This is a genomic window from Paenibacillus sp. J22P143 (assembly GCF_059692035.1).
Window position 1 is genome coordinate 56,059 of sequence record NZ_JCAUAQ010000001.1, and the last position, 230,686, is coordinate 286,744.

A 230,686-nucleotide genomic window follows, 5' to 3' on the forward strand; every position below is an offset into this window, starting at 1 on the left:
TCATAATCCAGATTGAACCGGCTACGATGGTCAGTAGAATAACAAGTCCAAAGATCAGTGCCATGATATTCCACCGGGCATTCTCGCCCTCTTTGACATGCATAAAGAAAAACAATTGCACACCAAATTGAAGTACGGCTGTGATGAGAATGATAACGATGCTCCCCGTCTTTCCAAGCATGTGGTTCATCACAGCTACAAGCGGGATGATCGTCAAAAGAATCGAAAGTGCGAAACCAATGATATACGATTTCAATGAACCATGCGATTCATGATTGTGCGAATTTGTATGCGATTGACTCACCTACATCACCCCCATGAGATAAACGACTGAGAAGACGAAGATCCAAACGACATCAAGAAAATGCCAGTAGAGTGAAATGACCGCGACTTTACGTTTCGTTACCGTTGTAATTCCACGGCGTTTCAATTGCAAGATGATACCGATCATCCAGATTAAACCAACGGAAACATGCAATCCGTGCGTACCTACCAACGTGAAGAAGGCAGATAGAAAGGCACTGGTGCTAATCGTCGCTCCCTCATGATTAACCATGTTAATGAATTCTGCGAGTTCTAAGCCAATGAAAGAAGCCCCAAGAAGCACGGTTACAATCAACCAACCGATCAATTGCTTCATATTCCCTTTGTGCATGCCAAGCACGGCCAAACCGCTCGTAAAGCTGCTTGTTAGCAAGATGAATGTCTCCGCGATGATACCTGGCATTTTGAATAACTCTTCAGCCGTTGGTCCTCCATTGGTATTTTGGTGAAGGACGATATAGGTCGCAAAAAGCGACCCGAATAAGATACAGTCTGTGATCAAAAATATCCAGAATCCAAACGTCTTCATAGATTCATGTTGTTCATGTTCATGATCGTGATCATGATGATGCCCAGCTTGCGAAACCGCGTGTGCCATTACCCCTTCACTCCTCTCCAAGCGTCTTCTGTCGCTTTCACTTCATCCGCTGGAATATAGTAATCTGTATCGTAGCTGAAGGAACGAGCCCACATACAGAGGGCAACACCGATCAAGGCCGGAATCGTAAGCCACATCCAATTCCATACGAAACCGAATCCTGCGAAGAACCACATGGCCGAAATGATGAATGGGATTCCTGAATTCTTAGGCATATGAATCGGTTCATACGTTGTAGGCACGGGTTGTTTCTTAACCGTACCTTGCTTCTCTTCCCACCAGACATCAGCCACTTCTGCTTTCGGCAGCACGGCAAAGTTATAAATTGGCGCTGGTGAAGGAATCGACCATTCCAACGTACGCCCATCCCACGGATCGCCCGTCACTTTGTGCTCCTTTAAGAACTTTATGGAGTGCGCGATTTGCCACACTTGGAAGAGGAAGGCTAACCCCATCAAGAAGCCGCCGACGGTAGAAACGACGTTTAACGGCCCCCAACCCATATCCCAGCTATACGTATACGTACGACGAGTCATCCCGTCCAAGCCAAGGAAATATTGAGGCATAAAACAAACGTAGAAACCAATGTTCCATAGCCAGAAAGCCCATTTGCCCAGATGCTCATTGAGTTTAAATCCGAACATCTTCGGCCACCAGTAGTATAATCCCGCAAAGTAACCAAAGGCTACCCCACCGATCAAGACCTGATGGAAATGCGCAATTAAGAAATAGCTGTTATGGAATTGGAAATCAGCAGGCGCTACAGAAAGCAGTACCCCCGTCATCCCGCCAACTACGAAGCAAGGGATGAATGCGATGGTCCATAACATCGGAGTCGTGAATCTAATTTTACCCCTGAACATTGTGAACAACCAGTTAAATACCTTGACACCTGTCGGTATGGCAATGAGCATTGTACTAACCGCGAAGAACGCGTTCACATCTGCACCTGACCCCATCGTGAAGAAATGATGAGCCCACGTAAAGAAGGAAAATAAGCTAATAATCAACATGGCGAAAACCATTGATTTATAACCGAAGAGCGTTTTTTTCGCAAAGGTTGATACCACTTCAGAGTAAATACCGAAGGCAGGCAGGACCACGATATATACTTCGGGGTGACCCCACATCCAAATTAAATTGATATACATCATCGGATTGCCGCCGCCGTCTAAGGTGAAGAAGTGAGCACCTAAGAAACGATCTAAAAATAGCAAAGCAAGTGTGACGGTTAAGATGGGAAATGCGAAAATAATAATGATACAACTTGAAAATACGGACCACGTGAACATTGGCATTCTCATCAATTTCATTCCAGGTGTACGCATTTTCAAAATGGTCACAATAAAGTTAATCCCCGTTGCTAAACTACCGATCCCGGAAATTTGAATCCCCCAAATATAGAAATCCTCCCCAACGCCTGGGCTATGCGACATTTCAGATAAAGGCGGATAGCTTAACCAACCTGCATCTGGTGAACCTCCGATGATGAAGGATACGTTGAAAAGCATCGCGCCCCAGAAGAACATCCAGAAGCTGAGGGAATTCAAGAACGGATATGCGACATCTCGCGCTCCGATTTGCAGTGGAACTACGATATTGAACAACCCGAACATCAGCGGCATCGCCATGAACAAAATCATGATAACGCCGTGCGTGGTGAAAATTTGATTGTAGTGTTCAGGCTGCAAGAACTCACTGTCCGGCATAGCAAGCTGTACACGCATTAGCAGCGCATCAACACCGCCGCGGAACAGCATTAGAATCGAACAAATGATATACATGATCCCGATTCGTTTATGATCAACACTGGTTAACCATTCGCGCCAAAGCCATCCCCATTTCTTGAAGAAAGTCAGAACGAATACAATCGCCACCAGAGTGAGCCCAATACTAACTTGAGCCCCCAGAATCATCGGATCGCCTGTAACGAAAAACTCGGATGCGAAATCTTTTATTTTATCGAACATGAGATGATCTCCCTTTCGTGAAACTTTAATCTGTATCGATTACTTTGCACCATGCGTTTGACTATGGTCCATGTCACTATGATTCATGCCGCTCATTGCGTTTTCTTTCTTCTCCGTTGTATCTGATTGACTCGCAGCATGACCGCTATGTCCAGATTGACCCTTCGTGTATTTCGTTACAATTTGTTCGAAAAGTCCGTCTGGGATCGAGGAGAAATATCTCACGCCTGATTTGCCAGGCATTGCTAATTCCTCATAGCTTTCCTTTGTTAATTTCGTAGGAACCTTCTTCGTTTTGGCAATGAAGGAATCGAAATCCTCACGTGACGTTGCATTCACATCAAAGGTCATGTCAGCAAAATGCTCGCCGCTAAAGTTCGCACCCGTTCCGAAGTAATGACCGATTTCATCTGCTTGCAAATACAGTGTCATTGCCATGCCAGACATCGTATAGATTTGACCGCCTAGCTGTGGAATCCAGAAGGAATTCATAGGTGCATCTGAGGTTAATTCGAACTTAATTGGCGTATCCTCAGGGATTTGCAAATAATTGACAGTCGCAATCCCTTGCTCTGGATATGTAAATAACCATTTCCAATCGAGTGAAGTGACTTGAACCGTTATGGGCTTCTTATCAGACTCTAATGGTTTGGCAGGATCCGTCGCGTACGTGTATTTCACAGTGATGACAGCGATTGCTCCAATAATAATGATGGGGATAGCCCACCAAATCGTTTCCAATTTCGTACTATGAGACCAATTTGGATCGTACGAAGCTTTATTTCCCTTTGTATCGCGATATCGCCATACAATCCAAGCCGTTAAGACTAAGACAGGTACGAGGATAATGGCGCATAACACAGTGGTAATGACGATTAAATCTTTCAGTTCAGCACCCACGGGTCCCTTAGGATCCAAAACCATAGCTTGACTGCATCCTGACAATACTGCGATGATGGCGACCATCATGAAGATCAACGATGCTTGTTTAAGCTTTCTCTTCTTCATTTTTACTTACCTCCCATTCGACATCACTAACTATTATCAACATATCATCTTTCTTCTGTAAGTTCATTATCAACTAACAGATCTTAACAAATACGTCAACGGTTCGACGTTGTACTGTAAAACAAATGTCACAGAACGTTTGTTGACTCTGCAGGAGCAGGAAAAATATGAACAGCAAAAAGCCTTTCAAGTATTAGACTTGAAAGGCTTTTATAGTATTCCTTTGAACCCTGGTCCTCATTCACCTTTGGAAACATTGCGAGAATGAACCAAATGAATCGCTGTGCGAATCACATAAATGAAGACACTACCCACCATGAAACCAATACCAACCATTAAAGTCGTATTCGTATCACTAAAACTTTCTATACTTGCTAAGCTAAGTACTAAACCAATCGCAAGCAACGCCCAAGCGGAAAATGTCATTAATTTCACTAGAGGCATAACATCACGTTCAATGTGCTCAACCGGATTTGCGGACACAGCTTTATTCGACATTATTATCACTACTCCTGACTTATTTGTACATGTATATTCCTAGTATACCACAAATGGTCGCATTTGTTCATATTTTATTCACACGATGATCAAACTTTGGACAAAAATGCTAAAAGTGATTCCGTTCCATATTTATCATGCCATATCGTAGGGCTCCGTATGCAAATTTCTGAAGGACTATATAGAATTGCTGAATAACTCGATCCGCTGGGGCATTCATACAAATAAGGGCCGACTAACGGTAGTTCACCTACCGATGGTCAGCCCTTGTTAATATGTACGTACTACTTCAGAAGTGTGTAACCGCCGATAATCGGAAGCGGTTTGACCTGACCTTGTGCCGCTGCAACAATGCCCAACACAGCTAAAATGACCAAAGCCAAGTTCGCAAATGGCTGTAGGAACCAACCGATGAACGGGATAATGCCGAGCACGACATTTACAATGACCCACGCCAAAAACAAGGTAAGTCCTTGATTGGCATGGTAATACGCATACTTGGAGTCTTTCGCCGCAATCAACGGAACGAAAAACAAGATATACGCAATAATGGCCATTCCTTTGTTACTTTGAATATCCGTGGAATCGTACATAGACTGCACCTCATTTTCTCAGAGTTTACTCTTCCAGTATATTCAGATTCCCCCAGCTATTCGCCCGCGTTTGGACAAAACATAAATTATTTTTGTCACTCTACATTCCCTTTGTAGCAGATTCCCAATCCCGCAATAATTGTTCCTCACGTTCTGGTTTTAATCCAGCTAGTCGAGTAACCTCCGGGTCACGACCTTGATCCCAAGCCAGCGTATCTCTGGCAGTGACTGCGAGCGGTCTTGTTTTTAAACCCGATTTGAACGCTTTCGCGTTATTAAGCTGCAGCATGCCGATCAGACTGTCGCTAGGTAACCAAAGCGGAAGTTCCATCCACGGACCCACTTCATGTTCTAACAAGAACGCTTCCGTCACCCATGTCAGTGTCGTCTCGTTATCATTAGACCTACAAGCTTCTACAACCTCTTTCATTGCATACTCATTACCGCTTGCATGAATTGTCCCTGTGACTCCTTGTTCAATTAAATCCAACGTCCAAGCAGCAAGATCACGTACATCAATGAATTGCAGTCTGCGCTCTTTCGGCAGTGGAACTAACACATGACCACCTCGCTGCAAGCGAGCAGGCCAGTACGTGAATCGATCTGAGGCGTCATAGGGTCCTACGATAAGACCTGGACGAATAATGAGTGCACCATGTGGAAATACCGATTTGACAACCTCTTCACACTCAGCTTTCAACGCACCATACCGTTGCCCAGGATCTGCGGCATCCTCCAATCGCATTACAGCTGCGGATTCATCCAGATGAAGCTGCTTTAAATCCGCGTACGCAGAAACAGAAGAAATAAATGTGTAGTGCTTCGCACAGCGCTTAAGGATCTCTGTTGAAGCCGCTACAGCCTCAGGCTGATAGCCGCTCGTATCAATAACCGCATCCCACTCACCTTCATTCAGTTTAGCCAAATCGACATTCCGGTCCCCCAGAATATGCCGAACCTGTGGAAATGCTTGTGCATCGTGAAGCCCACGATGAAATAATGTCACTTCGTGACCCTTCCATAGAGCCGCTTCCGTTAGGGCTCTTCCCAGAAATTTGGTGCCGCCAAGAATTAGAATATTCATGGGTTACCTCCTGTACAAGTTTATTGGTCAATCCCATCTAGGATGACTCTTGCTTTCCTGACCTTCTCTTCCTCAACAGCTCCATCCACACTGTTTTTCTCTCTTACTGCAGTGCCTAGATGAACACTTTGCACACCCGTAGATTGGACAAATGAGGCCAAGCTATCAAGTGTAAGTCCACCGCCAGGCAAAATGTTTACATGGCTGCCTCGGGTCATAGATACTAGCATGCGAATTTGCTCAACAGCTTGCAGTGCACTCGCCGCCCCGCCTGAGGTAAGCACGGAGCGGACTTGTTTATACGTAAGGAGCAGTTGTAAAGCTTCAGCTTGCTGCTCTATGTCATCAAACGCCCGATGGAAGGTGATGGGTAAAGATGTAGCACCTATAAGAATGTCTAGCGTAGGACGATCAATCTCATGCTTTTGTGTTAACGTGCCGAAAACTAGGGCGCTAGCACCAGCTTGTTCTGCACTTTGAATCGATTGGATCATACAGGCAACATCATCGTCCGACATGTGAAACGAACGGGCATGCGGCCGAATCATGACGTGTACAGGTATGTGAACAGTGGATCTTATTTGTTTAATAAGCTCAATTTCAGGCGTTAATCCGCCCTGTTGCAAATCAGCAACGAGTTCTATCCGATTTGCACCGCCTGCCTCAGCACACTTAGCATCTTGCAGTGTAGTCGCGATTACTTCCAACAACATGGTTCGTACAACCTACCCTTCTAAGCGCATTACTTCTCACCCCACTCTATCACAATTGGACAACACAAAAAACTCCATTAATCCATTCGATTAAGGAGTTGAGATTATGATAAGGTTAAGTTCGTTATGCTAGATATTCGAAGCCGTCTGCCATTGTTGTTGCACTTCGACGAGTTCAAGATTGGCAAATGATCGACTAAGCTTCAACATTTTCTCTGTTGCTGCTAATTTCGGCAGTGGTGCACTCATCGCCTTGCCTTTGTAACAAACGATAAACAACAATTTCATCACCTTCGCTTTCTTGGTTTACAACATGAGATTGGATTTTCATTTTCTACTATAACATTCGAAAGACCCCCTCAGCTTTGAGGGGGTCTTTCGACATTTCGACAATTTTCGCTTAATGCACTTACACTATTGCTAAATCTGATAACATCGCTCGAACATCTTGGACCAATTGGGCAGCATCTGCCGCGCGATTTACGACATCGACACGATCCATATCTACGATTAGAACTTCAGAAGCATGATAGTGATTCATTACCCAGTCATCATAACCTGACCATAGCCTGCGATAATAATCGACCAGCGATTGATCCTGTTCAAAGCTGCGGCCGCGAAGCCCGATGCGATGCATCACGGTATCGAAGGAAGCTTTCAAATATACCATAAGATCCGGCGATTTCTTAGGAAGCTCCGCCAATTCGGACATCATATTGTCAGCCAAGCCTTCATAAACATCAAATTCCAGCTGAGAAATTCGTCCTAGCTCACGATTCACCTTCGCAAAGTACCAATCCTCATAAATACTTCTATCCAGTACATTGCGATTATGTACTAATGCCTGTTTAATGGCCTTAAATCTCGTATTCAAAAAGTGCAACTGCAACAAAAAAGGATAACGATGCTTTTCGATTTCCTCAGGTGATGCTGTGTAAAAAAGCGGTAAAATTGGATTATCATCGACACTCTCATAGAAAACATTCGAATTTAGTTCTTGTCCAAGTAAAGTGGATACAGATGTCTTACCAAGACCGATCATTCCCCCAACCACAATCACTGCCATTGACCCCTTTCTCCTTCTACCCAATCTTAATTTACCTACTGTCAATTCAGCAAAGCTTACCTATTATACAAGGAATTCAAACGTGAGGGAACCCTCTTTTTTTTCCTTTATCGCTCGCCTTCTTCTTCTCGGGTAATTCGCTCAATAACCGCATGTAGATCGTCGGGACGCAGTAATTCAATCGGGGAGACACCTTTCTCGAAATGCAAATAATCCCCTTCAATCAGGATGACATAACGCTCGCCTTGTCTGGCAATATGCACTTTTCGCCGGTAGTCTGCCAGCTGCGCTTTCACAGTAATATGATCAAGTTTCATACGCATCTCCAGATCTGGCTTCTGTTCCACCAAATAGTTAGCGGCATCCATCACCATCTCCGTTGACCACTTCTCTTGAAGCTCGCGTTTCTCGCTCGCTGCCCAAATTTCCAAATCCTTTTCTTCCTGCTGGCGCACCTCTGGGTTGTGCTCGAAATCCCTTTCCAGTTGTTGATGAACGAGGCCTAACACCTGACTATGCAAAATTTCTGGCATCTACTGCTCATATTCTACATATTTTAGGAATCCTCAAAATAACGGGCATGTGAAGCTTAATGAATTTTCAGCTCCGAGGGTTCGATCATACCTTCCTCGGGCATAAATGGATATTGAATCGATTTCATGTTCTTCGCGTTAATCGCCATTTCCACTTGATTGAGCTTCAAAATAGACATTCTTGATTGTATTTGGAAAAAAATCGAAACTCCACAAAAAAATTGAAATCAAGGTGTGATGATTTCAATTCTCATAATGTCTTTATTAATAAGTGCTTAATAATCCTATCCTTAAGACAGAGGTGTATAGATGATTTACGGAACGAAGCTACTTGATACGGATTCAGAATTATTTGCTGCAGCCTTAACGAAAACGCCTGTTTATGTGTGGTCACTCGATCAGCTAGGCGTATATTACCAAGTAACTACAGGGATAATCGTCAAATACACGCCAGATCATGTACAAGTTTACAATGAAAATAACGACACTGTTTCAGCTTGGTATTCAAGAGAAACATCTGAATTTAGTATCGGATTCTAAACATGCGAAAACCGCCGTTTCCGGATCAACCCGACGGCGGTTTTCAGCTTTAATTATTGTCCAACTTAAACGAAATGATTATGCTCCTCCGAAAAATTAGGCAAGAACACATCGATTGTCGTCCCATACCCTACTTGACTCTGGATGTTCATGATACCTTTGTGTGCTTCCACAATCTTGAAGCACATCATTAAACCTAAGCCAGTCCCCTTTTCCTTCGTCGTGTAGAAAGGCTCCCCTAGCTGTTTCAATCGTTCCTCTGGTATCCCGCATCCGTTATCTTGTGTCCGAATTCTAATTTGATCCCGCCCATGTAACGAAACGATCATTTTGATCTGTCCGTCTTTCGGAATGGCCTCTATCGCATTTTTGACTAAATTAATGAATAACTGCTTCAAATGCATTTCAGAGCAAATAATTTCGGGTATATCTGTTTGGAATTCCAATAAAAGCTGCACATTACAGAGAACGGCTTGCGTATCCAACAATGCAATGACCGATTGTAAAATAGCACCTAAATCGCTTTTCTTATAGGTAATTGCTTCAGGCTTTGCGATAACAAGGAATTCACTTACGATGAAATTGATTCGATCTAACTCAGATAACATAATATCAAAATAATGCTTCTTGTCTTTTAAATCATGTTGAAGCAGCTGTAAGAAGCCGCGAAGTGAGGTCAATGGATTTCGGATTTCATGCGCAAGTCCCGCGGCGAGTTGGCCTGCTACTGAAAGCTTGTCTGACTTACGAAGAAGCTCTTCCGTTTGCTTACGTTCCGTAATATCTCTCGTAATTCCTGCGAATCCGAAAATCTCACCTTTTTCATTCTTAATCGGTGTTTTCGTAATGCTAACATGAATCAATTGTCCATCTTTGCGAAGGCGAACCGATTCTTTTCCCGATATTTGCTTCCCTAACCTGAGCAACTCATACATCTCTTTACGTTCACTTTTCATGTGATTCGAGTAAATCGGCAAAGGATGACCCCTTAATTCCTCTTGACTCCAGCCAAAAATATGTTCGTGCGCTGCATTAACGGAGATAACTCTCTCATTTAGATCAAGCACACAAATCGCATCTGAGGTATTGTTAATAAAAGACTCAAGCAGCTCCTTCGTCTCTCGGAGCTCCGTCTCCATTCTTTTGCGCTCTGTAATATCTACACACGAGCCAATGACTTCAATCGTTTGATCCTTTTCTATGATAGGCCGTAAGGAAGTCAAATAAGTAATGCCGGCAAAGGTTGTCTCGAACATCACATTATCACCATTCCAAGCCTGGTGATAATAGGCTTCGATAGATGCGGACAATGAGTACGACAAAATTTCGTGCAAACTTTTCCCAACAATGTCAGATGGGTTATGTCCTATACGATACAGCAACTCACCATCACATAACGTATGGATGAACTTCCCATTTATTTCCCTGAACTTCAATGTCATCCCTTGTTGTCTTCTCACGGTGTCATGAAGGTCTTGCTGCGCGACCCGGAGAGATTCTCGATCCTTATTGAATTGTGTGATATCCTTCGCAATCAAATACACACCGTCCAAATTATCATTGACAATAATTGGCACATTTTTCACACCGAGTTCAATTCTATCTTCGTTTTTATGACGAAAAGCCAACATGTAATTATCAGTTTGTGAAAGTATTTCTACAGCTGTAAGCAATTCTTTGTCGTCTTGCTGAAATAACTGATGGATGAATTGGTCCTTCAATTCATTCTCCGAATAGCCCAGAATCCGCTCCATGGCTGGATTGACGAATTGAATACGACCTTCCGTATCACATGTTAGAATACCCGCAGGATTATGTTCAATCAAAGACTTATAGCGCTGCTCGCTTTCAGCAAGCTTTCTTTCCATTTCAGACTGCTGGGAAAGATCCTTTACTTGAACAATGAATGCTTGAGGTTCGTTGTCTGAATCTAACATGACGGACATCCGCCAGTCCACGCTTTTAAACGATATATCCTTATGTTTCATCTGCATTTGAACATGAAGAGAATGCTGCTCCCCGCCAAGCAATTTCTCCATGATGTGATCTATGTGTCGAGCTTGATTAGGTTCAAATAATGTCTTCATATTCGTAGTTAGAAGCTCCTGTGCCGAATAACCAAGTATGTCACTTAAGCTGCGATTCATTCTCAGCCACTGACCTTCGAGCGAGATCAGAGCCATTCCCGTTGTCGTGAATTCAAAAATCGCATCGAACGAAGGCTCTATTTTCGATTGCTTCATATATTTTCCTCCATGGTACATGCTTAGATGATGACCAACACCGTTTGATAAATTCGACAATAACAGTTCTAATCCTGCCTTTACAGCCCTTCGAAACGAATTTGTTCTCGAAATGTGCCTTGAGTTCCGTCAATATGTTAAAATGTAAGGGGTCATTAATCTTCATTTCAAGCTGTAGGAGGAATGCTCCCTTGCCAAATATTTGGACACATTTAATTTTCGGACAAAAAGTCATGAATGAACTGGGTCATGCGTCGGTCTTGAACGATAAACAGCAACGAAACATTTTTTCACTCGGCTGCCAAGGACCCGACTTTCTTTTTTATCATAACTTTCTACCTTGGAAAAAAGACAAGAAATTAAATGAACTCGGAAGTCTCATGCACAAGGACGCCTGCGGACCGTTTCTACTTGATCTTGTTCGTCAGGTACAAGGCAGAGGCTTATATAATCCTGCCGTTCTTTATGTGCTAGGATTTTTGACGCACCACGTTTTGGATCGTAATTTGCATCCCTATGTATTCTATAAGTCAGGCTTCAAGAAATGGGATCATCAACGCTTTGAAATCATCATGGATACCATCTTTGCCAAGCATGAGCGAGATATTCAAACGTGGAACACACCGGTATGGAAAGAAATTTACGTTGGCGAAAAGCTCCCCCTTGGTATCGTTCCTGCCCTCTCCGCTGCTGCAGCGATTCATTATCCCGAAATCGCTTCACAGATGCGCGAGTCCGATTGGGATATCGCCTACTACGACATGATCCGTGCACAACGGTTATTTCATGATCCAAGTGGACTCAAACGTATATTGACATTCGGTCAAATATCACCATTAGTATTTACGAAGCATCCGGCACCGCTCGATTATTTTAATGAAGCCAAGACGGCTTGGAACTGTCCGACGGATCTCAATGAAACCTACACCTATAATGTGTGGGAGTTACTGGACATAGCGATGAACGACGCAACCAATGTGCTTCACGCAGCTATTCAAGTCTTGCAACGAGGCACGAAGGCTGATTACGACGCTTTTGGCGAAGTACTCGGAAATCGCTCTTATGAAACGGGTAAAAACTGCGAGCTACACTTACCAATTACCTATGTTCAATCCATTTTGTGAGTAGCTAGGCATTCCTTACACACCTTAAACATACTATTCGTTTCTGAGCTCGGGTTTCAGTCTATAGGCGTGAAAAAAACCGCGAATTTTGTCATTCGTGGTTTTTACGATTCGTATAATTCGGGATTTGCCAATCGATCTCTGTCATTTCAAGTCGATTTAAGATGGAATTAACTTTAGAGAAGGGCTTACTACCGAAAAATCCGCGATACGCCGATAGCGGACTAGGATGGGCCGACGTCACAATCACATGTCTCGCCACGTCAATGAATGACGCTTTAGACTGTGCATGACTTCCCCAAAGCAGGAAAATAACAGGCTTTTCTCTCGCACTTAATGCTTGAATGATCCGATCTGTGAACCGTTCCCAGCCCATACCCTTATGGGAATTAGGCAAGGCCTCACGGACGGTCAAAACCGTATTTAACAACAGAACCCCTTGATCTGCCCATGACTTCAAATAACCATGATCAGGTATGATAAATCCAATATCTGACGCTAATTCTTTGTACATATTTCGTAATGATGGAGGAATTGCTACCCCAGGTTTCACGGAGAAGCTGAGCCCATGTGCTTGCCCATTCCCATGATAGGGGTCTTGTCCCAGAATAACAACCTTTGTATCCTCAAAGGAAGTCCACTCCAAAGCGCTAAACACCTCATCCTCTGGCGGATAAATGGTTTGCTGAGCAAACTCTTCCTGAAGAAACTGCTCTAATTCCTTATAGTAAGGATCTTGAAATTCCTCTTCTAACACAGTCAACCAATCATTCGCTAATGACCTCACTCGGCAGTTCCCCTATCCACTCATTCGGTGCCCAATGCACCCGTAGCAACATCCTTCAACACAATCTTTCCATCCGTTTCTGTTCCGTCAGCCAGGACAAGCTTCAGCTTTGTCGTTTTCCCTTTTTGGACAAGAGCCTGCACCTGTGTATCCGTTAAGCTTCGTCCGAAGCTTTCCTTCCAAATGACGAAGCTGCAGCCTTCCTTATAATGCGAGCAGCCGTAACCTTTTCGCCCCATGAAGAGAGAGCCGCCGCAACCAGGCCTTGGGCACGTGGCGATGAACGTACTTGTTCCGTCGCCTGCTGGCTTCGCAGCTGGGGCTTTCTTCTTTGCAGGAGTTTTCGCTGTGCCGTCCCCACCAGAAGCCGACTTAGCTGAAGCTGAGCCTCGTTTACCGGAAGCCTCCGGTGCATTCTCACCTTCGAAATCCGTTTTCGAAGCTCTAGCTTGCTTGCGCACCTTATCGACAATAAGCGTCGCGAATCTTTTCACATTATGCATAAACTGCTCATCCGAGGCCGTGCCACGGGAAATTTCGTTCAATCTGCGCTCCCATTGCCCCGTCATCTCTGGTGAAGTCAGCAGCTCAATACCCGCTCCACGAATTAATTCAACAACCATTCTGCCCTTTTGTGTCAAAATGATTTTCTTCCCTTGCATGTCGATATAACCGACTTTCTTGAGCCGTTCGATCGTTGCCGCTCGTGTCGCCGGCGTACCTAAACCAGAATCCTTCATCGCATCGCGCAGCTCTTCATCCTCGATCTGCTTACCCGCACTCTCCATGGCCTTCAGCAAGGTCCCTTCATTAAAATGCTTAGGCGGCTGCGTGTCTTTTTCCTTCACAATCGCATCCGTACAAAGCACTTCCCCATTGGCATCAATGGAGAATGGCTCGTTGACTTCGACCTCTTCCTCGTCATCAGTGTCTTCCTTCTCTTTGCCCTTTGCGGCCTTCGCCTTTTCCTTCTTCTGATCGGCGTAAATGACCTTCCAGCCCAACGATAGCAATTCTTTAACGGTTGTCTTAAAAAGCTCTTGTTCCACTTCCGTCATGACCGTATGAACCTTATAGGCTGCTGGCGGGTAAAATTGAGAAAGAAAACGTCTCACGATGAGATCGTACAATTTCTGCTCGTCTGGACTTAAGCCAGAAGCCTTTTTATTGGTAGGTAAAATGGCATGGTGATCCTCTACCTTGGTTGGATTACAGATGAATTTATTATTAATATGAACAAGATTGCGATTAGCACCTTGAACAAGTTCATGGTAAGCCGTACCTTGCAAGGCGTTTAACGCCTTATGCATGTCTGGAATATTTTGCTCCGTCACATAGTTGGAATTCGTTCTTGGGTAAGAAATAACTTTGTGTTTCTCATACAAGGCTTGCGCCGTATCTAGGGTCTTCTTGGCCGAAAAGGCATATTTCCCGTTCGCTTCCCGCTGTAATAAGGTCAAATCATACAATTTGAATGGGAATTCTTTGGTATCCTTCACTTCATAGGATTGGATCCGAGCTGGCTTCCCTTTCACTTTCGCAGCAATCGCTTCAGCCTTCTCTCCATCTGTAAAACGCTCGCCCTGCCACATCCCTCTGTACGGAATGTCGCCTTGCGCGAAATGCCCCTCCAGATCATAAAATTTAAGCGAGGAGAACGCCTCAATTTGCTTCTGACGATCATAAATAAGCGCTAGCACTGGCGTCTGAACGCGACCTACGGAAAGCAACACATTATGCTTGGTCGTAAACGCACGTGAACCATTCATCCCAATCAACCAATCCGCTTCGCTCCGAGAGCGCGCGGCACGCGTCAAATTCTCGTATTCCGCGCCATCCTTTAAGGTTGCGAAACCATTACGAATCGTTTCCGAGGTTAAATCGGAGATCCATAACCGCTTAACAGGCTGATGCAGCCCTAGGTGTCGTTGAATAAGTGAGAAAATGTGCTGCCCCTCTCGCCCCGCATCGCAGGCATTGACCAAATGATCACATTTCTTCGCTAACTCCGCAATCACCTTGAGTTGATCATAGGTACGCGGGTTAGGAATCAATTTAAACTCGGAAGGAATGATCGGCAGATGATTGATATTCCACTTTTTATATTTTTCATCATAGTGATCCGGTTCAGCTAGTTCAATCAAATGACCGATTGCCCAAGTGATGATATATTGCTCACCTTCAAGGTGAGACCTCATATTTTTGGCTTTTGGCTCTATTGCGGCAGCTATGTTTCGCCCCATGTCGGGTTTTTCCGCAATAATTAATGTCTTCAACCACAAATCGCTCCTAACTTGTGATTCCCGAAGCATCGCTGGAAATCAGATTCTGTCGATTCAGTGTATCCCACTTTATAAGCGCCTGCAATATCGATCACGCGAAATACGACTTTTGGCACAAAAAACGTAAAAAAACCTTCACCCACTTAACGTGGAATTGAAGGTTCAACAGAAAAGCTCGTTAGACCAGCTTCCCATTCCAATAATAGCTATCTTCCCGGTATACCTTGAAAGCAATCTCCACTTCAGATATACCTAGTGACAAGATATGCTTTGTGACTACCTCTGCGTAAGCATCGCGAATCTCCTGCCCTCGTTCGAACCAGCCAACCTCTATAAATGGATAGGTCTCACAAATTTCCCCTTGAAAGATGGAGACGGTCGGGAGGCACTCCAACATAAAATTGTCTGTTCCACAAGAACAGACCTCAGCTAATTCTGAAATAAGCGCTGTACTAATGGATTGGATGTGTGGAACACTTATACCTCTAATAATCATATGCGGCATTCTGAAAAGCTCCTTTTTGTACAGGTGCGGTTAAGCTCTCATTAACTCTTTTATCGTTTGCAGGGACACCCCTGTTTGATGGTAAATTTCAATGAGTGTGGCACGTGGATGCGCTCGAACAAAATCCTTCACTTTATGCGAATCGTTCAAAACTAGCTGCGAGCAGCTCATACACCTTGTTTCCCACTTCGTGAGAAATACGCGCCCACATTTATCACAATTGCAAAGAGACATCCTGACACTCCCCTAAAAACGATGAATAACCTATCTATGATTATCTCATTCGTTAATGAGGTCCGGTTTATGGGGGTACACCAGAAAATTAATTATGAATTTCTACCACATCGCCAACCTTGAGCTCACCTGGATGCTCGACGTAGGCAACAATGCCTCTTGCTTGCTGTGCCTTTTGAATAAATAACTTCGTTAAAATCGGCTCACCATAGTGGCTCGCAATGATACGCCCAGGACCGGAGCAAGGCTCATTCTCTCCTTCACATACCAACCCGCCGCCACTAGGAAGAATCATCCGGATCCCCATTGGCAGCTTGGTTAACTCGGGCACTCCGCTTACAACAATATTGGCGCCTAACCATGCTGGTTTGATTTCCTCCACACCAATGCGCTCAGCAATATCCTGCAGCTCTTCCACAGAAACAATACTGAGCTGACGTCGATTCATGATCTCCTGACCACGCTTGTACATGGGCTGACGAACATCCGCTTTGGCAAAGATACCGAAATGGCGATCTCCCTCCATCCCGCCGAAACGCAGCTCCACACGCTCAAGCTCTCTTGTCACAAATGTCGATGGATCATCTGCAATTAGGATCGCTTCAATTCGTGCATGAATGGGCATGCCTATTCCCCCCTACTATCATTTAAAACCTACAACTGCACAACTTCGTGCATCGGCCAATGCACACCATCCTGCCAACCCAATACAAACGCTTCCCAGCGTCTCTCTTCAGGAAAATCAACCAGGTTGCCGAAAAATCTGCCGATTGTTACATACTGTGTATGATGAGCTTTGAGCGCAGCAGCCTTAACAGTCCACAGCGTCTCTGTATCAACGGTGATTGACGGTTGATGTCCTTGAGCTCGCAACAGCGGGGATACCGCATAATAAAGCTTTCTTACACTCGGACAAGCTCCGCTATGCACAGCTGCTGTTGTCGCCTTGGAAATAGCAATATGATCACGATGGCCATTGCCACCGTCTTCCGCAAACGTAAACACGTGCTCTATTTCATGCCGCTGAATAAACGAGATGACACCTTGAACTAATGCCTGAAAATCAACCTCATCAAGTTGACCATCTGGCCATTTCAAATGCTCAACCGCAGCAATCCCCAGGATTTCAGCAGCTACATTCATCTCTTGTTCTCGTAATTCAGCTAACTCTAGGCGATTCTTCGCACGCTCTAACCCTTGTCGACCCGCATCGCCTCTCGTGGCTAACAGCAAGACCGGGGGCTCTCCTTCGTCAGCAAGACGGCGAATGAGGCATCCGCTTAAGAATGTTTCATCATCAGGATGGGCATAAACAAACCCGTTTCGAGACCCCATTGCACGTCCTCCTTCATTACAACGTCATTTAAGCTAAAATCGACTCAATATCCGCGCCAATTTCCGCTGGTTCCGTACGTGCACTGTATTGTTTAACAACATTACCGTTCGTATCAACTAAGAATTTCACGAAATTCCATTCAATGTCGTTAGTAGCATAAGGCTCAGGCGTATGGCTAAGCAGGTAAATGTACAACGGATGCGCCTGCTCACCTTTTACATCGATTTTATCAAATAGCGGGAATGTCACTTTGTAGTTCAGCTCGCAAAACGCTTGAATCTCTTCGTTCGTACCTGGTTCTTGACCAGCGAATTGATTACATGGAAAACCGAGTACAACCAAGCCTTTTTCTCGGTACTGCTCGTACAGCTCTTGAAGACCCTTGTAGTGCGGAGTAAGTCCACAAGCACTCGCGGTATTTACGATGAGAAGAGCCTTCCCTTTATATGCCGAAAGTGTTTGTGTTTCGCCTGTAATCGTCTCAACCTCGATATCATAAATAGACATGAATCCCTTCGCCTCCATCAAATTCAATTTCATACCTTCTGAGTATACCATCCCTTTCCACAGATGCCCAAATGTGAAGGGGATGATTTTCCAGAATCACTTTCTATCTCCTTAGAGGTGTGTTATAGTGTTTACCTGTTTATGATAAATCAATAGACAACATCTGATCTTAGGAGGTAACTGATCTTGGACACAAAGACTCAAAGTGCCTATCAAGAAGAACTGCAACGGCTCGAGCAAACGAATACGGAAATCGATAAACAGCTGGAGCGCCTTAGAGCAACTCCGGTCTATTACGGTCCCGATTTAACGGAGCAAGCCCTTGAAGTTTTACGTGAGAACGGCCGGCACAATTTAACCAAAGCCATTGACGAGCCGTATTTCGGCCGCCTTGACTTCGAAGAAACAGGCGCTGGTTCACCTGTACCGCTTTACATTGGTAAAGCAGGGGTTGAAGATGAGCGAACAGGCCGACTTCTAGTCATTGATTGGCGCGCTCCAGTTGCAAGCCTTTTCTATTCCTTCACTGGCGGATTGGACGCCGCTTCTTATGATTCACCGGACGGTTTAATTGACGGCCTAGTCTATTTGAAGCGAAACCTTGTTGTGCGTAAGCAAATTCTCCAGCGTGTTGTAGATACATACGACCGAAATGAAGACTCCCTCTCTGTGGGCGATGAGTTCTTACTGTACCGATTGGGCGAAAATAAAGATAACAAGCTGCGTGATATCGTCTCCACGATTCAAGCGGAGCAAGATTGCATTATTCGTGCAGCGAAGAACACAGCACTAATTATTCAAGGGGTCGCAGGAAGCGGTAAAACAACCGTAGCCTTGCACCGACTCGCATTCCTTCTCTATCAATATCGCGAACAGGTTCGGGCGGAACGCATGATCATTTTCGCACCCAACTCGATGTTCTTGGACTATATTTCAGGCGTATTGCCTGAGCTAGGTGTCGGTAATATTCAGCAGAGCACTTTTACCGATTGGGCACTCGAAGTGCTCGACCATGAAGTGCAAATCGCAGATCAAGAGCTCACGCTGCAGCGCTGGTTCGCCCTCGGTAGTAAGCGACCGCCGGTTGACGATCAAGCTCCAGGGCGTTTCAAGGGAGCGATTACCTTCAAACACTTCTTGGACGACTGTCTTAACCGTCTAGAAGAGACCTATGTTCCCACTGCTGACTTCTCGCCTTGGGATGGTGTCAAGCTGCCTATCGCCAGTATTCGCGAGTGGTTCTTCGTCGAGAATAAGCACTATCCGATGATCAAACGACGTGAGCGCGTCGTCGCGCGGATCAAGCGTTGGATGGAGATGCAGCTCGATAAAGTTTGGGAGCAAAGCCTGAAGAAAGAATTGAAGAAGAAATCAGCTCAAAAGCTCCGCACGTACCTTACAAGCTGGCCTGAGTATACGGCATTCAGCTTTTATAAAATGCTTTTCACTGACAAGGGTCGACCCGATAGTCTGCCAACAGATCTGCTCCAAGACCTACCAGAGTCGATCGTGACGGCTTCTGCGAAGCTTTTCAAAAAGAAGGAAGTACAGCTGGAGGATCTAGCTCCTCTTCTCTACATCCATACACGACTTCACGGCATTTCGTCGGACCGATTATTCGATCATGTTGTCATCGACGAGGCGCAAGACTTCTCACCGTTCCAAGTGGCCGTGTTAGATGCGTACACACGGAATAGCTCCTTCACGATTCTAGGCGATTTATCGCAAGGAATTCATGCCTACCAAGGCATCCAGGATTGGAAAGAATTTTCCAGTCTATTCCAAACGGAGGAAACTGGGTATTTCGAGTTGGAACGGAGTTATCGTTCTACGATGGAAATTATCCAGTTTGCGAATTTGGTGCTTCAGCGCGGCGTTAGCAATCCCCTGCTGGCAGTTCCCGTATTCCGCAGCGGAAATAAAGTTCGCGTGCTGCAAGCGTCGCTGAAAGAGCGACTGCCGCTGCTGCAAAAGGCGATCAAAAGCTTACAAACGGGTACATCCAGCACCATTGCTGTCGTTGCGCGTACCGAGAAGCAAGCTCAAGAGCTGCATGAGGCTTTGACCCTCGCCCAGATCGAGACGAATCTGATCACCTCGAAGCAACGTGTCTATCACGGCGGGATTTCTGTGCTGCCTGTTTATTTGACGAAAGGCTTAGAATTCGATGCAGTTATTCTGATGGATGTTACCGCCGAGCACTATGAAACGACCCTCATGGATGCGAAGCTGCTTTATGTGGGCTGCACACGCGCCCTGCATGAGCTATGGTTGCTCGTGACGGGGGAAATGTCGCCACTCGTTACCGTTGATCAAACGGATATCACGACTACGGAGTTTCCGAAGTAAATCAGCTAGGGTTTAAAAGATGCAAAAGTGCGGGAAATAGCCAAGAAACACATACATCATCGTCAAAATCATAGAAAATTTTGACAAAAAAGACACCAACCCATCAATCACAAGGATCGTTGGGAAATAGGTGTCTTTTTCACATTTTAGTAAGCGACTAATACGCCGCCTTCGCCAGCATAGGTGCCGATGACAGTACCCATATTGGAGAACAGCACGTTGCGAAACGGATGCTTTTCCAACAGCTGCGCCATGAATTCACGTGCTCGTGTTTCACAGTTGCTGTGCGCGATCGCAATAACGTCTTTCTCGTAATCATGCTCTTTATCGCCGAGAAATGAGATTAATCGCTTCAAGGCATGTTGCGTGCCGCGAATTTTATCAACAACTTCAATAGCGCCTTCTTCACTAGCTTTCATTAGTAGCTTAATATTCAAAACAGAAGCCACAGCACCACGCACTTTATCGAGTCTTCCGCCTTTAATGACATTTTCCAGCGTGTCTAGGAAAAAGAACGTCCCTGCGCGCTTGACCGCCACTTGCATCGCAGCGACCACTTCGTCATAAGACATCCCATTCGCTACCTTCTGAGCCGCTTGATACACAAGCACACCTAATCCAAGCGAGGTTGTCTTGGAATCAATGACTTCGATGCGGCCTGTAAAGCCCTCTTCCAGCAGCATGTCTTTCGCCATAACCGCGTGATGGTACGTCGAGCTTAATGCCGATGAGAGACAAATCACCAGAATATCCTGATCAGGGCCAGCCTTCTGATACTCACCTATGAAGTGCCCAGGCGATGGGCTAGAGGTCTTCGGCAACGCGCTCTCCCGCTTCATTCTTGCATAGAAATCAGATAGATCCATATCTGTCGGCATACATTCCTCGCCAAATTGAACCGATAAGGGAACGATCCCTACACCTATTTCATCCACAATACTTCTAGGGAGGTCGCAGCTGCTGTCAGTGATAATCTTGATTGTCGTCATGGGGGTCCACTCATTTCTAATTTTTTGGAATAAACAATACCTAACGTATGTGGTCCGCAGTCGCTTGAAATGACGCAACCGGTTTCCGTCACAAATACGTTTTTTACATTTATATGCAATTCAAAATGATGAAGGATACTTGTATTTTACCTATGAAAGGCACAACAAAAGCTTGAATGTCAGCTGATCTCCGTCCTTCTATTGCAGCATGCGCCGCCTTAACTACTAGTACGTCAATACCCGTTGTTAGGTATCGAGAATCGATCACCCTAATTCTTCCATCCGGGAAACTTGAAATATATGAATTCAGCTTGTAGAACTAAAATAAAAAATGGTTGTATTCCCTATCATTCAATGATATGGTAATTTTTGTTTTCCCATTCATACCCAATAATACAAAGGAATGGTGAATCATGACTCGATTGTTAGTAAGTAAAAAGAATCTAGTAACTGCTGCTATTGTAGCAGGAGCAATTGCCTCTGGCGCAACCACCGCTCTTGCTGGCATTACTACTCCAACGTACACGTTGGATTCAATGGTATCTACACCAGGTAACTACGCGTGGTTAGGCGATGCGACAGGTACATACAATTGTCTCGCGTACGCATTAGGCAACTATATCTCGTGGGACTGGCCATGGACAATGAGTAATCCAGATACTTGGAAAGTAGATACCTATTTAAAATTCAAAAGGTTTCGGAACTAGTAAAGATATCGACAGCTATGATGTTGCTTCTTATGAAATTATTTCATACGGAAGCATTTATTCCATAACTCATTTCAGCAGAATTGCAGCTTATGGTTACACCAATGCCAAGTGGGGCAATTATGAGCTGCTTCAAAGTTATGGCTGGCAACCCTACAGTGCAAGTAATTACGGACCTGCCGTTAAAAAATACGCTCACTAAGGAGAGGTGATATCCAATGAAAAAAATAATAATTTTCTTATCTTTGTTTGCTTGCAGTTTTCTACTCGTATCCTTTTTAATGAATGATAAAAGTGCTTCCGCTGCTACTGAGAAACAAATAAACGAAAGCTTCGCTGCCATTTCCGAACAAATAAATAAGGAAATTTCTTTACAATCAAACCTCTCGTTCAGTTCGAATCCCTATGACTATGTCAAACACAATGAGGATTTTGAAAACATAATTAAACTAGGTAACGATGCGCTCCCATACTTAGATAAAAAGTTAGCCAACAGCAAGCAAAACGGCTTGCAAGAGTACATCACAGCAATAGCCATTGAACGAATTGCAAAATTGGATTTAAAAGAAAATGAAAGTAGTACATGGGAAAATGGAAAAAGTTTTTCCGCGAAATGGAACCTTCATCTTAAATCCATTCCTTCATCTGTCAATGCTATTTCAACTGATAAACAATCCAAATCAGATGATAAAGTAAAGAAGCTCATTTCACTCGGAACACCTGCAATACCATTTATAGCTGATAAAATTGAGCGTGGCGATGAATCTTTATTCCCAGCACTTATTGCCTTAACGAAAGGCGATGGTAATAAAACCGTTGCTGATGAAACTATTACTAGCAAAAAAGAATGGGTAACTGCTCATAAATCGCAATATAATAGTCTGAAAGAATACGTGCTACAGAAATAACGCAAACATTCACCAAGCTTTTCGCATAATGATGATTCCCTCTTAAGTTCTCAAAGTACTTGTGCTGCCAACCGCAGCATGTAGTGATTTTTTTCTAAAATCCGTAAATCGTCATACCGCCATCCACGAAAAGCGTTTGGCCTGTGACATAGTTAGCCGCATCGGAAGCCAAGAATACAGCGGGGCCAACTAACTCCTCCAACTCACCAACGCGACCCAGTGGCGTCCGCGCAATAATTTCTGCTAAATAGTCCGGCTGACTAAGGATTTTCTCTGTTAGCGGTGTTTTGAAATACCACGGTCCGATGCCATTCACAAGGATGCCATATTTCCCCCACTCCAGAGCAAGCACCTTGGTCATTTGAATCATGGCTGCTTTCGTCGCTGCATAGACGACGCCAGTTCGCAGCGCTACCTGCCCGGCAACAGAGGCGATATTAATGATTCTCCCGTATTCACGTTGCTGCATATGGCGGCCTACAATTTGTGAGCACAAGAACGCGGATTTCAAGTTCGTCTGCATGATCTTGTCCCACTCTTCATCCGTGACAGCCAAAGCTTGACTACGGATATTCATACCCGCATTATTGATGAGAATATCAATGCGATCTGTCTGGGCGATGATAGCATCAACCGCCAGTTCAATTTGTTCACGATTCGTAACATCAACGGTAAACGGATAGGCTTGTCTGCCTAAAGCGCGAATTTCCCTCGCGACATCTTCCAAATCCGATGCCGTTCGAGCGAAGATAGCGACATCAGCCCCCGCCTCTGCTAAGCCAATGGCAAGCGCTCGTCCAATGCCTCTTCCGGCGCCCGTTACAAGCGCGATTTTATGATTGAGTTGAAATGAAGGTAAATACATCGATTCATCGTCCATTCTATATAGGGTTTCTCCATTCTGTAAAAGAAAGAAGCATTGTATTGAAGCTAATTTATGTATGGAGGCGCATCCCCTATCACCATGCCATATGGCACCTATTCGTGCTGGCCGGCAGCGCCTCTCATTGCATTTCCGTTTTCGGGTATGTGAGATAACTTCATCTATATGAACAACTGCTGCAGCTGCTGCAAGGATAAGGCAACCTCTAATTGGTTAGCCACCTTCTCATAGCCTAGTTCATTGGGATGGATAGCATCCTCAGATAGGAAGCGTGCCGCTTGCCCCACAAACGCGTCGTAAACCTGCACGATTTGAATATGCGGCTGTTCTAATTTACGCAGAAATAGATTAAAGCGCTGTACCCAATAAGCTGCATCTGGAATCTGTGGTAACGGATTATATAAACCAATTAAGGCCAGTAAATACGGAGTTTGTACGCCTTGCCGCAGTTTTTCAATATGTGCGATGAGTTTACGATAGTTGGACTCATACGTTTGCAGCGCCATTTTGAGCACCGTATTATCACCGTCATAGAAAAAAGGAATAGCCGCTTGAATGAGATCGTTCCCGCCAGCTGTAATCGTGATGAGAGTAGCTTCACGAATATCCTTCTGAAGCTGCAGATCAGACTCGATAGTCTCCAGCAATTGAGCTGTCGTGGCACCATTGGTGCCAGCATGACGCAAGGAAACAGGTACATTCAGCAGACACTCCAACCTTTGTCGATACACCGAAACGAAGCCTTGACCTTCCTCTGCACCAAATCCAACGGTTAAAGAATCACCAAACGCCAAATATTGAATTCTTTTTTCCATCGCTATCCTCTCCCCTAAAGCGTGACGTATATTACTATATGCGCCACCGCCCATTTTGGGAAGGGATACCTATAGGGGTTCATTCGTCGTTTTTTTGGCGCTTTCAAGCTGAGAGACATAATCTTCGATTTGTGCCTTCTCCGTATACGTGAATTGGAATTCACTATCACAGCCTTCATCATGCAGGACAATTTGTACAATCTCTCCATCTGTATTGCAAATAACAAGAATAGATGGAGCTTGCAGACCTTCAGGCAGCTCTTCACCCTCTGCCAATTCGATGCCTAAGAAAATATCCAGCCATTGACCGCGGCTTTCCGCTTCAAGAAAGGATAAGCTAAAACGGTGTTCCTCATGCTCTGCCCCATATTTCATCATCGTCAATCACTCCTCTTTCTCCTATACACGAATAATCATGCTTGAAGCCTTACGTCTTTGCATTTGGTAGTTCTCGCTTCTATATACTACAATGGAGTTAAGAAGCATTCAATAAAGGAGTTTACCATGCCAATGAAATTAACCATATCTCAAACCATAGAAAGTCATGCCGCAAGATTCAAAGACATCTCCCGCTTTATCGGGGCAAACCCAGAACTCGGCCATGAAGAATTCCTTGCTTTCGCACGTTTAACGGAAGAATTACTCTATCATGGCTTCCAAATCGAACGCGGTGTTTTAGATATCCCTACCGCTTTCATCGCGACTTATGACTCTGGTAAACCAGGTCCCGTTGTGGCGTTCATGGCTGAGTATGATGCGCTTCCTGAGCTCGGTCATGCCTGCGGTCACCACCTCATCTGTATGATGAGTATTGGGGCTGCAATCGGCCTCAAAGCGGTCTTAGCAGACACCGGTGGCAGTATTCGCGTCTACGGCACGCCAGCTGAAGAAACCAAAGGCGCCAAAGTTCCCATGGCTGCGGCCGGGTTTTTCCAAGATGTCGATATCGCGCTCATGGCACACCCCTATTATGCCTATGAAAAATCAGGCGAGTCGCTGGCGATGGATGCCATCGAATATGAGTTCTTCGGCCGCTCCGCGCATGCCGCAGCACAGCCGTACGAAGGCATCAATGCGCTTGACGCGGTATTGCAGTTATTCAACAGCATCAATGCGCTTCGCCAGCAGCTCAAGACAGATGCCCGCATTCACGGTATCATCAGCGAAGGCGGTAAAGCGCCAAACATCATTCCGGATTACGCGGTTGCCAGATTTTACGTCCGCTCGGGAACGCGCAGCTACACGAATGAGCTTGTACAAAAGGTCCTTCACTGCGCAGAAGGCGCTGCACTTCAAACCGGCTGCACACTGAAAACCTCATTCTACGAGTACTCCTACGATGAGCTCCGCACAAACGAAGCTTTATCGAGCGTATTCACCGATCAATTGTTCGAGCTTGGTATCAATCCGAAGGAAATCGAAGTCGGCAAAGACCACGGTTCCCTAGATCTCGGCAATGTCTCGACCCAATGCCCAACCATTCACCCATTCGTGAAGGTAGTCAATGAGCGACACTTGCTCCATACAAAGGAATTCCGTGATCTCGCCATGACCGAGCCTGCGCTAGATAGTATGCTCTTCACGGCTAAGGCGCTAGCCTACACCGCTTACGAAGTGCTTTCCAAACCTGCTTTATTAGCTGCCATAAAAGAAGAGTTTGAGGCTGCAAAATGACCGTTTTGCGCACATAGAAGCCATTAGCCATGAAGACGGCATGCCGCCAAGGATAACCCCGAGACCAGCTAGACACGCAGCTCCTCTATTACCATGCCATATAAGACTATGTAGGAGCTGCGTGCGTGGTTAGGTGCCAGGTTGCCGAGGTAATCTCGCTTAATCGCTATAACATCTAAATAGCTATCCATCACCGTTCTCCTTATTCACCTTCGTTCAATTAAAGAACGAAAGAGACGCTTATGGTTTCTCATTACTACGTAAGAACAACGCTACGCCAACCAACAGCAAGCAACCAGCCAACAACTGCATCGTCGTAATCGTTTCACCTAGCAAGAAATAGGCTAAAATAGATGCGCCAAGCGGCTCTCCAAGCACAGTCATCGATACCGACGACGCCTTCATATATTTGAGCAGCCAATTAAATACATAGTGTCCGAAGATCGTGGAAACAAAGGCTAAAAGAAAGAAAATACCCCATTCTTTCAAAGGATAGCCTGTGAACGATTCACCCGAGTAAACATTCGTAACCGCAAGCGTTAGCCCGGCGAATAAGAAAACAAGAAAGCTGTACACATAGGCTGAGATACGCTCGCGTAAGCTTTTGCCAAGCAACATATGTAAGGCAACAGCGATCGTCCCCACGAAGGACAATACATCCCCTTTAAGTGCTTCTCCAGAAAACTGAAAATCACCCCATCCGATGCAAATGGCCCCCACAATCGCGATACACATCGCAATCAATGCAGTACGGCTTGTCCGAACACCATGCAGCAGGAAGGCTCCAACTAGCACAAAGATGGGCTCAAGAGTCAGAATTGCAGTCGAGCTTGCTACCGTTGTAAATCGCAGCGAATCCATCCAAAATAAAAAATGCAAACCAAGCGCAATTCCCGATATTGCTGTGCGAAGCCAATCTCTCAGCTTGATTGTTGTAAACTCTTTGCGATAATTCCACAGAAAGGGCAACATTAATATATTGGTCATAAGCAACCTATACATAGCGATCACAGAAGCCGACGCGTCGGACCATTTTACAAAAATAGAGGAAAAAGATATTGCAATAATGCCGATTAAGAGGAAGATCGGGATGGGTATTTTCGTTTTATTCATCGCATTCATTGTAAGTAACTCCTTAGGTGAAAGATCCATCTTGTCGTCGTGAGAAAACCTCTATCGAGGCCATTCAATGATGTGCGACCGCGTTTAGAGGTAGGTTTTATCGCCAAATAGATAGATGGTTTTCGGGAACCGAAAACATATTGCTTTCTATTGTGGACAAAAACCCTCCGATTCATCTACAACAAGTAGACAAGTCGAAGGGCTAATTGTGTTGAAGATTTAGTCCAATACCGCGGACATATGTTTGTTCGTCACAGACCAGTGTGATGTATTCCAGATGGATTCTTTATTCTTGAAATAAAGAATTTGCGGGGAAGCATGCTTGATAGCTAGGTCCTCTGCGATTTGATTCGAAACCGGACGTGACTCTATGACTTTCACCAAGAAATAATCAACAGCCTCATTGTGTGTACCAGATAAATATTGTTCATATTCATCAAGTGCGCTCGCACTTACTGGACAAGTTGTACTGTGCTTCAGAATGACAGCAGGCTTTTCGGTAGAACGATCAAGTACCTCCTGCCATTCAGTTAACGTCGTTAACTCTTTCCATTTCGACATGTTTCACATCTCCTTTTTCTACTCTCTCCTCAAAATTATAAGGTAACTACTTCGCTTATGCAACTTACTCTGGCCTCCGAACTCCTGTGTTTACAGCAAAAAACCCTAAGTGCCTAAATGGCAGCTTCGGGTTCTGTTCACTTATGATCTTACATGTAGGAACTGACGGAATAAGAAGACAGCCTTCAGCTTCAATAGATCATTCACTTTTTTGAAGTCAACTTGCAAAAGATCACTAATTTTCTCCAACCGGTACGTTACCGTATTACGATGAATGAATAATTGCTTAGCCGCCTCACTGACTTGGCCATCGTTTCGAATAAATACCTCGAGTGTCCGAATCATCTCTTGCGAGTACTCCGGATCTTTCTCTAAGAGAGGACGTAAGATCTTGGCACAATAATCTTCCATCATCGGAGATGATAAATGCTGAAAGAGATGAGCGAACTCAATCGTCTCATAATGAAGCACTCGGTCTGGCAAACAGAGCTTCTCCGCCATCCGCCCCGTCTCGCCACATTCCAAGTAAGCTTCGCGAAGTGCCGTAGGCTTCACTTTCAGAGAAGACGTGTAGAACACGATGCCATCTCCGTCAGATGCCTTTCCTGGATCCCCTTCATACTTGCTCAATAGCTGCGATAGCTCTTCTTCTGGAAACCCATCTGCTTGTGTCGTGGAGTAGATCGAAAACAGGTGATCCCTTAGAATGAAATGATGTCCGCGCAAGTTGCTGGATTTCGAATGGGACTCCATGTATTGCTTTAATTCTTTGAATTTCTCATTTGTATCATCAGCAATCAAAGGCGCCTTCTTACTCTTCCCAATGACACATTGGTAAGCCCCCGTAAAGATGAATAAGCCTCGGGCTTCCGCCTGCGCCATAAACTCCTCAAGGGACGTTCCTTTATCCAAATAGCGGATCAGGTTATTCTGCAAATCCCGCTCTGCTGAAGCCTCTACATGCGATCGGAACGTATAACTCATATGAAAGGTTAAAATATCAGCCGCCTGCTGGAATAAACCCTCCTCTACAGTTGCTAGTAACATGACCTCTGGAATGATTAGCAATTGACCTAGCGGCTCATCATCCTGCTGCTGCAAACCAATGCGATATGCCCGATCCTTCCCTGCGTATACCCAGCCCGATTTACGCTTTTTCGGCCAATTCTGAGCTAACTGCTCTGAACTCCACGTACTTGAATTATATAAAATGTGACCCCTTGCGCCGACGACCGCCATGGGATACCCAAGAATCTCACTCACGAGTTGAAACATCGAAAGCATATTATCTTGCTTTAGGCCAAATTGCATCAGTTTCTTCTGCTTTTCGAGTACCGTTTGCAGCAATTCTGTATTCCGGCGGTACTCCGCATTAAACAGTGCATTCATTTGATCTGAAAAAGTAAATTGAAATGGCATTTCTATGATTGGAAAATGTAAGCGATCCGCTTCATCCATGACAATTTGCGGCAGCTCCGTCCAAAATCTACCAAGCTTAATTCCTAGACCCGCGGCACCGCGGTCATTTAATTTGCGCAGGAGGTTCACGGTTTCTTGCGGGCTGTCTTTCATCGCGAATGCGGTAGTGAACAGCATTTCACCCGACTTCGTCCAATCTGCAATATCAGGTGCGTCCATGACATTAACAGATTTCACAATACGGGATTCCCCTTGTTTACCGGCGACTAGCTTCGCTTCCGTTAAAGGATAAATCGCCAACGCTTCACGAATGGTAAGATGCATCGTGCTTCCCCCCTATGCCTTTTAAACGATTATAGGATGACGTTAGGTATGGAGTCAATGAGTTTATGTCATGAAACATAACATTTAATAAGAACTTATGAAATCTTAATGAAATTTATTAATTTTATGTAATGTTATATAACATTAGCATGAGGAAGAACCTTCACAACCACTGTCCTCGTGGTAATGAAGGCCCCTCAACTTCGAAGCATTCGTCTAAATGACACGAAACGATCCTGTCCCTATCGTCCCCAAATTGCCTTCGCTATCCTCGACGCGACCTTGCGCAGTAACCATTTTACGCGATTGATGAACAAGCTCCGCTGTTACCAACAGCCGCCCTGCATAGAGGGGAGACACAAAATGCACATTCAGATTGGTCGTGACGACCTTCTCCTCTGGCCTAGCTATCATCGCAATAATCCCCATAGCGGTATCCAACAAAGATGATGTCACGCCACCATGAACCATGCCAATCGGATTTAAATGATGCGACTTTGCATCCAAGGCAATTGTAATTACCCCGTCCTTCATGCTAACAAATTCACAACCTAGATAGCCCCAGAAAGTGGATTCCGCTGCTGCTGCGAGCTGTTGTAGTCTCCTAATTATACGATCATTTCCATCATCCATTGGACTCCCTCCTTCTTTGTAAGGGCTGCCCCTACGCATGATAGTAAAGCTTCATTACTGCTTCACTTCTTCCTCTAATAATTGACGCCTTAGCACTTTTCCAATCATCGTCTTCGGAAGTGATTTCCTGAATTCAACCTTACGTGGCACTTTATACGCTGCCAGTCGCTCTCTGCACCAGACATCTAACTCTTTCTCCGTTAATGTCATTCCTTCTTTCAACACGATAAAAGCTTTCACCGTTTCCCCACGGTATTCATCAGGAACGCCTGCTACAGCCGCTTCAAGAATGGCAGGATGCTCGAAAAGGACTTCTTCAACATCACGTGGATAAATATTAAAGCCACCTGCAATAATTAAATCTTTTTTCCGGTCAACGATCGAAAAGAAGCCATCCGAATCCATTCTGCCCATATCACCGGTGTACAGCCAACCATCTTTAATTGTCATTGCCGTTTCTTGCACACGCTTCCAATAGCCTTTCATCACTTGAGGGCCTTTGATGATAATTTCGCCGATTTCGCCGATTGGCAGCTCTTCACCCGACTCGGAATCCACCACCTTCGTATCAGTATCTGGTAATGGAACACCGATAGACCCAATTTTACGTAACCCCCAGATGGGATTCACATGCGTAACTGGAGAGGCTTCCGTCAATCCGTAACCTTCGGTTAATTTGCCGCCCGTTAAAGATTCAAATCGCTCTTGCACCTCCAAAGGAAGCGGTGCTGAACCGCTTACACAAATCTTAATCGAGGAGATGTCGAGTTCCTTCATGCGCTTATGATTGATCAAGGCCACATACATCGTTGGCGCTCCAGGGAATATAGTTGGCTTTAATTTATCAATGGTATCCAGAATCAGATCAATATCAAATTTCGGTATCAGGATGAGCATCCCAGCCCGATATATAGCTTGATTCAGCAACACGGTTACGCCGAAAACATGGAAACATGGAATGGCACCCAAGAAGCGTTCTTCCCCTACCTGTACACGATAACACCAATAACTCGATTGAAACGTATTTGCTATTAAATTCGAATGGGTGAGGATAACGCCCTTTGCTAGTCCCGTCGTCCCTCCTGTATATTGAAGCAACGCGATGTCTTCATCTGCATTCACTTCCACACAGATTGGTGATTGCGAGGCTGCGCGAAGCAATTTTTTAAAGGCATATACACCTTCACCGTAAGTGACATCAAGCTTCATACCGTCTTTTTTCATTTTAATCGGATATAACAAATTCTTCGGAAAAGGTAAATAGTCCTTAATCGATGTCACAATAACATGACGTATGTTCGTTCTGGCCTTCGCTTTCTGCACGCGATCGAACAGCAAATCCAGTGTCACAATCACCACAGCGTCCGAATCAGAGAGCTGGTGCACTAGCTCCCGTTCCACATATAGCGGATTCGTCATGACGACGATGCCACCCATCATTAACGTACCGTAATACGCAATAATCGCTGATGGACAATTCGGCAGCATAATCGATACACGTTCTCCTGGCTGGACCCCTAGATCCTGTAACACATGCGCAAATTGATACGACGCTTGCAGCAATTCACGATAGGTAAGCTTTTTCCCCAAGAAATACAGAGCTTGCTTTTCGGGATATTGATTGGCGGAATCAACCAACAAACGTGCTAAATTATGTTTCGGGTACTCGTAAGTCGGCGCCACTTCCGATGGATAATGACGCAGCCAAGGCTTTGCCTCCCCCATACAAAATCATCCCCTTCAGGTTCTTGACATCGAGATTTTATCCGATGAATTTCTCACCCTGAATTACACGTGCGGCGATGTCACGCTTCAACCCCACCGTATTGACACTGCTGCGTCTAGACAATTTTTTGAGTATAGATAGTTGAGTCCGAAGCACATCTCCTTCTTCCATCGTACTGAGCGCTTCTTTCGCATATGCCTCAATTTTATCAAAAGCTTCATGAACAAATACGGTTGTGAGCTGAATCGCGTTTGTTGCCTTCGTTTCACCTAGCTTGTGAATAAGCTTTTGAGTCCGTAATAGCCCGCTTTCCGCTGCAAAAATTTGAATCATGATATCCGCTAGACAGCTCAATATTTCCTGATTTTTCTCTAGCGCCAAGCCATATTTCTGAACGGCAAGCCCTCCGACCAAGAGGAATACTTTTTTCGCCATTGCCACCAGATGAGCTTCTTCCGCCAGCGTGCCTTCAAAAGTTTGGCCTGGCATATAGGCAAGTAATTCGCCTTGCAGCTCTTGCGCTTTTTGCAGCAAAGGCAGTTCGCCTTTCATCGCTTTCTTCACCAGCGTTCCTGGGATGAGCAAACGATTAATTTCATTCGTGCCTTCAAAAATACGATTAATCCGGGAGTCGCGATAAATACGCTCAACTTTATACTCTTGAATAAAACCATAACCGCCATGAATTTGTAGTCCTTCGTCCGCAACGAAATCCAGAACCTCTGAGGCGAACACCTTATTAATGGAGCATTCCAGCGCATATTCAGAAATGCCTTTGGCAGAAATTTTGCCCGCTTCTGGACTCGTGTGATCAATATCCTTGAGGATCGTATCAAATAAGCCAGTCGTCCGGTACACCATACTTTCAAGGATATACGTTTGAATGTTCATTTCTGCCAATTTTTTACCAATTAGCGGGAATCGCGAAATCGGAGTCTGGAACTGCTGACGTGTATTCGCATACTTTACGGAAAGCTCAATCGTCTCTTTGGATGCGCCTAGACAACCAACAGCTAATTTATAACGGCCGATATTCAAAATGTTAAAAGCGATGAGATGACCTTTCCCAATTTCGCCGAGCAGGTTTTCTACAGGAACTTTCACATCCTCGAAAAAGAGCGGTCGTGTTGAAGAGCCTTTAATCCCCATCTTCTTTTCTTCCGGTCCCATTGTAAATCCAGGATCACCCTTTTCCACGATAAACGCCGTGAAGTCCGTTCCATTGATCTTGGCGTAGACGATGAAAATATCTGCGAAACCGGCGTTTGTGATATAGAGCTTGGAGCCGTTTAAGAGATAGTGTTTCCCGTCATCCGAGAGTCGGGCCGTCGTTTTCGCACCAAGCGCATCCGAACCTGATGTTGGCTCTGTTAAGCAATAGGCAGCGATTTTCGCTCCAGTCGCTAAGTCAGGTAAATACTTCTTCTTCTGCTCCGGAGTTCCGAAGAAAACAATCGGCAGTGTTCCAATTCCGACATGCGCGCCAATGGATAAGGCAAAGGAGGACGCACGTGCTAGGTTTTCGCTTATGATCGTGGAGCTGACTTTATCCAAGCCGAGGCCGCCATATATCTCCGGCACATCAGCCCCAAGCAACCCAAGATCGCCAGCACTGCGCATGAGTTTTACGGTCAAATCATAATCCAACTTCTCCAGATGCTCGTCATTCGGCAAGACTTCCCCATTCACATAGTCTCGCGTTGTTTCGGCAATCATGCGATGCTCCTCGGTGAAATCCTCAGGCGTTACAATCGAGTGAAAATCAATATCCGTTATCACAAAGCTTCCGCCAACGACTTTGTTCGTCATGAGTTAACTCTCCTTTACATGTGGATGCAGATTATGAAAATTTACGCTTACGCGAGAATTAAGATTGTTCTAAACAAGTTCCGCATTATTCCACGGCATGAACTTTGAAAACACCTGCAGCCCCCATGCCGCCGCCGATACACATCGATACGACACCATACCCGCCGCCTCGGCGTTGCAACTCATATATTAAGCTCGTCGAGAGCTTAGCGCCTGTGCAGCCAAGTGGATGACCCAAGGCAATCGCTCCGCCGTTTACATTGACCTTCTCTTCATCTATCCCAAGCTCGCGCACAATGTGAACGCATTGTGAAGCGAAGGCTTCATTAATCTCAAACAGGTCGACTTGATCCTGGGAAATACCAGCCATCTTCAGTGCCTTCGGGATCGCTTTGACAGGTCCCACACCCATTATTTCCGGCTCCACACCGGAAAGGGCGAAGGATAGGAACGTCGCCATCGGCTTCAGACCGAGCGCTTCCGCGCGCTCGCGGCTCATCAGCACGGCCGCCGCTGCGCCGTCCGACGTCTGTGACGCGTTGCCCGCCGTCACAGAGCCCCCCAAGCTGAACGCAGGCTTCAGCTTGCCTAATGTCTCCACGGATGTATCAGGGCGAACGCCCTCATCCGTGGCAAACACGTACTCACGAACGAACGCTTTGCCGCGTTCGTCCACGCCCTTCACGCTCGTGCTCACCGGCACGATCTCGTCCGTGAAGCGGCCGGCAGCGATGGCCGCCGCCGCCTTCTGATGGCTGCGCGTCGCGAAGCCATCCTGCGCTTCGCGCGAGATGCCGAAGCGCGTTGCGACGGCTTCGGCGGTATGCCCCATGCCCATGTACACCTCGGGCATGGTCTCGACCAGCCGCGGATGCGGCGAGAGCTTGAAGCCCGTCATCGGGACGTGGCTCATGCTCTCCACGCCTCCGGCGATGATCACCTCGGCGTGGCCGAGCATGATGCGCTCCGCCGCATAGGCGATGGCTTGCAAGCCGGAGGAACAGAAGCGGTTGACCGTGATCGCAGGCACGGTTACGGGAAAGCCCGCATACAGCGACATCGCGCGGGCGAAGTTCAGCCCTTGCTCGCCTTCGGGCATCGCGCACCCGATGATGATATCCTCGACATCACCCTTGTCGAGTCCAGGAACGCGCTGTACAGCTTCTTCGAGTACGGCTTTGCCTAGATCTTCCGCGCGCGTTTGCGCGAAACTGCCTTTTTTCGCGCGCCCAACGGCGGTGCGCGTTATGGATACTATGACGGCTTCCTTCATCGAACTCACCTCATTAGGAGTAATTGGATAAAAATTCCACTTCGAGTATCTCTCGGACTAATTCCGCAAAGCCTTCCCCTTCGACAACATAAACTGCATCCGCTGCTGCGTTTTGAGCTCACCACATAGACTTAAGAATGCTTCGCGCTCCAAATCCAGCATATATTGCTCCGTAACTAGCGTCCCTGCTGGTATATTGCCTCCAGCTAACACATGTGCGAGCTTATTCGCAATCAACTGATCATGGGAACTGATATAGCCTCCTTGACGCATGGTATATGCCCCAACCTGCATGACTGCTTTCCCGTTTTCACCCACAACGCGGATTTTCTCAATTGCTGGCGGCGTATAACCTGCCGCATCCATACGTAGCACCGCTTGCTTCGCTTCATAAATCCGATGATCCGAATTCACGACAACAGAATCCTGCGCTCGCATAAAGCCGAGACGTTTCGTATCATGGCCGCTTGTAGACACTTTGGCCATCGCGACAGTCTCGAATACGGCATTGATCCACGGCTGCAGATCGACTTCTGGGTCTCTTATTTGCTGACTCGCCAGCAAAGCCAACTCTTTACAGCCGCCTCCAGCAGGAATGAGACCTACACCTGTTTCAACGAGTCCGTAGTACGTTTCCGCTGAGAAAATCGTTTGATCCGCCGGCATGCAGGCTTCTACGCCACCACCGAGCGTCATTTTATGTGGAGCAGCGACTACAGGTTTATCCAGTCTTTTCAGCTTCAGCATGGCGTTCTGGAACAATCGAATGATGCCATCCACTTCATCCCACTCGCCATCCTGCGCTTCCATCAGCAACAGCATGAGATTGGCGCCAACGCAGAAGTTTTTGCCTTCATTGGCAACGACCAATCCGCGATAATTACTACGTACCACATCAACACTCTGCTGAATCATCGTGAGAATATCAGCACCGATCGCATTGTTCGGGGAGTTGAACTCCAGGCAAGCCACGTCATCGCCGATATCAATTAAACTCGCTCCGCTGTTCGAGCGAATGACTTTGTTTTGCTGTTTAAGCGCCGCTAGCGAAATGATCTCTGGTCTCTCCTCAAGCTCTTGTAGCTCTTCATTCCTAATCGCAAAGATGCGACCCTCTTTTCGCTCATAGAAGCTATCATGACCCGCAGCAATCCAAGCTTTTACCCACTCAGGCACAGTACTGCCCTCTGCCTCCATACGTTCCACGGAACGCTTCAAGCCAATCGCATCCCACGTCTCAAAAGGTCCCAACTCCCAGTTAAAGCCCCACTTGAGCGCATTATCAATGTCCACAATGTTGTTTGAAATTTCATTCCATGTCTCAGCCGCATAGAGGAGAACAGGCTTCAAAATGTTCCACGCCAGTTCCGAGTACCGATCCTTCGTACCCAACAATGCTTTAATCTTTGCGACTGTCCCCTTTGCCTGTTTAGAGGCTTCTAAGGAAGCTGAACTGATTTTACGACTAACCGTATATTCCATCGTCGTTAAATTCAATGCCTGAATTTCCTTGCTCTCAGCAGACTTCACTTTCTTATAGAAACCTTGACCTTGCTTCTCGCCGATCCACCCTTTGGCCACCATCTCCTTCAGGAGTACGGGTGGATCGAAAACATCCTTTTCAATCGGATCCGTTACCAAATCAAAGACATTGTTCGCCACATGTACGAAGGTATCGAGTCCAACGAGATCCAGTGTACGGAAGGTAGCGCTTTTCGGCCGCCCCATGGCAGGTCCTGTAACCGCATCTACCTCTTCAACCGTATACCCTTTGGCCAGCATTTCTCTTAACGTAATTAGCAGCCCGTAAGTACCAATCCGATTACTAATAAAATTAGGCGTATCCTTGGCCTGCACAACGCCTTTTCCAAGCTTTTTCTCACAAAAATCACTCATGAAGGTTATGATCGCTGGATCTGTCTGCTCACTCGGAATAATTTCCAATAATTTCATGTAGCGCGGTGGATTAAAGAAATGAGTCCCTAAGAAATTTTTCTTAAATTCATGTCCAGCATTTGCAACCATAGCATTAATCGAAATCCCCGATGTATTCGACGAAACGATGGTTCCAGGCTTCCAAACCTTTTCAATTCGTGCGATAAGCTCTTGCTTAGCTTGCAGATTTTCAATAATAACCTCAACGATCCAATCTACTCCACTCAGCTTCGCCCAATCGTCCTCGATATTCCCTGGCGTTATACGCGAGGCAAAAGCTTCGCTGTATAGAGGTGCAGGGTTTGTTTTCGCAAGCTTATCCAAGGCACTGACAGCATAACGATTCCGAACTTTAGGATGATCTAGCGTAAGACCCGCTGCTTCCTCTTGCGGCGTTAGCTGGTCTGGGACACGATCTAGCAATATAACAGGAATACCTACATTGGCTAAATGCGCAGCAATACCGGAACCCATTACACCCGAGCCGATTACCGCTGCCGTTCGAATAGTTGTCATGAGATCATCTCCTCAAAGTTTTTCGTTAGAAAAACTAACTTCGTAAGCATTACTTAAGTTTTCAACCAAATACCGATTGTGCCAGTATCTCCGCGATATCTCTCGCTTTCACCTGTTCCTCTACTTCCTTCAGCTTCGTGCCATCCTCCACCATCGTTAAGCAATATGGACACGCCGAGGAGATCACCGTTGGCTTGACACTCAGAAGCTGCTCCGTACGCGCCACATTCACGCGAGTACCCGCCGTTTCCTCCATCCACATCATGCCTCCGCCGGCTCCACAACACATACTGTTTTCGCGAGATCTTGCTTGTTCCACAAGTTCCACGCCAGGAATCGCCCGCAACACATTTCGGGGCTCCTCATACACCTCGTTATAACGACCCAAGTAACAGGAATCGTGGTACGTTATGCGCTCATTAACCTCATATCGCGGAGTCAAATGTCCCTCTTTTACCCACAGGTCCAGCAGTTCCGTATGATGAAAAACCTCGGCGGTTAAGCCAAATTCGGGATACTCTTTTTTGAACGTGTGGTACGTATGCGGGCATGTCGTGACGATTTTCTTAACCTTATACTTTTGAAAAGTAGCGATATTATCCGCACACAGCTGCTGGAACAGGAACTCATTCCCCATCCGACGCGGAGTGTCACCGGAATTTTTCTCCTCATTTCCTAATATGGCAAAAGAAATACCAGCCTCCTTCATTAATTTCACGAATGCATGCGTAATTTTGCGGCTGCGATTATCGTATGCGCCCATCGAACCCAAGAAGAACAAGTACTCGAAGGTTGGATTTTCTTTGACGGTTCGCACCTGAAGTGCATCATCAGGATCCACTTCCTTGACCCATTTCACCCGATCGTTACGTGAGATGCCCCAAGGGTTGCCTTGTCTCTCAATATTTTGAAGGGCTCGCTGACCGTCATGCGGCATACTCCCTTGCGTGAGCACTAAGTGCCTGCGCATATCAATGATTTTATCCACATGCTCGTTCGCGACTGGACACTGATCTTCACAGTTACGACAAGTCGTGCAAGCCCAAAGCTCTTCCTCGGTGATCACGCCTCCGATGAGTTCAACCTCCAGCGGGTTACCCTGCGATTCTGGCGCGAACACCATGGCAGGCACCCAAGGAGATCTCGAAGTTATGGCTGCCCCTTTCTCCGTCAAATGATCGCGCAGCTTCGTAATCAGATGCATCGGTGACAGCAGCTTGCCTGTCGTATTGGCGGGGCATACGCTCGTACAACGACCACATTCTACACAGGAGTAGAAGTCCAGCATCTGCTTTTTCGTAAAATCCTCAATCTTGCCAACACCGAATGACTCCGCTTCTTCATCCTCTAGATTCAATGAAGCCAGTTTACCTGTTGGCTCCGTGCGCCGAAGTAAGATATTGATCGGAGCGGTAATAATGTGAAAATGCTTGGACTGCGGCACATAAATGAGGAAAGAGAGCAGAATCAGCAGATGCATCCACCAGCCTGCATAGAATCCCACTGTTGCCGCTGAAGTTGACATTCCTTCAAATAAAGCAGCCCACACCGATGTCAGAGGGGCGAAGCCGGAAGCTGGTAGACCCTCTCGCACTCGTTCAAACCCTCCGCTTACGACAACGGATAACATCAAGAACATAATAAAAAACACAACAACGCTTGGCTTCCAGCCTCGTTTAAGTCGTTTAAGCTTTTCGATATACCGGCGATAGGTCGCGTAGCCCATGGCAAGTACGATCAACCCAACCGTCACTTCTTGCATGAAGGTAAAGTAGTCATATCCAGGGACAGGTAACCCTCGGTCAATTAATCCTTTTAAAATAAGGTCCAAGGCGCCTAGTTGTAGAATAATGAAGCCATAAAAAATCACGATATGCATAATGCCGCTCTTTTTATCCTTCAATAACTTCGTCTGGCCAAACACTTGAACCGCAAATCCCTTGAGCCTTAAGCTAGCTTCCTTCTTCAGATCCACCGATTTCCCAAGCTGGATATATAAGTAACGATGATATACAACCCTACCGAATCCGTAGAGCGCCAAACCCGTAACCGCCAGAAAAAGGAGAAACTGAATCAGCGTACCGGTCATGGAGGACCCTCCTTTGTATTTCATTATTGTTAACGCTTACATTCGTGAATCACAAAAAAGCAAATTTCATTAATCCCTTTTTAAAAAGAGTAGAAACATGCTTCATTGTGAAGAGTAAGCCGACAAACCTCCCTACTTGCTGTTAAGCGGAATAAGTCGTTGACAAGGCGTACTGCGTATTTTATGATGAAATTACAAAAATGAATGAGTATTCATTCACTAATAACTGTATTCTAACACCGAGGTGATCCCCTTGACAAGTGGCAAAAAACCAGACAAGTATTATGCGATTCTCGAAGGCGCGATGAAGGTATTTGCGGAAAACGGGTTTCATAAATCCCAAGTTTCTCGTATTGCCAAAGAAGCCGGCGTTGCAGATGGCACTATTTATCTCTACTTCAAGAAGAAGGAGGATATCTTAACTTGTCTTTTTCAAGAGAAATTAGGCGAGCTCGTTGAGAAGTTCAATCGTGCAGTTGATGAAAGCGTCAGCCCGAAGGATGCGCTGCGCAAGATCTGTGAAATCCATTTTGGCGAGTTGGAAAATAACATTCATATGGCCTATCTCACACAAATTGAGCTTCGCCAGAGTGATTTGGAGCTTCGCAAGGAGATTGGCCTTGCTCTCAAGAGATATATTATCCTCATTGAAAATATATTAGAAAAAGGGAAGATTGACGGCAGCTTCCGTCCCGATCTGGATGTGAAGCTAGTGAGACTTCTTATTTTCGGAGGCATGGATGAAGTCGTTACATCTTGGCTGATTTCCGGCCAGAAATATTCATTAACGGCTCAGGTTGTTCCTACACTTGATTTTTTCTTGAGAGGCATTGAATCGTGAAGATGGCTTCAACGACCACCAGTTAAAGTTCTTAATTCATGTATATTCAGGAGGGAGCCCCACTATGGACATTTTTGTATTATTGAAGCAAACGTTTGATACAGAGGAGAAAATCGTCTTGCAGGATGGCGTCGTTCAAGAGGATGGCGTGAAGTTCGTGATTAACCCTTACGATGAATATGCGGTTGAGCAAGCCATTCGGCTTCGCGATGAACATGGTGGTAAAGTGACCCTTCTTTCTATCGGTCCAGATCGTACCGCGGAAGCCCTTCGAACTGCACTCGCGATGGGGGCAGATGAAGCCGTACTGATCACCGATGACCGAATTTTGGGGGATGAGTTTGAAATCGCTGAAATTTTGGCTCAGTATTTGCGTGTCCAATCTGTGGATCTCGTGTTAGCCGGGAACTTCTCGGTCGATAATGGGGCAGGTCAAGTTGCGATTCGACTAGCCTCTCTCCTCGGCTTGCCACATGTAGCTTCGATTACAAAACTGGATATTGCTGGCGCGCAAGCCGTCGTTCATCGCGATGCCGAAGGCGATATCGAAGTGATCGAGGTCCCGCTCCCTGCTCTTTTTACAGCTCAACAAGGCTTAAATGAGCCTAGATATCCATCACTTCCTGGCATTATGAAGGCGAAGAAAAAACCATTTCAACGCTTAGCCCTTGATGATATTCCAGGCGCAGATGTCATTATTGCCAAAACGACTCGACTCGCTTTATCCCTCCCGCCCGAGCGTCAGGCTGGTCGCATCCTTAAAGGCGAGCTTGCTAGTCAAGTGACTGAACTCGTTCAAGCACTACGAAACGAATCCAAAGTAATCTAACATTACCCCGAAGTAATACTATTTTAGGGAGGTTACATCGATGGCTAAACAATTTCTCGTAGTGGCAGAGGCTCGCAGTGGCAAGCTTCGTCAAGTTTCCTTTGAAGCATTACGTTCCGCACAGCTTTCTGCTGCCGATGGTGATACACTTTCTGCTGTCTTGATCGGAGGTGCTGGCACAAAAGAGTTGGCTGGCGAGCTGGCCGCTTATGGCGCAGAAGTGATCTATGTTGTTGAGGACCCTCAGCTTGAGAGCTATAGCTCAGAGGCGTTTTTGAGTGCGTTGTTGGCTGTGACTGCTGTTGCAGGACCACAGGCACTGTATTTCGGCCACACGGCTATGGGCCGAGATCTTGCCCCATTGGCTGCGGCTTCGCTCGCCGCAGGCCAAATCTCCGACGTTACCGCCATCGAGCGCAGCGGCGATAGCGTGCTGTTCACGCGACCGCTTTACGCAGGCAAAGCGGTCGAGAAGAAAGCGTTCACCGACCCTGTCGCGCCATGGGTCGTCACGGTAAGACCGAATAACATCGCGGCCGCAGAGCCTGACGCTTCGCGTCAAGCACAGCTCATCGATGTTGCCTACCCCGCCCCCTCCCTGCGCAGCATCATCCGGGAGGTCGTGAAAAAGACGTCCGGCACGATCGACTTGGCTGAAGCCAAGATCGTCGTCTCCGGTGGACGGGGCGTGCGGAGCGCCGATGGCTTCCAGCCGCTCGAAGAGCTGGCTGCCGTCTTAGGCGGCGCGGTTGGGGCTTCCCGCGGAGCCTGCGACGCGGGGTACTGCGAATACGCGATGCAGATCGGCCAGACCGGCAAGGTCGTGACGCCGGAAATTTACATCGCGTGCGGCATTAGCGGCGCCATTCAGCATCTGGCGGGGATGAGCTCTTCGCGCGTCATCATCGCCATTAACAAGGATGCGGAGGCGCCGATCTTTAAAGTCGCCGACTACGGCATCGTCGGCGATCTGTTCGAGGTCGTGCCGCTGCTGACCGAGGAGTTTAGGAAGCTGCTGGCGTAAAACAGCAGCAGCAACGAGCCCCCTTTGCGCTGCGCGAAGGGGGCTTGTTTTAAGTATTATTTTCTCTTCCTTCGCCGAACAAAGAAAATCATCGTTCCAATTACAGCAATTCCAATTATTGCAACCCAGACATAGGGATGCAACCGATTCAGATCACCTTCAAGATGAACTTGTTTCGTTGGAATTTTGCCCTCACCTAATACCCCTAGATCCGCTTGTGCTTGATCTAAAACAACCGTCCGATCGCAAATGATAGTGACAAGTAACTCTTTGTCTCCATACATGGTAGAAGGACGAGCATATACCAAATATTCCTTACCTTCTTCAAAATTAAATCCACAATCCCCGCCACCGCTTCCCGTGTAAATAATGATTTGAGATTCAGGACCGCCTTTCCATATGCGGCTTACTTCGAACAGCGCTGCTTTCGTCAATCTTCCGTTTAAGGATCTTTGCTCCTTCACTTCAAGGGCACGACCAGCAAAAACGGCTTCCGAACCACTAAATTGCGCTTCGACAGTTTGGGGGCGAGCACATGAACAAGCATACGCAGTCGAAGAAGTGAAGATCGTCATGAAACTTAAACCTAGAACAGTCATCAGGATCAAACTTATTACTCTTCTCACCGCAACTCCCCCTTCTAACTCCGCCAACTTTATCTACTCACACAAACCATAAACGTGTCAGAGTTCCCAAATGTTTCAAGCCCTTCCCTGGTTCAATTCAACTGGGTCACCGCACGAGCATTTAGCACCAAAAGGCTTGCAACCAGCAAGCAGCAATATCATAATTAGGATAGATATTTTGATTACGTTCTTTTTTGTTTTATCCATTGTACATACACCATCTCCATATTAATCTATTGATTCCATTCAGTCATCGTGATCGCTTTCATTTCTTTTTCCAACTCTGGACCTAGATATGCTCCTTGACTGAACACCTCACTTCCAGCCATATACTTAGTCCTTACTGATGTTCCATCCTGTAAAATGAATTCCATAAAATATTGATAAGTGGTTTTAGGAACACCGCGTTTATAGATTTCTTCGAGGCCAATTCGTTCACGCTTCAGGAACAAATTCGTTATTGTTTCTATTTTGGCAGGATCGATCGTACGGATGTCCTGATCATGCGTATCGCGGGAGATTATGATTTTAGCCACTTTGCCCTTGATATCATACAGGTCTTCGATGGTTTTAGCTTTGTGGTTTATTGAAACTTCATAGATTCCCCCCCCTGCCATCACACGAAAATTCTCTGAATATCCCTGGATCTCATAAATTTCCGTTCCTTCTTGTAAAAATGCAGCATCACCATTCTTCGTCTGATAGTCGGTACATGTTACATTATCAGCTACTCGGTGTTGAACCTCACCCAGCTTCTTCCCCTTAAGCATCGGCTGATTGCCGATCTCCTGTTTGGCTCCATATGAAATATCATTGATCATTACAAAATCAACCCAATCGATAACCCCCCCACAATTTGAACTAAGTCGCATCAGTTTCTTCACTCTTTCAATCGGGCTACAGCTAGTTAGCATCATTATTAAGACCACAATTAGTAACTTTCTCAAGTTTAATTCCTACTTTCAACTCATTTCTCATATCAAAAATAAGACGCTGAGCGCAACATAAAAGTTTCACAATGTACTATCATGTAAATCTTGAACTTCACCCCACCTTCCCCTATACTGTTTCTACCTATAACTCATTCTTTTCATTTAAGGAGCAACCCCTGATGCCATTATTACCAAGAGAAGTCGTCCAACAGTTCTTCCAGGTAGTTCGTTCTGGACAGCAACCCGAAGCAGCCCATGACTACATGGCCGAACAGGTGCTAGCTCATCAAATGACGGCTGAAAATGAAACGACTGTTCATCGTACTCCAGCGAATTACGCTGATCATGTACGAGAGATGCTCGCCTCGTACGGCTCATTTCAATTAGAAGTTCAGGATCTCCTCGCTCAAGAGGATCGTGTCTATGTGAGGTGGAAGCAGACCGGCACGCATATCGGTGATGTCGATGGCTACCCGCCTACGGGCAAAACGATCATTGAAATTGCCAGTGCTGTTTATCGCGTAGAGAATGAACGAATCGTAGAATACTGGATCCAAATCGACCGCGAAGGCATTCGTGCTCAACTTGTTCGAAACGCTTAGTTATGCGCAAAAAAAGCTGCTCCGAACCAGCCTTTTACGGCCTATCGGAACAGCTTTTTCACCAACACCTACTTCTATTTCCCAATCCAACTATCCAACCTAGCAACAATATCCCCCATAACCTCATCGCGGTTAATTTCATTCAACATCTCATGTCTGCCACCTGGATACAGCTTATAGCTGATATCTTGAATCCCAAGCTTTTCGTATTCATGAATTAGTCTGCGCACACCTTTACCTTGTCCGCCTACAGGATCTTCCTCACCTGAAAAAATATAGATAGGAACATTCTTCTGAATGCGATTCAAATGCTGGGGTTGATGAATTTCTTTCAGACCCTTAAAGAAATCTCTAAAGTACCCTGAAGTAAAGACGCCGCCACAATATGGATCCTCTAAATAAGCATCTACTTCTTGTTCATCTCGACTCAACCAATCAAACGCCGTGCGATTCGGCTTAAATCGAGCGTTAAAGTTCCCGAAAGACAGCGCAGTCAACATCAAGCTTCTAAAATGATCCCCTCGAAATGCGGCTTCCATTGTCGCAATCGCAATCCCGGCATGAAGCGCAGCACCTTCTTTCCCGTTCGAGCCAGACAATATAATTCCTTGCACATGCTCAGGATTCCGTTCCATATGAGAAACCATATAATACTGTGTTAAAAATGACCCCATACTATGACCCAGCATGAATAACGGCAGCTTATCTCGCTCTTTATCTCGTATATTGAACTGGATGTTATCCACACATCGCGAACGAATTTGTATCGTAATTTGACCCATTACGTCAGCCATCGCATGGAAGCTATTCTTGCCAAATTTGCCCACAGCGTCAAGTGAACCTGCGGTTCGTCCATGTCCCAAATGATCATTTGCATAGACCGCGTACCCATTCTTCGTTAATACTTCAGCTAATCGTTCATATCTGGCAGCTGTTTCTGCCATACCATGGGCAATTTGCACAATGCCCTTCAATTCCATGTCTTCCGAAGGAAGCCACTCGTACACATAGTGATTGATTCCCTGCGTATCTTCCAAAATAAAGTGCCCTTTACGCATAAGACTCCCCTTCCAGATCCCGCTTCTATTCCTCTATAGTATACGTCTTCTGACGCATGAAAACAGCCCCCATTCCTAATGAATGAGGGCCAAAGTATAAGTGCAATAAGAAAACTAAACTTTACTTTTTTGTTTATTTGATTTCACGGCTTGTAAAGTTGCTTGAGCTTGCGGGATGGCCGTTGTTTCAAATCTTTTTCTTTCTGTCTTATCAATCTGTGTAATCTTGCCGTCGTGGACAACAATTTGCACTGAACCATACTCTAACCCATCCAAAATTTGCTTAATTCGCTCTACCCAAACTTCATCTAGTTCCAGTGGTTTCGCCATCGAAAATGCCTCCAAGTCATTTTAAATTGTCCAATCATTCCACTCTTTGTTTCGTTTATATGAAAAATTGAGCCAATCTCCCGTTTTCTCCAGCAATTCAGTTGTTGAAGGTGTCGTCGAGTACGTATGATTTGCTTGATATACGAGCTCTAGGTCACATTGCCCTTCTTTACGCAGCCAGAACATCTTCTGATATAAAGGCGCATAATCGACAGGTATTGTTTCATCAGCAGTACCATGAACGACAAACACATCGCCAGTAAATTTACGTAATTGCTCAAACGGTTGATGCTGTGATAACGATTCGAAGAATCGACTTGTTAGTTTATATCCATGATGATCGATCGTGCCACCTTGTGGCAGTTTCTCGTATTCGTTTTTGCCGACGATTCGCATAATATCGTTGTGAGGATGCGCAACAGCTGACCAAAGTACAAGTGTTTTCACGCGATGATCCTTAGCTGCAGTCAGGACTGCCGCGGCTCCACCTAAACTATGTCCAAGCAGGATAACTCGACTCATATCCACACAATCAATGGAAACACCATAATCAATAACTCGACGGGTCTGCTCAATGAGGAAATCTAACCCACCTGCACCATAATCACCCGTACTTTCACCACAACCGCCATAATCAAAACGAAGAACAAAATAACCTTGCGCGCTAAAAAAACGAGCCGCCTTAACAAAAAGCCGGTCAACCCCGATTCGACTCCCAATAAATCCGTGACAAATGATGATTAAGGGCCAACGCTGACAATCGGCTTGAACCGCGGCGGGTTGCTGTGTAGGATAATGTAACGTTGCGGCTAACTCGATATCGTCGCTTTGAATCGTGATGGCATGCTCCATGCTGGTAACTCCCTTTCATTACTCATATTATTCTTATGAATTTACTCGGAATTAGAATATAAACTCATCTTAGCATGGCAAAATAATGGTGTCAATGAACAATTCACATAATTATCCAAGCATTTTTTGTAAACATCCAGTTCTGTCGCACCTCTCATAAAGGGCAAATTCTAGATTCATTTTTCTTTTCTACTATATGCAAATATATGCAAAGATAAATTCTTGACATCACATATTATTTCCCAAATTACATATTGACAGAATAATCCTGTCGCTGTTATAGTCATTTTAATAAAACCAAGTAAGTTGGTATGTTTTATGAGGATAGGTGGTGTTCCATGCGTAACAAGGTTTTTAAAGCGACGGTTCGATCCGTGCTTATAGGCTACTTAATTGTGTTTCTTCTTATCCCCATTGCCTCCATCTATGTCAAAGGATTTTCGTTAGGATGGGAGCCTTTTTGGAAAGAAGTCACAGGACCTTTAGCATGGAAGTCAATTGTATTAACAGTAAAGTTAAGCATTATCGCTACGGTGATCCAAGCAGTGGTAGGAACGATCATTGCATACGTTCTTGTCCGATATCGATTCCGAGGACAGAGCATTCTGGGCAGTATGGTTGATCTGCCCTTCTCACTACCAACATCCGTCGCAGGCTTAATGTTTCTCACCCTACTAGGACCACAAAGTCCATTAGGAGCTTGGCTTGACTCTGTGGGAATTAAGCTGCTTTATAATCAAACCGCCATTGTGATCGGACTCGTCTTCGTCACCTTTCCATTCGTTGTTCGAACGGTTCAACCCTTATTGGAGCAGATCGATCCAGCGGAAGAACAAGCGAGTTTCACACTAGGTGCCAATAGGTTCTATACCTTTTACCGCATCGTATTACCAGCACTTTTACCCGGTACGATTGCCGGCAGTATGCTCGCTTTCTCCCGATCACTTGCAGAATTCGGTGCCATCTCCCTTATCTCCGGTAACTTACCTGGAAAAACGATGGTCGCCTCGGTCTATATATATGGTGAAACACAAAACTACAATCCAGAAGGCGCAGCTGCCATCTCACTTGTCCTCCTGACACTCTCCGTCCTGATTTTATGGGGAATCCATGTATGGACTCACGGAAAGGGGCGGCTAGCATGAGAAGACTATTAATCGGCATTTCTTTTTCGGTTATATTCCTACTAATTATATTGCCTTTCTTGGGAATTACCTTCGGAGCGTTTGAAGAGGGTCCCCGTGCCTTCCTAGATGCACTTGTTCGTCCTGAAGCCTTACATGCAATGAAGATATCACTAATCATCGTCACGATCGTTACTGTTCTTAATGCCATTATCGGTATTTATATTTCTTTAGAAATTGTAAGAGGCTCTTGGATTTCCCGCCATCTGAAACCGATCATCAATGCCCTGATCGATCTCCCATTTGCGGTATCACCTGTCATTGTAGGTTTAATGGTTATCTTGATTTTCGGACCCAACACAGCGCTTGGCGCTTTCCTCGAAGACCATAACATGAAAATTGTTTATGCGATTCCGGGGATGGTTATTGCTACCATGTTTATCACATTCCCTTTAATGGTTCGTGAAGTAGTTCCATTACTTGAAGAAATCGGAACACAGTCCGAAGAAGCATCCGCAACCTTAGGAGCGGGACCATGGCGCACTTTCTTCCAGGTCACATGGCCGAGTATTCGTTGGGGCGTCGTATATGGGTTAATTTTGACCATTGCTCGGTCGCTCGGTGAATTCGGATCTATCCTAGTTGTATCCGGCAATATCATCAATCAAACACAAACAGCAACTACACTCGTCTATCAAGACGCTGAACAGTTCCAGCTTGTAGCAGCCAATAGCGTTGCTTTCGTATTAGGTCTTATATCCATCACGATTTTGTTAGCGTTAGAGTGGTTAAAGCGAAGAAGTGAAGCAACGAGAAACCATGGAGGAGGATCCCCACATGCACATTGAAGTGACTAACCTAAATAAACATTACGGTGAATTTCATGCGATCAAAGACGTAAATTTTAAAATACAAGAAGGGCATCTTGTCGGATTGATTGGACCCAGTGGCGGTGGCAAAACCTCCATCCTTCGGATGCTATCTGGACTCGAATCCCCGACTGGCGGCGACATTTATTTCGATGGTAAGCTAGCCACTCACCTCCCTGTGCAAGAAAGAGGCATTGGATTCGTCTTTCAAAGCTATGCCCTCTTCAAGCATATGACGGTGTTTGACAACGTTGCTTATGGATTAAAGGTGCTTAAGAAATCGAAGGCCGAGATTCAGGATCGCGTTTCTTATTTGTTGAACTTAATGGGACTCGCAGGACATGAGCGGAAATATCCGCATCAATTATCAGGCGGGCAACGCCAACGTGTTGCCTTTGCCAGAGCATTAGCGCCTGAACCGCGACTGCTTCTACTCGATGAGCCTTTCGCGGCGATCGATGCCAAAATCCGCAAAGAGCTTCGCGTCTGGCTGCGAAATCTCATCAGTGAATTCAAAGTAACGACTCTTTTTGTTACGCATGATCAGGATGAGGCGATCGAGGTCGCCGATGAGATCATTTTGGTCCAAGGCGGAAAAATCGAACAGCAAGGAAGTCCTTGGGAGATTTATACGAAGCCTGCATCCTCATTCGCAGCATCCTTCATTGGTGAATCTAACGTGCTTCCCTCTTATTCGCCGCTTGTCGGATTCCCTACGCTTGCTGATCTTCAACAAGATGGCAAATGGCTTCCTGATGTGAATGTGCTCATACGCCCTGAGAATATCGAAGTTCGACCGTCTAACGTTGGCCATTTGGCTACCGCCGGTGAAAAAGGCAAGGTTACGCATGTTCACTTCCGCGGGGATTCTTGGTATTTGGAAATGAATACTGGTCAATTCAAGCTTTTCGCCTATCAACCTGTGAAAGATCGCATTTACCAAGTTGGCGATGAAGTTAACATCCTTATCCACCAGATTTCAGTATTTACCCAATCAGGCACAACCTGGATTGATAATCAGGCCAAACAAGACCCACAGCCTGTTTTCATATGATTTTTGGAAAAATAAGCTTTAGAAAAGAAGGGGAGTTGTTAACCATGAAAAATTTCAAAACGCTTGGCCTTGTTACTGCAGCTTTATTCACAGCAAGTATTGCACTGACAGCTTGCGGATCCGGCACGACGAAAACGGCTAGTACAAGTGCACCTACTGCCGCAGCGACAACAGCTGCTGCTAGTGCGACACCGAAAGCTGAAGGCGGTAAAGTTACGATTACAATCGGTGCTTATTCCATTTTGAAAGAATCCTTTGATGTTATCCTACCTAAATTTAAAGAAGACTATAAAAAGAAAACCGGTACAACGGTAGAATTCCAAGAATCTTACGTGGCATCCGGCTCACAAGCTACAGCCATCATTCAAGGGTTCGAAGCAGACATCGCTCCTCTCTCTCTTGAAGGCGATATTCAAAAAATCGTGGAAAAAGGCTTAATCACACACGACTGGAAAAATAACAAATACAAAGGTTTCGTAACTACCTCCATTGCAGCTATTGGAGTACGTGAAGGGAATCCAAAAGGCATTAAAGACTGGTCCGATCTGACTAAGCCAGGTGTTGAAGTTCTCATTCCTAACCCAAGTACTTCAGGTGGAGCAAAATGGGATATCAATGCGGTCTACGGTGCTGGTCTCAAAATTTCCGAAGCTGCTGGTAAGCAAGATCCTGCAGTAGCGAAAGATCTTGTAGCTAAAATCTACAAAAACATCAAAGTCCTAGATAAGAGCGGCGCTGATTCCCTAGCTACCTTCGATAAAGGTGTTGGCGATGCGATCATCACTTATGAGAATGAGCTTGTTGCTCGTATTCAATCCGGCAAGAAATATGTAGAAGTAATTCCACAATACACAACGTCCATTGAGAATCCAGTTGCTATTATTGATAAAAATGTTGATAAGCATGGCAATCGTATAGCTGTTCAAGCGTTCTATGACTACCTCTTCGCTGCTGATGCACAGAAAGTATTTGCTGATAAAGGCTTCCGCTCTGTGCTTCCTGAAGTCGCTAAACAATATGAGAAAAACTATACAACACCTGCTGGCCTCTTCAATATCGAATACCTTGGCGGTTGGGATAAAGTGAACAAAGAGCTTTACGGTAAAGGCGCAATTTGGGAAACCATCCTTGCCGAAGGCGGAGCTAAGTAACTAAGATTGGACGAATACCCCTCAGAGCACGAGTGCTCTGAGGGGTATTTTATTCACTTTTGACTGAATTGTCCTTCTACTATTTCCTCCGTTTCAGCGGCGCACCTTCAACCTGCTCTGGATATTTAATCCGCTTCAATTCCGCCACGATAATAATCGTGATGATGACAAGCAAAAACCAGGAACTAATTTTACCCCAATGAACAATTCGCCAAGAAATTTCTTGATCTGGGTAGCGCCAAGCGCCAAGAAAGGTGGAAATATTTTCAGCAAGCCAAATAAAAAAAGCAACTAACATAAAGGAAAGTATCGTGTGTATACGATAGGTCTTGGTGGTGACCGTGAACCGAATATTGGATTTGTAAAAGAGAATCACAATTAAGGCAATGAGAATCCACCTAATATCATACGCAAAATGATGAGTAAAGAAATTAGCATAGATGCCTATCGACATCAGGATCGCAATGGACGTTCTTGGCCAATGGACGAGATGCAAATCCAATCTTTTCCACGACTGACACACAAAACTTGACACACTGGCATACATGAAGCCGCTATATAGCGGAACTCCGGCTATTTTCGTCCAACCTTCCTCTGGATAGGACCACGAGCCCATATGCACCTTAAACAACTCGAGTCCAAGGCCGATGATGTGAAATACCGTAATAACCTTGAGTTCATCTACACTCTCTAGCTTTGACCACACTAATACAACTTGTGCAAGAATGCACACGAGTAAAATGAAATCATAACGATGCACGAAGGGTATGGCTATTGCTTTGGACACTGCCAATGTTATAAATATAACAACCGGAAATATACAGCAAAGGGCCTGCTTCCACCCGAATACGAAAAAATCCTTCACATATTCTCTCTTCATTGGTTCTCCTGAGATCCGTTTGACGTCATATATTTCACTTCTGAATGATTCACGTTAACTAACTCTTCATCCACGAGAGAATCATCTTGTTTGTTGATCTTTTGCCGCCAAATTTCATTCCCTCTATACCATTTGTTCGCCTTTTGATAAAATGCATGATTCTTCTCTTTCACTTTATAGTCGAAAGTTAATTCCGTATCGCAATGAATCGAGCCTTCTAAGTATTCTTCTGTAACCTCAAGACTAAATTGAAACCGATTAGGGGTCGGATTAACAAATTGCAAATCGACGTAATTATAAAACACACTCGTCCCCGTCCCGAATGGTATTACTCTTCGGTCGTCTGGAAATAGATCAAAGCTGTGATGGTGCCTTTCTTTAATCACTAGCGGCGTGTGTAAGGCCAACCAATATAGCATATTCGCTAACTGACATAGTCCACCTCCCGTTCCAACACAAACTTCGCCATGCGATAGCATGAGGCCTTCGATATAACCTTTTTCTTTACTTGTCACACCGATAAGCTTCCAAAAGGAAAACGTTTCACCAGGATGAATCACCAGCCCATCTACCTGTCGCAGAGCGATTTTCAAGTTAACGATCTTATTTTCTTGTAAAATAGGATCCGTGTTTCCGAGCACTCGCCGCAAAATCGATTTATGCTTCTTCACTGTGTAAGTAAGGTGCTGTGCACTTCTTCCTTGAGCATATTTGATTTTTGGATTTAGATTGATGAGTCGCCTTTTTAACATAAGCTGCTTGACGCGGAGCCTATATAAGAAAGGAAACTGCTTGCCTAATCGTTGTTTTATGTCTAGAAGTTCCACTGATTTTTCATCCTTATCTGCGTAAATGAAATGGAGGCATGTATTCCTCTTTCATTTGACTTCATAAGCAAGCAAAAAGTTGTGCAATAGTACTAGTTTCCATACTCACTTATAACAGATATAACCCATATTCGACCAGTGTTCTTTCTTATCCAACGAAAAAAAGCAGCCCTCATGTAGGAACTGCTGACTGTAACATGCGCTACAAAGTCTTATAGACGCTTTTCTTTGCGAAGCTTTCGCGCTGTAAAACGCGCTTCCGCGGATTCAAACAACCGTTTCTCTTCATCCGTCTCTGCGATAATGCCTGGAACGGGACATGGCTGTCCTTGCTCATCTAAAGCGACAAAAGTAAGGAATGAGGTAGCAGTGTGCTTCTTTTCGCCGGTAAGCAGATTCTCCGACTCAATTTTCACATAAACCTCCATCGAACTGCGATGCGTCCACGTGACAAATGCCTCCAACTGAATCGCCTCACCAAGCCTAACCGGAGCGAAGAAATCCAAGCTATCACTCGACGCTGTTACCACGCTCTTACGACAATGACGCATCGATGCGATGGTTGCAACTTTATCTATATACTGCATAACACGACCGCCAAACACAGTGTTATGGTAGTTCGTGTCCGCCGGTAAAATAATTTCTGTCAACACGGTTCGAGACAGTCTTGCTGCTTTGGGTTCCATAGTGATTGCCTCCGGTTAATGACCTCAGACATGGTACATCGTACTGCAGTCATACAGTTAGTTGTAATTCAAAGTGAGCTTACTAGCCGCTTCTTTGGCTAGGCTGCGTGCCTCTTCTACCGTATCTCCAGAACTAAGGGCTACTGCCATACGGCGACCTACTTTAGTTTCCGGCTTACCAAACACACGAACCTGCGTATTCGGAACGGATAATGCCTCATCAATGCCGCTAATCGTATACTCAACTTGCTCGCGATCTGCTTTTAGCGTGTAGCTTGCACCAGGCGTTAGCAAGCGAACTCCTGTAATCGGGAATCCAAGAATAGCTCTCGCATGCAGCGCAAACTCACTAAGGTCCTGAGTTGCCATCGTGACCATACCCGTGTCATGCGGGCGCGGCGAGACTTCACTGAAGTAAACGCCATCTGCCGTCAGGAATAATTCAACGCCATACAGCCCATGGCCTCCGAGTGCGTCAGTAATGGTCTTGGCCATTTGCTGGGCATCGATAATTTGCTGCTCCGACATGGTATGCGGCTGCCAGGATTCGATGTAATCGCCGTCTTTTTGAATGTGACCGATCGGCTCACAGTAGGTTGTCCCTGAGACAGAACGAACCGTCAACAAGGTAATTTCGGATTCAAAATGAATAAATTCTTCGACGATGACACGCGCGTTCTTCGCACGTCCACCTTCCATTGCAATGTTCCACGAAGCTTCTACTCCCTCAGGTGTGCGGCATACACTTTGCCCTTTACCAGAAGAGCTCATGATTGGTTTGATCACACAAGGTGTCCCAATCACCGCTACAGCAGCGTGCAATTCTTCAAGACAATTAGCAAATTCATACTTGGCTGTGCGCAAGCCCAATGTTTCGGATGCTAGTCGACGAATACCTTCTCTGTCCATCGTTAAACGGGATGCTGTCGCCGTTGGGATAACGCGGTAACCTTCTTTTTCAAGGTCGACAAGAACAGAAGTCGCAATCGCTTCAATTTCGGGTACGATGAGATCAGGACGCTCTTTTTCGATAATCGCACGAAGCTGCTCGCCATCCAGCATCGAAATAACGTGACTGCGATGTGCAACCTGCATAGCTGGAGCGTTCGCATAACGATCTACGGCAATTGTCTCAATTCCGAGACGCTGCGCTTCAATGATGACTTCTTTACCAAGCTCACCAGAGCCTAGCAGCATGATTTTTTTGGATTTGTTTGATAACGGTGCTCCGTACATGAGATTATATGCCTCCTAAATGAATGATGAGTACAAGCGATGAATGTTTGATACGTATGTAAGACAACCGACTTTGTCGGAGTTTAGCGAAATTTACCGAGAATGACCCTGATCTATTGTACTGGATTTTGAGGGTAAAAGATAGATTAGATCTTCAGATTGAGCTACTGGAAGTTACTCTTGGCGTGGAGACAACCGAAAAATCCTATAAAATAACTGGAGTTTATGTCGTAATCGATTTCAGCAGAAGTTTACGCAAAATTGGCACGAGCTGTTCATGCAGCTCCTCGACGTTCGGCACAACGATACTGCTCCGCCCATACATATTACGCATCGCGTTCCGCTGTGTTTCATGCACAGTTCCGTTAGCGAGAAACACGCTGATCACTTCGACACCCATGCGTCTAGCTTGTAGAACAGCTTCGTGTGTATCAAGGATGCCGACATCATTGTAGTTGGCTGCCGATGGCTCCCCATCCGAGAACACGAGGAGGATGCGCTGCCGCTCTGTGCGCCGCAGCAGCCGCTTCGTCATCTCGCGAATGGCGAAGCCATCGCGATTGTCCTGCTGCGGCTCCAGCTGCATCAGAGCCGCTCCGCTTGAGGCCGCGAGGCAGGAGCCGAAGTCCACCGCAACCTGGAACAGGTTCGGTGCCTCCTGCTCCGTGACGCGGTCCGCGTCCTCCCAGAATCCCACGACTTCATGGGGGATTCGCAATTCTCTTAAGGTCTCGTGGAATAGCACGAGACCGAGCTTGGTTTCGTCCATTTTGTCATACATGGACGCCGAGCAGTCGACGAGCAGCGCGAACGCTGCGTCGAGCTGGGGTACCGGCGCGCGCTTCTTATAGAAGAGGCGCGGCAGCTCTTGCGTGACGGCTCGCGTAAGCCGCTTATCGAGCCGCCCAAACAGGCGATCGCCGCGCGGGGCGATCCGCTTCTGCTCCAGCGTGCGCCGTATCGCACGCTGCAAGGGCTTCGCGAGCGGCGCTGCGCGCTCGCTCAAGCGCCTGAACCCGTCCTCCTGCGCAGCAGTAGGACGTTCAGGCAAGAGCCAGGTCGCCGTCGCATACGCGGCGACCTGGCCCTCCCCGTGCCCCGCAGCCGCGGGCACGGAAGCCCCTTGGCGCCGCTCAGCGGCGGCGCCGGTGCGCTGGGCGCGCTGCGAGCGCCCCTGGGTGATGGCGAGCGCCTGGTCGGCGGCATCGCCCTCACGGGGCGCAGAGCCCTGCGCGGCGGTGCGTGCGCCGCGCTCGAGCTCGAACCGCAGCAGCCCCGGGCTGCGGTCGCTGCTCTCACGATGCCAAGTCGGCATCCGCTCTTGGCCTGGTAATTGACGCTCCCCCTCTTGCTCGGGGAGCACATCATCATTGGCGAGCCGCTTTGCTCGCTTCAGCTCGCCTTTATAATCCGCAGGCAAGGGATCCGCGATGCCGCTGCCTTGCTGCGTCCAGAAATAAGCAGCCACAGCATCTCGCTCCAGCCAACCTGCGAACGCCTCGTTCATCCGTTCACACAAAGTCGCTACCTCAGCTGTGTGCGCCGCTTCTTCCACCTGTTCAAGCACCTCATAGAGCCCCACCAGACGGCCTGATAGCTCGCTTCCAAGCACAGAAGAAGACTGTTCAGTCTGCCACGACTTTCCAGTAAACCATCCATACACCAATAACAGCACAGCATCCGCTAACTCACCCTTACTCAAATGCGTTCGGAGCTTATGCTGGAAATAACCACCTAGGATGCGATGGCGATGTGTAAAAACAGCTCCCATTCCTGGACGTTGCATACGGCAAATCCGTTCTAAGCGCATATCTTCACAAAGCGCAAATAAGCTATTCGCCAGCTTTGGGAAGCTCGCACTCGAACAATAATGCAGGTAGGAGCCGATTGCCTCCCTCCCCGTAAACCAAGCGCTGCCAAGACAACGGAGATACACATCGCTCTTCATGCCAGCCGTTTTATCGCGCAGCGGGTAATCCCACCAGAATTGACTCACAGTCATTTGCGAGATTGTCTCATCATAATGCGCGTGAAATGCAGCTTCGACTTCAAGCTTTCCACGTTTCGTAAATAAACGAGCCAAATCAACCAGCTGCATATGCAGCATGGCATCGATTTTATCATCCAGACGGCTAAGGCTTCCTACAAACATTGGGCTACAATAACGTTTCAGCCGTATTCATCACAGCTGCACGTTCCCTTTCATCCTCTAGCTTATCCGCTATCGCTCGCGTAACCGCCCGCATCGGTGGCATATACGCCGACAAATCACAAGCGTCTAACAGTGCTCTGATGGATCCCGCTTCATCGGGCAGTTGTCCCATTTCGATTAGGGAAAGCAAGTCAGCCGAGAGCTGCACGAAAGTACGCAAAAGCTTCTCATTACGTAACACAGAGCGGCTTTTTAATAACTGAAACAATAATTCACCCTGCAAATAAGGTACATCAATCGTGACAAAACGATTTTTCAATGCTTCATTTAACGGTACCGTACCAATATAGCCTTCGTTAATCGCTGCAACCACTCTAAAATTCGGATGCGCCGTAACGACTTCACCCGTAAAAGGATTAGTAATCGATCTGCGGTGATCCAGAACGCCATTTATTAATGGCAGGGTTTCGGGCTTAGCCATATTAATCTCATCAATATAGAGCAAATGCCCTTTCTTCATAGCTTTCATGATGGGGCCAGGGATAAAAATAATCTGACTTCTTCCCTGCTCATCATGCGTTAATGTTTTAAAGCCAAGTAACGCCTCCGCATCCAAATCCGTTGAACAATTAACGCTGTGCAACGGTTGATTGAAGACGGCTGACACATGCTCAGCAAGTTTCGTTTTGCCAGAGCCTGTTGGCCCCTTCAGCAGCACATTTTTACCTAAAAAGAGTGAAAGGATCGCATCCGTGAGAAGCTCCACTGTTGGCGCTTCATACGCTGCAACGCCAATTAACTTAGTGTCTTCGGCTGTATGTATGATCCGATTATACGCATCCAAACTTGCGCGGACTTCTGGAGGTAAGGCATCTATCTTCACTAAATCTGTCATCATCGAGTAGGTAATCCTTTCCTGATTGCATTATCCTCTAACTATTATCAGGAAAGCGCGAATTGTCAAGCCTCTCACGGAAGCCAAGGCTCCTCGATGACAGAATGTGCGTAGAAAGCTATGGCCTCTCCGCAGGAAGGGCAGCTTGGCTTTGAAGGGAATTCGTTGTATAGCTGCGCTAAACTGTAAGCCGTTTCGTAATTAATGGCGACCATCACATCTTCTTTATAGACATACTCACATATTCTCGAGCTGCAGTAGGCACGAACCTTAAATTTATTGCTCATTTGCTGCTATTGAACGTATATTGCACCATGGTATTGAACTCATGGAGGTACGTATCCATGCGTTTATTTTTGCGTTGCTGCATGTCATAATACATCATCCGGTTTACAAAAAGCGCGTTTGACGAGATGAAAATGTGTGAATCCGGATAAATACGTGTTAGCACATGCCGAATAACGTTGATGCTGTCTGTAGATAATGGCTTTGCGGATACCCAATCCATTTGAGCACCCATGCCTGAGCCGAACAAACCCGCTTCTGTCGCTGGATCGTTATATTTGCTTAATTGTTTATCGCGCTCATTCGTCCTCTTATCATGGAGTTCCCCCATATCAACAGCTACGTAGATATTCGTATCTGTCATTGCGACTGCGGTCCCGCCTAGATGGGCCTCTTGCATCACCTGATCTGCCACTTCACGGTTCATCGATAAATACGTATTCCGATGCGGCAGGTCGTCCTCTACTCGCGATTGCTCTTGTGTTGTTTGTTCAATCTGATTACCGCTTGCGGCGTCTAGCGTACTATTACTCAGCTTGGTACCACTCGAATCTGATAAACCAACACTTTGAATGGAAACCGATGCCTTTTCTAGTTTGTTTGAATGTGTTGCTGAACACCCCGTCAAGCCGACGAATGCAGCCGTCATGATGACTGACAATTTCACAGCTTTCATCGTCATTCCCCCTATTTCTCTTTATATTTGCGTATGTCTCGCTTGCTTACTTACTTGTTTGAACCCCATCCTCTTCCTTCGTATACGCAATTAGTGCAACTTCGTACCCTAACTCCTCTTTCATACGGGATTCGAGATTGCGAAGATCTTGCATTAATTCCTCATGTATACCTAAATTTGCAAAATGATACGATTCCATGTCCATGATATATATGTCCCCCTTTCTAATTCTCATTTGATGATAGTGTTAATATGGTCCAATTCCCTTATTTTTACTAAACATTTCCCCTTATTTACGCAAAAAAACCCACAAAAGCTGCACTTTCGCAGTTTTGTGGGATAGTTATGGGTAGCTACGGGTAGCTATCGATAGCTATATTCGTGTATCTATTCGTTTTTCTTTCGTGTCTCATCCATCTCATCTAAAAGCTTACGAACAGCTTCCGGATCCACGTTTCCTTGATCATGAAAAGCCCGAAGCTTCTGAAGCAGATCAGCCGCAATGGCCTCATCCTCCGTTTGCTGAGCTTCATGTGAAGGATCAAACCAAATGTAGAAGCCTTCTGGACCATTTCGTAAAAAGGAGGATTTCCAATGCTCCGGATAGGCATAACCTTGCTCTCCAAAAATCATCCCAAGCACATCATCATTCTCGATTGGCCTTAAATAGTGAAAGGATTCTGGTTCTCCCGTATTCGAAAAATCTCTATGCATATAAGCATAATGCAGATAATGCTCACCGGTCTCTGAATCCTTCGATACTTCGTACAGATCTAACTCCGTTTGCAACAGTTCCTTCACGGAAATAATTCGCGTTGCAATCGTTTCTGCTGAAATTTTCTGCTGCTGTGTTAAAGATGTTTCCAAATGACTCTCCTCCTATCTCAAAGGCGATATCTAAGCATGCGGAATGGACTAAGAATCCGATCTCCTTGTGGATTCCGACAAAGAATCACGCAGGGAGCGTTTCGGCAGTTTCCACTTGTAGTTCACTGAAAACATGCGCAATATGACGATAAGTGCAAAAAGAATAGCTAACTGCCACGTCCCTTGTGACCACCCAAGTCCGACTAACGCACCTGCCAGCATGCCCCATACGGCATATATTTCATCTTTGAGCACCAACGGCTTCCGACCTGCTAGCACATCGCGAACCATCCCTCCGCCAATGCCTGTTAGAACCGCCGCTACAATGATTGCGCTTAAAGGGTGCCCCATATTCGTCGCATACAGCGCCCCTTGGATAGCGAATGCTGCTAACCCAATCGCATCAAAAAATGCTTCCCATGTTTTCCATAGCCGTATGTACCTCACTGGCATGAAGAAAACAACCGTCATCGCGAACAGAGCGATTTGGAAATACATGCCTTGTTCCCATAGAAGCACGATCGGTTTCCCGATGAGCATGTTGCGGATAATTCCTCCACCAAAAGCCGTAACGAGCCCAAGTACATAGACCCCTAAGATATCATATTCTTCTTCCATCGCTACGATCGCACCACTCACTGCGAAGGCGATCGTTCCGATGATACTAAATAACTCCCAGTTCACTTCTTGCAGCCCCTGTCTACTCGATGTCCCAGTTCAATTTCACTTCATCGCCTGATTGCGATGAACGGTAAATCGCATCTAGGATCAAATTATTCGTATAACCCGTCATGACAGAAGTGATTGGCTGAGAGCCGTTCACGATACTTGATAGGAAATGCTGCACCATACGTGCACGAGGATCATCATTAGCAGCCGGCGCGGATAGCTCCGTTTCAACGATACGATCAAATTTCTCTGCAAAAAGCTTTCCTTTCGCACCTTTCACGTATGCACCGCCCTCTGTTCCAAGCAGCTGAACAACTGGCAGATTATCGGTTTCCAATAATCCAGCCCAGCTCACATCCAAGGAAAGGGTTGCCCCATTTTCAAACTTGATCAAGGCCGTTGCCAAATCCTCGACATCAAATTTCCCTTGCCAATTCGGCGCCCCCCATGTGCCGATGCCTTGCTTACGCGGTCCAAACTCCGCATAAGTTGAGCCATATACAGAAACTGGTTTAGGATTCCCCATTAAATACAGGGTTAGATCTAACATATGTACGCCAAGGTCAATTAGGGGACCGCCGCCTGATTTTTCCATTTGCGTAAACCATGTACCCCAACCTGGAATACCCTTACGTCTCAAATAGCTCGCTTTCGCATGATAAATGTGTCCAAGTGCACCTTTCTCCACCTGCTCCTTAACTGCAATTGACGCTGCTTCCCAACGCATTTGGTGCGGGATCATGAGAATCTTCCCGGCCTTGCGCTCTGCTTCAACAATTTGACGAGCGGAAGCTAAATCAATCGCCATCGGCTTTTCAAGTAAGACATGCTTACCTGCTTCTAAGGCTTGTACCGCAATTGGCGCATGCCACTCATTCGATACCGCAATGACGACCGCATCAATGGAAGGATCCGCTAACAATTTATCTGAATTTGCATATACCTGCTCAATGTTATGTTCTTTCGCTCTTGTTTCAGCAAGCGGTAAATAAACGTCCGTCACGCCAGCAAGCTGCGCCCCTGGTAAGGTTTTGAACGTCTCCATATGAACGTTTCCGATATTTCCGGCGCCAATAATGCCAATGCGAGTTGGTTTTGTTACAGTCATTTCTGTGACCCTCCAGAGCCTGTTAGAATACAATCCTATCTATTATAAATGGGGTTAACTTTCCCCGCAACCACGAATCTGCCCCGCTAAAATTTATCTTATCGGAACTAGCCCTGTAGAGCTATTATTCACATATAATAAAATGCTAAAACTTTTCTAATAGTTGCACTTGAACATATTTAACATTTGAAATGTATCCTAAATGTAAGAAGTAAGGAAAACAAGTATCCGTATAAAGGAGGGCTTGAATATGCAAGCAAACACGATCCGCTATAAGAATAAATCGATCCCTGTGATGAATTTTACTCATAAACGTTCCCAGATGGATTTACTCTCGACTAAATTGAAGGAATACGAGCTGCACTTTGAATTTCGGAGAAAATTAAAAATGATCTCGATGATCGAGATCATTGGTGATGTCGCTATTTTCAAATACAATGATGGCACCAAGTTGTACCTAGAAGTTTCCTAATTGGACGGTGGAAAATATTCTTTATTCAGCTGATCAAGCTCCTGCAGAGAGCGTCGGGCCCATGCTTCCATGTCCGACAGCTTATCGATCTGAGCCAATAGCGCTCTCTTCAGAGATACTTGATAATCTGGCACCTCACCCGCATAAGGACGAATCGTTGCAAGCGGCATTAACGCAATCTCTTGATGAGATAATGCCCGTCTTTGATGAAAAAAAGCTACGCTTGGATCCATCGGATTATGTAAATCTCCTTGTGTTGGGTGATCCTTCACGGCAAGAATACGCACAGCCGCCTTCATGCTGGAGGTCAATTCAACTACCTCACCGAAATAAACACCTGTTTTATACTCAGCAATAACGCGGTCACCGATTTGAAAACTCATCGATACTCAACTCCTAATCTTGTTCTACTAATGGCATTAGCCTTCGATATAACTCATCCACGGATTTCATCCGATACATCATCTGTTTCTCTTTCCCTGGTTCAATGATAACAATACACGGGACACTAGCGATTTGCCATTCTTGGCTTATTTGCGGCAGAAAATTAATATTGCATTTCACAAGCGGCAGATTTGGCTTCATCGTTAGAATAATGTCTAGCATACGCTCTGTTACCTTGCATGTGCCGCATAATGGCGTGTACATAAAGACGGCGAAGGATACTTCGATATGACCTACTTTGTCTTGCAGTTCTTGTTGAGATAATTCTTGCATCACAATGTCCCTCGCTCATCTAGCAACGCCAAGCTATCAAAGGCGTAGTCGATCAGATCAGAAAAGTCATCGAGGTGGCTCTCATCAATTTTCCGGCCAAAGGATAACGTTATGAGATTGCGGTACTCCTCAGGTTGTTCCCCATATAGATACGAAATTTGCTGCGTAATTCGCGGACGTTGCTCCCAAATAGCGTTCAATTGTGCTTCGATCATCGGGCAATCTAATTCTGGATCGTTCACATGCGTGTGAAGCTTAATCAATAACGTACAGCCAGGCTTAACCGTAGGATTTTCAAGAATTTCCGCAGCCAAATCACTCAAATGAACATGCAAATAGATTTCTGCTTTATTAGGGAGCCCTACTTGCCGTGCAAATTCTATAGCAAATGTGCGAGACATCGAGGACAAGTCAATTAAATCTTCTCTTCGTGTTATGATGATTTTTCCTTCCAAGTCTAAATCGTAGACGGCTCCTTCGAGCACGACTTTGATATTGTCATAGATCGTCGGATCAAACATCCCCACACACCTTCTTTCATCTTTTCTTTGATTCGATTATACTATGGATATACCACGTAAAGAAGGTGTTCTTATGTCAGACAAGCCTCAAGCCCCACAAGCCGACCAGGTCGAGCCGCAAAGTGTCAAAAAAGTCAGCTTAGCCGATGCGATTAAAGCAAAGCTAGCTCAGAAGCAAGCAGATCAAGCAGCAGCCCGTGCTAATCCGAAAGCAGCTGGGAATGGTAATCAAACCGCGAAAAGCCAAATGACCAAAAAAGTAAATAATCAACGCCGTCGCACCGGCGGCAGCTAGACAACACTTTGTGTAGCTAAAAGCGCCCTGAGAGTAACACTTCAGGGCGCTTTTCACTTTTTATTTATGCGTATTGAATCTCGCGTTGTTTTTTTACATCATCGCTTTCCAGGTACTCATCGTACGTAAACATCTTATCGATAAGGCCTTTAGGCGTAAGCTCCATAATGCGTGTTGCAATCGTTTGGATGAACTGATGGTCATGCGATACGAATAGGATCGTACAATCGGTATCAACAAGCCCATTGTTCAGCGCCGTAATAGACTCCAAATCCAAATGGTTGGTAGGCTCATCAAGGATCAATACATTGGCTCCGCTTAGCATCATTTTGGAGAACATACAACGCACTTTCTCTCCTCCGGAAAGCACATTCGCTTTTTTCAACGCCTCTTCACCAGAGAACAACATGCGCCCTAGGAATCCGCGAAGGAATGACTCATCTTGATCCTTGGAGTACTGACGAAGCCAGTCTACCAATGTCAAATCAGAGTTGAAATAATCTTGGCTGTCTTTCGGGAAGTACGCTTGAGAAGTCGTAATCCCCCAAGAGAATGTACCGCTATCTGCTTCCATTTCGCCCATCAAAATCTTAAACAGCGTCGTTTTCGCAATTCCGTCTATGCCAACGAAAGCGACTTTATCCCCTTTATTAATCGTAAAGGTTACGTTATTTAATACTTGAACACCATCAATCGTTTTGGAAATGCCTTCAACTGCAAGCAACTGCTTACCTGCTTCACGCTCACCTTTGAAGTGAATGAACGGATATTTACGGCTGGATGGACGAATATCTTCAAGCGTAAGCTTCTCCAATTGCTTTTTACGGGAAGTCGCTTGCTTGGATTTGGAGGCATTCGCACTAAAGCGCGCGATAAAGGCTTCCAACTCTTTACGTTTTTCTTCCGTTTTCTTATTCGCATCACGTGTCAAACGAAGCGCCAATTGGCTGGACTCATACCACCAGTCATAGTTACCAACGTACATTTGGATTTTACCAAAGTCGATATCTGCGATATGCGTACATACTTGGTTCAGGAAGTGACGGTCATGTGATACCACGATAACTGTGCCTTCGAAACGGGACAAGAAGTGCTCCAGCCAACGAATGGACTCTAAGTTCAAATGGTTGGTAGGCTCATCGAGAAGAAGAATGTTCGGGTTACCGAATAAAGCTTGTGCCAAGAGCACGCGAACTTTCTCGTTACCGTCAAGATCCTTCATTTTCGTATCGTGCATGGATGTCGGGATTCCGAGACCAATCAATAACTCGGCTGCGTCGGATTCTGCTTGCCAGCCGTCTAGATCTTGGAATTCGCCTTCCAGCTCAGCCGCTCTCATGCCGTCTTCCTCGGAGAAATCCGCTTTCGCATAAAGCGCGTCTTTCTCTTCCATGATTTTAAAGAGGCGTGCGTGACCCATAACAACAGTTTTCAAAACTTCGATTTCATCAAACTCGTAATGGTTCTGTTTGAGGACAGCCATACGCTCACCTGGCGTGATGTTAACTTCGCCTGTGTTAGGCTCGATCTCGCCGGAAAGAATTTTGAGGAATGTCGATTTACCTGCACCATTCGCTCCGATCAAGCCGTAGCAATTTCCTGGTGTGAATTTAATATTGGCGTCTTCGAATAGGGCTCTCTTGCCGTAACGAAGCGTCACGTTATTTACACTAATCATGGGGTCTTTATACCTACCTTTATTATATTTTCTATTAAATCATGTGAACTACTACTACTATCATAACTTATTTCGTTCTATTTCTTCTACTAACTCTGATAAATAAGTCCATCTTTCCATCGCAGCTTCGAGCTCAGCAGCGGTTTGTTGCTCTTGCTCATACAGATCGCGAGCGAGATCAAAGTTACTTCCAGAGGCTTCGATTTGCTTTTTCAAGCTATCCGCTTTGTCCTCTAGGGCAGCTATTGTGTTCTCGATTTCGTCCCATTCCTTCTGTTCTTTGAACGTCAGCTTCTTGGGGCGATTCGTTGTTGGCGCTAAGCTTGCGCTTGAAGGTGAAGAGTAAGCAGATGAGCTGTTGCTTGCTGTTTTCGAGCTCGCTTGGCGAATAATTTCTTTCCGAGCTTGCTCCGCCTCTTCTTGTTCACGCTTATCGTCCAAGTAATCCGAATACGTACCGATGAACGGCTCGATTCCACCATTCCCATCAAAAGCAAATAAATGAGAAACGGTTCGATCCAAGAAGTAGCGATCATGGGAAACTGTGATGACAGCCCCTGAGAATTGATCCAGATAATCTTCCAGTATCGTCAAAGTTTGGATGTCCAAGTCATTGGTCGGCTCATCGAGGAGCAAAACATTCGGTTCCCCCATCAGGGTACGTAACAAATAAAGTCTGCGACGCTCTCCACCTGAAAGCTTGCCAATTGGCGACCATTGCAGGTTAGGAGAGAATAAGAAGCGTTCTAGCATCTGTGCGGCCGAAATGGTCTCACCATCCGACGTGCGAATCTGCTCCGCGGCTTCCTTAATGTATTCGATCACGCGCATCTTCTCATCCATTGCGACATTCTCTTGCGTATAGTAGGCAAGTTTCACCGTTGTGCCGGTCTCAATCGTGCCGCTGTCGGGCTGAATACGCCCGGCGAGCATGTTAAGCAGCGTCGATTTGCCGCTGCCGTTCGGACCGATGATGCCGAGACGATCCTTCGGCATCACGATGTAGCTGAAGCCGCTGAGCAGCGGCTTTCCGCCCGGGAAGGCCTTGGTGATGGTGTCGAGCTCCATCACCTTGCGGCCAAGGCGGCTGCCTGCCAGCGCCATGTCGAGCTTGTCACCGGGACCATCCACCTGGCGGTCCCGAAGTTCCTCGGCGCGATTGATACGCGCCTTCTGTTTCGTCGTGCGCGCCTTCGCGCCGCGACGGAGCCAAGCCAGCTCGCGGCGGAGAAGATTCTGCCGCTTATCTTCACTAGCGGCTTCAGAATCCATCCGCTCTGCCTTCTTCTCGAGGAACCACTCGTAGTTCCCCTCGTAGCTGTAGATCTTGCCTCGGTCCAGCTCCAGAATGCGGGTGGTGACCCGCTCTAGGAAGTACCGGTCATGGGTAACGAGCAGCAAGGCGCCGCGCCACTTGCTGAGGAATTCCTCGAGCCAGATGGCCGTCTCGTTATCAATATGGTTCGTCGGCTCATCGAGGATGAGCAGATCGGCGGGTTGAATGAGAACGCGCGCCATGGCGACGCGTTTGCGCTGACCGCCGGACAGAAGGCCGACGGGTTTGTCGAACTCGCTGATGCCAAGCTTCATCAGCACGGTTTTGGCCAAGGTGCTCGCTTCCCATGCACCTTGCTCATCCATGCGCGCCTGCGCAGCGAATAGGCGCGCTTGTTTCTTCTCGCTGGAGGCGTCAAGCTCCAGCTCCGCAAGGGCCAGCTCATAGTCGCGCAGCGTCTTCATGAGCGGCGAATCGCCGTGGAATACTTGCTCAAGCACCGTGGAGTTCGGATCGAACTCTGGGTTTTGCGGCAAGTATTCCACGCGGAAATGATTCGCGTGCACGAGCTTGCCGCGATCTGGTGTTTCCAGACCCGCCAGCATCTTCAGCAGCGTGGACTTGCCTGTGCCGTTCACGCCGATGAGGCCGATACGCTGCTTCTCGTTCAGTGTGAACGAGATATCATCGAAAAGCACCTTGTCGCCGTAGGTTTTGGTTATATCGACCGCACTTAGAATGTTCATCCTTGCACCGGCTCCATGATGTACGCGGCAAGAAGGGCTGCAGTGTTCACTACAGCATCCATATGCGTTCGCTCCATGCTATGTGACGCATGAACACCAGGCCCTATTAACGCAGCGCGAATATCTCGGCCGCCTCGAAGCGCCGCCGATGCATCCGAGCCATAGCGCGGATAAATATCCACGGCATAGCCGATTTCAAGCTTCTCGGCATGCTCTATCATTTGCGACGTCATCGCATAGTCGTAAGGACCTGACGAATCCTTCGCACAAATGGAAACATCACGCTCACTGCCACTTAAATCGTCCCCGAGTGCGCCCATATCCACAGCGATAAAGTCGGTAATATCCTCTGGAATAAAAGATGAGCCATGACCAACCTCTTCGTAATTGGAAAAGAACATTTTGATCGTATAGTGAGGCTGTATGCCTTGCTCCTTCATCAGCTTCAAAAGGCCGAACAAGGACGCTACGCTAGCTTTATCATCCAAATGGCGTGATTTCACATAGCCATTGTCCTTCACTTGAACACGCGGATCAAAAGAGATGAAATCGCCAACACGGATACCGAGCGCTTGCACATCCTTTTTGGAGCTAACAAGTTCATCGATACGAACTTCCATATTCGCTTCATCGCGCTTATACTCTCTCGCGTCTTCGTACACATGCACGGATGGTCTTGAGGTAAGAATCGTGCCGTCATACACTTGCTCATCCCGCGTATGAATTTGTACGTACTCATTCTCGATAGCACCCATCATAAACCCACCAAGAGAAGTAATTTTCAAAGTGCCATTGTCTTTAATGGAACGCACCATCGCGCCGAGCGTATCCACATGTGCCGAGATGCCAATTACGCGATCGGAATGGGTACCAGGAATGGTTACGATGCCGCAGCCTTTATTCGTATAAGAAAGCCCGAAGCCAAGCTTACTCACTTCAAGCTCAACTTTTTGCATAATGTGATGTGTGTATCCTGTCGGACTAGGAGTCCGCAAGAGCATTTCAAGTACTTCGGTCATATAAGCTCTATTTAGTTTGGACTTCAATTGGATTCCTCTCCCATGTCTATGTACATATAGTTTTGCGCTAAACACACAAAAAACAGTGCAGCCTAAGAATTTTGCGGGGGCCTGACTACGTCAAGAACCAGCCTCTTCTAAGGATACTACACTGTTCTCCTATGTTTTTCAAACGTGGATTAGCTTACAAAATCAACACAGATGGACGTTCCATCAAGAACTGTTTTCATATGAGCTTTGACTTCTTCGTGCACAGGGTGAGTATCGTAAACCTTCAAATCATCTAGCGAATCAAATTTCGTAATGAGTGCGATATCGTAAGAACGCTCTAAATGTAGAATGTCTGTCCCAACCTCAATATGCCGTAATACCGGGATTTTACCTTCCATGTTCGTAAGAACAGCTTTGGTTACTTCCACGGCTTCAGGACTGCGATCTTTGAGCTTAAAAAACACAACGTGCGTTAACATCGTTATCTCCTCCGATATGATTAGTTAGTTACTTTCGCGGACCATTCCTCAACGTCCCAAACACGTGTTACCCAGCCTTCATAGAATTCAGGCTCATGGCATACAAGTAGTACAGTGCCTTTGTACTCTTTCAATGCGCGTTGAAGCTCTTCTTTGGCTACGACGTCCAAATGGTTCGTAGGCTCATCGAATAACAACCAGTTGCTTTCTTGCATAAGCAGTTTGCAAAGACGAACTTTCGCTTGCTCGCCACCACTCAGCATGCTCATCGCACGGGTGATGTGCTCATTCTTGAGCCCTACTCGCGCAAGTGCTCCTCTGACTTCGTTCTGTGTCATGGAAGAGAAGGAATTCCATACATCATCAATCGGCGTCATACTTGGCGCTTTGACTTCTTGTTCAAAGTAAGCAGGGCTTAAATAATCGCCGCGATACGTTTTACCGCTGAAAGGCTCGATTTTGCCAAGAATCGTCTTCAATAAGGTGGATTTCCCGACGCCGTTACAACCAACGATAGCAATTTTCTCACCACGTTCAATCGTCACATTCATCCTTGGAAGCAAGGCACGATCATAGCCGATTTCCAAATCTTGCGCTTCAAATACTACTCTACCACTTGAACGTGATTCTTTGAATACGAAAGTAGGCTTCATAGCCGTTTCCGGACGCTCGATGCGGTCAATTCGATCCAACTGCTTCTCTCGGCTCTTTGCGCGGGTTGAAGTTGACGCCCGCGCTTTGTTGCGCGCGATGAAATCTTCTTGCTTCTTAATATATTCCTGCTGCTTCTCATAAGCGTCAATGTGCTGCGCTTTGTTCATTTCAGCCATATCAAGGAATTTCTCATAGTTCGCTGTGTAACGCGTCAATTTGGAAAACTCCAAATGATAGACAACATTAACAACATCGTTCATGAATTCCGTATCATGTGAAATTAACATGAAAGCATACGGATAATTCTTTAAGTACATCTTCAACCACTCAATATGTTCCACATCTAAGTAGTTGGTAGGCTCATCGAGTAGAAGGACGGTTGGCTTTTCTAATAAAAGCTTAGCTAAGAGAACCTTCGTCCGCTGTCCACCGCTAAGTGAAGTTACATCACGATCTAATCCAATTGCATTCAAACCTAATCCGTTACCCATTTCCTCGACTTTCACATCAAGTAGATAGAAATCACCGATTTCCAAACGCTCTTGAATTTCGCCCATTTCCTCGAGCAGAGCTTCAAGCTCCTCAGGCGTGGCATCACCCATTTTATCAGTAATCGCCATCATTCGTTTTTCTTCTTCATACAAAGGTAGGAACGCATCACGCAAAATATCGCGGATCGTTTTACCTGCGGCTAGCACGGAATGCTGATCCAAGTAACCATAGTGGACTCTCGGCGTCCATTCTACTTTTCCTGTATCCTTCAGAAGCTTACCAGTTAATATATTCATCAACGTGGATTTCCCCACGCCATTTGCTCCAACGATACCAACACGTTCACCAGCAAGTAAGCGGAAAGACACATTTTTAAACAATGTACGATCGCCAAAGCTGTGGCTTAAATCTTCAATGGTTAACAGACTCATTTTGTAAAACCAAACCCCTGTCTAGTTCTAAGATAATCACGTATTTTTCTCGCGACTTCTTATTATACCACTGCTCAAGGCAGACAGGAAGTAGAACTATTTGTTATGTGAGCCGAAAAGTCATTTCTTGTCGAATAATTCGCACAATGTCCCCATCTTTTAGCGGATAGGCTTGATAAGTAACCAAAGGGAGATCGTTCAGATAGGTACCGTTGGTAGAGCCTGCATCACGAAGCTGATAGCCATTAGTCGTTTGTATAATTTCCGCATGGATTCTAGAAACACCAGCTATTTCCATCACGTAGTCAACCTTACTGCTTGAATCCCCCCTGCCAATTGTAAAAACGTCACTGCTGACCGGAACGGATTGGTTACTACCTTCTACTTGAAATTCCAATCTAGGTCCGAGCGGAATTGGCTTTGGAGAATTCCCAAGGAACTCAGTGTCATTTGATTTTGAAGGGCTGAGCAGGGTTGTATGCATCGGCAGATTCTGATAGTAGTTTGTCATATCCATGGGAGTCGCCGCGATCGTTGAGGCATCACTCGAGATAGCGTAATCGGGTTTTGGTGTGACGTGTGGGAACACGGGTCGGCCCATGCAAAGCAGAACAAAGCCTACATCTCCTAGTAACAACGTGATTCCAGCAATTAGCTGCAGGGTACTAGTCGAAGGGTACGTCACGTATTGGTGCCAGAGGAAGGCAGATAGAATGAGTATTAGAGCGGTTGTCATCCATCGTGCTCGCTGATTAAGAGGAATGAATGATAGGGGACTGTGATCAGGTTTATCCAAGTTGGGAATACTAAGTTGTATCCCGGTATCTTCATCCCGCTTCCAATGTGCTTTAGGTAAACTGAGTTCTGGTATTGCTTCTTCAACGGGTTCAGTTTGCACAGCAGTTGCAGTTGTTGGATTTCGCATTTGAATCGGCTCGTCCATTAGCTTTAATAACGCTTCCTTGTACCCAAGTAAACTCTTTTTAGTCATATGCGTAGAAATCCAAGTTTGCAGTTGATCCTGCTCCCCTTCACCAACATGTACGATAAGCTTTCTGAGAAGCGAATCGATTGCTGCACAGATATCATCTCCGTCATGCTGCATGTCTAACGGAACATAGGTCAGATAAACATCCGACCAATCCTGTCCAACGAATATAAAGTTATCTTTTAACACGAAATTCATTTCGTATAGCATGTAATTCTTACTCTCATCGAGTGTGCATACAATCGCATATATCAATTTGGCAAGGTGATAGATCGAGAACGCATCCACCTTCAGAACATGCGTCAGCATGCGTTTGGAAGACAATCTATACTGAAGACGAAGGCTAGCATCCACCTCATGAATATCGAGCGGCAGCAGCCTTGGGACTTGATTGGCTTCTAACATGCGTATTTGTAAAGAGGAAAGCTCACTTGCTGCTAATCCACCTTCCTTGAACAACTCCATATGATGCCCATGTCGATAAACAAACTCATACCGAAGTCCGAATACTTCTTGCGTCATACAACCACCTCCTATCAAAGTAAAGAATAATAACAAGTGACAAGTACAGCAGGAAAAACGGCGTACATAAAGGGAAATTTAATATGTTTCTGATGCTTGATCTCACGTAATGTTTCGAGCCTGTTGTGAGCAATAATTGATATGAGCCACATAGCAAGCTTATGACCAGTTGCTCTCATTTGTTTCTTTATGAGTAATAGAATAAGTCCAATTAATCCTGCACATAAAATCGAGTAAATTAGCGTTTGTAAGACAAACATAACACCCATCATAGCCCCGATAGCTGAAAAAAGCTTGACATCCCCTGCGCCCAAAGCACCTAAAAGATACAACACGAGTAGGATGAGAAAGCCCGTACACGCACCAATGAGCGAAAAAAGCAAACCGTTCCAGCCCTGAGTCCCTGTGTGGAACAATACGCCGACGAATGTTCCACACAGGTTCAACGTATTAGGCAGCTTTGAATGACGAACATCAATTACAAATGCAATCGCGATAAAAATTATAAATAGACCATAGATCACTATAATATTGGTACTCCTCCCTTCGGTTCAAGTCCCTACCCAAGCCCGCTCATAGGCCCTTTTTTTCAATACAATCGTTTGACTTATAAAAGGAATGGGCAGCTTATAGGTCAGTTGCGCTTCGATCCCAAAGAAAGCCTCACCGCCTTGTTCCATACTCGGTAACGTTACGGAGATGACTTTAAAGTTATTCTTATCGACGATAGACGCGTCACAAAACGCAAACACAATGGGTGTAAAGACCGCGAGTATTCGCGGTTTCACATGATCTTCATAGAGTCCGTTCAGCTCATCCTGTGCCATGCCTTCGCCAAGCTCCCGTTTCTCTTTTTCCCAGCGTACGAGCTCCAGAAGAGAATCTGGTATATAGGCAGCGTACTCATCAGCATAATCCTCCGCACTCGTCACATGGTTCCGTGCTGATTGGACTTGTCCCACAACAGCATTAAGCATGTCTGCTGCACGGCTTTGATCGTATCTCGATTGGGCTTCTTGCACCAGAATCCGAACGGGGTACAGTTGACCCGCGATAGTCTTCGTCGCCTCGGACACGCCTGACTGCATAGCCATTTCGACAACAGCAATTTGAATGAATAGCACGAGACCGACTACAAAAGCCAGAAACAAAGGCAGTATAAGTGAAGCCTCCAATACGATGCCGCCTTCTTGCTCTTTGTGCAGTTTCAGAAGCAACCCCCTCCCCCCTTTCTCAATACGATACGACAGCAGTTCGATTCATTTGACAATGGGTTCCGACGACTTTACATCCCAAAAGTCCAGTCCCATCCAATAGTTTCATCACTTGCGGAATAAACCAAAGTCTTATTTCACTAGAGGCATTCGCCTGCAAATAGGATGTTTCTTGGATGAGATCTTTGCCTGTTTCTAATTCAAGAAGTGCCTGCATCCTGGACATCAGCTTGGCATTATTACTATGCAGCATGAGAAATAACCGTAAATAGTCTTTGTAAGTCAACTTGAGCGCCGACGTTGAAAGCTTTGAGGAAAGTTCAACAGCTTCACCTTTCACCAACGTGTTCATATCGACTAGAGCTTCTACTGCACCTTGAGCAGCCGCAGCCAATAATACGAGTAAGGGGGACCCTATGTTCAGAAGTTCATTCTTCGGATCTAATAAGGCTTCGACGGTACGAATCGCCAAGCGTAATGAGAACATTTCTGCATACGCCGATGACATATTAGCGGCACATGAGGAAAATCCGTACAAGAGATATTCAACCTCTTGCCTTGCTAACGGATGTGTCCCAGGGTCTACGAATTCATTGGACAATTTCGGTTGCCCACTAGGATCTTTCTCTAGCCCGTAGGTTCGATAGTTGAACTTTGTTAGCGCATATTCATTCACATAGAGCTCATCTCGCAGAACTTCAGCTGCATGGTTTATAGCTCCCAGCATATCCATCGCTCTTAAACTAGCTGGTTCTGCTTGATCAAGGTCATAAGCAACCTCATTTCCAAGCGTTTTATCTTGTGCATTCAACTCTCGATATTTCTGATAGAAGCCTTCTTCACCCTGGAGCTTGGTATATTGCGCAGCATCACCGGATTGTGAATTCGTTAGGCTGCAACCGCCAATGGCTTGCTTCGCCTGATCTAAAACAGCTTGGATTTTATTCTTTTGTGTCTGCTTATTCATCGTGGTTGCTTCATTCCTAGCCATTCGAGTTTGCTCTATGGGGCTTTGTTTACTGTGAAATTCATTTGCAAATTCCCAATAAGCATCATTGACTTGATTGACCTCGCTTGTATGTACTGACGTGTACAAGATGACACGCTCGACAGATAAATGAAAAGCTGAAAATAACGCCGCAATCTGCGCAACTGACGTTTGATAATAATAAAAATAATCATCCCCAATGAGGGAAACATGTTGAAATACATCATTTGCTCCTTGAGCATCCCTAATAGATGTAGATGTGCTCGAAATTCCGATTAACTTAGCGCGTAACGCATCATTTTTTTGCTTGGCAAGCCGTAAGGTAGGTTCGATCACCTGCTGTATCTGCTTAACATCACTTTCATTCGCGGCTACTTCTAGCTTCGTACGGACAACCAGTGCCGTGTACTTCATCATTTGTTGAACTAATGCTTCCAGCTCATTAAGCTTCTCAGAAAGCGTATTGGCCTGCTCCTCCAGCGTACGTTTAGCTTCAACAATGGTTTGGATACTGGCTGCCGCATCAGGACCTGCTTGTACCATTGAAGCCAAAGAAAGATCCATATTCCTTATCGTATTCGAAAGAGAATCCAGTTCCACATTTACATGACTGATTTGGCCTCGAACTTCGTCAACCGTATGAATGCCGATTTGCCCAGCTAATTCGTCTAATTCCGCAATTTTTGTTACATAATAGCTGTGAAAAGAAGTTATTTTCGCATATAACGCTTCTGTTCTCTGCCACGCATCATCTAGTTCGGATTCCCTCTGTTCGATAAGCTTCTCTAATTCAGCCGCATCTTTGGCAAATTGTGAACCTATATGAAAAGGCTCACGTACGCCACTTTTCTGAAACTTATCAGCGATTTCTAGCGTGTATTCAATTGGTGCTTTAATTTTCATATCTTGGATGAGCTGACCTTCAAATATAACATGGCTCGCAAGCGAATAAACGGGCGTAACACGCACAGTGCCTTCAACAGCTTTGGTATTTATAAAGTGAAACGCATTTGAAGAGACGCCTCCCGATAGGTTTTTGACAAAGACGTCGCTAAACAATTTTACAGACGCATCCTGAGAGAGACCCCTGCCATAAAGTCCTCTCTTCTGCAACTCGCTATCAAATGAGGACATCACTGAGCGCGTCGCCGCATGTATGGCGGACTCTGTTTCTTTCTCCGCTACTTTGATTCGGGCAAAATCAATAAGTACAGCTTGAAATATGAAAATCGGCACGATAATGAGGATCAAATAGACGGATACCGCGCCGTTCTCAGCATATAGAAATCTCCTCAAAAGCTCCCCTCTTTCTAGTTGTGAATAACAACCACGATCCCTTTACGTTCGAGTTCTTTGCGAAAAGCGGTCGTAGGCATCCCTTTACCACTGGCATCCTTCTTAAAAAAGTGCCAGACGATACCTTTCACGGTTGGATCATGCTGGAGAAGCTCGACGTCTTTCGGCAGCTGTTCCATCCGAAGCTGAGCTTCGGACATACTGTAAAAGGCTTGGTGACCAATGCCGCGATTGTCTAACGCATCAATTTTCCTACTTTTACCAGAAGCAGTAGTCAGCACAACCTCCGTGCCACCCACCAGTGATCTCAAGTACGTGGATGCCTGACGTTCTGATTGAATAGTAACACCTGAACCAGACAAATCGGTCTTTACGGGATCTACGAGTGCTGCTTTCGCTTTCGCAGGTGAGATCCGTCCAACCAGTGTCGGCAAATAGGTACGTGTCAGATCAGTCGTTCTGATCAGCTCTATCGAATCAACAACATGAGCAACTGACTTACCTTCCGTTCGAGTCTTCTGCATCCATTTCCGTAAGATAGCGGGCATTAGAAAGGACTTGTTTATTTTTACTTCAATTTGATGATCAAGTAAATAATTCGAATATCTTGCCGTGCCTGTAACACCTGTTGGGAGTAAGCCCTGGGCTCTTGCTAGCTTTTTCTCCACAAGACCATCGGGCTGATTCGTGGGGAGTGCGATACTAGTACCGCCATTCCCTTGTAGCAAGCCAAATAAATCGCTCACATTGTCTTGTGTCAGACGCCAGTACAAACCATCCGTTTCCTGCGGATTATAGCTTCCTGTCGTCACATCTTTATGGCTATTAGTCCAAGTAAAAGCTAGCTTTTCTGCTGCTGATCGAGCTAATTGCCCCATATAAACATGCTGATAGGCATACATCCCAACAAATAAAAGCGTCACCGTACATATGAGAATGACAGGAAATACAAGTGACGCTTCTAAAGTAAATGTACCTTGTTCATTTCTAGTGAAGTGATAGAACCGACTATGGCGCACAGCTTGTAGTTGGGGTTGGCGCACATGGTGCAACTGCACTGTTATCCTTTAAGTCGGAGTTCGCATCTCCGATAAGTTTTTGAAACCACGAAACGATCCACTTTCTGAAAATAATCGCAATTGCAACGAGCACAGCAACAATCAATAAAATCTCTAGCGTTCCGAGTCCATCTTCCTCTTTCCACACACGTTTAAAGCATTCAGTCATCGCTTTCATTTCAACATCCCTCTCTTATTGGTTCATCATGAGTAACGCGGGCGCGGCGACAATCACCATCACCACAACAAAAATTAACACCATCGGGAAAACTAACTTGGAAGATGCTTCCTCCCCTAAAGTTCGCGAGACACTCTTCCTGCGTTGCCAGAGCTCTAGCGAAAGTGCATGCAGGGCAATGACAAAGTCATTACCGCCTCTTTTATAGTTCAGACTAAGCGTTGACGTAAATAATGACACTTCATGTAACGCGCATCGCTTACTGAAATCTTCTAATACCTTCGTGAAGGAGATGTTCATCTCCAGCTCATGCACAGCAACAAGTAATTCTTTAAAAAGCGGAGAATCCGTCATATGCGGCTTGGCCTGAACACAACGTATCCACGCACGGTTAACGGTTTCACCCGCATTCACTAAAAGCACAATTGTGCTCAGAAACTCAGGCAGCTCTAGGATCATTCTTTGCTGCTTTTTGCGAATTTTGGTATCCAAATCCCGAACCATCATCAACGGAGTACCCATCGCAGCAACTACACCAAGAGCTAGCAATGAGCTATCTTCTCCAGCAAAAATGGCTAGTAAAGTAACGATGAAAAGGCACAACGTCCCGGCAGAAATCAACTCGGCTACGAACCACTTGCTGCCTTGTGAGGACAAGCTCCTTCCGTACAAGGTCATACATTTATGATGGATTTTAGACGTGAAATCAGGGAACCGCTCCAACAATTGAAGCTTATCGATCACAAAATAACTGTGGGGTAAGAGCATTTTCAACCGAAACGGGTAGGTGTTCATTGGAAGCTGTGCCCCGTATTTCTTACGTCCAATTACTTGTAATGCCATGAAGAAAACAATTTGTGCCAAACCTAATAGCCACATCCACATGCTACACCTTAATATTCATTATTTTTTGAGTGAGTACGTAACAGGAACCTAGTAACAATAAGCAAATGGTCATGATGAGGATCCCACTCCCTTTGTAAAGTGGAACCATATAATCGGGTGAAGAAAAGGCCAATACAGCAACAATGAGGATGGGGGCAACAACGAGCACTCTCGATTCAAAACGCTTTTGTGCAATCATGACCGAAATTTCCTGGGTTATTTCTAGCTTCTCAGCGATAACCGTTGCTGTTCGCTTCATCACTTCAACTAAATTACCTCCCGTACGCTTACAGGTCAGAAAAACGTCAGTAAAGCTCTGAATATCTTCTAAATGGCTTCGATCTGCAAAATGTTTAAGCGCTGCCTCAATCGGTTCGCCATTATCAACCTTCCGGCAAATCATGCCGAACTCAACGACGATCAAACAGGCCGGATCAGGATACAGCAGCTTCAAATCTTCCCAAGCCTCTCGAAATGCCGATTCAATGGATTTCCCCACTGTCATGGATGAAGAAAGACAGCTGAGCGCTTGCTTAAATTGCACATGCAGCATATTTTTGCGTTTTTGGATTAATTGCTGACGACGAAAGCGAGGAAACAGAAAGCCCGTAGAAGCTAAAGCAGTGGCGAGGATGATCTGTTGATAGAAAATATAACCGATCATGAATGCCGGTATTGCTAGCATCAGAATAGCGGCAATTCTCTCTTTGGAGGACAATGGATACTGGTTGTAATCGATGTAAGGAATTATTGGAAGGATGGCCGTTGACTTGGGTTTAGAGGGGCTTTCATTTGATTTGCGAGGTGATTTGCGGCGTTCAAGATACAGTAGGATCATCCAACTTCCTCCGCCAATCAGAATAATCAACAACCACACGCTCATATGGCCTCACACCCAACTGCAACACGTGTAAACCAATTAGGCAGCTGTTTGCCCGCCATTTGAAGCTTGTGCATATTGGCAAGAGCTTGTCCCGTGTACCTTAATGCTCCTAGGATCTTACCATCTTGCGTCTCCCCGCTCTCCTCAAAGAGAAAAAGCGGCTGCAAGTGGACTTCGCCATCCTTCAAGCCAACAACTTGATGAATTTCTGTCACCTTACGTGAACGATCTCGCATACGGGAAATATGCACGATTACATCTAGGGCAGAGGCAATCTGTTTACGAATCACTTCAACAGGAAGCGGCGCTGCACTCAGTACCATCGTCTCTAGTCTGCTGAGCATATCCAGTGAGGTGTTCGCGTGGCCGGTGCTTAAGCTTCCATCATGTCCGGTATTCATCGCCGCAAGCATATCCAACGCCTCGGCACCACGCACCTCGCCGACGATAATGCGATTGGGACGCATTCGCAGGGAAGATCGAATCAATTCTCGCATCGTAATAGCCCCCTTCCCTTCGGTATTCGCATTTCTCGTTTCCATCCGGACCAGATTAGGTACAGATTGGATCTGAAGCTCTGCTGAATCTTCGATTGTAATCACACGTTCATGATCAGGAATCCAAGAACTCAACGCATTGAGAAACGTCGTCTTACCTGACCCTGTTCCGCCTCCAACAAACATATTGAATCCCGCTTCAACCATCATCCGCAGCATTTCTGCGGCATCCTCCGAAATGCTGCCCAATCGGATCAAATCCGACATATCCATTGGCTTGGCAGGAAATTTACGGATGGTTATGGTAGGACCGCTAAGCGAGGCAGGTGGAAGCACGATATTTACGCGAGAGCCATCTTTCAATCGCGCATCCACAATGGGTGTGGCTTGGTTGACGATACGATTGACTTTGGAAACGATCATTTGAATAAGATCCTCAAGCTTCTCAGAACTTTCTAGCTCGTATGGGTATCGTTCAACCGCACCCATTCGTTCAAAGAAAATATAGGTATGTCCATTCACCATGATCTCTGTCACAGTAGGGTCATCAATTAGCGGCTGAAGAATATCTAATCCTCGAAAGCTATCAAATATGCGTTTGACTCCGGCCTGCATTTCGCTCGAAGTCCAACCCTGTTTACTCGCCGCACGGAAGATTGTTTCTTCGATATGCCCCCATAACTGAGCGTCACTTACCTCATGTGAGAGATCAAGATTTTCTTTAATCTCCCGCTTTAATTCGTTAAACAGCTCTTGATTCAAAGTAAGAAGCAGCTCCTTCTTTTGCAGGTACAGCATGTTCATTGAGAATAGCTTTCAGCATGCTGTACACCTGTTCCGAAAAAATATCTGATTGCCACACTTGCTCTGCCGAACTCATCATCTTCCACTCTGGAATATAGGGGAGATGAAATGCTATTTTTTTACCTAGAAAATCGAAAGCATTCGTTTGACTGCCCCTAAAGCTCGTCATGACAAAATGAATATGCGGATACGCACTCATTTGCTTAAATAGTGATTTCGTTTTGAACGCATCATTCCAATCATCTCGAACAAGCCAAATGATCTTGTCGCTAAGTTCTAAGCTCCTTACAATTCTTGGATGAACGGACGATTCGAGATCAACGATGATTGTGTCGTAGACTGATAAGTCAATGATCGACGCTATGAGCTGCTTGACTTGATCACCTTTCATCTCCTGCATCTCTCGCATTTGCTCATGAGGTGTCAAATAATCGAACCGATGAGTAGCATCATGCGATTTTAAGAGCGCGAGCTTCTGCCCTATCGACTCAGGCGAGACTTTTAAATAATATAGAAGCTGCGATACTCTCCCCGAGTCTCCTTGCAGCCATTGCGAAGCTACACTCACCGACTCCAAGCTCAGATACAAGACACGTTCCCCACGAAATGCTAGCTGCTTTGCCAAATGTACAGCTGTCGTCGATTTCCCACTATTTCCACTACTACTGTAGACGGATATCACGCGTGTTCGATTGGCATGAATCGGACGATTTCCGCTTGAAATACCCTCTGCATATTGAGCTTGAATGAGTGTTAACAGCTGAAATAGGGGTTGATAACGGAATAAGAACGGAAGTAGTGTTTCTGGTGCATTAGAATTCATGATGTTTTCACTTAAAATCATCTTGACCAACGAAGTGCGATGCTGCTGCAATTCCGGGTAATACGCTTCAGATAACAACAAGACACCTTCGATGCTCGTATCCGCTAACACCTGTACTAAGATCTCTACTTGTGTGAAGAGCTTAACTTGTATGCATTCAGCAAACTCCGTCGCCCGAATGAATAGGACTAATCGCTCGGCATAAGCCATGTCATCATCTAAGACATACAGTTGAAGTTTACTCAATTCGGATTCTCCTCCTTCATTCTTGAAACTAACCAGCGAACCTCATATAAATACCACTGCCAATAAGTACACAACTCATAACGGCGATTACAATCGCCACGCGAGTCGTTGTTTCTGCTCTCATTCTTCCCCTCCTGTCTTTTCTCGGAATAGCAAAAAAAGCACGCGCTGACAATAGAGAATATTTCTCTACAATCAGCGGTGCTTCCGCTTGTCCGAATTTCAATTACCTAAATTGTACCACAATTCCCTAATAAATCAATCCCTTTATTCCCACGGGTACTTCATCGTGAAGAAGCTAGCCAGCTTCTTACTCTCCACACGGCGAATACGTCTCATCTCTGCGCGATGCGGTGCGGATTCGTGAAGCTTTATCTCCTCTTCGGTTTCTGGTATAACATCCGGCACTTCGACAGGCACTTTATTCTCATCCAAGGCAACAAAAGTAAGGAAAGAGGTCGCTGCAATTTTCCTTGAACCTGACTTCAGATCCTCGGTAACAACCTTGACGAAAACCTCCATCGAGCTTTTGCCTGTCCAAGTCACGAAAGACTCTAAGCAGACAGAGTCCGACGTGTGTATAGGTGACAAAAAGTCAACCGAATCCGTAGAAGCCGTCACGACCGACCTCCGACAATGCTTATGCGCCGCAATAGAAGCAATATCATCAATATAGGACATCAGTTTTCCGCCAAAAAGTGTATTATGATTGTTCACATCAGTTGGAAAAATACGCGATGTTTTGAAACATCTGGATTCTCTCGAATATCGCTGCTCCATAGCTGTTTCCCCCTCGTTTTCTCTAATAAAATATGACTCATCATACCATACTTTTTACTATTTTTGGTTATCGCTTAATAATACCACTAACCACGTTTCATGAAACGAGCAAAAATCGATTTGCTGGGTCGCCGTGCGAATTGCTTGATGCTTTCGTGGGGGAGAATCTCACTGAGGAATGGTTTCAGGGCTTCGTAAAACATGTTCAGGTATTGTGGCTGATCCTGGATGCAATCACCCTTCCAAACAGCTTGCATCACTTCTGATCTAAGAATTTGCGGTATGGTACACAGCGGTGCAGACGGGAGTGCGTCATGCCACTCTCTTTGGAAATGAGGAGGTAACGCCCCATTTGCAATGTAATGCACCTTTTTACCTCGCTGCTTGTAGGATTCGAATTGCTCCATCAGCTTGCGCGAGCTGGGGCGGTCACACTTCCCTGGCGAGCTATCCACAATGACGACAATGTCTTCGGCACTAAAACAAAGTTCTTGTACCGCAGGATGCTCCCACTGCGTCGATACGTCCCACAGGACGATCGGCTTCTTGATCAGGTGCATAAGCTTAAAAGCGTGGAAAGCTTGCCAAGTGCCTTGAAAGCCATCAGGGTGAATGGGCGCCCAGGTAGTAAACCCGTTGATCCAAGGTGTAGCGTAAGTGGAAGATGGGTCACTAATGTGCTCGGAGGGAAAGTTGTATGGGGTCGGGGCATTACGTTCTCCGTATAGAAGCATATACAAATCAGGTTCAATCGTCGGTTGCTCGACAAGCGCGTTGGGAATTTGGAGTGCATGTAAGATTCTGGCTAATGTTATCGCGGTGAATGTCGCACCTACTCCTGCGAATAATCCGCCAATGACAATTAACTTATCGCTCATAGTAGATGGGAGTGATGTGCGTTGAGGCTGTGAGTCTGTAACGAGCAGATTGCCTTCGGGGTATAGGGAACGAAGTCTCAGCTTCACTTCTAATGCGGTTTGATAACGGTTCGAGGGTAGATCTTGCAGTAGAAAATGAATCGTGGTACATAGGGCTTCTGGAATCCCTTCTTTTCGCAGTTCCAAAGGCTTGGCTTTGCTATAAGCATAGTGACCACCGGACAATAAGTAATACAGCATGGAGCCCAGTGTGTAAAGATCTGTACGGGCATCCGTTTGGAGTCCCAAATATTGTTCCGGAGCAGCGAATCCTATCGTCCCCATTTGCATGGTATCGGAAGCTTGTCCTTGTTTAAATTGTCTAGCCACGCCGAAATCGATTAATCGGACTTGATTGTGTTGGTTGAGCATGACGTTGGAAGGCTTGAGATCGCGGTAAATGATGGGTCGAGGCTGGAACGTGTGCAAGTAGTTGAAAATATCGAGCAACTGAAAAGCAATATCAACAATTTGCGTAATGGGCAGATCACGATGATTCTTTTCAAACAAATCCTGCAACGTCGGCCCCTCGATATAGTCCATGACCAGGTAGCCTTTCCCATCTTCTGTTATAAAATAATCCACTAATTGGGGGAGCTGTGCGTGCTGGAGCTTGGCAAGCATTTCCGCTTCCTCCATGAAGAAAGCCTTGTCGGCATCTGTGCACAAACACTCCTTCACTGCCCAGCGCTTCCCCTTCAGCTTGTTATCTTCTGCGAGATACACCTGACTCATGCCGCCTTGTCCTAGTATGGACACGAGCTGGTATCTCCCTCCTACAATTTCCCCTTGCCATGGTATTTGCTTCACAATACTTAAAAACCCCCCTCTTATCTCAAGCCATATTGCTCTTGATTATAAGGGAGGGTTATTGGAAAATCTAGCTATTTTTCACATTTTATATTTTTTGCAAATATAGCGTGATTTCTTCTCGATTGTGAAACAACTGCTTCGCTTTCAAGAGGAAGAGTGAATCTTCGAAAATGTGCAGGATATCACGAACCGTTTGGAACGGTTTCTTATGCATAAGCTTCACAGTGATGATGGCCGTACCGCCACTTTGCAAAGAGAAGAGCAAATCTGCCACGAGGCGTCCCATCTGCCGCGGATCCCAGCTCATATCACAGACAAGTAAATCAAACTCATTCTCACGCAGCTTAACATCACCTGCATTTTTCTTCAGGAAAGTCAGCAAAGGATTACCTAATAGTCGTGGGTTCATTGCAGCTGGGTCAATCGCTGTTACTTTCAAACCGCGTTCTAGCAGCAAAGATGTCCATCCGCCAGGTGCAGCCCCAATATCAATCGCTTTGCGAGCTACACTGAAATCAATGCCGAAACGCTGCTCTGCTTCCAACAGCTTAAATTTGGCGCGTGAAATTTGATCTTCTTCCTTCATGAAGCGGATCGCACCGCCTGACCAGTCCGATAAGTTGTCCTGTGGCTTCGATATGCCGATATATAGCTTTTTGGCGCTAATATACACCGAAATAATGTGGTCCGCATAACGGACAACCGGCTCGCCTCCGCATTCAGATACGAGGATTTCATCGAATGCGGCCTTAATAGTATACGGCGCATACGAAACATCTGCACGCTCTTCTTTACGAATTTGCGTGGTAATTTTCTCGCCAAAAGCAAACAAGCCAGTGGCATAGGCTTCACGAAGCCACGCCGTCAAATGCACAATATCTGCATCCGTGCTACTAAGCTCCCATTCTTGATGAACAGGTTGAACATGTCGTAAAAAGATAGGTTCATTCTCTTGCAGGGTTGGAATTACGTCTGCAGAATCATCTGGAACTTGGAAATAAAAAACTTCCGTTGGCACCAATAATGTAAATTTCGTTAATGGAAATAACTTACGTAGTTCATCTTGTGCATATTGAGCGAACCCATGATTCGAGGTTCCAATATAGGTCGTTAATTGTGTCATAGCCGCATCCTTTAAGTAATCTACGTTCATTTTAGCTAGCTTGCTGCATAAGCCTAGTTGTTTTCAATAACCTTGATCCACGGACGATCTTGGAACCACTCCAATGAAACATCAATTCCGAAAGCTTTTTGAATATTCTCTGGCGTTAATACGTCTTCTTTACGTCCTGAAGCAATCAATTCCCCTTGCTCGATAATCGCAACATGCGTAAATAAAGGCATGATTTCTTCGATGTGATGGGTAACATAAACGACTGTTATATCTTGTTTACTAAGCTTATTTACATCAGATAGAAACCGTTCTCTCTCAAATAAATCTAGACCAGCGGCAGGCTCGTCCATAATGAGGATCGACGGCTTACTCATTAAGGAACGTGCAAGCATAACCTTCTTGCGTTCACCTTGTGAAAGACTGCCTAGTGGTTGGCCCGCAAGATGAGGGATCCGAACACGTTCCAACATTTCTAGTGCCCGGTCCTTCACTTCCTGAGGGATTTCTTCATAAAATCGAAGATACGCATACTCGCCCGTTGCCACGACTTCGATAACAAGGTCAATCAAATTCAATTTTTCAAAGAGTGATTGAGAAATATAGCCAATTTTCTTCCGAACTTCCCTAACATCAACCTGACCAAACCGATTGCCAAGGACATCAACCGTACCACGGCTCGGAAATTCATAGCCATTCATCATTTCAAGCAATGTCGTTTTACCTGAACCATTTCGGCCCAGCAATACCCAGTGTTCACCGGATTCGATATGTACATTCACATCATTTAAAATATGGCGTTCGCCCCGAATAAAATGAATACCGGATAAATGAATCATAAGATCGTTCCTCTCACATTACGTTTTACTTGGATAGGTCCCTTGTGCAACCCCCATCAATACTTCATCTGGCATTCGATGCGCATAAAGCCCCATTCCCTCAGGCTTGACAGCATACAGCATCTGGTACATCTGTGTGCATGCCGAAGGACTGGATGTATGAATATAAATCGTTCTTGGAAATTTGCGCTGCTGATTCAACCAAATGACAACATCCATGCCTGTTTGCTTGGACATCCAACCCAAATCGTGATCCAAGGATAAGATGTCGACCTCACATTCCTGAAGCAAAGTGATACATTCTTTGGCATCTTTAGCTAAGGTAAATCCTTGGGGACAAGGACGCGAATCATCTAAGTATACATGAATCATCCTCACATTTCCTTTCCAGCAACGAATTTACGAGCGCAATCTCTTCCCGATGTGTGCCATCAGGCCCAAAACCAGTCTCAAGAACGATAGGAATGTCTTGTAAAAAGGGCGATGCTAATAGGCTTTGGAAATTCGCAATGCCGATATGACCCTTGCCAATGTTGGCATGCCGATCACGGCGTGATCCTAAAGGATACACCGAATCATTCAGATGAACAGCCTTCAAATGAGGCAGATAATCTAGCTGATTCCCCTTTGACTCCAGCTCAAACCAATCAGAGCCTCGCCAAAGTTGGCTTGCATAAGCATGACAAGTATCTAGGCAAAAGCCAATCTTCTCCGGTGAATCGCAAAGCTTTCGAACCTGCGCCATTTCTTCCATGGTCAGTCCTAATTGCGACCCTTCTCCTGCTTGATTTTCTAGCAAAATGAAAGAAGATCCCGTATACCCCTCCGTAGCGCTATTCAAACATTGTATTATATTTTTGTAGCCTTGTAACGGGTCTTTTCCAGTATATTTCCCAAAATGCACCACAAGTCCAACAGAACCGCATGCATTTGTAATGTCCAGGCCATTTTTCAGTAAGTTAACCATGATTTCACGTTCAGCCTCATCCACAGCGGGATTTAGTGCATAGGGCGCATGTCCAATCGAAAGAATGCCATGTTCCTTACACAATTGGTCGCACGCGCTCGCGTCTTTGTGATTTACAGCTTTCGTAGCCAGAGTACGAGGGTTCATCGGAAAGTATTGAAAGGCATTTGCACCAAGGGAAAGAGCGGTTTTGGCTGCATTCAGATAACCGCCTCGCGTACTTATGTGGGCTCCGATAAACATGTTCAACCCGACCTTTCACTTCTGACAATGGGTACAGTAAAAGCATTTACGGCTTGAGACTTCCGTTTGAATAATAGGACTCCCACATTTAAAACATGGCTCATCTTTGCGATCATACACACGACATCTCGGATTATATTGACCGGTTAATCGATCTCCCGCGAATAAGGGTTCCTCCATGTAGCCGCCGACTTGAATGGCTTCTCGTAACAGAGCTTGCATGGCTTGGTATAGCTGAGATTGCTCATTTTCAGTGAGAGAAGGTACTTTTCGCAGAGGAAGGACGCCCGCTTCAAAGCAAATTTCATCCGAATAACAATTCCCAATGCCTGAAAGAAATCCTTGATCAACAAGCGTCACTTTGAGGTTACTTTTCTTGGTTCGCAGGACGTTCCGGAATTGGACTAAGCTTAATTGGAGCGGTTCCGGTCCTAACTTACGCAAGAGGGCATCGATCTCCTTCGAAGTGTGAAGGTGCAAATAACCTAATCGTAAACCAATAAAAGATAGGCTGTGTACACCCAAATGGATCTCCACCTGAATCGTTCGGTCGGGTTGCTCTTCTTGTGTCCCATAGAACATCCAACCGCCTAACATGAGATGCAACAACAGTATTTCACCGGAGGCCAAATGAAACAGTAAGTGCTTTGCTCTACGCTCAATCTGAACAATTCGATTGCCGATAAGCTTATGAGCAAACTCATTGGGGTCTATATTCAAGGATTTCGGACGTGTTACATCGACACTCGTTATCGGTACTCCAATGATCAATCGCGTCAACTGCTGACGATACGTTTCCATTTCCGGAAGCTCAGGCACGAGAATCGCTCCTTGCCATTTTTATACCTTGTATAACCAAATGGCAAGGAGCGTAAACCTTTCGTCGATGCCTGAACTGATAACACGCAATCAATGCGGTTAGCCACACATATACTTAGCACATTCCGAAGCTATTCTCGGCGAGATAATCGAATTTTTCGAGTATCTCGGACCATTCCTTTACTTTCTCGGCGAGTTGCTCGAATTTTTCGAGTATCTCGGACCATTCCTTTGCTTTCTCGGTGAGTTACTCGAATTTTTCGAGTATCTCGGACCATTCCTTTGCTTTCTCGGTGAGTTACTCGAATTTTTCGAGTATCTCGGACCATTCCTTTGCTGTCTCGGCGAGTTGCTCGAATTTTTCGAGTATCTCGGACCATTCCTTTGCTTCCTCGGTGAGTTACTCGAATTTTTCGAGTAACTCTGACCATTCCTTTGCTTTCTCGGCGAGTTGCTAGAATTTTTCGAGTATCCCGGACCATTCCTTTGCTTTCTCGGTGAGTTACTCGAATTTTTCGAGTATCTCGGACTATTCCTTTGCTTTCTCGGTGAGTTACTAGAATTTTTCGAGTAACTCAGCACGAATTGCTTCCTCCGGCAACCAAAAGTTCAATTTAATCCAGCTAGTCAACCAAATCTGTTCCAACAGTTGCGAATAAGCAGGTAATATCGAACTAACGCAACTTTAAGCCCCTCCAGAGATATGTACACTGCATTAAAATAAGCTTTCACTAATGTAAATGGGCTTTAGTACTTTCTTGCTCCGTCTCGCACTGGAAGTTTTATTTACTTTTACAGGATACCCAACATCTCTTTTACTCAAATTCGACTCATTTTTTCGCATTTTCTGCTTCAAACGTGCAATCCGCTTCTCCCAAGCTTCTTCAATTTCGTTAATCTTCCGATCGCCACGATGAAGAGCACGTCGCCGCCAAAGCCTTGCCCATGCCTCTTCTGCATAAAAGACCGCTTGATTCAGATCCTTCTCACGGTGTTCGTAGTACATCGCAAGTTCCAAATACGGCTCCAACTGCAATGAAATGCTGGCAGGTTTGAATAGGATAGCTTGCTTCCACAGCTCGATTGCACGCGCATACTGACCACATTTCTTATAGTATCCCGCTAATTGAAGTAAGGCTATTTCTTGTTCAGCCGCCTGTATAGCCGCTACGTTATTCAGTAGCTTAGCGTATAAAGCATTCAAATATCGTTCAGCCTTGACAGGTCTTTCCATTTTATCAAGCCAAAGTCCAGTTCGGAACAGTTCTTCGGGGTCTAGGTTAGGATCTAAACTGGGGTCGAGTGTGGGATCGAGATTAAAATTAAGAGCCAGATCGTTACGTGAGACGATGTCGACTTCTTCGTCTTGTACGGGATGAAGGGCCACATCTGGACGCAGCAATCTGCCAAAATGGATCGTTAAAGCAGCCAAAGTCACGATATCATGCTCATTATGAATGAATACACCTTGGAGGACAGCAGGATCCTTCTCCGCCAAATATTGAAAATACAGCGCAGGCGCCATCGATCCAGGTACGTCATCGACTCGCTCAAAGCCAAGACGGCTCTCCTCCACCTTGCTCAATCGACAGGAGGGCAGCGTATTGCGCCACAGACTTCGTGACGGATAGAGTAGATCAAGCTGTAACAGTTCTGAGTCGTCCAAGGTGAGACGATTCAGAACAAAGCGATTTTTGAGAATCGGCCAATCGAACGTGCGGCCGTTATAGGAGACGATATGCGTATATCGTCCTAACAGTTCTTGCAGGTACACCAGCATCGCATGCTCCTCTGCTGGATTGCGAATCATGAGCTGTTCAACCGTGAACAGCTCGCCGGTGTAGTACCCGATGCCGACCATGAACGGCACGTTACCAGCACCGACGCCGAGTCCGGTTGTCTCGGTATCGAAGAAGAGCAGCTCTTCGAGCCGGACGACGGCGTCCTGCTCGTGAAAGCAGGACAGCTGCGCAGCAACATCGGCGAGCTCACGCAGCCGATACTTGCCGTGCACGCTGTCCGCGCCGTACTCGCGGCGCCGCATGACGAACGAGCCCGCGGGGCTCGTCGCAATATGGGCGCCGAGCTGCGCCCACTCGCCCCCTGCCTCCGGCGGGGGCGGCGGTGTTACCCCAGCCGCAGCGGGTCCCCGCAGGCGGCCGAGCCTTTCGCGGAGCCCGCTCATCGGGCACCGCCTTCGAGCTCAGCGAGCAGCTCCAGCGCGAGCTTCTTGCCGAGCAGGCCGACCTCTTCGATCGGCCCGACACAGGCCGGGCAGCCGCTGATGCAGCCGCAGCTCTTAATCAGGCTGCGCGCCTGATCCATCAGTTGTCCGTGGACCTCGTACAGCCGATCACTAAGACCAACGCCGCCAGGGTAGCGGTCATAGAAAAACACCGTCGGCAGCTTGCTATGCACCGCCTTCACTTGCGGAACGACCCGAATATCCATCGGGTCGCACATCAAATACAGCGGCGCCAGATGCGCTAGTACATTGGCAATGCCAAGCAGCGCATGCTGCATGTTATTAGCCGAACGTCCTGCCGCCATCGCCTCGTCAAAAGTGAACCAATAGGAGCTCGTATGCAGCTCCTCTTCTGGCAAGCGAATCGGCCCCGAGCCGATATTCTCATGCGTACGCAGACGGATTTTCTTGAAAATCGTAGGCTGCGCATTCACAGTTACCTCACCAAGTTGGCGCAAGAGGCCACCTACGCGCCCCTCTCGATTCACATGCAGCACCTTGAGCTGAACGGCCATACTGGCATCGGTAAAGTAATCGACGTTCACTTGTCTCACGAACGCTTTCTTCTCTTCATAATCCAACTTTTCCACTTGGAATTGAATGCCTTCATGAATATAAATAGCCTCTTCGTGAATCAAAGTTGGCGCACTGAAACGATCACATTCGCCAATAACGCGATGACCATTCGTCATATCGATAATAACAAAATTCTCTTGCGCCGCAGAGCGCAACGAGATGTTATGAGCTGGGAAGGATTGCTCCATCCAATACCAACGATCATTGACTTGGTGAAGCACCTGCTCCTCTGTTAAATATTCCAGAACATCGGTGAGCGACTCCTCACCGAACTTCTCATTCGCTTCGAATGGCAGCTCATACGCCGCACACTTCACATGATCCACGAGAATAATCAGATTATCTGGATGAATACGCGCCTGTTCTGGTGGACGTTCAAAGAAATACCGCGGATTCTGGATCAAGTATTGATCCAACGGATTGCTGCTCGCGACGAGAATCGTCAGCGACGTCTCCTGCCGCCGTCCGGCACGCCCGGACTGCTGCCAAGTGCTGGCTATCGTGCCGGGATAGCCATTGAGCACGCACGCTTGCAGCTGGCCGATGTCGATGCCCAGCTCCAGCGCGTTCGTGCTCACAACGCCGCGGATTTCCCCGCTGCGTAAGCCTCTTTCGATCTCCCTGCGCAGCTTAGGGAGATACCCGCCGCGGTAACCGCGGATCGATTTGCTGCCCAGCTCGTGACTCACGAGCTCCTGCAGATAGGTCAGCAAGATCTCTACGCTCACGCGGCTCCGTGCAAATACAATCGTCTGGATCCCGCTCCGCAGCAGCGTTCCCGCAAGCTTGCGCGTCTCCAAGACGGAGCTTTTCCGAATTCCGAGCTGTTGATTAACAACAGGCGGGTTATAGAACACAAAGTGCTTCTCGCCTGCCGGAGCACCATTATTATCAATCAGCGTTACGGTTTCACCGATCAATCGTTCAGCATGCTCCTTCGGATTTTCAATTGTGGCCGATGCACAAATAAATTGCGGATTGGAACCATAAAAGCGGCAAATCCGCTTCAACCTGCGAATGACATTGGCTACATGACTGCCAAATACACCTCGATAAGAATGTACTTCATCAATCACGATATAGTTCAAATTCTCGAATAGTTTCACCCATTTGGTGTGATGAGGCAGGATCGCAGAATGGAGCATGTCGGGATTGGTAACGACAATATGTCCCGCATTTCGTATAGCTTGGCGAACTGTTGGCGGCGTATCACCGTCATACGTATGCGTTTTAATATCCACGTCCATAAATGCAATCATTTCCTGAAGTTCAGCCACTTGATCTTGTGCCAACGCTTTGGTAGGAAATAAATAAAGCGCTCGTGAAGCATCGTTTTCTAGAATTTTCTGAACAACCGGTAAATTGTAGCAAAGAGTCTTACCTGATGCCGTCGGAGTAACCGTTACAACGTGTTTCCCTGCGGTAACTTGGCGAAACGATTCCGCTTGATGCGTATATAATTGCCCAATGTTTTTATGTCCAAGTGCTGCACAAATACCCTCATGTAATCCTTCTGGAAAATCAGCCAGCTTCGGATCTCGTGGGGGTATCGTATGCCAATAGGTGACTTGTTCCATGATTTCAGGCGATTTACGCAGCCCGTCAATCATCTCTATCATTGAAGAAACCTTACCTGTGAAAGGATTCATAAACCGAATCTCCTTACCCATTTCGTTTCTTCCATTTTACAGAATATACGTTCGTATGTCTACATTAATTCAGCTGAATCATCATAATCGTATCGTAAGCCATCATGATCTTCGCTTCTTACCTGAGCTGTGACCAACAGCGCTTGGTTTGCACTTTCTTGCATTTTAAACAACACTTCTTGATAATCTCTAGAACGGTGCTCTTCTCTATCATGTTTCATGGCAGTTCTCAAAGCTCTTTCAATGATAATGATATCATGACTTGTGAAATTCACGGCTTCTCGCACCTCTTCTTGGTCCATCATTTTCATAACAACTAGCTTTGCCAAATTGCGCCAATGACATACAAAACAATAAAAAATTGATAAATTCGTATACTGCCTTGTAATCAGGTAAAATTAGGATAAGATACACAAAGGAGGAATACATAATGTCCGCATCTTTACCTAATGAAATTGAAGCGCATCGCCAACCAGATCATGAGATCAATCCTCAATTTCTTGAGCGTTGGTCGCCACGTTCATTCTCGGATCAAGCAGTGTCAGAGGACGTTCTATTAAGCTTGTTAGAAGCCGCACGATGGGCACCCTCAGGAAGTAACAATCAGCCATGGCGCTTTATTGTTGCCCAGACACCCGAGCAATTGGCTAAATTCTATGATTTCATCACGCCGTCAAATCGCGTGTGGTGTGAAAAAGCCCCCGTACTTACACTTGTCATTTCAAACACCAAAACACCTAAAGGCACACATAATCCAAGTCATGCATTCGATGCAGGTACGGCGTGGGGATATTTAGCGCTTGAGGCAAATAATCAAGGGCTTATCGCTCACGCAATGGGCGGATTTGAACCTGACCAAGCACGTGAAGCACTCCATATCCCTGCCGAGTACGAGCTTCACGCTGTTGTTGCCATCGGGTACCGCGGTCCAGTAGATGCCCTTCCTGCCAATCTGCAAGAACGTGAAATCCCATCCGGAAGACGCGCAATCAGCGAGCTTATTTACGCAGGACAATTCGAGTAATCGTCGTTTACTTCAAACAAAAAGAACACTTCAGCACTTTGAAAACCAAGTGAACCTGAGGTGTTTTTTTATTTATTAAGCGTAAGAAATCACCTATACGTATGGCGGATCCCAAGCTTTTTTGTCCAATCCAATTCGATCACTCACCACATTCATATCCCGATCCAAATGAACATCGACACCGAAGCTCAGCTTACGTTTGTGCCAGAAACGCATATCGCGCCACTGCACCTCATAACCGCCGTTTTTCTCTTTCCAACATACGTAGATGTGCTGTGCAAACTGTAAAAATGCTCGAACACCCTCTGTCCCCATGGATGCTTTCACAATCGGATGTGAGCCCTGTTGGTTGTAATCTTTCTTGCTATACTGCTCGAGGACAATCACTTGTCCATATCGAATCTCCCCCAGATAGAAGCTAGTTTCACTTTCGTAAACAAACTGCCAATGAAACCAGCTTAAACTCGGCACAAGATGACAAACACCTGAAGTTAGCTTCAGCTCTCTTCCTACATGTTTGATGAGGTTGTTGCGCTGTGAAGTTTGGATCCCAATATAGATAAGAGTTGCGGCAAAAATAAGGGCATACATCTCCCCGACATGACTTCCTGCCTCCCCTAGCCAAACCAGAAACCAGATGAGTGCGCCGCACGCATGAAGAACAAACATGAAAGGATCATAGAGACAAAGCGTGTCCAGATGCACCCATTTTTTCGTAAAAGGCCTTAAACATTGAACACCATATACATTCAGAACATCAAGTCCAACGTGGTAAACAACAGCTAGAAACGTCCAAAAGTATAGGCTAATGAAGTGCTCCCAAACACCAAATAACGCAGCGAGCGGCAAACTTATGATAAGCGGCCAAATAAGTAAAGCAGGTAAAGAATGCGTCACACCTCGATGAATTCGGACATAACTAGCGTAACCGCGTAAACGTGCAACCGTATCTAAATCTGGCGCATAAGAACCAACCAACGTTCCAGCGAGAATGGCATGCGCCAATGCGGGCTGATCCGAAACCACCGTTTCTAAACAAGCTAATCCAGCGAGGCTAACCCCAAACAATAAGTGGCTTCCAGAATCCATTTATCGATTCCCCCGTTCTTATGTCCTTTATTGGAACTGATGACCGGTTTCCCAACGCTCATGAACATTAAACCAATAGAACCAAGAAGCGGGCTGTTCGCGAATAACCCGCTCTACGAAGCTATTCAGCAAAAGATTGGCATGCGCCCTATCCGTTTTAACTGAATTTGCAGCTTTACTGTGTAAGATAAGTGGTTCCCCCACCACAAGTCGATGTTTGAAGCCATGTGACCGAAACCCATAGAAAGGTACAATTGGAATTTGTTGCTCAAGCGCGAGCATGGCTGTGCCACCCGGCGTCCGAGTAACCCTGCCAAATAACTTGGACAACGGAAATGTAGGTCGCCAGAAATCTCCAAGCAGGAAAACAACGCCTCCGGATTGAACATGCCTTTTTAACGTACGATACAATTCTAGTGCGGGAACACTGTCGTAATCTAACCCTTTACACCCTAGAGCAGCAAATTTGTCATACAAGGGCTTTAGTTCCGAACTACCCGCGGACGCTACGGTGAGACAATCGAACATTTTCGTGAAATACCAATAATAGTTAAAAAAATTACCAACATGAGGCGTGTAGATAATGAAGCCTTTCCCGTTAGCTAAATGCTGCGCGGTCAGTAAATGTTGCTCACCCTGTAACTCAAATTCAAGATCACTCAACCGATTAGATTGGAATAAAATTTCGTACAGTGAGAAAACAACATTGCGCACATATTTTCTGGTGAGTGATTTCACCTTCCGTTCAGGCATTGGACCTAGAACATCTGCTAAATTATATTTCACACGCTTCAGAAATCCATTACGTGAGACCACATACCATATGGCAGCTATCACCCAACAAAGGATCGACATCATCCATAATGGGAAAATGGGAAGTATACGCTCTAACCGACTACGCTTCCCTCCGTCCGAAGTTAATCTAGCAATCCATTCATACAAAGCAAGCCCACCTCATCTTAATCTTCATGTAGAAAATGTCGTTTGTACCGACGCGCGACCTTATCCTTTTGTAAAATAATGAAAAAATCCACCGTTCCAAACAACTCATCATACGCCGGATCTCCACCTATTTCAGCTCCTAACCACTGGTAGCCTTTCATTAATGGCGGCAGCTTTCGAAACATTTCTTTCTCATTAACAGCAAGATCAATTTGTGCGAGGCCGGAAATCCGATGTGTTTCAAGAGGCGTGATCCCGTAGTGGTCAGTCAACACTTGCTTAAGTTTCAACATCGAATAAATCTCATTTAATTCCTCTATATTTGTCATGTGAACACTTGCACAACCGATTAAATGTGTGTAATTTTGCCCGCTGATATAGTTGGCAATCCCTTCCCACAGCATTTGAATCGCTCTACCCCCACGATAATCAGGTGCAATGCAACTGCGCCCTAGTTCCAAGGATTGTTTTTTCAAGTCTGACATCGTACTTAAATCAAATTCGGTCTCAGAGTAAAATCCAATCCCCTTGTATACACGATCACCTGGAAGAAGTCGATAAGTCCCAATGACCTGATCGGTTTCAAGATCTTTGACAATCAGGTGGTCACAATACGCATCATAAACATCACTTTCAATCCTTTGTTCATTCATTAAGTGTAAATTTTTCTCTTCCTCGACAAATATCTGATATCGCAGTCGCATCGCTTGCTCAATTTCTTGTGCACAGTTTGCAAGCTTCATCATCAGCTTAGCAGGTTGTGGCGTCGTTAATAGAGGTACTCCATTCATTCTTCCTCACGCCCCTCAACTAGAGTTTACACTTCAAGATTAACAGAGCTTTATTTTCTGTTGATTTGCTTGTTGTGAAGAATTTGTAATTACCGTGACATTCGCCATGAAAATGAGAAAAAGAACGCAATCGCCTATTGGCGATCTACGTTCTTTCAGGTGTCCCGTCCATGTGTTTGGACTTCCCTTATTCCGAATCTTTATATGACTTGCTGATTTCCTTAATTATGATAAAAAAAATCGAGGAGATAAAGATAGAAAGCAGCACTTCACCGAGTGTAATTTCCATACCTTCACCCCGATTTCCGTTGGTTTTGTTTAGTGTATGAGGGTAACGTGTGATATTGACGCATAAAGAAAAAAAATAAGCTTCTCCCGTTAAGAATTTAACGGAAGAAGCTTATCTATTTTACACTTTACGCGGTACCTCAAAGCTCCAGAAATCTCTTGCCAAGTGACTATTGGCATGAATCTGCTGCGCCTCATGAAGCAGCTCATTGACACTCTCGCCTTGATAACGTGAGCTAAGGTGTGTCATGATCAGTGCGTTCGCACCTGCCTCCTGAGCAGTCCGCGCAGCATCCGTTGAAGTCGCATGATCAAAAGCATAGGCTAGCTCCTGCTTATCCATCGCAAAGGTCGCTTCATGAACCAAAACATCAGCGCCGCGCGCTAACATTTTAGCCCCCTCACAATAGCGTGTATCCCCTAGAATGACGACCACACGGCCAGGAACTGGAGAGCCCAAGAAATCTTGGCCATTTATGGTCCGGCCATCCTCGAGTTGTACGGAATGACCTTGTTTTAATTGACCGTAGATTGGACCTGCCGGTACACCAAGCTCCTTGAGCTTTTCGATCAAAAGCTTGCCAGGTTGATCTTTCTCTACGATTCGAAAACCAAAACATTCAATACGATGCTCTAAGCGAGCCGTTTCCACCAGAAAGCTTTCATCCTCGAAAATAATGCCCTCTTCATCAAGCTCAACAAGGTGAAGCGTATAGCTCAGATGCGCCCCACTGACTTCAAGTGCGGTATCAACGAATTTTTTGAGTCCCTTCGGACCGTACAGCGTCAGAGGTGTATCCCCACCTAAGTAAGAGCGACTCGTCAACAACCCTGGAAGTCCATACAGGTGATCTCCATGCAAATGTGTTATGAAAAGTTTCTCCGTTCGCCCTAGCTTCACCGGGGAGTTCAAAATCTGCTGCTGCGTACCTTCCCCGCAATCAACAAGCCAATATGTTCCCCGCTCGTCTAATAAATTCAAGGCAATTGAGGTTACATTTCGCTGCTTGGAAGGCATGCCAGCCCCCGTTCCCAAAAAATACAAGTCCACAAGCCAAACCCCATTCTGTTTCAATATCAACTCGGCAAAACGGAAAGCGAGGTTGCCGCGGAACATGATCGTTCACACTAGCTGCCTCGCTCTCGCATGCTTATCCTACGTTAAAATAACGCGCTTCTTTATGTGCAAATACAATCGCGGATACGGAGGCTTCCGGTTCCATCATGAATGATTCCGTCAGCTCAACGCCGATATCCTCTGGCTTCAGTAGATTAAACAGCTTTGCTTGATCATCCAGATTAGGGCAAGCCGGGTATCCGAATGAGAATCGTTGCCCGATATATTTGGCCCCGAATCTTTCTTGCATCGTCATATCCACACGATCCGCTATGCCAATGACATCACGCATGATGTGATGCACGCGCTCAGCAAAGCCTTCTGCGACTTCGAGAGCTGTCGCTTGCAGCGCATGGGATTTCAAGTAATCGCCTTTATCACGCCATTCCTTCGCCAATTCATTAATATCATGTCCGGCTGTCACTAGTAGGAATCCTACATAATCCATTTCGCCGCTCTCGACGGATTTCAAATAATCAGCCAAACAGAGGTACGGCTCCTTATCTTGACGAGGGAACGTAAACGTCTCGAGCACTTTGCTCGTATCCGAAGGATCATAAATGATCACATCATTCCCATTTGATTGCGCTGGGAAGAAACGATACATCCCGTGCGCTTTAATGATACCGTTATGCTGTGCAGCATGCAGGATCGAGTCGACGGTATCCTTCAACTGCAGTGCTTTCGTATCCTTATCGCTCAACAGTTGCTCTACTTTACCCTTCAAGCCAAGATGATGCCCTAACAGCATCTGCATGTTCACATATGGCATTAAATGACTAATCGGGTAATCCCGCAAGATATGACGATCTGTATCTTGAGGCACGTGGACAGGAAGATCCTTGGATACTGCTGAGGAACTCACACGCGTTAGCTGTGGCAGCTTCTCTTCTTTTTTACCTGTATCCATGACATCCGACTCTAGGCTTTCTCTGAGCTCTTGAATCAACCGTTTACGCTGTTCAGGATCACTTAGCTTATTGGCGATATCAAGACCATCCATCGCATCCTTCGCGTAGAGGACGACGCCCTCATACTCCGGCTGTATCCGTGTTTTGGTAAATTTACGTGTAAGGGCAGCACCGCCAACAAGAATCGGCACATCCACACCCGCTGTACGTAAATCCTGCGCCGTAATCACCATCTGTTGCGCTGATTTCACTAGCAAACCTGACAACCCAATCGCGTCCGCCTGCTCTCTGCGGTAAGCCTCAATGATTTGTTCCGGCGGTACTTTGATCCCCAGATTGACAATCTTGTAACCATTATTGGAAAGGATGATTTCAACGAGATTTTTACCAATATCGTGTACGTCCCCTTTTACCGTTGCCAAAATAATTTTACCCTTCACCGCAGTCTCGGATTTCTCCATGAAAGGCTCTAGATAATTGACGGATGCTTTCATGACCTCAGCACTCTGAAGCACCTCAGCAACGATGAGCTCGTTACCATTGAAAAGACGTCCAACTTCTTCCATCCCCTTCATGAGCGGCCCATTGATGACTTCTAACGGGGAATAGGTTTGAAGAGCAATCTCTAAGTCCGGAATTAACCCTTCCTTCGTGCCTTCAACAACATAAGAGCCTAGTCTCTCTTCCAGAGATAGATTCGAGATCTTTTCCTTCTTTTCCACCTTTTTCTCACGGAAATGGGCTACGAATTTTGCCAAAGTCTCATCATTGGTATTGTAAATAAGTTCCTCTGCCAACTGACGCTCTGTATCTGGAATCGACGCATACCGTTCTAGTTTCTCCGTATTTACAATCGCGTAATCAAGTCCTGCCTTTGTACAGTGGTACAAGTAGACAGAGTTTAGAACTTCACGACCCGCATCTGGTAATCCGAACGAGATGTTACTTAGTCCTAGAATGGTCTTAGCAAGAGGATACTTCTCTTTAATCAGCTTAATCCCTTCGATCGTTTCGACCGCAGAACCAATGTACTGAGGATCTCCTGAGCCGACAGGGAACATATTCGGGTCAAAAATAATATCCTCTGGATTCATACCGTACTTCCCAGTTAGCAGCTCATACGAACGTGTTGCCACTTCGATTTTCGCTTCACGCGATACCGCTTGCCCACGCTCATCAATTAGAATACAAACAACCGATGCCCCGTAGCGATGAATCAGAGGTAAAATCCCTTCGAATTTCGTCTCTCCATCTTCTAAGTTAATCGAGTTAATAATCGCTTTACCCTGTGAATATTTGAGTCCAAGTTCGATAATGTGATCATAGGTCGAGTCAATCATCAATGGAACTTTGACCTTTTTCACAACCTCTTGCATGAATTCCTCTACCGCATAGGCTTCATCAATATCCGTATCTTGTAGATTAATGTCGATAACATGAGCGCCGTTCTTCACTTGATTCCGGGCAATTTCGGAGCCCTCTTCAAATTTGCCCTCTTTTATCAGACGCTTAAACTTTCTGGAACCGGAAATATTCGTTCGCTCACCAACCATGATTGGACGGTTTTCTGGCTCGATATAGACCGTTTCGATACCAGAAATCGCTGGGGGATGTGTTCCGTATGCACTTCTTGGCTTATAATTCGCAAGCGTTTCTGCCATAGCCCGAATGTGATCAGGTGTCGTTCCGCAGCAACCTCCAGCAATATTGAGCCAGCCTTGCTCAGCAAATCCGGCCATCTTTTTCGCCAAAGATTCAGGAGATTCATGATAGTGCCCATTCTCATCCGGTAGGCCTGCATTCGGATAACAGCTGATAGCTGTATCTGCGATACTGGAAAGCGTACGAATGTGATCACGCATAAATTCAGGTCCAGTCGCACAGTTCAAGCCCATCGAAATTGGCTTCAAATGCTCAAGTGAAATATAAAAAGATTCAATATTTTGCCCGGCTAGCGTCGTACCCATCGGCTCAATCGTTCCGGAGATCATAATTGGAAGCTCTACGCCTAATGTTTCATAAGCTCTGCGAATCCCAATACTGCCCGCTTTTACATTCAGTGTATCTTGGGAAGTCTCAAGCAGCATGGCGTCAACACCAGCTTCAACAAGGGCAAGAGCCTGCTCGTAATAGCTTTCTTCCAGTTGTTCGAATGTTACCCCACCTGTCACGGACAAGGTTTTGGTCGTCGGCCCCATAGCGCCCACAACATAACGAGGCCATTCCGGTGTCGAATATTTCTCAGCAGCAGCAATCGCCAATTTCGCAGCGGCAATGTTCAATTCCCGGTGACGATCCTGCAAATCATACTCCGCCAGAACGACACTTGTCGTTCCGAACGTATTCGTTTCTATCATATCAGCGCCAGCGGCGAAATAAGCTTCATGAATTTTTTGAATCACATCTGGACGCGTAACACATAGAATTTCATTACATCCGTCCAGGTCATCACTTCCGAAATCATCAGCGGTTAAGTTCTCTTGCTGAATCATCGTACCCATGGCACCATCTAGGATCATAATCTTCTTCTTAAGCTGTTCTTGAATCGGTGGTTTCTTCATGGCAAGACTCCCTTTCAACTTTTCCTAAACCTTAATGAGAAAAAAAACGACAAATTATGTTAAGATTTAGTTTAACAGAATACGGCTTCTATGAAAAGAATTTGAATTATGATTAATTCCTATAGGTTTTATCGGAAAAACTTATATCCTTCCATCGACAGTTAGCTTGATATCCTCTATAATATGGTTATATTTATAATGAAAGAGGGATGTAACGTGGCTCAAATTAGAATTCGTAATACCAATGAACGTATCGAGGGCGAAGCGGAAGTAAAAGCCTTCTTAGATAGTCAAGAGGTTGTATATGAGCATTGGGATGCAAACAAGCTTCCTGAAGCGCTTCGCGAGAAATTTATCCTTAGTGATGATGAGAAGGCAGAAATCATTTCTACGTATGAAGCTGAAATTAAAGATCTAGCTGCTAGACGCGGTTACGAAATTTGGGACGTAATCTCACTGTCTGATGTAACACCGAATATCGAAGAGCTTCTGAAAAAGTTCGAGCAAGTACACACGCACACAGAAGATGAAATTCGCGCTATTGTTTCTGGTAAGGGGATTTTCATTATCAAATCCGAAGAACATGGCTATTTCGATGTTGAACTTGAGCCAGGTGATGTGATCTCCGTTCCTGAGAACACGAATCACTTCTTCACCTTGATGGAGAACCGTGAAATCGTTGCTGTTCGCCTTTTCATCGAAAAAGATGGCTGGGTTGCTTATAATGTTGATGATCCACAATTTATTAAAGCTTAATCGTACCACAATTAAAAGCCCAGCAGCACTTCAGACCATAGGGTCTAGAGTAACTGCTGGGCTTTCTTTCTATTCAATTAACCGTTCGTAATAATCGGTAAAATATCTTGAAGTCGCGTTACTTCATAAGCAGGCACGATCTCATCTCCACTTTGCAGACCGTGATGGTTAATCCAGATGTTACGCATACCAATACTTCCTGATCCCAAAATATCCGTCGTTAGCTTGTCCCCGATCATGATGCCTTCTTCAGCTTCAATCTCAAGCAGACCCAGTGCATAGTTGAAAATAGCTTTAGCTGGCTTCCCTTGTCCAAATTCACCTGAAATCACAATATGATCAAAGTAAGGAGCAATCGCAGGAACACCTGCTAACTTCTCTTTTTGCAAATCTGGTGAACCGTTCGTTAATAGAAGCAGCTTGTAATTGCCTTTCAAGGCATCTAATACGCGAAAAGTTTCTTCATACACATAGGGACGACTGCGGCGTTCAGCTGCAAACAACTCACCTAACTTGTACCCAAGCTCTCGATTTTCAATCCCTAGCCCAGCAAGCCCTCTCGTCCATGATTCCGTACGGTATCCGGGTGCCAGCTTCTCTAATTTGCGAAAGTTTTCGTCCTCGCCTTGTGTGAAATTAGCCCATAGCCCTTCAAACGGGTTTATTCCTATCATTTTGGTAAATGGGAATGTTTCGAAGGATTCATATAAGCTCCTTGCTTCTTTACGAACAGAAGCTTCCAATTCCTCTGGATTCACATCGACTTGCTTCGCCGCTTCTGCACAAGTAGCAGCAAAGGCTTCCTCCACACTACGATCATCCCATAATAGCGTATCATCCAAATCAAAAAGCACAGCTTTCAACGTCATCATTCATTTCCCCTTTGAATGTAGTATCTATGTGTAAGCTTAATTCTCTTCGTCAGTAAACTTAATGGAATCAAGTTGGACCTTCAAGTTACCCCTGAATGCATTGATGTAGATTTTTCTTAGCTCATTGCGCTCATCAATCTCTGCATCTGTTAAACCTTCAACAGTCTTCGCCTTCCGAGCTAATTCATTGATACGTTCAATCGTTTTATCCATGCTGTCACTCATTGTAATCCTCCCAGTCAAAATTTCAATATGAGTACTACTTTGCCATCCCCGAATAGGATTGTCAAGGATACAGCGCAAAGAGACATAGCAATTCAATTGGCGACTATGTCTCGATCATTCATCTATATAGTTAACTAATAATGAGTTAATTAAGGAAGTAATAGAACTTGCCCCTCTTGCAAAGAACTGCTCGCTAAATGATTTAATGCTTTCAGCTTCTCAACATAAGAACGCGCGTTCTCTCTCTTGTTTTTATGAGCGTCTGCGATTTCCCATAGCGTGTCACCGCTTTGGATGACAACCTTTTCATGCTGGATAACTTTCACAGATGGTTGAACGGAAGCGATTGGTGTAGACACTGTAACGGCCCCATCGCCTGCATAGGCTTGTACGATCGCACCAAACGAGAACACAGTTCCAAGAATTGCTGCTATCAGCAAGAAACGAAGTAGTGGTTTCGCATAACCCCGTTTAATCGTCATCCCTTTGGATGCATAAGCAGTACCTTGAAGTGTTGTTGTTGCGTTCGATTGTGAATAAGCCATATACATAAAATCATCCCCCAAACATTTGTTCTGATATTAGAATAACACGAACACATGTTTGAGTCAACGATTTGTTCGAACTTATGTTTGTACGAACTCGGGTTCTATGTTATACTTTGGGTAATGATTCCCAGTATTGGAGTGATATCTTATGAGTAAAATTTCGCAGCGTCAACAAGCAATCATGGAATTCATTAAGAACGAAGTGAAAGATAAGGGCTACCCGCCTTCCGTTAGAGAAATCGGCGAAGCTGTTGGACTAGCTTCTAGTTCTACCGTACATGGGCATTTAGAGCGTCTTGAGAAAAAAGGCATGATTCGTCGAGATCCTACAAAACCGCGTGCAATCGAAATCCTAGGGCTGGATGGTGCCGAATCCCAATTCGCAGTTTCCGTCGCTCGTGTGCCCCTTATTGGTAAAGTAACGGCTGGTGTTCCTATTACTGCCACTGAGAATATTGAAGATTACTTCCCGCTTCCTTCAAGCATGGTAGGCGACAACAACGTGTTCATGCTTAGCATTATGGGTGACAGTATGATTGAAGCTGGTATTCATAATGGCGACTACGTCATTGTTAAGCAGCAGCAAACGGCGAACAACGGTGATATTGTTGTCGCGATGACTGAAGATGATGAAGCAACGGTTAAGCGCTTCTACAAGGAGAAGGATCATATTCGCCTTCAACCGGAGAACTCCGCATTACAACCGATACTATTGAAGAATGTGACAATTCTCGGACGCGTTATCGGTTTGTTCCGGGATATGTAGGATCAGGAACAGATATCAAAAAAGCAAGGCCCCTCAAAGTGATAACACACTTGAGAGCCTTGCTTTTTTCATTTAAATTGACAAAACCCAGTTCCCCGCGCGGAAGATCGGTTCAATCGTCCCATCCGCTAATTCCCCATCGATCTCAAGCTCAACTGATCCTATCATGAAATCCACGTGTATCAAGGAGCTGTTTCCTCCGCGAGCCTTCAATTCCTCATTGGATAGTGTTGTACCGTCCTTCAAATTGATTGGATAACAACTACCTAATGCCAAGTGGCAGGAAGCATTCTCATCAATGCCTGTATTATAGAAAATACGATTTAAATTGGAAATTGGAGAATCAAATGGCACAAGAGCTACCTCACCCAAATAGCGCGCCCCTTCATCCATATCCAACAACCTGGCCAAATGGTCATGCCCAACTTCAGCCTGGAAGTCCACAACCTTCCCCGCTTCGAACGTGAATGAAAACCGATCCACCAACGCCCCATTAATATTCAAAGGCATTGTACTAGCAACTGTACCACGAACGCCCGTTCTGTTCGGTATAGTAAACACTTCTTCCGTCGGCATATTGGCTACATATCGAATGCCTCGTGCATTCTCATTATCCCCGCCTAGCCAAATATGTCCTTCTGGCAGTTCAACACGCAAATCCGTACCCGTAGCCCGATAGCGCAGAGCTTTATAGCTTCTTTCATTCAATAAGCTATGTGTGGCTTTCAGCGTATCTAAGTGTGACTGCCAAGCGGCAACAGGATCCTCTTCATAAACACGGTTAATTTTGAAAATCGCATCCCACATCGCAGGTATACGCTGCTCCTCTGGCAGATCCGCATACACAATAGAAGCCCAGGCTTCTGTTGGTGCTTTGATCAAACACCAGCTAAACTCTCCTGTTCGCACATAGTGCTGATATTTCGCTCTAGCTGTCGAAGCGGCTTTGGACGCTCTAGAAATCAGACTAGCGTCAATACCATCATAAAGATTCGGATTTGGCACCTTAATGTTCAATAAGGCTCCACCGTTCTCAACAAACTTTTCCAGCATCGTCGTATACCACTCAGGGTAATAGTCCATTGAATCAACTTGTGCATAATCAAGCTTACTACGCGTAATGACATCATCCTGCCAATGCACATGCACATAATTCGCACCAGCTTCATAGGCTTTCTGCACGATAAGCCTAGTTAACTCCAGTGTTTCAATAGGTGCTTCCACCAACAAGTCTTGGCCTTTATTCAGGTTGACCCCGACTCGAATCACTAACTCAGCATATTTTTCTAAATTATGATTGAAATTGTCCATAGTTCAATAAGTCTCCTTCGCGTTAAAAAGCCCATCAACTCACATACGCGAGACTGACGGGCTTTAAGTATCTAGGTGTCTTCTTAAAAACCTAGTACAGGGACAGATATTGATCTCTTTCCCATTGGTGAACTTGCGTACGGTACATGTCCCACTCAATTTCTTTCAATTCATAGAAATGAGCTAGTGCATGTTCGCCAAGTGTGTCGCAAACAACATCATCACGAAGCAACTCATCCAACGCTTGTTTCAAGTTGAGCGGCAAGCTAGGAATACCTTCCGCTTCACGCTCTTCTTCCGTCATCACATAGATGTTGCGATCTGTTGGCGGAGGCAGTTGCATTTTGTTCTTAATGCCATCCAAACCAGCAGCAAGCATAACAGCCAGTGCTAGGTAAGGATTTGCCGCTGGATCTGGATTACGAACTTCAACACGCGTGCTTAGGCCGCGTGAAGCTGGTATCCGAATCATTGGGCTTCGGTTACTCGCTGACCAAGCTACATAGCAAGGTGCTTCATAACCTGGAACTAGACGTTTGTATGAGTTTACCGTTGGGTTCGTAATCGCTGCGAAAGAACGCGCATGACGAAGTACGCCCGCCATATATTGTCTTGCCACTGTGCTCAAACCTAGTTTGTCGCTCTCATCATAGAACGCATTCGTCTCACCTTTGAACAAGGATTGGTGACAATGCATACCTGAACCATTCATTCCGAACAAAGGCTTCGGCATAAATGTTGCATGCAAACCATGTTGTCTAGCTACTGTTTTAACAACAAGCTTGAAGGTTTGAATCTGGTCAGCCGCTTTAATCGCGTCTGCGTATTTGAAGTCAATTTCATGCTGTCCTGGTGCTACTTCATGGTGAGAAGCTTCAATTTCAAAGCCCATTTCTTCCAGTGTTAACACGATATCACGACGGCAGTTTTCACCAAGATCCATCGGTGCCAAATCGAAGTAACCACCTTGGTCATTCAATTCGGTTGTTGGATTGCCTTTTTCATCCGTTTTGAAAAGGAAGAATTCCGGTTCTGGTCCAACATTCATGGCAGAATAGCCCATTTCTTCCGCTTGCTTCAACGCGTTTTTCAAAATGGCGCGCGGATCCCCAGGGAACGGAGTGCCATCCGGCATATAAATGTCGCAGATCAAACGAGCGACTTTGCTTTCAGTTACCCATGGGAAAATAACCCATGTATCTAAATCCGGATATAAATACATATCCGATTCTTCAATGCGCACATAACCTTCGATGGAAGAACCATCGAACATCATTTTATTGTCAAGGGCTTTTTCAAGCTGGCTAAACGGGATTTCTACGTTCTTAATACTTCCCATTAAGTCTGTGAATTGCAAACGGATGAAACGAACGTTTTCTGCTTTGGCGATACGAAGAATATCTTCTTTGGAATAGTTAATGTTATAGCTCACGTGTGCATTCTCCTCTCAACTTTTAAGCGCGATTCGACATTCGATCTTATTTGTAAAATCTGGATAACTGTCCTTGAATCAATGAAACCTGATCCGGGCGTTTCCCCCCGCCAATCAATTGCTGCTTAAGCATTTTGTGCAATTGAGAGTCGGTTAATTCTTTCCGTTTCACTTCGGTATGTTCGTTAAGGATCGTTGCATCCTCAGAATCCTTATCCACTGGGATAAGAACCTGCTTGATCCCCGCGATGTTCACACCTTTTTCAATCAGATCTTTAATTTCAAGAAGACGTTCTACGTCATTAAACGAATAGAGCCGTTGATTACCAGCTGTTCTAGCTGGGATGATCAGTTCATGTTGCTCATAATATCGAATTTGTCTTGCTGTTAAATCAGTCAGCTTCATGACAATTCCAATGGGGAATAACGCCATATTTCTACGTATCTCATCACTCATGCTAATCACTCCTGGTCAGTAAGTACCTCACTCTTATTGTACCTTTCTAACAAAAACGTGTCAAGGAGTGTCAGGTTTGTTCACAGTTTAAATTTTCACAGTAATCCCTTGTCTTCCATATGTTGGATTGCCGTTAATACACCTAACTTACAATGTGAGTAGGTCAAGCCACCTTGCATGTATGCGATGTACGGTTCACGAATCGGCGCATCGGCTGACAGCTCTAAGCTGCCTCCTTGAATGAACGTGCCCGCTGCCATAATGACAGGATGCTCGTAGCCAGGCATGTCCCAAGGCTCTGGTACGACATGCGAATCCACGGCAGAAGCCTTCTGGATGCCCTGAACGAATGTAATCAAATGCTCCGCCGACGTGAAGCGGATTGCTTGAATCAGGTCCGTCCGCTGCGCATCCCATCGCGGATGGCTCACGAAGCCGAGGTCTTCGAACATCGCAGCTGCGAAGACCGAGCCCTTGACGGCTTGCCCCACCAAGTGCGGGGCAAGGAATAGCCCTTGAAACATCGCTCGCGTCGCTCCGAGCATGGCACCGACCTCGCCCCCAATACCGGGGGCGGTCAGTCTGTACGCGGCGAGCTCCACGAGGTCGCGTCGCCCGGCGATATAGCCGCCCGAAGGGGCGATGCCGCCGCCGGGGTTCTTGATCAGCGAGCCGGCCATCAGATCGACGCCAACCTGCGTCGGCTCCTGCAGCTCGGTAAATTCACCATAGCAATTGTCCACGAAGACAATCAGCTCAGGGTTGATCTCTTTCACAAATCGGACCATTTCGCCGATTTGCTCTACCGTGAACGAAGGCCGCCACGAGTAGCCGCGTGAACGTTGGATGCCGATCACCTTCGTGTTCGGCTGAATGGCTGCTACGATCGCCGGCCAGTCAGGCGATCCATCCTCCAAGAGCTCGACCTCGCTGTAGCCGATGCCAAAGTCCTGCAAGGAGCCTGTTCCGTCGCCAGGCTTACCAATGACTTTATGTAACGTATCATAAGGCTTACCCGTGATGTAAAGTAGATGTTCACCAGGGCGGAGTACACCAAACAATGCAGTTCCGATGGTATGCGTCCCCGAAACAAAGTGCGGGCGAACAAGTGCTGCTTCTGCTCCCATCGCATCTGCATAGACAAGGTCAAGGACCTCTCTTCCTCGATCATTGTAGCCATAACCCGTTGAGGAAGCAAAATGATAATCACTTACCTTATGTTCTTGGAAGGCACGAATGACCTTCCATTGATTTAAATCAATGGTTTTCTCAATTTGTCGAAAAGCGCTCTCGACACGTCGCTCCGCGCTTTCCATTCTCGCCATAACCTTTTCCCCGAAATGCATCCTAGTTGCTCTCTCCCTCGTTCTCATCCTGCTCTGGCTTGGATAGGGTTTGATCGTAATCAACCAGTAAATAGGCCAGCTTTACATAATCATCCTTGTTCACGCGAATCTTGAACACCATGTCTTCCCCATCCACATCCGACTCAAGCACTTCACCGATCCGATACATGAGGGCTATGACATCCCCTTTATTGGCTGGAATACGGAACTCCTTACTATCTCCCATCAACTTATCCTCAATGGTGATACGAAGCCGTTCTAGATCCTCAGGCGTGTAGGCACTCACTCTCATGAACTCGCCTTCGGCAGAGAGCAAATCGCGTTCATCTTGCGGGATAAGATCAATTTTATTAAAGACCGTTATCTGTTCCTTCTGATGGGCGCCTAGCTGCTCCAATACCTCTCCAACAACACGCATTTGCTCATTACGCATCTCCGTTGAGCTGTCCACGACATGCAGAATTAAATCAGCTTCATTCGCCTCTTCCAACGTCGCGCGGAACGAAGCGACAAGATCATGGGGAAGATTCTGAATAAAGCCTACCGTATCCGTGAGAACGATTTCCTTCCCACTAGGCAAAACCATCGTCCGCGAAGTCGGATCTAGGGTTGCAAACAATTGATCTTCTATATACACATCTGCTTGTGTCAATTGCTTCAATAATGTCGACTTCCCTGCATTGGTATACCCAACTAGAGCCACTTGAAATACACCGCTTTTCTTACGACGTTCCCGATGCAAAGTGCGGTGACGAACTACTTCCTCCAGCTGCCCTTTCAGTTCGTCAATTCGCCCTCGGATATGCCGGCGATCCGTTTCCAGCTTGGATTCCCCCGGTCCTCTCGTCCCGATTCCGCCACCCAGACGTGACAAGTTCTTGCCTTGACCTGATAGTCTTGGCAAGAGATAGCTCAGCTGTGCTAATTCAACCTGGATAATCCCTTCTCGTGTTTTGGCACGCTGTGCGAAGATATCCAAAATGAGTTGCGTACGATCTATAATTTTCACATCAAGCGCCGCTTCCAAATTACGAACCTGTGCACCTGACAGCTCCTGATCGAAGATGGCTGTATTTCCGCCATGTTCTTCCAATAACAGCTTTAATTCTTCGACTTTCCCTTTCCCAATAAACCACTTGGTATCCTTAGCTTCTTTGTTCTGTGTCATCGTCTCCAGCACCTGGACGCCAGCCGTTTCTGCCAGTTTCACAAGCTCTTGCAACGAATACTCGGCCAGAAGCTCATTTTTCTTCTGCTTCTGTGTAATCAAACTGACGAGCACGGCTCTGTCATCGATTTCTTTTTCAACCATATGTGAAGTTGTTTTCATTGTCGTCTCCTTTACTTCCCGCATCATGCTTAAAATGAATGAAATAAGGCCAAAGAGGCCTATTCCTTCATCATTGTGGAGGAAATGATTAGGAAAGTCAATTTGACGGACAGGAAAATTCGATTATAACCGACTTACTCAGAATCACCCTATACATATAATAAGAATTAGGAAATACACGCAAGAAAAAACCATTTAACTTCAATCAGTTAAATGGTTCGAGAAAAGATCATTTGAATTTGATATCTTCCGGACGTATCGACATCAGTTCAATTTTGGAAGGCGTATTCACATATTGACTTAACAATCGCACGGCTTGATGCCGCATCGCTTTCTCCAAAATGTTCCTAACATATCTGGCATTACTAAATGCACGCCAAGTCATCGCTTTTTCATCGCTGAGGTGCTGCTTCAGCTTCGCAAGGGTTTGTGGCAGTAGGACATACTCCCGATCCTTCGCCATCAGCTCTGTAATTTGGATCAATTGATCGATGGGATAGTCCTCGAATTCAATTTGAATCGGAAACCGGGAAGGAAGTCCAGGGTTTGTTGCTAGGAACTGTTCCATTTCTTCGCTATAACCAGCCAGAATGAGAATAAACTCATTTTTCTTATCTTCCATCCCCTTCACTAACGCATCAATCGATTCCTTTCCAAAATCCTTTTCGCCGCCTCTTGCCAAGCTATACGCTTCATCAATAAACAGGACGCCGCCCATCGCTTTTTTCATTAAGTCACGCGTTTTCAGTGCGGTATGCCCGATGTATTCACCTACGAGGTCTGCACGCTCCACTTCAATGAAATGCCCCTTACTTAGCACACCCATTGCGTGAAACATACGACCTAGCAGCCGTGCTACCGTCGTTTTCCCTGTTCCAGGACTGCCCTTGAAAATCATATGGTACACATGAGCATTGCTCATAAGTCCGGCATCAACACGAAATTGGGAAATCTGGAGGAGCGCGTAAATCTCATGCACTAGCTCCTTGACATTTTCTAAGCCAATCAGTTGATTCAGCTCTTTGAAAATATCCGATAGCGGACCCTCCATTGGCGTCCTTTTGCCAGAGATCATCGGCTCGGCGTCGGCAAGGGGTGAAGCGCCTGACTGCCCACCTGATCCCTCAACAGTTCGCCGCTGACTGCCAGGTTCCGGCTGCCGTAAAACGATGTTGATTTGTCTGGATGGCAAGCTTCTACCACTCATGAGGATCACCTCGTTTACATGATGGATTATTAGTTCGTATCCACCATCCTACGCTTGTGTACGCCATTTTAGACCGTTGCCGACGGAGTTATACGAATTGGGTGGTGATCTCCTCATTCTAATTCTATATAATTGTCGTAAGGGTTCGATTTAAGGTCAGCATGCCAAGGGATGCATAAAAGCACAGCGCTCGATCATTAAATTCCCACACATTCAGCTCAAGTGATGCGGCATCGCGTTCTCGCGCCCACTGGGCGGAAGCATGATATAGTCCCTTGCCAATTCCTTTCCGCTGGTGCGCGGATGCAACCGCAAGCTCATTCAAATACGCATACCTGCGAGGGACAAGCGCTTCATAGCTTGGACTCTGTTTCATTTCTAACATGGCCACACCGACGACCTCAGACTCAAGTTCCGCCACGATAATCTCTTTGTCTATCTTATCTGAGAAGCTTCGATACCAGCCCATTGCCACTGCATGATCTAATCGAGCAAATCGATCTGGCAATGCCTCCGCATGCTCTTCTTGACCCTCACGAATGATGGCATTCACAGCTTCGTAGTCTTCCAACGTGGCCGATCGTAATCTAATTTCCAACGTAGATTTCCTCCTAAATATGAAATACGCAAATGATTCACTATATTTTTTAATGAGAAAATATTGAATTTTTATACATATAAATGTATATTTATGTAATACTTAATGGGATGGAGGCACCTTTTCATGCACACAGAACGTGATTTTTTCGAATTACTGGATCGTATAGCAGCAAATACTTGGCCAGCAGAAACCAGCACAATGGTTGATCATTGGCTCATCAGAGCTTCACAGGGTATAACCAAACGGGCAAACAGCGTATTTGCAATCGGGTCTTACCCCACAGATGAGAATTGGCTATCGCGTGTTGAACAATTTTACCATAGTCACGGATTACCTGCTATTTTTCATATTAGTAACGCCTCGCCCGAACATTTGGATAGCTTGCTAAAAGAGCAAGGGTACGAGTTAGATACCCCCTGTTATATGATGACGGCTGATAGTCGTCAGGTGGCTGCTTATGCTTTAGAGCGCCTTCAGAAACAATATCCTTCCTCCTTGTCACTCGATGTAGTGATTTCACAAACCGTAACGAAGGAATGGCTGGATGCATTCCTCTTTCTTGAAAAGTACCCCGAAGAACGTCGGAGCTTCTATCAAGGTTTATGTGAGCGGATGCCATTACCAAAAGCTTTCATTACATTAAAGGATCAAGGGCAAATTGTTGCACTTGGCACAGCCATTGTAGAGGGCGAATGGGCTGGCTTCGTCAATGTCATTGTGCACGAAGAACACCGCGGTAAAGGCTATGGATATGCTTTACTTCACGCATTGACTGAATGGAGCATTTCGCAAGGCGCTACCCAGCAATATTTGCAAGTAATCTCCAGCAACGAACCCGCAGTTTCTTTGTACAAAAAGCTGGGCTATCAAACGAAATATGGCTATCATTACCGCGTGAAGTATGATTTAGGTGCTCTTGTATCATCCTAACAAAGATTTTCTAGGATGAAAGGAGCCGATTACATGACTGCCACGAAGGAAAAACCTGTATTCCCGCCGCAGCACCAGAACCACCAACCAGGCATTGAGTCCGAAATGAAGCCACTTCCCGAATTTGAGAAAGCAAGCTATAAACCCGCTGGTAAGCTAAAGGATAAAGTCGCCATCATCACCGGGGGTGATAGCGGTATCGGACGCGCCATCGCTGTCGCATACGCCAAGGAAGGTGCCGATGTCATCATCGTCTACCTGAATGAACATAAGGACGCTGAAGAAACACATCGGCATGTGGAGCAAGCGGGCCGCAAATGTCTACATGTCGCAGGCGACATTGGTGATGAGAGCTTCTGCAAGCAGATTGTTGCACAAACCATTAAAGAGTTCGGGAAACTCGACATTCTTGTTAACAATGCTGCCGAACAGCATCCCCAGAAAAGCATTATAGATATTACGTCAGCGCAGCTTGAGCGAACGTTCCGAACCAATATTTTTTCCTATTTCTATATGACACAAGCCGCTCTTCCTCATTTGAAGTCTGGAAGTGCGATCATAAACACCGCATCGATCACAGCCTATCACGGGCATGAGCAATTAATTGATTATTCATCAACGAAAGGTGCTATCGTCACCTTCACACGCTCGCTCTCCCTCCAACTAAACGCCAAAGGCATTCGCGTGAACGGTGTCGCTCCCGGTCCGATCTGGACACCGCTGATTCCGTCCACGTTTACGGCACAGGAAGTTGAAGTATTCGGATCAACAACGCCGATGAAAAGGGCAGGACAGCCTAGCGAATTGGCTCCGAGCTATGTCTTTTTGGCCAGTGAGGACTCTTCCTATATGGCGGGGCAAATTCTACATATCAATGGCGGCGCCATCGTAAACGGCTAAATGAGAAAAAGCATGACAAGCAGCGGCTCCCCCGCTTCCCTGTCATGCTTTCTTTTTACCACAATAGAAAGACGTTTTCGGTTTCCGAAAACATCTTTCTATTTGGCGATAAAACCTACATCTAAACGCGGTCGCTCATCGTTGAATTACCTCGATAGAGGTTTTCTCATTTCAGTCCGAGCTTCAATTGCAGCTTGGTCAAGTACCAATTCGTGTACGCCAGCGTTTCCCTCGTATCATGATAAGGCATGAAGAGCACCTCTGACTTCGTTGAGGAAACAAGCGGATCTATGAAGCCAATTGTTTCTGCAATATCTTGCGAACGAGAGCCATGGAACTTATGGGTGATAATGATCGAGCTCACAAGCCCCTTTTCATCCATAATCTGCTTACTGAAAAGTAAATTCTCATACGTACTCGTCGCCTTCGGCTCGATGAAAATGCCAGCCTTTGGCACCCCATTTTTCACCAAATAGTCCCTCATTCCCTCAGCCTCTGTCAAAGTGGAGCCATTGTGATCCAAACCGCCTGTTACTATAAGATTCTTAAAACGCCCCTGCTTGTACAAATCCACGGCTAAGTCAAGCCGTTCTTGCAGACCCGGACTTGGCATGTCGTTACGCAAAGAAGCGCCTAATACAATACCTACATCTACTTGCTTCGGCAAGGCCTGATGAGGTCCCACCTGAACCTTCCACTGGATAAATGCAATCCAACCAACAAGCAGCGTAAAAGCGATCAAAATGAATTGAAACGTCCTTACAAATATACGATAGAGCTTAGATGGCGTTTTGCCTTTAGATGAGTTGGCTTTCTTCTTCGGTGGCGCGGGTGAGTGGGGACGTTGATTTTTGTTCATACTGGGCTTTGCCGTCATCCTTCCTACTCCTTATCCAAAAATGCGCTAACTTGCCGGAATAAAGCTGGCGCGTCCTCGCTCAAACAGATTAAATGATCCGATCTTGCATGCCAATGAAGCTCACGTTGCCCTCTAAGCTTGCTATAAATATACCGCGCACTTTGGGGATGAATGACTTGATCTCTCTCCGACTGCGCGATCAGTGTAGGCTTATTCACTTGACTCAGCTCTGGCTTCAGATGTCGGACAAGCCTCGTAAATTGCCAAGTAGCAACAAGTGGTGTTGATTTCCCTTTGATTAAACTGATTTTACGTTGATACTTCCATTCATCACGCAGGACGTTCAGCAACCTGCCTGGACTGACGTAAATGACAGCTGTGTTTAACAGGATGAGTCTCCGAACAGGGTAGCGAACAGATAGATAGGCGGCCAGAAGACCTCCCATTGAGAATCCCACCATATCAAATGAACCGTGGGTTTCTGTCATTTTCGCCGCATGCCATTCAGCTGCCTGCACCCAATCTTCCCAACGCGAAGCATGAAGCTGATGCCGGTTTTCTCCATTCCAAGGTAGGATGGGCACCTCACATAGCTGACCACGCTCTCGTAAATGCCGAGCTAATGGCTCAACCTCATAAGGTCCACCTGTAAATCCATGGAACAATAGGCACGGTTGTTTCATGTGATCCACTCCTATCCAGTATGAAAGCGTTCTTTATGTTAGTTTATTTTTCTTTGATCAAAATGGTGTTAATCGTTACCTTTTCTTTTGGCTTACTTGGGGAAGCCTCTCCACCCATTTCCACAGGTGTTTCTGCGATTTTCAAAATTGTGGCCATACTGTCTGCAGTAACTTTTCCGAAAATCGAATAATTCGGCTGACTGTTCAAATTAGCGCAATCCGCACCCGAGCAAATGAAAAATTGGCTGCCATTCGTATTCGCACCTGAATTCGCCATCGCCACCGTACCTGGTTCGTATTTATGTGTCGTTTTCAATTCATCAGCGAATTTATAACCTGGACCGCCTCTGCCCGTACCTTGTGGATCACCCGTTTGGATCATGAAGGTTTTAATAATACGGTGAAACGTCAAATTATTGTAAAACCCTTCTTTGGATAAGAAGACGAAGTTGTTTACCGTTTTCGGTGCTTCCTTGGCGTACAGATCAATGGTGAATGCTCCTTTGGATGTGGTCACTTCAGCCTGATACGTTTTGTTCGTATCAATGATCATGTCAGGCGCTTTGCTCCATTGCTTGGCTGCCGCTGGTGAAGCAGCAGGCGATGCGGTTGCAGCAGCCGTTGGTGCTTTGGTGCTAGTACCAGGCGTTGCTGTGCCGCCAGTCGTTTCCGTTGGTTTATTACCGCAAGCGGAAGAGATTAGTGTTAATGTAAGTAATGATGCGGTGATCAGCAGTTTGGACTTCATTGATTTAGTTGCATGTTTCATTGATTGGTCCTCCAGTTGGAATTTGTTTGATTTAAAAAGCTCCTGCAGCCGACTTTCGGCGGGAAAGAGCCGCTGTAACAACCTTTTTGGGCGTTACAGCTTGTCCGCGTCGGCCTACCGCAGCTGTAAGGCCCTTTTGGGGCCTTATAGTGCTCGTTTGGCCGACTACCGGCGGGAAAGAGCCGCTGTAACACCCATTTTGGGCGTTACAGCTTGTCCTGCGCCGGCCTGCTGAAGCTATAAGGCCCTTTTGGGGCCTTATAGTGCTCGTTCAGCCGACTACCGGCGGGAAAGAGCCGCTGTAACGCCCTTTTTGGGCGTTACAGCTTAACCGCGTCGGCCTACCGCAGCTGTAAGGCCCTTTTGGGGCCTTATAGCGCTCGTTTAGCCGACTACCGGCGGGAAAGCGCCGTTGTAACGCCCTTTTTGGGCGTTACAGCTTGTCCTGCGCCGGCCTGCTGAAGCTATAAGGCCCTTTTGGGGCCTTATTGTGCTCGTTCAGCCGACTACCGGCGGGAAAGAGCACATGTAACGCCCTTTTTGGGCGTTACAGCTTGTCCTGCGCCGGCCCACTGGAGCTATAAGGCCCTTTTGGGGCCTTATAGTGCTCGTTCAGACGACTACCGGCGGGAAAGAGCCATTGTAACGCCCTTTTTGGGCGTTACAGCTTAACCGCGTCGGCCTACCGCAGCTATAAGGCCCTTTTGGGGCCTTATAGCGCTCGTTCAGCCGCTTACCGGCGGGAAAGGCCATTGTAACGCCATTTTTGGGCGTTACAGCTTGTCCTGCGCCGGCCCGCTGGAGCTATAAGGCCCTTTTGGGGCCTTATAGTGCTCGTTCAGCCGACTACGGCGGGAAAACGCCATTGTAACGCCCTTTTTAGGCGTTACAGCTTAACCGCGTCGGCCTACCGCAGCTATAAGGCCCTTTTGGGGCCTTATAGCGCTCGTTCAGCCTACTTACAATCCGAGCTTCGGCTTGTCGTCAATCGGCTTGTTCGCCGGCGACGGCGTTGGACTTGGCTTTGGACTCGTCGATGGACTCGGAGTTGGGCTAGGCCCCGTTTCCGTTCCGGTGCCTGGTTTAACGGTTGCCCCAGGTGATGGTGATGGCACAGGCTTCCCACTAGGCGTCGGGGATGGATTCTGCCCATTACCAGGTGATGGTAATGGCGATCCCGATGGAGAAGGTGATGGAATGCCGCCGTTAGGCAATGAATCATCCTTCGGAATTTCGATTGAAACGACGTTGGACTTCGCCCCAGGGTTATTCGAATCCGTTTCAACAGGCACAACGTAATATTGATACGTTACACCGCTGTCAATGGTCGTGTCCTCGATTTGTGCTTTCGCTGTTTGAACAATCATCTTCGCTTCAGCCTCTGCAGCCGCTTTACGAAATACTTGATAGCTTACTTTCTCACCTAAAGAGGTCCACGCAAGCTTCACTTGCTTGATTTCAGGCACGTAAGTAGCCGTCACATCCGCAATCCCACTAGGTGGTTCTTTCAAATCTTCTACATTCGCAGGCTTCACGAACTTTGTGACTGGTTTATCTTTCAAGGACTCCGACATGATTTGCTTGAAAAGATCGGCTGTACTGCCACTTCCAACCGTCACATAGTGTTTGGAATCGACCTTATCGAAGCCTTGCCACACTGCCGCAGTCCATTCAGGCGTATAACCAACGAACCATACATCACGATCGTACTGTTCAATGCCTTTAATATCAAGTCCCGTTGAGCCTGTTTTTCCTGCAACTGGACGATTAAACTTCGCCTTGACACCCGTACCTCCTGTCTCTACAACACCTTGTAGCAACAGCGTCATATAGTAGGCAGTTGACGGCTGAATTACTTGCTTTTTCTCCGGCTTATACGCTGCAATTTCTTTGCCTTGCGCATCGGTTATACGTAGAATCGCATGCGTTTTATTCAGATTCCCTTGATTGGCAAAAGCTGTATAGGCTCTAGCCATTTGCAATGGCGATACCCCATCTGTTAGACCGCCTAACGCAACAGCTAAATTCTGATCCTTCTGTGCATTTAAGGTAATACCTAGCTTCTCAGCAAATTTGATCCCCGTCTTAACACCCATTTTACTCAATAACCATACAGGCGCCAAATTGTATGATTTCTTAACAGCTTCGAACATGGTCACTTGCCCATGTGTCTGACGATCATAGTTTTGTGGTGTGTACGAACCAAAAGACGTCTGCGTATCATCTAACAAAGAATATGGCGTATAGTTCCCACTATCCAACGCTGGTCCATAGACCGCAATCGGTTTAAATGAAGAACCTGGCTGTCTCTTCGAGTACACACGACTAAAGCCTTTGGTCTTATAATCTCGACCGCCGATTAAGCCCATAATGCCACCGGTTTTATTATCCAAAATAACCATGGAGCTCTGTATCTTTTGACCGTCTGATGCATCTTTTTGGAAAAAACTCGGATTGGCATAGGTCGTCTCTATGGTCTTCTGAGCCTTGATATTCATCGTTGTGTATATGCGGTAACCTTTGGTCAAAAGCTCATCTTCTTCGATGCCATACATGTCTTCCGCTTCATCCACAACATAATCCACGAAAGAAGCATATTCTTTCGTACCTGTGCTTACTGATGACGCAGGCGGATCATAATCAACAGCAGCGGCCTTAGCTCGCTCAGCCTCTGTAATATAGCCCTGATCAGTCATTAGTCTAAGAACAACGGCACGACGCTCTTTCGATAAATCAGGATGTGCTAGTGGCGAATATCGGGAAGGTGCTTTTGGTAAAGCAGCCAGTGTCGCCATTTCCCACACTTCCAAATCGTTCAAATTCGATTTACCAAAGTAAACCTTAGCTGCTGCCTTAATACCGTAAGCGTTACTTCCGAAGAAAATACGATTCAAATATTTCCCCAGAATCTCATCCTTCGTAAAGCGCTCATCGAGAGCAAACGCGATCGACATCTCCGTACCTTTTCGGAAAGCAGTCTTTTCCGAGCTTAGGAATACGTTTTTGGCAAGCTGCTGTGTGATCGTGCTTCCACCTTCAACATAACTCATGTGAATAATATCCGTGGCAAGTGCACGACCGATTGCTCTCAAATCAACACCAGAGTGTTCATTAAAGCGACGATCTTCCGTGGCGATAAAAGCTTGCTTCAGCCGCTCCGGAACATCTTTGATATTGACGCTTTCCCGATTTTCACCGCGATAAATTTTCGATATTTCGGTGGCCGGTTTGTCCTTCCCGTCCTTATCTTTTCCTTCCTCTTGCGCATAAATAAGGGTAGACTCTGTCGTACTGATAATTTTATCAATATTGGCATCTAAGATTTTAAATCCGCTCATGATGACAACAATATAAATCCCCGTCGCGCAGATGACAGCTACTATCGCAGCAATGATGGAACCCATAATGAGCTTACGTGCATTAATTCGTTTCTTCTTGGAGCCCTTATTATTGCTCTGTTTGGACTCCCTTGGCTTGGTTTGCGGCGCGGATGGATTTCTCGTAGGTTTATCCATGTTCACCAACTCCCTTACGTTTCGTTTCTCTCTAGATAGAAGATGAAACCAACAAAAGAACAACCTTTATACAAGGTTGCTCCCAAATGTTTCTATTCGGTTAGACGTTTCAGTCCATTAAAAAGTTGCAAAATGAAGCGATGTACAGATTATTCCGTTGCTTCTGCAGCCGCCATTAACGAGACAGCACGCTGAGGTGTGAATGTGGAAATAGCATGCTTGTACACCATTTGCTGACGGCCTTCACTGTCAATGATGATGGTGAAGTTGTCAAATGCACGAATAAGTCCTCTAATTTGAAACCCATTAGTTAAATAAACGGTTACGGGAATGCTTTCTTTACGCAGCTGATTTAGAAAATTGTCCTGAATATTAATGGTTCGGTTCATCAGTATGTCCCCCTTAATGGAATGAAACTTTCGCCAGACGGCGCTATTTTCTATTGGTGATATTTGTTAATAATATTCTATTTTATGTACAAACTTTCCTGCTAGTATATCACTAATCATTTCGAAATGGGCAGAAAAATTTGCTGTATCTGTTACATCAACCCAATCAATGTCCTTCATATGCCGAAACCAAGACAATTGACGCTTCGCAAATCGACGTGTATCCCGTTTAAGAAGGGTCACGGCTCCCTCGAAACTGAGTTCATGCTCCAAAAAACTGACGATCTCTTTGTAGCCAAGGGCTTGCATCGAAATGGCTGACTTTGGGGTTCCTGCGGCCAGAAGCGCTTGTACTTCTTCGACCAGTCCCTCCTGAAGCATCGCATCGATGCGTTCTTCAATCCGCTGATAGAGCAGTGCGCGATCCATCGTGAGCCCAATAATACATAGTTCGTAAGGAGATTCTTTTTTCTGGGAGGCCAAGTGAGCGGTCATCGTTTCTCCAGATATATGGAAAATCTCAAGTGCACGAATCACTCGTCTACGATCGTTCGCATGTAGTCGGTCTGCACTCTCAGGATCGATTTCACGCAGCTTGGCATGCAGGGCTTCTTCCCCATGTACATTCGCGAATTCTTCCTGCGCCTGCCGGAACTCCTCATCCATGCTGACATCAGTAAATTGATAATCGTAGCAAACCGATTCGATATATAATCCTGTACCACCTACGATAAAAGGCAGCTTGCCACGCGAGTGGATGTCATGGATTAAACCTTTCACTCGCTCTTGAAACTCTGCTGCAGAAAACGAATACGACGGATCATGAATGTCAATCAAATGATGCGGAACGACCTGCTGCTCCGCCTCACTCGCTTTGGCGGTTCCAATGTCCATGCCACGATATACCTGCATCGAATCACCAGAAATAATTTCACAATTGAAGCGCTGCGCAATTTCTAAGCTGAGCTTAGTCTTGCCAACTGCGGTGGGACCAAGTAGCACGAGTAATTTCGGCTTGGCTGATGGGGCTAACACAATCGAATCACTCCATACGTTGTTTTCGTTGTTGATCGTAACACATGCTCGAACCCGAGCCGGTCAAACTCAGTACTGTCTCTGTTTTCTTTGAGCACAATACTTTTGCGCGCAACACGTCTTGCTTCTGCGATCGAAGTGAAACTGACGGCTTCATCGTTCGCACGATGACGAAGAGGTGACATCGCATGCGACTCTTCAATTGGACTGCGAAACATAGGGTCAAAATACACGACATCTACACTTTGCGAATCTAATTGCTGCAAATAGGTAAGGTGATGTGTTCGCCTAACCTCAATACGTCTCATCGCTGCATTCAGCTCCGGTATTTCCGACTCATACTGTCCCAAGCCTTCTTGGATTAGCATCGCTGGGACCGCTTCGCTCTCTAGTGCTGTAACACGCCCTTCAGCGCCCACGACATAGGAGAAGACGATCGCATCCGACGCAAGCCCCGCAGTACAATCAATGATGCTGTCCCCGAGTACTGCTCCTGATGCCTCAATGAGTAAATCAGACTCTCCCCGCTGCATCCGTTTGACACGAACGAGGGACATGCTCGGATGGAAAAAAGTTGCAGGTTGGTCTTCTTCATAGTACCTGATCTCTTCTCTTGTCACAAGCAGAACGGAATTATCCTTATAATTTCTCCTAAGAAGTTCCAAAGAATACTTCTTGCGGGGCACAATTCTGCCGCCATATAAAGTTGATAAGCGTGCGGCCTCCGCCACCAATTCGGGGGACGGATTATACGAAGTTGTCACTAACACAGGGTTACATCACTCGCTTAAACATTTTTTCTAACTCATACGTTGTAAAGCTAACAACTATCGGTCGTCCATGTGGACACGTATAAGGGTTCCTGCAGCCAGCAAGCCGATCAATCAACGTCTCCATCTCCAACATGCTAAGGCCTTGATTAGCCTTAATTGATGCCTTACAGGAGCACATGATCGCTGCCTTCTCGCGCAGCTTGGCGATATCCAGGGCTTTACGGTCCGAGATGACAAGCTCGCACATCTCTTCGACGATAGCCTTTTCTTCCCCTGATGGAAACCAGTGTGGATGTGCGCGTACAAGGAACGTATTACCGCCAAAGGCCTCCATATACACGCCTACTTGTTCAAATAAAGCAAGTTTATCAGAAATTACGCCCGCTTCAGACGGGGTAAATTCCAATGTGATCGGAACAAGTAATTCTTGGCTCGCCTCAGCAGGATTGCCAAAACGCTTATAAAAATATTCATAATTGATGCGTTCATGTGCCGCATGTTGATCAATCAGGTACAAACCTGACTCATTCTGTGCAATTAAATAAGTGCCATGCATTTGTCCGATCGGATCCAATCTCGGAAAAGTCGGAAGTTTAGGTGCATCGCTATCCTCACCAGAAGGCATCAAGTCCATAAATGCTTCATTCGTGCGGCGTTGCTGCTGGATCGAGATGTTTCGATATGACGCGTCGCTCGCAGGCGTGTAGTTCTGTTTGCTTGATTGCGCCCGTTGTGGAGCATAGCCTGAATCCGATGGTGAACTGCTACTTGGATACGTATCGACAGATGCCTGTTGTTGACTAGGAGACGTCAATGAAGGTGGCGCAGGCTGACGATAGGCTGGAGCTGTTTCTTTAATCTGCGGCAGCGTCCACTGGTTGTCAGGTCTTTCCACAGCCCTTGCTTCTCTCAATACTTTCGAATCCTCTGAATCCTTATGATCCTTAAAAAATTCCGCATCCAGCTCAATTGACGAGCTGCGGTTTTCTTTGGGTGTCTCGACGGTTCGTGAGAGTTCCAGCTGCTCCTGAACGTAAGCGCCTTTCGGCACGGATGTCGTTTTGATTCCAGTAGGAATCAGCACCTGTCTGCCGAATAGCCGCTTCACCTCGGCTTCGATCAACGCCGTTAGCTCCGCTTCCTTACTGAAGCGGACCTCTAGCTTGGATGGATGCACGTTGACATCCACAAGAGCAGGGTCCATCCCAATGTGTAGCGCAGCCACGGGGAAACGGTTGATCGGCAGCAGGGTATGATATCCCTGCAGCAGCGCTTGATTCAGCGCAAAGTTGCGCACATACCGACCATTGACTATGGTCGAGATGCCGCCGCGATTCGCGCGAGTCATTTCGGGCTTGGCGACAAAGCCCGAGATCGTATAATCCAAGCTTTCCACTTGGAGTGGAAGCATTTGCTTGGCAACCGCCGTGCCGTAGATACCGGCAATGACTTGGAGCAGATCCCCGTTCCCTAATGTTTGGAGCAGCACATTGCCATTATGCTTTAAAGTGAAAGCAATGCCAGGATGCGCGAGCGAAAGACGATATAAATAATCGGAAATGTGTCCCAGCTCTGTCTGGATCGTTTTCATATATTTCAGTCTAGCTGGCGTGTTATAAAATAAATCCCGCACAGTCACTTCAGTTCCGCGCGATGCAGCTGTTTCTTCCACAGTGCGAATCGTGCCGCCTTCGATGGTTATTTTCCTTCCCAGTCCATCCATCGTCGCACTTGTTACACACTCGAGTCTGGAGACAGACGCGATACTCGGCAAGGCTTCACCTCGGAAGCCTAACGTGCGAATCGAGAACAGATCCTTGCTAGTCGCTATCTTACTCGTGGCATGCCGCTGAAAAGCTAATTCACAATCCTCAAGTGCCATACCAGATCCATTATCGGACACTCGAATTAAGCTCAAGCCGCCCTCTTCAATCGTGACATCAACACGGGTACTCCCCGCATCAACCGAGTTTTCAACCAGCTCTTTCACGACCGATGAAGGCCGCTCCACCACTTCACCTGCTGCAATTTGGTTCGCAATATGCTCGCTTAAGAGCTGAATTTTGCCCATCGACTTAGTTCCCCTTTATAGCCTGTATAGAAACATTATCACCTTGATGATTGACCTTTAGCTGTGGAAAATAATCATCAAACAGATCTACATTTACATAGCTTGTACCGTTTTCAATAATCAACTTATCCGTTTCAATCGGAAACGCATGCGTTCCCTTTTCATCCGTGATGTCAACGGTACGATTCGTATTATTCCATGTAATCTTGGCCCCAATAAGAGCCGCAAGTCCTCGTGCCGAAGCAAAAAACTTACCCTCTTCCTTGAAGCTGCCAAAGCCATAGCCAACGTCAACGCCGTTATACGTCACCCCGTGTTTCGTGAACATCACGCTGATGTCCGAAATACCTGTTTCATGCAGGGCTGTGATGAACTGTGCCGATACCCCGTCAACCTGCATGTCTGGTGTAATGCCTACTTTGTTCACTTTTCGCTTATTCGGTGTTAAGTATTCTTGTACAGTGACCTTCAACACACTAAGATCTGGCAACTTGAAAAGCTGCTGCACGCTTCCTTTTCCAAATGTTTGCATACCGATCACTTTCGCGACCCCATAGTCCTGCAAAGCGCCCGAAAGCACCTCTGAAGCACTTGCACTATTTTCATTAGCTAAAATATACACAGGAATCGCAAGCGGATTTCCATCCTTAATGAACACAGGATCATCGACACCATCGCGATCCCTCGTATGAATAAGGACGCCTTCCTTTACAAAATGCTTCGCAATGTTTGTCGCGGTTTCGAGATAACCGCCAGGATTGTTACGAACATCTAGGATTAACGACTTCAATCCTTCGGCTTGAAGCCTACTCAGTTGTTTGTCGAATTCATCATCAGCTTCATCTGAAAAGTCCGTGATTTGCACATAACCAACACCATTTGTAAATGTATTACTATACACTTCTGGAGAATTTACAGCCTGGCGAGTAAGCTCAAATGTTATTTCTTTATCTCCGCGCAGCACGGTAACCTTCACTTGAGTACCTGTGACACCGATAATTTTATTCCGAATCTCGTCAATCGAAGTGGTCGAAGCAGGTTCGCCATCAATCGCTCGAATATAATCATCCCGCTGCAAGCCAGCAGCCTCGGCTGGTGAGCCTGGGATTGTTTTCGATACAAACACACCTGTATCATCCAGCCCAATCACACAGCCTACACCTTCAAAGCTATTCTCCAGCGAATTGGAAAATTGATCGTAGTCCTGTGGAGTGAAAAGAACCGTATAGGGATCCTTCAATCCCTTGATCATTTGCTCAATACTTAGATTCGCAAGCGCTGCTAGCGTAACACCGCTCACATGGTTTTCGGCAAGCGTTTTTCGCACGAGAACGGTTTGTAGATCTTCTTGAGCCATTGCACTTACTGGCATAACGACGGCTAGAGCCGATGCTAGTGCTAAAGTAGCCTTCAAAGCTTTCTTGCTCAGTGGTGTTACCTTCATGTGCATATCCCCGTTCAATTGAGATCTAATGAGTAGTCTATTGCAACCAGTGTTTTACTGCAGTTTTCGCTTCCATTCATAGACTAAATTGAGCGCCTGCAGAGGCGTCATATTGATGAGATCAATGCCCTTCAACTGGTCGAGCACTAGTTGAGATTTGCCGTCATGCTTCTTCTTGACGACAGCTTCGGCAGGGCTGTCCTCTTCGAAGAGGGACAGCTGTCGGATCGGAGCTGCCACGGGTTCGTAAGCAGCAGGAGCCTCAGCGGCCACCGGTTCCATGGTGGCCACTGCTTTATGTGCTTGCGGTACTACTGACGTCGCCGCGCGCTCTTCAAAGCCATTCAGCAGCGCGTACGAGCGCTGAATGATCGCATCCGGCAGCCCGGCGATTTCGGCACAATAGATGCCGTAACTCGTGCTTGCTGCCCCAGGGATGAGCTTGCGCAGGAAGGTCACCTGCCTGCCGCTTTCTTTCACCGCCATGCAGTGATTGCGCAGATGCACAAGGCTCTCTTCTAAATGTGCGAGCTCATGAAAATGCGTCGACACGAGCGTCTTGCAGCCGATACGATCATGTAGGAATTCAATGACGGCCTGTGCGATCGCCATACCTTCACCTGTCGAGGTGCCGCGTCCCAGCTCATCAATGATGACAAGGCTCCGACTCGTCGCCTTCTCTGTCATGACCTGGATGTCCATCATCTCGACCATGAACGTACTCTGCCCGCCGATAAGATCATCAGCAGCGCCGATCCGCGTGAAGATCCGGTCCGTGACCGGGATGCGCGCGGAGCTGGCAGGCACGAAGCAGCCGATCTGCGCCATGAGGCAGATCACAGCTACTTGCCGCATATACGTACTCTTACCGGCCATATTCGGCCCGGTAATGAGCAGGATGCGGCCCTGCTCTTGCAACAGGCTCGTCCCGTTCGCGATGAACGAGCCGTCCTGGATGACAGCCTCCACCACAGGGTGTCGGCCGTCTTCAATGGCAAGATCAAAGCCTTCGCCGATCTCCGGCTTGCGGAAGTGATGCGCCGCGCTGACCGTCGCCAGCGATTGGTACACATCGGCGGTGGCAATGACCTCCGCCAGCTTCTGCAATCTGGAGATATGCTTCGAAATCCGGTCGCGAAGCTCCGTAAACAATTCATACTCCAGATCGATCATTTTATCCTGCGCTTCCAGAATGAGCGCTTCTTTCTCTTTGAGCTCCGGCGTAACGTAACGCTCTGCATTCGCTAGCGTCTGTTTACGCTCATAACGCCCTTCCTGCAGGGCAGACATGTTGGCCTTCGTTACCTCGATAAAGTAGCCGAACACTTTGTTGTAACCGATTTTGAGCGACTTAATGCCCGTTGCTTCACGCTCTTGGCGCTCTAGCTCCGCAATCCATTGCTTCCCGTTCTTGCTAGCTTCACGAAGCTGATCTAAGTAAGGCTGATAGCCTTCGCGAATCATCCCGCCGTCACGAATCGAAACTGGGGGCTCGTCCTCAATGGCATTGGCAATCCAAGACATCACATCATCACAGACGTCCATATTTTCAACGAGTTTTCGCAGCGTTTCAGAACCTGATGCGGCGCACAACTGTTGCAGCATCGGAACTTGCTGTAAGGAGTGCTTCAGAGCAATCATATCTCGGGCATTTGCATTGCCATAAGAGATTCGGGCGACCAAACGCTCCAAATCATAGACTTCCTTCAGCGCCTGCTTCACATCTTCACGTACAATGAATTGATTGTAGAGGAGATTAACTGCTTCCAACCGTTCTTCAATACGAGCCACGTTCATAAGCGGCTTCTCGATCCATCGGCGCAGCATACGCGCGCCCATGGCGGTTACCGTTTTGTCCAAAAGCCACAATAACGACCCTTTTTTGGCACGTTCACGAACCGTTTCAACAAGCTCTAAATTGCGACGGGTAAAGGGATCCATCGTCATAAATTGATCTGGCTCATAGATGCGAATGTGCTTCACGTGCGTGAGCGCTCTTTTTTGCGTTTCTTTCAAGTAGGCAAGGAGCGAGGCTACGCCTTGTCGAGAGAGGCTAGATAAAGCCGATAAGGCGGCATCTTCTGTGAAATGCTCATCAAGCAGCCCTTCGTCTGCCTTGGTCCACTCCGTAAGCACCATATTTCGGCCCCACGCTGCACCAGACTCACGAATCGTTGTCAGTAAAGCTGGACTGGTTACAATCTCAGATGGATTATATACGTTCAACTCGTCAACCACGAGTTCCCAAGCATGAGGCAATTCTGTCGTATAGAGCTCACCGGTCGAAATATCACAGGCTGTAAACGCATAGCCATGCGCTTGGTCTACGATAGATACGATGTAGTTATTGACGGATTCGCCTAGCAGCTTACTATCCATGACTGTACCTGGTGTAACGATCCGTACAATTTCTCTGCGTACAACACCTTTGGCCTCAGCGGGATCTTCCACTTGCTCACATATGGCGACTTTGTAGCCTTTCTCAATTAAGCGGGACATATAGTTGTCTGCCGCATGATGCGGGACGCCGCACATCGGAATTTTCTCTTCGCCGCCGCCTTCACGGCCTGTTAACGTAATCTCTAATTCACGTGATGCATTAATCGCATCTTCAAAAAACATCTCATAGAAATCGCCCAAACGAAAAAACAAAAAAGCATCTGGGACCTGTGCCTTCACGGCTAAGTATTGCTGAATCATCGGCGTATATGTAGCCAACTTGCGTTCCTCCAACCTGTTCCATCATAAATGGTGAACTCTATGAAACTATCATTCTTATATTCATCCATACACAGTCGTACATACGTCATTCAGCTTCCTGCAGGTAAGTTTCCTACAGGAAGCTGAACAACGAAATTCGTGTACAGCTTTGCTTTCAACGCATTTGACTACGACTACAATCTCCTATTCATCAATGAACCTATGACGCAATAGATAATCTATTATAACATGATTTCTTCTTCAAAAGCTTCTTTACGCACCCCGGGTGCAATTTTCCAAGCGAACCGAATGTCTGCCATTTCGTTCCACGGCTCCATGGTAGTCATTTGCAAACGAAGACCTTCCAGCGATCCAGCATGAACCTCATAGCCCTTGAGCTGCTCCAAATCCTTCCAAAGCTTCGCAACCTCATCTTGAAGCCTTCGCTTATCACCGCTGTAATACGCAGCTTGGATATCAGGTAATTGCAGAGGCTTCCCCGGCAGGCTCCAGTAGTTATTGACGATCAGAGATGCCAGTGCGAATACACCGCGAGTGATGATGGGTGACGCCAACCAACTTGGCAATGTACGGTACTCGAACCCCCCATGAGACTTCTTGCGGAAGTCTCCCAGATAGCCATATCGCGGGCGACGACCGATCGTCGATTCTCCCTCAATCAGGATCAGCGGAAGCGCGAGATAATTATCCAGCGCACGCAGCAGATGCCCGTTCATCCAGCAGCGGCTGAAGTGGATATGTCCGCCTAGCGGGTAGCCCCGCACGGGCATCCCGCCCGAAAGCCAGGCGAGGCTGTCATCGGTGATCTTGCGCGCGGCGAGCCCCATGGTCGCTCGTACATTCTTCGCTAGCTGCAACGGGTCCACGCTGGGCTGCGGGCGCAGCTCAGCCAGCGGCAGAATCACGCGATGTCCGCTTAGCACGATGGCGTCGCTGCCGACGGGGCCATCCCGGGTTAGGAAGCGGTCGGCGAAGACGACCTTGCCCTGCGGGTTCACGAGCAGGAACTCGGGATCGCAGCCGAGCATCGCTCGCTCTTTCCGTTCCAGCTCTTTCGCAAGCGATTGATCATAGTGATCGATCGCCTGCGCGAAGAGCTGTACCAGTCGCCCGTTCAGCTTCGGAACGGGATCGACATCCAGCACGAGCGTATGCCCGCTTGGCGTGATGCCGATAGTAACTAGGCCATAGTCTAAACCAAGGGCATAGATGGCTTTGACCGATTCACGGCTCGCCCTGCGGGAGTGGAAGTTGATCTGTCCTGGGGTAACTTCTATGTAATCAGCATTCACACCCAATTGTCGTTGATTCTGCAGTGATTTCTCCGAAAGCAGGAGAGTCTCCTTTTTCTCATAAATAAGAAGCGTTTGAAGATGAAAGACCGCCACTTTATATTTATGCGTAAAAGGCTCTGGGTCCCTATTCCCTCTTGCAGTGGCTTGAGAAGCTCTTGTTTTCATCCCGTGCAGCTGTAACAAGGCATCCCGCTTCCTTCGATTCTGTGCGCGCATGATCGCTTTAATGGGCTGCAGAGCAGGTTGGTGCGGGTATTCATCATGCGCCGCTCCCCAATGAATAATCATCCGACCCTGCCAGTTCTCGGGAAGCCTACTCCCACTTGGAATGCGGATGCGTTCTGCGAGCTCGCGCGCATCTTTCTCCTGTGCGTGCAGTAAGAAGGTTTCCAAGCTAACACCCCCTCATATCTACTACTTCTAGAGCATTCAAACGTGAATGCCCAAATGTGCGAATACAACAAAAAAGAGGGCAAATGCCCTCTGCCGAACCTCTTTAGCCCGCATATAATGGCGTATAAGATTCCTTAATCCAGTTCATCCTCGAGCAGGTCGGCGTCCAGATCCTCAAAATCACCATCGCCACTGTCATCGAAATCCACATGCTTGTCGTCGAAGTCATTGCAGCCGTTGGTGCAAACGACTACACAGACTTTCGTCTCGGCAATGAGCTCAACCTGGAACTCGCGTTCCACCCGAATGATGACGCTGTCGCCGCTTGAAGAGATGCTGGCCTCTACGCAGTTCGGCTCTTGCGTTGCGACAGCTGATACTTCGGCTGTCGTCGGCTTATGTTTTTTGTCCAAGTAGCTTAGTCCAACGATTTCTACATACGATACGGTTTCTTTTGCTACGTCTGTTTTGGTGTTACGATCGTAAGAATACCAGATGTTGATATCGTAAGTACCAACTACCTCTACGCCCTCTCCAGAATGGACAGCCTCGAATTGGTTATTAATAATCCAAGCGCCCAAAATACTGGTTGGAGAATAAGGCGGAGTCACGGTATGACTTACATGAGAAAATTTGCGACCTTTACCGCAGACAGCCTTTGTAATGATCTCTCTGCATTGCAAATCTTTATCTAATGACATCCTTTCAACCTCCTCCATACAATCATTCATTACAAGTGTATGCAGGACATTAGTCTAGAGTGACAATTATTTTTATACTTTTTTATTTATTTAATATACTGATTTCTGTCAGAGTCAACCCGCTTCAGGACGGTGTTTTTTTTGCTTTTTGGCAATGGCTAGATAGTGCATTAACTCTCTGTTAAGCTGTAAAATCGCTGATCTGACTTCAAATTCTTCCCTACTTTCAGGCAAGGGCATTTCCTTGTAACGCATATTCAGCTCTTGCAACTCTTTCTCTGCATCCCCTGTATAATAGTCTTCCTTCACAGTTTGGCTAATATCTTCGAAGATCTTAGCGACCCACTCTCCTTGCGGTAAGGTTTGGTACACCTGTGCGACAAGATCAATCATCCGGTGAATCGAATCCAACTGCTCGCCTCTCATGTAGAAATAGACGCGCCAATAGGGATCCCAGCCAAAAAGCAAAGTATTTTCCATCGAACGTTTCGCCAAGCTAACGCCTCGATCAATTTCCTCGCTGACCTCTAGCAGCTCTTTCCCATCCCAAATCACCGTATTATCCCGAAGGTGCTTTGCTATGTTAACAAAAATCTCAGAAAATAATCCCTCGATTTTTTGTTTATGCACGGTAAGTGCGCTGTCAGCCTTCGGCATATAAGCAATATTGATAATCGTTGCTGAACCTAGTCCAATGACTAGCAAAAGTAATTCATTAAGCACCGCTGCCCAGTCCGCAGATTCATATGCAAAGAGATGCAGCATCACGACGGCCCCAGTTACAGCCCCCTCCGTAATCCGCAGCCGAACAAGAACTGGAAACACGATAAGAATAAACAAGCTAACGACCCAAATATGGAACCCGAGCACGTTAAATAAGACCGAACCGATCAGCAGCGCCAGAATCGAAGCCGCGATGCGGTGAAGGGCACTTTGTATGCCTTTCTTCTTCGTCACTTCAATGCCCAGAATGGCAAGAAGTCCCGCTGCTCCTGGTGTATGAACCCCTAATATATACGCCAGATACATAGCGATTATGACGGCAACGGCTGTTTTGAGCACACGAAAGCCCATAGTGTTTTCACCTCTTTACAGGTTTATCTATGGGCTCATTATTTCATTTTGCATGGGATTGTGGCAAGCCTTTCTCTATTACCGATGCTTCGTTAGTTTCTTCTCTAGATTGGCTACAAGCTGGTACATCACCGTTGCGACTAATGCAATAACGAATAGGGTAGATATCACTAAGGTGAAATTGAAGACTTGAAAGCCATATATGATTAAGTATCCCAGCCCCTTCTGAGACACTAGAAATTCGCCGACGATGACGCCGATCCATGCTAAACCTACATTTACTTTTAGCGTAGAAACGATGGTTGGAAAAGATGCAGGCAGTATCGCTTTGAGAAATACTTTACGCTGATTGCCGCCAAAAAGCTTCACGACCTTGACGTAGTTCTGATCCACTTCCTTGAAGCTGCCATAAACAACAAGGGTCGTAATAATGACCGTTATCGAAAGTGTTGTTGCAATAATCGAAAGCAATCCAGGCCCAAAACCCACAATAAATAAGGGGCCCAGCGCTACCTTTGGCATACTGTTAAGCACCACAATGTACGGATCCAGCACGCGTGACAGAAATGGCGACCACCAAATGACCACTGCTAATCCCGTTCCAAAAATCGTACCCAGGAAAAATCCGATGATCGTCTCTTCCACCGTCACAGCGACATGAGGAAGAAGCGTCCCGTCGAGCAGCTTCTCCCACAGCAGAAGAAATACCTTCGTTGGATAGCTAAAAAGCAGAACATCAATCCATTTCAATCGTGATGCTAGTTCCCATATGGATAAAAAGAGGAGTAGGATGGCCAACTGGATAAGTCGAACCCACTTCGTCTCTCTCTTCTTCGCTTTCATAAATCGTTGATGTACAGCTTGCTTCAACTCTTCGTTCGTGGTGGGGATTCGGATATGCTCTTTTTCTCGATTATCCATGCTGCACACCCCCAAACTCCTGCCAAATTTGCCGAAAAAGTGCATGAAATTCAGGCAATTCTCTCGCTTCAAAAGGTACAGCAGCCCTTACCGCTTCTGGCATCAAGAAGGACTTGCGAATGCGCCCTGGATTCGGTGCCAGTACAATAATGTGATCACTCATGGCTATCGCTTCTGAAATATCATGTGTGACTAATATAGCCGTCTTCTTCTTGGCTCTCAGCGTCTCGACAACCAAATCTTCTAGTTGCAGCTTTGTCTGATAGTCCAGTGCAGAGAAAGGTTCATCTAGGAGAAGCAGCTCCGGTTCTGTCGCCAAGGTTCGGACAAGTGCGACTCGCTGACGCATCCCGCCCGACAATTGTGCGGGGTAATAGTCTTTGAAGGCCAGCAGACCCATCTCTTCCAATAAGTGAAGCGCTCCTTGCTTCGTCTCTTTCGTCAGCGCGCCTGCGATTTCTAATCCCATACAGGCATTAGCTTCAATCGTCTGCCATGGAAATAAGTAGTCCTGCTGCAGCATATAGCCCACTTTAGGCGAGGGTCCCTGCACATGTTGACCTGCCACTGTGATCTGTCCAGATGTCGGCGGGAGGAGTCCCGCAATGATCGATAAGAGCGTTGTTTTTCCACATCCGCTAGGGCCAATCAGACTGACGAATTCGCCTTTCGCAATATCAAACGAAATGCCTTGAAGGGCAAGCGTTGCTCGCTCCTCCGTTACGTAAATCTGCGTAACATACCCGACCTTCACAGCTGTGTCCATGGCGCCTAACCTCCTCTTATCTCCATCCTGCTGTGACTCCTATTTCCGCTTACAATTATTTCTTCACGTTCGACTTCGCTTTTTCTGCAAAAGAGTTGTTCACCAGTTTACTCCATGCTACTTTCTCTTTCAGTTCTCCAGCTGATGTCATGACATCAAGCAAATTGTTCCATTCTTGTTCATCCACAATGCCGTCCGTAGCGAAGGAACCTTGATCCTTATAACGCTTCACGACATTTTTCACAATCGCCACATCGATATCTTTAAAATAAGGCAATACCGCTTCGGTAATCTCATCCACGTTCTTCGCGGCAACCCATAGCTGTGCCCGTTGAATCGCATTCGTAAACTTCTGAACCGTGCCCGGGTTGGCTTTGATGAAGCTTTGCTTTGACATAAACACGGTATACGGCAGGTGTCCGCTCTCTACACCAAAGGATGCAAGCACATAACCCTTGCCTTCTTTCTCAATGATCGACGCCTGCGGCTCGAAGAGCTGCACATATTCCCCTGTACCTGAAGCATAGGCCGAGACAATGTTGGCAAAATCAATGTTTTGGATTAACTGCAAATCCTTCTGCGGATCGATGTTGTGCTTTTTCAGCGTAAACTCGCCTGCCATTTGCGGCATTCCGCCTTTACGTTGACCGAGGAATACCTTCCCTTTCAACGCATTCCAATCCAACTTATCCACTTTGGTACGGGCAACCAAGAAGGTTCCGTCTGTTTGCGTAAGTTGCGCAAAGTTGATCACGGGATCATCCGAGCCTTGCTGAGACACATAAATCGATGTTTCCGATCCTACAAGGGCAACATCAATGGCGTTCGATAGCAGAGCGGTCATCGTTTTGTCGCCGCCTGGCGTTGTTGTCAGTTCCACTTCGAGCCCTTCGTCTTTGAAAAAGCCCTGTGATAACGCCACATATTGCGGTGCATAGAACAAGGAACGCGTCACCTCACCAATGCGCACCTTCGTTGTTTCTTCTGTTTTGGTTCCACACGCTGAAGCTATTAAGCTTAAGAGTAGAACGACGGATAACGTGAATCCCCATTTCTTTCGATTGTTCATGAGACGTCCCTCCGATTCGAATTGTACTGTATCCTATGCAGGAGCCCAGACGTCGGTTAATGGTTCTTCCAGAAAAGCTATTGGAGTTGATAAAATTTGGGATTAATGACGAATCTGGGGATGTGTTTGTGTTCGTTCGCAAAGACTAGTTTAGGGATTGGTCGGGTTTCGAGCGGGTTCCGAGCGTATCGTGAGCCTATAGCGAGGAGAATTAGTGAAATTGGCGACTTCTCAACGAGCAAAAGTGCAAATGTGCAACCTTTTGATGCTATTCGAAGTAGCAAATGAGGAATAAGTGCGAAAGTGCAACAATTTTTCAATAATTCCCCCCTCTAGGCCTAAAATCAGTAAAAGAACTGCATATTTGCATCAATTCACCTCAAACGAACGAAATGTGATGTGAAAAGATGCATAATCGCAACTTTTTGTGCGGAGGGGGAGCTGTATGGGTGCGGGAAAAGCAATTATCGCGGCGGGGTGGCAGTTTGGGAGATAGCAGACAAGCAGCAACACAAAAAAACAGCTTCCCCGACGGATTAACCGTCATAGAAAAGCTGTTTTCCAATACATACTATAGCCACTAAGTGCTTAATTGCTAAAAACCACTAAATCCCATACACTTCCGAGTATTTCTCTTCCAAATACGCCACTAGATATTCCGGATTTAACGGTTCGCCAGTGACTTGTTGGATAATTTCGTTCGGCGTCAGCAGCTTGCCATGCTGGTAAACCTTCTCGGATAACCATGCTTTAATCGGTGCGAGGTTACCTTCTGCAATCAAGCTGTCGAAGTTAGGCAGCTCTTTGCGAAGTGTGTTCGTGAATTGCGCCGCGTACATATTCCCAAGGGCATACGATGGGAAATAGCCGAACGCACCGCCGGACCAGTGCACATCCTGAAGGACACCCTCGCCATCATTCGGTGGCGTAACCCCCAAATACTCTTCGTATTTGGCGTTCCACGCCGCGGGTAAATCCGCTACAGCGAGTGTACCGCTGAATAACTCTTTTTCGAGCTCATAGCGAATCATGATATGTAAGTTGTAAGTAAGCTCATCTGCTTCAATACGGATCAAAGATGGCTCAATATGGTTAATCGCACGATAAAAGTCATCTACACTGACATCATCAATTTGCCCGCTAAATGTCGTCTGAAGCTCGCCATAATAACGATCCCAGAATTGTTTGCTGCGGCCAATAACATTTTCCCAGAAGCGGGATTGCGATTCGTGAATGCCCATGGAGGTACCTGAGCATAGATTGGTCCCAACAAGATCAGTGGAAATATTTTGCTCATACAGCGCATGTCCACCCTCATGAATGGTCCCGAACAAAGCCGAAGTGATATCATTTGGCAAATAACGCGTCGTAATCCGCACATCGCCTGGGTTCAACGCCGTCGCAAATGGGTGCACCGTCTCGTCCAGACGACCAGCGTCGAAGTCATACTGCATTTGTTTCAAAATAGAAAGTGAGAATTGCTTCTGCTTGCCAATATCAAATTGTTGGTCCAAGAAGGTACGATTCGGCTGATTCGCCGAAGCCGCAATCCGCTGAAGCAGTGGAACTGCTTTTTCCCGCAAGGTTCCGAATACTTCGTCTAGCTTCTCTACCGTCATCCCTGGCTCATACATATCCAGCAATGTGTTATATTTATGCCCTTCATAGCCCCAAAGCTCAATAAATTCCTGTGTTGCCGTCACGATTTTCTCCAAATAGGGTTGAAAAGACGCCCAATCCGAATTATGCTTCGCGCCTTCCCATGCGGATTCCGCTTGCGAAGTTAAGACGACATAAGCTTGATATTTCTCAGCTGGTATTTTTTTGCTGCGATCGTATTCTTTTTTGCATTCCTGCACCATTTTGCGGGAAATCGGGTCTAGCTGCTCCAGCTCGGCTGGCTGCATGAAGAAATCGACATAACCGCCCATCTCATCTGACGTGGACATCCGAAATACCTCGGTGGAGAGCTCACCGACAACCTCAGAACGCGTCTCGATCCCTTTTTTGGGAGCACCTGTCCGCATGTCCCAATAGATCAAAGAGATTGCCTCTTCGTACTGCTTCATTTTACGAACATAAGCTTTGAACGATTCCAACTTGGCATTCACAACACCAACACTCATGTGCTCATCTCCTTAAAGTTTTTCGTTAGAAAAACTAACTTCGGAAGCATTCGCTCCCAAATGTTTCAATATTTATCATACTTCCAAAGGGGGCTAGAATCAAATATCGATCAATTTGTGGTAGAATAAGGAGAAGTGCCATGAATTCCGCTGTTTTGCGCAGTAATTTGAAGGAGATGACATCCATGAACATCACGTTTACCGATACAGCAACACAACGACTTACACCCTTTATGGAGCAAAATAATACGTTACTGAAGCTGGTTTTTGACACCGAAGGCTGCGGATGTTCCGTCAATGGCGTACCTACGCTGTGGTTAGTTTCTACGGCAAATACCGATGATATTTCCGCTATGACAGATACCTTTCCATTGATTTATAAAGCGAAGGACGAGATTTTTTTCGAGGAGAAAATGAAAATCGACTTCCACGAGGGAAATAAATCCTATATACTGAAGAGTAATAATCAGATTTACAATGCGGGTATGAGCTTAGTCGATAAACGTTAAAGCTGCAAAGAACATAGACATGCAGCATCAAATTACCTGGAGGGAATACCATGTCTTTGATTAATGAGATCTTGAGCTACAACAAGGATTTCGTAGAAACGAAGCAATATCAGGAGTTTCTAACCACGAAATTTCCGGACAAACGAATGGTTGTTGTTACGTGTATGGATACACGGCTAGTCGAATTGCTGCCAAAAGCGATGAATCTTCATAATGGGGATGCCAAAATTCTTAAAAATGCCGGCGCCATTATCTCGCACCCCTTCGGTAGTCTCATGCGCAGTATTATTGTCGCTGTCTATCAGCTGGATGCCGATGAAGTATTCGTCATTGGTCATTACGATTGCGGTATGACAGGGCTTAATTCTGAAAGTGTCATTTCCAAAGCGAAAGACAGAGGCATATCCGACGATGTCATTGAAACATTAGGACATGCTGGCATCGATCTAAAGCGTTGGCTAACTGGCTTCAATCATGTTCGCGAGGGCATTGAGAAAAGTGTAAATATTATTCGGAATCATCCCCTTCTTCCCAAAAATTTACCCGTTCACGGTCTGATCATAGATCCAGAAACGGGTCGCTTAGATCTAGTAGACGCAGCTTATGCACCCGCACCTGAGCTGCTATGAACAAATCAAAAAGAGATGATCCAGATTTTATCTGGATCATCTCTTTTTTTTGTAACCGATTATGGGTTAATCGTTTTGATCAAACGTTTCGCATCTCCGCTCGGAGTAGATACAACTTCATAAATGTTGATGTACGCTCCTGAATTAACTTGATTTGATCTCACAGTGCCGAAATCGATATATTGAACTCCCGACATAATTTTTTGTTGACCCGTGAATAACATTGATTTAGAAGTTAACAATCTTCCTTCCGTATCAACGACCTCGAATAAGAGCGAGGAGAAATTCGCATCCGTGATCACTTGAGCTTGTCGTTCAACATCCAAATCTAACCGCAAATTATACGTAAACGATGAATCTCTGCTATACATTGTGCTTAAGCGGTACTCGTCGAAATTAATCGTATATGGATATACAGAAATTGCACCAGTTGCTGAAACGGGTTGCACTGCCGCTTTAAACGAACCCATTGCCAAACGATTCGTATCGTACAGATGAAGCGCAAGCTTATCTGCATCCTCAACATCCGGCACCATGTACGAGTAACTTAACACATAACTCGTGTTAGGTGCTATGCTTTTCGCCACATTGGTTTGTCTAACGCCAGCGTATGTGTATCCCTCTTCGTTCGTCAAATCCGTCTGGAAATCCGGCAAAGCGAGTGTCGAAGTCCCTTTATTCGTTAGCTTATATTTCGCAACGATGGTCTTATAACCGAAGTCGGAATTCACACTCATTCCAAACTCAACTAGGGACATATCGATGTTAGAGTCGATGCTATTCGTCGAGCTAAGTTTAAAGGAATCTCCGATCTTATACGCTTGCGCAGCAGCATAAGATGTTGCTTCACCAGCAACGCTAGCACCAGAGAGTGAAGTAATGGAAACTGGCAGGGATGCCACTTGTTTCGTGCTATCCGCGCTGCCTGCAGCAACGTTTGGTGCCGTTGTGGAGGCGGCAGCACTTTGTTTCTCAAGCACAACCAACTGCAAGCTTTCCGCACTTAGCGAAGCAGGTACAACGCCTTGGAAACGGAATGTTGTCGACTCATTCGGAGATAAGTAGGATGAACGCGACGCATTATCACTGGATGTCACGCCTACATTGCTGCTAACCGCCTGGAATTCAGCGGACAAGCTAGGAACCGTTACGATTCCTTCACTCTCGTTCGTCAACGTCACGTTTGCTTGAACGTGCAGTCCGTCCGATTGTTTAATGGCTGATGCCCATGAGGTCGAAATGACGAGACCGTTCAAATCTGCGCGATCATCGGTATTCGGGTACGCCACTTTGTCGCCAATTCCAATGACTACGAACGATTTCGCTGCGCTCAACGTACCTAGAACCGTCGTTTTCACCTTGCCTTTAGGTGAGAATAACAAGGATAACTTATGCGTATCTAGGGAAGCGGGTACTGCTGCTTGCAAGGTTACGGTTACAGGTTGCTCAGGAAGCAATGTGCCTAAACTCGTAACAAACTGAGCACCGTATGTCAGCCCTTTGCTATCTTGGAAATTAAGTTCAAGACCCTCTGGCAGCTTCAGGCTGGAGCTGCTTTCGTTAGCCAAGGTTAGATCCGCGTAGACCATCCAAACGCCATCTTTATACACTTTATAACTTTGTCCAAGCTTAGCGGTTACTAAAGCATCCTCAGCCAATGTGGTGTCAATTTCTTTTAAATTAATAACAGCTTGTTGTTGAGGGGTTTGACCCGCTTCAATCATTGCTGATTCGACCGAGAGCGCACCGATATCCGAAGTGGAATTATAATTCCATTGGAAAATGTCGACCTTCAAGTCCGCGGCTGAGAGATTACTCGGAATTTCGGAAGTAAATTTAAATGTCCCCGTCTCCCCTGCCTTCACTCGGGCAACCACTTTCTCATTCAGTTTCGCAGTGTACGTAATGCCACTTGAATCAATGACCTTCACCCCATAGTTGTTGAAATCAACCGTGGAGTTACTATGATTATTCAAGCCTAGTGAGAAGCGAAGTGAACCATCATCAGCACCTGCCGATAAGGTCACTTTATCTAATGTGAAATAGACGGAATCACTGAGAAATACACCTTCCTTACCTGCAAAAGCTGAAGTTGCCAGTGGAAGTGTTAGGAAGCTTGCAGCGGTTAGCAATAGTGCCGAACGGCTGAGTAGACGTTTCATCTTACGTTGTTGGTTCACAGGGAGTCCTCCTTGTAGTTAAAATTTAGTCAGAACGTAATGCGTCAATCGGACGCAGCTTGGATGCTTTGTTAGCTGGATATAATCCGAAGACCACACCAACTAATACCGAGAATAAGAAGGAATAAAGGCCTACGTCAAAGGAAAGACTCGTTGATTGCTTCGGACTAAAATAGGGTAATGCATATGAAAATCCGATGCCGATGAGAAGTCCAATTAAACCGCCCATACCACTGATCACAACCGCTTCCACCAGGAATTGAAGCAAAATATTTCGACGCTTAGCGCCAATCGATTTGCGAATCCCGATCTCGCGTGTACGCTCACTTACGGTAACGAGCATGATATTCATGATCCCAATTCCACCTACTAGCAGTGAAATTAAGGCGACCGCCACTAATTGATTCGTAAGTGTGTTGGTTGCTTCAGTCCGTGCTTTCAATAGTTCGTCCTGATTGGTTAATACAAAGCCTGTATCGCTTTTGAACTTATAGGTCAGGTACTGTTTCATCGTCTCTTGAGCTGTATAAATATCGTCTTTGGTAGGTGCTTCGACATACGTTGTTCGTATTTGTCCCAGCTTGAATTGACGTCTAGCGGATTCTAACGGCACGATGACAGAGCTATCTACGGAAGCTCCCCCAATGTTAGAACCCTTTTCTTTGAGTGTTCCGATGACGTTGAAAACAACACCATCAATGTTGATGTTTTCGCCAACTGGATCTAATGTCCCAAAGAATTTTTTCGTCACTTCACTGCCTAGAATAGCTACATTAGAACGAAACTCAAGATCCGTTGGCGACAAATTACGACCTTTATCAATATTTGCTTTGATGATGTCGAAATAGCGATCATTCGTTCCGAGCACATTGTATTTTTCCTGTGTACGATCATATTTGATGTTAGACCCGTTCTTAGACATCGTCGGAGCAATCGATTTGAATTCTGGGAAATTCTCGAAATTCATGAGATCATCATAGCTCAACTGTGTCGCGCGCCCGTTCCCCGTCGCAGTAACGACGAGCAAATTGGTTCCCATGTTCTCGTATTGCTTCGCGATTTGCTCCGATGTTCCTTGCCCAATGGAAACGAGTGTTACAACAGAGCTTACGCCAATAATGACGCCAAGCATGGTCAGAAATGTACGCAGTGGACTCGAAATGATCGTCCGAAGCGACATCCGGATCAGTTCATTTAGCTTCATACGCTCACCTCTTGCTGCAACATAGCCGTCTTCGCATCGTTTCGATAATCATCCACGATGACACCGTCTCGAAGGGCAACGACACGTTTCGCATTGTCCGCAATGTGATGATCATGCGTAATGAGGACAATCGTATTGCCTTGTGCATTAAGCTGTAGAATTAGCTCCAACACTTCTTCACCTGTTCGGGAGTCTAAGGCCCCCGTTGGCTCATCCGCTAGGATCAACGAAGGCGAAATAGCTAATGCTCGCGCAATCGCTACCCGTTGCTGCTGTCCGCCTGACAGTTCGCTCGGTCGATGATGACCGCGATCTCCCATGCCCAGCATTTTCAACATCGCATTTACACGTTCCTTACGTTCTTTCTTGGAAAAGCCTGCGTAGATCATCGGCAGCTCTACATTCTCCATTGCCGTTAATCGTGGAAGGAGATTAAATTGTTGGAAAATGAAACCAATCTTTTGGTTGCGGAGCTCAGCAAGGGCATTATCACTCATATGCTCCGTAACGACCCCATCCAGCGTATAGCTGCCAGAGGTCGGGATGTCTAGCAAGCCGATCGTGTTCATGAGCGTTGATTTACCGGAGCCACTTGGTCCGATAATAGCGACGAAATCGCCATCGGCAACGGTAAGCGATATGTTACGCAGAATGGGAAGATCTTCCTCACCGCGTCTATACGTTTTCGTTATATCTTTCAGTTCAATGATATTCATACCGCAATAGCTCCTTTCAGGGCAGCATTATCTTGTACCGGCACCGCCGCCGCCACCGTTAACCCGTTGAACATTACCGCCGCCGTTACCGCCAGCCCCACCGGCTCCACCAGCGCCACCAGCGCCACCTGCACCGCCGCCTTGGAAGTTACCGCCACCAAAACCACCCGCACCGCCAGCACCACCAGCACCTTGCTGGAATTGCTGTCTTAAGCGATTAATATCGTCTTGGCTTAAATTTTGCTGTCTTTTCACAGCAGCAGGTAGAACGACTTTATCGCCTTCTTTAAGTCCATCCGTGATTTCAATTTGTGTTGTAGAGCGAATACCAATCTTCACTTCATGTTCTGCCTCTGTGGTTCCATCCGCTTTTTTCACGCTTACAACACGTTTACCACGTTGCAGCTGAAGCGCCTCTGGCGGGATATAAAGAGCATCCTTTTTATCTTGAATTAAAATTTCACCTGTGGCCGTCATCCCGTATTTCAATTGATTATCTCTGTTTTCTGTTGCCAGAATAACGTCATAGAATGTGACTCCATTCGTTGTTGTACCGACTGTGGAAACTTGCATCACTTCCGCCGGGAATACGCGTCCTGGGAAGGAATCGACCTTTATTTCCGCCTTCATCCCAACTTTAACATTAGGAAGATCCAGCTCATCGACTTGAACGGGCAATTGCATTTTGGCAAAGCTTGCAACCGTACCGAACTGTGTACCGCTGCTAACCTTCGTTCCTGGACGGAAGTTGCTTAGAATATCAGCTTTTTTATTCACGAAATCTGTGGAGAATACGCCGTCGAAAGGCGCCAGGATTTTCAAGGAATTTACTTTTTCTTGTGCCGCATCAACCTTCAGCTTTTGACGCTCAAGAGCTGATTGCGCCGTAACAATATCGTCGTCCAGCGTATCATTTAAGAAACTCGCAATGAGATCACCTTGATGAACGATTGCGCCTGTTTTGAATGGTAATGTAGATACATTACCCGTTGTTCCAGCAAGTACTGTAGCTACTTGCACGTACTGGAGTGTTGCTTTGCCTTGTGAATCCGCTGTGCGTCCGCCAATTGTAGCGGAGCCCATGACATTCATGCCAGCATCCATGGAATTGTCATTTGTGATTTTTATCTCAATATCGAACAATTTGCCGCCTTTACCATCGGACTTAGGGTCTTTGGAAATCGCCGAAATCGTCCCTGTTTTGGTAATCATGAAACCATCCACAGTAATGTCGATGATATCACCTTTATGTAATTGGGAAGCATCCTCCACGAAAAATGGCAGCGTAACAGTTAGCGTACTCGCATCACCAATTGTAGCTATTTTCGTTGATTTATTAATTGTTGAGCCCAACTCAATATTCGCATATGTAATTTTCCCGCTAATAGGTGCTTTGACTCCCATAAGCCCCTTCATCTGCTCTTTCGTGCTCAAATCTTTCGCCATCTGCTCATACGTCTGTTTGGCATCCTCTAAATCGTTCTCAAGGTTTGAGCTTGTAAGTTCAATCAGAACGTCGCCTGCCTTAACCGCTTGATTACGAGTCAAGTTAATCGATTTGATATTCGCATTTTCCGTAGCTGTGATCGTTTGCGTATCCTTCGGCTCAAATTGGGCAGTTCCCGAAACCGAAGAGCGAATGGTTCCTTTTTTTACATCAACCGTCACTTCTTTCGTCTCGGCTGTCTTTGTCTTCTTGCCTTTGGCTAAATACACATAGGAACCACCAGCACAAACGCAAATTGCCACAATCACGATGAACCATTTACTGCGAAAAAATTTCATTCTGATACTTCCCCCTTAGCATTTGTACACTTGTACGTTACTTTACGACTTCGAGACCAGTAATTCGATTAATTGCTGCTCAACGCTGATCCCCAATCCGCGTAAATCCGGAGATGACGCATCGTTGTTGGCATACGCTGAGACACCACCTTCTACCTGGCGCTCGAACTTCCTCTTTTTCTCGAAAGCGTTTACATAACGCTCCCGCTCCGCTGCCGACAACTCTTCCCTATGCTTGTACATTCGTTCGGTCATACGCAGCTTCACTTGCTTCGATTGTTCGTCCAGATAAGCTTTCTGCTCGTTCGTTAATACTTGGATGACTGCTTTTCGTTCGGATTCGTCAATGCTTCCTTCTTCCTCACTCTTGCGAACAATCGGCAGAATTGCGTGAGATTGCTCTATAGTCAACGCTAGTAAAGGTTGGCGATCCATCACGATCAATCCTTGAAAAAGCATGACCAACTGTCGTTCTCTTTGGTTCTGAACATCTTCAGCAGAAGGAAGCTCTTGAGCAACTAGTTCCGATGCAGGCGTAGTCAGGCTCAGAGAAACAGAAGGACCAGCTTGTCCAGTTCCCTGCCCGGTACAACCGGCTAACAAGAAGGTCGTGAGGGTTACACACAGTACGCAGTTGCGTGTATAGCTCAACCTACAACACCTCCAAATAAGAAAAACCTATCCTTCAGCAACAGGATAGGCGAAAAATATGTATGAAGTATGAAATAATTGTGACGAAATTGTGAATCCTTAATTATTTCTCGGGAATACAATCCGAAACTCCGTGCCTTCCCCAATCCGGGAGCGGGCTCCAATTGTGCCATTCATCCCCGTGACAAGATGTTTCACGATCGTTAGACCAAGTCCAGTCCCCGAAATACCATCCGATTGGGATGTTCTCGCCTCATCGGCCTTATAGAAGCGATCCCAGATCCGAGATAGTTCTGTAGCGTTCATCCCAGTCCCTGTATCTCGAATATACAAATGGATTTCCTTCTCATGCTCTTCCAAAGCTAGCGTCAACGTCCCCCCTTCAGGGGTGAATTTCAACGAATTATACATTAAATTATGGATGATTTGAGCGAAGCGATCCGGATCTAATTGCACGATACAACCGTCCCCATTCTCTTCTGGCACAATGAGATGCAGAGATATGTGCTTCTCCGCAATAGCGGGCTTCAAGAGCTCAAGCGAGTCCTCCACTAATTCGATGATATCCACAGGACGTAATCGAAATACATCAACCCCATTTTGGATCTGAGCAAGGTCCAAAAGGTCCGTTACCAGACGTTGCAAACGCTGCACCTCTTGATCACAAATACGCAAATAATGCGGGTATTTCTCCTGCGGGATAATGTGATCATTCATCGCAACGATGAATCCGCGCAACGTCGTCAGCGGCGATCTGAGCTCATGTGAGACATTGGCCAGAAATTCTTGCCTTGTCTCTTCCCACTCCTCCAATTTCTCCACCATAAAGTTAAAACTTCTAGCTAGTTGTCCAACCTCATCCTGTGAAGTGACGGGAACACGCGTCTTGAAATCCCCATGGGCCAGCTCCAAAGCAGCGCGATTCATCTGTTGCAGCGGCCCAGCAAGCTTACGGGATACGATGAACAAAATAAAGCCTACCGCTAAGAGAGAGAACAGGAGCGGGAAAATGATGTTCAACCTTACAGCAGAAATGACCTCCCTGATATCGCCTGCAGGGAAATGCAGAATAATGACCATCGGCTGTGCGTTTAATTGATAAGGCGCGTAGTAAGCGAATAGGTTTCTTGTGCCCTCCGGCGTTTCCAAGCTTATCATGCTATGCCCGGTATGCCCATGCAGACCATCTATAAACAAGGTATCCATCTGCTTCGGAATCGCTCTACCCTCACTGTCCGATGAGCCGTTGGTAATGGTTCCTTTCTCATCAACAAGCCAGACTTGCCCATTAATACTTCTAGCAAGAATACGCACCGTAAATTTAAGCTCACGTGTTGAAATCGTACCATCCTGAACCGAATTCAATAAACGGATAATCTCTACATTCCGTTTCTCCAAAAGCTCGATTTTATCTTTGTAAAAGAGATCCGTAAAATAATAATTCCAAAAAACGAAAAGGCCAATAAAGAAGAGCACACAGGTCGCGAGAAAGGAGAGGAAAATTTTAATATATAAGCTATGGTATTTCCCCTTGACCCAACGCTTAAGCATGCTGAACAACCTCGAACGAATACCCAATGCCCCAAAGGGTTTGAATATTCCAGGTCTCATGCTGACCTAGCTTCTTTCGAAGATTTTTCACATGAGCATCCACCGTACGTGTGCCACCCGTAAAATCAAAATTCCAAACATACCCGAGCAGATCCTCGCGCGTAAATACACGACCAGGATTACTCATTAAGAAAAACAACAGCTCGATTTCCTTAGGGGTCAACTCGATTCGATTGCCTCCAACGGTTACCCGATATTGCTCCAAGTCGATCATGATATTGCCTATTTCCAACCATTTGCGAGATGAGCTCTGCGGCCCAGACATATCTGTAGGCAGTTGCAAGGTTCTACGGAGCACAGCCTTAATACGGGCAATGAGCTCATTCGGATCAAAAGGCTTCACTAAATAATCGTCGACACCCAAATTAAAGCCCCTCAGCTTGTCCAGAGACTCGCCTTTCGCAGTTAGGAAAATAATCGGTGTGTGATGATAGGGTGCATCCATGACTCGAATTTGCTCACACAGCTCGTAACCGGAAATATCAGGCAGCATGATGTCCAGCAGTACCAGACTAGGCCTCTCATTCATGATGGTTTTGAGAACGTCTCCGCCGCGAAACAATTGAATCGCCTCAAAATTCGAGTGCTCCAGATATAGTCTGACAACCTCAGAAATATTCGGTTCATCTTCAACGACTAGAATTTTGCCTTCCGAATTCATCGGCTATCACCTAATTCCTTTCGAATGACGTGTTGTCTGGCTCTCTCTTCAATCACCTCTGACCGATCTCTTCGCGTGTGCTTATGAATAATCATCTCATCTGACATCCGACTTGGCGCTTGCCAGCTCCACCCTTTTTGCTCACATAATTCCAGACACAAGTTCAGTAGCTCAGGATCAGAAATAGGTAAATTCATATCTTCAAATTGATAGTTTTCGCTCTCAATCGCCTGCCAAGCTTGCTTAATTCGTGCTTGCAGCTCTACATCATCCAAGCCTAACGTGCGAACATCCTCAGCTTGCAGGTTTTTCGACGCACTTTGCAGCATTTTCACAGCCCCTGCGGAATTCCCTCTTCGACTATGGTACATCCCCACGGCAATTTGAATAAGCCCCACATACGTTAGTCTCGCAGGATCCTTAGGATGCTCCTTCCAAAACTCTTCCATCACTTCATGACATTCGAAATAATCCCGCTCTCCGTGAAAATAACATAAATAATCGGTGTATGCCTCTGGATATTGCGTCATATAAATTCCCCTCACCTTAAGTTCATCACGGTTAAACCATTCCCTCTCATGTTACTAAAAAGTCAGGACATCGTCCAACTTCACGCAATTATCCATGAACTTCCATCAAGTCGAAAGCGCAACCAATCTACCATTTCATACGTCCAATAGAGTAGCTTACTAGAAAGAGGCGGAATGAATGAAAATTGGAAAATGGTTACTTAGCGGCACATTACTTCTCTCGATGACTGTGCCCTCAACAGTTCTTGCAGCAAGCAATGGTGTCAATGGCGCTGACAAAACGACGAAATACCGCGTCTACCAGTACAATCAGGTGCTCATGGAATTCGCAACTTATGGTCAAGCAGAAGCCTATGCGAAATGGTTTTCGAACAGCCATGTCGAAGAAATCGGTACGCGTACGTGGGTATGGAGCAATCTCCCTCGTTATCAGGTGTATCAGCAAGATGTTACCCTTCCGGAATGGCAATTCGCCACGTTAAACGAGGCCATCGCTGAAGCTAAGAATTGGACGAACGCGAGTGTGCGGGATTTGCAATCCACAGGTTGGGTTTGGAACAATTATCCCCGTTATCAACTCTATCAAAATGAAATTACGCAAGATGCATGGAAGTTTACGAGTCTTACAGATGCCATTGCGGAAGCCAAAAAATGGGGTAATGCGCATATTATCGATTTGAACTCGAATGGGTGGATATGGGATAACATTTCCCCAGCTGTTAAAAATGCTAACAGTGCTGGCAGTGTGGTATACAACGTGTATCAAGGTACATTTTCAGCTCCAAATTGGGGATTTGCATCCTTAGAGGATGCCATTCATGAGGCACTGAAGTGGGGGAACTCCACGGTCGTCAATATCAACTCCAAAAAAACTGTTTATAGCAATCTTAACATTTATAAAGTATTTCAAAATGACGCCTTTCTGCAGGAATTCACTTCCTTAGATGAGGCCATCAGTTATGCAACGCTTTGGGGTCACAGCGCTATTTACCGGGAAGGTCGTAAGATTTGGAATAACTATGCGTCTTACCAAGTTTATCAAAGCTCCAATCTCATTGGTGAGTTCAAAACCTTACCGCAAGCTTTATCCTATGGGAAGCAATACAGCAATGCATCCATTCAAACCTTGGAGCATCGCATGCTCTGGGATAATTTTAAAAAGCTGCAAGTCTGGGGCTGGAACGGCAGCTCTGGCTCGGAGACGATAAAAACACATGTAGCAAACGCGATCGGGCTAGACGTAGATTCTCCCTCCTATTTTGAGTTGGCGGATGCTGCTGGCAATCTCAAAGATACGTCGAATGCCGACACCGTCAAATGGCTGCAAAAAAACGGCTATACCGTTTATCCATTAGTTAGCAATCAATTTAGCTCCTCCTTAACCACACAGTTCTTAGCAGACAGTGCCGCTCAGGACAAGTTTATTTCCGCTTTGGTGGGCCGCTCTGTACAATTGGGGGTTCCGGGAATCAATGTCGATTTTGAAAGCTTAGCGGGTTCTGATCGCAATGCGTTTACAGGGTTTATATCCAAATTAACTGCCGCTGCGCATGCGAAAGGATTAGTTATTTCCATTGATCTGCCGCGCGGCAGCGTGAAATGGAATCATCTTTCCGCTTTTGATCACGAGAAGCTAGGTGCCATCGTCGATTATATGGTCATCATGGCCTACGATCAGTTCTGGCGCGGAAGCACATCGCCTGGCTCTGTTGCAGGTATTCCTTGGGCCGAAGGCGGCATTATAGAGTTCCTTTCGTACGGCATTCCGCGTGACAAAATCATTCTAGGTATCCCGTATTATGTACGCGAATGGCAGTTGGATGCCAAAGGCGCACTAGTCGGTAACCGTACGGTTCTCATGAAGGACATTCCGGCTTTAATGGCTTCCAAATCTACTACGCAAACATGGGATAATGAGTTTGGTCAATATAAACTCGAGTACAAAGAGAATGGCTTCACTTATGTGCTGTGGGTGGAGAATCAAGCTACGGTTACGGCTCGTATGGACTTGGCGAAAAAGTACGACATCGCAGGTGTCGCGGCTTGGCGGCTAGGGTATGACTCGGCTGATTTGTGGCAGACTGTGTTGCAGAAGAAGTAGGGTTGGGTAGATCAAATGTTTAGTAAACCTGTGGTATATGCAATAAACACCTGAGTTAGGAGGGATCCTTTTCTCAGGTGTTTTTGTTGATACATTTGGTTTATAAGAGTCCCCACTGGCTGAAAGTCGTCTCCGTCCCGCAATCCGCGCAGTACTTGGCATCCGCTTTATTGACCTTATAACAACCCTTATGCAAAAGGGTTTTCTCTTTTGTGCATTTGTTTTTGAGCGGCGCTCCGCAACGTATGCAGTACCTGGCTTCCTTCTCAGCAACGTACTTGCATCTGACACAGGTTTGAAGCTCATTCTTGGCTGTTGCCATACGTTCATCCCCTTGAAGTTCGTTGATACGTTACTTCAAGTATATGTTGATAGTTCCTCTGGTGGTGAATGCCTATGGAAATCTTGGTAAGGGAACCTCTAGGCATAGCCCCCCTCGAAGCATGCTAACGGACACTAGGGACGTTATTAGCTCGAATTCAAGAGTTTTTGAAATCTAACGGACACAGACGCCACTATTTATCAAAATACAGGCATTTCCCGAATCTTTATGCCCAAATAACAGCTCTAGTGTCCGTTAGATTCTGAGGAGTGCCATTACTGATGAAATAACGTCACACATGTCCGTTAGATGATGGATAGTGCTATACCACTCCGAAAAGTATTTTTAACTCTATGTATAAAAAGAGGTCCCTTTCGCCAACCCTATGAGGTAAGGGAGGTGAGAGGGACATGGCAAAAGATGTAATGTGTGAAGTAAATTCCTGTAAATATTGGGCAAATGAAAACAAATGCAACGCTAGCTCGATTTCAATCGTGAGTCACCACGGCAAAAATCAAGCTCGCAATTCAGAAGAGACAGATTGTCAAACATTCGAATCCAAAGTTTAGTTCAAGTAAAAATTGGCAGAGAAGTAAATGTGAGTTTGAGAAGAGGCCTTTATGGCCTCTTTTGTTGTTTCTACGTCTATTCTAACCAATAATGATAATTATTATCAGTGTTGTTGGAAGAAATTTTCAGGGTTTTCGAGATTTTCGAGAAGATATCAAAGCTCTTCAAGGTTCTCGAGGTCTTGAGTCGGCGCTTGGCACGCAAAGTTCTGACAGACATACGCCGTGGGCCGGCCACCAAGCGGCAGCTTGTCTTGTACCAGCGGAATCAGCTGGCGCACCTCTTCCCCTGCCGCCCCCGGCGGGTGAAGAATCAGCAGCGCATTCGGCAGGTACTGCCGCTGCACCGTGCGCAGCATGTGCTGTGTCTCGGGCTTCGCCGGGTCGCCGGCGATCACGATTTCGCAGGCTTCGCCGTATGCGAAATCCAGCGCGGCCAGCGTCAGCGCGTGGCCCGGCGGGTACTTGCTCACAGCTCCGGCGAATGCCTGGAGCTGCTCATCGGCTGCCTGCGACAGCTTCGCGTCGTAGGTTAGCCTGGAAAGCCGCAGCATATTGAGCGCGGCTGCTCCATTACCCGACGGCATCGCGCCGTCGTAGATCTCTTTGGGGCGGGTGAGCAGCTGCTCGGCATCGCTGCCGTAGAAGAAGAGCCCGCCCTTCACTTCGTCTCCGAAGAGACGAAGCATCTCTGCGTTCAGCTGTACCGCTTCACGGAGATAGCGCAGCTCGAACGTTGTCTCGTACAGCTCGATCAGTCCCCAGACGAGGAACGCGTAGTCGTCCACGTAGCCCAGGAACGCCGCTTCGCCATCGCGATAGCGCGCGAGCAAGCGCCCATCTTCGCGGCGCAGCTCGCGAAGCAAGAAGTCGGCGGCCTTCGCAGCAGCGGCCGCGTACGATGGCTTGTCCAAGGCGCGTGCCGCCTTGGACAGCGCAGTGATCATCAGACCGTTCCACGAGGTCAAAATTTTATCATCCTTGCCCGGATGGATGCGCTTTTCGCGATGCGCGAACAGCTTGACACGGGCAGCTTCCAAACGCTGCTTCAGCTCATCCAGAGGGATTTGCTTCCGCCTTGCCACAGACGCCAGCGTCGTGTCGATCAGATTCGGGATATTTTTTCCCTCAAAATTCCCCGACTCCGTCAAACCGTAGATCTCACTATAGAGATCTCCCTCGTCAATCCCTAGAACGTCCTCAACTCCATCCATCGTCCAGACGTAGACCTTGCCTTCCTCGCCTTCCGAATCGGCATCCTCCGCGGAATAGAAACCGCCGCCTAAGTCCGTCATATCGCGAAGCACATACGTAATAATTTGCTCAGCTACCTCGGCATATTGAACTTTTCCAGTCACCAGATAAGCCTCGATGTACGTCAACCGAATATCTGGAAAACCCGAAACCAATGTGATCATACATGTCCCCACGATGCATAGCGTCTAGCGTCTTTTCAACCATTTCAAGTGCTCGCTGGGTCCCCGTTTTCTTATAATATCTTAATAGAAATGACAAGTTATGAGAGGTAGGAAACTTCGGAAAGGTGCCAAACCCACCATTTTCGGCATCAAAATTAGATTCATATAAGCGAAAAGCCTCATGCAGCGTTTCCTCTGTCAACTCGCCCCCGGATTGATGCTCCAGTAATCGACTCGTTGTTTCTGTGATAACCTGCTCACCTAGCTCTCGTACTCGATCAGGATCTTCCCTCCACTTACCTGCAAGCTGTGCAATGATCTCTACAAATCCTGCTCGATTATACTTACGGCTACGTGGAAAATAGGTCCCTGCAAAGAAAGGCTTTTGCTCTGGTGTAAGGAACACCGTCAGCGGCCAGCCACCCTGTCCGGTCATCGCCTGACACACCGCCATGTAGATATGGTCGATATCTGGGCGCTCTTCTCGGTCTACTTTGATGGAGATGAAATCTTTGTTTAGCATATCGGCAATGGTTTGATCTTCGAAGGATTCGTGTGCCATGACGTGACACCAGTGACAGGCTTGGTTTGAATCTGATTATTACTCGTCAACTTTGGGGTAGCGCGCGGTAACATTGCGGTAACAAAACACGATTAATTAGGAATAATAACAGACAACTATGAAGTACGAGATGCTCTAAAAGCAATATTCTAAAAGCTTGAAAGCGATTTTTGAAAACCAGAAATTACAGTAAGGCATAAAGACTTTCGTGTCCGCTACCACCCTCATTAATTGCATTGAAAAACCATGATTCACTTAACTGAACCCGTACCCGTTATCTCAACTCGAACATTCGAATCGAAACTCATTTTAGGGTATAACTCATGCCAGTTGTCAATTTCTTTCCCGTCTGCAAAATGCGTAGACATATATTTTAAGCCAAATCCCACCGGGTCAACCTTATTTTTTTGCAACTTTACAAGTAAACCATCCATCACTTCCTTCACCTTCTCACTCGCTGCCTCTTGGTATCTCCAGGACGGAATCAGCTTAGTTGTTTCTTCTACACTTGCTTTAATTTTAACATTTAACTCAATTTTAGGTTTGGAAGATTGAAGATTTTGAAATTTGTATTTCATCTTATAGGATTCAATTGTTAAACTAAATCTCACATCATCACTTGTTATTGCATGTATACCATATTTAGATGATTGCGTAATGAGTTGATTCAATACCACCGTCTCATCTGGATTTAAGGTTGCAACAAATTTAGTTTTATCGAAGACCGCCACCTTATCAACTAGGTAATGGTCTTCTTTTTGAGTAATTATAGGCAAATAAGGGTCTTTACCTATTTCCTTTGAACGACGCATAAACTCTGTCAAGCTATTTGCATTTTGATATGCTGGTTGAGTTCCCCGTTTATTGAAAACAAAAATAAGCGCATTAGCAGGCAAATTTTCAAATTTGGGTTTTTGTGACAATATCGCTTCAGCTGTTGGAACCCCAATGCCTAGTTGTGAAATTAATTGAATATCTTTTTTTCTATAAAACCAATCCATTACATCTGAAAAATTATCTTCAACCAAATTTTTTCCTAAAACAATGATTTTGGTATGACCAAAATCAAATTCTTTGTGTGATTCATCCCTCATTAAGCGAACTGCTTCTGCTATTGTGGGAGCTTCCTTTTTCAAAATCGCAAAAGAATTTGATTGACCAGCTTTAACTTCTTTGAGTGGAATGCCTATTTTCAAGATGACCCGATATGGATTTATTGGGTCATCTGTCTTATCTACTCCCATAGTCACAACAAAAAAACGTCTATCAATATCTCTAAACCCACAACTGGTCACCAACAATGAGATAGCAATAAAAAGTATAAGTTTTTTCATACATTCACTCTTTTCTTAGCCAAGTATAAGAGCAAAATAGCTAAAATAATCTCGCTGGGAAATCTGATATTTATCCATCTTTGCACAATTACCATTCGCAGGGCTTCATTCGAGTAGATGGAGTAGACTATCGTCGCAATACTCATTAGAAAACATATAATTACAATATTTAATTTTGTACTCAAATATTTTATTTTAAACTTCCAGTCAGGAAACGTTCCTTTTAATATTTCTATTGTTACATTCCAACAAATGACGGTGTACATCAGTGACGAAATAATGACCAATGGATAAAATACAAAAAGCAAACGTTCAATCAAACCAAGTTCGGCACGAATCGAATCAATCGTACCCGCGTAGATATATTTCAGGTCCCCAACGGCTTGAGTGCCAAAAACACCAATAGGCACAAAAAAGGCTGCACACAAAACAATGGTTCCGACAGTGTGAATCGCCCACTTGAATGGTGGCGTCTTTGGCTTACATGGTGAGAATGTTTTATTGTAAATAACTAAGTTCAAATAGCCACTGAATACATTTGAAGACGCGCAAATGGCGTAAAAATTCGGTTTTTTATCCACGAAGTTAAACGTATATTTGATTGCATCCCAATCAATCATCCCACTACGTATTGTGAAGAACGCAATAATTAGTATCAACGGATAACAAAAAAACAATAATATTTCCACGCCACGTAAAATGGACTTTACCGGCATAGAAGCTCCAAAACAAACAATGACTAAAAACGATATTAAAAATTTTAATTCACTCATACTAGGATTTATATAACGAAAACAGAGTGTTGCCAAATTCACTATTATCATTGCTCCAGTTGAAAACCACATAAAACTTAGAAAAACTAGAATAGGCACATGCACGTATGTTATCAATCTCATTCGGAATATATCCATCACACTTTTCCCCTTGAAATGCCCCATAGCATGTATAAATATATACATTGTAGTAACACTTAAAGGAATGGATATAAACATAGAAGAAACAGCCCCCTCAAACCTAATTGGTATTAACGCATGAGGTAAAAAATAAAAGGTGTTGACTAACATCCCTATCATTACAGCGTAATAAAGGTACCGATAAATCATTCTTACTTCCCTCTCTCTGGCTCCCCTATAAATAGTCTTAGATACGGCTGACCAAAGCTATTTAAATTTGCCATGTACATAATCAATGTTATCAACCCCATGATGATTCCGATAAAACCAAAGAAGCTTGCCAACATAATAAACATATATTTCAAAAAACGAAATGCAACTGGATTAACCGGCACCACAAAATTTGAAATGGCTACAGCCGAAACAATAATTATCATTATTGAACTAACAAGCCCGGCTTGCTGTGCTGCTTGCCCCAAAATTAAACCACCAACAGTTGTCGCTGTCGAACCAATGTATTTGGGTATACGAATAGTTGCTTCAATTAAAACTTCAATCATGGATAACATGATAAGAACTTCAACGTATGACGGGTAAGGCACCCCTGCCCTACTTGCAGCTATGGAGAAGGTTAATTGCATCCGGAGAATTTCTGGATTGTACGAAATCGCGATGTATAGGGCTGGCAGAATCATTGTAATGATTACAGAAGTTAAGCGCAGAATCAAACCGAACTTCGATACCCACCAAGGTGAATTAGCGTCTTCCATCGTAACCATGAAATCATAGAACACACAAGGCGCCATTGCCGCATTAGGCGTTCCCTCAACCAGTATAAGCACCTTGCCTTGTGTTAAGTTCAAAACAGCTCTATCCGGTCTTTCCGATATCAACATCGTAGGAAAAAATGAAAATTTCCCTTTCGAAATTAACATCGCTAGTTGACCCGTTGATTGAACGACGTCTTTTTTGATTTTTATTAACGATTTATTTATTTCAATTAACGTGTTAGCATCAACGAGACCTGCATCATACACCAACGCAATTTTAGTTTTTGACAGTTCTCCAACAGTTGAATATTCTACACAAAGCTTCTCTGATTGATAGCGGCTCCGTATTATGTTGATATTGATATCTACATTTTCAGAAAAAGCACTGTGCGAACCTTGTATAACCTTTTCGATTTCTGCTTCTTTAACTTCCGTATTCAGGACCTTTGGTACATGATAGGTGTATATTCCCTCAAGAAAGACAAATAACGCATTTCCACGTACCAGACTTTGTACCGCATCTTCCTCCTCTATTTTCATGAAACTGGGGGATGTTTTAAAGAAATTTATGATATCCGTTTCTGTTTTGCACTCAATAATCATCGCGTGGACAATATTTTCTATTTTAGAAAATTCAATGATAGTCGAAATATACGTAATTTCTATACTTCCAGCTGGCATTTCAATGTATTTACAAATGACATCTTGCGATGAATCAAAATATTGGTTGGATATCGGACTCATAAAATTATGTACTCCTTATTTGTGTAGCTTGGACCACATTTTATTGTACCCAATATTTTCTTGTTTATTATTATCAAGGTAAGTTCAATTTTCTTGATTTGCATGATATTCATCTAATTCGAGATAACCTTGTCCCAAGGACGCAAAAAAAACGCGTTATTGGTAAAAAGTCTGATTAGAAAAGACTTTTACATCGCTGACAGCGATAAAGTCAAAGGTTCGAGCCCCTAGCCTCCATGTAGACGAATTGTCTACACGTTTCGAAAAAATTGAATCACTATTATCTCTTTGTCTACAATCCGTCTACAATTCAGCTCAATAAAAGGCAAAAACCCGCTCACTGAGCGGGTTCTCTGTATGGAGGTGAGGGGAGTCGACCCCCCCTGTCCGAAAACAACGCGACAATAGTGAGGCTAACTCAGTAGCCCCCTCTTATCTTGAAAATTTCCATATCATCTTCTATTTCTCGATAAAGCAAACCCAAAATTCATTTTCATAAGGAAGCTTCTTACGAAGGGGTATCTTCGATAAGTTTCAGTCTGAACTGAAGCATGAGTGGCTGGTTGAATGCGCAAGACGAGCCGCCTTCACCTTATATTTGTATATGTTCAATACAATAGAATCCTTGATTTATATGAATATTCTAGAGCCATGTCACCAGTGACAAGTGGAGTACCCGATCGATAAAAAGATAGGTTTGTTTTCACGTTTTGCTTTTTCAAAAGCCTCTTCGCACCAAGGAAACCAGTCAATCGAGTTATACGCGTGCTGCAGCAAATATGGTGACTTTTCCTTGACCAATCTATTAGTTTTATTGTGAGTTGTCATTCGGTGACCGCCTCCTTTTAAACTACACATATCACTCTCAGTGAAGCTGACTCCAGATTTTATTCAACCATTCGGCAAATAACTCTTTCTCCTCGAACTGTGGATAATGAGCAGATTTTTCAAAAACAACAAAATCTTTTCTAGGCGCTTCAATAAAATCAAAGTATGCTCTCGCCGCATTTGCGGATGTCATATAATCATATTGCCCCATGACAAAATATAAGGGAATATCAAGTTTTTTGATTTTGCTTGTAATATTATTCCGCTTCTCTTCTTCCAATAAGATGTCCTGAGATAATGAAATCCCTTTAAAATAGCGAATAACATCTAGCAAATTATACTCTGGTTCAAGGAGAAAGCCTTTGAAATAATCCATATTCTCATTAATTGCTCGTGCTGCTCCGCCATATTTTCGAACTATGTCTCGTGGTGTAGATTCTTCCCCGCGTTCTATCGGATCTCGAAGTTGTTCTAAATCTTCTACATCTTTTAAATTACCAACTCGTTTTGCTTGTTCCATGGAATAGTTTAAGCTGTCCAATTCGCTCTTCACATGATCAGCAACCTGCCCAATACCAATATAAGCAGCAAATTGGTCTGGTGCTTTAGCCGCAGCTTTCATCCCGATGTAGGTGCCAAAAGAATGACCGATGAGCAGCACTTTCTCTTGTCCAAGTGTCCTTTCAACATAATCCGTCACGGCTAATAAATCATCAACAAGTAAATCGGTAGATAAATTTGAGTAGTCCTCTAAAAAATGAAAAGATTTCCCGCTTCCACGTTGATCATAGTGCACAATTGTAAAATTTTTCTCCAGCAAATCTTGATATTTACGCACATAAGGAATTTCGGAACAACCTGGACCGCCATGTACAAAAATCACAATCGGATTGCGACGATCCACACCCCTGATCATCACTTCATGCCCAGTCCCATTGAGTTCAATCTGTCCTAACATACTTATGCTGTTGTCGCCTTTAATTCGAGGTGTCCATGTGGGGAAAATCAATCCGGTCCCTACAATTAACGCAAGGATTATTCCACTTACGATTATTATTTTCATACTTTTTCTTTTCAATTGTCGCCTCCAAAACACATTCTCTTTAATCCTACTATTCAACAAACTAAATACAATCCCTCCAAACTTTATACGCAACCCGTTCGTCTTACAGGTATAAAGGCAACTTGATGAACCAAGTTGAACTGAAATAACCCCTTGGAGGTATTTACAAATGAAAAAGAAAACGATGATCGTAACGGGCATACTTGCTACTTTGACACTAGGAATGGCAGCTGGAGCTTATGCTAATGGCACTCTTACTGAGGTAAAAGCATTTCTAGATTCATCCGTACAAGTGAAGGCTGGCGGGACAGCCATCTCTCTGAAAGATGAGCAAGGTAATGAAGTGACTCCGCTTAATTATAATAACTCGATCTATTTACCTGTACGTGGCGTAGCTCAAGGACTTGGCTATGATGTGATTTGGGATGAGAACAGCAAAACGGCCTATCTTAGTGAAAATAATGAATTTCTCACGTTTCGTGCAGATGAAGAGCTTGTTCTAGCTAAATATGGCTACACTGTGCAAATCCCTTCATCTCTTGGTGGCAAGGTACGCCCTACCGTATGGCCGCAGGAATCCCTTTCAAATGGCGTTTCCTCCGGCAAATTGTCCAAGAACGTGAGAAGTGCGATGGATCTGCTGTATCTTCCTAAAGATGTAACAGCTCCAGCTACTGTAATGGCTACTATTGAAGTGTTTACACAGACAGATTGGGCTGCTGATCAGCACGATGCTAACGATACTGTATTGGCTACTAAAGGCAGCTACGTTTATGTGTTGCATAATGAACAAAAGAATACCTTTGCCGCTCAGAGTGAAGATTATACGATCTACCAACAAATTGCTGATCAATTCGCGGTAAATCAGTATGAACTTGTCCTGACTCACGCAATTAACTTAAACCCAACTATAGTATCTGGGTTGGTCGGCAAGTGGACTGAAAAGCAAAAAGGTACCGAAATGGAGCTAACCAGCGATGGCGTTTTATATCGTGCGGGAGTAGCTGTGGGTAACTATTTGATCCTAGATGCCGGGCATATCAAGTTCGTTGCGGACAGAGCCATCAACACAGTTTCATTCACAGTTGATGGAAATACACTGCAAATGGGCGGTCAAACATTTACAAAACATGAATAATATAAAAAAGCCTGAGCGCGTTCAAAGACGCTTCTCGGGCTTTGCCATTTATTTCTACATGTCGTTCATGATTCACAAATTTACCTTAAAGCGTACTAGACGCCTGCTCAAGCAGTTTGGACATTTGGTCATAATCCGGCGTATCACCTTCGCGGATTTTCAACCATTTCCGTTCAGCGGGTCCTTCGTAACTTTTCGGGACCTCCAAACCTGTCGCGTTCATAATCATAAATGCAATCGCATCTTTTGATGGCGAAATAACGGCGGCGTAATGGCCGTTTTTCAAGAAATGTGGTTTTTTATACTGAATACGCTCAGCTACCTCGGGAATAACTTGCTGGACCATTTGACGAAGTTGTTGACTTACCTCAATCTGCCATGCTGGAAGTTTTTCTATAAAATCGGTAACCTCTTGATTCATAGTCGCGTGTCTCCTTATTTTTAAACTTACTCACACATCAAACTCCAACTGCTTTTTCGCTAACGTAATAAATTCCAGCGGATTCGGAACTTGCTGCGCATCATACTCGATCGCGCCCATTTTCAGGATAAGTTCGACCCGATATTTCTCCCTGTACTCATCTCTGTTTCGTTCTTCAACGCTATTCCTCAATCGATCAATAACGATATTCGCACCAGGTCGATCTGTGAACAACAGCATTCCCCACATCGGATTTTCCTTATTGAGCAAATAGAGCGAATCATTCGTACGGATGCTGGTTCGGCTCATTTTGGACAGGTCTAGTACGGCTTCTATCAGCTGCTCCTCACCAATAATGCGTCGGATCTCATCCCAATATTTAACGCTGAAAACCATGAGAGTTAAAGGAATGTGATACCGAACAGATAACGCCATGAAGATAGTAGCGTCAGATTGAAACGAGAAGGTATTCTTCAAGCTCGTTTTAGCATCTACGGTAGCCAGGGATTCGTTGGCCTTCCGCAGCTGATCATTGTCTAACTGAAGCTGACGATTCCCATAGGTAAACAACCAGGTAGAGATCGTAAATAAGGGTGTCATGATAAGCCAGAAGTAGTTCTGTGTACCAATCAGTCCGCCTACAACCACCGTTTGATAGAGCGTGAATGTGCCATAGCCAAAGATGAATAGAATGTTCAGTATTAATCCCGTCGTTACGTTAGTAAAGTAAGTCACGATCGCAATTAATAAGGCGAGATTTAAGAAGATAATATTTTGGATATAGAGATTCGGATTGCCTGCCGTAAATACAATACAGATAAAACAGACAAGAATCAACAATATGAATGCGCTGTCGGAAATCATGCTGCTTTGCAAACGCCTCATCGACGATCCCTCCGCTTCGTTCTATACTTACGAATCAGTAAGATAAGTGAGAGAAGTACCAATAAGGCAACTAGAACGACCGCGGCCATGAATCCCAGAACATCCTTGCGTTCCATGACATCACTCAGCACGGTAGAGGGCTCTGCCGTTGTTACTTTTTTAAACCGAAAAGCCTGGATGTTCCCATCGATGTCTGTGACAGCGCCATCTCCGAATACTTTCCACAACGTGCCTTCAGATCCAATGAGCTTAGAAGCCAGATAGGCGTACTCCGTGCTACTCCCTGTGACGGCAAGCAGCCCAAAGCCGCTCGCGTAAGGCGAATCGATTAATTGCAGTGTTCCAATGCGAGTGCCGTACTTGGCCTCGATACTCATTTTTTCATTGGAGACGAAGCCTGTACCACTATTATTATATTGAAAATAGAGCTTGTCGTTGTTATTACGAATCACTTGGTTATTCTGATAACTGCCGATGGCGATTATTTCTCGCCCTTTGAGTTGTGATGCCGCGACATTGTCTTGATAAAATAGCACTTCGCCCGTATTGGTTTGTGCATAACGCCCTAGTAAATTAAAAATATTCGTAATGGTTTGAAATACGTTTGTATCGTGCTCTTTGGGTAGTACAACAGCCACTTGATTGTAGCTGCCATCTCTTAGAAAGGGATAGGGGTAATTGTTAAACAGCATGTCCGCTCTATCTTTGGTATTCAGCTGCAGCATGGAATCCTTATCAACGAACGCCCATGGCATTTGCTCCTGATTCTCAATACAACCTGCATTCCCCAACTCCAAATCAAAAGCAACTTTCACCGTAAAATTGCCACTAATATTCAGCGTTTTAGGAATAGCAATGTCGATGTGATCATTGTCAGCGAGCTCCGTGGACAGTTTCTTACTGCCAATCGGCGTATCATTGATAAGAATAGTGACCATAGATCGATCGAAATCAAGATTTTTGGCATATCGATACTTAATGCTCAGCTTACTCGCATCTCCGATCGAACGATTGCCAGGGAGTGAAATGAAGTAGGCTTTCTCTCGATGACGGTCACCAACTAGCTTATCACCTGTTTCCGTTAACGTCATATTTCGGCTTAATGTCACTGTAGGCGTGTCTACCTCCGTAGTAACATCCACTTCCTTCATATCCGTATCCAGTTGATTAAGCAACGACTGATTGCCTATCAAGCGCCCTGCTTTGACCAGCAGAGCTGTGTCAGAGGATGTGACAACCAATGTCGGACGTCCCGCAGGAGTAACCAATTGGATCAAAGCTTTGTTCTCGAGATGATCGGCTTGGATGGCCGACTTCACGTCCTCTGGAAGATCTTCATATAACGAGATCAGAATAATAGCTTGCTTTGATTTCAAATTGTCCGCACTATACGCGACAATCGGTATGCCTTTGTCCGAAACGGGGTTCGCCTTGGCGAATCCGGATAGCGCATAGGTTGCCGCTTCCAGGAGGGCCAAGTTGCTTCCCCCCGCCGTGACTGCGATCGCATTCTGGCCATCCTTGATGGTATCCATGCCGATAAAATGCTCATTAAAATCACGGATACTCTTTTGGATCGCAGCAGCTCCGTAATTCACGGAAATTCGAGAGGTTTTCGCAATTTGCAACCAATTATCCCTCGTATCTGTCGGCAAACATGCCATGACTGCAACAGGTGAGGTTGTTTCGAAATGTCCTTGAACCGTTAGCGTATTCACGCCTTTCACGATCAACGCTACAGGCACTAAGACCGTCAACTGCTGCTGTTTCGTTTCTTGAAGAAGCGGACGAAAAGAATGAAACGGCTTTCCATTCATCAACAGCGTAATGCTCGAACGCTCTTTCTGGAGGAGTCGAGAAATCTCATAGTCGAGATGAACTTCGACACTTGCAACATTCCAATAGTTCTCAACTTGGAAGTACTGTTGCGTATAGGTAACGCCTCCGATTAACGACGTATCTGCAAAATTAGTTTGGTATTGTCTATTCACATTCGGTGTGAGCTCTTCAGCCCATGCTGAAGAGCTAAATGAAATAAGCAGGGAAAACAGACAACCGGTCGTAATTAACAGCCATCGTTTTTTCATAAATGATCCCTCCTGCCTAATACCTTTCGGTTTTATACCATTTGGCTTCGCGCTTGAAAACTAAATCCTTCAAATAAGCGTACATGCCATAGGCCGCTACAATCATCCACATCTGACAGTAGGACACATACATAAGCATAATAATCCAAACATTGGATAATTTCATTTCACCCTTTTCTGTCACTAATGTTATAAATGTACCCACAATGAATAAGATAATGGCCAGCCCCCATAGGAAGGAGCTAAAACTTGCGATTGTCGTTCTAACAAAACCCAAAGCATGGAGAACAAGAAGTAAATCTGACATTATTAGGGAGGTTAGCAACAACACATAAATAGATAGATAATAGAAAATATCGAAATGGATGTTCCGAGCTGATCGATTAAACAACAGCGGAATATTTTTGACGATGACGTAAATATTTCCCTTCGCCCATCTCGTTCGCTGCTTAAACCAGACCTTCACCGTCTGCGGCTCCTGCTCCCATGTGACGGACTTTGGTTGGAATTTAATCTTGTATCCCATTAAATAGATCCGGAAACTGATTTCCGTATCCTCCGCAATCGCCTTCACATCCCAGCCACCCATATGCTCAATAATACTGCGTCGAACAATGAAATTCGTACCTGGAATCGTGCAAAGCTTGAATAGCTTCCACCTGCCTGCTTGTGCCATCCATTGAAAGGATAAGGTCTCGATATTAATAAAACGGGTCAGAAGACTTGCATCGCGATTGCGTGTGCGGAATTTTCCAATAACAGCTCCTAGGGAAGCATCATGCGTAATTTCGGAGACTAGATAGGTCAATGCCGTTTTCTCAGGGGTGTTGTCGGCATCATAGATAGCAATCAGTTCACCTTTGCTTAGCTTAAAGCCCAAATTCAAAGCGTTGGACTTCCCTTTTCCCCCGATGATGTTATCCGTATTCAAAATGATTAGATTGCGCCCCGGATACTTCGCTTGGAGATTCCCTAACAACACACTGCTGTTATCGGAGGAATTGTCATTAATGACGATGATCTCATAACGATCATGAGGATAGGACAGCGCGAGCAAGGATTCAACTGTCTTGGTTATTACCTTTGCCTCATTGTGTGCAGGTACCATGATGCTGACGAACGGTGGCTCACCTTTCAGGGGGGCAACGGGTTTGTTCTCAATTTGAATATAGTACAAGTAGCCTGCAACGATGAGTACTACATTTACCAATAGGAGAGACCAGATACAGAAGACGGAAATTAGCATCAAAATATCTGCAGTGGTCATAATGATCTCTCCTGATGCGTGAATTTTCGTTTGTACATCCGGTACCCGATGATTAGAAATACCATAAAAATAAGAAGTGTTAATAAAATAAGGACAATGAAGATGTTATTTTGCACAGAAAATAAAGTGGTAAAGCTTTTTTCAACTTCTTGTACATAAGCGTGATCGGAGTCTATCTCTACGATATTATTGTTAAAAAAGATCGCTTCTCCATTGATTTGCAAATGCCCGCGGCGCGAAGTTAATTCATTCGTTTCCGTGTGGACCGTATGAGCCTCATTTTTGTAATCAGCAAATGTCGTCCAACTTGAGCGCAAAGTATCCATAGTCTTTTCTAATTCTTTGTGATCTATAGGAAATGGATAAACGAACGCCGTATTCATCGGTAAGGGATCAAGTATTTTCTTAGAATTGCTGATCTTGCTGATCTCCTCTGCTTTCATTGTATACATAGAAGATGTAAACACGCTTGATGTCGTTGTTTGTGCGCGATACATGAGGCGCTGATTAGGGAAAATGATGCCTGAATCAAAGAAGGATAAGCCATTTCCTGTGTAGTGTTGGTCATAGGTCCAATAGAGCTCGGTGCCGACACCCATGGAAACAATCCCATAACCCGCTAATGCATTGAGAAAAGCGCTCATTTGTGATTTTAATATCGTGATGTCTTGACTGATTGTTGAGTTAACAACGGGCGCATTCACAATAAGACTTCCGTTACGCGACTGTAGATGTTTAAGTGCTTCCAAGTATCGTTGCATAGCCGGAAAATCCAGATTGTTAAGTACCGGTTGCACGCTTGCAATAAAAGGAATTCCAGCATCATACAAGCGATCCGCCATCTCATTCAGTATATCGAGATCAGAGAAAGGATAAATCTCGTTAAACAAGACATAATTCTGGCTTGGCGTCTTTATTGACAACCAGTCCTTTAACACGTAAGCAGCTGCTTGTTCGCTTAAATTCCCTTTCATCATGTAAGGGATATAAGCATATTTACCGTGGATAACACCGTAGGGGGTGCTTGTCTTCTTTTTCTCCGAAGTTATTTGACCATAGGAAGTCCCCACGAATTTCGTTATATAGGAGATGCTGTTTGCTGTTATGGAGCTTTGGGAGAACTGTCCTATTGCAAGACGAATGGTATCTTGATCCAGCAGTTGATCTTCTATGTTCATGGCCTGTCGAATATTCGGAGGGAGCACATTCCCTATATGCATATATTCCCCATCGTACTCATTCATATCCTGCTTAAAAAATTCTGGCATTTGCGAAAGATCATCCGAATTGCGAATCATGATCACTTCACTAAATTTAAGCAGCATACCAGATTCATATCTGTCATACGAAGTCAGCGTCACTTGGACGCCAAAAGAGGCAAGTATTCGCTGAATGGCTTCCACATTCCCCTCTCTCGGGGTGCCAACAGCTAAGCTATCGTACATGAGCAGAACAGAAGTCTTCTCTGTTTGAGCAGCAGAAGTAACTCTTGGGTAAACTATCGTGAGCATTAGGCATATCAACAGAAGGAGACTTGTACGTAAAACTCGCTGCCTAGTCATGTAGTTTCCCTCCTAGTTCAGCCTCTAGCTCACGGTCACTTTCAACTTCTTGGATCCATAATCGCTTTGCTAGTAAATCTCCAATCGTAATCAAAGAAACGAGATCGAAGACTAACGTAAATAAAAATTCATGCTTAGCAAGGTCAGCATCCCCAGCACCTACAATTGAAACGAAGATGCCAGAAAGTCCGATCGCGATCATCATGACAATCAACGGCAGTCTAACCGCATTCCTCCGTTGCTGTGTCCTGATCGCTTTCACAAAGGATGGCATATAAAGCCCCATAACAATCAGTGTCCAAAGGATCACAAAACCAAATGTTTTGGGAGCGAAATTATCCTTCAGCAAACTGTATCCGGAAAAAAAGATCGTTTGTGCGCCAAATGGTTTGCCCGTCGAAGCTTCGTAATTCCCCAAAGCATGAGGCCGAATGGCAAAGCCGTCGTGTGCAGCCAGATTGAGCATCTTGCCTGCTTGATCAGGATGAACGATGTAATAGGCCAAAATGGATCCAACACTATATTTGCTGTAGAATTGGTCCTGCATATGCGCTGAATCCACCGCAACTGGCGTGTATGGATCGTAATATAAAGTCTCATCTAACACGGCATATTGTTTGTCGATGCCAAAGCCTTCGAGCGTCTTCTCCGGATTCACCGACCCCATAAGCACGCCGCGTGTCATGGCATGATATTTATTGATATTGACAAATTCCTGCGGAATAAGTACATAGCTGCCGACACCAACGCCAAGTAGAGCAATTAGCAAAGTCGCCGTTATCATGCGATACGATCTCTTTTTACGAATATAGATGAAAATGACGCCAAAAATAGCAATAATCATACCTACTGGGGCATTCTGTTGCTTACTTGTGGTCAAAATAATGCCGCTTAGAACAAATACTGCTAGCATCACATAATCGTTATATCGTTTCCGATACATGAGAATGCCCGCGGCAACCATGAAAATCGTCATAATGAGTACAACACTCTCACTATAAAAAGAATTGAAGTAAGCCGTATATCCTGTGTCACCTAAAATAAAAATGGTAAGGATAGCAACGAGATAGCCTGGCTTCTTTGACATTTTCCAAGTAAGCGCTTCAACGAGTAAATAAATAGCAGCCGTATATAAGACAATGTACATCCCAGCTTGAAAACGAATATCGAAAAGATGAGCGTCATGAAATAGAAGATTAAGTACGAGGGATACTTTGATAAACAAAGATTGAGATGAAAATAACGTAGCGCCATTCTCGTTATAATACTGATAGACACCGTAATTTTTGACGAAATAGCCGAGATATTGGTTGTTATAGTTCGGATCATTGAAATACAAGCCATTGCTGTACAAAATACGAAAGTAATCGCCATTATCAGCCATCCCGATATAGGGTGGTGTTAGAAGTGCGATCACTGTAATCAGGAACACCACTATGGCAGCGAAAGCAGCTGGGGACACATAGCGCAGCATCATTTGCAAACAGCGACTGTACCACATGTGATCGCACTCCTTTCTGATCAGTACATGTACGCTAACAGAGCCATCAAATTATCGAAAGAATAGGCTTGTTGGGCATTTGTATCCCCGAAGCCCCCATGGAGCGGGCTCTGTGGATCATGTATCTGAAATTCGTTCATTTTGAGAATGCTATCGGTATACAACTCTTGATCCTTGATAACCGACCCAATCATGGCTGAAATGGCATAGATCGCTGTTGACCTAACATCATTTAAAGGCTTCCCATTCCGATCATATTGGCCGTATAAGGTCCCTGCTTTGACCTGATCTTTGATATATCGAACACTGGCGGCCTGTTCTTGTTTAACTTCAGCCAGATTCAGAATCGTTAGCAAAGATTCCACTGTGTTTATTCCTTCAAATTGGTACTCGTTCTTATCGAAATCATAGCGTGTTTGGTAAAATGGAAACGAATCCGATAAGTATCCTTTTTGGACAATTTGAAGCATGTTAGCTTCAAGGGCAGCCTTCTTTTTGCGAGATACTGCAGCAAGCTCCAAAGATCCAGCATCTATGTAGCACAAGGAGATGAATGAATTTGTCATTTTGTAGGTAGGATCATAGAAGTCTCTCAACTGACCATTCACTACATTATATTGATAGAAACGATTTCCGTAAGCTTCGGATTCCTTTTGATAGCTTTTAGTACCAAAAGCAATTGAAGCTTCATCTAATGCACGAATGATTCGTAAATCATCTACAGTCGCATTCATCGTATATTGTTTGTTTAGTTTGGGGCTGTAACGATAGCTAAAGCCATATGGTGTGTCAAATGCGCGTTTGGTTTGCTGCCATTGTTCGTCAAACTTATCTTTCTGTCCGGTAAGCGCGTAATAACGCATGAGAAGACCGGCAGATTCACTTAATACTTCGTGCCCAGAAGCTGCAGCACCTTTTTGATCCGTATCTTGAAGATTCGTGAATATACCATGGTTGCTAGTAAACTTGTTCATAATAAAACCAAACAACAAGTTCCGGTTTTCCGTCATTTGCATAGCCTCACCATATTGGCTGCTAGACTGCCGCTGCAGACTATGGCTATCACCCATAAAGGGGCTGAAAATCTTATAAATCATAAGGACAACAAACAATACGATGCTTACCAACACTAATTTTCTGAAAATTCTCATGAACCACCGCAGCTCCTAACACACAACATTTCCAGAAAAATACGTCGAATGATATGATAAAAAGATTACACACTATTTCTTAGGTGAAATCTGTCTTAAAGATCTAATATTCTAGCACACAAAACGTGCCCAAGTTAGTTGTAGTTTATCACATGCAGCACATCGTTCAAAGGGTAATTCCTCCCACAAGTAAGAATAATGTCATTAAAAGAAGAAGGTTGTCATGAACTTTTCAAATTTATCCAGTGCTCTAGAACCAGCCAATCTGGTCAGTTGTCTTATCTATCAGCAAGGTCAACTTCGATTTGAACATTACCGAGAACCACACATGGCAGATGCCATTACGAAAATCAATTCTTGTACCAAAAGTGTTCTATCTGCCCTTTGTTGCATCGCTATGGATCAAGGTTTGTTGCCTGATGTGGGGACACCTGCATCCGTCTTTTTTCCGCAGCTTGCGAATGAACCTGGTAAGCAAGATATAACGCTCCTGCATCTTTTAACGATGTCTTCTGGCATCAATTGGACAGAGTTCGGCGGGCAGAATTCCTTCCCTCGTATGACCAGAACACCTAATTGGATAAATTTCGTGTTAGATCAACCTTTGTCCGATACGCCTGGCGCGCGCATGAGATACAATTCTGGAGGCTCGCAGTTGTTGTCCGCCATCCTTATGCAAGTAACTGGCATGCCAGTTGCCCGTTTCGCAGAATTATTTCTATTCAAGCCACTTGGCATTGAATCCTATACGTGGGAACACGACCCTCAAGGTATACATTCGGGCGGATTTGGACTGTCACTTCGCCCCATCGATATGCTGAAGTTCGGTCAACTCTACTTACAACAAGGCAAATGGGACAACAAGCAAATCATTTCTCAACATCTTGTCTCCTGTTCCACTGTGCCTGCTATACGTGCTGAGCCGCCGCGTCGCGGCAGCTATGGTTGGCATTGGTGGACAGACACTTACCCGGATAATTTGGATGAAAATTCGCCTGTTTGTGCGATAAATTACTATAATGCTTATGGATTCGGTGGCCAATGTATATATGTGATCCCTAGTCTTGAAACGGTTGTTGTTTTGACCAATGATCAACGGAAAAAGAGCAAGATCCCCTTACATGTATTTCGTCAATCCATTGCACCTTATTTGGTGGAGATGCTTTAAAACATGCAAAACAGAAAAAGGCTTAGGAGCAGCGATTCACTGCTTCCAAGCCTTTTTTTAATCTGCAATCCTCAATTAAAAATCATATTCTTCCCATAAAAAATCTCATCCATTTCCCATTTGACACTTTTCTCAATTTCCAGCTGCTCTTCCTTGCTCAGCGTATCTTTCGTGTAGCCGAACAAATAATTGTTCAGATCAAACTCACGTAGTTTGCACTTGGTGTGGAAAATATTCTCTTGATACACGTTCACATCGATCATCTGATATAAATCTTGGATCTCCATCGGGATATAATTTTGAATAGAGCTGATTTCATGATCGATGAACAACTTGTGCCCGCTGATATCACGCGTGAACCCTCTGACTCTGTAATCCATGGTTAAAATATCATTATCAAATGAGCGGATCAGAAAATTCAACGCTTTAAGCGGCGAAATTTCTCCGCAGGTTGAAACATCGATATCTGCTCTGAAGGTACTAATTCCTTCGTCTGGGTGATATTCGGGATATGTATGCACGGTAATATGGCTCGTATTGAGATGCATAACGACCGCATCTGGCATTGGCCCGGGGGACTCTTCGAACGATTCGTTCGGTTCCTGTTCGATGGGTCCTTCTGACACTAGCATGGTTACACTAGCTCCTTGTGGCACATAATCTTGCTTGGCGACATTCAACACATGCGCCCCGATAATGTCGGCAACGGTCTTCAATAGGGAGGTCAAACGCTCCGCATTGTATTGCTTGTCTATATAAGCGATGTAAGCTTCGCGTTCTTCTCTCGTTTTGGTGAAGCAAATATCATACATGTTAAAACTGAGCGATTTGGTTAAATTATTAAAGCCATGCAGGGTAACCATCTGCTCCGATGTTAGTTTCAAAAGTTTACTCCCCCTAAGTGTCATGCCTTAAACAGCTAATCTTAGGATGGTATGTTGGTGGCGTTTTTATCCATCTTCACGCTATAAATCATGCATAGATCATGTTCTCAAATTTTGCCAATGCATGCCTAGATGACGCCAACACTCAGGAACAAATTTATTATCTTCAATATATATCGCCAGCAAATAGTTCGAGATATCATGAACCTTATCTGCAATGAGTACCTCTTTTATTTCAGACGCTATTGTTGGTATCAGGGGATTCGTTACGCTTTTAAAATCGTTCAAAGGAAGAAACATGGCCTCACTTTTCTTATAGGTGCAGTTTGACGGAAACCGCGGTGAGCTGCCTGAGTCATATTTTGACAACTTCGCGGAAGTATTATGACGCAACAATAATTCATATGCATCGAATTTCAATACGGCAAACCCTCCCTCAGGTTCCCTTCGAGCATAGGTATCCATCATTTTCAGACAATCTCTTACGGTTGGCCAAAAAAATACATGCTGATCTAGACGAGCTCGAAATTGCTCTTGTGTCGTGGAGGGGTCTATCATAATATCTGGAATCCGTAGATGTGCATTGATCGTCACTGAAAAAGCATCATAATCCACTTGAATTGGCTCTGATCTGCGTTTACCTGTGGACTGGGGATTGATGTGAGCACTGGACAATAATGCGTCGAAATGCGCAATGGCCGGCAAATTACTTATTCTTGTAAAATGATAAAGGAACTTTCTGCCTATGGCTTTAGTAATAGCCGCAATAAGTGGATCTGTCATTATGCAACGCCCCGTAATTTTCTGATTTGTTGATCACATGCTTGTTGGTAGATTTCTCAACGGAGGAATAATTCATGTGTACAAGCTGAGGTAAATACGGAAAATAAAAAAAACAGTCTGTCCTCATCAGAGGGCAGGCTGCTTTACTTGTTGTTGCGCTGTATTTCTTTCGGATTATTTCCCACGTAATCGTTATACGCCCCTCGCCAGAAGGCTTCATCTAACTCCTCATAGGATAGCTCCACACTTCTCGATATACCAATCTGACTGGCATGATAACGATAAGCATTGAAAAAATCCCTCTCCACTGTGGTGTACGCAATGCCTATTTTCGCTAGCGATTGTTTAGCTAATCCCATGCCGACAATGATCGATACGCAGGAAGCCATACATTTCGTTAATAAATAGGCAATCACGCCTTGCCAGCCTGTCAGCATGTAGCCAACAATGATTGAAATAATCGTAGGTAGAAAGTAGCCATAAATCCGATTAAAGGCGGCCCCCAAATGAACGAAAGGTACAAGGATCAGGCCCCTCGAGTTGACATAGATCCCTGCAACCATCGCAATCAAAGTGTATAATCCTATTTGTTGAGGGCTTAACTGAAGCACAAAGCACAACAGTCCTGTTACAAACCCTAATGCCGCGGATATTAAACGAATATCTTCTGTTGTTTTTAGAATTTGCTCTGGCCTTATGTCCGGATATAATCTCGCCATAAGACCAAAGCTTGTTGGCACATCCAGCCTAATCATAAGACCTTGCGGTGTATGAATGGCCATATTCATTAAGCTCTCTTCTTACGAGTGACGACATCGAAAATAACGGCAATCGCCAAAACTGCACCACGAATCATGTATTGATAGGAAATTCCGATTCCCATGAGGTTCATCCCGCTCGACAAGGAAGCCATAACAATCGCTCCGATAATGGAGCCTGTCACTTTACCAACGCCGCCTGCTGCTGAAACACCGCCCACATATGCTGCGGCAATCGCATCAAGCTCGAATAATGTACCAGCAGTCGTTGTTGCAGATTGCAACCGCGCCGTAAAGAGGATACCGGAAAGCGCTGACAGCATACCCATCGATCCAAAAACGATATAGGTAATCTTTTTCACGCTAATCCCGCTCAAATTGGCTGCCTCTGGGTTACTGCCAACGGCATAAATATGTCTGCCTAATACAGTTGAAGTCGTCAAGAAGTGATAGACGGCAACGACGATCATGACGACGATGACGGTCCAGGAAAAACCGTTGTATCCGGCAAGAATCCACGTAATATACGCAATAATCGCCGAAACGAAAATGACCTTCACGGTAAAAATATTAGCAGAAACCACTTCGAAATTGTATTTCAGCTTGTTATTTCTCTTAGAAAATTCACTGTAAATATAAAGAACGATCATGACTGCGCCTAAAATCAAGGAAAGCAGATTTAAGCCGCCTACCTTCGTAATCGCGGGGATGAAGCCGTTCCCGATGGCATTGAAATGCTCATCTTTAACAATAATCGTACCCGTTTTCTCCGTGACACGAAGAAGCGCTCCTCTGAATATTAGCATGCCCGCAAGGGAAGCCACAAAGGACGGAATTCCGAATTGTGCTACCAATAAGCCATTAAATAAACCAACGATGATACCTAGCACTAGAATAATTGGAATCGTAATATAAAAGGGAACACCAGCTTGTGATAAGAGCACAGCCGCAATTGCCCCCAGGAACCCTGCCGCAAATCCAACAGACAAATCAATATGTCGGATCACAATGACAAGCGTCATACCCACCGCTAGAACAGCAATATAACCCGTTGCATCAATGAGATTACTTATATTCCGCGATGACATAAACAATCCATCCGTCATGATGGAGAACGTCAGCATGATGATGAATAGGGCAATATACATCCCATATTCTCGAATATTCACTTTAATTAGCGATTTTGCTTCACTATAAAATTGCACTGGTCTTCCTCCTATTGCGTCGCAAGCTTCATAATCATTTCTTGATCCGCTTCCTCGATGGATAGCTCGCCCTTTATTTTACCTTCGGCCATTACATATACACGATCACTCATGCCCAAGACTTCACTGAGCTCCGAAGAGATCATAATGATACTCATTCCTTGGCTGATCAGTTCGTTCATAATCGTATAAATTTCATATTTGGCTCCCACATCGATGCCGCGTGTAGGTTCATCCAAGATCAGCAAGCTCGGATTCACAAATAACCATTTGCCGAGTGATACTTTCTGTTGATTTCCCCCGCTCAAATTACCAACAATTTGTTCAACGGAAGGCGCCTTAATATTTAATGACTGCTTATAATGATTGGAAATCTTTACTTCTTCGTTATTATTGATAACGCCTTTTTCAGAGATCTCATTTAGGTTAGCAACGGAGATGTTTTGCTTAATATCTTGAATCAGGAATAAGCCATCCCCTTTTCGATCCTCCGTCACATACGCAATGCCTGCCTTGATGGCATCCTTCGGATGGTTAAACGCTTTTTTTACACCGTCCATCAGGAGTTCTCCGCGGAGCTTGTAAGCTTTGGGATTTCCAAATATACTTTGCGCCAGCTCCGTTCGACCAGAACCCATCAAACCAGCAATACCAACAATCTCACCCTTTTTAATATGCAAATTAACGTCTTTCACGACCTCTCGACCTAACTGTGGATCATAAGCCGTCCAGTTTTGGATTTCGAGAATGTTCGTTCCGAAGCTTTTTGTCGTTCTTTTCGGGTAAATATCGTCAATTTCACGGCCTACCATGTTTTTAATTATGACGCTTTCCGAAATTTCACCTTTTGCAGCGTCCAGTGTACAGATCGTCCTGCCATCTCGTAAAACGGTGATATGATCAGCAATAGCTGTCACTTCTTTGAGCTTATGCGAAATCATAATGCTCGTAATACCTTGCTTTTTCAGCTCTCGCAGCAGATCGAGTAAGTTTTCACTTTCTTTCTCATTCAAAGCAGCTGTCGGTTCATCCAGAATGAGCAGCTTAACATCCTTGCTTAAGGCTTTGGCAATTTCAACGAGTTGTTGCTTCCCAACGCCCAAATCCTTAACGAGAACTTCCGGATTCACATCCAGTTTCACTTTATGAAGCATTTCTTTGGCTTGACGTATCGTTTGATTCCAATCGACAATCATGCCTTTTCTCACTTCGTTGCCAGCATAAATGTTCTCATACACGGTAAGGTCCGGGAAAAGCGCTAACTCTTGATAAATGATGGCGATGCCCGTCTTTACACTGTCACTGATTTTCGAGAAATGCTGTACCGTGCCCTCAAAAACAATATCACCGGTGTACGTTCCGTGTGGATAAACACCGCTAAGCACTTTCATCAAGGTCGATTTACCTGCGCCATTTTCACCAACCAAACAATGGATTTCACCCGTATTTACTTTGAAATTGACATTCGCAAGCGCCTTCACACCCGTGAATTCCTTCGAAATATTGTTCATTTCTAATATATATTTACTCATCATCAAGCGCTCCTTAGCCAAACGACTCTTGGAATAGAGGAATAGTGATAGACGTATCTATCACTATTCCATCCAAGCTATGTGATCTTACACCTACAAACCTTTGAAATCGGCTGCTTGGTAGTACGCAGAATCAACGAGTGCGGATTTAACGTTCGCTTTATCAACGACGATAACATTCGTTTGTTTCGCTTTTACATCAATTTTGCCATTGTTGTAAGATCCCGTTGTTTCAGGTGTTTTGCCATCAAGGATAGCTACTGCCATACCCATAGCATCTTTAACCAATGTACGAACATCTTTGAACACTGTCATCGATTGTTTACCGTCAATTACGTACTGGATGGAAGCTTTCTCAGCATCTTGACCCGTAACAAGGAATTTCGTAACGGCTTTATCTGATGCAAATACATCCGCGATCGAACGAGCTGTTCCATCATTTGGAGCTAGAATTGCAACATCGCCTTTCATGTCTGCTGCAGCAGCTGTCAAATGCGTTTGAGCTTTGTTCTTCGCTTCGTTTGCATCCCAATTCGTCGTTACTTGACCAACAATTTTGCTCATTTGCTCACGAGTTAACTTAGCAGTTCCTTTTAGAGCAACTGCTTCACTGGAGTTAGCAATTTTGAATGTGCCATCCGCAATTTTCGGTTGAAGCACTTGCCATGCACCTTCGAAGAACAAGAAAGCATTATTGTCAGATACAGCACCTGCATACAGGTACAATGGTTGACCTGGTTTAGCTTTATCTACTAAGTATTGTGCTTGTGCTTTACCTACAGCAATGCTGTCGAAAGTCACATAGTAGTTAACAGCGTCAGTTTTTGTAATCAAGCGATCATAAGAGATAACTTGGATACCAGCTTTTTTAGCCGATTCTACTGCAGCAGCTGCAGCGTCACCGTCTTGCGGACAAATGATCAACACTTTGATTCCTTTTGCGATCAATGCATCAACATTTTCTTTTTCTTTCGCTGAGGAGCCTTGGCTGAATAAGATTTCCGTCGTATATTTGGAACCTTTCAAAGCGTCTTTGAAGCGTTGCTCATCTTGCACCCATCTTGGCTCGTCTTTGGTAGGCAATACAATCCCAACACTTACTTTAGAGCTGGAGTTCCCACATGCTGCAACCATAACGGCTAGAAAAATAACAACCAACATCAAAGAAATCGCTTTCACACTTCGTTTCATTCGTAATACCCCTCTCATTTGTTTTGGCTGTGCGCCAACTACAAACTGAGTATATCACCGGCATTTTCCAATGTAACCGCTTTATATTAGCATTATTTTTAACAATGCTATACTATTTTGTCATTAGCGCCAGATTCACATTTTTATATACGTCTTCTCGCAAATGGAACCCATCTGCAATGATCGTGGCATCCATATTCGATTTATCGACGGCGATTGGATCAAGAAGAATGGACGGGACATCAATTTTCTTATTGTTTACTTTTTTATCTGCGTGGACATTTTCGCCTTTCGCCATTTTCACAGCTAGCTCAGCTGCCGTTTCAGCAAGCTTCTTGATCGGCTTATAGACCGTCATGGTTTGCGTACCTTCCACGATTCGCTGTGCGGCGGCCAGCTCTGCATCTTGTCCGGAAACAGGGATCAGTCCCGCCATTTTCTGCGCTGTTAAGGCTTGAATAACCCCGCCTGCTGTCGCGTCATTGGCGGCAACAACCGCATCCACTTTGTTGTGATTCGCTAGTAACGCCCGCTCCATATTCGCCAAAGCATTGGCAGGTTTCCACTCTTTCGTCGCTTGATCAAATACGATGTTGATGTCACCCTTCTCGACGAGTGGCTTCAGAATGTTCATTTGCCCTTTTTTGAACATGTGCGCATTATTGTCCGTATCCGCGCCTTCAATAAGAACATAATTCCCCTTAGGAGCCTTTCTTACAATGGCTTTGGCTTGTAGTTCGCCAGCCTTCTCATTGTCGAAGGAAATATATAAATCCACATCCGAACCCACGATCAAACGGTCATAGGAAATCACTTTGATGCCTGATTTGTGCGCTTTTTCCACAATCGCTGCTGATACCTCTGCATTGTGCGGCACAACGACAAGTACATCTACGCCCCGCGAAATCAAGTTTTCCGCTTGGGCAAGCTGCAAAGCGTCATCGCCATTCGCTGCTTGAACTTCGATACGAGCGCCTAGATTTTCTACGGCAGCTTTGAACAAATCCCGATCCTTTTGCCACCGTTCTTCGAGCAAGGTATCGATCGATAAACCAACAACCACATTCTTATCTGGTTGGATGATGCGATTGGGACTTGGCTTATTATCGATTTGCGGACTAGCTTTATCTGTTGGCGTACTGTTCGCTCCGATGAATGAACAAGCCGATAGCACGATCACCATGATAGCGGATACGCCAACTACTTCGCTCTTCTTTAAGATATTTTTCAGTGCTATCCCCTCCTTACCGTTGGTCGAATCAGCATTTTCCGATAATCCGTCGGGGAATGTCCAACAAGCTTTTTAAACACTCTGCTGAAATAATTCGGATCGTTATACCCTACTTCAAACGTGATTTCCTTTAGACTTTTATCCGTTTCCTGCATTAATTGTTTGGCGGTTTCTATGCGATATTCCGTGAGAAAATCAATATAATTCATGCCGAAATGCTCTTTAAATAGTTTGCTGACATAAAAAGGATTCCGATCCACTGTGGCAGCAATCCGTTCCAATGACAAATCTTCATGTGCGTGCTGCTGTATGTATAGCTTCATCGTTTGGAGTAAATCCGTTTCGACTATTTCTCCAACCTGAACTAAGTTATGAATTAACATGCGGGATTCAGCCTTTAGTTGCATGTAGCTAGTTGTTGAATAGGGAAAGTAAGGTGTACGGACCTCCATACCCATTTCTTGCATCATCCGGGACACAATAATCAGCACTTCAAAAATTCGTTGCTGTGACATCCCAACCCCTTGACCAACACCTTCAAACACATCAATCATTTTGGCAATCTGATCCCCGGCCAACTCTAGATTCCCCCGTCTAATCTCTTCAAGCACATTTTTCTCCATCTCAAGGGTACGGCCACCAATAGCTTGGATGTCTTCATGCGTCAGATTTTCATATAAACAGTAACGAGCAGGCAATGTTGTATCCATGGAAGCCAGCAACGCTTCATGATAGGATTTGCGCATGTCCCGCACATCGCTGCACAAGCCACCGATACCGATAAAAAGACTACAGTTACTCCTCAAATCCAATGATTGGAGCCATTTCTTCGCGACGCCAATGGCCTGTGCGCGATATGAGAATTCGCCCTCCATATATACAATCATGGGGACTTGATTGCCTGACATTTTACCGAGCCAGATTGGATTCGATAGTTCTGGGATCAATTCGCTCATTTGCGAATAAACCTCTTCCAAATCACGCAGCTGCTCAGTCTCTGCCGATTCATGTAAGAATTGTAACGTCATCACGAAACCGTCCCGTTCCGTTGGCAGTCCTATGAGGTCTATCATCTCGTTAATAGAAGCAGATTGCACGTAGTCAAATAACAACTGCTCCACGATATCAGCCTCCACTAGAGGCCTCATCTTTTGCAACCTATCCTGCTCCAGGGTTCGATTCTCTAGTTCACGTTGTATAAGCTTAATCTCACCCGCTACTCGACCAATTGTTTCGAGCACAACGGAGATTCGGCTTGGTTTCAGCATATAGTCATACACATTCAGTTTGATCGCCTGTTGGGCAAATTCAAACGTATCAAATGCGGTGACTACGATGAACTTAATCGCTTTGTTAGACTCCTTAATCTTCTCTATAGCTTGGAGTCCATTAATGCCTGGCATTTTAATATCCATGGTAATCAAGTCCGGTTGTAAGCGAGCTGCTGCTTCAATGGCTTCCCTGCCATTCGACGCTTGGCCTACGACCTCGACGTCCGGAGAGCCCTCTTCAATAATTCTTTGTAACGCAATCCGCTCAATTGGTTCATCATCTACAATCAACAAACGAATCATACCCTTTGCCCCCTCGGCAGCTTCAGTGTAATACAAGTGCCAGCTCCTAGATGGGATTCTATCTCTATAATCTCTTCAACCCCATAAAACAGCTGTAAGCGATGAATCACATTCCATATGCCTATTCCTGTCGAATGTCCTTTATAAACCGAATTTTCAGATTGAAGTAATAGCCTATTCAACTGATCTTCATCCATACCTTGTCCTGTGTCCTGCACCTGTACAATCACGTGATTTTCTTCATTCTTCACTCGAATGGTCAAGGTTCCGCCCTCTTCAGCTGGTTCAATCGCATAAATAAAAGCATTCTCTGCAAGCGGTTGCAAAATGAGGATAGGTATCTCAATCCCCAGTGCACCCTCATCAATTTCTCTCACAACATGCAAACGATCACCAAAGCGAGCTTTTTGAATCGTTAAATACTCCTCAAGCACCTCGAGCTCATCCTTTAATGACACTCGGCTATCCAGCTTACGGAGATTATATCTAAGCATACCGGCAACTGAGCTAATTAATTCGCTTGTTTTTCCCGCGCCTGCCAAATAAGCTTCCTTAGACAGCATATTTAACGTATTAAATAGAAAATGGGGATTAATCTGACTTTGCAAGCTCTTCAATTCACTTTCTTTCAACATGAGCTTATGACGATGAAGATCATATTCCAATTGTGCTTTACTCTGGATATCGTCGATAAAATGACCAATCTTCAAGCGCATACTGTCCAGCGTTTTAGCCAAAAAGGCCATTTCATCGTTATTGCCCAAATCAATCGGATTTTTGAAATTCCCTCGAGACAATTCACGCGCAGACAGCGTTAGTTTTAATAAAGGCTGCGTGACACTATTGACAAATCGATAGGAAAACAGCATGAGCAGCAAGGAAACCAGCGCCAGCGTCCATAGACCCATTTTCTTAATATTTTCACTACGCTTAATAATTTTTCTGTAAAAAGCATCATACGTATTCTGCTCGCCGCTAATTAGAGTTAATGTCGTCTCCGAAATATATTTGGAAATATTGGATGCCTCGTCAAATTGTTTAGCCGCATTTTCTTCATCATTATCCTTTTGAAAACGAACAGCTAAATCCATCGCTTCTGATTGACTTTCCAGCATATTCTGCAAATTGTCGAGCAACATCGTGTTGCTCATATTTCGCAACCAATTCATTTCAGACTTGGTCCGCAGCAGGCTGATATTATCGGAAATATATTGATTCAAGCTATCTAACGTGGGTGACATACGGTATTTGTTCAAGCTCGTTAAGGATTGCTGACTTAATTGCGATGCTTGGTTCATTTGCATATACCGCTGCAGGATCTCATTATACTTTTCCACTGTTCGCTGATTATAAATGCTCATGGATAGCCAAATAATCGCCATGATGACCCAAATTAGTATCGACAGCATCATCATTTTACTTCGAATGGTTTTCAAGTGCTTCCACCTCTTCTCCCGATGTAGTTACCACGCTGATTGGCGTGAAGTAGCTGTTCTCGAGCGGCAGTTGTCTAGCATCTAACCATCGTTTCATCAAATTTACGCTCAAAATACCCATCTCTTCATAATGCTGCGAAAGGCCAGCTTTCACTTGACCACTTTTGATCAACATCACGGTTTGCGGGGAATCATCAAATAGGAATATCGGATATTCTTTGGTCCGAGAACGCGAACGCGCCGCTTGAACGATGCTCTCGCCTGCGTCCGTCGACAGACCAATAAAGGCACTCACATTCGGATGATCATTCAAAATATCGTTCGTTTGCATTTTGGGCTGCGCTATTTCGGGATCGTTGGTAGCGACAACAAGCTTAATTTCGTCGTATTTCTTAAATACTTCGCTAAGACCTTTCAGCCGTAGATCATCGGTTGAGGGAGACGTTAAATTCTTAATAACACCGACTACCCCTTTGCCATTCAGCTGAGTCGCAATATACTCACCCATAATAATCCCTTCTTGATAATGGTCGGAACCAATATAAGACTTGCGCAAGCTGCTCGGCGCATCCGAACTAATCGTGATGATCGGTATCCCTTTCTCTGTTGCCTTCTTCACCATGAGATCGAAATCAGGATGATCCACACCTTCCACAATTATCCCACTCGCTTTGGAAGCGATTGCAATATCGATCTGCTTGATCAAGCCTTCCAAATTCGAACGGTATACACCCCAGGAATCAATTTTGATATGATGCTCTTCCGCAGCCTCACGTGCCCCTTTTTGAATTTCATTCATCATGTAGCTACCCTGCTCTTGTGAAATGATCACGATGCGTTCAGCATGTTCATGAACCATAGGTTCTGCCGCACTAGACATACCCAAATCGCTTTGATAAATCTTGAGCATATAGTATAAAGAAAATGACAGCGTAACAAAAATGCTGGCAATGATTGCGATTAAAATCAATTTTTTCATACATCCACCCACAGACTCTTTCAATTTCCAGTAATTCTATCATGATTTCAGGGATTCGAATAGAATCAAAATAAAATCCAGCAACTTGATTTACAGGATTTAGTTGCAGATCATCAAACAATACCGTACCAGCAAGTCGCCCCCATATCAGTATTTCTTTGTGATGGATCACTACGACTAGCACCTTATCCTCCTTGAACTTTTGCTTTACAGTTTCTCTTAAACCAGCTGTTTTAAGGTCGTAGCTTTGCAACCATTTCACAGCTTCACGTGCCTTACCAACAAAATCCCCTATCTGTATCAGATGTTGGCGCCATCCCCATATGTTTCTTGAAATTATTGCTGAAATAGATCTCGTTTTTATAACCAACTTGGAAAGCAATGTCCCGAATAGAGGCATTAGGTAGTTCACGCATAAGCTCTTTCGATTTACTTAAACGTAATTCCGTTACGTATTCGATGACACCTTTACCGAATTTCCCCTTAAATAACCGCATAAAATGGAACCGACTTAGACCCGCTCTTGCCGCCAGTCCACCAATCGTAATTTCTTCCGTATAGTCTCGTGCGAGCATGAACTTCGCGTAATCCAAAGCGATCGCAGTTTTGTGCTCTTCGTTTTGCAAGACAAGACTAAGTAATTCATAGAATCCCGCCTCTGCCCGAAAACGATCCGCTATCGTGCCATTCACCCAATGTGACGTAATTATCTTAACTAGGGGAATTACGGCAGAAACTGCAAGATGTATGGCCTCACCTTCACCAGGGAATGTGTTCACTGGCTGGATATTGACTACATCAGCCTCCATTTGATTAATGGCTGCAGCTTGAAACCTTAGGATGTAGACCCCATGCTCCTCACCTTTGGGTAAACCTACTTCAATGGAGTTGACCTGGCCTACAAATGAATACAGTGCCTGAACGCAGCGGGTAAAACTGACCATTAATAATAAGACGGCCATCCGTCGTGTCTGAAACGACTAACATCAACGAGTCCGATTTAATATAATCTCGTTCAACAGGCCATTGCAGATCCTTCACCAATATCCGTTCTATAGCTGTAAGTTTATACCATGTTGAACGAAATGGGTTTACGTCTTCCAAGTCTGGCTGAATGATATCATTTTTCATTGTTTACTTCTCGCTCCTATATCTGAATGAAACACGTAAAGGACGAGGGATTCCCTCGTCCTCACTCGACCTATTTCACTAGATTACGAAGTACATCATCGATAATTAATTGGTTGGCGATCACGTTTTGGTTGAACCAGTGACCTGAATCCACCTCATACACATGACCTTGCTTAACCGCGGGCAATTGCTGCCATAACGGATTATCCACAGGCGGTTTCGCACGGCCTTTACCTGAGAGAACGAAAATGTAATCAACATCATCGAGCTGAGCCAGCGTTTCCAAGGAATATGTATCATAATCACCTTTTAACAATTTAGGCTGCTTGAAGCCAAAACCTTGATACAAAAGCTTTCCGCTATAAAAGTTCGCGCCGAACAATTTAAATCCTTTTTCATTAGCTGAGTGGAATAGAACGGCTGATTTATCTCCAACAACTGTACGAATCTTCTCTTTGGAGGCAGCTACTTTCTCATCATATTTCTTAATCGCTTGCTCAGCTTCCGTTGTTTTACCTAGCACTTCGCCTAATTTGGCAACATTTCCACGCCAGTCATTCTCATCATTGGATAGTACGAAAGTTGGGGCAATTTTGGAGAAATCCTCATACGTCCCATTTTTCATATAGGTTGGTGCTGCAAGAATAATGAGATCTGGATTATGACTTAATGTTTGCTCGGGTTTGAGTCCGCCTGTCATGTCCAAGACAGGTACCCCGTTCAACACATTTTGCAAATACTGCTGAGGCTCTCCGGCTGCGGACCATTGGGCGACAGGCTTAATGCCGATTGCAGTTAATCCATCTTCTAGGAAAGGTGCAATCACTCGCTTAACCTCGCCAGGAATTTTCACTTCATGTCCCATAGCATCTTTCAGGATACTCTCCTGCGGTGCTTTTGCTGTTGGTATCACCGTAGCCTGGGCCGTGCTTGCAGGCGACACTGCGTTTTTCGTTTCGGTACCGGCACCACAGCTGGCTAGAAATAACGAAGACACGAGTAATACTGCTGTGTAACTAACTAACTTTCTTGCTTGAATCATACGATATCCCACTAGATGATACTGATAATAATTATCGATATAAAGGAGTATATAGGACAATTCCATATTTGTGAATACGTAAAAATGCTGACTTTTCTTGCAACAGCCGCACGATTGTATAGTTTCGTATCCCGAAATGAGAAAACCTCTGTCGAGTAATAGCTGATCAATTAGTCATCCGAAGCACAATCCGACCGCGCCCATGCCCTTTTTGACTCTTCTCGTGTGCTTGACGTACATCTTCCATGGCGAAGCTTTGCTCTATGTTGATTGTAAGCTTTCCTTCTTCGATAAGATCAGCAATGGCTATTAAATCCTCCTGCGTGGCGACGCCAGGTCGTATCAATGTGATGTCGTGCTGCTTGGCTTTCTCCAGCGGCGGTTGGCCAGCGATCGAAGCCAATCGTCCATCTTTCTTCATAACAGACCATGTACGCGCCAAAGTCTCACCGCCGACAGTATCAAGGACGAAATCAACATCCTTGACGATCTCTTCGAATCGTTCTGACGTATAATCAATCACCACGTCAGCCCCTAATGATGCCACATAGGCCAAATTCGCCGGCCCTGCGGTGCCTATTACCTCTGCACCGAGCCCTTTCGCGAATTGAACCGCGAACAAGCCCACGCCTCCCGCCGCGCCGTGGATCAGAACGCGCTCGTTCGGTTTCACTTTGCCTTCCGAGACAATCGCACGCCACGCCGTGGTGGCTCCTCCAGATAACGATGCCGCTTCTTCATAACTGATCGAAGCTGGTTTAAGCGCAATCGCATCCTCAGGCGCAGTCGTATACTCCGCGTAGGTTCCCTTCGTGCTGCGCCCAAAAACAGACTGTCCAATCTGCCAATTGGACACCCCTTCACCAATGGCTTCCACAACGCCTGAGAACGCAGTCCCTGGGATATGAGGGAATTGTACATGCATCAGAAACAGCCCTCTGCGTATTTTCCAATCGACAGGAAGAACCCCAGCCGCATATACGCGAACAAGCACTTCGCCCGCTTGAGGTTGCGGAACGGGGATCTGCTCCACTTGCAGAACCTCGGCTTCTCCAAACGCATGGTAACGCACAGCAGTCATCAAATTAAGGTACTTGTTTTCGTTACTGTTTCCGTCCCTTTTAACGTCCTTGTTTTCCTTCATCCTGGTTCTCTCCTCTTTTCACTTCATCTATGCTATATTTAATGTGTATACTCAGTAATTCGATTTATACTGAGTATACTCAGTACTTTCGTGACTGTCAAGGAGGACTATGAAACCAACTCAAGCCAACCAGCCCGATCCATCAATAATATCAATAGATTCCAGCCTTGTTGCTACTCCCCCAACGGCTGGAGACGTCCTACAACTTCTCATACGAACGACCCATCGTCTGCACACGCAATTTGAGGAGCACTTGTCTTTACTAGGTATCCCTGCATATTTAACTGGACCGCGCGTACGGGTACTCATTGCGATTGAAGAATCAGGAAGCATTCGCATGTCAGATCTCGCTTCGAAACTAGGCATCAAAGCACGTACCGTCACGCAATTCATTGATGCGCTTGAGCAAGAGAGCCTCATCATTCGTACAACGGACCCAGATGACCGCCGAGCAACCTTCCTTCAGTTGACGGAAGAAGCCCCCCACTTGATTGCCAAAGCTCGCGCTGCTATGAACCAGGCTTCTGAACAGATCCTTCAGTCACTATCCCCAGAAGGGCGAAGTCAACTTCAGGGACTATTGCTGCGTTTATAGGAGGGTTGGATTTTCCACTCGACCAATGGTAGAATATAGGGGATTGTCCCAATATCACAATTAGAGGAGAATGGTCATGTCAATTAATGCTTATTTAAATTTCCAAGGAAACACTCGCGAAGTTGTGAACTTCTATGCAGAAGTATTTAACCTGCCATCTCCAAAAATCATAACATTTGGCGATATGCCAGAACACCCTGATTATAAGCTTCCAGAAGAAGCTAAGAATTGCGTTATGCACACGCGTCTGGACATTAACGGAAGCGTGCTTATGTTCTCTGACGTGTTCCCAGGTATGCCATTCATTCAAGGTAACAATATCAGTCTTTCTTTCGTTAGCGCAAACAGCGAAGAAATCCAAAATGTTTTCCATAAGCTAAAAGAGGGCGGCAAAATCGGCATGGAGCTTCAAGCTACAGACTGGAGCAAATTGTATGGTCAAGTTGAGGACAAATTTGGCATTCTCTGGCAGTTTAATCTCGATAGTGGTGAGGGTTTCTAATCAATAGGAACTGAATACTTGTTAAGTATAGCTGCTGGTTCCTTCCAGCGGCTTTTTGCTACGCGAAACTATGAAAATGATTACATTGTACTTGAATTCTTGTTATGATTAGATTAGCTTTTTGATTAGAAATAGCATTCAGTATACTATGTATCAATTTCAATTTCGTTTCGGAAAGGAAATGAACATGCGTTGGCCTCTCTTTTTTACAATAGTATCTAGCATCTTCCTGTTAGGGGCTGATTCCCCCTCAGAAACCGATGATCAACATATAGAAGTGCTGCAATTCCATGCGCAGCTTACTTCCAACACAGAGCCTATTCGCGCTATCCTTCAGGGCGCTGACCAATTCGAGGTCGCTTGGAGATTGCAAGACGCTTCCCCTCAAAACCTCTCTATTGCAAGTGACAGTACCGCCTATTATCAATCCAACAATCAGTGGAAATCTGTCCTTCCTAGTGGTGAACGGTTGCCCGTTCTGCAAAGTGCCAAGCTCCCCGAACCCGCAAATACGCCTATGAAGCCAAATTTCAAAGTAACCGCACGCAGCCTGAGCCTGCTCGATGATCAACATACAGGTTGGACCTACTCACTTCCTGAATCCAATCAAATTCGTCCAAATTCACTTCAATATGATGCTGTTGAGCATATCTATTTTCAGGATAACAGTGGAAGCTGGTATTCCCTTGACCTTAACGGGAAAGAGCGCTACAGGCTTATTCTGAAAGCTCAGGACAACCAGTTTGTATGCAAAGCCGCACCTTCTGGCGACGCTTTCTGCACTTCTCCACAGCTTGGCATCTTGGCCATTCGAGCAAAAACAAACGCCCCTCGCCTCATCATTGATGGCAAAGAGCGCTTTTTCACACAACATCCTGTAATTATGAATGACCGCACCTTCGTTCCGCTTCGTTCCATCTTTGAAGCCTTGCAAACGAAAGTCGACTGGAATGAGGAAACTCAAACGGTAACAGCGACCAAAGGAAGCCGGAAGATTCAGCTGACCCTGGATAGCGAAATTGCTCATATTAACGGTAAGAAGGTTAAGCTTGACGCACCTCCTATTCTTTTTCAAGAAAGTATGTACGTACCTCTTCGCTTCGTTGGAGAAGCACTTGGCGCTACCGTCATCTGGGAGAATGCGACTCGAACCATTCAGATCATCAGCAAGTAACGTACTTATGGCAGCGATCTTCTACTTTTATTGGGCATAGTCTCCAGTATAATTAATAAGAGACACATCCTGCACGCCTTCAATTCTGGACAGTTCATTCACAAAAGCCGTGTTATCATCTCTAAGACGCATCTCCAGCGTCAACTCCGTAAAGTTTTTGCGGACCGTTTTCGATTTCACTTGATAGTTCATTTGTCTTAACCTAATGCGCAGCTCACCTATGGAATCGTCCGTATGACGAATAATCAAGAGGTAGGGCTGTTCTCTTATTTTACGTCTGGAAAGGAAGAGAAGTGCTCCCCCAACAGCTAAAGAGCCGAGCAGTGAAACTGGGTAGAGCTTCGCCCCAGTTGCAATACCTACTGAAATCGCCCAGAACATGTAGACGATATCCAACGGATCTTTAACCGCGGTTCGAAACCGCACAATACTAAGCGCTCCAACCATGCCAAGCGATAAGACAATGTTTGTGCTGATCGTCATAATAATAAGTGTTGTAATCATACTCATCAGGACAAAAGTAACATTGTAGTTGTAACTGTAGACGACGCCACGAAATGTTTTACGATAAATATAATAAATGAACATTCCAATTCCGAATGAAACGGCAAGCCCTAACAAAATATCAATGTACGAAATATTGCGGAATGCCTCCAAATGAATGATGCTCTTTTTGACGACATCCTGAAAATTAAGCGAGTCCCCCATGTTGCCCCCCCATTGATTTGTTACGGTCTAAAATGCCGATAACCTAGTTCACGGCAGATGACATACTTGGAAATACTGGAACGGTTATGCGCATCCGGTCTGACAATGAGTCGGATCGCTTCCGGAAGAAAATTGTTGTACTTAATCTCCATAACGGTCCTAGTCGAATCAAGAGCTTCTGTCAGGACCAAATGCGGATCGAACAAATTATCGGAATTGACGCCCGCTGAAAGCATTTTATCAAATGTAATACGGACGTCTCCCAGCTCATACACATAGGCTTCACGAACATAATCAACAATCGCTGCCGGTTGATATCCGCCTTGAAGCGCTCTGTAGAAATCCTTAATAAGTTGATGGTCATAGGCTAGTAGAAAGGATGTTTCTCCCATTAGTATCCGATCATATTCTTCTCTACTTAGCTGGACGGCTTCTTTGCATACATAATCGCCGAATTTGCTCTTTCTCTCCAACTTAATCGTCCGGTCGCTGCCATTATAAATACGAATCCGAAATTTTTGACGACCGAAGATGCCGTTCACTTTATCATATAGCGAATGATTCTGCGGACCATCGAAATATAAGCTGCGAATGCCGTACCCTTCCTTGTCATCCGAATTGCCGTCCAGTTGGAGCATTACAGCAAGTCGCTGTCGCAGCGTAGCATATTCATAAGGATGAATATAATATTTCAGCTCATGGCGCAGTTTTTTTCCGAGAAATTCCAAGTTTACTCCACCTTTATAGCTCGTACTCCGTAGTATGGCTTATCATCCGTCTCATATAAATCAAAAGCAATTTGTTGATGTCCCTTCCCATCTTGAACGATAACTTTCCAGAAATATTCCCCAGACTTTAGGCTTTTTAATTCTACGCTTGTACCCTCCAAATTTTTCCTTTGCTCAACAACTTCCGTAAATGCAGGATCTTTAGCCAAAGTCCATTCATAAGTCAGATCATCCTTTTGCAAATCAAACGATGGTTCCCATTCAAACCGGTATTTTCCGTTCTCATGTATTAATTCGTTCAAATAAAAAGGTTTTGGCTTCTCCATATCTTCATTAAAGCGGTTAAGCGCACGAAGCGGCACTCCCTCAATCCTCTTGATCTCTTCATCCAATTTGTTTATTTGAATTGGCAAAAAGTTAATATCCGGCGCTTTTTTTAGGAAAGGCTCAACAACACCGCGATAAACTTGCAACTGCCTGGCAACCGTATCATTATTGATTGTCGTATAAAGCTCGTCGATCTTATCTTTCAGCAATTGGACGTTTTTTTCGCTTCTGAAGAAACGATTGGGAAGCACACTCCCCCAAAACGTGCTGATTCCGTTCATGTAGGGGTCAACCTTATTCTCAGTAGTTTGATGCCCCCACTCCCATGCACCATCATAGTCCCACGGGAGGAAATACCATTTGTCCGAATTTAACGGCGAGTATAGAAAAAAGTTCTGAGACTGCGTGTCTAGATTGTCCATCAGAATGTTTGAAGCGATAAACGTCAAGTAATTGTCGAGATCGAAATGCTTGTCAACTACCTCGTCTATCGGTATAGCTATGTTGTTCACGTCTTCCAGCATCTTCAAGAGTTTGTCATGATCCTCATACCCTTTAATTTCTAAATGAGTTTCAAACGCAGCTTTATTGTAAGTAGAATCGGATTGCGATTTAAGCTCATTCGGATACCGGAGAAATTCGAAATTGACTGCCTTGTACAACTGTCCGTTCGGATCCAACCAGTGATTTTTCAAAAACCTTTCATTCGGCTGCTCGATCTGAGTATACAGTCCGTAATCTTCAAAAGCTTTTCCTGCCCCATTTCCCTCTGTAACATCTTTCACGTATAAGTGAATAAATTGAGTTCGTAGACTCGTTATATTAGGAATCTTTTCAAAGATATCAAAACTTAGTTTATTTCGGATTCTTGTGGAATCGAAGATGTGTTTGTTCAAATCTAGCGTACGCTGATCATGCCAGAGTCCGGCTTGATCATTCAAACGGATTTTATAGGAACGTTGGGAAGCATAACGACTCGTATTGCCTCGCAAGCTGATATTCCCGTTGCTTTCCGCTGTCCCATAGCCAAACATACCGGACTTCGGACCACTGCCGTCAGGTGCACCTTCCTGGATGATGACTTTCAGATTTCCCTCATCCATTCGACTCCTAATTCGGTTCATCGCATACCAGGTGAGAGAATTTTCTTTACCGCTTTTATCCGGGAGTATCGTTAAGTACATCGTATCAACGGAAGTATCATTGTCTTGCTCGTATATTCGCTTATCTTCCACTAGCTTATTATTGGAAGCCATCGGACCCGTGACGGGCGGTGTTGCCTGTGCTGCCGAAGTTGATTCCTTCGTCTCGTCATTGGAACAGGCGGCTAGGAAGACCGCAGCGATAACCAAAAGCATCGTAACAGCTGTGGATTTGCCCCTGAAACAGCGCCTGAAAGGAACCTTCTTCTGAACCGTAATCGGTTGTGCACAAAATGTGTAGTAATCAATATTTCTTATATACGTAATGAGGCGGGCTAAAGCGCAAATTAGCGTGACGAAGGCTGCCATGAATATGCCTAGTCCATGATATTCTACGTTCATAGACCAATATGTAAATCCTGCATTCAATACGACAAACAAACTGCTAACAGCAAGAACACCTCTTCGATCGTCAAAATACAGCATGATGAGCATAATAATAAAGGACATGATGAACACAAAGTAACCCAGGACGAGAATGTTGAACGTATAGAGTTGTGCATTTGAAAAACCGAGCATGGGCAGCAGCTTAATGCCTAATGCAAGGGAAACGACGGTAAACAACAGCTGCACCTCCATCATAAAGCTGACCTCCTGCATCAAAGTTCGCTGCATCTCCCATTTGGCACGCGTAATCTCTAGCAGTGTTCCTCCGTTCAAAATTTTATCATAGTACCCACGGAATTTGTCATAAAAGGACGTCTCCACAGATACAACAAAAGTGACAAGTGTCGGTACAACTGTTAAATACGCGTAAAAGACCGGTAAATCGTAGAAGGGTGAAATCACATATCGCCCTCCGATATGTTCATTATAAGGTCCGAACCAATAGACGAAGCTGTGTACATACACACCGGAATAAAAAAATGTACCGATGAAGAACAAGGACGGATATTTACGGAAATATGCGAAAAAGTCAAAATAAACTCGACTGTTTTTCCGTGGAAACTTTTGTTCGAAATGATAGGCGGTCAGAAGCACAATTATCATAAAGCCGACATCCATCATTGTAAGAACAGCTGCGGCACTCTTATAAGGTGTATACTTCAGAAGCAGCCAAGAGCCAGCTATGGCAATGACAACACCGTAACAAAAGTTTCGAACGATTCTTTTGTAATCCTTAAGCGCAGATAAGTGAACCGACTGCAGCCAGATAATTATTAATTCTGAGAAGAACAGATAGGCAGCAGCTTTGTAGCCGACTCCAGCTGACACTTTCCGTAAAAATAGCCAAGCAACGAGCGATCCTATCGGTAATGCCGTTGCAATCGCCCCATAGTATGAAGAAAGCAGATGCTCGATTTTTTTTAGATAGATCATATCCGAAATATAGCGGGTCACGATCATGGATAACCCTCCGGTAATTAGTACAGAGAAAATGAAACAATAAACGACAGTCGCAAGAAAAAGCTGGCGTTCCAAGTAAGGGGAGTCCGCCGAGATCATGAACCTCTGCATAAATACAATAGTGCCCATGCACAAAATCATCGGCCCCACCGTCGTCATAGATGAATAGGCATATGCTCTAAAGCTATTTAACAGCCCCTGCCCAGCAAACAGTCTCCTCAGCTCGAATCCTATACCCGCCATGCATTCACCTCCCTATACGAGTCATACAGACTTTGATAACCTTCAATAAACTGCTTCCTTGTATAGTACTTTCCAGCCCGCTCCAGTCCGTTTCTTCCCATATCTTCCCGTAGCTTTTTATTCTTGCAAAGCTTGATGAGGGCTGTGGCCATCTGGTCATAATGCATCACGGGAACGATGATTCCACCCGGGCCTATGTCGTCATCCATACCATGAAGCAGCTCGCGACAACTTCCCACATCCGTAGCGACAAATGGCTTGGCGCTAGCCATTCCTTCCAGAATCGCCAGCGGCATTCCTTCGCTTACACTAGAAAGCACCAATATATCCATTCGGCCTAAATATTCTTTAATTCGCACTTCCCCTGTAAAAATGACGCCTTCCACTTGCAGGGTATCTACGAGCTGCTGACACTCGATCAGGTACTCCTCATCCTCTTCGGATGGTCCCATAATATACAGCTCAGCTTTCGGTACTTCCCGTTTGACAAGTGCAAAGCTTTGAATCATGGTCTTGATATCTTTGATCGGTACGACACGTACGATTGCGCCAATTCGCACAATGGAATCGTCCGGACGATTCGCCGAAACCACTTCTTCGTAGTCTCCAAGATTGACCCCATTGGGTATGATTTTAATTTTATCCGGGCTGCAGCCCAGTTCAATTTCAATCTCACGGTTCCGGTTAAATAAGGTGATCACTTCATTCGCACTTTCATAAGAGCACTCAGACAAACGGTAGAAGTATTCGATCCAAAGGTCTTTAAAATAACCTTTTACCCATCCAGCCTTAATAATTTCCTCTTCGCGCTCACGCGAGTAAATCCCATGCTCCGTCAACACATATGGCTTATTGTAAAGATGCTTAGCCAAAGAGCCAATCACACCCGCATAACCCGTGGAGACACTGTGATATAGATCAGCTTTCGGAATATCATGCCGAATGGATAGAAACAACGGAAGCACCATCGAGCGAACCGTCCAGAACATTTCTGTGAATGGAATCTGCGGATATCGCTCCTTGCACAACGCTACCAACAAATCAAAATAATCTTTACTCATCAAAAAATCAGCAGCTACACGAAACTGCTTCGTTCGAAGCAAATTAAAGAGATCGCTCCATTCCACATGACCTTTTCCGCCAAGCAAGGATTGAAACGAAACTTGCTCACTAGCTGTCAACCGGAACCGATGCCCCCACTCTCCCGATTCACGCATATAGGCGTCAAGAAAAATCTCTTTCACCTCAACAACATTGGGCGGCAGTTTATATTTAAATTGACCTCGCTGCTTCTCGAAGGCGCCGATGGTGAATATGACAAATTCGTGCTCCGGTATATTCGTAATCAAGGAATGAATCCAACTTGAGACTCCTCCAGTTACATAAGGATAGGAACCTTCGGCGATGATACAGATGCGCATATTCTTCATCCACCTAATTCAATTTCAAATTCATTCGTCGTAGCTGTTATCAAGTACGTATTGGTATCAATCTTTTCTACCTTGCAGCCATGAAGCGTACCTACTTTGGTATTTATTCTTGCTACAAAAAACGCATGATCACGGGCAGGTGTAATATTGCCATGCAGCACGTTCCCCTCCATAGTCAACGATACTTGACTCGCAAGTTCTTCTTCCATATCGAAGGCAGCCTCCGCTGAAGTCATTGCCCTTAACCATGGATAGGTTTGATGGATGCGATTGAGCATCTCGGAAAAGTTTTTATACATTTTGTCCCAAGTTAAGCTTTCGCCGCGTTCCTTTGAAACGACATCATCCGGATGGATGAAATGAGAGAAGATTCCGTGCATGGTTATGGCATTTGCTGTTAACCACCTTTGAAAGTCCTTTTCGGAATAACCAGATGTCACACGGGGCATTTCCAATATACCGTCTTCTGCAATGCTATACTCTTGCACATAAGCAAGATTGCTTCCGTCTTCTGGATATAAAGAAGCAATGACCGCTAGGGTTGGCCAGTTCTTCTTGAGGGCTTCTCTTCCTTCAGGACTAAGCACATTCGAAGGAGGGACATAGGAAACCATCGAATAACTTGGAAAAGCTTTGTGCGCGAATTCCACAGCTTCCTTGGTAGCCTCCGCCATATCATCGCTACTGGTCCAAGGCGTATAATCGAACGATTCAGCGACTTCTTTACTCGTCGTTAATGCTTGATGATTGTACCCATGCAGTCCAATTTCACCACCGCTCTTCAGAACCTCTCGTCCATACGAGATAAGCCCTTTAATATCAGTATCCGTCGGGGATTGGAAAGGAGGTTGGACTTTTCCTTGATAGGATTCAATGAGAACTGCCGAATATTTAACATTATTTTTCTTCGCAAGCGACAGCATGTCCGGCCACCAAATATCTTTATAGAATGCGGGCGTCGTTTTGCGGTATTCATTATAAATCACTGGAAATATTTCTGTCGATATTGGCGCGGGAAAATCATCGATATATACGATCTTAGAGTTGAAGATCGGGTATACAAACACAGGCTCCAGCATGCTAAGTGCTCCTGCAATGAGTCCGCGGTTTAATTTTTCCTGTAGCATCGTCCCATTAAACACCATAAACTTGCCTTGGCCGTATGGATAATCCCATAGCAGAGGAACTCCCTCCACCGATTTCGCTAGTATCCTGCTCTTCTTATCTAATTCAACCGACATCATCGAATTGACGATGAACGGATCGTTAATGATTAAATTTTCCTCACCAATCAATACATTAGAGGTTAGATGAACACCGATCGAATTCAAGTTCTCGCTTGCGTTCACAATCCCCATCTTACGATAAATCCGATAAAAGGCATCCCCCTTCTCAGGGGTCGTCTCCTGAAATACATATCCGCCTTGTTTCACATACTCGGCGAGTTCATCAAGATTGCCGATCAATGCCATGTTGGACAACGTAGACACGACAACTTGGCACCCGTTTGTTTGAAAGACTTCGCTTTGCACATCAGAAGTCTTCACAGGCTTTTTTAGATACCCCAACACAGACTCCGTTTGTGTCTTTTGCTTCATACTGAAATCGTCTGTGCTGTCAAAAATAACACAGTAGGGTTTGCCAGACGTCTGTTCCTGAGCGTTTGCCTGCTTCAACCCTTTCAAGAGCCGATTCTCTGTACCATTGCGGTTAAATTGTAATATGAATTGCGAATTCGTGACTTGGACGGCGATAGCCAGCAACAAAATACCGATTAAAATAATGTAGACGTTACGTTTGAGTCCGACTTTTTTCATCCATGTTCTCCTCTGACCAAAACCTCACTACAGTTAATGCCTGATTCGATAATCGAATGGGAGATTGTCTTAGTTGCAACAGCGTCAACTTTAATTTTTCGATCGATCGCATCGTATAATATACATTTATGAGACTGAGATAAGCATCCTCTCGCAGTGGATATTGCTTTAGATACTGTAATCCGGTTTCTTCCGCTTCTGTATACTCCCCCAAATCAAGATCCGTTCGAATCTTATCGACATAGGCTTCTCCTGCTTCTGGGACTTGTTCAATTAACAATTTCAACACGTTCGTGTAGGTGTAGCTATACTTTATTCGGGTCCGTTCATCTAGAAAACCACTGCGCATATAGGACTTTAATATTTCAGAGTAAGCAAGCAGAACATGAGCGTCCCTCTTATTCTCCTCGAACTTAACAGCCAGCTCTTGCATATTTATCACGATTTTCCGCTTCAATTCCATAATCGCGCTGACTGCATAATGCGACGTTTCCGTATCCTCGTTGCTGACGGCCATTTGAAGTACTTCCAAATAGTCCAACGAGTCCTGCTTCAGCAAATCAATCATAACCCGGCGTCTCGTGGATAAATCATTGACAAGCAGTGCTTCCTCCAACGGGACTACATCCATTTCCTTTTCCGTTTCCAAGTTTGTCACAATATTCGGAAGCGTGGCGTTTTCTACAAGAATATCGTCAAACAATTCGTTCCTTGCTCGCTCATAACGGGCATCGTTCCGTTCATGCCATCGCTTGGAGCGAAAGGAAGGCAGCAGAAATCCGACGACAGGAAATCCAACAGCTAGTACGATACGAACCCAGGCTTCCTTCTTGTCATGCCGATGTCGGAAGCTGATACACACCATGCACAATGCTATGTAAATAAGCAGTACCCACTCAAGCATAGCTAAACTCCTCTTCTACCATGCGCATAAAAATGCCATTTTGCTCAAAACGGTTTAAGACGAAGGATGCTTCCTCCTGACTGGAGTTAGAGAGAAGCACGACAAGCTTGCCGTCCATGCTCATTCCTAGATAATCCGTTTCCCGCAAAAATTTCGCAACCTTTTGAGGCATTTCATCGGAAAATTCAAAGGTTTCAATTGGGGTTAGCAGCATGTACTCGACGCCATGCTTATCATTAGCCATTTGTTTGCTTGCTAATATATCGGCAAAAATCTCCGGCTTCAAAACAGACGTACCATCCATATACCTATGAATTGCCGTCGCTTCCACATAGGAAAGTGCTCTTGAAAGGGATGAAGAAATTAAATCCACCATAATCTTGAAAAGATTTTGATGATATAGTGTGAAATTCTCGAACTTCATCGTATAAACAGAAATGACAGCAACGACTTTACCTTGGTTAAAGATTGGCGCAGCAAGGAGCGGAATGCCTCCCTGCAAACCTTTGTTAATAAAAAGCTTCTTATCATTCAGAAGGGTTTGGATATAGGGAAAATCCTCCACCTTCATCGATTTTACCGCTTCGAAATGCGTACTGTTGGACTTTGCCAATAAACGAAGGTAACTACCATATTTATTTACCGTATAGATCGTAACCGCCTGCGATTTCATAACGGATTCCACGACACTAACCGTCGAAGTAAAGATTTTCTCTGGCTCCAAACTTTCCAGTTCCTTAATAACGGAATAAATTTTGCCGAAACTATCACCGTTATTCATAATTTGCTGTTGAAGCTCCTCTTTGACCTGGCGAGTCTCCTTAAATACTTCCGTTAAAAACTCGTGTTTCTCTGACAGCGTTTCAAGTTCTTGTCTCTTCGATTCAAGTGTAGTGTTCTTACGCTCTACGGCATATCCGACGACTAACCCAATAAATAAATAGACCGCGATATGAAAGAAGAAATCCGGATCGTAAAAAAGGGAAAGTAATTCTCGACTGTTGCTGAGTTGATTGTAAATATAGAGCGCGCTTGACATCATGACAGCAAGCATGGACTGCCTATTGCCATAGAGAATACCGAGTAAAATAATATAAATGATTTTGATATCGATCAAGCCTGATATATTGTCGCTGAACTGCAGGCTGATCCATGCTGTAACTCCAAAGGCTAGTGTATTCTCGGCAAACGGCAGCATTGTACGTATGATTGGAATTAGTCTTGATGGTTTACGTCGTTTCGATTCTTTAACCCTAGTCTGCTCTCGGGATAATTGTTTCTGATTGAACCAATCGTACGTCTTAGCAAGCCCCTGCTGAAACGTATTTTTGTGTACCCAGTCCAAATCGTTCGAGATACGTCTGTTATCCAAACTGGAACGGTAGATATCACTTTGACGCTGTTCTGCATGTACAAGGGACACCGATCCATGCATGCCTCGCAAAATGCTAACAAACTCGTTCACTGAATTTTCCGTATTTGTGGACAAATTATAGACGCCACTCAGTGTGGAATATGACGAACGATAAATCGCGTCTGCTACATCTTCTACGTAGATGAAGTCTCTGCTTTGCCCGCCATCTCCATAAACGACGAGTTCCTTTCCGTTCATCACTCTTTCCATAAATATGGAAATTACGCCACCTTCACCGACACTGCCCTGACGTGGACCGTATACGTTAGAAAAACGGAAACAAAGTGTATCCAGTCCGTACAATTCCTTCCACTTGTTGCAATAGGTTTCACCGATCCATTTATTAATCCCGTAGGGAGAAATCGGATCACAAAACGCGGATTCAGATAGAGGGATTGCATCATTGTTTCCATATACTGCAGCAGAAGATGCAAAAATAAATTTATGTACATTGTATTTCTGAGCCAAGGTTAGCATATTGGACAGTCCGAGAACATTGGACCTCGAATCAAGTGTCGGGTCTTCAACCGATGTCTTCACATTCACTTGAGCCGCGAGATGAACGACAGTATCGAACCGGTTGCTGCGAAAGATCTCTTCACATTTCCGATCCTCTACGGATAACACATACCCCTTATGAGTAAAGTCTACATTTTGTTTATTGCCGGTAGACAAATTATCTATGATGAAAACGTCATAACCTTCTTTAAAGAATCTTTCCGCGACAAAAGACCCAATAAATCCATATCCTCCTGTAATTAACACTTTCATACCGAGTTCCTCCAGGACAGAATAGTTAAGCTTTCTATTTCATACAATTCCGTATAAAATAAATAACTAATATAGTACTTATAGCATATTTTTCCGCTGTTTCATAGTGAAAAAATACAAAATTTTAGCAATTTATAGTTCTTTTGAACTATAAATATTCCTAAGCTTACATTATCTGTATTGTAATAAGATTCCTTGTCTGGTACGATTTCAAAAATGAATCCTACAGGAGGTAATTAGTATGAATTCTCCTAGAATTCGTATCATCATTACTTTAATTCTAGTTACTGGACTACTAAGCTTCTTGGGTTATAGGAAGCTTAATGCAACGGAAGTCATACATCGGGTTTCCTACTACCCCGCAGAAACGGATCAAGTTCTGAACAACCCGTATATGGGTTTTGTTATAGATGCCAGAAATAAAGATGCCAAGCAGAATTCCCGGCTTGCTTATGCCAATTTAACATGGGCTGATCTTGAACCGGAAAAGGGGAAGTATGCGTTCGATGCCGTTGAGAAAAAATTTCAGTTTGCATTATGGAAAGAGAAAGGCGTATCTCTCATTTTACGAGTCGTTCTCGATTATCCAACGGAGGAAGAGCATCTCGATATTCCCAACTGGTTATATGCAGAAATCAGCAAAAAAGGGAAATGGTACGATCTTGAATACGGAATGGGCTTCAGTCCGGATTATAGCAATCCGAAACTAATCGAACATCATGAACGACTAATCCAAGCCTTAGGAAAACGATATAACAATGATTCACAAATCGCTTTTATTGAACTGGGAAGTGTGGGACATTGGGGCGAGTGGCATACGATGGATGAAGGTGACCAGCGAATTGAGTTTCCTAAAGAAGATATCACCGATAACTATGTTAAGCATTACTTGCTATATTTTGACCAAAAACAACTGTTGATGAGAAGACCGCATGAAATCGCATTGACCCATCATCTCGGATTATTTAATGACGCCTTCGGCTCACACGAATCAACAATTGACGGATTCCTGAAATGGTACACCAATGGCTATAAATCTTGGCTAACTCAAAACGATCAGCCTGCCATGCCTGATTTCTGGAAATCAGCGCCCAGCGGCGGGGAATTTCGACCTAGTGGCAACTATTTGAATGACGCTCATATTGAAGAAACCCTACTGCAAACGAAGCTGACACATGTCAGCTGGCTTGGTCCTAGCGCCCCGTCTCAAGAACCTTACGGCGGTCGACTTCAACCGAATATTGACCGATTTCTGAAAACCATTGGCTATCGATTTGTAATCACCAAGGAATCTCACGAGAAGATCATTCGCACCGGAAATTCACTTCATGTCAAACTCAGTATGATCAACAGGGGGGTAGCACCGTTTTATTTTGCTTGGCCCTTGGAACTTTCACTGACAAATGAACAGGGCGACATCGTCACCCGTGTGCGAACAAATTTGGATATTCGCGAATGGCTTCCAGGAAACAATGAGGTATCTGACACATTGCCTATTCCGGCGAACCTCTCGCCTGGAGCTTACAACGTCAATGCTGCGATACTCAACCCACAAACCGGCAAGCCGGAAGTAGACTTCGCGAACGACGGCAGGAGAAGTGACGGTCGTTATTCACTTGGAACTGTCCAAGTCGTGGATTAACTCTCTAAGTAGAACGCTTCCTACTATTCTCATCGGAAATAGGCCCATGCGATTGCATGGGCTTCTTAACCTGTACCTATAAAATCGGTGAAATCAATTTCGAAATTGACTCTAGAAACCGGATCCGTAGCGAGCGCTTCTCATATTCCTCCAGCGTCAACTCCATACACCCCTCCATATCCGTCCAGAAGGTGTTCTCCAGTTTCGTTGCCGTCTGCTCATGAAATATCAGCGCATTCGTTTCGAAATTAAGCCTCAGACTGCGAATATCGAAATTCGCGGTCCCCACAGAGGCCACTTTGCCATCTACGATAATCGTTTTCGCATGCAGAAAGCCATAATCATATAGATAACATTTCACACCTGCTCGGAGCAGTTCACCCACATAATACAAAGATGCCCAATGCACGAATAGATGATCAGCTTTCTCCGGTATCATAATCCGCACATCAATCCCGGAAAGCGCAGCAATTCGCAAGGCATTCAGCATACTTTCTTCAGGAATAAAATAAGGTGTTTGCAGCAAAATACGGCTCTTAGCCATATGTATCAGCTTGAGAAATGTATGCACAAAATGCGGCCATGTCTCATTCGGACCACTTGCAACAATTTGCATCGGAACCTTTCCTTGCCTATCATCCTCCTTCATCGTTGGAAAATAACGAGCATCCACTTCCAACGCATCTGGCGATGCTAGGTTCCAATCAAGAACAAATCGGGATTGCAACGCACGAACGACACTGCCTGTCAATCGAAGATGCGTATCCCGCCAGTAGCCAAACTTTGGGTTCAAGCCAAGGTATTCATTACCAATATTAAATCCGCCTATATAGCCGATTTGACCGTCAATAATCACAAGCTTTCGATGATTTCGATAATTAACCCGATAATTAAGAAAAGGAATACGTGATGGAAAGAAGGCTGCTTTTTGTCCGCCTGCCTGTTGAAATTCCTTGAAAAACGAGTCCTTCAATTTACGCGAACCGATATCATCATACAGAAAACGAACATTCACTCCTTGCTTCGCTTTTCGTGTGAGCACTTCCATGATGCGCTGACCCAGCGAATCATTCTTCACAATATAATATTGCATATGGATATGGTACTCTGCTGCCTCAAGTCGGCTAATCAAATCATTAAACTTCTCGACCCCGTCTGTGAAAATATGTACGTCATTATCCTGCGACAGAAACGAATCATTCGTGGCTACATTCAAGAAAATCAAATTATGATACTCGGCAACCATCGGAGCGTTATAGGGATAGGTCCCCTCCATGAGCTGCTGCCGCTGCTCGCCAATCACAGTTTGCATACGTTCTAGCATTCGCTTATTCCATTTATACAGTTTTCTGCGACTCAGGTTTTGACCTAACATCACGTAGAGTAGGAAGCCGAGAATAGGAATGAACAACAGCACCATTAACCAAGACCATGTTGCAGCCACATTACGACGCTCTAAGAACACCACGGTGAGCGCCAATAAAATATTGACGACGAATACCACGGTCAGTACATGCGATAGCCAATCCACGCCCACAGCCCACCACTCCAAACTTTAAAAATCTGCTGATCCTATTATACCTGAATTTTCTAAATTACGAAAAAGACCCCCTCTTTCATTCGAATGAGGAGGCCAACTTCCATACCCTTATGAGGTCATTTCAGTGTAAAGTGCGATATATTGCTGAGCAGATTTCCGCCAACTAAAGTCGCCTTTTTTCATATTCTGCTGAATCTTCATCCAACTGTCACGATCATTCTTATAAAAGAAAACCGCACGCCGGATGATATGCAGCATTTCATGCGCGTTATAATGCGTGAAGGAGAAGCCTGTGCCTTCCCCTGTAAACTCATTATACGGCTGCACCGTATCCTTCAGACCGCCCGTTTCCCGCACGATCGGCACGGATCGATAGCGAAGTGCAATCAATTGCCCGATGCCGCATGGTTCGAATTGGGATGGCATTAAGAAGAAATCCGAAGCGGCATAGAACTGATGAGCTAATGCCTCATCAAAGTATATATGCGCTGACACTTTCGTGGGATGTGTTAATGCGGCGTTCCGAAACATTTGCTCATAGACAGGTTCGCCTGTTCCAAGGACAACAAGCTGTATGTCCAGCGCTAGAATCTCACGCAGCACGTGCTGAATCAGATCTAAGCCCTTCTGCTGTACAAGGCGAGTCACTAACACGATCATCGGAATGTCGCCATTCACAGGAAGTCCTAGACGCTCCTGAAGTGCCAACTTATTCTGCCCCTTCTTATGTAAGGAATCTCGATAATTCACAACCAGATTCTTGTCCGTCATAGGGTCGAATACATCGTAATCAATTCCGTTCACGATGCCCGTTAATTGGTCTTTGCGGTGACGCAGCAGACTGTCCAAAAACTCACCGTAAAACGACGTTTGAATTTCTTCAGCATACGTCTGACTTACCGTTGTGAGTTGATCCGAATACAAAAGTCCGCCCTTCAGGAAGCTTGCGCCGCCGTGAAGCTCTAACGCGGTTCCGGAGAAGTGATCGTCCGACAACCCGAACAAATCCTTGAACACCTGTTGGCCAAACACACCTTGGTATTTCAAGTTATGAACCGTCGTCATCGTCTTGATCTCGCTAAAGAAAGGCAAATGCTGATAATGTGCCTTCAGCAAAACAGGAATCATACCTGCTTGCCAATCGTGACAATGAATCACATCCGGTTGGAAATCTAAGTAAGGAAGCGCCTCAATGACGCCTCGACAGAAGAAGCCGAATCGCTCCGCTTCATCCCCGTATCCATAGATTCCAGGCCGCTTGTAGTAAAACTCATTATCGACGAAATAAAAGGTAACCCCTTCATATACCAGCATATCAATCCCGATATATTGCTTGCGCCAGCCTAGCTGCACATCGAATGCCGTAACTTGCGACATCTCGTCCCTAAACTTAGCAGGAATGTCACCGTATTTTGGTAAAATGACCCTCACATCCAGGCCTTGACGCGTCAGCTCCTTGGGTAAGGAGCCGATCACATCCGCTAAACCACCTGTCTTTATAAAAGGCACGGCCTCCGAAGCCGCGAACAGTATTTTCATCTTGCCACTCCTCCAACTTTGGTGAAACCAGATCTAATCTTCTAAATAAGCAATTAGATGACTTTGGTTTTCGCTGCAATGAATGGTGCTTTGTTGTCACCTGTTAACACGCGACCGCGGCTAATGAATACATCCTTATCCAGAATTGCATTCTCGATAATAACATTCTCCTCAATCTCGCAGTTTTGCAGGATGATACTGTTTTTCACGTAGGCGCCTTTGCGGATTTTCACACCGCGGAACAAGATACTGTTTTCCACTTTGCCTTCGATTTGGCAACCGTTCGCGATAAGCGCGTTCTTGGCAGAAGCGGAGTCCAAATATTTGGCAGGCGGCTCATCCTTAACCTTTGTATAGATCAGATTGTTCTTCTGGAAGAACAGCTCGCGCCAAATCGCAGGATTCAGCAGCTGCATGCTGTGTTTGTAGTAACCTTGGATGGAGTTCACAATTCCCAGATGCCCTTCAAACTTATAGCCATACACGCTAAGCTTATCAATGTTTTTCATAATGCCGTCACGTACCAAATGATCATATCCTTGCGCTAGGCAGGATTCCACCATATCCAACAGCAAAGCCTTGCTCATAATATACATTTCCATAGAAATGTTGTTCGTCCGCAGTCTGCCCGTGTGATCTTCCATCAAGGTGACTTGACCGCTGTCTTTCACTGCAAGACGGCGGAATTTCCCATGGACTTCTTCATCGGTTTGCTTATAGATCACAGTAATATCCGCTTGCATATCTTCGTGATAACGCACAGCATCGTTCAAATCCAGATTGCACACCATGTGGCTGCGGGAAATAATGACGAACTCTTCTTTACCGCGGTAGAAATAATCACGATGGCTATAGAATTGATACAAATCACCACGCGAGATCCCAGTAGGCTCATCGAGTACAGACGGAAGGACGAATAGCCCGCCGCGTTTACGATCCAAATCCCACTCTTTGCCAGAGCCAAGATGATCCATGAGCGAACGGTATTTGTGTTGTGTGAATACAGCCACATTATCAATACCTGAGTTCACCATATTGGATAGAGCAAAATCGATCAACCGATAACGTCCACCGAAAGGCACAGATGCCGGGCAGCGGAAAAAAGTCAGTTCCTCCAAATCATCCGGTTCATTGACTAAATTAATGACTCCCATCACGTGTTTCATCCGATATCATCCCTTCTGATTAGCGTCGCCTGTTACCCGTTCGTTACCACCAATAAGCACAATTTCGCCCCTGCCATCTACAACCGCACCATCTTCAACGACCGTATTTTCACCAATAATCGCTTTGATAATGGTTACATTATTACCAATTTTGGCATTCGGCATGATGACTGAATCCTTAATTTGGCTGCCTTCACCAACCTGTACACCGAAGAACAGAACAGAATGATCAACGTCACCGAAAATCGCACAGCCCTCATTAACCAGGGATCGTTTAATATTCGCTGTTGGTGCTACGTATTGGGCTGGTTGGTACGGATTCTGAGAATACACGCGCCAGTCTTTATCATTTAAGTTAAGCTCGTTATTATCGTCCAATAAGTCCATATTGGCTTCCCATAGGCTATCGATGGTACCTACATCCTTCCAATAGCCTTGGAACGGATAAGCAAACATTCTCGCTTCATCCTTCAGCATCATCGGAATGATATCTTTACCGAAATCTTTACTCGACTCTGGATTCGCCTCATCTTCGAGCAAATACGATTTCAATGCTTTCCAGTTAAAAATATAAATTCCCATTGAAGCCAAGTTAGAGTTCGCTTCCTTCGGCTTTTCAGCGAATTCCGTAATCTCCTGTTTCTCGTTGACACTCATGATGCCGAAGCGGCTCGTTTCTTCCCATTTCACTTCGATAACCGCGATCGTTGCGTCCGCTTTTTTCTCTTTGTGATAAGAAAGCATGAGATCGTAATCCATTTTATAAATATGGTCACCCGAGATGACCAACACGTATTCGGGATCATATTGCTCGATAAAGCCAATATTGCGATAAATGGCGTTCGCTGTACCTTTGTACCAATCGCCGCCTTTTTGCTCCATGAACGGTGGCAGCACCGTAACTCCGCCATGTTTGCGATCAAGATCCCAAGAGCTTCCTATACCGATGTACGTATTAAGTACTAGAGGCTGATATTGTGTTAAAACACCAACCGTATCAATCCCTGAATTCGTACAATTGCTGAGAGTAAAATCAATGATGCGATATTTGCCGCCAAAATGAACAGCTGGCTTAGCTAAATTGTTCGTCAGTACGCCTAATCTTCGCCCTTCTCCTCCAGCGAGGAGCATGGCAACACATTCTTTACTGCGCATATTTGATTTCCCCCTTCAACTTCATCAATCTCTGATTGGAATTCACTCACACACTTGATATAGACAGCCGCAAGCGGCGGAATACATAGAGATAAACTATACGGATAACCATGCATGGCATTTGCCCTACTTGTAATAGGCAGCGTATTTCCTTGTCCAGATCCGCCAAACTCAGTTGCATCACTATTAAAAACAACCTCATACACGCCTAATTTCGGAACGCCGATTCGATAATCCGGATGAACAACAGGTGTGAAATTACTCACGAGGATGAGTTCATCCTCCGGCATATTCCCTTTTCGCAAATAAGTGACAACACTTTGGCTCTCGTCATGGGGGTTAATCCATGCAAAGCCTTCTGGATCATGATCCAGCTGCCACAGGGCTGGTTCTTTCAAATAAAACTGATTGAGCGACTTCACGTAATGGTGCATCTGCTCATGCTTCTCATAGCCATCTAATAGAAACCAATCCAGCTCCTCGAGATCCTTCCACTCGTCGAATTGACCGAATTCACTTCCCATGAAGAGCAGCTTTTTGCCTGGATGCCCCGACATGTAGCCATATAATACCCGTAGATTAGCAAATTTCTGCCAATAGTCTCCAGGCATCTTATGCAGGAGTGAACGCTTACCATGCACGACCTCATCATGAGAGAGGGGAAGTACATAATTTTCGCTCCACGCATACATGAACGAAAAGGTGATGAGCTTGTGGTTATATCTTCGGTAGATGGGATCCAGCTTCATATACTTCAGCATATCGTTCATCCAGCCCATATTCCACTTGTAGTTAAACCCAAGTCCGCCCTCGTGAATCGGTGCCGTCACCATCGGCCAATCAGTGGAATCTTCCGCCATCATTAACGCATCCGGGAAATAGGAGAAAACGACTTGATTCAGCTTGCGAATAAACGCAACCGCCTCTAGATTCTCATCGCCTCCGTGTTGATTTCGGATAGGCGCCTCATCCCATCTTCCGAAATTCAGATGCAGCATGGAAGCAACAGCGTCCACTCTTATTCCATCCATATGATACATGTCCATCCAGAATACGGCATTTGAAATTAAAAAGCTCTGAACCTCCGGCCTGCCAAAATCAAAGGTTAAAGTCCCCCACTCCAGCTTTTCCGCTTTACGAGGATCCTCATATTCATACAAGGGCTTGCCATCAAACATGCGGAGTCCATGACTATCCTTACAGAAATGGCCTGGAACCCAGTCCATAATGACCCCGATCCCCTTTTGATGACAGGTATCAACGAATCGCATGAAATCCTTAGGCGCACCGTGACGGCTTGTAACGGAATAGTAACCCGTTGCTTGGTAACCCCAAGAGCGATCGAAGGGGTGCTCGGCCAGTGGCATGACTTCGATATGGGTATAACCCATTTCGACCGCATAATCCACCAATTCAGTCGTTAATTGCTCATACGTATACTGTTCTTCACTAAGTCGATCTTTTTTACGCCAAGTGCCTAGATGTACCTCGTAAATGGAAAGCGGCTTGTTATAAGCTGGTACTTCTTTCTTCTTCTGTTGCCAGTCTTGATCCTGCCAGTCGTACCCACCTAAGTCAACAACCCTAGAAGCTGTACCAGGCCTTAATTCGGAATAGAAGGCATAGGGATCAGCTTTTAGTAAGATCTTCCCAGTTTGGCTATGAATTTCGTACTTGTAATAGTCGCCTTCACGTGCTTCCGGAATGAAGATCATCCAGAGCCCTAACGAACTAATCTTGTCCATACCGTGCTCGCCGGATTGCCAATCGTTGAAATCTCCAAGTACATTCACGTTACTCGCATTGGGTGCCCATACGGTGAATCGAACACCTTCATGCCCTTTTTCATTGCTAACATGTGCCCCTAAGATACGATAACTGTGGAAAAGGGATCCTTCATGAAGCAGAAACAAATCCTCGGAGCTGGGCATACCAACATTTGCTCCCACATAATCCCCCCCTAATTCGACATGTCTGTGCTCTAAGCTGCGTGTTGCAAATCGTCTCTACCTCTACAAATACAACAAACAGGTAAAGAATTCCTTCAATTTGCTACTAATAAAATAAAGGAAATCTGTCGACCTACGGTGAATTATTGGAATGACAAGATATGAAAGGTGGATTCATCATAATGAAAGACAAATTAAAAGGACTTATCGTAGGATTAACCATTGGTTCCGTTTTAAGTGGAACCGTAGCTTTTGCAGCAGGAACACAAATCGAGGTGGCTTTCCGCAATCTGACGTATATGTTTGATGGTGTCGAAAAAATACCAACCGAAGGTAAAGGGTTTATTTATGAAGGCACAACCTATGTACCATTACGATTTATGAGCGACTCCCTTGGCAAGAAAGTGGCGTTTGATGAGGCAACTAGTACCATTTGGGTCGGAAATAATCCGAATCAGGTCGTTGCTGCTTACAATGGCGGGACTGTAACGAAGGGTGAATTCAATGCGTTCTTTGGCCTCAAAGCACTGTTCAATCCTTCTCATGCAGCCTCCAAAGAGAATGTTGACTATCAAACAAGTGTCCTTAAGGAATTAATTGCAAACCGAATTCTTTATAGCCGCGCTTCTGAGGCAGATCAAGAGGCTGCCAAGAAAAGTGCCGCTGTACAAGTTGCGTCATGGAAGCAACAATTTGGCGAAGATAAATTTAAAGCCGACTTGAAAAACGTGAATGCCACAGAAATGGATATCCAATATTATCTTGTTGGCAGTATGACTGGTATTAACTATGTGAAATCTAGTATTACGGATGCTCAGTTAAAGGCCCAATATGACGCAACACTAGCTGCAAATAAAGATGCGTTTACAATTGCATCTGTGCGTCATATTTTGATCGGACTTACAGACCCAGAGGGTAAAGCCGTTCGCACCAAAGCAGAAGCACTTACACTTGCCCAAGACGTTCAACTGAAGCTCAAGAATGGCGGAGACTTCGCTGCACTAGCCAAGCAATATTCCGATGATCCAGGTTCTAAGGATGCAGGCGGACTTTACGCAGATGCTGATGTTAGTCAATGGGTTGAAGGCTTCAAAAATGCTGCTATCTCACAAACGGTAGGAACTGTCGGTGACCCCGTTGAGACGGAGTTTGGCTATCACGTGATTGAAGTGGATGCCCGCTCTGTTAAGCCTCTTGATGCGGTGAAAGAGTCACTGCGTGCATCACTTGAACAAGCGCAATACCAACAATTTTCGGAAACAGAACTGCCTACTTTGATTGAAAAGATCGATTTAGGTCAATAAATGGTGTACAATGTATGTTTAAACAAGTTTACAAGTTGAAGGATGGATTACAGCATGTTTTATGCAAAAGATTGGGTCGATTATGAGCTGCTTGATACAGGCGGCGGCGAAAAGCTAGAGCGCTGGGGTACGATTGTACTTCGCAGACCCGACCCACAAATTATTTGGCCTCTACAGAAAGAAACACCAGCTTGGCGTCAAGCTGATGCTCACTACCACCGCAGCTCCAGCGGCGGCGGCCAATGGCAGCAGAACGCTGAGCTGCCTGAGCGCTGGACGATCACTTACGATCAGAAGCTGACCTTTTATATTAAGCCAACGAGCTTTAAGCATACGGGTCTCTTTCCTGAGCAAGCGGTCAATTGGAAATGGATGATGGACAAGATTAAGGGTGCCGGTCGTCCCATTAAAGTTCTCAACCTTTTCGCTTACACAGGCGGCGCTACGCTTGCTTGCGCTCATGCAGGCGCTGAAGTGTGTCATGTGGATGCCTCTAAAGGGGTTGTCCAATGGGCGAAGGAAAATTTACACCTGAGTGGCATGGGCGCCAGACCTGTTCGATTCATTACGGATGATGTTTTTAAATTCGTACAGAGAGAACAACGCCGCGGCAGCAAGTACGATGCGATTATTATGGATCCACCTTCCTATGGACGTGGACCTAACGGTGAAACCTGGAAATTGGAGGATGACCTCTTCCCTTTTATCCAGACTTGCCAATCCATTTTGACGGACAATCCATTGTTCTTGTTGATCAACTCGTATACGACAGGTATTTCGGCAACTGTGCTTCAGAACATTTTGACGATGGCGATGAAAGATAAGCATGGCGGAACGATCTCCAGCGGTGAAATCGGGCTTCCGATCACACATTCCGGTCTTATGCTCCCTTGCGGTATTCTGGGACGCTGGGAGGCGTAAGCGGTGGCGGGATTCAAAGATGGTTACGGCGCATCGCAAATACCGATTTTGTTCGAAGACAACCACATTCTCGTGGTTGAGAAGCCTGTCAACATGCCGACGCAGGAAGATGAGTCTCGTGATCTTGACTTGCTGAACGCCTTGAAGGCGGATCTCAAGGAACGCTACCACAAGCCCGGTAATGTCTACCTTGGGCTTGTCCATCGCTTAGATCGTCCCGTTGGCGGCGTGATGGTCTTCGCCAAAACGTCAAAAGCCGCGTCCCGACTTTCGGACGCGGTACGAACAAGGCTGCTCGACAAGACGTACGTCGCTGTCGTGCACGGTAAACCCTCACAGTCGGCCGCTACGCTGCGGCACTGGCTGTGGAAGGATACGCGGACGAATACCGTCAGCGTGGTCAAGGCAGGCCAGCAGGACGCCAAAGAGGCGGTGCTGGACTATAAGCTGCTCGGCAGCCAAGACGGGCTCAGCTTGATCCAGATCAAGCTGCACACCGGACGGCCGCATCAGATCCGCGTGCAGCTGGCTGCCATTGGCTGCACGCTGTACGGGGACCAGCGCTACGGCAGCGCTGTGAACAAACCTGGCCAACAGCTCGCGCTGTGGGCCACTGCACTATCCTTTGAGCATCCTGTGCTCAAAGAGTCGATGCACTTCCGGTCGATGCCACCGGTACAGCGGCCTTGGAACGAATTTACCATCCCCGAGCTATGAGGGGATGAACTAATTTGCAACTTTGCCCAATAAATAAATAAGCAATTTTTGATTATGAGCGGAAACGCGATTCAGGTACGAATCCAACAGTTCTTCACGGATTCCACGGCCTCTCTCGCATTCCGCTTTTCCTTTGTCCGTTACGTGGATCCAGACGATTCGACGATCCTTCTCGTCACGTACACGCGTAATCAACTCCGCTTTTTCCATCCGGTCTAATAAGGTTGTTACGGCTGCAGGTGTCGTGGATAAGTATTCGATTAAATCCGAAGGCTTCATACGATCATGGACCAGGAGCAATTCAAGCACATTCAACTGTCCTTCCGTAATCGTAGGGGCTAAGCCTACCTCCATCTGATTTTTCAATTCCTTCGATAATTTTAGCCATAGCTTTCCGAATTCATCGGAATACATCCTCATCAACTCGCTTCCATTTTCACCTATTTACAGCAAGTATAGCACTTCCATGTCCTACTTTAAAGATTAATGCCATTAATACTTTCTTACAAAAATTTCGCATTCATTGGACATGCTGTGGTTTGCTGATACCTGGTGTCGAGCCCTCTCAAAGTTTGTCAACTCCTGTGTGGGATCTCAAGGGAATCGACTCTTTTTAACATATTGCCTAGTAGCTACATATACTGATCGAAGGTGTCATGCACCCTTGTAGACAACAGCGAGTCCCTTTATTATCTAGGAAACTTGACGTGCAAGGCTGTTAACTTACTTTCAAGGAGTGATTGGATTGGAAGCTTGGAAACTGGAGCTAGGCCAAAAAGCACTGGAGGCCGGCATACTGAAAGACCCACAGTGGCTGGATCGATTAGACGAACCGATGCCCCTGTGGGTCTTATTAGAGTTAGCTTTTGCACTAATTGAGAGACTGGATCCCCCAACGATTAGTTACGATTGAGGAAAACGTAAAATCTCAACAATCGATTCTGTTTTACTCACTGGAATGAATAATTTACCTTGTGCTTTACGATCTTCTAGCGGAGCAGTTTCCGTAGAAAAACGCAGCTTCTCACCATTACTCATCACAGCCGTAATCAAGTAATCCATTTTCACAATAAATGTCCGGATTAAGGCAGAACCGTTAGGTCTGACACGCTTACCTTCCTTGAATTCAAAGGTAATAATCCCCTTCCCGCCGCGACCTTGAATTGGATAATCCACAACGAGAGATCGCTTCGCATACCCGAGGTCCGAGATGACTAGCACTTCCCCTTCATCCCCATAAATCCACTCGGCTGACACGACTTCATCGTCTTCCTTGAGCTGGATGCCGCGCACACCTGCGGCCGCACGGCCCATCGGGTTTACTTCTTCCTCACGGAAACGAATGCTCATTCCATGCTTCGTGACGAGCAGAATTTCCTTCGTATTGTCACTCAGATGAACATGCAGCACTTCATCTTGTTCCCCAAGCTTACAAGCAACAATCGCGTTGGAACGGTTCGTCATATACTCTTTGAGCTCTGTACGCTTGACTTGACCTTTCCGTGTAACAAACACGAGTGACTTCGTCGGATCTTCAAAGCCTTTCACTGGAATCACATTCACGATGCGATCTTCCTTCGCAATCGGAATGACATTCACAATAGCTGTACCGTTCTCTTTCCACTTGTACTCCGGTACTTGATGGACAGGCAATAAGTAATATTGCCCCTTCTTCGTGAAGATCAGCAAGCTCTCGATCGTGTTGACATCAAGCAAAAAGCGAAGATAATCGCCGTCCTTCATGCCTGTATTCTCAAGGTCTCCACCCGAACGCGTGTAAGAAAGCTTACTTGTCCGCTTCAAGTAACCTTCGCTCGACAAGGTGACGAGCACATCTTCTGCGGTTACAAGAACTTCTAGATTTACTTTCAGTTCTTCGACTTCACCTTGAATCTCCGAGCGGCGATCGATGCCGTATTTCTTACGGATTTCGCCCATCTCATCTTTAATTACGCCTAGGAGCTTCTTCAAGCTGCCGAGAATCCCGCGCAAGTACGCGATCGTTTTCTCAACATCTTTCAATTCCTTCTCAAGCGTTGTTATTTCCAAATTTGTTAAACGGTATAATTGCAGGACGAGAATGGCATCAGCTTGTCGTTCCGAAAAATGAAACTTCTCTACAAGGTTATTTTGAGCGTCCTGCCGATTTTTCGATGCTTTAATCGTAGCAATAACCTCATCCAAAATGTTCAGAGCTTTAACAAGCCCTTCTAGGACATGTGCCCGATCTTCCGCTTTCTCCAGCTCATATTGCGAGCGGAACGTCACGACCTCTTTCTGATGCTCAATATAAGCTTCAAGAATCTCGCGGATACCGAGCTGACGAGGCGCTTTATTCACAATCGCAACCATGTTGAAATTATAGGTGACTTGCAAATCGGTTTTCTTAAGCAAATAAGCTAAAATCCCTTGTGCATCCGCTTCCTTTTTGAGCTCGATCACGATACGAAGCCCATTCCGGCCACTCTCATCCCGTACTTCGGCAATACCCTCGATTTTTTTCTCCAGACGGATGTTCTCCATCGCAGTAACTAACCGGGATTTAACGACTTGATAAGGGATTTCCGTGATGACAATTTGTTGTCTGCCGCCGCGCATCTCTTCGATTGCGGTTTTGGAACGGACGTAAATACGGCCTTTGCCCGTACGATACGCATCACGAATGCCTTCTTCCCCCATAATGATGCCTGAAGTAGGGAAATCCGGTCCTTTCACAATCTCCATCAATTCGTCGACGGTGATTTCAGGTTTATCGATCATGGCTGTACAAGCATCAATGATTTCACGCAGATTATGAGGCGGAATTTCCGTCGCAAAGCCTGCAGAGATTCCGCTAACGCCGTTTACGAGCAAATTCGGATAACGTGCAGGCAATACAACCGGTTCTTTGGTTGAATTATCAAAGTTATCCTTGAACATCACGGTACGCTTCTCAATGTCGCGCAGCAATTCCATCGCAATTTCCGATAAACGTGCTTCGGTGTAACGCATAGCTGCCGGTGGATCATCATCTAACGAACCCCAGTTACCATGCCCATCGACGAGGGTATGTCCCATTTTCCAAGGCTGCGCCATACGAACCATACCATCATAAATGGACGCGTCTCCATGAGGATGATAATTACCCATAACATCCCCTACGGTTTTCGCAGATTTCCGATAAGGCTTATCCGGCGTATTGCCAGAGTCATACATCGCATACAACACACGACGTTGAACAGGCTTCAAGCCGTCTCGAACATCGGGGATTGCGCGATCCTGAATAATATATTTGGAATACCGGCCGAAGCGATCGCCAACGATCTCCTCCAGAAAGGCTGGTAAAAATTCTTCTATAATGCTCAACTTCTCGTCACCACTCTTTTTGGAAATATAACAATTTATATGTTTCACATGATAAGTTGTCTATATTTTTGGATAAACGCTCTCGTCCTTAGAGGACGATAAAGTCATTTATTTCATCTACTCAACATATTCGGTAAAATCAACATTCTCGATGATCCATCTCTTGCGTGGATCTACTTTATCGCCCATCAATGTTGTCACACGTCGTTCTGCTTTGGCCGCATCTTCAATCTGCACCTGAAGCAATGTTCGGCTTTCCGGATTCATCGTCGTTTCCCACAGCTGATCCGGATTCATCTCGCCTAGTCCTTTATAGCGTTGAAGCTCCGTATTTTTACCGAGTTCTTTGACCACAACCTGCAGTTGATCATCCGTCCAAGCGTATTTATGACCACCATTTTTACCTTTTCTCGTAACTTTATACAATGGCGGCTGCGCGATATACACTTTGCCAGCATCGATCAAAGGCTTCATGTAACGGTAGAAGAAGGTTAGCAGGAGTACCTGAATGTGCGCTCCGTCTGTATCCGCATCTGTCATCAGAATAATCTTGCCGTAATTCGTCTCTTCTGCTTCAAATTCGGAGCCAACGCCTGCACCTATCGCAGCGATAATGGCTTTATACTCTTCATTTTTCAAAATATCTAGCAGCTTGGCTTTCTCTGGATTCATCGGCTTGCCTTTTAGCGGCAATATCGCTTGATGCTTCGAATCGCGCCCTTGCTTCGCAGACCCGCCAGCGGAATCACCTTCCACGATGAATAGTTCATTCCGTTGCAAATCCTTGGATTGTGCTGGCGTAAGCTTACCATTCAAGTTCGAGCTCTCGCTCTTCCCTTTCTTGCCGCTGCGAATCTCTTCACGTGCTTTACGTGCTGCTTCTCTCGCTCTGGATGCTTGTACAGCCTTTTTCAGCATCATTTGCGCGATTTGCGGATTTTCTTCAAGGAAAACCGTCATTTTATCGGATACAACGGCGTCCACTGCACTACGTGCTATGGCACTTCCCAATTGGTCCTTGGTTTGGCCTACGAACTCGACATCGCCCATTTTGATATTGATAACGACCATCATACCTTCTCTGAGATCCGTTCCGTCGAGGTTTTTATCCTTTTCCTTGAGAATGCCCCCTTTACGGGCATATTCATTCATCACACGGGTATACGCTGCTTTGAAACCCGTTTCATGTGTTCCGCCGCCGCGTGTTGGAATCGAGTTAACGAACGAAGCAATCGTCTCTGTATAGCCATCATTGTATTGCAACGCGACTTCAACTTCAATTTCATCCTTCTCAGAGGCAAAATGAATCACAGGATGCAGCACAGTCTTCTCTTCATTCAGGAAAGCCACAAACTGACTTGCTCCGCCTTCATACTGAAAAGAATCTACTTTATCGGTGCGATCGTCTTTCAAGTTTACTTGGAGTCCGGAATTCAGGAAAGCAATTTCTTGCAAACGCTCAGCAAGTGTATCGTAATTGATCGTTGTACCGCCTTGAAACACGCGTTTATCTGGTTTAAATGTAACTTTCGTACCTGTACGATTGGTATTACCGATAACCTCAAGTCCCGTGACCGGCTCGCCAACATGCTCGACACCTTTATCATCTACCCAGTATTCAAAGCGCATCTTATGCACTTTGCTATCGCGGTTAATCTCTACTTCTAACCACTCTGATAGTGCGTTAGTTACTGATGCACCAACACCATGCAAGCCCCCGGATTTCTTATAGCCTGAACCACCGAATTTACCGCCTGCGTGAAGAATCGTAAAGACAACTTGCGGTGTAGGAACACCAGTCTTATGCATACCGGTAGGAATTCCGCGGCCATTATCCTGAACGGTCACGGATTGATCTTTATGTATCGTGACATTAATTTTGGAACAATGCTTCGCCAGATGCTCATCGACTGCATTATCTACGATTTCCCAGATCAGATGATGAAGACCTGAGGAACTGGTACTGCCGATATACATCCCTGGTCTTTTACGAACAGCAACAAGCCCTTCCAGGACTTGAATATCATCTGCTTCGTAATCTGTCGTGGGTGTCGGGGCTTTCCCTTTCGCAAATTCTAGCTGCTCAGCCATTGGAGCCCTCCTTTATCTCTCTTATCTCTAATTTAAAATATCTTTGCGTGAAAAAACCGTAAACGAGACGATTAACGCCGCTAACGTCCATACGCTTAACACACTAAGCGAAAATGCTAAATCCATTCCTTGAATGGGAGGGATCCCTCCGGTCAAATACTTCGTCAGGTCCAAATTGACCATAAACAAATATTTGGCTGTTTCCCACGAGGAAACCATGTTCGAAAGAATAGTCCCTGATATTAATACGGCAAGCATGACCCCCATACCTGCTGCTGTTGATCGAATTAGTACAGAAAGCATGAGCGACATGATCGCTACGACGATGGCTGTGAACCATACTAAGCCGAATTCCATCAAGAGGAAGAACCATTGGTCCACGGCGCGCACTCGACTAAAATCGACATCTGCACCCGTCAACTGTATGCCTGTAAATATCGGCAAGTTCCATCCGTTATAGCCAAAAACAACGCCTGAAATCAAATAACAAATCAATCCCGTCGACAAAACAGTCAGCGAAGTGAAGAAGACAACGGTAATTAATTTACTCAATAGGATTTTCCAACGCCTGACCGGTCTTGTCAACAATAATTTAATAGTCCCCGTAGAATGCTCAGATGATACGATATCTGCTGAAATGACCATGATAATCAAAGGAATAAATAAACCCACGGCATTTTTCACAAATTCACGCGTAAATGTAACCGCATTCGGCGAGCTTGGATTCACATCTTTTTCAAGATAATAGTTAGCAATTTGAATTTGAACGCGTAGCTGCTGCTTCCACTCATCAGGTGTTCTAGCTGAACTCAGGCGTTTTTCCCAATCGGTAACTTTTTGCCGCTGATCAGCCTTCCAATCCGATGTACCAAATTGCTTCTGTGTATGTTGAGCAACTCGCATTTGAGCATAAGTGAACATGGGAATTAAAGCAAGAAGAATAAGTAGAATGACGTAAAACCGCTTTTTCTTAATCATTTTGATCATTTCATTTTTAACTAAAGCATATAGTCCTGTCAATTCATTCACCTTCTCCTACTCTATTCGTTCCCCTTCGGTTAAACGCAAGAACAAATCTTCGAGTGTTGGATTTTTAATTTCTACCGCATACAGGCTAATTCCTTTTTCGATCATGAGTTGACTAAGCTTAGGAATATCAGCTTGATCCATTTGTGTTGAAATCTGCTTAACTGCTGTTGGTAAGCTTGTTAGGTTATCAGACTCCACTGCGAGCGCTGAAATCACGAAATCTGATGATTGGAGCACGCGTTCCGCGTCTTCACCCGGTGAAACCGTCCATACAACCCTGCCGCCTTGAGCAATTAGTTCGTCTACAGCACCAACTTGAATCACTTCGCCATGACTAATAATCGCTACGCGATGACACATTTGCTGAAGTTCGCTAAGCAAGTGGCTAGAGACAAACAAACTAAGTCCATCCGCAGCTAATCGTTGAATAAACTCCCTCATTTCTTTAATCCCCTGTGGATCAAGTCCGTTCGTAGGCTCGTCCAAAATCAGAAGACTTGGTCTACCTAACAAAGCCTGAGCTATCCCTAAACGCTGGCGCATGCCCAGAGAATAGGTGCGTACTTTATCATGGATCCGAGCATCCATCGAGACAATTTCGACAACTTCCTGGATCCGTTTCTCATCCACATCCGGCAGCATGCGGGCAAAATGCTCGAGATTTTCCCAGCCTGTTAAGTAGGAATAGAGTTCAGGATTTTCAACGATACAGCCTACCTTTCTCATGGCTTCATTATGTTCCTTATGAACATCGAATCCACAGATGTGTATAGTCCCTTCCGTAGGACGTATTAAATCCACAAGCATACGAATTGTTGTTGTTTTGCCTGAACCATTGGGTCCAAGAAAGCCAAAAATTTCACCAGCATATACATCAAAAGAAATGCCTTTGATAATTTCTTTGTTTTTAATATTTTTTTTTAGATTATTGACAGATAGAACGATCTGAGGCGTTGCTATAGCCATCTTCCATGCCCTCCCTATTTTAAAATTTGGACAATCCGTTCCGCGATTCGTTCATAACCATCTCCATTAGGATGAAAATGATCGGCAGAAGATAAATATTTGATCAAATTTTGCTCAAATAGGTCGTAGGTTGGAACGACTAGCATCTGTGGGTATTGATTTGTGAGCTTAAAGACGCCGTTATTCCAGCGTTGCACGGTTAATGAGCCCTCTCTCGATGGGTCAAGATCAAGAAAAGGATGATATAAACCGATATATAATAGCGTTGCTTTCGGGTTCGCTTTGTTGATGGTTGAGATGATTTTCTCCATTTTGGCCAGCGCAGGGTCTACCCGCTTTTCTGCTGCCTCTGGATTAAATTCAGTTTGGTTAGCTCCTTTAAAAAGACCTTCTCCTCCAGCAAAAATATCATTTCCGCCGATGGTAACCAAAATGATATCCGCTTGCGACAGTGCATCCTGCGTCTTTTTCAGCGCCAAATCTGCTAGAAGTTGATCGCTTTTATAGCCTGGAATCGCGAGATTATTCAATACAAAAACAGGCTTTCCGCTTTCTTTTTCTAGCTTTTCGCGGACTCGTCCGACATAACCTTTACCCGTGTTATCGCCGGTTCCGGCCGTTAAGGAATCACCAAGTGCTACAATTTGGAGCTTGCTACTGCTCTCGATGATGGATGGCTTCGTTGGCACAGCAGTGGCGATTTGCAATTCTCCGGATGCTTTAGGAAACCATATTTGATTCGCCGCGTAAGCAAAGCCAACAGCGAAAACAATCGTAGATATGGACGCGGTTAAACCAATGGCACCCCAGATGAATCGAGATGATTTCAATGCTATCCCCTCCTGCGAATCTTTGGCATATTTTCATTTTAAGATTATAGCTTCTCGCCAAAATTTGCAAACATTATGAATACGGGCGACTGAGAGCACGCAAAACATGTTTTTAAGTAGGTATTTACTCCTACTCTTGCTCTCAATCACACGTCAAACCCCCTCTTTTCCCCATGCTTTTCGATAAAAGGACGATCCTCAAGAAACCCCCTCTAGTCGTGAAATCGTTATTTTCGCCAAAACAGCGGAATGTCGTTCCGCATCTCTGGAGGGAGGTAATTACTCTTAATCAGTCGAGTCGTGTGCGAGATTCCGCCCATCTCAACCTCAAAAAACACAAAAGCTGCCCAACCATCTGACGACGGCTGAACAGCTCTCTTCCAGATGCCTACACGGCATCCTGCAAAAATTTATACTGGGCTTGGATCAAGCCGTAGTAGATCTTTTGTTCCTTCATCAGTTCATCATGATTACCGATTTCCATCATGCGTCCATGATCAAGCACGACGATTTTATCCGCATTACGAATCGTTGATAGGCGATGCGCCACGATAAAGGACGTACGACCCGCTAGGAGTGTCTTAAGGGCCTCTTGGATTTTCAACTCCGTATCTGTGTCAATACTCGCTGTCGCTTCATCTAGAATGAGCACACGCGGATTGGCGAGCAGCGCTCTAGCGAAGGAAATCAATTGGCGTTGACCCATAGACAGGACATTACCGCGCTCTTGCACCTGTGTATCGTAACCATTTGGCAGCAGTGCAATAAAATCATGCGCATGAACAGCCTTAGCAACTTGCTCGATCTCATCATCTGTGGCATCTAAACGACCGAAACGAATGTTGTCTCGGATCGTACCCGAGAAGATAAACGTATCTTGCAGCACGACACCAATTTGTGAACGAAGGCTTTGAATCGTGACACCATTAATGTTATGTCCGTCAATCTCGATGCTTCCCTGATTCGGATCATAAAAACGACAAAGGAGATTCATGATCGTACTTTTCCCTGATCCGGTATGACCAACTAACGCGATAGATTGACCCGCTGTTACATCCAAATTGATACCATTCAACGCAGGACGTCCTGACTCATACTCGAAAACGAGATCCTTGAACTTCACATTCCCTTGTACATGAGGTAAATCCTTCGCACCTTCGATTTCAGCCACAGTCGGCTTCTCATCGATAAATTCAAAAATCCGCTCAGCCGAAGCCATCGCAATCAATAGCTGTGAGTACATCTGCCCTAACCGTGTAATTGGCTCCCAGAAATACCCAATGTAAGTAGCGAATGCAACAAGTAAACCAACGGTGATTTCTTCCTTTTGAATCAAATGCGCACCTAACCAGAACAAGATACAATAACCAATCGCACCCGTAATTTCGATGAGAGGACCAAACGATTGATTCAGTATGGAAGCACGGTTCCACGACAATCGGTTGGTCATATTCATTTTCGTGAAAAAGTTAATATTTTCTTTCTCCTGTGTATACGCCTGTGTGACGCGAATCCCCTGAATACATTCATTCAAATGGGCATTTAAGCGGGATTGCTTCATGGTAACGTCCTGCCATGCGCGGCGAATTTTGGTCCGAAGCTTCGTCGATATCATAAACATAATCGGAACCGTTACAATGATCGAAGCACCCAGTTTAAAGTTAAACGACAACAAAATAATGATAATACCGACCAGTTGAACAACATCGATCAATAAGTTGACGACACCGTTCGTAAATAAATCTTGCAACGAATTTACATAGTTCGTTACACGAACGAGCACAGAGCCGGCAGGTCTTGTATCGAAAAATCGAAAGGATAGCTTCTGAATATGACTAAAGAGATCATGACGCAGATCATAAATAACACGTTGCCCGATCATATTCGTATATTTGATACGAAATGTATTGGCTAGCCATTGAATCAAATATACCCCTAGCATGATACCAACAATTAGTACTAATAATTTCGAATCCTTAGGAATAATGGCATTGTCAATCGCTTTACTGATGAGAAGTGGAACTGTCAACTTCGTTATCGCGCCTAGAAGCATCATGATAATGATAATGGGCAGTATTTGTTTCCGATATGGCTTCATGTAACTAAACAAGCGCTTTAATTGGCCCCAGTCAAAAGGTTTTTCGATCAGCTCATCATCTTGATAAACGAATCGATGCCCTGTTTGAGAATCTGGATTTGGTGAAGCTGCCTCAGCTTGTTTCGATGGAGTACTCAATGTGCCAACCTTCTTTCTGGGTTAGAGGCATGGAATTTGGGTTTATCCTCTGAGTCTATAGCGTCTGCAGCAGCACCCTCTTCACGGGCAACCGCAGCTTGTTTATGCGCATCTTGGTTTTGCGGTCCGTCCGCATACTGAATGTCATACGTTTGACGATATAAGCCATCTTGCTGTAAAAGCTCTTGATGGGTTCCTCTTTGAATAATGCGGCCTTTATCAAGCACAATGATTTCGTCCGCATGCTTCAAGGAGGAGATCCGGTGTGCGATGATGAACGTCGTACGACCTTTCATAACTTCCCCAAATCCGGCTTGAATCTCATGCTCAGTTTCCATATCCACTGCACTCGTGGCATCGTCTAACACTAGAATTTTCGGATCTTTGATCAAGGCTCGTGCGATAGCAATCCGCTGTTTCTGACCCCCAGAAAGCCCAAGTCCACGTTCACCTACAAGCGTATCATAGCCTTCAGGCAGCTCCGAAATGAAGTCATGCGCTTTAGCAAGCTTAGCTGCTCGGATAATCTCGTCCATCGTCACATCCTTGCGACCATATGCGATATTGTTACGAATTGTAGATGAAAATAAGAATGTTTCTTGGAATACCGTTGAAATTTGGCTGCGGTAGCTTTCAAGCTGCAAGGATCTAATGTCTTTACCATCTAGCATTACCTTGCCTTCTTTTATGTTATAAGCTCTCATTAGGAGTGAAATCACGGTTGTTTTCCCCGAGCCTGTGCTTCCTAAGAGTCCAATAACGGAGCCTGGAGGTGCATCCAATGTAAAATCATATAAGGCCGGTTGTTTTTCAGGATAAGCGAAAGTCACATGATCGAATCTTACATGCCCGTCGACCTTAGTCAGCGCTGCGGCGTTTTCACTGTCTTTGACATGCATGTAGTGATGTAGAATTTCAAGAATTTTTTCACCAGACGCTTTGGTTTGCGTAAAGTTATTAATGTGAAAGCCTAGCCCCCACAACGGCCCGATTATGTACCAAATGAGACTAAAGCAGGCTACCAATTCACCAAGTGAAATCGTACCGTTAATGACCATGTAGCCGCCAGCCCCGAGTAAAATGACGACACTCAAGTTCGCTAGAATTTCCATAATCGGAAAATATTTCGCCCAGATGCCTGACGATTCAATATTCATGGACTTGTAATCTTCATTGCGTGCTGCAAACTTGGATACTTCATGCGGTTCGCGAGCAAAAGATTTAACCGTCCGTACACCTGTAATATTTTCTTGCACAGCTGTCGTCATCGTACTTAGGGACTGTCGTACCATCCGGAATGCCGGGTGGATTTTGCCCTCAAAGCGAACTGCTGTAAATGCCAGGAATGGCATCGTAATCATCGTAAGTAAGGCTAGCTTCCAATTGATGGAGAACATCATGCCCATTCCAAAAACGAGCATTAACATCACATTCAGAAGTTGAGCAAAGCCAAAGCCAATAAATTGGCGAATCGCTTCCAAATCGGCAGTCAACCTGGACATCAAGTCTCCTGTTCTAGCTTGATCGTAGTACTGGAACGACAGATATTGCAGCCTGTTGTAGAGCGCATTCCGTAAATGGAAGGCAACACGGTTTCCTAAGCGACCCCCGAATAGACCATGCAGAAACTGGAACATCCCTTTCATAGAAACAACAACCACAACGATGAGTGCCAGTCGCGGCACAAGGTCAAATTGCTTCTCGGTGATGACTTCGTCAATCAAATAACGAAGTAAATTGGGGTATACCAAGCCGAGCGCGGTAGCGATTGCAAGACAAGCAATGGCACCAAATAACAGTTTTTTCTCTGGCCAAAAATACGGCTTCAGTTGCCTGAATACATCCACTTTGGGCCCTCCTTAAAAGGATAGATTTGAACGCTTAATATTTGTGAACACTTTATGAATCTTAACACCATCACTATATGTGAGCAATTCGAGGATACTCGGATTTAAACGCTTAAATAGGCATAAATTCACAAAAACGTGTAGTAATCCCCCCTATTCTTTTAAATCATCGGGATACCCGCCAATGAAAGCCCTTACATGAGCAATCCAAAAAAAGGGGTAACTAAGTTCAAAAGAACCTAGTCCCCCTTTTGTTCAACCACTAAACAAATGCCTTCAACTGATGCTGTTTGGATATGAGTTCATCCAAATCAATCTTCATTTGCAGGGCATCGCGAAGCCCTTCCGCGTGCTCTTTGACCTGTTGCTCCATGATTGATTTCTGAGCAACTAACCAATTTTCCAATTGGATGCCGTATGCTTGTTCAAGCTCCGTCGTTTGCCCTTCAAGAAACGCAACAACCGGCGCATTGATCCGATTCTCCAACTCGGCTTTCAGCTTACTTTTACCATCACCCTCGAAAAATTGCTTCGCATTCTTGAAATAACTCTGAAGCAGTTTCAAGCTGACATCTGATGCTTCAAGCTTCGTCGTCACCTCAGGTGTCACAAACGTATTGGACTCGTAAGAAGCCTTCTCAAAGCCTTCTAGCAGCAAGCCCAGCTCCTCGCCCCAGCGATTCATTCGCTTGCCGCTGATGAGATTCATGCGATTCTCTACACGAAGTGTAGTGGCAAGGACTTCTTGTGATAGATCATGCCCAATCATCCGCAACAGCTCATTCCATGCGAATTGGAGTGCTGCTTTCGGATCTTTGGCTTCATCACGGAACGTAGATGGATTGAAAGCGAAATTATATAATTCACCAAAGCGATACATCGTGCGTTGTTTGACGTAGTACATCAACTCTTGAATTTCTTTTTTCAATTCCTTAAGCTCAGCATCATACCGCGTGTCTTCAAGTAGATCCAGGCCCTGCTGCTCCGATTCATCTAACATGATCAACTGGAGCCTGCGCTCTTCCTCACCCGATTGTGCCCGCTCCAACCACTTCTGCATCGTACCAATCGCTCGATGCAGCTCCAAGTTAGCTGAATGGATGGCCACATCACTGAGCTCGTTCAAGGTGAATTGAACAAATTGCTGTTCAAATGGTTGAATGCCCGATTGTGCGACTAGACTTTCATTGCCATTGATTTTACCTTCTGCCGCCAAATAACTAGAAATCGGATAAATGCGCGGATGACGAATGCCATGCTGCACTAAATTCGTTTCCACGTGGTGAACGACACCTGCCAGCTCCTCCGAGCTTGCCGCTAAATCAGCGGCATTGACGATGAAAAACATTTTATCCATTTCAAAGCTATCTTTCACACGGCCAAGCTGAAGTAGAAACTCGCGATCTGCCTGGGAAAAAGCATGGTTATAATAAGTGACGAAAAGGATGGCATCTGCATTTTTGATATAGTTAAAAGCGACACCCGTATGGCGGGCATTAATGGAATCTGCCCCTGGTGTATCAACGAAGATGATGCCTTGATCCGTCAATGGATTCGAATAATATAATTCAATAAATTCAACAAAGCAGGACTTGTGTTCTTCCGCCACATAGCCTGAGAACTCATCTTTCGTAATTCGGAGCTCAGTACCCAAATGGCTTGAAGCTGCTTCCCAACCTTTTTCTACGGCTTTCAGGAATGAGAAATGAGGCTTTCCTTTGGCCGTTACATCAGCAGGCGAAAGCTGACCAATCCGCTTGAGCGCAGAAGTCATATCTGACGCCTCAACGCCAAGGATTTGAAGGGAATAGAGCACATCCTCCAGGATGGCGTCTGCCTTCTTCATCTTGACCTTGGCTGTGCCATGCGGCCAGTCTTCCGTTGGCGGCATGATCTTGTTAATCGCCGCCGTCGTCGGGTTCGGCGACACCGGCAATACCCGTTCGCCAATCAACGCATTGGCGAACGACGACTTGCCTGCGCTGAACGCGCCGAACAGCGCAATCGTGAACGTCCGCTGCCGCAGACGATCCGCTTTCTCGCGCATGGAGCGCGCGAGCGACCTCATCGACGGCAGTCCGTCGATGAGGCTGGAGGCCGCCTGCAAGTCGGCGGCCTTGCGCTCCATGCGCCTGCCGTGCTCACCTGTGGTGAACACAGATGACGGCGCCGACACGGCAGCTGCCTCCGCAGGAGCTGCTGCTTCCGTACCCGCAGCCGCCGACACTGCTGTCGCGGCGGCCTGCAGGATCTTATCCATGGAGGTCGTGTGCAGGTTAGCCCCGCTCAGCGGGGCTGCTGCCGGCTCCTCCATGGCCGTGAACTGCTGCGCATCCGGCAGCGCCGGCGCAGACGGTCTTTCCCAGCTGGCCATCGCCAGCAGCTGGGTCTCAGCCGCCGCCTCGGCTTCCTCGAGGCGTGCGAGCTCGCGGCAGGCGCTAAGCCGGCCGCTCAGGGATTCCAGCTCTGCCGCTAGCGCAGCGGCGGCAGGACGGGAACCATCGCGGACCGAAGCCGCGATGATGTCAATCACCGCAAACGCCTGTTTGCGGTACAGCAGCTTCAGTTCACCAGCTAGCTGCTTCATGTAGTTCAGCGTGTATTCACCGCCAAACGTCGCTCCTGTATTCACCTGGGACGCGATCAAGTCGCCAGTCACTTCAACCTTCAGCGCTTCAATCTGAGCAATTAGCGCTTGATCATGTTGTCCTTGCTCGTTTGCAGCTTTCTTCAGCGCATCCCGCAAGTGCCAGTCCAGTTGTGCTTCCACTTGCTCTGCCAAATCTGCTTGAAAAGCTATTAGCCGTTTCTCTTGCTCTGCAGCGGTTTGAGCCGCGCGCGAGAAAAATCCGACCTTAAACCCTGGCTTGCGGCTCTCCAAATAGGAGTGGGCATAATCACGGGTTAAGGAAGGCGTAATATTCGCATTCTCAATAATCGAACCAACATCTTTACGAAGTTCTGTCGTTAGCGTTTCTGGCAAGTTTGTCAACACCGTTAATTCATCTTGCTTGGCAACAGCTAAAGTTTGAACATCTTCAACATCGCCTTCTTGACTAAGTGATTCCAGTAATTCCGCCTTCTGCGGTTCATACTGCTCTGCCAGCCATTTGCCATGCTCGGTTGCTAAATAACGCGCAGAAGCGTCTATACTATAGCTGCGCAAGATATCTCCGCGCTCAATAAGACGGCTCAGCATCCACTGCAGCTTAGCATACTCATTATGCGGATGAGAAGGCACCTTCATCGTTACGAACAGTAAATCATCCGGCTCGATACCCCAATTTAAAAAAGCTTGTTTTGTACCCGTTTGATACTGCTCGAAAGGAAGCTCCCATTCTTTATGTTTATCGATCATATTAACGACCAGATAGAGTGGTTTACCCCACTCCTTCATTTTCTTCGTAAAAGCAAGATTCACTTCAGACTGCACATGGTTATAGTCCATGACATAGAAAACAACATCAGCTAGATGTAAAGCTGATTCAGTGGATTGATGATGAGCATCATCCGTAGAATCAATACCCGGGGTGTCCAGCAAGGCTGTATCCTCGCCAAGAAATGAAATGGGATACGATATTTCAACCGTTTCGATATCGGTTCCATTCACACAATAAGCCTCAAGCTCGCTGAGTGGAATTGTCGTTGTCGTCCCCAGCGGATTGAGCTTCCCATCCTGACTTCGTTGTGTCACATGTGCAGCAGGCTGCCCATTTCGAATACTAACAATATTAGCACTCGTCGGAATGGGACTGGACGGTAGCAAGGCATGCCCGCACAGCTGATTAATGAGTGTCGATTTCCCCGCAGAGAAATGCCCGCAGAACGCTATATTCATCCGTCCACTTTCGAGCTTATCCAGCAATTGCCCCATTTTCGTGGCATTATCCTCATCACCTGAATGCCCAAGCACTTGCTGCATCTTCTTAAGCGCATCCGGCATGACCGTGATGCTTCTAGCTACCAATTGCGTCATTCGTTCATTCCGCTCCTCTTATGATTCGATATTTATTTATCTCAGAACTACAGAAAAAAAATCTCCCAAAGGGAGATTCTGGACTTACGTGAGGGCGATTTTTTCTTTTTCCGGTAGGAAAATTTCAAAAACGTCACGATGCTGAAGAATCGTAATATCCGAATCCTTCACTTTCATCACAACAACCTCGGATTTTGTTTTCATTTTGTCTATGTAATTCTGAGGAACCTCACCGGATTCACTGACAGTTACACCTTCAATGACTTTTTCCTCATTATCGGCTAATGGTGTGTTGATGACTTGCTCATAAATATCGGAGAATAATTCGAAGCTATTGGTATATACGGCGATGCATTTCATTTCAATCCCATCCTTTGTCTGCATTTCATTTGTTTGTAATAGTTTTCCTAGTTGGCTTTGGTTTCATACGTTTCTTACCTTCGCGACAGCTGTCCAATAACGGACAAAGTGTGCAATTAGGGTTTTGAGCCTTACAGTGATATCGACCAAAGAAAATTAATCGATGATGTGTTTGCGTCCACTCGTCTCTAGGCACTTTTTTCATTAACTTCTTTTCAACTTCAAGTACGGAATCATCCAAGCCGACAAGACCTAAACGTTTGGAGACTCTTTCCACATGAGTGTCTACCGCGATTGCGGGAACGCCAAAAGCGTTCGACATGACAACATTAGCTGTCTTCCGCCCCACTCCGGGTAATTCAACCAGATGCTCATGCTTCTCAGGAATTTTACCACCGAACTTGTCCAGTAGCAATTGACACAGCTTATGAATATGACTAGCCTTGTTTCGAAATAGTCCAATTCGCCGAATGTCCTGCTCCAATTCTTCTAAGGGAACTGATAAGTAGTCTTCGGGTCGTTTGTACTTCTCAAACAAGTCCTTGGTAACCTTATTCACAGTTTCATCCGTACACTGGGCTGATAGCAATACAGCAATCGTTAATTCAAATGGATTACTGTGGTTCAACTCACAATGAGCATCCGGATATAGTTCACCGATGGTATCCAGGATGTATCTTACTGCCTTCTGTGTCATAGCTGATCTTCCTTAGGGTCGTAATATTCTCCAGTTTAGCGAATTGTTAGTTCATAATCAATCCTTGTAAGCGTCAAAATGCGAACATTTTCTAAAAAAAACTGATTTTTTTTTGAAAATCAGAAAAAAACCGCCTGTTCGAGAAGATTGGCTTCTCAAATACAGACGGATGACCTCTTACTTTTGTTCACATGCCTACTTTTCAATCTCAACAATTTTATCATCTAAGACATAAATATTTAATGGATCACCAGCTACGAATGAAGTTGGTAACACATTTGTTGAGCCAACATGTATATAGGCTCTTGGGAACAAATTAAACGATGTACGCTCCCCTACTCCAGCAGCTTTCACATTCAATTGGTTCAACGAAGAGCTATATTGATCAAATTCACGTTTAGAAGCTACAGCAACTTGGATAAGTAATTTATCATTGATATCCTTCATCAATTGAACACGATCCCCCACTTTAATCGAGGAGAAGCTCCAATCCACACCACCACCCAGTTTCACACTGTAGTTGCTGCCTGCGTTAACAACTTGACTTTTACCAGTAAAATCTTGAACTGTCAAGCTTGAGCCTGATGCATTTATAGCAGTTACTTTACCACGGATCGGCGTAACTAACTCGGCTTTCGTTACAGTACGCCCTTTAAAAGTAAATTTCACATAATCATCAATAGCTAGTTCTGCGAAAGAAGCACTGCTTCCATCTGCTTTCACGATTGGAACGCCATCCAAATTAATAACAGACGACACATTCGCACTATCTATTACCGTAGCCACTTTCAGGGCTGGATTCGTTATTAAGGTTTTATACACCTCTGTTTTACTAGTGACGATTTTGGTAATAATCGTTTGATCAAAACTAAGCAATAGACTAACATTATCCCCGACTTTCAAGTCCGCAAGTGTACTGTTAGGCTTATTGGCAAGTTCGACTGTTGGGGCAAAATTAATTTTAAATGTAAAGCTCTGCCCGCTGTCTGTTTTCAACGTCAGGTCGTTGGTTTGCAGATTTAGCTGTGTTAACGAACCGTCTAATTGTAAGGACATTTGGATTTGCTTAACCGTATCATTGGAAACTAGAAGATCAACGTATTTTCCAGCTGGGAATACGCTAGTAAAGTTTGAAAAAGGCAGCTTATTCCCCGCGTACAAGATCGACACACTGTCACTTAAAATATAAGCATGCGGTTTTCCTGCATGATCGATTACAGATAAAAATTTGGATGAGTCCTGATAACTAACAATTTTTGCAAAATATACATTCTCAATCGAACGATTCGTTACCGTAATCATCGTAACCTTATTATTCAATACATCAAGCTTCAATTGGTCACCAGCAGCCAAATCATAAATGCTAGCATTCGCTAAGCCACTAATAACAACTCGCGTGTTGTTACTTAATTCAAAGGCATCTACCGTCTTACCCGATGTCTTATTAATTAAAATCGTGGATTGATCGTCTGTAAATTGTTTGAAGGTTCCTTCAATGACGGTACCTACATCAGTTTGCTTTTTAACGACAATCTTAACTATTTCACTATTTTTTACCGTGTATTCAACCGTATCTCCAACATGAATCGCATCCACAGTAATTAATGTGTTATCAGCAAGCGTGGCTATTAAATTACTTGAGAAACCAAATGTCTCCGGCTCCCCTGAGGTGGGCTCAAGCAATGTCATTTGCATCGCATCTTTGTTCAATGTTTCAATATCACCGATAGCTGTTTTGTTCACAGGAATTTGTTTAACAACGATTGACGTGTATTCGTCGCTGTCCACAAGCTGGCTTCTACGAATTTGGATCGTGCTGCCTGCGACGAGCTCCCCTAAGCTTTTTCCGCGTCCATCGATGTCTGTTACGGCAACATCCGACGCTAAATCGTAGCTCTCATAATCGTCTAGGGTCGCTTTCATCGTTGTCAGGTTAAGCTTCAGCAATTGCCCCTCGTGCACGTCCATTTGCAGCACATCGCTTAGAATTTCAACATAGTAAGCTGTGCCGTTCACTTGAACAAGTGAAATCTCATAGGTTTCTTGCAATTCTTTAGATGAAATAGCAAGATCATCTTTGTTCCCGAAAAATACCGTATCTTTCGATATCTTGTATGTACTTGTATTCCCGTCTTTATCCATCAGACCGATGCTGCCGCTAGTCAGGCTAGTCATATACCCTTTGACAGCGCGTTCAGGCAATGTCGTCAAATTCTTTTGTGAACGGCTTAGGAATGTCGCCATTTGAGCACGTGTTACTAGGCCCTTCGGTTGAAAAGAGCCATCCTCGAACCCATCTACGACTTCCAAAGCAAATGCGGCATTGACGAATCCTAATGTACCGCTGCTGATCTGAGCGTTATCTGTAAATGACGTTGCCTTCGTAGATAAGCTTTCTGCCAAAGAAGCTTTCCCTATGGCGCGAATCACGACTTCTGCCACCCATTCTCTCGTAGCTTTTTGTTGTCCCCAAATGCCCACTGTCTTCGAGCCTTGGCTTCTCAATTTTTCTTGCTCAGTTGAAATTAAGCCCTTTTGCAGCGCTAACGCCACATAGTTACGAGCATATTTATCAACTAACATGAAATCAGGAAAAACCGTTTCTGACGCTAACGTATCCACATCCAACTGCAAGCCCATCATCCGTGTTGCCATAATTAATACATCCTGCTGAGTTACCGAAGTCTCCGGTGAATAGATACCATCCCCTACCCCCTCGATAACTCCCTCTAAGGCTAGCTTGGAAATGTGACGAATCCCCCAGTAATCACTACTCACATCCGTAAAGGATAAGCGAACATTAGCATTGGAGGCTGCAGTTGAAGTTGTTTGATTTGCGGGTGCTGCAAGGATCGGCGTGCCTGCTAGACTAGTGATGATCAAAGAGCTTACGATAGCACTCGCCAATTTCTTATTTTTCATAATAAATGTTAACTCCTCTACAATTCCTATTTAGTTAGGTCGTTTCAAGGGGTATGGAAGCTCCATATGTCCCATTAAACTATCTACTTGCTTACCATCTTTGAGTACATATAAGGTTTTCACTTCTGGAAATTGGAAAATAGTTTTCTTTAGTGCTTGTAAGAATAAAGCTTCTCCTGGAGCACCCAATTGCGTTTTAGGTCCAAATGCCATATCAATCTTCATTTCACCTTTGGCCGCATCGAACTTCACACTCGTAAATTTCAAATCATCGAATAATGGAATTGCTTTCGGGTCTTCACTTTTTTGAAGTACTTTCAGTGCAGCCTCATAAGCGTCAGAATCCTTCTCCACGCTGATTGTAACCACTTTTTCAATAAGCTTCATTTCATCTAGGTCACTGTAATAGGCTTTTACCTGCAGCTGCTTAGTAGGCGTAACAGTTGGCTTAGGTGTTGCTGTTTGTGCAAGAACTGTTGCAGCCGGTGTAGATGTAGCTTGAGGTGCCGCAGTGGCAGCTCCTGATAATTGATTTTTCTGGCCACAGGCCGTAATAGTCAACGTGATGGCACTTACAAGGAGCGCTCCTTGAACTAGGCGACTTGTTTTGTTCATCTTTTTCACTCCTTAGCGGTTATGTCTAGCCAACCTATTCTAGTTTTTTCCGCTTCATGTTCTCCATACTTATTTAAGGTTCAAGTATTCCTTAATAGCAGCAACAAGTGAAGCCGCTAATTTGTCCTGGAATGCCTCTTTGTACATAGCGGCTTCATCATTCTTATTGGACAAGTAACCAACCTCAAGCAATACAGCAGGCATGGTGGTTTTGGTGATAACTCGAAAGTCACCCTCTCGAACCTTGCGATCAGTAAAACCTGTAGCTGGAACGGCGTGTTTATGAATAACATTGGCGAAATCTAAACTTTCTGGCCTGTTATAGTACGTTTCAGTACCGGATACCGTTGCTTTTGCGCTGTTCCCATGAATCGATAAGAATAAGTCTGCGGAGATATCGTTGGCAAAAGAAACACGATCATCTAATGGTATGAAGATATCGTCAGAACGCGTCATCAGAACATGAATTCGCTTATCTTTCGCTAATAACGCCTCTACCTTCTTCGCTGTAGCCAGTGTAAATTCCTTCTCGTGTCTACCTGTTATGGAAAGTGCACCTGGATCGTGATCGCCGTGACCAGCATCGAGGATGACGGTTAACTTACGCTCACCAATCGTAGCCTTCCACTGATTGGGTAGCTTAGTGGTTTGCGGTTGGTAGTCTATCGGACCATTCAAATCCAGAATAATTCTCACCGTAGCCGGATTGTCACTGAAATTGGAGAAACGCACTTTGGTCACAAGCGGCTGCTTAGAAGGTAATTCGCCTGAGTTCTTAACTAGCAATTTCTTGAGCGAGTCATCCAGCGTCGTATTCGGGAAATCAAACACAAGTCGCGAAGGATTCGATAAGGTTAACACCTCCGGTTTCAAGCTACCCTCTTCCGCAATGACACTAAATTCTGTTTCAGTTAGCTCAATGGAAGTTATCACTTGACCCATCGTGGCAGGTGATGTCGTTCCTGTACCTGTTCCTGTTGACGGCTTCGTTCCCGTAGGCTTCGTCTCTGGGTTCGCCGTATTTCCGTCGGGATTTTCAACCTCAGTGGGTCCCTTTATGGGATTTGAGTCAGCATCATTGTTTTTATACATATGGACGGAAGATGTAGCTCCATCCCACTTAAATTCAATCCCAAGTACCTCTCCGATGAATCGCAGTGGAAGCATCGTAGAGCCATTTTCGATCTTAGGTCCTACTTCTAACACTTCTTTCTTTCCATTAATGGTCGCCGTCGTCGTATTGATAACGAGTTGAATATTGATATTATCTTTTTTAATCGTTACTTTCTGAGTAGCTTCCTCCCATGTCACTAGGGCACCAATTTGTTCCACAATAATGCGTAAAGGAACAATGGTAGTACCATTAACGATTCGCGGCTGAACATTGACGGAATCCAGCAGCTTCTCATTCATAAACAGCTTAATCGGCTTGGGAGCTTCAGCTCCCAAGGCAGTAGTTGGTATGAGCAGCAGACAAATTAGCAAAAACAAACAAAATGCAGGAAATTTCATCATTCACCTCTATGTAATGTCGGTATTGGGGGATGTAACTAATCAGCCATTTAGCCAACTCTATCACTCTATCAGCATCCTTGTTATTATAGCAAAATTAACCTAAACCTGACAGCATAACCTCCTTTACTTCGACATTCTGGTAATCTATTAGACGTAGAAAACTGCCAAAAGTTGCTAGATCGCTCCAACTAATATGCAAAAAAAAGACGCATCCCCAATCAGGGGATACGCCTCTTTGAACTCAGCTTATTTGTAAGCTAAACGCTTTTGGTGAGCTTGCTCATATGCAGTAATTTTCGTTTCATGCTGAAGCGTCAATCCGATGTCATCCAAGCCTTGCAACAAGAATTGACGACGGTGCTCATCCAAGTCAAATTGGATTTCAAGACCGTATTCGTCTGTAAGCTTGTTATTCTCAAGATCTACACTCAACTTGTAACCTTCGTGCTTCGCAGTACGTTGGAACAAGTCTTCAACTTGCTCTTCCGACAATTTGATTGGCAGAATGCTGTTTTTGAAACAATTGTTGTAGAAAATGTCTGCGTAAGAAGGCGCAATGATGACGCGGAAACCGAAATCTTGAATCGCCCAAGGCGCGTGCTCACGGGATGATCCGCAACCGAAGTTCGCTCTGGAAATCAG

The 230,686-nt window shown here is 45.3% G+C and carries 208 protein-coding genes and 2 pseudogenes (2 of these 210 running past the window's edge); 37 read left to right on the forward strand and 173 right to left on the reverse strand.

Going from position 1 to position 230,686, the window contains the following annotated elements:
- The 12 genes from cyoD to AC58PQ_RS00375 all read right to left on the reverse strand — a co-directional run.
- Positions 1–304: the 5' portion of a cytochrome o ubiquinol oxidase subunit IV gene (gene cyoD / locus AC58PQ_RS00320; RefSeq protein WP_497240017.1), read on the reverse strand. It extends 23 nt beyond the left edge of the window; only the first 304 of its 327 coding nucleotides appear in the window; it begins with the start codon at positions 302–304; its stop codon lies beyond the left edge, outside the window.
- The gene (gene cyoC / locus AC58PQ_RS00325) at positions 305–922 is read right to left on the reverse strand and encodes a cytochrome o ubiquinol oxidase subunit III (protein WP_497240018.1); all 618 of its coding nucleotides are present in this window, start codon (positions 920–922) and stop codon (positions 305–307) included.
- On the reverse strand, positions 922–2,892 hold the full coding sequence (locus tag AC58PQ_RS00330; RefSeq protein WP_497240019.1) for a cbb3-type cytochrome c oxidase subunit I: 1,971 nt from the start codon (positions 2,890–2,892) through the stop codon (positions 922–924). Before AC58PQ_RS00330 ends, cyoC begins: the two co-directional genes overlap by 1 nt.
- 39 nt (positions 2,893–2,931) lie before the next feature.
- Positions 2,932–3,900, reverse strand: coding sequence for a ubiquinol oxidase subunit II (gene cyoA / locus AC58PQ_RS00335; RefSeq protein WP_497240020.1), 969 nt, complete (start codon positions 3,898–3,900; stop codon positions 2,932–2,934).
- A gap of 237 nt (positions 3,901–4,137) precedes the next feature.
- Entirely contained in the window at positions 4,138–4,398 is a 261-nt protein-coding gene (locus tag AC58PQ_RS00340; protein WP_497240021.1) for a hypothetical protein, read from the reverse strand.
- A gap of 284 nt (positions 4,399–4,682) precedes the next feature.
- Positions 4,683–4,991 carry a DUF4870 domain-containing protein gene (locus tag AC58PQ_RS00345; protein WP_497240022.1) on the reverse strand — a complete coding sequence of 103 codons (309 nt, stop codon included), beginning with the start codon at positions 4,989–4,991 and terminating at the stop codon, positions 4,683–4,685.
- 100 nt (positions 4,992–5,091) lie between these two features.
- On the reverse strand, positions 5,092–6,075 hold the full coding sequence (locus AC58PQ_RS00350) for an NAD-dependent epimerase/dehydratase family protein (protein ID WP_497240023.1): 984 nt from the start codon (positions 6,073–6,075) through the stop codon (positions 5,092–5,094).
- Positions 6,076–6,095: 20 nt separating this feature from the next.
- Positions 6,096–6,788: a copper homeostasis protein CutC gene (locus tag AC58PQ_RS00355; protein ID WP_497240024.1), complete on the reverse strand. Its 693-nt coding sequence runs from the start codon at positions 6,786–6,788 to the stop codon at positions 6,096–6,098.
- 129 nt (positions 6,789–6,917) lie between these two features.
- A complete protein-coding gene (locus AC58PQ_RS00360; RefSeq protein ID WP_497240025.1) occupies positions 6,918–7,076 on the reverse strand; it encodes a hypothetical protein in 159 nt (52 codons plus the stop codon).
- Between the two features lie 121 nt (positions 7,077–7,197).
- Positions 7,198–7,854, reverse strand: a complete 657-nt coding sequence (locus AC58PQ_RS00365) for a deoxynucleoside kinase (protein ID WP_497240026.1) — start codon at positions 7,852–7,854, stop codon at positions 7,198–7,200.
- Positions 7,855–7,961: 107 nt separating this feature from the next.
- Positions 7,962–8,387: a DUF3900 domain-containing protein gene (locus tag AC58PQ_RS00370; RefSeq protein ID WP_497240027.1), complete on the reverse strand. Its 426-nt coding sequence runs from the start codon at positions 8,385–8,387 to the stop codon at positions 7,962–7,964.
- A 56-nt stretch (positions 8,388–8,443) separates the two neighbouring features.
- Entirely contained in the window at positions 8,444–8,557 is a 114-nt protein-coding gene (locus AC58PQ_RS00375; protein ID WP_497240028.1) for a DUF3900 domain-containing protein, read from the reverse strand.
- A 139-nt stretch (positions 8,558–8,696) separates the two neighbouring features.
- Between AC58PQ_RS00375 and AC58PQ_RS00380 the strand changes: the two genes are divergently transcribed.
- A complete protein-coding gene (locus AC58PQ_RS00380; protein WP_497240029.1) occupies positions 8,697–8,927 on the forward strand; it encodes a hypothetical protein in 231 nt (76 codons plus the stop codon).
- A 65-nt stretch (positions 8,928–8,992) separates the two neighbouring features.
- Here AC58PQ_RS00380 and AC58PQ_RS00385 read toward each other — a convergent pair whose 3' ends face one another.
- Positions 8,993–11,170: a PAS domain S-box protein gene (locus AC58PQ_RS00385; RefSeq protein WP_497240030.1), complete on the reverse strand. Its 2,178-nt coding sequence runs from the start codon at positions 11,168–11,170 to the stop codon at positions 8,993–8,995.
- Positions 11,171–11,361: 191 nt separating this feature from the next.
- On the opposite strand from AC58PQ_RS00385, the gene AC58PQ_RS00390 reads away from it, so the two are divergent.
- Entirely contained in the window at positions 11,362–12,294 is a 933-nt protein-coding gene (locus AC58PQ_RS00390; RefSeq protein WP_497240031.1) for a zinc dependent phospholipase C family protein, read from the forward strand.
- A gap of 91 nt (positions 12,295–12,385) precedes the next feature.
- Here AC58PQ_RS00390 and AC58PQ_RS00395 read toward each other — a convergent pair whose 3' ends face one another.
- The 6 genes from AC58PQ_RS00395 to AC58PQ_RS00420 all read right to left on the reverse strand — a co-directional run bounded on the left by AC58PQ_RS00395 (position 12,386) and on the right by AC58PQ_RS00420 (position 17,945).
- Positions 12,386–13,081, reverse strand: coding sequence for a uracil-DNA glycosylase (locus tag AC58PQ_RS00395; RefSeq protein WP_497240032.1), 696 nt, complete (start codon positions 13,079–13,081; stop codon positions 12,386–12,388).
- A 20-nt stretch (positions 13,082–13,101) separates the two neighbouring features.
- Entirely contained in the window at positions 13,102–15,357 is a 2,256-nt protein-coding gene (locus tag AC58PQ_RS00400; protein WP_497240033.1) for a type IA DNA topoisomerase, read from the reverse strand.
- Between the two features lie 184 nt (positions 15,358–15,541).
- Positions 15,542–15,868, reverse strand: coding sequence for a DUF1904 family protein (locus AC58PQ_RS00405; protein ID WP_497240034.1), 327 nt, complete (start codon positions 15,866–15,868; stop codon positions 15,542–15,544).
- Between the two features lie 322 nt (positions 15,869–16,190).
- The gene (locus AC58PQ_RS00410; protein WP_497240035.1) at positions 16,191–16,727 is read right to left on the reverse strand and encodes an MOSC domain-containing protein; all 537 of its coding nucleotides are present in this window, start codon (positions 16,725–16,727) and stop codon (positions 16,191–16,193) included.
- 29 nt (positions 16,728–16,756) lie between these two features.
- Complete coding sequence (locus tag AC58PQ_RS00415; protein ID WP_497240036.1) at positions 16,757–17,437, reverse strand: PIG-L deacetylase family protein; 681 nt, start codon at positions 17,435–17,437, stop codon at positions 16,757–16,759.
- Positions 17,438–17,465: 28 nt separating this feature from the next.
- A complete protein-coding gene (locus tag AC58PQ_RS00420) occupies positions 17,466–17,945 on the reverse strand; it encodes a glutathione peroxidase (RefSeq protein ID WP_497240037.1) in 480 nt (159 codons plus the stop codon).
- A 186-nt stretch (positions 17,946–18,131) separates the two neighbouring features.
- On the opposite strand from AC58PQ_RS00420, the gene AC58PQ_RS00425 reads away from it, so the two are divergent.
- Positions 18,132–20,294, forward strand: a complete 2,163-nt coding sequence (locus AC58PQ_RS00425; RefSeq protein WP_497240038.1) for a HelD family protein — start codon at positions 18,132–18,134, stop codon at positions 20,292–20,294.
- A gap of 146 nt (positions 20,295–20,440) precedes the next feature.
- On the opposite strand, the gene AC58PQ_RS00430 is transcribed toward AC58PQ_RS00425, so the two are convergent.
- Complete coding sequence (locus AC58PQ_RS00430) at positions 20,441–21,283, reverse strand: DegV family protein (protein WP_497240039.1); 843 nt, start codon at positions 21,281–21,283, stop codon at positions 20,441–20,443.
- Positions 21,284–21,696: 413 nt separating this feature from the next.
- Between AC58PQ_RS00430 and AC58PQ_RS00435 the strand changes: the two genes are divergently transcribed.
- Genes AC58PQ_RS00435 through AC58PQ_RS00445 form a run of 3 tightly spaced genes read left to right on the forward strand, consistent with a single transcriptional unit; the run spans position 21,697 to position 22,898 of the window.
- Entirely contained in the window at positions 21,697–21,990 is a 294-nt protein-coding gene (locus AC58PQ_RS00435) for a DUF7689 domain-containing protein (protein WP_497240040.1), read from the forward strand.
- A gap of 7 nt (positions 21,991–21,997) precedes the next feature.
- Complete coding sequence (locus AC58PQ_RS00440) at positions 21,998–22,192, forward strand: DUF7689 domain-containing protein (protein WP_497240612.1); 195 nt, start codon at positions 21,998–22,000, stop codon at positions 22,190–22,192.
- A 16-nt stretch (positions 22,193–22,208) separates the two neighbouring features.
- Positions 22,209–22,898: a hypothetical protein gene (locus AC58PQ_RS00445; protein ID WP_497240041.1), complete on the forward strand. Its 690-nt coding sequence runs from the start codon at positions 22,209–22,211 to the stop codon at positions 22,896–22,898.
- 94 nt (positions 22,899–22,992) lie between these two features.
- Here AC58PQ_RS00445 and AC58PQ_RS00450 read toward each other — a convergent pair whose 3' ends face one another.
- Positions 22,993–23,763, reverse strand: a complete 771-nt coding sequence (locus AC58PQ_RS00450) for an SDR family NAD(P)-dependent oxidoreductase (protein WP_497240613.1) — start codon at positions 23,761–23,763, stop codon at positions 22,993–22,995.
- Positions 23,764–23,828: 65 nt separating this feature from the next.
- Between AC58PQ_RS00450 and AC58PQ_RS00455 the strand changes: the two are divergent.
- Positions 23,829–23,936, forward strand: a pseudogene (locus tag AC58PQ_RS00455) (PAQR family membrane homeostasis protein TrhA); the annotation flags it as partial.
- A gap of 6 nt (positions 23,937–23,942) precedes the next feature.
- Here AC58PQ_RS00455 and AC58PQ_RS00460 read toward each other — a convergent pair.
- Both AC58PQ_RS00460 and AC58PQ_RS00465 read right to left on the reverse strand, forming a co-directional pair.
- Positions 23,943–24,596, reverse strand: a complete 654-nt coding sequence (locus AC58PQ_RS00460; RefSeq protein WP_497240042.1) for a GDSL-type esterase/lipase family protein — start codon at positions 24,594–24,596, stop codon at positions 23,943–23,945.
- Between the two features lie 69 nt (positions 24,597–24,665).
- Positions 24,666–24,974: a hypothetical protein gene (locus AC58PQ_RS00465; RefSeq protein WP_497240043.1), complete on the reverse strand. Its 309-nt coding sequence runs from the start codon at positions 24,972–24,974 to the stop codon at positions 24,666–24,668.
- A 126-nt stretch (positions 24,975–25,100) separates the two neighbouring features.
- Here AC58PQ_RS00465 and AC58PQ_RS00470 point away from each other — a divergent pair, with 126 nt between their 5' ends.
- Entirely contained in the window at positions 25,101–26,270 is a 1,170-nt protein-coding gene (locus AC58PQ_RS00470) for a M20 family metallopeptidase (RefSeq protein ID WP_497240044.1), read from the forward strand.
- A gap of 240 nt (positions 26,271–26,510) precedes the next feature.
- Here AC58PQ_RS00470 and AC58PQ_RS00475 read toward each other — a convergent pair whose 3' ends face one another.
- The 9 genes from AC58PQ_RS00475 to AC58PQ_RS00515 all read right to left on the reverse strand — a co-directional run bounded on the left by AC58PQ_RS00475 (position 26,511) and on the right by AC58PQ_RS00515 (position 39,677).
- The gene (locus AC58PQ_RS00475) at positions 26,511–27,392 is read right to left on the reverse strand and encodes a DMT family transporter (protein ID WP_497240045.1); all 882 of its coding nucleotides are present in this window, start codon (positions 27,390–27,392) and stop codon (positions 26,511–26,513) included.
- A 219-nt stretch (positions 27,393–27,611) separates the two neighbouring features.
- A complete protein-coding gene (gene ytxJ, locus AC58PQ_RS00480; protein WP_497240046.1) occupies positions 27,612–27,953 on the reverse strand; it encodes a bacillithiol system redox-active protein YtxJ in 342 nt (113 codons plus the stop codon).
- A gap of 141 nt (positions 27,954–28,094) precedes the next feature.
- Positions 28,095–29,696 carry a PucR family transcriptional regulator gene (locus tag AC58PQ_RS00485; RefSeq protein ID WP_497240047.1) on the reverse strand — a complete coding sequence of 534 codons (1,602 nt, stop codon included), beginning with the start codon at positions 29,694–29,696 and terminating at the stop codon, positions 28,095–28,097.
- Between the two features lie 216 nt (positions 29,697–29,912).
- On the reverse strand, positions 29,913–30,329 hold the full coding sequence (locus AC58PQ_RS00490) for a PaaI family thioesterase (RefSeq protein WP_497240048.1): 417 nt from the start codon (positions 30,327–30,329) through the stop codon (positions 29,913–29,915).
- 54 nt (positions 30,330–30,383) lie between these two features.
- On the reverse strand, positions 30,384–32,054 hold the full coding sequence (locus tag AC58PQ_RS00495; protein WP_497240049.1) for a long-chain-fatty-acid--CoA ligase: 1,671 nt from the start codon (positions 32,052–32,054) through the stop codon (positions 30,384–30,386).
- Between the two features lie 37 nt (positions 32,055–32,091).
- A complete protein-coding gene (locus tag AC58PQ_RS00500; RefSeq protein ID WP_497240050.1) occupies positions 32,092–33,864 on the reverse strand; it encodes an acyl-CoA dehydrogenase FadE in 1,773 nt (590 codons plus the stop codon).
- A gap of 85 nt (positions 33,865–33,949) precedes the next feature.
- The gene (locus AC58PQ_RS00505) at positions 33,950–35,137 is read right to left on the reverse strand and encodes an acetyl-CoA C-acyltransferase (protein WP_497240051.1); all 1,188 of its coding nucleotides are present in this window, start codon (positions 35,135–35,137) and stop codon (positions 33,950–33,952) included.
- Positions 35,138–35,194: 57 nt separating this feature from the next.
- A complete protein-coding gene (locus tag AC58PQ_RS00510; RefSeq protein ID WP_497240052.1) occupies positions 35,195–37,588 on the reverse strand; it encodes a 3-hydroxyacyl-CoA dehydrogenase/enoyl-CoA hydratase family protein in 2,394 nt (797 codons plus the stop codon).
- Positions 37,589–37,649: 61 nt separating this feature from the next.
- Positions 37,650–39,677: a (Fe-S)-binding protein gene (locus AC58PQ_RS00515; RefSeq protein WP_497240053.1), complete on the reverse strand. Its 2,028-nt coding sequence runs from the start codon at positions 39,675–39,677 to the stop codon at positions 37,650–37,652.
- A gap of 253 nt (positions 39,678–39,930) precedes the next feature.
- Here AC58PQ_RS00515 and fadR point away from each other — a divergent pair, with 253 nt between their 5' ends.
- The 3 genes from fadR (at position 39,931) to AC58PQ_RS00530 (ending at position 42,371) form a co-directional block, all read left to right on the forward strand.
- A complete protein-coding gene (fadR, locus tag AC58PQ_RS00520; RefSeq protein WP_497240054.1) occupies positions 39,931–40,518 on the forward strand; it encodes a fatty acid metabolism transcriptional regulator FadR in 588 nt (195 codons plus the stop codon).
- A 64-nt stretch (positions 40,519–40,582) separates the two neighbouring features.
- Positions 40,583–41,347, forward strand: coding sequence for an electron transfer flavoprotein subunit beta/FixA family protein (locus AC58PQ_RS00525; protein WP_497240055.1), 765 nt, complete (start codon positions 40,583–40,585; stop codon positions 41,345–41,347).
- A 40-nt stretch (positions 41,348–41,387) separates the two neighbouring features.
- A complete protein-coding gene (locus tag AC58PQ_RS00530) occupies positions 41,388–42,371 on the forward strand; it encodes an electron transfer flavoprotein subunit alpha/FixB family protein (RefSeq protein ID WP_497240056.1) in 984 nt (327 codons plus the stop codon).
- A 56-nt stretch (positions 42,372–42,427) separates the two neighbouring features.
- Here the strand turns inward: AC58PQ_RS00530 and AC58PQ_RS00535 are convergent, their stop codons facing one another.
- Together AC58PQ_RS00535 and AC58PQ_RS00540 are read right to left on the reverse strand one after the other, a co-directional pair.
- Positions 42,428–42,997: a hypothetical protein gene (locus AC58PQ_RS00535; RefSeq protein ID WP_497240057.1), complete on the reverse strand. Its 570-nt coding sequence runs from the start codon at positions 42,995–42,997 to the stop codon at positions 42,428–42,430.
- Between the two features lie 233 nt (positions 42,998–43,230).
- Positions 43,231–43,944, reverse strand: a complete 714-nt coding sequence (locus AC58PQ_RS00540; RefSeq protein ID WP_497240058.1) for a hypothetical protein — start codon at positions 43,942–43,944, stop codon at positions 43,231–43,233.
- 164 nt (positions 43,945–44,108) lie between these two features.
- Here AC58PQ_RS00540 and AC58PQ_RS00545 point away from each other — a divergent pair, with 164 nt between their 5' ends.
- Positions 44,109–44,531: an ester cyclase gene (locus tag AC58PQ_RS00545; protein ID WP_497240059.1), complete on the forward strand. Its 423-nt coding sequence runs from the start codon at positions 44,109–44,111 to the stop codon at positions 44,529–44,531.
- A gap of 74 nt (positions 44,532–44,605) precedes the next feature.
- Here the strand turns inward: AC58PQ_RS00545 and AC58PQ_RS00550 are convergent, their stop codons facing one another.
- From AC58PQ_RS00550 to AC58PQ_RS00560, 3 genes are all read right to left on the reverse strand, one after another.
- Positions 44,606–45,589: an alpha/beta fold hydrolase gene (locus AC58PQ_RS00550; RefSeq protein WP_497240060.1), complete on the reverse strand. Its 984-nt coding sequence runs from the start codon at positions 45,587–45,589 to the stop codon at positions 44,606–44,608.
- A gap of 114 nt (positions 45,590–45,703) precedes the next feature.
- The gene (locus tag AC58PQ_RS00555) at positions 45,704–45,919 is read right to left on the reverse strand and encodes a YezD family protein (protein ID WP_497240061.1); all 216 of its coding nucleotides are present in this window, start codon (positions 45,917–45,919) and stop codon (positions 45,704–45,706) included.
- Between the two features lie 21 nt (positions 45,920–45,940).
- Positions 45,941–46,771 (reverse strand): alpha/beta hydrolase family protein, encoded by an 831-nt coding sequence (locus AC58PQ_RS00560; RefSeq protein ID WP_497240062.1) that lies wholly within the window; start codon positions 46,769–46,771, stop codon positions 45,941–45,943.
- Positions 46,772–47,109: 338 nt separating this feature from the next.
- Here AC58PQ_RS00560 and cysT point away from each other — a divergent pair, with 338 nt between their 5' ends.
- Genes cysT through AC58PQ_RS00580 form a run of 4 tightly spaced genes read left to right on the forward strand, consistent with a single transcriptional unit; the run spans position 47,110 to position 50,969 of the window.
- Entirely contained in the window at positions 47,110–47,916 is an 807-nt protein-coding gene (cysT, locus tag AC58PQ_RS00565) for a sulfate ABC transporter permease subunit CysT (protein ID WP_497240063.1), read from the forward strand.
- Positions 47,913–48,743, forward strand: coding sequence for a sulfate ABC transporter permease (locus tag AC58PQ_RS00570; RefSeq protein ID WP_497240064.1), 831 nt, complete (start codon positions 47,913–47,915; stop codon positions 48,741–48,743). Before cysT ends, AC58PQ_RS00570 begins: the two co-directional genes overlap by 4 nt.
- Entirely contained in the window at positions 48,733–49,818 is a 1,086-nt protein-coding gene (locus AC58PQ_RS00575) for an ABC transporter ATP-binding protein (RefSeq protein ID WP_497240065.1), read from the forward strand. Before AC58PQ_RS00570 ends, AC58PQ_RS00575 begins: the two co-directional genes overlap by 11 nt.
- Before the next feature lie 44 nt (positions 49,819–49,862).
- A complete protein-coding gene (locus AC58PQ_RS00580) occupies positions 49,863–50,969 on the forward strand; it encodes a sulfate ABC transporter substrate-binding protein (protein WP_497240066.1) in 1,107 nt (368 codons plus the stop codon).
- Positions 50,970–51,048: 79 nt separating this feature from the next.
- Here AC58PQ_RS00580 and AC58PQ_RS00585 read toward each other — a convergent pair whose 3' ends face one another.
- From AC58PQ_RS00585 to AC58PQ_RS00635, 11 genes are all read right to left on the reverse strand, one after another.
- Positions 51,049–51,849: a DUF817 domain-containing protein gene (locus tag AC58PQ_RS00585; RefSeq protein WP_497240067.1), complete on the reverse strand. Its 801-nt coding sequence runs from the start codon at positions 51,847–51,849 to the stop codon at positions 51,049–51,051.
- Positions 51,846–52,676 carry a VanW family protein gene (locus tag AC58PQ_RS00590; protein ID WP_497240068.1) on the reverse strand — a complete coding sequence of 277 codons (831 nt, stop codon included), beginning with the start codon at positions 52,674–52,676 and terminating at the stop codon, positions 51,846–51,848. Before AC58PQ_RS00590 ends, AC58PQ_RS00585 begins: the two co-directional genes overlap by 4 nt.
- A 212-nt stretch (positions 52,677–52,888) precedes the next feature.
- Entirely contained in the window at positions 52,889–53,362 is a 474-nt protein-coding gene (locus tag AC58PQ_RS00595) for an acyl-CoA thioesterase (RefSeq protein WP_497240069.1), read from the reverse strand.
- A 57-nt stretch (positions 53,363–53,419) separates the two neighbouring features.
- Positions 53,420–54,598, reverse strand: a complete 1,179-nt coding sequence (gene purT, locus AC58PQ_RS00600) for a formate-dependent phosphoribosylglycinamide formyltransferase (protein ID WP_497240070.1) — start codon at positions 54,596–54,598, stop codon at positions 53,420–53,422.
- A 223-nt stretch (positions 54,599–54,821) separates the two neighbouring features.
- Positions 54,822–56,705, reverse strand: coding sequence for a nitric oxide reductase activation protein NorD (locus tag AC58PQ_RS00605; protein ID WP_497240071.1), 1,884 nt, complete (start codon positions 56,703–56,705; stop codon positions 54,822–54,824).
- 49 nt (positions 56,706–56,754) lie between these two features.
- The gene (locus AC58PQ_RS00610) at positions 56,755–57,645 is read right to left on the reverse strand and encodes an ATP-binding protein (RefSeq protein WP_497240614.1); all 891 of its coding nucleotides are present in this window, start codon (positions 57,643–57,645) and stop codon (positions 56,755–56,757) included.
- Between the two features lie 283 nt (positions 57,646–57,928).
- Complete coding sequence (locus AC58PQ_RS00615) at positions 57,929–58,606, reverse strand: hypothetical protein (RefSeq protein ID WP_497240072.1); 678 nt, start codon at positions 58,604–58,606, stop codon at positions 57,929–57,931.
- 46 nt (positions 58,607–58,652) lie between these two features.
- On the reverse strand, positions 58,653–58,811 hold the full coding sequence (locus AC58PQ_RS00620; protein WP_497240073.1) for a hypothetical protein: 159 nt from the start codon (positions 58,809–58,811) through the stop codon (positions 58,653–58,655).
- Positions 58,812–58,993: 182 nt separating this feature from the next.
- Positions 58,994–59,473: a hypothetical protein gene (locus AC58PQ_RS00625; RefSeq protein ID WP_497240074.1), complete on the reverse strand. Its 480-nt coding sequence runs from the start codon at positions 59,471–59,473 to the stop codon at positions 58,994–58,996.
- 48 nt (positions 59,474–59,521) lie between these two features.
- Entirely contained in the window at positions 59,522–60,157 is a 636-nt protein-coding gene (locus AC58PQ_RS00630) for a trimeric intracellular cation channel family protein (RefSeq protein WP_497240075.1), read from the reverse strand.
- A gap of 16 nt (positions 60,158–60,173) precedes the next feature.
- Positions 60,174–61,250, reverse strand: coding sequence for a Gfo/Idh/MocA family protein (locus AC58PQ_RS00635; RefSeq protein WP_497240076.1), 1,077 nt, complete (start codon positions 61,248–61,250; stop codon positions 60,174–60,176).
- 250 nt (positions 61,251–61,500) lie between these two features.
- On the opposite strand from AC58PQ_RS00635, the gene AC58PQ_RS00640 reads away from it, so the two are divergent.
- The gene (locus AC58PQ_RS00640; protein ID WP_477591318.1) at positions 61,501–61,722 is read left to right on the forward strand and encodes a hypothetical protein; all 222 of its coding nucleotides are present in this window, start codon (positions 61,501–61,503) and stop codon (positions 61,720–61,722) included.
- Here the strand turns inward: AC58PQ_RS00640 and kapB are convergent.
- Genes kapB through AC58PQ_RS00655 form a run of 3 tightly spaced genes read right to left on the reverse strand, consistent with a single transcriptional unit; the run spans position 61,719 to position 62,960 of the window.
- Positions 61,719–62,105, reverse strand: coding sequence for a kinase-associated lipoprotein KapB (gene kapB, locus AC58PQ_RS00645; RefSeq protein WP_477591319.1), 387 nt, complete (start codon positions 62,103–62,105; stop codon positions 61,719–61,721). The genes AC58PQ_RS00640 and kapB overlap by 4 nt on opposite strands.
- Positions 62,106–62,118: 13 nt before the next feature.
- Positions 62,119–62,439, reverse strand: coding sequence for a thioredoxin family protein (locus AC58PQ_RS00650; protein ID WP_497240077.1), 321 nt, complete (start codon positions 62,437–62,439; stop codon positions 62,119–62,121).
- Positions 62,439–62,960, reverse strand: coding sequence for a hypothetical protein (locus AC58PQ_RS00655; protein WP_497240078.1), 522 nt, complete (start codon positions 62,958–62,960; stop codon positions 62,439–62,441). The genes AC58PQ_RS00650 and AC58PQ_RS00655 overlap by 1 nt, the downstream gene beginning before the upstream one ends.
- A gap of 73 nt (positions 62,961–63,033) precedes the next feature.
- Between AC58PQ_RS00655 and AC58PQ_RS00660 the strand changes: the two genes are divergently transcribed.
- Positions 63,034–63,255, forward strand: a complete 222-nt coding sequence (locus AC58PQ_RS00660; RefSeq protein WP_497240079.1) for a hypothetical protein — start codon at positions 63,034–63,036, stop codon at positions 63,253–63,255.
- A gap of 64 nt (positions 63,256–63,319) precedes the next feature.
- On the opposite strand, the gene AC58PQ_RS00665 is transcribed toward AC58PQ_RS00660, so the two are convergent.
- The 25 genes from AC58PQ_RS00665 to AC58PQ_RS00785 all read right to left on the reverse strand — a co-directional run bounded on the left by AC58PQ_RS00665 (position 63,320) and on the right by AC58PQ_RS00785 (position 91,667).
- Positions 63,320–64,933, reverse strand: a complete 1,614-nt coding sequence (locus AC58PQ_RS00665; RefSeq protein WP_497240080.1) for an ABC-F family ATP-binding cassette domain-containing protein — start codon at positions 64,931–64,933, stop codon at positions 63,320–63,322.
- A 60-nt stretch (positions 64,934–64,993) separates the two neighbouring features.
- Positions 64,994–66,955 (reverse strand): ABC-F family ATP-binding cassette domain-containing protein, encoded by a 1,962-nt coding sequence (locus AC58PQ_RS00670; protein ID WP_497240081.1) that lies wholly within the window; start codon positions 66,953–66,955, stop codon positions 64,994–64,996.
- Positions 66,952–68,001, reverse strand: coding sequence for a M42 family metallopeptidase (locus AC58PQ_RS00675; protein WP_497240082.1), 1,050 nt, complete (start codon positions 67,999–68,001; stop codon positions 66,952–66,954). The genes AC58PQ_RS00670 and AC58PQ_RS00675 overlap by 4 nt, the downstream gene beginning before the upstream one ends.
- Positions 68,002–68,153: 152 nt before the next feature.
- Positions 68,154–68,444, reverse strand: a complete 291-nt coding sequence (locus AC58PQ_RS00680) for a Dabb family protein (protein ID WP_497240083.1) — start codon at positions 68,442–68,444, stop codon at positions 68,154–68,156.
- Positions 68,445–68,464: 20 nt separating this feature from the next.
- On the reverse strand, positions 68,465–70,021 hold the full coding sequence (abc-f, locus tag AC58PQ_RS00685; protein ID WP_497240084.1) for a ribosomal protection-like ABC-F family protein: 1,557 nt from the start codon (positions 70,019–70,021) through the stop codon (positions 68,465–68,467).
- Between the two features lie 103 nt (positions 70,022–70,124).
- Positions 70,125–71,531: a DUF6382 domain-containing protein gene (locus AC58PQ_RS00690; protein WP_497240085.1), complete on the reverse strand. Its 1,407-nt coding sequence runs from the start codon at positions 71,529–71,531 to the stop codon at positions 70,125–70,127.
- 14 nt (positions 71,532–71,545) lie between these two features.
- Entirely contained in the window at positions 71,546–72,055 is a 510-nt protein-coding gene (locus tag AC58PQ_RS00695) for a prepilin peptidase (protein WP_497240086.1), read from the reverse strand.
- 27 nt (positions 72,056–72,082) lie between these two features.
- Positions 72,083–72,748, reverse strand: a complete 666-nt coding sequence (locus AC58PQ_RS00700; protein ID WP_497240087.1) for a TadE/TadG family type IV pilus assembly protein — start codon at positions 72,746–72,748, stop codon at positions 72,083–72,085.
- A 16-nt stretch (positions 72,749–72,764) separates the two neighbouring features.
- The gene (locus AC58PQ_RS00705) at positions 72,765–75,029 is read right to left on the reverse strand and encodes a hypothetical protein (protein WP_497240088.1); all 2,265 of its coding nucleotides are present in this window, start codon (positions 75,027–75,029) and stop codon (positions 72,765–72,767) included.
- A gap of 14 nt (positions 75,030–75,043) precedes the next feature.
- The gene (locus AC58PQ_RS00710; protein WP_497240089.1) at positions 75,044–76,081 is read right to left on the reverse strand and encodes a TadE/TadG family type IV pilus assembly protein; all 1,038 of its coding nucleotides are present in this window, start codon (positions 76,079–76,081) and stop codon (positions 75,044–75,046) included.
- The gene (locus AC58PQ_RS00715; RefSeq protein ID WP_497240090.1) at positions 76,038–76,265 is read right to left on the reverse strand and encodes a Flp1 family type IVb pilin; all 228 of its coding nucleotides are present in this window, start codon (positions 76,263–76,265) and stop codon (positions 76,038–76,040) included. Before AC58PQ_RS00715 ends, AC58PQ_RS00710 begins: the two co-directional genes overlap by 44 nt.
- Positions 76,266–76,280: 15 nt before the next feature.
- A complete protein-coding gene (locus tag AC58PQ_RS00720; RefSeq protein WP_497240091.1) occupies positions 76,281–77,144 on the reverse strand; it encodes a type II secretion system F family protein in 864 nt (287 codons plus the stop codon).
- Between the two features lie 7 nt (positions 77,145–77,151).
- Positions 77,152–78,033 (reverse strand): type II secretion system F family protein, encoded by an 882-nt coding sequence (locus AC58PQ_RS00725; protein ID WP_497240092.1) that lies wholly within the window; start codon positions 78,031–78,033, stop codon positions 77,152–77,154.
- Positions 78,030–79,292, reverse strand: a complete 1,263-nt coding sequence (locus tag AC58PQ_RS00730) for a TadA family conjugal transfer-associated ATPase (RefSeq protein WP_497240093.1) — start codon at positions 79,290–79,292, stop codon at positions 78,030–78,032. Before AC58PQ_RS00730 ends, AC58PQ_RS00725 begins: the two co-directional genes overlap by 4 nt.
- Positions 79,273–80,403, reverse strand: a complete 1,131-nt coding sequence (locus AC58PQ_RS00735; protein ID WP_497240094.1) for an AAA family ATPase — start codon at positions 80,401–80,403, stop codon at positions 79,273–79,275. The genes AC58PQ_RS00730 and AC58PQ_RS00735 overlap by 20 nt, the downstream gene beginning before the upstream one ends.
- Before the next feature lie 267 nt (positions 80,404–80,670).
- On the reverse strand, positions 80,671–81,183 hold the full coding sequence (locus tag AC58PQ_RS00740; protein ID WP_497240095.1) for an acyl-CoA thioesterase: 513 nt from the start codon (positions 81,181–81,183) through the stop codon (positions 80,671–80,673).
- A gap of 86 nt (positions 81,184–81,269) precedes the next feature.
- Positions 81,270–82,910: a serine/threonine protein kinase gene (locus AC58PQ_RS00745; RefSeq protein WP_497240096.1), complete on the reverse strand. Its 1,641-nt coding sequence runs from the start codon at positions 82,908–82,910 to the stop codon at positions 81,270–81,272.
- Positions 82,911–82,998: 88 nt separating this feature from the next.
- On the reverse strand, positions 82,999–84,036 hold the full coding sequence (locus AC58PQ_RS00750; RefSeq protein WP_497240097.1) for an SAM-dependent methyltransferase: 1,038 nt from the start codon (positions 84,034–84,036) through the stop codon (positions 82,999–83,001).
- Between the two features lie 53 nt (positions 84,037–84,089).
- On the reverse strand, positions 84,090–84,863 hold the full coding sequence (locus AC58PQ_RS00755; protein WP_497240098.1) for an ABC transporter ATP-binding protein: 774 nt from the start codon (positions 84,861–84,863) through the stop codon (positions 84,090–84,092).
- 18 nt (positions 84,864–84,881) lie between these two features.
- Positions 84,882–85,235 (reverse strand): cyclic-phosphate processing receiver domain-containing protein, encoded by a 354-nt coding sequence (locus tag AC58PQ_RS00760; protein WP_497240099.1) that lies wholly within the window; start codon positions 85,233–85,235, stop codon positions 84,882–84,884.
- On the reverse strand, positions 85,213–86,073 hold the full coding sequence (locus AC58PQ_RS00765; protein WP_497240100.1) for a deoxyribonuclease IV: 861 nt from the start codon (positions 86,071–86,073) through the stop codon (positions 85,213–85,215). Before AC58PQ_RS00765 ends, AC58PQ_RS00760 begins: the two co-directional genes overlap by 23 nt.
- A 15-nt stretch (positions 86,074–86,088) precedes the next feature.
- Entirely contained in the window at positions 86,089–86,892 is an 804-nt protein-coding gene (locus AC58PQ_RS00770) for an Fpg/Nei family DNA glycosylase (protein WP_497240101.1), read from the reverse strand.
- A 715-nt stretch (positions 86,893–87,607) separates the two neighbouring features.
- Positions 87,608–89,077, reverse strand: coding sequence for a ribonuclease H-like domain-containing protein (locus tag AC58PQ_RS00775; protein ID WP_497240102.1), 1,470 nt, complete (start codon positions 89,075–89,077; stop codon positions 87,608–87,610).
- Complete coding sequence (locus tag AC58PQ_RS00780; protein WP_497240103.1) at positions 89,074–91,362, reverse strand: DEAD/DEAH box helicase; 2,289 nt, start codon at positions 91,360–91,362, stop codon at positions 89,074–89,076. The genes AC58PQ_RS00775 and AC58PQ_RS00780 overlap by 4 nt, the downstream gene beginning before the upstream one ends.
- A gap of 59 nt (positions 91,363–91,421) precedes the next feature.
- A complete protein-coding gene (locus tag AC58PQ_RS00785; protein WP_497240104.1) occupies positions 91,422–91,667 on the reverse strand; it encodes a hypothetical protein in 246 nt (81 codons plus the stop codon).
- Positions 91,668–91,792: 125 nt separating this feature from the next.
- On the opposite strand from AC58PQ_RS00785, the gene AC58PQ_RS00790 reads away from it, so the two are divergent.
- Complete coding sequence (locus tag AC58PQ_RS00790) at positions 91,793–92,386, forward strand: nitroreductase family protein (protein ID WP_497240105.1); 594 nt, start codon at positions 91,793–91,795, stop codon at positions 92,384–92,386.
- A gap of 93 nt (positions 92,387–92,479) precedes the next feature.
- On the opposite strand, the gene AC58PQ_RS00795 is transcribed toward AC58PQ_RS00790, so the two are convergent.
- The 5 genes from AC58PQ_RS00795 to metH all read right to left on the reverse strand — a co-directional run bounded on the left by AC58PQ_RS00795 (position 92,480) and on the right by metH (position 100,085).
- Positions 92,480–93,475 carry a metal-dependent hydrolase gene (locus AC58PQ_RS00795; protein ID WP_497240106.1) on the reverse strand — a complete coding sequence of 332 codons (996 nt, stop codon included), beginning with the start codon at positions 93,473–93,475 and terminating at the stop codon, positions 92,480–92,482.
- A gap of 27 nt (positions 93,476–93,502) precedes the next feature.
- Positions 93,503–94,417, reverse strand: a complete 915-nt coding sequence (locus tag AC58PQ_RS00800) for a lysophospholipid acyltransferase family protein (protein ID WP_497240107.1) — start codon at positions 94,415–94,417, stop codon at positions 93,503–93,505.
- Positions 94,418–94,434: 17 nt separating this feature from the next.
- Positions 94,435–95,208 (reverse strand): GNAT family N-acetyltransferase, encoded by a 774-nt coding sequence (locus AC58PQ_RS00805; protein WP_497240108.1) that lies wholly within the window; start codon positions 95,206–95,208, stop codon positions 94,435–94,437.
- Between the two features lie 409 nt (positions 95,209–95,617).
- On the reverse strand, positions 95,618–96,547 hold the full coding sequence (gene rnz, locus AC58PQ_RS00810; RefSeq protein ID WP_497240109.1) for a ribonuclease Z: 930 nt from the start codon (positions 96,545–96,547) through the stop codon (positions 95,618–95,620).
- 100 nt (positions 96,548–96,647) lie between these two features.
- Positions 96,648–100,085, reverse strand: a complete 3,438-nt coding sequence (gene metH, locus AC58PQ_RS00815; protein ID WP_497240110.1) for a methionine synthase — start codon at positions 100,083–100,085, stop codon at positions 96,648–96,650.
- Positions 100,086–100,301: 216 nt separating this feature from the next.
- Here metH and AC58PQ_RS00820 point away from each other — a divergent pair, with 216 nt between their 5' ends.
- Complete coding sequence (locus AC58PQ_RS00820) at positions 100,302–100,841, forward strand: 1,2-dihydroxy-3-keto-5-methylthiopentene dioxygenase (RefSeq protein WP_497240111.1); 540 nt, start codon at positions 100,302–100,304, stop codon at positions 100,839–100,841.
- Between the two features lie 77 nt (positions 100,842–100,918).
- On the opposite strand, the gene AC58PQ_RS00825 is transcribed toward AC58PQ_RS00820, so the two are convergent.
- The 3 genes from AC58PQ_RS00825 to AC58PQ_RS00835 form a co-directional block, all read right to left on the reverse strand.
- On the reverse strand, positions 100,919–101,710 hold the full coding sequence (locus AC58PQ_RS00825; protein ID WP_497240615.1) for an HAD family hydrolase: 792 nt from the start codon (positions 101,708–101,710) through the stop codon (positions 100,919–100,921).
- Between the two features lie 39 nt (positions 101,711–101,749).
- Positions 101,750–101,938, reverse strand: a complete 189-nt coding sequence (locus tag AC58PQ_RS00830; RefSeq protein WP_477591373.1) for a DUF896 domain-containing protein — start codon at positions 101,936–101,938, stop codon at positions 101,750–101,752.
- Positions 101,939–102,087: 149 nt separating this feature from the next.
- The gene (locus AC58PQ_RS00835) at positions 102,088–102,489 is read right to left on the reverse strand and encodes a LysM peptidoglycan-binding domain-containing protein (protein ID WP_497240112.1); all 402 of its coding nucleotides are present in this window, start codon (positions 102,487–102,489) and stop codon (positions 102,088–102,090) included.
- Between the two features lie 145 nt (positions 102,490–102,634).
- Between AC58PQ_RS00835 and lexA the strand changes: the two genes are divergently transcribed.
- Entirely contained in the window at positions 102,635–103,252 is a 618-nt protein-coding gene (gene lexA / locus AC58PQ_RS00840) for a transcriptional repressor LexA (RefSeq protein ID WP_477591376.1), read from the forward strand.
- Positions 103,253–103,324: 72 nt separating this feature from the next.
- Here lexA and AC58PQ_RS00845 read toward each other — a convergent pair whose 3' ends face one another.
- The 7 genes from AC58PQ_RS00845 to AC58PQ_RS00875 all read right to left on the reverse strand — a co-directional run bounded on the left by AC58PQ_RS00845 (position 103,325) and on the right by AC58PQ_RS00875 (position 110,933).
- Complete coding sequence (locus tag AC58PQ_RS00845; protein WP_497240113.1) at positions 103,325–104,563, reverse strand: aminopeptidase; 1,239 nt, start codon at positions 104,561–104,563, stop codon at positions 103,325–103,327.
- 91 nt (positions 104,564–104,654) lie between these two features.
- A complete protein-coding gene (gene glnA, locus AC58PQ_RS00850; RefSeq protein WP_497240616.1) occupies positions 104,655–105,983 on the reverse strand; it encodes a type I glutamate--ammonia ligase in 1,329 nt (442 codons plus the stop codon).
- Between the two features lie 58 nt (positions 105,984–106,041).
- On the reverse strand, positions 106,042–106,452 hold the full coding sequence (locus AC58PQ_RS00855; RefSeq protein WP_047676992.1) for a MerR family transcriptional regulator: 411 nt from the start codon (positions 106,450–106,452) through the stop codon (positions 106,042–106,044).
- 95 nt (positions 106,453–106,547) lie between these two features.
- Positions 106,548–107,768, reverse strand: coding sequence for a methionine gamma-lyase family protein (locus tag AC58PQ_RS00860; protein ID WP_497240617.1), 1,221 nt, complete (start codon positions 107,766–107,768; stop codon positions 106,548–106,550).
- 31 nt (positions 107,769–107,799) lie between these two features.
- Entirely contained in the window at positions 107,800–109,128 is a 1,329-nt protein-coding gene (gene hflX / locus AC58PQ_RS00865; RefSeq protein WP_497240114.1) for a GTPase HflX, read from the reverse strand.
- Between the two features lie 229 nt (positions 109,129–109,357).
- Positions 109,358–110,335, reverse strand: coding sequence for an AAA family ATPase (locus AC58PQ_RS00870; protein ID WP_497240115.1), 978 nt, complete (start codon positions 110,333–110,335; stop codon positions 109,358–109,360).
- 124 nt (positions 110,336–110,459) lie between these two features.
- Positions 110,460–110,933: a GNAT family N-acetyltransferase gene (locus AC58PQ_RS00875; protein ID WP_497240116.1), complete on the reverse strand. Its 474-nt coding sequence runs from the start codon at positions 110,931–110,933 to the stop codon at positions 110,460–110,462.
- Positions 110,934–111,059: 126 nt separating this feature from the next.
- On the opposite strand from AC58PQ_RS00875, the gene AC58PQ_RS00880 reads away from it, so the two are divergent.
- Both AC58PQ_RS00880 and AC58PQ_RS00885 read left to right on the forward strand, forming a co-directional pair.
- On the forward strand, positions 111,060–111,866 hold the full coding sequence (locus AC58PQ_RS00880; RefSeq protein WP_497240117.1) for a GNAT family N-acetyltransferase: 807 nt from the start codon (positions 111,060–111,062) through the stop codon (positions 111,864–111,866).
- 33 nt (positions 111,867–111,899) lie between these two features.
- Positions 111,900–112,766, forward strand: a complete 867-nt coding sequence (locus AC58PQ_RS00885) for an SDR family oxidoreductase (protein ID WP_497240118.1) — start codon at positions 111,900–111,902, stop codon at positions 112,764–112,766.
- A gap of 166 nt (positions 112,767–112,932) precedes the next feature.
- Here the strand turns inward: AC58PQ_RS00885 and AC58PQ_RS00890 are convergent, their stop codons facing one another.
- From AC58PQ_RS00890 to AC58PQ_RS00970, 17 genes are all read right to left on the reverse strand, one after another.
- Positions 112,933–113,643, reverse strand: a complete 711-nt coding sequence (locus AC58PQ_RS00890; RefSeq protein WP_497240119.1) for a YdcF family protein — start codon at positions 113,641–113,643, stop codon at positions 112,933–112,935.
- Between the two features lie 5 nt (positions 113,644–113,648).
- The gene (locus tag AC58PQ_RS00895; RefSeq protein ID WP_477591389.1) at positions 113,649–114,308 is read right to left on the reverse strand and encodes an alpha/beta hydrolase; all 660 of its coding nucleotides are present in this window, start codon (positions 114,306–114,308) and stop codon (positions 113,649–113,651) included.
- Positions 114,309–114,351: 43 nt separating this feature from the next.
- Entirely contained in the window at positions 114,352–115,077 is a 726-nt protein-coding gene (locus AC58PQ_RS00900) for a peptidylprolyl isomerase (RefSeq protein WP_497240120.1), read from the reverse strand.
- Positions 115,078–116,036: 959 nt separating this feature from the next.
- Complete coding sequence (locus tag AC58PQ_RS00905; protein WP_497240121.1) at positions 116,037–118,592, reverse strand: transglycosylase domain-containing protein; 2,556 nt, start codon at positions 118,590–118,592, stop codon at positions 116,037–116,039.
- A 149-nt stretch (positions 118,593–118,741) separates the two neighbouring features.
- Entirely contained in the window at positions 118,742–118,981 is a 240-nt protein-coding gene (hfq, locus tag AC58PQ_RS00910) for an RNA chaperone Hfq (RefSeq protein WP_477591392.1), read from the reverse strand.
- A gap of 66 nt (positions 118,982–119,047) precedes the next feature.
- Positions 119,048–120,016, reverse strand: coding sequence for a tRNA (adenosine(37)-N6)-dimethylallyltransferase MiaA (gene miaA, locus AC58PQ_RS00915; protein WP_497240122.1), 969 nt, complete (start codon positions 120,014–120,016; stop codon positions 119,048–119,050).
- The gene (locus AC58PQ_RS00920) at positions 120,010–120,786 is read right to left on the reverse strand and encodes a class I SAM-dependent methyltransferase (RefSeq protein WP_497240123.1); all 777 of its coding nucleotides are present in this window, start codon (positions 120,784–120,786) and stop codon (positions 120,010–120,012) included. The genes miaA and AC58PQ_RS00920 overlap by 7 nt, the downstream gene beginning before the upstream one ends.
- Positions 120,787–120,790: 4 nt before the next feature.
- A complete protein-coding gene (mutL, locus tag AC58PQ_RS00925; RefSeq protein WP_497240124.1) occupies positions 120,791–122,860 on the reverse strand; it encodes a DNA mismatch repair endonuclease MutL in 2,070 nt (689 codons plus the stop codon).
- Between the two features lie 4 nt (positions 122,861–122,864).
- The gene (locus AC58PQ_RS00930) at positions 122,865–124,304 is read right to left on the reverse strand and encodes a S41 family peptidase (RefSeq protein ID WP_497240125.1); all 1,440 of its coding nucleotides are present in this window, start codon (positions 124,302–124,304) and stop codon (positions 122,865–122,867) included.
- Between the two features lie 54 nt (positions 124,305–124,358).
- Positions 124,359–127,022, reverse strand: a complete 2,664-nt coding sequence (gene mutS, locus AC58PQ_RS00935) for a DNA mismatch repair protein MutS (protein ID WP_497240126.1) — start codon at positions 127,020–127,022, stop codon at positions 124,359–124,361.
- Positions 127,023–127,246: 224 nt separating this feature from the next.
- On the reverse strand, positions 127,247–128,713 hold the full coding sequence (locus AC58PQ_RS00940; protein WP_497240127.1) for a putative amidoligase domain-containing protein: 1,467 nt from the start codon (positions 128,711–128,713) through the stop codon (positions 127,247–127,249).
- 134 nt (positions 128,714–128,847) lie between these two features.
- The gene (locus tag AC58PQ_RS00945; protein ID WP_056620858.1) at positions 128,848–129,414 is read right to left on the reverse strand and encodes an outer spore coat protein CotE; all 567 of its coding nucleotides are present in this window, start codon (positions 129,412–129,414) and stop codon (positions 128,848–128,850) included.
- 114 nt (positions 129,415–129,528) lie between these two features.
- The gene (locus AC58PQ_RS00950; RefSeq protein ID WP_497240128.1) at positions 129,529–130,488 is read right to left on the reverse strand and encodes an aromatic acid exporter family protein; all 960 of its coding nucleotides are present in this window, start codon (positions 130,486–130,488) and stop codon (positions 129,529–129,531) included.
- A gap of 78 nt (positions 130,489–130,566) precedes the next feature.
- Complete coding sequence (locus AC58PQ_RS00955) at positions 130,567–131,331, reverse strand: ABC transporter permease (protein WP_497240618.1); 765 nt, start codon at positions 131,329–131,331, stop codon at positions 130,567–130,569.
- Positions 131,332–131,401: 70 nt separating this feature from the next.
- Positions 131,402–132,175: an ABC transporter ATP-binding protein gene (locus AC58PQ_RS00960; RefSeq protein WP_497240129.1), complete on the reverse strand. Its 774-nt coding sequence runs from the start codon at positions 132,173–132,175 to the stop codon at positions 131,402–131,404.
- Between the two features lie 55 nt (positions 132,176–132,230).
- A complete protein-coding gene (locus AC58PQ_RS00965) occupies positions 132,231–133,244 on the reverse strand; it encodes an ABC transporter substrate-binding protein (protein WP_497240130.1) in 1,014 nt (337 codons plus the stop codon).
- Positions 133,245–133,849: 605 nt separating this feature from the next.
- The gene (locus tag AC58PQ_RS00970; RefSeq protein WP_497240131.1) at positions 133,850–135,370 is read right to left on the reverse strand and encodes a carboxypeptidase M32; all 1,521 of its coding nucleotides are present in this window, start codon (positions 135,368–135,370) and stop codon (positions 133,850–133,852) included.
- A 140-nt stretch (positions 135,371–135,510) separates the two neighbouring features.
- Here AC58PQ_RS00970 and AC58PQ_RS00975 point away from each other — a divergent pair, with 140 nt between their 5' ends.
- Together AC58PQ_RS00975 and AC58PQ_RS00980 are read left to right on the forward strand one after the other, a co-directional pair.
- Positions 135,511–135,879 carry an iron-sulfur cluster biosynthesis family protein gene (locus AC58PQ_RS00975; protein WP_497240132.1) on the forward strand — a complete coding sequence of 123 codons (369 nt, stop codon included), beginning with the start codon at positions 135,511–135,513 and terminating at the stop codon, positions 135,877–135,879.
- Positions 135,880–135,929: 50 nt separating this feature from the next.
- The gene (locus AC58PQ_RS00980; RefSeq protein WP_497240133.1) at positions 135,930–136,508 is read left to right on the forward strand and encodes a beta-class carbonic anhydrase; all 579 of its coding nucleotides are present in this window, start codon (positions 135,930–135,932) and stop codon (positions 136,506–136,508) included.
- Positions 136,509–136,567: 59 nt separating this feature from the next.
- Here the strand turns inward: AC58PQ_RS00980 and AC58PQ_RS00985 are convergent, their stop codons facing one another.
- The 8 genes from AC58PQ_RS00985 to AC58PQ_RS01020 all read right to left on the reverse strand — a co-directional run bounded on the left by AC58PQ_RS00985 (position 136,568) and on the right by AC58PQ_RS01020 (position 145,846).
- Positions 136,568–138,688: a hypothetical protein gene (locus tag AC58PQ_RS00985; RefSeq protein ID WP_497240134.1), complete on the reverse strand. Its 2,121-nt coding sequence runs from the start codon at positions 138,686–138,688 to the stop codon at positions 136,568–136,570.
- Positions 138,689–138,713: 25 nt separating this feature from the next.
- A complete protein-coding gene (locus AC58PQ_RS00990) occupies positions 138,714–139,892 on the reverse strand; it encodes an ABC transporter permease (RefSeq protein ID WP_497240135.1) in 1,179 nt (392 codons plus the stop codon).
- The gene (locus AC58PQ_RS00995) at positions 139,889–140,608 is read right to left on the reverse strand and encodes an ABC transporter ATP-binding protein (RefSeq protein ID WP_497240136.1); all 720 of its coding nucleotides are present in this window, start codon (positions 140,606–140,608) and stop codon (positions 139,889–139,891) included. The genes AC58PQ_RS00990 and AC58PQ_RS00995 overlap by 4 nt, the downstream gene beginning before the upstream one ends.
- Positions 140,609–140,635: 27 nt before the next feature.
- Positions 140,636–142,393, reverse strand: coding sequence for an efflux RND transporter periplasmic adaptor subunit (locus AC58PQ_RS01000; protein WP_497240137.1), 1,758 nt, complete (start codon positions 142,391–142,393; stop codon positions 140,636–140,638).
- 42 nt (positions 142,394–142,435) lie between these two features.
- A complete protein-coding gene (locus tag AC58PQ_RS01005; RefSeq protein WP_497240138.1) occupies positions 142,436–143,044 on the reverse strand; it encodes a hypothetical protein in 609 nt (202 codons plus the stop codon).
- A 99-nt stretch (positions 143,045–143,143) separates the two neighbouring features.
- A complete protein-coding gene (locus AC58PQ_RS01010; RefSeq protein WP_497240139.1) occupies positions 143,144–144,595 on the reverse strand; it encodes a sensor histidine kinase in 1,452 nt (483 codons plus the stop codon).
- The gene (locus AC58PQ_RS01015; protein ID WP_497240140.1) at positions 144,588–145,316 is read right to left on the reverse strand and encodes a response regulator transcription factor; all 729 of its coding nucleotides are present in this window, start codon (positions 145,314–145,316) and stop codon (positions 144,588–144,590) included. The genes AC58PQ_RS01010 and AC58PQ_RS01015 overlap by 8 nt, the downstream gene beginning before the upstream one ends.
- Positions 145,313–145,846: a DUF309 domain-containing protein gene (locus AC58PQ_RS01020; protein WP_497240141.1), complete on the reverse strand. Its 534-nt coding sequence runs from the start codon at positions 145,844–145,846 to the stop codon at positions 145,313–145,315. The genes AC58PQ_RS01015 and AC58PQ_RS01020 overlap by 4 nt, the downstream gene beginning before the upstream one ends.
- A gap of 178 nt (positions 145,847–146,024) precedes the next feature.
- On the opposite strand from AC58PQ_RS01020, the gene AC58PQ_RS01025 reads away from it, so the two are divergent.
- Positions 146,025–147,947, forward strand: coding sequence for a glycosyl hydrolase family 18 protein (locus tag AC58PQ_RS01025; RefSeq protein ID WP_497240142.1), 1,923 nt, complete (start codon positions 146,025–146,027; stop codon positions 147,945–147,947).
- 100 nt (positions 147,948–148,047) lie between these two features.
- Here AC58PQ_RS01025 and AC58PQ_RS01030 read toward each other — a convergent pair whose 3' ends face one another.
- The gene (locus AC58PQ_RS01030; protein ID WP_497240143.1) at positions 148,048–148,269 is read right to left on the reverse strand and encodes a hypothetical protein; all 222 of its coding nucleotides are present in this window, start codon (positions 148,267–148,269) and stop codon (positions 148,048–148,050) included.
- Positions 148,270–148,679: 410 nt separating this feature from the next.
- Between AC58PQ_RS01030 and AC58PQ_RS01035 the strand changes: the two genes are divergently transcribed.
- Positions 148,680–148,838: a DUF1540 domain-containing protein gene (locus tag AC58PQ_RS01035; protein ID WP_477594210.1), complete on the forward strand. Its 159-nt coding sequence runs from the start codon at positions 148,680–148,682 to the stop codon at positions 148,836–148,838.
- A 155-nt stretch (positions 148,839–148,993) separates the two neighbouring features.
- Here AC58PQ_RS01035 and AC58PQ_RS01040 read toward each other — a convergent pair whose 3' ends face one another.
- From AC58PQ_RS01040 to AC58PQ_RS01070, 7 genes and pseudogenes are all read right to left on the reverse strand, one after another.
- Positions 148,994–150,256: a thioredoxin domain-containing protein gene (locus AC58PQ_RS01040; RefSeq protein ID WP_497240144.1), complete on the reverse strand. Its 1,263-nt coding sequence runs from the start codon at positions 150,254–150,256 to the stop codon at positions 148,994–148,996.
- Positions 150,162–150,818 carry a thioredoxin domain-containing protein gene (locus AC58PQ_RS01045; RefSeq protein WP_497240145.1) on the reverse strand — a complete coding sequence of 219 codons (657 nt, stop codon included), beginning with the start codon at positions 150,816–150,818 and terminating at the stop codon, positions 150,162–150,164. Before AC58PQ_RS01045 ends, AC58PQ_RS01040 begins: the two co-directional genes overlap by 95 nt.
- Before the next feature lie 251 nt (positions 150,819–151,069).
- On the reverse strand, positions 151,070–152,152 hold the full coding sequence (locus AC58PQ_RS01050) for a Ger(x)C family spore germination protein (RefSeq protein WP_497240146.1): 1,083 nt from the start codon (positions 152,150–152,152) through the stop codon (positions 151,070–151,072).
- On the reverse strand, positions 152,149–153,144 hold the full coding sequence (locus AC58PQ_RS01055; protein WP_497240147.1) for a hypothetical protein: 996 nt from the start codon (positions 153,142–153,144) through the stop codon (positions 152,149–152,151). Before AC58PQ_RS01055 ends, AC58PQ_RS01050 begins: the two co-directional genes overlap by 4 nt.
- A 113-nt stretch (positions 153,145–153,257) precedes the next feature.
- The gene (locus AC58PQ_RS01060; RefSeq protein ID WP_497240148.1) at positions 153,258–154,559 is read right to left on the reverse strand and encodes a spore germination protein; all 1,302 of its coding nucleotides are present in this window, start codon (positions 154,557–154,559) and stop codon (positions 153,258–153,260) included.
- Between the two features lie 657 nt (positions 154,560–155,216).
- Positions 155,217–155,387: pseudogene (locus tag AC58PQ_RS01065) on the reverse strand (DUF255 domain-containing protein); the annotation flags it as partial.
- A 37-nt stretch (positions 155,388–155,424) separates the two neighbouring features.
- On the reverse strand, positions 155,425–156,450 hold the full coding sequence (locus tag AC58PQ_RS01070; protein ID WP_497240619.1) for an alpha/beta fold hydrolase: 1,026 nt from the start codon (positions 156,448–156,450) through the stop codon (positions 155,425–155,427).
- 169 nt (positions 156,451–156,619) lie between these two features.
- On the opposite strand from AC58PQ_RS01070, the gene AC58PQ_RS01075 reads away from it, so the two are divergent.
- On the forward strand, positions 156,620–157,588 hold the full coding sequence (locus AC58PQ_RS01075; protein ID WP_497240149.1) for a stalk domain-containing protein: 969 nt from the start codon (positions 156,620–156,622) through the stop codon (positions 157,586–157,588).
- 85 nt (positions 157,589–157,673) lie between these two features.
- Here the strand turns inward: AC58PQ_RS01075 and AC58PQ_RS01080 are convergent, their stop codons facing one another.
- Genes AC58PQ_RS01080 through AC58PQ_RS01110 form a run of 7 tightly spaced genes read right to left on the reverse strand, consistent with a single transcriptional unit; the run spans position 157,674 to position 166,462 of the window.
- Positions 157,674–158,009: a DUF1801 domain-containing protein gene (locus tag AC58PQ_RS01080; protein ID WP_497240150.1), complete on the reverse strand. Its 336-nt coding sequence runs from the start codon at positions 158,007–158,009 to the stop codon at positions 157,674–157,676.
- Between the two features lie 30 nt (positions 158,010–158,039).
- Positions 158,040–158,894 (reverse strand): diguanylate cyclase domain-containing protein, encoded by an 855-nt coding sequence (locus tag AC58PQ_RS01085; protein ID WP_497240151.1) that lies wholly within the window; start codon positions 158,892–158,894, stop codon positions 158,040–158,042.
- Positions 158,891–160,981, reverse strand: a complete 2,091-nt coding sequence (locus AC58PQ_RS01090) for a cellulose biosynthesis cyclic di-GMP-binding regulatory protein BcsB (protein WP_497240152.1) — start codon at positions 160,979–160,981, stop codon at positions 158,891–158,893. The genes AC58PQ_RS01085 and AC58PQ_RS01090 overlap by 4 nt, the downstream gene beginning before the upstream one ends.
- Positions 160,982–160,997: 16 nt before the next feature.
- Positions 160,998–162,248, reverse strand: coding sequence for a glycosyltransferase family 2 protein (locus tag AC58PQ_RS01095; protein ID WP_497240153.1), 1,251 nt, complete (start codon positions 162,246–162,248; stop codon positions 160,998–161,000).
- Positions 162,245–163,810 carry a hypothetical protein gene (locus AC58PQ_RS01100; RefSeq protein WP_497240154.1) on the reverse strand — a complete coding sequence of 522 codons (1,566 nt, stop codon included), beginning with the start codon at positions 163,808–163,810 and terminating at the stop codon, positions 162,245–162,247. The genes AC58PQ_RS01095 and AC58PQ_RS01100 overlap by 4 nt, the downstream gene beginning before the upstream one ends.
- A complete protein-coding gene (gene wsfD / locus AC58PQ_RS01105; protein WP_497240155.1) occupies positions 163,803–165,311 on the reverse strand; it encodes a glycan biosynthesis hexose transferase WsfD in 1,509 nt (502 codons plus the stop codon). The genes AC58PQ_RS01100 and wsfD overlap by 8 nt, the downstream gene beginning before the upstream one ends.
- 20 nt (positions 165,312–165,331) lie before the next feature.
- Entirely contained in the window at positions 165,332–166,462 is a 1,131-nt protein-coding gene (locus AC58PQ_RS01110) for a hypothetical protein (protein ID WP_497240156.1), read from the reverse strand.
- 223 nt (positions 166,463–166,685) lie between these two features.
- Between AC58PQ_RS01110 and AC58PQ_RS01115 the strand changes: the two genes are divergently transcribed.
- On the forward strand, positions 166,686–167,630 hold the full coding sequence (locus AC58PQ_RS01115; RefSeq protein ID WP_497240157.1) for a serine hydrolase domain-containing protein: 945 nt from the start codon (positions 166,686–166,688) through the stop codon (positions 167,628–167,630).
- A 71-nt stretch (positions 167,631–167,701) separates the two neighbouring features.
- On the opposite strand, the gene speD is transcribed toward AC58PQ_RS01115, so the two are convergent.
- The 15 genes from speD to AC58PQ_RS01190 all read right to left on the reverse strand — a co-directional run bounded on the left by speD (position 167,702) and on the right by AC58PQ_RS01190 (position 182,520).
- Complete coding sequence (gene speD / locus AC58PQ_RS01120) at positions 167,702–168,514, reverse strand: adenosylmethionine decarboxylase (protein WP_497240158.1); 813 nt, start codon at positions 168,512–168,514, stop codon at positions 167,702–167,704.
- Between the two features lie 99 nt (positions 168,515–168,613).
- Positions 168,614–169,297, reverse strand: a complete 684-nt coding sequence (locus tag AC58PQ_RS01125; RefSeq protein ID WP_497240159.1) for a DUF7002 family protein — start codon at positions 169,295–169,297, stop codon at positions 168,614–168,616.
- Positions 169,298–169,440: 143 nt separating this feature from the next.
- Positions 169,441–170,085 carry a hypothetical protein gene (locus tag AC58PQ_RS01130; protein ID WP_497240160.1) on the reverse strand — a complete coding sequence of 215 codons (645 nt, stop codon included), beginning with the start codon at positions 170,083–170,085 and terminating at the stop codon, positions 169,441–169,443.
- On the reverse strand, positions 170,085–171,260 hold the full coding sequence (locus AC58PQ_RS01135; protein ID WP_497240161.1) for a sugar ABC transporter permease: 1,176 nt from the start codon (positions 171,258–171,260) through the stop codon (positions 170,085–170,087). Before AC58PQ_RS01135 ends, AC58PQ_RS01130 begins: the two co-directional genes overlap by 1 nt.
- A gap of 11 nt (positions 171,261–171,271) precedes the next feature.
- Positions 171,272–172,792: an ATP-binding cassette domain-containing protein gene (locus tag AC58PQ_RS01140; protein ID WP_497240162.1), complete on the reverse strand. Its 1,521-nt coding sequence runs from the start codon at positions 172,790–172,792 to the stop codon at positions 171,272–171,274.
- A 93-nt stretch (positions 172,793–172,885) separates the two neighbouring features.
- A complete protein-coding gene (locus AC58PQ_RS01145) occupies positions 172,886–173,983 on the reverse strand; it encodes a sugar ABC transporter substrate-binding protein (RefSeq protein WP_497240163.1) in 1,098 nt (365 codons plus the stop codon).
- Between the two features lie 112 nt (positions 173,984–174,095).
- Positions 174,096–175,166 (reverse strand): D-xylose ABC transporter substrate-binding protein, encoded by a 1,071-nt coding sequence (gene xylF / locus AC58PQ_RS01150; RefSeq protein WP_497240164.1) that lies wholly within the window; start codon positions 175,164–175,166, stop codon positions 174,096–174,098.
- 50 nt (positions 175,167–175,216) lie between these two features.
- Positions 175,217–176,788 carry a response regulator gene (locus AC58PQ_RS01155; protein WP_497240165.1) on the reverse strand — a complete coding sequence of 524 codons (1,572 nt, stop codon included), beginning with the start codon at positions 176,786–176,788 and terminating at the stop codon, positions 175,217–175,219.
- On the reverse strand, positions 176,785–178,224 hold the full coding sequence (locus AC58PQ_RS01160; protein WP_497240166.1) for a sensor histidine kinase: 1,440 nt from the start codon (positions 178,222–178,224) through the stop codon (positions 176,785–176,787). Before AC58PQ_RS01160 ends, AC58PQ_RS01155 begins: the two co-directional genes overlap by 4 nt.
- Positions 178,205–179,203: a sugar ABC transporter substrate-binding protein gene (locus AC58PQ_RS01165; protein ID WP_497240167.1), complete on the reverse strand. Its 999-nt coding sequence runs from the start codon at positions 179,201–179,203 to the stop codon at positions 178,205–178,207. Before AC58PQ_RS01165 ends, AC58PQ_RS01160 begins: the two co-directional genes overlap by 20 nt.
- Positions 179,097–179,465 carry a hypothetical protein gene (locus AC58PQ_RS01170; protein WP_497240168.1) on the reverse strand — a complete coding sequence of 123 codons (369 nt, stop codon included), beginning with the start codon at positions 179,463–179,465 and terminating at the stop codon, positions 179,097–179,099. Before AC58PQ_RS01170 ends, AC58PQ_RS01165 begins: the two co-directional genes overlap by 107 nt.
- 13 nt (positions 179,466–179,478) lie before the next feature.
- Complete coding sequence (locus tag AC58PQ_RS01175; RefSeq protein WP_497240169.1) at positions 179,479–180,147, reverse strand: helix-turn-helix domain-containing protein; 669 nt, start codon at positions 180,145–180,147, stop codon at positions 179,479–179,481.
- Positions 180,083–180,334, reverse strand: coding sequence for a hypothetical protein (locus tag AC58PQ_RS01180; RefSeq protein WP_497240170.1), 252 nt, complete (start codon positions 180,332–180,334; stop codon positions 180,083–180,085). The genes AC58PQ_RS01175 and AC58PQ_RS01180 overlap by 65 nt, the downstream gene beginning before the upstream one ends.
- Positions 180,335–180,404: 70 nt before the next feature.
- On the reverse strand, positions 180,405–181,376 hold the full coding sequence (locus tag AC58PQ_RS01185; RefSeq protein ID WP_497240171.1) for an ABC transporter substrate-binding protein: 972 nt from the start codon (positions 181,374–181,376) through the stop codon (positions 180,405–180,407).
- A 166-nt stretch (positions 181,377–181,542) separates the two neighbouring features.
- Positions 181,543–182,520 carry an NADP-dependent oxidoreductase gene (locus AC58PQ_RS01190; protein WP_497240172.1) on the reverse strand — a complete coding sequence of 326 codons (978 nt, stop codon included), beginning with the start codon at positions 182,518–182,520 and terminating at the stop codon, positions 181,543–181,545.
- A 109-nt stretch (positions 182,521–182,629) separates the two neighbouring features.
- On the opposite strand from AC58PQ_RS01190, the gene AC58PQ_RS01195 reads away from it, so the two are divergent.
- The 3 genes from AC58PQ_RS01195 to AC58PQ_RS01205 all read left to right on the forward strand — a co-directional run bounded on the left by AC58PQ_RS01195 (position 182,630) and on the right by AC58PQ_RS01205 (position 184,791).
- Positions 182,630–183,115 carry a MarR family winged helix-turn-helix transcriptional regulator gene (locus AC58PQ_RS01195; RefSeq protein WP_497240173.1) on the forward strand — a complete coding sequence of 162 codons (486 nt, stop codon included), beginning with the start codon at positions 182,630–182,632 and terminating at the stop codon, positions 183,113–183,115.
- Between the two features lie 76 nt (positions 183,116–183,191).
- Positions 183,192–183,617 (forward strand): VOC family protein, encoded by a 426-nt coding sequence (locus tag AC58PQ_RS01200; protein ID WP_497240174.1) that lies wholly within the window; start codon positions 183,192–183,194, stop codon positions 183,615–183,617.
- 187 nt (positions 183,618–183,804) lie between these two features.
- A complete protein-coding gene (locus AC58PQ_RS01205) occupies positions 183,805–184,791 on the forward strand; it encodes a copper amine oxidase N-terminal domain-containing protein (RefSeq protein WP_497240175.1) in 987 nt (328 codons plus the stop codon).
- 27 nt (positions 184,792–184,818) lie between these two features.
- Here the strand turns inward: AC58PQ_RS01205 and AC58PQ_RS01210 are convergent, their stop codons facing one another.
- From AC58PQ_RS01210 to AC58PQ_RS01240, 7 genes are read right to left on the reverse strand one after another with little or no spacing between them, the layout of a single operon-like run.
- Positions 184,819–185,499 carry a DUF4956 domain-containing protein gene (locus AC58PQ_RS01210; protein ID WP_497240176.1) on the reverse strand — a complete coding sequence of 227 codons (681 nt, stop codon included), beginning with the start codon at positions 185,497–185,499 and terminating at the stop codon, positions 184,819–184,821.
- Positions 185,500–185,519: 20 nt separating this feature from the next.
- A complete protein-coding gene (locus AC58PQ_RS01215; RefSeq protein WP_497240177.1) occupies positions 185,520–186,227 on the reverse strand; it encodes a polyphosphate polymerase domain-containing protein in 708 nt (235 codons plus the stop codon).
- 2 nt (positions 186,228–186,229) lie between these two features.
- A complete protein-coding gene (gene pelG, locus AC58PQ_RS01220) occupies positions 186,230–189,346 on the reverse strand; it encodes an exopolysaccharide Pel transporter PelG (RefSeq protein ID WP_497240178.1) in 3,117 nt (1,038 codons plus the stop codon).
- A complete protein-coding gene (gene pelF, locus AC58PQ_RS01225; RefSeq protein WP_497240179.1) occupies positions 189,334–190,767 on the reverse strand; it encodes a GT4 family glycosyltransferase PelF in 1,434 nt (477 codons plus the stop codon). The genes pelG and pelF overlap by 13 nt, the downstream gene beginning before the upstream one ends.
- A 5-nt stretch (positions 190,768–190,772) precedes the next feature.
- A complete protein-coding gene (locus AC58PQ_RS01230) occupies positions 190,773–192,593 on the reverse strand; it encodes a DUF2194 domain-containing protein (RefSeq protein ID WP_497240180.1) in 1,821 nt (606 codons plus the stop codon).
- Positions 192,568–193,497, reverse strand: a complete 930-nt coding sequence (locus AC58PQ_RS01235) for a hypothetical protein (protein WP_497240181.1) — start codon at positions 193,495–193,497, stop codon at positions 192,568–192,570. The genes AC58PQ_RS01230 and AC58PQ_RS01235 overlap by 26 nt, the downstream gene beginning before the upstream one ends.
- Complete coding sequence (locus AC58PQ_RS01240; protein WP_497240182.1) at positions 193,490–195,682, reverse strand: NAD-dependent epimerase/dehydratase family protein; 2,193 nt, start codon at positions 195,680–195,682, stop codon at positions 193,490–193,492. The genes AC58PQ_RS01235 and AC58PQ_RS01240 overlap by 8 nt, the downstream gene beginning before the upstream one ends.
- A gap of 241 nt (positions 195,683–195,923) precedes the next feature.
- On the opposite strand from AC58PQ_RS01240, the gene AC58PQ_RS01245 reads away from it, so the two are divergent.
- A complete protein-coding gene (locus tag AC58PQ_RS01245) occupies positions 195,924–197,324 on the forward strand; it encodes a DUF4832 domain-containing protein (protein ID WP_497240183.1) in 1,401 nt (466 codons plus the stop codon).
- 76 nt (positions 197,325–197,400) lie between these two features.
- On the opposite strand, the gene cls is transcribed toward AC58PQ_RS01245, so the two are convergent.
- The 5 genes from cls to glgB form a co-directional block, all read right to left on the reverse strand.
- Entirely contained in the window at positions 197,401–198,855 is a 1,455-nt protein-coding gene (cls, locus tag AC58PQ_RS01250) for a cardiolipin synthase (RefSeq protein ID WP_497240184.1), read from the reverse strand.
- 117 nt (positions 198,856–198,972) lie between these two features.
- Positions 198,973–200,403, reverse strand: a complete 1,431-nt coding sequence (glgA, locus tag AC58PQ_RS01255) for a glycogen synthase GlgA (protein ID WP_497240185.1) — start codon at positions 200,401–200,403, stop codon at positions 198,973–198,975.
- A 53-nt stretch (positions 200,404–200,456) separates the two neighbouring features.
- Complete coding sequence (gene glgD, locus AC58PQ_RS01260; RefSeq protein ID WP_497240186.1) at positions 200,457–201,569, reverse strand: glucose-1-phosphate adenylyltransferase subunit GlgD; 1,113 nt, start codon at positions 201,567–201,569, stop codon at positions 200,457–200,459.
- 6 nt (positions 201,570–201,575) lie between these two features.
- Complete coding sequence (locus AC58PQ_RS01265) at positions 201,576–202,724, reverse strand: glucose-1-phosphate adenylyltransferase (RefSeq protein ID WP_497240187.1); 1,149 nt, start codon at positions 202,722–202,724, stop codon at positions 201,576–201,578.
- Positions 202,667–204,655, reverse strand: a complete 1,989-nt coding sequence (glgB, locus tag AC58PQ_RS01270; protein ID WP_497240620.1) for a 1,4-alpha-glucan branching protein GlgB — start codon at positions 204,653–204,655, stop codon at positions 202,667–202,669. Before glgB ends, AC58PQ_RS01265 begins: the two co-directional genes overlap by 58 nt.
- Before the next feature lie 200 nt (positions 204,656–204,855).
- Here glgB and AC58PQ_RS01275 point away from each other — a divergent pair, with 200 nt between their 5' ends.
- Genes AC58PQ_RS01275 through AC58PQ_RS01285 form a run of 3 tightly spaced genes read left to right on the forward strand, consistent with a single transcriptional unit; the run spans position 204,856 to position 207,615 of the window.
- Positions 204,856–205,977 (forward strand): peptidylprolyl isomerase, encoded by a 1,122-nt coding sequence (locus AC58PQ_RS01275; protein ID WP_497240188.1) that lies wholly within the window; start codon positions 204,856–204,858, stop codon positions 205,975–205,977.
- 54 nt (positions 205,978–206,031) lie between these two features.
- On the forward strand, positions 206,032–206,898 hold the full coding sequence (locus tag AC58PQ_RS01280) for a class I SAM-dependent methyltransferase (RefSeq protein ID WP_497240189.1): 867 nt from the start codon (positions 206,032–206,034) through the stop codon (positions 206,896–206,898).
- 3 nt (positions 206,899–206,901) lie between these two features.
- Positions 206,902–207,615, forward strand: coding sequence for an RluA family pseudouridine synthase (locus tag AC58PQ_RS01285; RefSeq protein ID WP_497240190.1), 714 nt, complete (start codon positions 206,902–206,904; stop codon positions 207,613–207,615).
- A gap of 9 nt (positions 207,616–207,624) precedes the next feature.
- Here the strand turns inward: AC58PQ_RS01285 and AC58PQ_RS01290 are convergent, their stop codons facing one another.
- Positions 207,625–208,029, reverse strand: a complete 405-nt coding sequence (locus tag AC58PQ_RS01290) for a MarR family winged helix-turn-helix transcriptional regulator (RefSeq protein WP_477593494.1) — start codon at positions 208,027–208,029, stop codon at positions 207,625–207,627.
- 331 nt (positions 208,030–208,360) lie between these two features.
- Between AC58PQ_RS01290 and AC58PQ_RS01295 the strand changes: the two genes are divergently transcribed.
- Positions 208,361–208,528: a hypothetical protein gene (locus AC58PQ_RS01295; protein WP_497240639.1), complete on the forward strand. Its 168-nt coding sequence runs from the start codon at positions 208,361–208,363 to the stop codon at positions 208,526–208,528.
- On the opposite strand, the gene gyrA is transcribed toward AC58PQ_RS01295, so the two are convergent.
- The 14 genes from gyrA to leuD all read right to left on the reverse strand — a co-directional run.
- Positions 208,519–210,960 carry a DNA gyrase subunit A gene (gene gyrA / locus AC58PQ_RS01300; RefSeq protein WP_497240191.1) on the reverse strand — a complete coding sequence of 814 codons (2,442 nt, stop codon included), beginning with the start codon at positions 210,958–210,960 and terminating at the stop codon, positions 208,519–208,521. The genes AC58PQ_RS01295 and gyrA overlap by 10 nt on opposite strands.
- A gap of 117 nt (positions 210,961–211,077) precedes the next feature.
- The gene (parE, locus tag AC58PQ_RS01305; protein ID WP_497240192.1) at positions 211,078–213,051 is read right to left on the reverse strand and encodes a DNA topoisomerase IV subunit B; all 1,974 of its coding nucleotides are present in this window, start codon (positions 213,049–213,051) and stop codon (positions 211,078–211,080) included.
- A gap of 27 nt (positions 213,052–213,078) precedes the next feature.
- Positions 213,079–214,071 (reverse strand): DUF2705 family protein, encoded by a 993-nt coding sequence (locus AC58PQ_RS01310; RefSeq protein WP_477593492.1) that lies wholly within the window; start codon positions 214,069–214,071, stop codon positions 213,079–213,081.
- Positions 214,072–214,086: 15 nt separating this feature from the next.
- The gene (locus AC58PQ_RS01315; protein ID WP_497240193.1) at positions 214,087–215,046 is read right to left on the reverse strand and encodes an ABC transporter ATP-binding protein; all 960 of its coding nucleotides are present in this window, start codon (positions 215,044–215,046) and stop codon (positions 214,087–214,089) included.
- Between the two features lie 14 nt (positions 215,047–215,060).
- A complete protein-coding gene (locus AC58PQ_RS01320; protein ID WP_497240194.1) occupies positions 215,061–215,876 on the reverse strand; it encodes a GDSL-type esterase/lipase family protein in 816 nt (271 codons plus the stop codon).
- A 388-nt stretch (positions 215,877–216,264) separates the two neighbouring features.
- Positions 216,265–218,112: an ABC transporter ATP-binding protein gene (locus AC58PQ_RS01325; RefSeq protein ID WP_497240195.1), complete on the reverse strand. Its 1,848-nt coding sequence runs from the start codon at positions 218,110–218,112 to the stop codon at positions 216,265–216,267.
- A complete protein-coding gene (locus AC58PQ_RS01330; protein WP_497240196.1) occupies positions 218,109–219,959 on the reverse strand; it encodes an ABC transporter ATP-binding protein in 1,851 nt (616 codons plus the stop codon). Before AC58PQ_RS01330 ends, AC58PQ_RS01325 begins: the two co-directional genes overlap by 4 nt.
- A 262-nt stretch (positions 219,960–220,221) precedes the next feature.
- A complete protein-coding gene (locus AC58PQ_RS01335) occupies positions 220,222–223,935 on the reverse strand; it encodes a dynamin family protein (protein WP_497240197.1) in 3,714 nt (1,237 codons plus the stop codon).
- A gap of 84 nt (positions 223,936–224,019) precedes the next feature.
- Positions 224,020–224,295, reverse strand: coding sequence for a hypothetical protein (locus AC58PQ_RS01340; protein ID WP_028554377.1), 276 nt, complete (start codon positions 224,293–224,295; stop codon positions 224,020–224,022).
- Between the two features lie 25 nt (positions 224,296–224,320).
- On the reverse strand, positions 224,321–224,992 hold the full coding sequence (nth, locus tag AC58PQ_RS01345; protein WP_497240198.1) for an endonuclease III: 672 nt from the start codon (positions 224,990–224,992) through the stop codon (positions 224,321–224,323).
- A gap of 195 nt (positions 224,993–225,187) precedes the next feature.
- Entirely contained in the window at positions 225,188–227,914 is a 2,727-nt protein-coding gene (locus AC58PQ_RS01350; protein ID WP_497240199.1) for an S-layer homology domain-containing protein, read from the reverse strand.
- A gap of 30 nt (positions 227,915–227,944) precedes the next feature.
- Positions 227,945–228,529: a GerMN domain-containing protein gene (locus AC58PQ_RS01355; protein WP_497240200.1), complete on the reverse strand. Its 585-nt coding sequence runs from the start codon at positions 228,527–228,529 to the stop codon at positions 227,945–227,947.
- Positions 228,530–228,598: 69 nt separating this feature from the next.
- Entirely contained in the window at positions 228,599–230,041 is a 1,443-nt protein-coding gene (locus AC58PQ_RS01360) for an N-acetylmuramoyl-L-alanine amidase family protein (protein WP_497240201.1), read from the reverse strand.
- 249 nt (positions 230,042–230,290) lie between these two features.
- Positions 230,291–230,686, reverse strand: the 3' portion of a protein-coding gene (gene leuD, locus AC58PQ_RS01365) for a 3-isopropylmalate dehydratase small subunit (protein WP_477593445.1). 210 nt of this gene lie beyond the right edge of the window; the window shows 396 of its 606 coding nt (coding positions 211–606); the start codon falls outside the window, past its right edge; the stop codon is at positions 230,291–230,293.

What these genes read in the sequence shown, in the direction of transcription:
- cyoC (WP_497240018.1), bottom strand. Translation starts at nt 922, where the DNA reads ATGGCACACGCGGTTTCGCAAGCTGGGCATCATCATGATCACGATCAT.
- AC58PQ_RS00330 (WP_497240019.1), bottom strand. Translation starts at nt 2,892, where the DNA reads ATGTTCGATAAAATAAAAGATTTCGCATCCGAGTTTTTCGTTACAGGC.
- cyoA (WP_497240020.1), bottom strand. Translation starts at nt 3,900, where the DNA reads ATGAAGAAGAGAAAGCTTAAACAAGCATCGTTGATCTTCATGATGGTC.
- AC58PQ_RS00340 (WP_497240021.1), bottom strand. Translation starts at nt 4,398, where the DNA reads ATGTCGAATAAAGCTGTGTCCGCAAATCCGGTTGAGCACATTGAACGT.
- AC58PQ_RS00345 (WP_497240022.1), bottom strand. Translation starts at nt 4,991, where the DNA reads ATGTACGATTCCACGGATATTCAAAGTAACAAAGGAATGGCCATTATT.
- AC58PQ_RS00350 (WP_497240023.1), bottom strand. Translation starts at nt 6,075, where the DNA reads ATGAATATTCTAATTCTTGGCGGCACCAAATTTCTGGGAAGAGCCCTA.
- AC58PQ_RS00355 (WP_497240024.1), bottom strand. Translation starts at nt 6,788, where the DNA reads ATGTTGTTGGAAGTAATCGCGACTACACTGCAAGATGCTAAGTGTGCT.
- AC58PQ_RS00360 (WP_497240025.1), bottom strand. Translation starts at nt 7,076, where the DNA reads ATGAAATTGTTGTTTATCGTTTGTTACAAAGGCAAGGCGATGAGTGCA.
- AC58PQ_RS00365 (WP_497240026.1), bottom strand. Translation starts at nt 7,854, where the DNA reads ATGGCAGTGATTGTGGTTGGGGGAATGATCGGTCTTGGTAAGACATCT.
- AC58PQ_RS00370 (WP_497240027.1), bottom strand. Translation starts at nt 8,387, where the DNA reads ATGCCAGAAATTTTGCATAGTCAGGTGTTAGGCCTCGTTCATCAACAA.
- AC58PQ_RS00380 (WP_497240029.1), top strand. Translation starts at nt 8,697, where the DNA reads ATGATTTACGGAACGAAGCTACTTGATACGGATTCAGAATTATTTGCT.
- AC58PQ_RS00385 (WP_497240030.1), bottom strand. Translation starts at nt 11,170, where the DNA reads ATGAAGCAATCGAAAATAGAGCCTTCGTTCGATGCGATTTTTGAATTC.
- AC58PQ_RS00405 (WP_497240034.1), bottom strand. Translation starts at nt 15,868, where the DNA reads ATGCCGCATATGATTATTAGAGGTATAAGTGTTCCACACATCCAATCC.
- AC58PQ_RS00410 (WP_497240035.1), bottom strand. Translation starts at nt 16,727, where the DNA reads ATGCCCATTCATGCACGAATTGAAGCGATCCTAATTGCAGATGATCCA.
- AC58PQ_RS00415 (WP_497240036.1), bottom strand. Translation starts at nt 17,437, where the DNA reads ATGGGGTCTCGAAACGGGTTTGTTTATGCCCATCCTGATGATGAAACA.
- AC58PQ_RS00420 (WP_497240037.1), bottom strand. Translation starts at nt 17,945, where the DNA reads ATGTCTATTTATGATATCGAGGTTGAGACGATTACAGGCGAAACACAA.
- AC58PQ_RS00430 (WP_497240039.1), bottom strand. Translation starts at nt 21,283, where the DNA reads ATGACGACAATCAAGATTATCACTGACAGCAGCTGCGACCTCCCTAGA.
- AC58PQ_RS00435 (WP_497240040.1), top strand. Translation starts at nt 21,697, where the DNA reads ATGACTCGATTGTTAGTAAGTAAAAAGAATCTAGTAACTGCTGCTATT.
- AC58PQ_RS00445 (WP_497240041.1), top strand. Translation starts at nt 22,209, where the DNA reads ATGAAAAAAATAATAATTTTCTTATCTTTGTTTGCTTGCAGTTTTCTA.
- AC58PQ_RS00450 (WP_497240613.1), bottom strand. Translation starts at nt 23,763, where the DNA reads ATGTATTTACCTTCATTTCAACTCAATCATAAAATCGCGCTTGTAACG.
- AC58PQ_RS00460 (WP_497240042.1), bottom strand. Translation starts at nt 24,596, where the DNA reads ATGGAAAAAAGAATTCAATATTTGGCGTTTGGTGATTCTTTAACCGTT.
- AC58PQ_RS00465 (WP_497240043.1), bottom strand. Translation starts at nt 24,974, where the DNA reads ATGATGAAATATGGGGCAGAGCATGAGGAACACCGTTTTAGCTTATCC.
- AC58PQ_RS00470 (WP_497240044.1), top strand. Translation starts at nt 25,101, where the DNA reads ATGCCAATGAAATTAACCATATCTCAAACCATAGAAAGTCATGCCGCA.
- AC58PQ_RS00475 (WP_497240045.1), bottom strand. Translation starts at nt 27,392, where the DNA reads ATGAATGCGATGAATAAAACGAAAATACCCATCCCGATCTTCCTCTTA.
- ytxJ (WP_497240046.1), bottom strand. Translation starts at nt 27,953, where the DNA reads ATGTCGAAATGGAAAGAGTTAACGACGTTAACTGAATGGCAGGAGGTA.
- AC58PQ_RS00485 (WP_497240047.1), bottom strand. Translation starts at nt 29,696, where the DNA reads ATGCATCTTACCATTCGTGAAGCGTTGGCGATTTATCCTTTAACGGAA.
- AC58PQ_RS00490 (WP_497240048.1), bottom strand. Translation starts at nt 30,329, where the DNA reads ATGGATGATGGAAATGATCGTATAATTAGGAGACTACAACAGCTCGCA.
- AC58PQ_RS00495 (WP_497240049.1), bottom strand. Translation starts at nt 32,054, where the DNA reads ATGGGGGAGGCAAAGCCTTGGCTGCGTCATTATCCATCGGAAGTGGCG.
- AC58PQ_RS00500 (WP_497240050.1), bottom strand. Translation starts at nt 33,864, where the DNA reads ATGACGAACAAAGTCGTTGGCGGAAGCTTTGTGATAACGGATATTGAT.
- AC58PQ_RS00505 (WP_497240051.1), bottom strand. Translation starts at nt 35,137, where the DNA reads ATGAAGGAAGCCGTCATAGTATCCATAACGCGCACCGCCGTTGGGCGC.
- AC58PQ_RS00510 (WP_497240052.1), bottom strand. Translation starts at nt 37,588, where the DNA reads ATGACAACTATTCGAACGGCAGCGGTAATCGGCTCGGGTGTAATGGGT.
- AC58PQ_RS00515 (WP_497240053.1), bottom strand. Translation starts at nt 39,677, where the DNA reads ATGACCGGTACGCTGATTCAGTTTCTCCTTTTTCTGGCGGTTACGGGT.
- AC58PQ_RS00525 (WP_497240055.1), top strand. Translation starts at nt 40,583, where the DNA reads ATGGACATTTTTGTATTATTGAAGCAAACGTTTGATACAGAGGAGAAA.
- AC58PQ_RS00530 (WP_497240056.1), top strand. Translation starts at nt 41,388, where the DNA reads ATGGCTAAACAATTTCTCGTAGTGGCAGAGGCTCGCAGTGGCAAGCTT.
- AC58PQ_RS00545 (WP_497240059.1), top strand. Translation starts at nt 44,109, where the DNA reads ATGCCATTATTACCAAGAGAAGTCGTCCAACAGTTCTTCCAGGTAGTT.
- AC58PQ_RS00550 (WP_497240060.1), bottom strand. Translation starts at nt 45,589, where the DNA reads ATGCGTAAAGGGCACTTTATTTTGGAAGATACGCAGGGAATCAATCAC.
- AC58PQ_RS00555 (WP_497240061.1), bottom strand. Translation starts at nt 45,919, where the DNA reads ATGGCGAAACCACTGGAACTAGATGAAGTTTGGGTAGAGCGAATTAAG.
- AC58PQ_RS00560 (WP_497240062.1), bottom strand. Translation starts at nt 46,771, where the DNA reads ATGGAGCATGCCATCACGATTCAAAGCGACGATATCGAGTTAGCCGCA.
- cysT (WP_497240063.1), top strand. Translation starts at nt 47,110, where the DNA reads ATGCGTAACAAGGTTTTTAAAGCGACGGTTCGATCCGTGCTTATAGGC.
- AC58PQ_RS00570 (WP_497240064.1), top strand. Translation starts at nt 47,913, where the DNA reads ATGAGAAGACTATTAATCGGCATTTCTTTTTCGGTTATATTCCTACTA.
- AC58PQ_RS00575 (WP_497240065.1), top strand. Translation starts at nt 48,733, where the DNA reads ATGCACATTGAAGTGACTAACCTAAATAAACATTACGGTGAATTTCAT.
- AC58PQ_RS00580 (WP_497240066.1), top strand. Translation starts at nt 49,863, where the DNA reads ATGAAAAATTTCAAAACGCTTGGCCTTGTTACTGCAGCTTTATTCACA.
- AC58PQ_RS00585 (WP_497240067.1), bottom strand. Translation starts at nt 51,849, where the DNA reads ATGAAGAGAGAATATGTGAAGGATTTTTTCGTATTCGGGTGGAAGCAG.
- AC58PQ_RS00595 (WP_497240069.1), bottom strand. Translation starts at nt 53,362, where the DNA reads ATGGAACCCAAAGCAGCAAGACTGTCTCGAACCGTGTTGACAGAAATT.
- purT (WP_497240070.1), bottom strand. Translation starts at nt 54,598, where the DNA reads ATGTACGGAGCACCGTTATCAAACAAATCCAAAAAAATCATGCTGCTA.
- AC58PQ_RS00605 (WP_497240071.1), bottom strand. Translation starts at nt 56,705, where the DNA reads ATGCTGCATATGCAGCTGGTTGATTTGGCTCGTTTATTTACGAAACGT.
- AC58PQ_RS00610 (WP_497240614.1), bottom strand. Translation starts at nt 57,645, where the DNA reads ATGACAGATTTAGTGAAGATAGATGCCTTACCTCCAGAAGTCCGCGCA.
- AC58PQ_RS00615 (WP_497240072.1), bottom strand. Translation starts at nt 58,606, where the DNA reads ATGAAAGCTGTGAAATTGTCAGTCATCATGACGGCTGCATTCGTCGGC.
- AC58PQ_RS00620 (WP_497240073.1), bottom strand. Translation starts at nt 58,811, where the DNA reads ATGGACATGGAATCGTATCATTTTGCAAATTTAGGTATACATGAGGAA.
- AC58PQ_RS00635 (WP_497240076.1), bottom strand. Translation starts at nt 61,250, where the DNA reads ATGACTGTAACAAAACCAACTCGCATTGGCATTATTGGCGCCGGAAAT.
- AC58PQ_RS00640 (WP_477591318.1), top strand. Translation starts at nt 61,501, where the DNA reads ATGCAAGCAAACACGATCCGCTATAAGAATAAATCGATCCCTGTGATG.
- kapB (WP_477591319.1), bottom strand. Translation starts at nt 62,105, where the DNA reads ATGAGTTTTCAAATCGGTGACCGCGTTATTGCTGAGTATAAAACAGGT.
- AC58PQ_RS00650 (WP_497240077.1), bottom strand. Translation starts at nt 62,439, where the DNA reads ATGCAAGAATTATCTCAACAAGAACTGCAAGACAAAGTAGGTCATATC.
- AC58PQ_RS00655 (WP_497240078.1), bottom strand. Translation starts at nt 62,960, where the DNA reads ATGTTTGATCCGACGATCTATGACAATATCAAAGTCGTGCTCGAAGGA.
- AC58PQ_RS00660 (WP_497240079.1), top strand. Translation starts at nt 63,034, where the DNA reads ATGTCAGACAAGCCTCAAGCCCCACAAGCCGACCAGGTCGAGCCGCAA.
- AC58PQ_RS00665 (WP_497240080.1), bottom strand. Translation starts at nt 64,933, where the DNA reads ATGATTAGTGTAAATAACGTGACGCTTCGTTACGGCAAGAGAGCCCTA.
- AC58PQ_RS00670 (WP_497240081.1), bottom strand. Translation starts at nt 66,955, where the DNA reads ATGAACATTCTAAGTGCGGTCGATATAACCAAAACCTACGGCGACAAG.
- AC58PQ_RS00680 (WP_497240083.1), bottom strand. Translation starts at nt 68,444, where the DNA reads ATGTTAACGCACGTTGTGTTTTTTAAGCTCAAAGATCGCAGTCCTGAA.
- abc-f (WP_497240084.1), bottom strand. Translation starts at nt 70,021, where the DNA reads ATGAGTCTGTTAACCATTGAAGATTTAAGCCACAGCTTTGGCGATCGT.
- AC58PQ_RS00690 (WP_497240085.1), bottom strand. Translation starts at nt 71,531, where the DNA reads ATGACGCAAGAAGTATTCGGACTTCGGTATGAGTTTGTTTATCGACAT.
- AC58PQ_RS00715 (WP_497240090.1), bottom strand. Translation starts at nt 76,265, where the DNA reads ATGAAAGCGATGACTGAATGCTTTAAACGTGTGTGGAAAGAGGAAGAT.
- AC58PQ_RS00720 (WP_497240091.1), bottom strand. Translation starts at nt 77,144, where the DNA reads ATGTGGCTATTAGGTTTGGCACAAATTGTTTTCTTCATGGCATTACAA.
- AC58PQ_RS00725 (WP_497240092.1), bottom strand. Translation starts at nt 78,033, where the DNA reads ATGAGCGTGTGGTTGTTGATTATTCTGATTGGCGGAGGAAGTTGGATG.
- AC58PQ_RS00740 (WP_497240095.1), bottom strand. Translation starts at nt 81,183, where the DNA reads ATGGAGCAGCGATATTCGAGAGAATCCAGATGTTTCAAAACATCGCGT.
- AC58PQ_RS00750 (WP_497240097.1), bottom strand. Translation starts at nt 84,036, where the DNA reads ATGACACAATTAACGACCTATATTGGAACCTCGAATCATGGGTTCGCT.
- AC58PQ_RS00755 (WP_497240098.1), bottom strand. Translation starts at nt 84,863, where the DNA reads ATGATTCATTTATCCGGTATTCATTTTATTCGGGGCGAACGCCATATT.
- AC58PQ_RS00760 (WP_497240099.1), bottom strand. Translation starts at nt 85,235, where the DNA reads ATGATTCATGTATACTTAGATGATTCGCGTCCTTGTCCCCAAGGATTT.
- AC58PQ_RS00765 (WP_497240100.1), bottom strand. Translation starts at nt 86,073, where the DNA reads ATGTTTATCGGAGCCCACATAAGTACGCGAGGCGGTTATCTGAATGCA.
- AC58PQ_RS00775 (WP_497240102.1), bottom strand. Translation starts at nt 89,077, where the DNA reads ATGAGCGGGCTCCGCGAAAGGCTCGGCCGCCTGCGGGGACCCGCTGCG.
- AC58PQ_RS00780 (WP_497240103.1), bottom strand. Translation starts at nt 91,362, where the DNA reads ATGAATCCTTTCACAGGTAAGGTTTCTTCAATGATAGAGATGATTGAC.
- AC58PQ_RS00785 (WP_497240104.1), bottom strand. Translation starts at nt 91,667, where the DNA reads ATGATGGACCAAGAAGAGGTGCGAGAAGCCGTGAATTTCACAAGTCAT.
- AC58PQ_RS00790 (WP_497240105.1), top strand. Translation starts at nt 91,793, where the DNA reads ATGTCCGCATCTTTACCTAATGAAATTGAAGCGCATCGCCAACCAGAT.
- AC58PQ_RS00795 (WP_497240106.1), bottom strand. Translation starts at nt 93,475, where the DNA reads ATGGATTCTGGAAGCCACTTATTGTTTGGGGTTAGCCTCGCTGGATTA.
- AC58PQ_RS00805 (WP_497240108.1), bottom strand. Translation starts at nt 95,208, where the DNA reads ATGAATGGAGTACCTCTATTAACGACGCCACAACCTGCTAAGCTGATG.
- metH (WP_497240110.1), bottom strand. Translation starts at nt 100,085, where the DNA reads ATGAAGAAACCACCGATTCAAGAACAGCTTAAGAAGAAGATTATGATC.
- AC58PQ_RS00825 (WP_497240615.1), bottom strand. Translation starts at nt 101,710, where the DNA reads ATGACGTTGAAAGCTGTGCTTTTTGATTTGGATGATACGCTATTATGG.
- AC58PQ_RS00830 (WP_477591373.1), bottom strand. Translation starts at nt 101,938, where the DNA reads ATGAGTGACAGCATGGATAAAACGATTGAACGTATCAATGAATTAGCT.
- AC58PQ_RS00835 (WP_497240112.1), bottom strand. Translation starts at nt 102,489, where the DNA reads ATGTATATGGCTTATTCACAATCGAACGCAACAACAACACTTCAAGGT.
- lexA (WP_477591376.1), top strand. Translation starts at nt 102,635, where the DNA reads ATGAGTAAAATTTCGCAGCGTCAACAAGCAATCATGGAATTCATTAAG.
- AC58PQ_RS00845 (WP_497240113.1), bottom strand. Translation starts at nt 104,563, where the DNA reads ATGGACAATTTCAATCATAATTTAGAAAAATATGCTGAGTTAGTGATT.
- AC58PQ_RS00855 (WP_047676992.1), bottom strand. Translation starts at nt 106,452, where the DNA reads ATGAGTGATGAGATACGTAGAAATATGGCGTTATTCCCCATTGGAATT.
- AC58PQ_RS00860 (WP_497240617.1), bottom strand. Translation starts at nt 107,768, where the DNA reads ATGGAAAGCGCGGAGCGACGTGTCGAGAGCGCTTTTCGACAAATTGAG.
- hflX (WP_497240114.1), bottom strand. Translation starts at nt 109,128, where the DNA reads ATGAAAACAACTTCACATATGGTTGAAAAAGAAATCGATGACAGAGCC.
- AC58PQ_RS00870 (WP_497240115.1), bottom strand. Translation starts at nt 110,335, where the DNA reads ATGAGTGGTAGAAGCTTGCCATCCAGACAAATCAACATCGTTTTACGG.
- AC58PQ_RS00880 (WP_497240117.1), top strand. Translation starts at nt 111,060, where the DNA reads ATGCACACAGAACGTGATTTTTTCGAATTACTGGATCGTATAGCAGCA.
- AC58PQ_RS00885 (WP_497240118.1), top strand. Translation starts at nt 111,900, where the DNA reads ATGACTGCCACGAAGGAAAAACCTGTATTCCCGCCGCAGCACCAGAAC.
- AC58PQ_RS00890 (WP_497240119.1), bottom strand. Translation starts at nt 113,643, where the DNA reads ATGACGGCAAAGCCCAGTATGAACAAAAATCAACGTCCCCACTCACCC.
- AC58PQ_RS00895 (WP_477591389.1), bottom strand. Translation starts at nt 114,308, where the DNA reads ATGAAACAACCGTGCCTATTGTTCCATGGATTTACAGGTGGACCTTAT.
- AC58PQ_RS00900 (WP_497240120.1), bottom strand. Translation starts at nt 115,077, where the DNA reads ATGAAACATGCAACTAAATCAATGAAGTCCAAACTGCTGATCACCGCA.
- AC58PQ_RS00905 (WP_497240121.1), bottom strand. Translation starts at nt 118,592, where the DNA reads ATGGATAAACCTACGAGAAATCCATCCGCGCCGCAAACCAAGCCAAGG.
- hfq (WP_477591392.1), bottom strand. Translation starts at nt 118,981, where the DNA reads ATGAACCGAACCATTAATATTCAGGACAATTTTCTAAATCAGCTGCGT.
- mutL (WP_497240124.1), bottom strand. Translation starts at nt 122,860, where the DNA reads ATGGGCAAAATTCAGCTCTTAAGCGAGCATATTGCGAACCAAATTGCA.
- AC58PQ_RS00930 (WP_497240125.1), bottom strand. Translation starts at nt 124,304, where the DNA reads ATGAAGGTAACACCACTGAGCAAGAAAGCTTTGAAGGCTACTTTAGCA.
- AC58PQ_RS00945 (WP_056620858.1), bottom strand. Translation starts at nt 129,414, where the DNA reads ATGTCATTAGATAAAGATTTGCAATGCAGAGAGATCATTACAAAGGCT.
- AC58PQ_RS00950 (WP_497240128.1), bottom strand. Translation starts at nt 130,488, where the DNA reads ATGGGCTTTCGTGTGCTCAAAACAGCCGTTGCCGTCATAATCGCTATG.
- AC58PQ_RS00955 (WP_497240618.1), bottom strand. Translation starts at nt 131,331, where the DNA reads ATGAAAGCGAAGAAGAGAGAGACGAAGTGGGTTCGACTTATCCAGTTG.
- AC58PQ_RS00960 (WP_497240129.1), bottom strand. Translation starts at nt 132,175, where the DNA reads ATGGACACAGCTGTGAAGGTCGGGTATGTTACGCAGATTTACGTAACG.
- AC58PQ_RS00965 (WP_497240130.1), bottom strand. Translation starts at nt 133,244, where the DNA reads ATGAACAATCGAAAGAAATGGGGATTCACGTTATCCGTCGTTCTACTC.
- AC58PQ_RS00970 (WP_497240131.1), bottom strand. Translation starts at nt 135,370, where the DNA reads ATGAGTGTTGGTGTTGTGAATGCCAAGTTGGAATCGTTCAAAGCTTAT.
- AC58PQ_RS00975 (WP_497240132.1), top strand. Translation starts at nt 135,511, where the DNA reads ATGAATTCCGCTGTTTTGCGCAGTAATTTGAAGGAGATGACATCCATG.
- AC58PQ_RS00980 (WP_497240133.1), top strand. Translation starts at nt 135,930, where the DNA reads ATGTCTTTGATTAATGAGATCTTGAGCTACAACAAGGATTTCGTAGAA.
- AC58PQ_RS00990 (WP_497240135.1), bottom strand. Translation starts at nt 139,892, where the DNA reads ATGAAGCTAAATGAACTGATCCGGATGTCGCTTCGGACGATCATTTCG.
- AC58PQ_RS00995 (WP_497240136.1), bottom strand. Translation starts at nt 140,608, where the DNA reads ATGAATATCATTGAACTGAAAGATATAACGAAAACGTATAGACGCGGT.
- AC58PQ_RS01000 (WP_497240137.1), bottom strand. Translation starts at nt 142,393, where the DNA reads ATGAAATTTTTTCGCAGTAAATGGTTCATCGTGATTGTGGCAATTTGC.
- AC58PQ_RS01010 (WP_497240139.1), bottom strand. Translation starts at nt 144,595, where the DNA reads ATGCTTAAGCGTTGGGTCAAGGGGAAATACCATAGCTTATATATTAAA.
- AC58PQ_RS01015 (WP_497240140.1), bottom strand. Translation starts at nt 145,316, where the DNA reads ATGAATTCGGAAGGCAAAATTCTAGTCGTTGAAGATGAACCGAATATT.
- AC58PQ_RS01020 (WP_497240141.1), bottom strand. Translation starts at nt 145,846, where the DNA reads ATGACGCAATATCCAGAGGCATACACCGATTATTTATGTTATTTTCAC.
- AC58PQ_RS01025 (WP_497240142.1), top strand. Translation starts at nt 146,025, where the DNA reads ATGAAAATTGGAAAATGGTTACTTAGCGGCACATTACTTCTCTCGATG.
- AC58PQ_RS01030 (WP_497240143.1), bottom strand. Translation starts at nt 148,269, where the DNA reads ATGGCAACAGCCAAGAATGAGCTTCAAACCTGTGTCAGATGCAAGTAC.
- AC58PQ_RS01035 (WP_477594210.1), top strand. Translation starts at nt 148,680, where the DNA reads ATGGCAAAAGATGTAATGTGTGAAGTAAATTCCTGTAAATATTGGGCA.
- AC58PQ_RS01040 (WP_497240144.1), bottom strand. Translation starts at nt 150,256, where the DNA reads ATGATCACATTGGTTTCGGGTTTTCCAGATATTCGGTTGACGTACATC.
- AC58PQ_RS01045 (WP_497240145.1), bottom strand. Translation starts at nt 150,818, where the DNA reads ATGGCACACGAATCCTTCGAAGATCAAACCATTGCCGATATGCTAAAC.
- AC58PQ_RS01050 (WP_497240146.1), bottom strand. Translation starts at nt 152,152, where the DNA reads ATGAAAAAACTTATACTTTTTATTGCTATCTCATTGTTGGTGACCAGT.
- AC58PQ_RS01055 (WP_497240147.1), bottom strand. Translation starts at nt 153,144, where the DNA reads ATGTTTATATCCATTCCTTTAAGTGTTACTACAATGTATATATTTATA.
- AC58PQ_RS01060 (WP_497240148.1), bottom strand. Translation starts at nt 154,559, where the DNA reads ATGAGTCCGATATCCAACCAATATTTTGATTCATCGCAAGATGTCATT.
- AC58PQ_RS01070 (WP_497240619.1), bottom strand. Translation starts at nt 156,450, where the DNA reads ATGAAAATAATAATCGTAAGTGGAATAATCCTTGCGTTAATTGTAGGG.
- AC58PQ_RS01075 (WP_497240149.1), top strand. Translation starts at nt 156,620, where the DNA reads ATGAAAAAGAAAACGATGATCGTAACGGGCATACTTGCTACTTTGACA.
- AC58PQ_RS01080 (WP_497240150.1), bottom strand. Translation starts at nt 158,009, where the DNA reads ATGAATCAAGAGGTTACCGATTTTATAGAAAAACTTCCAGCATGGCAG.
- AC58PQ_RS01085 (WP_497240151.1), bottom strand. Translation starts at nt 158,894, where the DNA reads ATGAGGCGTTTGCAAAGCAGCATGATTTCCGACAGCGCATTCATATTG.
- AC58PQ_RS01090 (WP_497240152.1), bottom strand. Translation starts at nt 160,981, where the DNA reads ATGAAAAAACGATGGCTGTTAATTACGACCGGTTGTCTGTTTTCCCTG.
- AC58PQ_RS01095 (WP_497240153.1), bottom strand. Translation starts at nt 162,248, where the DNA reads ATGACCACTGCAGATATTTTGATGCTAATTTCCGTCTTCTGTATCTGG.
- AC58PQ_RS01100 (WP_497240154.1), bottom strand. Translation starts at nt 163,810, where the DNA reads ATGACTAGGCAGCGAGTTTTACGTACAAGTCTCCTTCTGTTGATATGC.
- wsfD (WP_497240155.1), bottom strand. Translation starts at nt 165,311, where the DNA reads ATGTGGTACAGTCGCTGTTTGCAAATGATGCTGCGCTATGTGTCCCCA.
- AC58PQ_RS01110 (WP_497240156.1), bottom strand. Translation starts at nt 166,462, where the DNA reads ATGAGAATTTTCAGAAAATTAGTGTTGGTAAGCATCGTATTGTTTGTT.
- AC58PQ_RS01115 (WP_497240157.1), top strand. Translation starts at nt 166,686, where the DNA reads ATGAACTTTTCAAATTTATCCAGTGCTCTAGAACCAGCCAATCTGGTC.
- AC58PQ_RS01125 (WP_497240159.1), bottom strand. Translation starts at nt 169,297, where the DNA reads ATGACAGATCCACTTATTGCGGCTATTACTAAAGCCATAGGCAGAAAG.
- AC58PQ_RS01130 (WP_497240160.1), bottom strand. Translation starts at nt 170,085, where the DNA reads ATGAATATGGCCATTCATACACCGCAAGGTCTTATGATTAGGCTGGAT.
- AC58PQ_RS01140 (WP_497240162.1), bottom strand. Translation starts at nt 172,792, where the DNA reads ATGAGTAAATATATATTAGAAATGAACAATATTTCGAAGGAATTCACG.
- AC58PQ_RS01145 (WP_497240163.1), bottom strand. Translation starts at nt 173,983, where the DNA reads ATGAAACGAAGTGTGAAAGCGATTTCTTTGATGTTGGTTGTTATTTTT.
- xylF (WP_497240164.1), bottom strand. Translation starts at nt 175,166, where the DNA reads ATGGTGATCGTGCTATCGGCTTGTTCATTCATCGGAGCGAACAGTACG.
- AC58PQ_RS01155 (WP_497240165.1), bottom strand. Translation starts at nt 176,788, where the DNA reads ATGATTCGTTTGTTGATTGTAGATGATGAACCAATTGAGCGGATTGCG.
- AC58PQ_RS01165 (WP_497240167.1), bottom strand. Translation starts at nt 179,203, where the DNA reads ATGAAAAAATTGATTTTAATCGCAATCATTGCCAGCATTTTTGTTACG.
- AC58PQ_RS01175 (WP_497240169.1), bottom strand. Translation starts at nt 180,147, where the DNA reads ATGGTCAGTTTTACCCGCTGCGTTCAGGCACTGTATTCATTTGTAGGC.
- AC58PQ_RS01180 (WP_497240170.1), bottom strand. Translation starts at nt 180,334, where the DNA reads ATGAAAAATGATATCATTCAGCCAGACTTGGAAGACGTAAACCCATTT.
- AC58PQ_RS01185 (WP_497240171.1), bottom strand. Translation starts at nt 181,376, where the DNA reads ATGATTCAAGCAAGAAAGTTAGTTAGTTACACAGCAGTATTACTCGTG.
- AC58PQ_RS01190 (WP_497240172.1), bottom strand. Translation starts at nt 182,520, where the DNA reads ATGAAGGAAAACAAGGACGTTAAAAGGGACGGAAACAGTAACGAAAAC.
- AC58PQ_RS01195 (WP_497240173.1), top strand. Translation starts at nt 182,630, where the DNA reads ATGAAACCAACTCAAGCCAACCAGCCCGATCCATCAATAATATCAATA.
- AC58PQ_RS01200 (WP_497240174.1), top strand. Translation starts at nt 183,192, where the DNA reads ATGTCAATTAATGCTTATTTAAATTTCCAAGGAAACACTCGCGAAGTT.
- AC58PQ_RS01205 (WP_497240175.1), top strand. Translation starts at nt 183,805, where the DNA reads ATGCGTTGGCCTCTCTTTTTTACAATAGTATCTAGCATCTTCCTGTTA.
- AC58PQ_RS01210 (WP_497240176.1), bottom strand. Translation starts at nt 185,499, where the DNA reads ATGGGGGACTCGCTTAATTTTCAGGATGTCGTCAAAAAGAGCATCATT.
- pelG (WP_497240178.1), bottom strand. Translation starts at nt 189,346, where the DNA reads ATGGCGGGTATAGGATTCGAGCTGAGGAGACTGTTTGCTGGGCAGGGG.
- pelF (WP_497240179.1), bottom strand. Translation starts at nt 190,767, where the DNA reads ATGCGCATCTGTATCATCGCCGAAGGTTCCTATCCTTATGTAACTGGA.
- AC58PQ_RS01230 (WP_497240180.1), bottom strand. Translation starts at nt 192,593, where the DNA reads ATGAAAAAAGTCGGACTCAAACGTAACGTCTACATTATTTTAATCGGT.
- AC58PQ_RS01235 (WP_497240181.1), bottom strand. Translation starts at nt 193,497, where the DNA reads ATGCTTGAGTGGGTACTGCTTATTTACATAGCATTGTGCATGGTGTGT.
- AC58PQ_RS01240 (WP_497240182.1), bottom strand. Translation starts at nt 195,682, where the DNA reads ATGAAAGTGTTAATTACAGGAGGATATGGATTTATTGGGTCTTTTGTC.
- AC58PQ_RS01245 (WP_497240183.1), top strand. Translation starts at nt 195,924, where the DNA reads ATGAATTCTCCTAGAATTCGTATCATCATTACTTTAATTCTAGTTACT.
- glgA (WP_497240185.1), bottom strand. Translation starts at nt 200,403, where the DNA reads ATGAAAATACTGTTCGCGGCTTCGGAGGCCGTGCCTTTTATAAAGACA.
- glgD (WP_497240186.1), bottom strand. Translation starts at nt 201,569, where the DNA reads ATGAAACACGTGATGGGAGTCATTAATTTAGTCAATGAACCGGATGAT.
- AC58PQ_RS01265 (WP_497240187.1), bottom strand. Translation starts at nt 202,724, where the DNA reads ATGCGCAGTAAAGAATGTGTTGCCATGCTCCTCGCTGGAGGAGAAGGG.
- glgB (WP_497240620.1), bottom strand. Translation starts at nt 204,655, where the DNA reads ATGCCCAGCTCCGAGGATTTGTTTCTGCTTCATGAAGGATCCCTTTTC.
- AC58PQ_RS01275 (WP_497240188.1), top strand. Translation starts at nt 204,856, where the DNA reads ATGAAAGACAAATTAAAAGGACTTATCGTAGGATTAACCATTGGTTCC.
- AC58PQ_RS01280 (WP_497240189.1), top strand. Translation starts at nt 206,032, where the DNA reads ATGTTTTATGCAAAAGATTGGGTCGATTATGAGCTGCTTGATACAGGC.
- AC58PQ_RS01290 (WP_477593494.1), bottom strand. Translation starts at nt 208,029, where the DNA reads ATGTATTCCGATGAATTCGGAAAGCTATGGCTAAAATTATCGAAGGAA.
- parE (WP_497240192.1), bottom strand. Translation starts at nt 213,051, where the DNA reads ATGGCTGAGCAGCTAGAATTTGCGAAAGGGAAAGCCCCGACACCCACG.
- AC58PQ_RS01315 (WP_497240193.1), bottom strand. Translation starts at nt 215,046, where the DNA reads ATGGCTATAGCAACGCCTCAGATCGTTCTATCTGTCAATAATCTAAAA.
- AC58PQ_RS01335 (WP_497240197.1), bottom strand. Translation starts at nt 223,935, where the DNA reads ATGACGCAATTGGTAGCTAGAAGCATCACGGTCATGCCGGATGCGCTT.
- AC58PQ_RS01340 (WP_028554377.1), bottom strand. Translation starts at nt 224,295, where the DNA reads ATGAAATGCATCGCCGTATATACCAATAGCTTCGAATTATTCTCCGAT.
- nth (WP_497240198.1), bottom strand. Translation starts at nt 224,992, where the DNA reads ATGACACAGAAGGCAGTAAGATACATCCTGGATACCATCGGTGAACTA.
- AC58PQ_RS01350 (WP_497240199.1), bottom strand. Translation starts at nt 227,914, where the DNA reads ATGAAAAATAAGAAATTGGCGAGTGCTATCGTAAGCTCTTTGATCATC.
- AC58PQ_RS01355 (WP_497240200.1), bottom strand. Translation starts at nt 228,529, where the DNA reads ATGAACAAAACAAGTCGCCTAGTTCAAGGAGCGCTCCTTGTAAGTGCC.
- AC58PQ_RS01360 (WP_497240201.1), bottom strand. Translation starts at nt 230,041, where the DNA reads ATGAAATTTCCTGCATTTTGTTTGTTTTTGCTAATTTGTCTGCTGCTC.